Below are 226,259 nucleotides of genomic sequence, written 5' to 3'. Positions count from 1 at the left end.
GTTTGTGCATGGGCGGCCAGTGGCGCGATGCTGCCCAGCCCGAGCATCAGGCTCAGGCAGACGGTGGAGTAGGAAATCGAAGACACCAGACGAGGCCGATGACGTGTCAGGGATGGCATGGCAGACGCTCTCTTTTTAATTCACTACTTCCCATGACAGGCGAGCAGAAAAAAAGGGACAGCCTTCAGGCAATTTTTTCGCGGGGCACCAAAGTGACCCAGTAACGCGTACGTTTCTGCACGCTCAGCGGCAGGCTGGCAGCCAGCAGATCGAGAACCTGATCGGTGTCGGCCAGGCGGAAACTGCCGGTCACCCGCAAACGCTCCAGGGACGGCGACCAACGCAGTACGCCGGGGCGATAGCGTTCGAGCTCGCGCAGGAAGTCACCCAGCGACTGATCGTTGGCCATCAGTACACCGTCACGCCAGCCCAGCTGCCGCATATCGAAGGCCTGGGTGGAGTCCACGCGACCGCCGCGCAGCGTCAGACGCTGCCCCGCCTGCAGCGCCAGGGTGTCGTAGGCATTTGGCTGCAACTGCCCGACGCCCGTGAACATCGAAAACTGGCAACTGTCACCCTGTTGTCGCACGCAGATTTCGCCCGTGCTTAGCGTCGCTTTGCCCTGATCGGTTTCAATGACGAAGGGCGAGCCCGCCGCGAGCCTTAACGCGACTTCGCCACGCAGCAGGATCAGCCGACGCTGAGCGACGTCGAGGTTCAATGCGCTATCGGTATTGATATCCAGCACGCTGCCGTCGACCAAGGTTAGCCGGCGCTGTTCGCCAACCCGGGTCGCCAGGTCGGCGCGCCAGATAGGCAATTCATGACTGACCAGCCAGGCGGCCGGCGCCAGGGTGGCGACGCCCAATAGCCCCTTGAGCAGGCGCCGGCGCTTTTGATCGGGCCGATCCAGACTGGCCATCGCCAGCTCGGGCGGCACACCGCCAAAGCGCGAGCGCAGGGCCTGGATCTTCTGCCAGGCGTGTTCATGGCTGGTATGGGCATCACGCCAGCACTGCAGGGCCGCGTGGTCGCTTTCGCGGGCCTCGCCGGATTCGATCAGCGTCAGCCAGCGCGCGGCCGAGTGGGCGACACGGCGGGTGTCGTCACTGATCTCGCGCTTCAGCACAGCTCGACCAGCAGGCAGTGCTCGTAGGCCTGCACCATATAGCGTTTGACGCTGCGCTCGGAGACATCCAAGCGTTCGGCGATATCCCGGTAACCCAGGCCTTCGAGCTGACTTAGCAAAAAGGCACGGCGCACCACATGGGGCAGCCCGTCGAGTAGTTCGTCCAGTGCCTGCAGAGTTTCCAGCACCAGCCAACGTTCTTCCGGCGACGGCGCGCAGCTTTCGGGCAGTTGTGCGAGCGCATCGATATAAGCCTGCTCCAGGCTGCGGCGCTTATAGAGGTTGATCAGCAGGCGCTTGCCAATGGTTTTCAGGTAGGCCCGGGGTTCCTGCAGCTCGCTGATCGCCTGGGAGCCGGCCAGCACACGCATGAAGGCGTCCTGGCTGAGGTCGGCGGCGTCCCAACCATTGCCCATGCGGCGGCTGAGCCACTGCTCGAGCCAGCTGCGATGTTCCCGGTACAGATCGTTGAACGCCCGTTCACTGGATACGGCCAGACCACCCATGCAAGCACCCGTTATGAAGATCAATAACGAGATCGATTCTAATTAACAATTAAGCAGAAAGGTAGCCTTGCCTTCTGATTTGCCTGGCAACCCTCAAACCCTTCGGCACTGCCAGGCACCCTTGCACACGGTGCGATGCAAAATATTTGGCAAGCGTGGCCGCGGCGCTCTATTGTGCTGCCAATTTTTCGACCGAGCGGCTTGCCATGAAACGACTCTGCATCCTGTTGTTCAGTGTTGTCTGTTCCACTGCCTGGGCGACGGATGCCCCGGCTCCAACTCGCTGGACGCTGCTGGATCAGTTCGAGAAGGCCTACACCCTGGACGACGCCGCCCGGGTGGTATTGGTGGCGCGTAGCATGTCCACGGCCCGGCTAGTGAACGGCGCATTGGAAGAGAAACCGGAGGGTTATCTGGATGCTCGCCACGTGGTTTACGTGGCGGATATCGAAAAGATGCCGTCGTTCGCCAAGCTGGTCGCAGTGCCAGCCATGCGCTCGGCAAAGTACCGCATCATGCTCGACCAGACTGGCCGGGTGGCCAACCGCTACGACGGGGATCGGGAAACCGTGCAGTGGCTGGAAGTCGAGGATGGCAAGGTGGTGCGTGAACAGCGCTTTAACGACGCCGCGGCCCTGCAGGCCGCGCTGGAAGCCCTGCCCCAGTAATCAGCCAAACAGCATGCGCAGAAAGCGGCCGATGTAGACATCGCCGCGGTAGGCCTCGTCGAGGCAGATCTGCGCACGGGCCAGGTGCCCGTCGAGGCGTTCGCGAACCTTCTGTTCGCCACACAGGGCCAGGAGCGTCGACTTGCCGTCGTCCTTGCCCTGATCCTTGTCGCTGTTGGGGTTGATGTCCTGCAGGTCGTCGAAGAGCTGCACCGCATGCCCCAGCTCCACGGCAAAACGCTGCAGCAAGCCGCGCACCGGTTTGGGTGCATCGCTGAGCAGATACGCCATGTCCATGATCGCGCTGAACAGCACCCCGGTCTTGAGGTTGTTGGTCGCGGCGATTTCCTCTTCGCTACGGGCATACTTGCCGTCGCGCAAGTCTTGCAGCTGCCCCTTCACCAGCCCTTGGGAGCCGATGGTATTGGCGAGTACTTCCACCAGTTGAGTGCGCACCAGCGGGCGCAGCCCGTCGATTGACGCCACCACGCCAAAGGCCCGCGACAGCAGTGCCACGGCGGCAAGGATGGCGATATCCTCACCAAAGGTCAGGTGTACGGTGGGCTTGCCGCGGCGCAGCTGGGCATTATCCATGCAGGGCATGTCGTCGAGAATCAGCGACGCGGCATGCACCATCTCGATGGCGCAGGCCAAATCCAGTGCCTGGCACTGATCGGCACCCAGGCCGTCGGCAGCCAGCAGCAGCAGCAGCGGGCGCATGCGTTTGCCCGGCGCCAAGGCACCATCGCGAATCGCCGCGGCGACCAGGTCGCGCTCGTTGCTGGCCGCTGGCAGCAGCTCGTCAAGCCGGCCATCGATGGCGGCGCGCAACTGCATCAGGTGTTCGGTAAATCCGCTGTCGATCGCTGCGGTCGCATAGGCTGTCATCGTTCACTCTCTTCTTCTATATGCCTGCAGTACGTGAGCACGAGATACGTACTGAGGGTCACGACGCGGTACGATACTGACACCGAAATGAGCGTAACCAAAGCCGATTCGTAATGTTGGAACGTCCAGTGCCTGCGGTTGCCTGATAAGCTGCCCGAAAGGGCCAGGCGGATATATACATGCTATTCGAATATTCCGTTCTGGAAAGACCGCGTGCCCCCCAAAATGATTCCGGCGCAATGGAAATGGAGCCTGCATGAAGAATAGCGACCTTAGTCGGCGTAAGGACGATCATCTGGATATCGTTCTGGATCGGTACAAGGCAACGTCGCGGATCAGTGCCGGCTGGGCACAGTTGCAGTTCGAACATTGCGCACTGCCTGAACTGGACCACGGAGCCATCGACCTGCGCGCCACCCTGCTTGGCGTCGAATTGCAGGCGCCGCTGCTGATCAGCTCCATGACCGGCGGTGCCAACCGCTCCGAGGCCATCAATCGACATCTGGCCGAAGCAGCGCAGGAGCTGGGCATTGCCATGGGTGTCGGTTCCCAGCGTGTCAGCCTGCAGACCGGTAACGACCAGGGCCTGACCCGCGAACTGCGCCGCCTGGCGCCGGATATCGTGCTGCTATCGAATATCGGCGCTGCGCAGTTGCTGGAAAAAGATGGCCTCGACCTGGCCCGCCGCGCCGTCGACGCCCTGCAGGCAAACGGCCTGATCATTCACCTCAATCCCTTGCAGGAAGCGGTACAGGCCGAAGGCGACCGCAACTGGCGCGGAGTGCTGACACAGATCGCCCGGGTGGTCGACAGCCTGGAGGTGCCGGTGATCGTCAAGGAAGTCGGTGCTGGCCTGTCGGCCTCGGTAGCGCGCTCGCTGGCCGAGGCTGGCGTGCAGGTCATCGACGTCGCCGGCGCCGGCGGCACCAGCTGGGCGGCGGTGGAAGGCGAGCGCGCAGCCAACACGGCGGACCGCGCCGTGGCCATGGCTTTCTCCGATTGGGGCATCCCCACCGCCTCCGCCGTGCAGGCGATACGCAATGCGTTACCGGATGTTGCATTGATCGCCTCCGGCGGCGTGCGCGACGGCGTGGATGCCGCCAAGGCCATTCGCCTGGGCGCCGATATCGTCGGCCAGGCGGCCGGCGCACTGCCCGGTGCCACGCTGTCGACCGAGGCGGTGATCGAGCATTTCCAGATCATCATCCGCCAGCTGCGCACGGCCTGCTTCTGCACCGGCTCGGCCAACCTGGCTGCGCTGCGTCACGCGCCCTTGCTGGCGAGCCAGGCATGACCCACTTCGCGGTTATCGCACCGCCCTACTACAGCCACTTCCAGGCCCTGCAGGCCCTCGTCGGCGAACTGATCGAACGTGGCCACCGGGTTACCTTCTTTCACCAGTCCGATGCTGCTCACTGGCTCAGCGATCCGCGGGTGACCTTTCGCGCGGTGGGCGTTGGCAGTCATCCGCCTGGCAGCCTGGAGCGCACCCTGCACCAGGCCGCGCACCCGGATACGCCCTGGGGGCTGCGGCGCATCATCAAGCAGATGGGCGCCACCACCGCGATGCTCTGCAACGAGTTGCCGCAGGCGCTCGCTGACAACGAGGTCGACGCCCTGCTCTGCGACCAAATGGAGCCGGCTGGCGGCCTGGTCGCCGAAAGCCTGAATCTGCCGTTCGTATCAGTGGCCTGCGCACTGCCGGTCAACCGCGAGCCGGGCCTGCCGCTGCCGGTGATGCCCTTCGCCTATGGCACCGACGAGCGCAGCCAGCACATGTACCGCGGCAGCACCCAGGTCTACGACTGGCTGATGAAGCCCCTGGGAAAGGTGATCCAAGTTGCCGCCCTGCGCCTCGGTGTGCCACCGCGAACCGCCCTGCATGAATGCCTGTCGCCGCTGGCACAGATCAGCCAGACCCTGGCTGGCTTCGATTTCCCGCGCAGCCAGTTGCCGACGCATTTTCATGCGGTCGGCCCCCTGCGCAGCCCGTCTACATCGCAGCAGGGCCATTGGCCAATCGACGAGTCGCGGCCGTTCTTCTTCGCCAGCCTGGGCACCTTGCAGGGCGACCGTATCAAGCTGTTCGAGCGCATCGCCAAAGCCTGCAAGCGCCTCGATGGTCAGTTGTTGATCGCCCATTGCGGCAAGCTCGATTCGGCTCAGGAACGCCGTTTGATCGACTGCGGCGCCACCTGGGTGACCGACTTCGCGCCGCAACAATGGGCGCTGGAAAGGGCCGATGCGGTGATCACCCACGGCGGCCTGAACACGGTGATGGATGCCATCGTCGCGCGCACGCCGATGCTGGTGATGCCGATTGCCTTCGACCAGCCGGGCGTCGCCGCCCGGGTCGCCTATCGCAACGTCGGCAGCCAGCTCAGTCGGCGAGCCAGCGTGGCGCGTATCGAGACGGCGCTGCGCGAGCTGCTCGCCAAGCCCTTGCCCGGTTTCGATCCGCTGATCGATGAGCTGCAACAGGCCGGCGGCGTAAAACGCGCAGCCGATATCGTCGAGGCTGCCGTGGTCAGCCACGCGACCGCACAGGCGCAATCCTTATGAGCTACGACCTGATTCTTGCCGGCGGCGGCCTCGCCAATGGCCTGATCGCCTGGCGCCTGCAGCAGCAACGCCCGGATCTCAAGGTGCTGTGCATCGAGCAGCAGGCGAGCCTGGGCGGCAACCACACCTGGTCGTTCCATGACGGTGACCTGAGCGAAGCGCAGCACCGCTGGCTGAAACCGCTGGTGGTCAAGCGCTGGGCGAGTTATCAGGTGCAGTTCCCCTATTTGTCGCGGTCATTGAACAGCGGTTACGCAAGCATCACCGGCGAGCACTTCGCCAAGGTGCTGACGCCGGCGCTGGGCTCGATGCTGCGTTTGAACAGCAGCATCAGCGAGATCAGCCCGACCCACGTGCAGCTGGCAAGCGGCGAGCGCCTCGAGGCTCGCGCGGTAATCGATGGCCGTGGCGCTCGGCAAAGCGATCATCTGGTACTCGGTCAGCAGGCCTTCGTCGGCCAGCTGCTGCGATTGGGCGCTCCCCATGGACTGACGGCGCCGATCATCATGGATGCCCGAGTGCCCCAGGGCGACGGCTACCGCTTCGTCTACGTGCTGCCCTTTTCCGCCGACACGCTGCTGATCGAAGACACCCACTATGTCGACCAGCACCGCGCCACCACCGAGCAGCTTCGCGAGCACATCGCGGCCTATGCGCAGCAGCATGGCTGGCAGGTGGCCGAGTGCCTGCGTGAGGAACAGGGCGTGCTGCCGATCACCCTGGCCGGTGATTTCGACGCTTTCTGGGACGAGGCTGCCGGCCAGCCGTTGTCCGGCCTGCGCGCCGGGCTGTTCCACTGCACCACCGGCTATTCACTGCCCCACGCCGTGCGCCTGGCCGACTGGCTGGTGAACTATCAGCTACGTGATGTCGCGACCCTGGCCCGCGATCTGCGCGAACACGCCCGTGGCGAATGGCGCAACCAGGGCTTCTATCGCCTGCTCAACCGCATGCTGTTCCTGGCCGGACGACCACAGGATCGCTGGCAGGTGATGCAACGTTTCTACGGCCTGCCAGCCGGGTTGATCGAGCGTTTCTATGCCGCCAGCAACCCCTGGTACGACCGCGCACGAATTCTCATCGGCAAACCGCCGGTCCCCGTTGATCAAGCCATGCGGGCGGCCTTGCGCCACTCGCCTCGGCATTTCGAGACGCGTTCATGAACCAAGCGAAAACAGCCATCGTCATCGGCGCGGGTTTCGGCGGGCTGGCTCTGGCCATCCGCCTGCAGAGCGCAGGTATCCAGACCACGCTGCTGGAAAAGCGTGACCTGCCCGGCGGCCGCGCCTACGTCTATCGCGACCAGGGCTTCACCTTTGATGCCGGCCCCACGGTGATCACCGACCCGAGCGCCATCGAGGAGCTGTACGCCCTGAGCGGCCGCAAACTCGCCGATTACGTCGAGATGCTGCCGGTCACACCGTTTTACCGGCTGTGCTGGGAAGACGGCACGCAGTTCGACTATGCCAACGATCAGGCCGAGCTAGACCGCCAGATCGCCGCCTTGAACCCGGCGGACGTGGCCGGCTACCAGCGTTTCCTCGCCTACTCCAAGGCCGTGTTCAAGGAAGGCTATCTGAAGCTTGGCGCGGTGCCGTTCCTGTCGGTTGGCGACATGCTCAAGGTCGGCCCGCAGCTGGCTCGCCTGCAGGCGTGGCGCAGCGTTTATTCGATGGTGTCGAGCTTCGTCGAGCACGACAAACTGCGCCAGGCGTTCTCCTTTCACTCGCTGCTGGTGGGCGGCAATCCGTTCGCCACTTCGTCGATCTATACACTGATTCACGCCCTGGAGCGCGAATGGGGCGTGTGGTTTCCCAAAGGCGGCACCGGCGCGCTGGTGCAAGGCATGGTCAGGCTGTTCGAGGACCTTGGCGGCAAGCTGGAACTCAATGCCGACGTGGTGGCCATCGACACCCAAGGCAACCGCGCCACCGGCGTGCGCCTGCAGGATGGCCGGCACTTCAAAGCCGACAGCGTGGCCTCCAATGGCGACGTGGTGCACACCTACGACAAGCTGCTGGCCGGCCATTCTCGCGGTCGCCAGGAAGGCAAGCGCCTGAAGGGCAAGCGCTTCAGTAACTCACTGTTCGTGATTCATTTCGGGCTCAAGCGTCCGCAGCCGCAGTTGCAGCACCACACGGTGTGTTTCGGACCGCGCTACCGCGAACTGATCGAGGAGATCTTCAAGGGCCAGACCCTGGCCGAGGATTTCTCGCTCTATCTGCATGCGCCTTGCGTGACCGACCCGAGCCTCGCGCCTGAAGGCTACTCCAGCCATTACGTGCTGTCCCCGGTGCCGCATCTGGGCAATGCACCCATCGACTGGAGCGTGGAAGGCCCGCGCTACCGCGACCGTATTCTTGCTTATCTCGAAGAACACTACATGCCGGGGCTGCGTGAGGATCTGGTGACCTGCCGGATCTTCACCCCGGATGATTTCCGTGACGAGCTTTACGCGTATCAGGGCTCGGCGTTCTCGCTTGAGCCGGTGCTGCAGCAGAGTGCCTGGTTCCGCCCGCACAACCGCGATGCTCAGTTGAGTAATGTCTATCTCGTCGGCGCCGGCACGCACCCAGGCGCGGGGGTGCCCGGCGTGATCGGCTCGGCCAAGGCCACCGCCAGTCTGATGATCGAGGATCTGCAGGCATGACTGGTGCGGTGCAGGACGATGCGCTGATCGAGCACGCCAACCAGAGCATCGCCGTGGGCTCGAAGAGCTTCTCGGCGGCTTCTAAACTGTTCGACGAACGAACCCGCCGCGGCGCTGTGATGCTCTATGCCTGGTGCCGCCACTGTGACGACGTGATCGACGGCCAGGAAGCTGGCCACGACGCCGTATCCATCAGCCGCGAGGAAGCCGAACGTCGCCTGTCGCACCTCAAGGCGCAGACCCACGCGGCCTACAGCGGCGTCGAATTGGACGACCCGGCATTCGCCGCCTTTCGCCAGGTGGTGCTGGCCCATGACATCCCGCGGCAGCATGCCCTCGAGCACCTGGCTGGTTTCGAGATGGATGTGCTGGAGCGCCGCTACCTGAGCATCGATGACACCCTCGAATATTGCTACCACGTTGCCGGCGTGGTGGGCCTGATGATGGCCAGGGTGATGGGTGCCCGCGACGAGGCCACTCTGGATCGCGCCTGCGACCTGGGCCTGGCGTTCCAGCTGACCAATATCGCCCGCGACATCATCGATGACGCCGCTGTAGGACGCTGCTACCTGCCCGAGCAGTGGCTGGAAGAGCACGCCATCCCTCGAGATCGGGTCGCCGATATCCTGCATCGCCCGGCGGTCGCCGTGCTCGGCCAACGCCTGGTCGAGCTGGCCGAGCCCTACTATGCCAGCGCCCAGGCAGGCCTGAGTGCCCTGCCCTGGCGTTCGGCCTGGGCGGTGGCGACGGCGGCGGTGGTGTATCGGCAGATCGGCATGAAAGTGCTGGACGCTGGCGATCACGCCTGGGACGAGCGTATTTCCACCTCCAAGGCGGAGAAGATCGGTGCGGTGCTGATCGGCCTGTGGCAGGCAATCACGAGTCGTTTCGCACGCTGGCCGGCTCGCTCCGCTGAGCTGTGGCAGCGTCCCCATCCGTCTTGCGCAGCGGACCATCATGCATCGCCCGCAGCTGGGCCTTCAGACGCGCCGTAGTCGGCGCGTAGAGAAAGCCGAACGACACGCAGCGCTCCTTGCCTTCCACAGCGTGGTGCATCAGATGCGCCTGGTATAGACGCTTGAGGTAGCCGCTGCGCGGCACGAATCGAAACGGCCAGCGGTGATGCACCAGGCCATCGTGAACGACGAAATACAGAAAACCGTAAGCGGTCATGCCGGCGCCGATCCACTCCAGCGGGTGCCAACCCTGGGTGCCCAGGGCGATCAGCACGATGGCCAGCCCGGCGAAGACCACGGCGTACAGGTCGTTCTTCTCGAACCAGCCTTCGCGCGGCTCGTGGTGCGAGCGATGCCAGCCCCAGCCCCAGCCGTGCATCACGTATTTGTGAGCGTAATAAGCAACACCCTCCATGGTGGTCAGGGTGGCGAGAAAAACCAGAGCGTTGATGATCATCGGGTAACCGGCGCAAGAGCGCTGAAAAGGTAAAGAAGCAGTTTGCCAACTTGCAGGGCAATGACCAAGCAAGATCGCCGCGCATACGGCTCTGCTATCGGACCCCAGGCCAAGCCATCCAATCCATCTGTTTGGAACTGCCAGTACTGCGGCAATTGTAGCCGCAGAGGATGATCGCCGTATGGCCCAGGTCAACAAAGCGCAGGCAATAAAAAACCGGGCGCCTGGCCCGGTTTTCTCGATCAGTGTCGCGTATCAGCCGCGGCCTTCGCGGTACAGGTGCTCGAAGCAGAAGTTGGTTGCCTGGATATAACCCTCGGCGCCACCGCAGTCGAAACGCTGCCCCTTGAACTTGTAAGCCAGCACACAACCGTCCTGCGCCTGCTTCATCAGCGCGTCGGTGATCTGGATTTCACCGCCTTTGCCCGGCTCGGTGTTCGCGATCAGGTCGAAGATGTCCGGGGTCAGGATGTAGCGACCGATGATGGCCAGGTTCGACGGCGCGTCTTCGGCCTTGGGTTTCTCGACCATGTGGCTAACGCGGAAGATGTCGTCGCGGATGGTTTCGCCTGCAATCACACCGTACTTGTGGATCTCGTCCATCGGCACTTCCTGCACCGCCACGATCGAGCAACGGAACTGGTTGTACAACTTGACCATCTGGGTCAGTACGCCGTCACCGCCGACGTTCAGGCACAGGTCATCGGCCAATACCACGGCGAACGGCTCGTCGCCGATCAGCGGACGGCCGCTGAGAATGGCGTGGCCCAGGCCCTTCATTTCCACCTGGCGGGTGTAGGAGAACGTGCAGTTATCGATCAGGCGACGGATACCGACCAGGTACTTTTCCTTGTCGGTGTTGCGAATCTGGTGCTCGAGCTCGTAGCTGATGTCGAAGTGGTCTTCCAGCGAGCGCTTGCCGCGGCCGGTGACCATGGCGATCTCGTTCAGGCCCGCATCGAGCGCCTCTTCAACGCCGTACTGGATCAGCGGCGTGTTGACCACAGGCAGCATTTCCTTGGGCATGGCCTTGGTCGCCGGGAGGAAGCGAGTGCCGTAACCGGCGGCAGGGAACAGGCATTTCTTGATCATGTGGTTTCCTTGAATGGTCAATGTTGCTCAAGTCGCTGATACACCCGCGTCAGGAAGTCTGGCGCAGGCGCTCGTAGTAGTAAGGCAGGCGTAGCAAAGCATGGCGTGCGGCGGCCGCACGCCGTTCGTTGTTGTCTCCGGGAAAGGTCACCGTCTCGCTGGTCACGCCCTGGTGCTCGGCCAGGCGCGTAGCGCAGGCAAAGCACATGGCGCCGTCGTAGACTTCCTGACCACGCTTGTCGTCGGCGGTCGGAGCGCCAGTAATGGCCAGAATGATGTCGGCGCTGCTGGTCATCAGCACACCCAGGGCCATTTCGCGGGCGACTTCTTCACTGTTCATGCCGTAGGTTTCGATGGTCTCCGGTTTCACGCCCAGAGAAGCCTGCATGGCGCGCTTGGAATAGACCACGAAACCGCCTTCGAGCACGCCATCGCAACCCGGCACGGCAGCCACCGTAGCGGCCAGCAGACCGGCCGTGGCCGACTCCGCGGTGCTCAGCACCAGGTTGTACTTTTCCAGGAAATGAACCGCCTGCTCGATGTTTTGCATGCCCGCGAATGTCTCCTACTCGATCGTTACCGTGTGCCTATGGCAGTGGCCGAGGCCTACAAGTTCCGAAGCATTTACCGCAGACCGCTGATCCTGACGGCTGAACTCAACGGCCAAGCCGGTTTTCCCATTTGCGAGAGCCGAAAATCGAGGGGAACGACAGATGAATACTCTGCGCAAACTGCAAGATAGCCATGAGCTTAATGACGTCGGCAATGACTCGCGCCGCCAGGCGTTCGTCCAGGCGCTCAGCGAAAAGGCCCGCCCCTTGTTCGAGGAAGCAGCCAGTTACGCGCGCAATCATGATCTGGACGTGGTGGTCGACCTGGTACTGGAGCACGACAGTCCGCGGCTGATCCTGGCCGTCAGCCGGCCTGACGAAGACGCCGTGAGCAGCTACAGCCTGGTCGCCAACCTGGCGGCGCAGCGCATGTTGCATGAAGAGTTCTACGCCGACAGCGGCGATATCCATCGCCAGGAGTCGCCGCTGGCCTCGGTCAATGAAAAGGTCATCGATACGCGCCTGGCCAACTTCTTTCGCAAGGGCTTCGCCCTGCCCCTGGATTACATCAACGAGCGGCACCCCATCGGTTTCTGGTAACCCTCCGGATTGACTGATCCTGAGCAAGGCTTGCCGGCACGTATCTAACTAGACTGCCGGCTGGTCTTTGACAGGAGAAACGGCCATGAAAGCCGATGTCGTCATCGTGGGCGCCGGGCCTGCCGGGTTGTGTCTGGCGCGGTCGTTATCGGGCCATGGCCTATCGATCCGCCTTATCGAGCGTCAGCCCGAGGCGGAACTGGCTGCACCGCCATTCGATGGCCGTGAGATCGCGCTGACCCATGCCTCCCAGCAGATTCTCGAAAAACTGGGTATCTGGCAGCAGTTCACCCCTGACGAAATCTCGCCACTGCGTGACGCCCATGTCCTTAACGGTCCGTCTCCTTATGCTTTGCGCATTGCCGCTGCTGCGGCCGGCAAGGAACGTCTCGGCTGCCTGGTGCCCAACCAGGCTATTCGCCGGGCCGCCTATGGCGCTGCCAGCGAGTGTGCGGATATCAAAGTGCTTTACGAGCGGACGATTACGGAGCTGAGCTGCTCGGCTGGCGGTGTATCGATGCGCCTGAGCAACGGCCAAACACTCGAGTCCGGGTTGATCGTCGCGGCCGACAGCCGCTTTTCCGAAACCCGCAGGCGCCTCGGAATCGGCTCACGCATGGAAGACTTCGGCAAGACCATGCTGGTATGCCGCATGGCCCACGAGCGCAGCCATGAGCAAGTGGCCTGGGAGTGGTTCGGCTACGGGCAGACCCTCGCCCTGCTGCCCTTGAACGGCAACTGCGCCTCGGCGGTGCTGACTCTAACGCCCACAGAAATGAATCGGGTGATGAGCCTCGATGACCAAGCCTTCGCCCGCGAGATGGAGCGGCGCTTCGACCGCCGCCTGGGGCGTATGGAGCTACTGGGCGAGCGCATCACCTATCCGCTGGTGGGCGTGTATGCGGAACGCTTCGCCGGGTTGCGCAGTGCCTTGGTGGGCGACGCTGCGGTGGGCATGCACCCGGTCACGGCCCACGGTTTCAACTTCGGCCTGCAAAGCCAGAAGCGCCTGGCCGACACCCTGCTCGGCGCATTGCGCCAGGGCCGGGACATCGGTGAGCCAGGCGTTCTGCAGCGCTACGCCGGTGCCCAGCAGCGAACCAGCTGGCCGCTCTACCAGGCCACCAGCCTGCTGGTGCGGCTGTACACCGATGATCGCGGCCCTACCCGCCTGCTGCGCAATGCCGGCCTGCGCGTGGCGCAGAACCTGCCGCCCTTCAAAGCCGCATTGGCCCGGCACCTGACCCAGATTGCGCGCTAGTCAGCTGTCGGCGGCGCGCTGCATATTTACCCGCTGCCGCCATTCCATGTAGGTCTTCAGCAACAGGGTGATCAGCGCCATGCAGGCCAGCAGCGCTGCCGCGGTGAAGGCGGCGACTGGCTTGTAGTCGTTGTTGAGCTGGTCGACCAGCAACGGCAGCGTCAGGGTCTGGTTGAGAATGGTGCCGGAGACCACCGACACCGCACCGAACTCGCCGACCGCTCGTGCATTGGTGACCACCACGCCGTACAGCAGCGCCCACTTGATGTTCGGCAGCGTGATGTGACGGAAGATCTGCCAGCCATTGGCGCCCAGGCACAGCGCCGAGGTCTCCTCGTCATTGCCCTGGGACTGCATCACCGGAATCAGGATACGCGCCACGTACGGAGCGGTGATGAACACCGTGACCATGACGATGCCCGGCCAGGCGAACATCAGTTGCATGTCGTTATCGTAGAACCACTGGCCCAGGGCGCTTTCCAGCCCGTAGACGACCAGATAGCAGAGGCCGGCGACCACCGGCGACACCGCATAGGGAATGTCCACCAGGGTGGTGAGCAGCTTGCGGCCGCGGAAATCGTAGTGGGTCACGCACCAGGCCAGCAGGATGCCGAAGCACAGGTTCAGCGGCACGGTGAGTGCGGCGACCAGCAGGGTCAGGCCGATGGCGTGCTGCATGTAATCTTGGGACAGGTTGTCGACCAGCATCGCCCAGCCACCGCTGAGCGCCCGGGTGAAAATCAGCGCCAGGGGCACCAGCAGCATCAGCGCGACCGCGCCGAGGCCCAGGCCGATGAGCAGCCATTGGTGCCAGTATTGAGGCTTTTTCATCGACCTTGCCTCTGCCATTTGAACAGTCGGCCTTGCACCACCTGCAAGGTGAACAACAGGAACAGCGACGCCAGCAGAATCACCGAGGCGATCGCCGCGGCGGCCGGGTAGTTGAATTCCTGCAAGCGCACGAAAATCATCAGCGACGACACTTCGGTCTTATAGGGAATGTTGCCGGCGATCATGATCACCGCGCCGAACTCACCCAGGCTGCGCACGAAGGCTTGCGACGCACCGGTGATCAGCGCAGGCAGCAAGCTCGGCAGCACCACGTAGGCAAAGCTCTGCCATTTCCTGGCGCCCAGGGTGCGCGCGGCTTCCTCGTACTCGCTGCCCAGGCTCTGCAGCACCGGCTGCACGGTACGCACCACGAATGGCAGGCTGGTGAACACCATGGCGATCAGCAGACCCGGGTAGGCATAGGCGATCTTGATGCCTGCGGCCTCGAAGTACTGGCCGAGCCAACCGCCGGGCACCAGCAAGGTCGCCAGGGTCAAGCCGGCTACCGAGGTCGGCAGCGCGAACGGCAGGTCCACCAGGGCATCGACCAGGCGGCGGCCCGGAAAGTCGTAACGGGTGATGATCCAGGCGATCAGCAAACCGATCAGAAGCACGATCACGGTCGAGTAGAAGGCGCCGCTGATGGTCACCTTGTAACTCTGCACCACGCGCGGATCGCTGATCGCCTGCCAGTACTGCGCCCAGCTCATGTCGCTGACGTACAGCAACAGGGCGGACAGCGGAAACAGAATGACCAGCGACAGGTAGAAGACACTGAAACCGAAGCTCAGGCCAAAACCCGGCAGCAACGGATTCTGCAGAAAGAAAACGGGGGACTTGCTCACTCGGAAATCCTTGAATGCACAAACCGCCGAAGGTCGGCGGTTTGTGGAGTACATCGATTCTGCTCCGACGCTTAATTGCGATCGAGATCTAGCGAGCTAGAGCCATGCAAGGCAAAAAGAGGCGAGGAAGCGGAGTGTACTTTTGTACATGAGCATTCCGAGCCTGTTTTTAACGCAGCAGGGCCGACGCGCAGCAGATCGACTCTAAGCCATCAACGGCCTTCGGCTAGAAGCTGGTCAAGAATACCATTGCCGTCGAAATGCTTGGCAGTGATCTCGTCCCAGGTGCCCAGCACATCGGTCGGGTTGAGCAGGCGCAGTTCCTGGAACTGGCCGGCGGTTTCGGCGGCCACTTCCTTGTCCTGCACGCGATAGTGGTAGGTGGTCAGCAGCTTCTGGATGTCCTTGCTGTACTGGAAGTCCAAATAGGCCCTGGCCACGTCGCGGGTGCCCTTCTCGTCCACCACCTTGTCGACGATGGCGACCGGGAATTCGGCCAGCACGCTCACCGGCGGCACGATCACCTCGAACTCGCCGGACTTGAACTCCTCGCCCTTGGCGATATTCACCACTTCCGATTCGAAGCTCAGCAGCACGTCGCCCTGCCCGTTCTGGGCGAAGGCTACGGTGGCGCCGCGGCCGCCGGTGGGGAAGTTCTCGACATTTCGCAGCACCTTGCCGACGAATTCCTTGATCTTCGCTTCATCACCCTTGAACGCTTCGTTGGCGTACAGCCACGCGCCCAGGTAGCTGTAGCGGGCGTTGCCGGAGGTTTTCGGGTTGGGGAACACCAGCTTCACGTCGGAACGGGCCAGGTCGTCCCAGTTCTTGATCCCCTTGGGATTGCCCTTGCGCACCAGGAATGCGGTGGTGCTGTAGTACGGCGAGCTGTGGTTGGGGAACTGCTCGGCCCAGTCCTTACGCACCAGGCCGCGCTTGGCGAGGATGTCCACGTCGGTGACCTGGTTGAAGGTCACGGTGTCGACCTTCTTGCCCTGGATGATGTCCTGAGCCTGGCGCGACGTGCCGGCGAACGACTGGTCGATCTTCAGATCCTTGCCGGTCTCGGCCTTCCAATGTGCCTGGAACTTGGGATTGATCTCGGCGAACAGCTCGCGGGCAACGTCATAGGAGGCGTTGAGAATCGGCTTGTCCGCAGCCAGCGCTGCAGCGCTACCGAGCAGCGATGTGGTGACGGCAGTCGCCAGCAGGAGTTTTTTCAGCATGATCCAGGGTTTCCTTACGAGGGTGCAGATAAGGCCGGTAGCCTGCCTGATGGCCTTATGCCTTAAAAGAACCTTTTTATCATAACTATATTCCACTACGCACTAGGGGCTGTTGACGTTTCACGCATGGCTGCGCCATAGCCCATTTTGCAGGTAGGTAAGGAACGCCTTCATCACGGCAGAACAACGCCGGGCGCTGCAGGTCTGAATCCTCAGACAGACGGGCCTCCGCTGTTCCCCCCATGAAGGTAACCGGTATGCAAGAGCAAGCAGACGGCAAGACTCCCGGCCTGTCAGCCGAAGAAGAGCGCGAGATCGACGAGAAGCTGCCGCCGCGGGCGGCGGTGTTGCATGAAACCATCAGGATCCAGGGCGACCATGAGCTGGAACGCAGCATCGCAGCATTATGGTGGTCGGCGCTGGCCGCCGGGCTGACAATGGGCCTGTCACTGATGGCCATGGGTTTGTTCCGCTCTCGGTTGGGCCCCAGCGATGAAAGTCATGTGATCGCCAGCCTCGGTTATTCGGCAGGCTTTCTGGCGGTAATCCTCGCCCGTCAGCAACTGTTTACGGAAAACACCCTGACCGCCGTGCTGCCGGTGATGACCAAGCTGACCCTGAACAATGTCGGGCGACTATTGCGTCTCTGGGGCGTGGTGCTATGCGGAAACCTGGCCGGCACCCTTCTGGTGGCTTGGGTAATGCTGCGCCTGCCGATTTTCGATACCCAGACCGACCTGGCGTTTCTGGAAATCGGCCGCAAGGTGATGGAAAACGACGTGTCCAAGATGCTTGCCAAAGGCATCATCTCGGGCTGGATGATCGCCACCATGGTGTGGATGATCGCCTCGATGGAAAGCGCCAAGATCGCCATTATCGTGCTGATCACTTACCTGATGGCGCTGGGTGACTTCACCCATATCGTGGTCGGCTCGGTAGAGGTGTCTTATCTGGTGTATGCCGGTGAAGTGAGCTGGGGTGATTTCTGGCTGGTGTTTGCGGGGCCGACCCTGGCCGGCAATATCATCGGCGGCAGCTTTATCTTTGCCCTGCTCAGCCATGCCCAGATCCGCAGCGAGCGTGACGTGATTGCCAAGCGCGAGCGCGACAAGCACAAGTTGCTGGAGGAGTTGCGCCGCAGTCGCAAGGACTGACTGTACAAGATCGCCAAAGGCCTCAAGGCCTCGGTGGCCGCCTTTCTCGAAGGCGTCGCACCGATGCCGGCGCACACCAGCAACGCCTGGTCAACGTCAGTGGCGCGTTCTTCAGCAGAGCGCTGTTCCCATTCGATATCACGCGTCAATCGAGTCGCTACGCTGCCAGGAGTCAAGCGCCCAGTAGCGGGCGCTATCCAGTTCATCGCCGATCAGCTACCCGGGTTGGCGTAGGCTTCCTCGAAGAAGTAATCCTTCCAGGAGCTGGCCTTGTTCTTCAGCACACCCAGCTCATGCAGTTTTTCGGCATAGATGAAGGTGCGCTGTGGCGACACGGTGAAGTCGTTTTCCGGGTCCTCGATGATTTTCTTCACGAACTCCAGCGGCAACTTGGAGTTCTCTACGCGAATGTAGGTCTCGGCCGCAGCGGCCTTGTCGGCCTTGATGATCTGCGAGGCCTCGACCAGCGCATCGTAGAAGGCCTTGTAGGTCTTCGGATTGGCGTCGTGGAATTTCTCGGTGGCGTAGAGCACGTTGAAGGTGGCCTGGCCGCCGAGGATGTCGTAGCTGCTGATCAGCTTGTGCACCTTGGGATTTTCCAGCGCCTGGTACTGGAACGGCGGGCTGGAGAAATGCGCGGTGATTTCCGAGCCGCCCTTGGTCAGTGCCGCGGTGGCATCCGGGTGCGGCAGGCTGACGGAAATCTTGTCGAAACGCTGGAAGTCGGCATTGCCGTAACGCTTGGCGGTTTCGATCTGCAGGGTGCGCGACTGGAAGCCGACGCCGGCGGCCGGTACCGCGATCCGGTCTTTCTCACCGAGATCGTCGAGGGTCTTCACTTCATCGCGATTACTCAGCAGGTAATTGGGCAGCGAGCCCAGCGAGGCCACGGCCTTGACATTCTGCCGGCCGTGGGTGCGGTCCCACACGGTGAGCATCGGCGGCACGCCAGCCGAAACCACGTCGATGGCACCGGCCAGCAGCGCCTCGTTCATCGCGGTGGCGCCGGAAATGGTGCGCCACTCGACGTCGATCTTGTCCAGGCCCTGGGCCTTGGCGTGCTTCTCGATCAGTTGCTGGTCCTTGACCACGTGCAGCACCAGATAACCGATGCCGAACTGCTGGGCGATGCTGATCTTGCCTTCGGCCTGGGCGGCCAGTGGAATCGCCAGGGCGCCGAGCAAACCCAGTGCGGTGGCCAGGCGGCCAAGTTTGAACGTGTTGGTCATGGTCGTTTCTCGTTATGTGATCAGTAAGTTGGTTACGTAGGGTGGATGACGCTCTTTTCATCCACCCTTGCGATTGCGAAACGGTGGATCGGTGAAGCGTGATCCACCCTACTGGGCCCTAGCGCTGCATCCCCCAGCGCTTGACGGTCACCCGCTCGATGCTGGCGAAGATCAGGTTCTCCACCAGCAGGCCGATCAGGATCACCGCCACCAGCCCGGCGAACACCTTGTCGGTGTACAGCTCGTTACGGTTCTGGAAGATGTACCAGCCCAAGCCGCCCTTGCCGCTGGAGGCGCCGAACACCAGCTCGGCGGCGATCAGCGTGCGCCAGGCAAAGGCCCAGCCGATCTTCAGCCCCGAGAGGATCGATGGCAGCGCCGCCGGGATCAGGATGAACAGCACGAAGCGCAGGCCCTTGAGGCCGTAGTTGCGCCCAGCCATGCGCTGGGTCTCGGAAACGCCGAGAAAGCCGGCATAGGTATTCAGCGCCAGTGCCCAGAGCACCGAGTGCACCAGCACGAAGATCAGGCTGTTCTCGCCCAGCCCGAACCACAGCAGCGACAGTGGCAGCAGCGCGATGGCCGGCAGCGGGTTGAACATCGAGGTCAGCGTCGACAGCAGGTCGCGGCCGAGCTGGGTCGAGACCGCAAGGCTGGTCAGCAGAAAGGCCAGAACGATGCCGATCAGGTACCCCTTGACCAACACAGACAGCGAGATCGCCACCTTTTCCAACAACTCACCGCTGCTGATGCCCTCTACGAATGCCTTGGCCGTCTGCAGGAAACTGGGCAGCAGCAGGTCGTTGGCCTGGTAGCGGGCCGCCGCCTCCCAGATCAGCGCCAGCGCCAGCAAGATCAGCGATTTGCGCAGCCAGCCCTGTTGCCACAGGCGCTGGCCGAGCGACAGATCGCGCTCCAGTTTGATGCCAGGCAACGGCTGCAGGGGTATTTCGTATTCCTCACGCCGTGCGGGGGAAAGACTCATGATCGATGCTCCTCAGTAGGCGATGCGGATGTCCTGAAAACCCAGTTCGGCGGCCGAACCGCCGTCGACGTCTTCGTCGAACAGCAGGCGGTGAATCCGCTGCGCGGTGTGCTGGAAACCCACACCACCGAGGCTGTGCAGGTCGAACTGGTGGCTGTTGATTTCCGCCCGCACGCGGCCGGGGTGTGGCGACAGCAGCAGGATGCGATTGCCGACGATCAGCGCCTCTTCGATGGAGTGAGTGACGAACAGCAGGGTGAAGCGCACCTCCTCCCAAAGCTCCAGCAGCTCTTCCTGCATCTTGCGGCGGGTCAGCGCGTCGAGGGCGGCGAACGGCTCGTCCATCAGCAGGATCTTCGGCTGCATGGCCAGCGCACGGGCAATCGCCACCCTCGCCTTCATGCCGCCGGACAGGGTGTGCGGGTAGGCATCGGCGAAGGCAGCCAGGCCGACCTTCTCCAGGTAATGCAGGGCGCGCTCCTCGGCCTCTTTACGGCCCAGCGTGCGCGAGGCCAGCAGCGGGAACATGACGTTCTGCTTGACCGTCTTCCACGGCGGCAACTGGTCGAACTCCTGGAACACCACGATGCGATCCGGCCCCGGCTCATGCACCTCGGCGCCGTCGAGGCGGATGCTGCCGGCGACCGGTTCGATGAAACCGGCCACCGCCTTGAGCAAGGTGGATTTACCGCAACCCGAAGGGCCGAGCAGCACGAAGCGATCGGCACGGTCCACGGCAAAGCTGACTTCGTGGGTGGCGCGCACCACGCGCTGCGGGGTGCGGTATTCGAGGCTGACCTTGTCCACCTGGAGAACGGTGTCGAAGGCGCCAGGATTCAGCGTGCTGGCCGTGTGGCCTTGCAGAGGGGCATTCATGGGTTATCAGCTTCCCTGACCGATGGCGGCGTCTTCGAAGAAGTAGTCCTGCCAGCTGGCCGGTTTGTGTTTGATGGCGCCGACGCGGTGCAGGAAATCGGCCAGCGGGTAGGTGTTGGTGGGGGTGACGGTGAACTGGAACTGCTCGTTGTCGATGATCTTCAGCAGTTCTTCGCGACTGATCTTGGCGCCGGTGACGCGAATGTAGGTATCCGCCGCGGCGCCTTTGTCCTTCTGGGCGAAATCCGCCGCTTCGGCCAGGGCGCCGACGAAGGCCTTGTAGGTCTTGGGATTGTCGCGACGGAATTTCTCGGTGGCGTACAGCACCGTCGGCGAGTTCGGGCCGAGCAGCTCGTAGGTGTCGAGCACCACGTGCACGTCAGGGTTTTCCAGGGCCTGATTCTGGAACGGCGGGTTCGAGAAATGACCGGTCAGCTCGGTGCCGCCGGCTTTCAGGGACGCCGTGGCATCCGGGTGCGGCAACGCCACCGTGTACTTGTCGAGGCGGTCGAATGCCTTGTCGCCCCACTGTTTGGCCGCGGCGTATTGCAGGAAGCGCGACTGCACCGACACGCCCACGGCAGGCACGGCGATACGATCCTTCTCGGTGAAATCGGCGATGGTCTTGACCTTGGGATTGTTGCTCAGCAGGTAGTACGGGAAGTTGCCCAGCGAAGCGACACCCTTGACGTTCTGCCTGCCCTGGGTGCGATCCCACACGGTCAGCAGTGGGCCAATGCCGGCACCGGCAATGTCGATGGCGCCGGACAGCAGCGCATCGTTGACCGCCGAACCACCGGAAAGCTGCTGCCAGTCGACCTTGATATCCAGGCCCTCGGCCTTGCCGTGCTTCTCGATCAGCTGTTGGTCGCGCACCACATTGAGCAGCAAATAGACGATGCCGAACTGCTCGGCGATGCGAATCTGCCCCTCGGCGTGAGCGGACTGAGGCGCCGCCAGGCTGCCAATGAGAATGCTCGCGCTCAGGGCGATGCCAGCGGCGAGGCGGCCAAAACGGGGAACGAAGGGAAAGCGCGTACCTGCCGACATGTCGAGGCTCCAGTCAAAGTTGCAGAAATGGGGTTGCTGCGGGATAGGCCGTTAGAACGGTACGTCGCCCTGGATGGTGGTTCTGTGCATACGCCGCCGCAGATGACTCGGGCAGCCCGTGGCCAGGTGGATCAGTGCGCGGTTGTCCCAGAACACCATGTCGCCGTCCTGCCACTGGTGGCGGTAGATGAATTCCGGTTTGGCGCTGTGGGCATATAGCTCGGCGAGGATCTGCCGGCTTTCGTCCTCGGGCACATCGAGAATGTGGGTGGTGAAGTTCTCGTTGACGAACAGGCCCCGGCGGCCGGTTTCCGGGTGGGTGCGCACCACCGGATGAACCACGGCCTTGACCTCGGCCAGCTGCGCTTCGGTAAGCGTCGGACGGCGAATGCCGGCGAACACCTCATCGGCGTAACGAGCGGTATAGGAATGGGCAGCGCGCTTGCCATCGATGGCCTGGCGCAGTTCGGCCGGTAGCGTATCGAAGGCCAGCTGCTGGCTGGCGAACAGGGTATCGCCGCCCTCTTCCGGCAGTTCCTGGGCGTAAAGCATGGAGCCCAGGCTGGGAAACTCCTTGTAGGAGAGATCCGAGTGCCAGAACTTGCCGGCATCGCCCAGGCCGATCGGCTGCCCGTTCTCCTTGATGTTGGAGATGATGAAGATTTCCGGGTGGTTGGCCAGCAAGAACTGCTTGAGCACGTGGATCTGCAATACGCCGAAGCGGCGGCTGAAATCGATCTGTTGCTGCGGCGTGATGCGTTGATCGCGGAACACCACGACGTTGTAGTCGAGGTGCGCTTGGTGAATGCGGGCGAAATCGGCGTCGTTCAGCGGGCGGCCGAGGTCGAGACCGACGATTTCGGCACCGACTGCAGCGGAAAACGGGCGTATTTCAAAATTCTGCGTTGGCTGGTGATTGGCAGAACTCAACGATACGGCGGGCATTTGCGCAACTCCACACGGTAAGGGCGCCAACGAGGCGCGTCTCAGAAGCAGGTGTCTGGCACCTGTATTCAGTCGTGCGGCGCGCCGGTTAGCCAGCGGGTACGCATGGGTGAACTATATCGATATAAAAAGATTAATTTAAATACCTTTTTAGCATTTGCTTATGGCAATCCGCATTCGCCTGAACAAAAGAAAACGCCGACAGGGTTCCGCCCTGTCGGCGTTTGGTACAGCAGCTGTGAGCTTAATAGCTCGCTCACGATCTTACGGCTCCACTTCAGCGCTTCGACTGCAACGCCGCGAGAGTGGCCGTGAGGCGCTCCCACGATGGGTCGGCGACCGGCCGCTCTTGCCTTGTCGCCGCCTTTTCATGTCGCCGAAAAAGATCGTGGACAGGTCCTTAGAACGCAGGCAACACGGCGCCCGAGTACTTCTTCTCGATGAAGGCTTTCACGTCCGGGCTGGTCAGCGCATCGGCGAGCTTCTTGATGGTTTCGCTGTTCTGGTTATCCGGGCGGGCAACCAGGTAGTTGACGTACGGCGAATCCTTGTTCTCCAGTACCAGCGCATCCTTGTTCGGATTGAGCTTGGCTTCCAGCGCGTAGTTGGTGTTGATCAGCGCCAGGTCGACCTGGTCCAGCACACGCGGCAGCATGGCCGCTTCGAGCTGCTTGAACTTGAAGTTGTGCGGGTTGGTGGCCAGATCCTTCGGGCTGGCCTGGATGTTGGCCGGATCCTTCAGGGTCAGCAGGCCGGCATGTTGCAGTAGCTGCAGGGCGCGACCGCTGTTGCTCGCCTCGTTGGGGATGGCGATGGTGGCGCCGTCCGGCAGCTCGTCGAGGCTCTTGTACTTGCGCGAGTAGCCGCCGAACGGCTCGACATGCACGCCCTTGACGATCACCAGGTGAGTGCCACGGCTTTCGTTGAAGCTGTCCAGATAAGGCTTGGTCTGGAAGTAGTTGGCATCGAGTTGCTTCTGCTCGACCTGCAGGTTGGGCTGCACGTAATCGGTGAACACCTTGATCTCGAGGTCGACGCCCTGCTCCGCCAGCTTCGGCTTGATCAGCTCGAGGATTTCAGCGTGAGGAACCGGCGTCGCCGCCACAGTGAGTTTCTCCGCGGCGAATGCCTGGGTAGTCAGGACAGAGGCCAATGCAGCCAACAGAAGCGTTTTTTTCATGTTTATTCTCGGTAGTTGCCGGTGGATCGACAGCGGCATGGGATGATTGGCCGGGCCGGATAGGGTCGGCGCGCTGACAATACGGCCCTCAGTTATACGTGGAAAATACTTTTAATTCATTCTCATATTTCTTATCAGAATAAGCAGGGCCGGCGCACTTGTTGTGTTTCGGGCGGTCACTTCTAAAGTGAAGACACCCCCATTGCGGATTGACGAACATGATCAGCGAAGCCCTGAACCGTTTCGAGCGCCTGGAACTGGTTCCCCATGCCACCCCGCTGCAACACCTGCTGCGCCTGTCGCACCATGTGGGCCGCGATATCTATGTCAAACGCGATGACCTGACCCTGTTCGCCCTGGGCGGCAACAAGGCCCGCAAACTGGAATACCTGGGATCCGACGCGCTGGCCCAACAGGCCGATACGCTGATCACGGCGGGCGCCATCCAATCCAATCACGTGCGCCAGACCGCCGCGCTGGCCGCCAAGCTGGGCCTGGCCTGCGTGGCCCTGCTGGAAAACCCTATCGATACGCAGGAGCAGAACTACCTGCACAATGGCAACCGCCTGCTACTGGACCTGTTCGGCACACGCGTCGAGCACGTCGATAACCTCGAGGAGCCGGATCTGATGCTGATGGCCAAGGCCGACCGCCTGCGTGCCACCGGCAAGAACCCTTACGTGATTCCGATCGGCGGCTCGAATGCACTGGGTACCCTGGGCTACGTCAAGGCAGGGCTGGAGTTCGCCGAGCAGGTCTCCGCCAAGGGCCTCGACAGCGGCACTCTGGTGCTGGCCTCGGGAAGCGGAGCGACCCATGCGGGTTTGGCGCTGGCCCTGGCCCACGTGCTGCCCGAATGGCGCGTGCTTGGCATCACCGTATCGCGCCCTGCCGATCTGCAACGCCCCAAGGTAATGGGCCTGGTGCAACGCACCGCAGAGCTACTGGGCGTCAACGTGCCGCAAGCGCTGACCATCGAGCTGTGGGACGAGTACTACGGGCCGCGTTATGGCGAGCCGAACACCGGCACGCTTGATGCCATCCGTCTGTTGGCGAGCAGCCAGGGCCTGCTGCTCGACCCGGTCTATACCGGCAAGGCGTTCGCAGGCCTGCTCGACGGGGTGCACAAAGGCGCGTTCGAGGAAGGCAAGCCGATCGTGTTCCTGCATACCGGCGGTGCGCCGGCGTTGTTCGCGTATCAGTCCTTGACTCTCTGAACGGCATATACAAATAATTTTTTATTATTTTCTCGACTACTCAGGCAACCGTAGAGTGCCGCGTCCCGAACGCACCTGACAAACCACCCACCGAGGCTCGATCATGATAATCGCCACCCTGCGTCGAAATTTCCTTATTGGCAGCCTCGGTCTGGCGCTGTTCGCCGGCTTCGGTGGCCAGGCTCATGCAGCCGATGACCTGCAGAAGATCAAGGACAGCGGCAGCATCAAAGTAGGCCTGGAAGGCACTTATCCACCCTTCAACTTTCAGGACGAAAGCGGCAAGCTCGCCGGCTTCGAAGTGGACCTGGCCAATGCATTGGCCAAGGAGCTGGGCGTGACCGCGAGCTTCCAGCCGACCAAATGGGACGGCATTCTCGCCTCCCTCGAATCGGGCCGCATCGATGTGGTGATCAACCAGGTCACCATCTCCGACGAGCGCAAGAAGAAGTACGATTTCTCCACGCCCTACACCGTCTCCGGCATCCAGGCGCTGACCCGCAAGAGCGAAGCGGACAGCGTGAAAACCGCCGCGGACCTGGCCGGCAAGAAGGTCGGTGTGGGCCTGGGCACCAACTATGAGCAGTGGCTGAAGGAAAACGTGCCGCAGGCTGACATCCGTACCTACGACGATGATCCGACCAAGTTCCAGGACCTCAACGTGGGCCGCATCGACGTGGTACTGGTCGACCGCCTGGCCGCATTCGAAATGGTCGCCAAGACCGGTGAGCGCATGGCCGTTGCCGGTAACGCCTTCTCCCGTCAGGAATCGGGCATCGCGATGCGCAAAGGCAACCCGGAACTGCTCGCGGCCATCGACAAGGCCCTTGCCAAGCTGCGCAGCGACGGCACCCTGAAACAGCTCTCCGAGAAATGGTTCAAGGCTGACGTCACTCAATGATGCCGGACACCTTCCAGCTGGTGCTGGACTCCCTGCCCTTTCTCCTCAAGGGCGCGATTTGGACCATCGTTCTGAGCCTTGGCGGCATGTTCTTCGGCATGCTGCTGGGCTTCGGCCTTGCCCTCGTCAGGCTCTACGCCATCGCCCCACTGGGCTGGCTGGCCAGGGTCTACATTTCGTTCTTCCGCGGTACGCCACTGCTGGTACAGCTGTTCGTCATCTACTTCGGCCTGCCTGAACTGGGGCTGCAGCTCGAGCCCCTGACCGCGGCGCTGATCGGCTTCTCCCTGAACATGGCGGCCTATGTCGCCGAGATCATGCGGGCGGCCATCGCCTCCATCGACCGTGGTCAGTGGGAAGCAGCTGCCAGCATCGGCATGAGCAAGAGCCAGACGATGCTGCGCGCCATCCTGCCGCAAGCGATGCGTACGGCCCTGCCGCCGCTGGGCAACAGCTTCATCTCGCTGGTCAAGGACACCGCCCTGGCGGCCACCATTCAGGTGCCGGAGTTGTTCCGGCAGGCCCAGTTGATCACCGCGCGCACTTATGAGGTATTCGCCATGTACCTGGCGGCAACGGTGATCTACTGGATGCTCTCCAGCCTGCTCGCCCACCTGCAGAACCGCCTGGAAGCACGTGTCAACCGTCACGAGGCGGACAACTGATGGCTTCGAGCATGATCACCGTTCGCAACCTGAGCAAATCCTTCAAGGGCCAGAGCGTACTCAAGGGTATCGACCTGGATATCGCTCCCGGCGAGGTCGTCGCCATCATCGGCCCCAGCGGCTCGGGCAAGACCACCCTGCTGCGCTGCCTCAACCTGCTGGAAACGCCGGATGGCGGCAGCATCCGCGTCGGCGACATCGAAATCGATGCTGGCAAGCCGATCGGCCAGCAACAGGGGCTGATCCGCAAGCTGCGCCAACACGTGGGTTTCGTGTTCCAGAACTTCAACCTGTTTCCTCACCGCAGCGCCCTGGAGAACGTAATCGAAGGCCCGGTGGTGGTCAGGAAGCAGCCGCGCGACAAGGCCGCCGGCCTTGGTCGGCAACTGCTGGCCAAGGTCGGCCTGGCCGGCAAGGAAGACGCCTACCCCAAGCGCCTGTCCGGCGGCCAGCAACAGCGCGTGGCCATCGCCCGGGCGTTGGCGATGGAGCCGGACGTGATCCTGTTCGACGAACCCACCTCGGCGCTGGACCCGGAGCTGGTCGGCGAAGTACTGGCGACCATCCGCGCACTGGCCGAAGAGAATCGCACCCTGGTGATCGTCACCCACGAGATGAGCTTCGCCCGTGACGTGGCCAACCGAGCCATCTTTATCGACGGCGGCGTGATCGTCGAACAGGGCGACGCCCGCGAACTGTTCAGCGCACCCAAGCAGGCTCGCACCCAGCAGTTTCTCAGCAAGTTTCTCGGTAACGAGCCCGCACGTCGCTGATCAAGGTCGGTAGTAGGCATCCCATAAACGGTTGCGAAACCGGTAGGTAGGATCCAACTCGCGCTTGAGTGCAAAGTACTGGGGCGCTTTGGGATAAGCCTGGAGAAATTGTTCGCGACTAGCATGGATCTGATAAGGCAAGTAATGCCGCCCTCCACAGCGTAAGGCGGCGGCAATCAACTCCTGCGTCCAGGCCGCTGCTCTCTGCCGATCTGTGTCAGATGTGCCTTGCCGGTAATAGAGTACCAACGCGAAAACTTCCTCGGGCGCCCAACTCAGCAAGGTATCCGTATCGGCCTTGGCGTGGCGAATGGAGACGTTGATTAGCGTCGCCTGATGCTTATGAGTCAGACGCGCCAACTCGCCGATAAAGCGTTCCAGCTGTGCTGGCGGCACGAAATACTCCTGCAGCACATAGCTGAAATTCGTCCCGGATATCGGCTCCAGCTCGCTGACGTCAAGACTGGCCTCGTGGTTGCGCCATTGCACCTTAGGGCTGCGAAACAGCAACGGATCGAGCGCCGCCTCGCGCAGTTTGATGCCCGATGGCGAGCTGCTCAGGCGAATCCCCGCGCGCTGCAGATGGCTGCCCTGCTGTCGTGGGCTAAGTCGGTCTGGTTCGGTCAGCGCAGCTTCTGTACGCCGATAGGAAACCGCGCGTACTGTGGAAAAATCATCGGGATAGAGAATGCCGTTGTGCATCACCAGATCGGGCTGGGAAGCTATCTCGCGGTAGAACCACGGCTGATAGTCCTGCAGCGCCATGACCTGACTTTCCCGGGCAATTCGGGTGTTCTCGACCAGACCCAGCGTGGCCTCGACTATGACCCCCAGACCGCCGTAGCCACCGATCACGCCATGAAACAGCGCAGCATTCTTGCTCGGGGTGGCATCCACAACGTGGCCGTCGGCAAGGACCACACGGATGGCCTTTACCGAACCCGCGATGGCCCCCTCACCCACATAGCGGCCGTGCACGTTGACCGATAACGAGCCGCCCACCGTGAAGTTGGCGTAGGACTGCATGACTTGCGGCGACAGGTCGTATTGGTCGATGTATTCGAGTATCGCGCGCCAGGTGATCCCGCTCTGTACTCGAATCTCGCGGCGCTCGGCAGAGAACGCCAGCACCTGGTCGAGACCGCGCATGTCCAGCTGCAGCGCGCCGTCTGCAGCGGTCTGTCCTCCCATGCTGTAACGCCCGCCGCCAATGCTGACGGGGCCCACGTGACTGCGCAGCGCATCAATGACATCCTGCTCGCTACGCGGCACGACCACGCGTGCCACCGCCACAGGGTTGAGACCGCTCACGTCATTGACCACCTCCTGAGCGGTGATGTTGGAGCAGATCAGACAAAGACACAGGAGCAAGCGGCGCATCGAACCATCCTTGGTGAGCAGTGTGGATTGCGAAAACGAGCAACGCTCAGGCGATAGGTTTCAGTCGCGGTCCAGCAAGTGGAATCGCGGCAGCGAAAACCGCCAGCGGATGGCGGCCAGGCGAATGCCCAGCACCACCAGCATGGCCACGCCGGTATCCAGCCAGTGCGGGGTTTCCAGCATGCGCAGCAACACGAAGGTCACTGCGCCGGCCAGGCAGGCAGTGGCGTAGATTTCCTTCTTGAAGATCAGCGGTATCTCGTTGCAGATCACGTCGCGCATCACGCCGCCGGCGACGCCGGTCATGATGCCCATGATCACCGCCGTGCTGGAGGGCATCGCGTACTGCAGTGCGACTTCGGTACCGATCACGGTGAACACGGCCAACCCGAAGGCGTCGGCGATCAGCAAGCCCTTCTCGTGGATCGGCCGGGTCATGCGCACCCAGATCACCGTGCCCAGGGCTGCCAGGGTAGCGACCAGGATGTAGGTGTCGTTGCGAATCCAGCTGACCGGGTGGTTGTCCAGAATCACGTCACGCAGGGTGCCGCCGCCCAGGGCGGTGATGATGGCGATCACCAGCACGCCGAACAGGTCCATGGACTTGCGTCCGGCCATCAGCGCGCCGGTGATGGCGAACACCGCCACCCCGAACAGATCCGCGAAATAGAACAGCTGGTTCATCGACAAGTCAGTTCACCGGCGTACGCAAGGTCACGAACTCTTCGGCAGCGCTGGGATGCACACCGATGGTTTCATCGAATACCTGCTTGGTCGCCCCGGCCTTGAGCGCGACCGCCAGGCCCTGGACGATTTCGCCGGCATCGGGCCCGACCATGTGGCAGCCCAGCACGCGATCGGTCTTGGCATCGACCACCAGCTTCATCAGCGTGCGCTCGTCGCTCTCGGTCAGGGTCAGCTTCATCGGCCGGAAGCAGCTCTCGAAGATCTTCACCTCGTGGCCCGCTTCGCGCGCCTGCTCTTCGCTGAGCCCTACGGTGCCGATGTTCGGCAGGCTGAACACCGCCGTCGGGATCATCCGGTAGTCGACCTTGCGGTATTCGTCCGGCTTGAACAGGCGTCGTGCCACCGCCATGCCTTCGGCAAGCGCCACGGGGGTGAGCTGCACGCGACCGATCACGTCACCGATGGCCAGTATCGACGGTGCGCTGGTCTGGTATTCGTCATCGACCTCGATGTAGCCCTTGTCGTCCAGGCTGACCGAGGTGTTTTCCAGGCCCAGGTTGTCGAGCATCGGGCGGCGGCCGGTGGCGTAGAAGATGCAGTCGGCCTCCAGCGTCCGGCCATCCTTGAGGGTGGCCTTGAGGCTGCTGTCGGGTTGTTTGTCGATGCGCGCGATGTCGGTGTTGAACTGCACGTCCAGGCCGCGCTTGCCGAGCTCTTCATGCAGGTGGGTCCGCAGGGATTTGTCGAAGCCACGCAGAAACAGATCGCCGCGGTACAGCAGCGAAGTTTGCGCGCCGAGGCCGTTGAAGATCGAGGCGAACTCCACCGCGATGTAGCCACCGCCCACCACCAGAATGCGCTTGGGCAGCTCTTCCAGGAAAAACGCCTGGTTGGAGTTGATCGCATGCTCATGGCCCGGGATCTCTGGCACATGGGGCCAGCCGCCGGTGGCGATCAGAATGCGCTCGGCACTATAGGTCTTGCCGTCGACTTCCACCCGATGCTCGTCGAGCAGGCGCGCATGGCCCTCGACCAGGGTGACGCCACTGCCCACCAGCAGTTTGCGGTAGATGCCGTTGAGGCGTTCGATCTCGCGGTTCTTGTTGGCGATCAGCATCGGCCAGCTGAAGCTGGCCTGGCCGGGCGTCCAGCCGAAACCTTCGGCGTGTTCGAACTCCTCGGCGAATTGCGCCCCATAGACCAGCAGCTTTTTCGGCACGCAGCCAACGTTGACGCAGGTACCGCCCAGATAACGGCTTTCCGCCACGGCCACTCGGGCGCCATAGCCCGCCGCGAAGCGTGCCGCGCGTACACCGCCGGAGCCGGCGCCGATTACAAACAGATCGAAATCGTAGGTCATAGAAGCCTCCTGAACAGACGCAGAGCATACCGTAAACGCAGCGCCCTGCCCGCCTGGCACATGGGGCAAACTTGTCATCGCCACATTGGGTCTAGAGCCGAGAGGAGGAACCAAACCATGCGCCCGACTCTCACCCATCTTGCCCTGCACGTACCGGATCTGCAGGCCTGCATCGACTTCTACAGAGACTTCTGCGGCATGCGGGTCATCCACCGGCGTCCTGGCAAGGGCTCGCAGATCGTGTGGATGGCCGAGCCAGGCCGTGAGAGCGACTTCATATTCGTCATCATGCCCGGTGGCGAGCCTCGCCGATTGGCGCCTGGCGATTACAGCCACTTCGGCTTTGCCCTGCAGAGCCGTGACGAGGTCGACGCGGTGGTCGCCAAGGCCGAAGCCGCCGGATGCCTGCTCTGGGCGCAACGCGACGAGCCTTACCCGGTGGGCTACTACTGCGGCGTCCGCGACCCGGCAGGCCATCAGATCGAGTTCAGCTATGGGCAGCCACTGGGCCCTGGTGCGACGCCGATCAACGCCAGCTGAGCTGGCCCTGGTCAAATACGGCAGGCACAAAAAACCGCCCGAAGGCGGTTTTTCCAAGCACGTGGCTGGTGAGGCTCAGCCTTTACCGGTCTTGTAAAGATTCTCGAAGCAGAAGTTGGTCGCCTCGATGTAACCCTCGGCGCCGCCGCAATCGAAACGCTGGCCCTTGAACTTGTAAGCCAGCACACAACCGTCCTGCGCCTGTTTCATCAGCGCATCGGTGATCTGGATCTCGCCGCCTTTGCCCGGCTCGGTCTTCTCGATCAGCTCGAAGATATCCGGGGTCAGGATGTAGCGGCCGATGATCGCCAGGTTGGACGGCGCGTCTTCGGCCTTGGGCTTCTCGACCATGCTGTTCACGCGGAAGATGTCGTCGCGGATCATCTCACCGGCGATCACACCGTACTTGTGGATCTCGTCCATCGGCACTTCCTGCACCGCCACGATAGAGCAACGGAACTGGTTGTACAGCTTGACCATCTGGGTCAGCACGCTGTCGCCATCGAGGTTCAGGCACAGGTCATCGGCCAGGACAACGGCGAACGGCTCGTCACCGATCAGCGGACGGCCGCTGAGGATGGCGTGGCCCAGGCCTTTCATTTCCACTTGGCGGGTGTAGGAAAAGGTACAGTTGTCGATCAGGCGACGGATACCGACCAGATACTTTTCCTTGTCGGTGTTGCGGATCTGCTCTTCCAGCTCGTAACTGATGTCGAAATGATCTTCCAGCGAACGCTTGCCACGACCGGTCACCATGGCGATTTCGGTAAGGCCGGCGGACAGCGCTTCCTCCACACCGTACTGGATCAACGGCTTGTTCACGATTGGCAGCATTTCCTTGGGCATGGCCTTGGTTGCCGGGAGAAAACGAGTGCCGTAGCCAGCGGCGGGAAACAAGCATTTTTTGATCATGGAAGTCCCTGAATGAGAGAGGGTTATCGACGCCGCAGCAGTCTAGCAGGACGCGCAAGGCTTACAACGGGAGCAATGCAAACAGCTCAAACGTTTGCGGCAGCGGGCAGTCACAACAGGTGAAACCCACCGCAACGCGAGGTTCGCATGTCCATCGACAATGACCTGAAGAAAGAAGTTCTCACTCGTCTGCTGCACGCGCATCCGGCAGGCCTTGGCAAAGAGGTGCTGGACAATTTCCGCGGCGAGTACGCGGTCGTGGACGTGCTCAGGCATCTGCACAAAGGCGGCCTGATCCACGATGGCAACCTGTCCGAATCGGACGGCGAGCTGTCCATCCATTACCCCATCAAGCTCAGCTCATCCGGCGTCGAGACGGCCAAGCAACTCGACGCCTGATCCGCCCCGCACTCCGTTCAATTTGCGCCGCTTCCCTTTCAAGGGGCAGCGGCGCAGCTGTTTCTGAGGCTCGCTCAAGAGACGCCGTATCGAATACCGGCAAATCCTGTAAACTCCCGCGCCGCGCGCAGCCGGGATGTCCATTGCAGAGCCCTCGCCTGTCTGCGCCAACGCCTTGGGCAACCAGCGCGGCGCTGCGTAGCGACTATTCAACATTTGCCGGAACACCTCTCGATGAAACACACCGCAACCTCACTGTTGCTGGCGGGCAGCCTGCTGGCGCCTGTCCAGACCATGGCCGATCTGCTGCTGTGGCAGGACAACAGCATGACCTACCTCAACGGCATCGACTTCAAGATCGATCCGCCACGCCAGCAGACGCTGACCTTCGAGCACGCCAGCGGCTGGAGCTTCGGTGACCTGTTCCTGTTCGTCGACGGCATCAAGTACAACACCGACGCCACCAACGGCGCCGGTGACGGCCACACCTTCTACGGCGAGATCAGCCCGCGCTTGTCATTCGGCAAACTCAGCGGTGCAGACCTGTCCTTCGGTCCGATCAAGGATGTGCTACTGTCCGCTACCTACGAGTTCGGCGAGGACGATGTCGACGCCTACCTGCTGGGCCCGGCGGTGGATCTGGCGATTCCCGGCTTCGACTACTTCCAGCTCAATACCTACCTGCGCCGCCCGGACGGCAAGCGCGACGGTCGCAACGTGTGGCAGATCACGCCGGTGTGGAGCTACACCATCCCGGTCGGCCGCTCCGACCTGGTAATCGACGGTTTCATCGACTGGGTGCTGGACAACGACGACAGCTACCACGCCAACCTGCACATCAACCCGCAGATCAAGTATGACCTGGCCAAGGCCATGGGTTGGGGGCAGAAATTCTACGTAGGCGTCGAATACGACTACTGGAAAAATAAGTACGGCATCGACAACGACAGCCCGCTCGGTGATGACGTGCCCGGTGGCACCAACCAGAGCGCCATCAGCCTGCTGGTCAAGGCGCACTTCTGATGCGCCGAGCTGGCCGTCGCCGTTGCGGCGGTCAGCCTTTCAGCAATACCCGAGCGGCCTGATCGGTGGCCAGTAGGCTGTATTGATGAAGGCTCAAATAGCGACCGTCCTTATATTCGACATCGCGCAATGTGCCCTCAAAGCTGAAGCCCAGCTTCTCGGCCAGTCGCCAGCTCGCCACGTTCTCCGGCTCGATATCAAGGTGGATGCGGTGCACATTCATGACCACCAGAGCGTGGCGAAGAATGTGCGGCAAGGCCTGCTGCATAAGACCACGCTGCCAGTGATCCGGCAGCAGCCAATAACCCATCTCAATGCCCTGATGCTCATGACTCCAATCATTGAAGCCACAGGCGCCAATCAGCACATTCCGATCATTCGCCAGCCCCCACCAGATGCCCGCTTCGTCTGCCAACAACTGCTCGTACCACTGCATCTGCTCGCCAGCAGCGGCCAGGCTCGAATAGGAAACACCGTAATGGGCGATGACCTGCGGATGCGATAACCCCGCGTAAACCTGCTCGATATCACCCGGGAGAATGCGCCGCAATCTGTAGCCAGCAAAAGAGAATTCGGGAAATGCGGTAGTCGAGCTATCCATGTTTCACTGCTTGCACCGCATAGTGCGTATGAGGAGATAAAGATGCGTGGGCTTCGCATGAGCCGACGCTTGAAATGGTGCCCCGAGCCGGAATCGAACCGGCAAGGCCTTGCGGCCGGCAGATTTTAAGTCTGCTGTGTTTACCAATTTCACCATCGGGGCGGCGAAATATGCGAGGGCAGGACTATATACGCCCCCACGCAGCGCCGCAACTTTAAAGCATGCAATAAAAAACCTCGTAAATCAGTGATCTACGAGGTTCTTACGGCAAGCTTGCCGATGCTTGATACGGTCTGTGCAAGCAGTTACTTGCTGCTGCGACCCACTAGCAGACCAATCAGCAGACCAAAACCGGAGGCAACGGCGACCGAGGTCCAAGGATTGCTTTCGATACGGTCCTGAGCATTGCCGATGGTTTCACGGCCCAGCTCTACAGCCTCACGCCCCTTGTCGGTGATGGTGCCTTTGGCCTCGTTCAGCAACGCGATCACTTTCTCACGAGCCTCATGAGCCTTGTCGCCGGAGAACGACTCGGCATCGCCCAGTGCTTTGCTGGCTTGGTCGAGAAGCTTCTTCAGTTCCTTGGCGCTTTCCTGTTGAAACTGATCAAGGCCGCTTTCAAGCGAAGTTTTACGTGCCATTGGCAAGTGCTCCATAACAGTGATTGACACTATCTAGGAGGCATAGCCAAACGGCAGAGTTCAGGCTTTTTACCCTTAATCCAGCTCACGCACTCAGGCATCGAGCGGAATAATACCGGTATGGGCCACATAGTCGCCTGCCATGCCGCGTACCCGTGCACGCAGATCAAAGGGCATGTCCGACCGGAAGGTGACTGCATGCCCGATCAACTGACCATTTTCGTCTACCCGCTCGCGTTCTTCCTGCATCCAAGTCTGCAGCTCGTCCTCCGTCAGGCCGAGCTCCTGAGCCAGCAGTGCATTGAAACGCTCGAGATCGTAGCCATCGAATTTTCCGCCGTCCATATCCTCGCCCTCCTCAGTAGTTCGGTGTTGCTAACTGAGGCCGCCCAGATGAGTCGACAGTTCCACCAGTCTTGACCAATTGCTCAAGCCCGCTGCTCGGCGGTGCCGGAATTGAGCGTGCGCAGATCCTGCCGAAGCTGCATGACCAATTGCGAAATCTGCCGTGACGTGGACAGCTCGGCGCGGGAAATGCCGGTGACATTGAGATAGACCTGGGCGGTGACCGGGTCCCTGATCTGAATGGTCACCGACTCATTGCCATCGATGTAGCAACTGCATGCCAACGGCAGAAAGGCACACTCGACTATGTGACGCTGCTCGAGAACGGACATCATCCTGAATACTCCTTCCTCACATTGATGACGAATGGAGTCTAGCTGGCTCACAAAAACCAGCATGAGACATGTTGTCCCGTCCATCGGTTGGCCATAGCTGAGCGTGAATTACCAGTAGCGAGCTGCTGTGAACCCACTGCGCCACCCTCTCACACCGTTCAGCGCCCATTCCGGGCTGCTGATAATCAACGATATGAACCATGGCACAGAAGGTCTCAGGCCCTGAACTCATACCCTAATTGGCGATGGAAACGATGGGAATGCCAAGTGGCGTCAGACAAGGCAGTGTAGTCGCCTACTCAAGGTCGACTCCTCTGCCATGCTGACCAAGCGCGGGCTGACCGGGAACTACCAACTCAATCTCAGCTGGCGCCTGCAAATTAACCACCAGCCGAACATCAGGCGACGCACTCACGCACGGAAATCCAACGCTGGACGAGGAACGCCACGTGGAAAGTGCACTAGGAGAAACTTTTTTACCGCCAGCGGCCCGATCGTACCTTGGGCACAACGCCCTAGTGAGCGAGCACGATCAGCATGTTGGTGGGAGTAATCTGCGGCAGCAGTTGCCGAACATGGCTGGGCGTATCGATCTTGAAGAATACCCGGTAGCCGCTGCCATCCGGATAAGGCCACGAATGGGTCACCCAATTCGAAACCACGCTCTCGCAGAGGCCGATATCGGTGGCAATTTTCAGCAGTGGAATATGAATGGTCATCACGAGTTCCTTCTCGATCATTCAGATAGTGATGCATACATCACGCTGCCGGACTTCCATACCGGGCCTGGGTTGACAGGCAATATCACTATGCCACATTAGAGCGCGTATAATCATTATTTTTTGGAGCTGCAGCAAAGAGCTGCTTTTTGCCGAGGTGGCGCAGACCGTGGCCTATTAATTCGCTACCAATCGTCTGCCCGACTGAACTATCGCCGTAGCTACCATCAAATAGCTAGTATTACTCGATATGGAGGAACCAATCGTGAGCAAACCCATTTTCAACGCCCGCACCGCGGACAAGTTCGTTGTTCGTCTGCCAGATGGAATGCGCAAGCGCATTGAGGATCTGGCCAATGACAACTACACGAGCATGAACACCGAAATCATCCGCGCCATCGAGGCCCACCTGGAAGGACAGGCCAGACAGACCCTGCTGATCGATGCGCTGGAAGCCAAGCTGAAAAGCGAACTGCAAACCGCGGCAAAGCCTGGCAAGAAAGCTCAGGAAGCCAATATCGACTACCTCGACGGTCTCAAGACTGGCACGCGCTGATCTACTCGATGCCGTTCGCACAGCTGTTTTCAAGCCCCGCTCTGTCGGGGCTTTTGTTTATCTGGGATCACGCACTGTTCGGCCACTCAAAAGAGAAGATCACTCGCAGGGTATACCGCCGCGCCGGCAGCTTCGCCAAACCCACAAAGTAGAAAAGTTTTAGGACGCGTCCGAATACTAGCCTCGCCAGCCCCACTTTCTTGTCGGCACAAAAAAAGCCCCGTAGCCAATGGCTACGGGGCTTTGCGTTTGGAGGCTGAGGTCGGAATCGAACCGGCGTTCACGGATTTGCAATCCGGTGCATAACCACTCTGCTACTCAGCCTTAAACTGAACGGGCCGTACGTGACGGCCCGTTGAAACTGGAGCGGGAAACGAGACTCGAACTCGCGACCCCGACCTTGGCAAGGTCGTGCTCTACCAACTGAGCTATTCCCGCTTGTCTTGTCGACGGGCGCCATTCTATAGCTTCACAACGCCCAGTCAAGCCCTTGATTCAAAAAAGTTATTTCTTTTCGGCAGTGACACTCAGATGCGGCCAGGCAGCAAGCAGATACTGAGCCATCGACCACAGCGTAAGTGCTGCTGCAACGAGCAACAACACATAGCCGACCAGCACCCACAAACCGAACACTGGCGGGTTGCCAAGGAGGATGACCAGCGCGAGCATCTGCGCGGCGGTCTTCCATTTACCGAGGTTGGATACTGCTACATGGGCCCTGGCCCCGAGCTCGGCCATCCATTCGCGCAGCGCAGATACGACGATTTCCCGCCCGATGATGATGGTCGCCGGCAATGTCAGCCACAGGTTCGCGTGCTCGGCCACCAGCAGTACCAGCGCGGTGGCGACCATCAGCTTGTCGGCAACAGGGTCTAAGAAGGCGCCAAACGGTGTGCTCTGCTCCCAGCGGCGCGCCAGGTAACCATCCAGCCAGTCGGTCACTGCCGCGAACGCAAAAACCGCACTGGCAGCCCAGTAGCTCCAAGAAAAAGGCATGTAGAACAACAGGATAAAGATCGGGATCAGCAGAACGCGGAGCACCGTGAGGAGGTTGGGGATATTCATCGGCTCAACTGGACGGTTAGGTGAGGCGGCATTCTACTCGCTGTGCAGTGCCGCATAAATCAAACCGGCTAGCTTTTTACTGATGCCGGGTGCTTTGGCGATTTCTTCCGTGCTGGCTCGGGACAACTCTTGCAGACCACCGAAATGATTGAGCAGTTCACGACGTCTTTTTGGCCCTACTCCTGCTACCTCCTCCAGGCTTGAAGTACGGCGCGCCTTGCCTCGACGCGCCCGGTGCCCGGTAATGGCAAAGCGGTGCGATTCGTCGCGAATCTGCTGGATCAGATGCAGGGCTGGTGAATTACCCGGCAGGGTGAACTCATTCTCGGCGTCATTCAGGTAAAGGGTTTCCAGACCGGGTTTGCGGGTGGTGCCCTTGGCCACCCCCAGCAGTATCAGCGGCGGGACCTCAAGCTCGGTAAGCACCTCTCGCGCCATTGCCAGTTGGCCCTTGCCGCCGTCGACCAGCAGGATATCCGGCAGCTTGCCCTCATTTTGCTTGATCTTGCTGAAGCGCCGAGTCAACGCCTGGTGCATGGCCGCGTAGTCATCACCACCGGTCACGCCTTCGATGTTGTAGCGCCTATAATCCGACTTGATCGGCCCCTCGGGCCCGAATACCACACAGGAAGCCACGGTCGCCTCACCGCTGGAATGGCTGATATCGAAGCACTCTAGGCGCTGCGGCACCTCGTCCATATCAAGCGCTTCGGCCAGCGCATCGAAACGCCCGGCCATGTGCTCGCGGTTGGCCAGTCTGGCTCCCAGTGCCTGCTCGGCATTGGTGACCGCCAGTGCCTGCCATCGTGCCCGCGTACCACGAACCCGGTAGCTGATGGCCAGTTCACGACCGCGTAGCTCCTGAATGGCCGCAATCAACACGGGATAGTCTTCATGAGACGCATTGACGATCAGTTCGCTCGGCAAGTCCCGCTCGTGACTGCCAAGGTAATATTGGCCGAGAAAGGCGACGAGTACGTCTTGCGCCTCCTCTTCGATGGCTACCTGGGGGAAGAAATTCTTGCTGCCCAGCACCCGCCCGCCACGTACGCTGATCAGGTGCACGCAGGCGCCGCCTGGGTTGACCATTGCCGCGATGATGTCGACATCGCCGCTACCGCCCTCCATGCTCTGCTGGTCCTGGACGCGGCGCAGCAAGGCCATCTGATCACGCAGCTCGGCGGCCTTCTCGAAATCCAGCGCGGCGGACGCCTGCTGCATGCTGGCGGATAGCTCGGCATTCAGGGCATTGCTGCGCCCTTCCAGAAACATCACCGAGTGACGTACGTCCTCGGCATATTCAGCCGGCTCGACCAGGCCTACGCACGGTGCCTTGCAGCGCTTGATCTGATACTGCAGGCACGGGCGTGTGCGATTGCGGTAATAGCTGTCCTCACACTGACGGACTAGAAAGGTCTTCTGCAACAACGCCAGGCTTTCGCGGATCGCGCCAGCACTGGGATAGGGGCCGAAATAGCGACCTTTGCGGTTCTTCGCGCCACGGTGGATGTCCAGGCGCGGGTAATCGCCGTCAGACAGGAACACGTAGGGGTAGGATTTATCGTCACGCAGCAGGATGTTGTACGGCGGGCGCCATTCCTTGATCAGCGTCTGCTCGAGCAATAGCGCTTCGGTTTCGTTGCCGGTAATGGTGGTTTCCACTTGGGCGATCTTGCCCACCAGCGCCATGGTCTTGGTCGCCAAACCGGTCTTACGAAAGTAGCTGGAGAGTCGTTTCTTGAGGTTTTTCGCCTTACCGACGTACAGCAGATTGCCGCTCGCGTCGAACATGCGGTAGACGCCCGGGCGCCCACTGCAGGTGGCAAGGAAGGCACTGGAATCGAACACTGGGGTCACTTCAGCTGGTGGCATCGACCATGCCATGACGGACGGCGAGCAGCGCCAGCTCTACATCGCTGGTGATCGCAAGCTTCTCGAATATCCGGTAGCGGTAGGTATTCACCGTCTTGGGCGACAGGCATAGCTTATCGGAGATGCTCTGTACCTTCTGGCAGCCGGCAATCATAAGTGCGATCTGGATTTCACGTTCGGACAGCAGGTCGAATGGCGAGTTGCTGCTCTGCGGCTGAAAGGATTTCAGCGCCAGTTGCTGGGCGATCTGCGGACTGATGAAGCGCTGCCCGGCAAATACCATGCGAATCGCCTGGACCATTTCTTCGAGGCCGGCACCCTTGGTCAGGTAGCCGGCGGCCCCGGCCTGTAGCAACCGAGTGGGGAAAGGATCCTCTTCGCACACGGTAACGGCAACAACCTTGAGATCAGGATGGCTGCGCATCAGCTTGCGGGTCGCTTCAAGGCCGCCGATGCCGGGCATCTTCACGTCCATTAACACCACATCGGGCTTGAGTTCGCGGACCTTTTTCAGCGCTTCTTCGCCAGAGTTCGCTTGGCCAATGACCTGCAGGCCCTCAATGTCGGCCAGCATGCGCGAGATACCCGTACGAACGAGGTCGTGATCATCGACAACCAATACCTTAATCAAACGAACACCTCGTACCTGCGCGAGCGCCGCACCGCGACTAACTGAGAGAAATGCACCATAACAAAAAACCTGGCAGGTGAGTTAGCGGCACGCGCCAATTTACAAGCGCCAAACAATCCGCCTCTCATTAAAGTGCTACTCGCCCTCCTATGCTCACCAACCTACATCATGCATCTCGTGCCTATAACCACATCGTCAAATCATGTTCCTCATTGAGCTGCGCAACAGAAGAGAAATATCGCATCACTGCTCGATAATTTATTCGGAACGCCCCAGCACAAGCACCGCTCTGAATTTACAGACAGGCACCACACCGAGGGCTTTACAATGGATATGCTTATCAAGCAGCTGAAGACCGTAACCGCCGGGCGTTATCACATCGTTACCGAAACCTCTGCCGAGGGACTGCAGGTCGACTGCCTAGACCTCCAATGCAACCTGGTGGCAACGCGGCGCCTGACCGCGGCCCAGCTGCAAAACAAGATTCTGATGACCGCGGTGTATGCCGATTTGAAGGGCACGCTGGGCTATTGAGGCAACGATTCAGCGCTTTCAAGCGCGGCCCCATGCATTAGAGCCGCGCTTAAGCCGCTAACTTTCACGCAACCGCCCTCCTCGCCTTATCCCCTCTATTTGCCTGACAAGCGCTTCGTCACTTGTAGCCACACCGATTGTGGAGCCCTTTGGTCGCCGTGCAAACGTGACCGAACGGTCTCACAAATAGCCTAAACGAAGCTGAAAATCGCCGATTCTATTCAGATCATGCACAGCGTTTGTGTAGCTGCAGCAATGCGCTCTGAATAGATACAGGAATGAAATGACGTGACTATGATCTGGATAGCACTCGGCATTGCCCTTTCTATCGCCTCATTACTGTGTTCAGGCATCTATTCGCTTCTGCAAATCCTTGGCGAACTCAGCCAGAACTGAAAATCACAAGGCAGCGGCTTTGGACGTTCGCTGCCAGCCAAACAGCAGGCGAAAAAAAGCCCGGCGAAAACCGGGCTTTTTTTGAAGTGGTGGAGGGCCAGGGATTCGAACCCTGGGAACGCTATTAACGTTCGCCGGTTTTCAAGACCGGTGCATTCAACCGCTCTGCCAACCCTCCAGGTCGACACGAAATGCCTCGGCTCGCCGAAACATTCCTTTGCAACCTTGCAGGCTGCGGGCGGCATCTTACCGGAACGCAACACACTGTCAAACACTCTGACTTGGCAGCCCCTAAGGCTCTGTTAAGATGCTTCTCGACCCTTGGTCACTGACCAATAGCATTCACTAGGAGTGTCGCCATGCGCGAACAAGATTACGCACATAGCCCTACACGGGTTGAACAAACCGCAGTCAGCAGCGTTCTGCGCAATACATACGGTTTGCTGGCTCTCACCCTGGCATTCAGTGGCATCGTGGCGTTCATGGCGCAACGCGCCAACGTTCCTTACCCGAATATCTTCGTGGTACTGATCGGCTTCTACGGCCTGTTCTTCCTGACCGCCAAGCTTCGCGACTCCGGCTGGGGCATTCTGTCCACCTTTGCTCTCACCGGCTTCATGGGTTACACCCTGGGTCCGATTCTCAACCGCTACCTGGGCATGGCCAATGGCGCCGAAGTCGTCAGCTCGGCGTTCATGATGACCGCGCTGGTCTTCTGCGGCCTGTCGGCTTACGTGCTGACCACCCGCAAGGACATGAGCTTCCTGAGCGGCTTCATCACCGCCGGCTTCTTCGTGCTGCTGGGCGCGGTACTGGCCAGCTTCTTCTTCCAGATCAGCGGCCTGCAGCTGGCGATCAGCGCCGGCTTCGTGCTGTTCTCCTCGGCCTGTATCCTGTTCCAGACCAGCGCGATCATCCATGGCGGTGAGCGCAACTACATCATGGCGACCATCAGCCTGTACGTTTCGATCTACAACCTGTTCGTCAGCCTGCTGCAGATCTTCGGCATCATGGGCGGCGACGACTGATCGTCACCCGCAAACAAAAACCCGCCTCGATGGCGGGTTTTTTATGGCCTGGAAAATTACTACTGAGCCTTTTGGCGCATGCCCTTGAGCGTGTTGAAGGGCGCTTCGACCACGAACTTGTTGGACAGCCAGGAAGGCACGCTGCCACCCGGGTCGGTGTGCGCTTCGTACACCACCTCGACCATGCCGTCGGGCTTGGGTGTCATGGTCCAGCGGCCCTCCACACTGGCAACGCGCACGTAGCCTTTTTCCTCAGGCTGATAATTCGGCACGCCGTGCAGGGTGCGGATCACGCTGCCATCAGCACCCTGCTCGGTGGTGACTTCGATGATCGAATCCCGCGGCGTCACCGGCCATGGCGTGTTGAATCGGGTGTAGGTCCAGCTCTTGTCACCTTCGTGCTTGAGCAGTCGCTGCTCCTGGCACTCGTGGATCCACGCGCATGCCCCCACCACATCTTCCTGCAGCGCTCTGAGCTTGGCCACATCGCTCTTGATCAGGGTGACGCCGCGGTACGCCTTGTAGGGAGAGCCGGCCACTTCACTGAGGTAGACCTTGATGCCCTCCTCGTCTTTCGCCAGGCGCCAGTCTTCGGCATGAGCGGCAGACGCAATACACAGCGCCGCACTTGCTAGCAACAAACGGGTCAACGACATTTTTGTTCTCCGGGGTAGGTCTGTATAGCGTCAGACGGTGGTCGCCGTAACATCTTCCAGCCAGGCCAGCAGGCGGATAGCTTCTTCACGGCTATTACCGCAGACAGCGGAATCGGCTGAAAATGCGGCGCATACGGCAGGTCTGTCATGCCGGCCAAAAATCGAGCAAAGGTTATCCGCAGCCAGATTCACGCAGCGCTCGCCGGCAGCCTTGCCATTGGGCATACCGGGAATAAATGAACTGATCGACGGGGAAATACAGCAGGCGCCACAACCAGGACGGCATTGCATGGAAAGGACCTCGAACAGGGGCACGCAGAAACGCGGCGATTCTAGCTTGCCGTTTTGCCGACCGGCAGCCCCTGTAATCAGTTCAGCTCGAAGCGAATGCTAAAACGCGACCCTTTTCCCGGCTGGCTTGCGACTTCCAGTTCGGCGCCCAGCACATCAACCGCCAGTTGATGCGTGATGTGCAGGCCCAAACCAGTGCCACCCTGGCCTCGGCGTGTAGTGAAGAAAGGGTCGAATATCTTGGCCTGCAACTCTTCATCCATACCCCGGCCGTCGTCGATTACCTCGATGGTGCACTGCCCTTGCGCCTCATCGATCTGAGCACGAACGGTGACCACGCCTTTCACGCCAGGGCCGAAAGCGTGAACCAGCGCATTGTCGACGAGATTCTGTACGATCTGCCCGAGGGGCCCCGGGTAGCTGTCCAGTAGCTGATTCGGCGCCACCTGCACCACGATTCGGTGTTCGCCCTGGCGCAGCTTTGGCTGTAACAGCAACACCACCTCATCCACCAGCTCGCGCAGATCGAAACGTCGCCGCTCGGTACTGGCACGGTCGGTGGCCAGTTGCTTGAAGGCGCGGGTCAACTGCGACATGCGCTCAAGGCTGATGAGAATGATGCTCAGGCCGTCGTCAGTGCGCTGAACGAAACGCTCCAGAGTGGTGCGTTTAAGACCCTCGCGCATCGCGATCTGAAATTCCTGACTGGCTCTCTCCAGGGTCGAAGCAGCCACGCTGGCAGCGCCAATCGGCGTATTCAGCTCATGGGCGACGCCGGCTACCATGGTGCCGAGCGACGACAGTTTTTCCGCCTGCAATAGCGCACGGCGGGTACGCTGTAATTGCTCGACGGTGCGTTGCAATTGCTCGTTGCTAGCGCTCAGCGCTCGGCTGCTCACATGCAGATCGTGCTCAGCCCGCAGCCGCTCTGCCTCGTCGATCGCACGGCGCACGCTGATCAACAGCCCCACGCCCTGCAGCACGCAAAAGAACAGCAGGACACGCCATAGTACGCCCCAACGCAACTCGCTGAGATTAAGAGCAGGTAGATGAGACAGCAGTAACCAATGATCCGCGTCGTTGGAGGTCGCCGAACCGGCATCGCCGGGCCGAAAATGGCTGTAAGCCCAGAACCCAGCTGGGTCGATGAACGAGCCGCGCTGCTCCTCCTGCAAGCGTCTCCAGCTCGAAGGCTGCTGACTGGCGAGGGTCAGTTCGGGCTTGCCCAGTAGAAAGCCCCAAGCGTGTTCGGGACGCTCGCCAAGCATCCAGTAACCTTCATGATCGAGCAGTTGCAGGGAGCCGCCATAGGCTACCGAGGTTTCACGCAGACGCTGGAGCAGCCGCTCGGCACGATAGTCTAGGATCAGCACACCGCGCCGCTCGCCACGCTCGCTGAAAACCGGCACTGCTGCACGCAGGATCGGCTCTATGGATTCGACGGAACCGTCAGGTCGATAACGGCGCTCAACATCGAAGCGCGACAGATACGATTCACCTTTGTAGAGGTGCATGGTTTCCACGAAGTAATAGGCGGCAGAGTCATTCTGCAGATCTGCCTCGGCAACCTGCCGCGCCTCACCAGAGACACTGTCGACGCGGACCCGCTCTAGGCCCTTCTCGTCGAGCCAGCGAATATGCTGATAGGTACCGCGGCTATCGGAAAATTCAGCGAACAGCTCGCTCAGCGACGCCAAACTTTCGGCCGATTCTTGCCTTAAGAGCTGATCGAGCAAGGGCTGCTGGCTGAGAAACTGCAGATCACCACGCAAGCTGGACAGATGACGCTCCAGCACCGCCACACCCTCGTTAAGGCTGTCGGTCTGCGCCTCGAGCAGCGGTTCCAGCCGGTCATTGAGCATGCGGTCATAGAGCAGCAGGCTGAGCACGATGATGAGCAGCGACCAAGGCAGAAACAGCACCAGCAGGTTGCGCGGCAGCGGTTTGGCGAGCGCATTTCGCCAGTCGGCGATGCGCCCCATCACCGCGACGAATGCTCGCCCAGCCAGATCAACAGCCGCTCGAGCGACATTGGCCTGGCGAATAGATATCCCTGGGCCTCCAGGCAATCATGACGTTTCAACCACTCGACCTGGTGCTGGTTCTCAACACCCTCGGCGATCACCGTCATACCAACGCGCCGCGCAATCTGGATGATCGCTTCGGCGATCGCCTGGCCCTCATCTTCTGCGCGCAGCTCTTCGACAAAACTGCGATCAATCTTCAGGCGATCAGCCGGCAACTGGCGCAGGTAACTGAGCGAGGAAAAGCCGGTGCCGAAATCGTCGATGGCGACCTTGACGCCCATGGCGCGCAACGCCAGCAGTTGCTCGCAGACCTGTTCGAACGAGCGCATGGCCACCGATTCGGTGATTTCGAGCTCGACCTGGCTTGCACTTACCCCGGCGGCCTCCAGGTGCAGCGTGAAGCGCGCGATGAAATCGCGCTGCAGCAACTGGCTGGCCGACACGTTGATTGCCACTCTGACATGACCGAACCCCGCCTCGTCCAGGCGCCGCGCCGCCTGTAAGGCCAGACGCATGAGCAGGTCGCCCAAGGGCAGGATGTAACCGGTGGCCTCGGCCAGCGGAATGAACTCCAGTGGCGGTATCGCCTTGCCGTCGGGCTGGTACCAGCGTGCAAGAGCCTCGACGCCAGTAACCATCCCGCTGCGCATATCTACCTGGGGTTGCAACTCGATGCTGATAAAGTCGCTGGCCACGGCGTCACGTAGCGCCAGCAAAAGGCGAAACGATTCGGCATGGGCGCTCTGCAACCGACGGTCGTGTACCACATGCTGGTCGTGGCCCAGCTGTTTGGCCTGCTTGAGGGTCAGCCGTGCGTCCTGCAGGGCCACGCTGGCGGTGTCGTCGAAATCACGCAGATAGAGCGTGACAGTGCTCAGGCTGTGCACCTGCCCCAACTCATAAGGCCGGTTGGGCCGCCGGAATAGTGCCACTATGTCCTCGGCACGCACCTGCTCCTCAGGGCCTAGCACTGCGAACAGGTCGTCGCGAATCCGTGCGATCAGCACATTGCCATCGAAGGCATCGCGCAGACGGTTGGCTACCAGGCCGAGAATGAAATCACCGTAGCCGGTGCCGAAAGCGGTATTGGCCCCGGAGAAATTGTCGATATCGAGCAGCACCAGCACACGATCAGCCTTGTTTGGGCTACTCAGCGTCATGTCTAGCATGCGAATCAAGGCGTTGCGGTTGGGGATCTTCAGCAGGTCGTCCTGGTAGGCCATCTCTTCCAAGCGGCTGAACAACGCAACGTTGTAAAGGCCGCGGCTGATACTGGCGCTGAACACTTCGAGCAGTTCCAGTTCGGTGTCGTCCAGCGTCCGTTCGGTGGCCACGTAGCAGGCGTAATCGGCGCCAGCCTGGAAGCGTGGAAAGAACAATACGGTGCAATCGTCAAAGCGCAAGGTACTCTGCTTTTGCAGGCTGCAGCGCAGCGCACTGGCTACCGCTTCATCTCCCAGACTACTGAGGTTACCGTCGATGGAGCCGTAGAAACGCCCACTGGCGCTGATCACGTGCGCATCGGGCAGTTCACCCGGAACGGAATCATGGGCTTTGACGCAGACAATCCCTTCAGCCTGCAGATCGAGCAGCGAGGCGATTTCGGAAAGAATCTTGGCCGACAACTCCCGGGTGTTCTTCGAGCAGAACAGCGCATTGCTGGACTCGACGATCATCTGCAGGCCGCGGCGCGCACGGGCCATGGCCTTGAGCTGCGAATAGCTGCGCAGCCCGGCGGTGAGCACTGTGCGCAGGCGCTCGGAACTCAGCTCGTTCTTGGACCAGTAGTCGTTGATGTCGTAGTCACGCATCACGCTCTGCACGGGCGCCATGCCAGGCTCGCCGGTCAGCAGCACGATTCGGATCTCAGCATTGCCGATGACCTCGCGCAGGGTCTTGACCAGGCGCAGGCCTGCGTCTTCGGTTTCCATCACCACATCGAGCAGGACCAGGGCGAAATCCTGCTGCTCGGCCAGCAGCATGGCCGCCTCGCGGTTGCTGAATGCCTGCTGTATCTCGACACGCCGCCCAAGGATGTCCATTTCGCCGATCGCGAAGGCGGTCGCGCGCTGGAAGTCCGGGTCATCATCAACGGTCAGAATGCGCCACGCCGGGTGAGCGCTGTCAGCCACCGGCTCGTCATCTGAAAACACCACGGAATCATCCATGAACCACACTCACCTTTCATTAGGTATGAAGAAGCACGGCCTGCCGTGCGCAAGTATAGCCAGCGGCAGAAAGACACAATGTCCATGATGGCATTTAGTAATGGCACGAATCGCACCACCTGTCGGTCTGAGCTCTGAGCAAGGTGAAGCGAACGGCAGCAGACAAGGAGAGGCAATGGCGTACTGGCTGGTCATCGACCTGGAGGCTACGACCGAAGAAGGTGGCTGGCCAGTCGAATATATGGAGATCATCGAGATCGGTGCCAGCCTGGTGGACGCCAGCGGACACGAAATCGATCATTTCCAGCGCTTCGTGCGCCCGCTGCGTCGCCCCAAGCTGACTCGGTTCTGCCGACAGCTGACCCATATCAGCCAGGCGGATGTGGACGGCGCCGTCACGCTGCCAGTGCTGTGGCCTCAATTCGAGCGCTGGCTGGATCCCTACCACGCACGTCTGCGCGGCTGGTGCAGCTGGGGCGACTACGATCGCCAGCAGCTGGAGCAGGACTGGCACCAGCACGACCTGGCCAGCCACCTGCAAACCCTGCCACACACGAACCTGAAACAGCGATTCGCCAAGGCCCGCCAATTGGCACGGCCGGTCGGGCTGAATGCGGCGCTGCAACTGGCAGGCATCAGTTTCACTGGCCAGCAGCATCGCGCCCTCAATGACGCGCGCAATACCGCCCGCCTGCTGCCTCTGGTGATCACCGAACGCGGCAGCACGCGCAATACGTGACGCCGCCGAACGCCTTGGGCATACTTGCCAGCCCTTTATTCTGCCGCTCACGAGGATGCACATGTTCAAGGTCAACGAGTATTTCGACGGTACCGTCAAATCCATCGCGTTCGGCATGGCAGAAGGCCCGGCCACGATTGGCGTGATGGCAGCAGGCGAATACGAGTTTGGCACCAGCCAACTGGAGGTCATGCACGTGATCGCAGGCGCCCTGACCGTCAAACTGCCTGGCAGCGACAGCTGGGAGACCTTCACTGCCGGTAGCCGCTTCACCGTGCCGGCAGACAGCAAGTTCCAGCTCAAGGTCGAGCAGGACACCGCCTACCTGTGCGAATACCGCTGACAGGTCTCGTGGCATGAAAAAAGCCCGGCCAAGTGCCGGGCTTTTTTACATCTATCCGTCGGGCTATCCATTCAGACGCGCAACTCCATACCTTCCTTGAGAAAACGCGGCGCTATATAGCGCTCGAAGTGGGCTTCGGAGAGCAGGAAGAATTCGCGGTCGATGGCGTCACGCAGATCTGGTAGCTCCCAGTCGCGAAATTCCGGCAGCAGTACGATGCCGTAGGCCTCCAGCTGGGTGATCACCCGAGCGCCGCGGGCCAGCAACTGATAAGCCCAGCAATAAGGTGATTGCTGGGGCAGGAAGCGAATCTGTCGCTGCTGCAGCTGCTTGAGCAGCAGCGCCTCGTCGAACACTTCCAGCTTGGCGGCCATCACCTGCACCAGCAACATTTCCAGGCGCGTCCACACCGACTGCTTTTCCTCGTCGCTGTAGCCGTTCCAGTTGATCACCTCGTGGTGAAAGCGCTTGCAGCCACGGCATACAGTGTCGCCGAAAACCGTGGAGCAAAGGCCTATGCAAGGCGTCTTGATACGTTGATTGGGCATGCGTTGAATCGACACACAGAACAATAAGGCGTGCATCTTAGCCCTTTGTCTAATAGGGATCACCCCAGAGGCCAATGGGTCTTTCACTTAACTTCGCCAGAAGATTCGGCTAGAATCAGCGCGCCTTGCGAAAGGCGCCAATGTCCGTTGGAAGCTGTTTTCAAAGCGTCACGAGCACAGTCGATCCTGCAGCACGATAGTTGGCGTGGTCACCCTCAGGCCATGCCAGCCATCATCAGACCCCGTTCTGCAGGCGTAAAACTTTGAAAGCAGCTTCCGGATGGAAGCATCGAAACCATCGTGCTCAGCCCATGAGGCTGCGCGACGGATGTGTTTGATGCATTCCTGCATGCGTCCCGGACTTCCCATTTGGGACCACTGATGAGGGTAATAACTGTGCTTGAAGCCTACCGCAAACACGTAGCAGAGCGTGCCGCCCAGGGTATCGTGCCCCAGCCGCTAAACGCCGAACAAACTGCCGGTCTCGTCGACCTGCTGAAGAACCCGCCGGCCGGCGAAGAAGAATTCCTCCTCGATCTGATCACCAATCGCGTGCCGCCAGGCGTCGACGAAGCGGCCTACGTGAAGGCCGGCTTCCTGTCCGCCATCGCCAAGGGCGAAGCCACTTCCCCACTGCTCGACAAGAAGCGCGCCACCGAACTGCTCGGCACCATGCAGGGCGGCTACAACATCGCCACCCTGGTCGAGCTGCTCGATAGCGCCGAACTGGGCGCCATTGCCGCCGAACAGCTCAAGCACACCCTGCTGATGTTCGACGCCTTCCACGACGTGGCCGAGAAAGCCAAGGCCGGCAACGCCAATGCCAAGGCCGTGCTGGAATCCTGGGCTGCCGGTGAGTGGTTCACCAAGCGTCCGGCGATTGCCGAGAAGTACAGCCTGAGCGTCTTCAAGGTGCCGGGCGAAACCAATACCGACGACCTGTCGCCGGCTCCGGACGCCTGGTCGCGCCCTGACATCCCGCTGCACGCCCTGGCCATGCTGAAAATGGCCCGCGACGGCATCGTTCCCGAGCAGCCTGGCGCCATCGGCCCGCTGAAGCAGATCGAAGAAGTACGTGCCAAGGGCTTCCCGGTTGCCTACGTCGGTGACGTGGTCGGTACCGGTTCCTCGCGTAAATCTGCCACCAACTCGGTGCTGTGGTTCTTCGGCGACGACATCCCGTACGTTCCGAACAAGCGCGCTGGTGGCTTCTGCTTCGGCTCCAAGATCGCCCCGATCTTCTACAACACCATGGAAGATGCCGGCGCCCTGCCGATCGAGTTCGACGTGTCGAACATCGAAATGGGCGACGTGATCGACGTCTACCCGCATGCTGGCAAGGTCTGCAAGCACGGCACCGACGAGGTCATCACCACCTTCGAACTGAAGACCCCGGTTCTGCTCGACGAAGTTCGCGCTGGCGGCCGTATTCCACTGATCGTCGGCCGCGGCCTGACCGACAAGGCACGTGCCGAGCTGGGCATGGGCCCGACCGACCTGTTCGCACTGCCGGAAGCGCCGGTCGACACTGGCAAGGGCTACACCCTGGCGCAGAAGATGGTCGGCAAGGCCTGCGGCCTGCCGGAAGGCAAAGGCGTTCGTCCGGGCACCTACTGCGAACCGAAGATGACCACCGTCGGCTCCCAGGACACCACCGGCCCGATGACCCGCGACGAGCTGAAAGATCTGGCGTGCCTGGGCTTCTCCGCTGACCTGGTCATGCAGTCGTTCTGCCACACCGCGGCCTATCCGAAGCCGATCGACGTCACCACCCACCACACCCTGCCGGATTTCATCCGCACCCGTGGCGGCGTGTCCCTGCGTCCTGGCGACGGCATCATCCATAGCTGGCTGAACCGCATGCTGCTGCCCGACACCGTCGGCACCGGTGGCGACTCGCACACCCGTTTCCCGATCGGCATCAGCTTCCCGGCCGGTTCCGGCCTGGTAGCCTTCGCCGCTGCCACCGGCGTCATGCCGCTGGACATGCCCGAGTCGATCCTGGTTCGCTTCAAGGGCAAGCTGCAGCCTGGCATCACCCTGCGTGACCTGGTTCATGCCATCCCTTACTACGCCATCCAGAAGGGCCTGCTGACCGTCGAGAAGAAAGGCAAGAAGAACGCCTTCTCCGGCCGCATCCTGGAAATCGAAGGCCTGGACGAGCTGACCGTCGAGCAGGCGTTCGAACTCTCCGACGCCTCGGCCGAGCGCTCCGCTGCCGGTTGCACCATCAAGCTGCCGGAAAAGGCCATCGCCGAATACCTGAAGTCGAACATCACCCTGCTGCGCTGGATGATCAGCGAAGGCTACGGCGATGCACGCACCATGGAGCGTCGCGCGCAGGCGATGGAAGCCTGGCTGGCCAACCCGGAACTGCTGTCCGCCGACGCCGATGCCGAGTACGCCGAAATCATCGAAATCGACCTGGCCGACGTCAAGGAGCCTGTGCTCTGCGCGCCGAACGACCCGGACGACGCGCGTCTGCTGTCGACCGTTCAGGGCGAGAAGATCGACGAAGTGTTCATCGGTTCCTGCATGACCAACATCGGTCACTTCCGCGCTGCCGGCAAGCTGCTCGACAAGGTCAAGGGTTCCATCCCGACCCGTCTGTGGCTGTCGCCGCCGACCAAGATGGACGCTCACCAGCTGACCGAAGAAGGCTACTACGGCATCTACGGCAAGGCCGGTGCTCGCATGGAAATGCCGGGTTGCTCGCTGTGCATGGGTAACCAGGCACGTGTGGCGGCGAACTCCACCGTGGTATCGACCTCGACGCGTAACTTCCCGAACCGTCTGGGCGATGGCGCCAACGTGTACCTGGCATCGGCTGAACTGGCCGCTGTCGCCTCGATCATCGGCAAGCTGCCGACCGTCGAGGAGTACATGGAGTACGCGAAGAACATCGACAGCATGGCTGCCGACGTTTACCGCTACCTGAGCTTCGACCAGATCGCCGAGTTCCGCGAAGCCGCGGCCAGCGCGAACATCCCGGTCGTTCAAGCCTAAGGCGTCACCCGCGTCCAAAAAAGCCCCGCCCAGTGCGGGGCTTTTTTATGGTTCTTCGCACGCCGAACTACACAGGAGCGGCTTCAGCCGCGAGCCCTTCACAAGCTGTCGCGGATCCCTGGCCCGCTCCCCACGAAGACACCGTTCGCACGAGAATTGCCGCGAACTGTACCGGATACAGCTGTGCTGGCCGCTTCGCTGTAGGGGGCAAGCAGCCGTGGGCTGTATCTGACAGGCCGCCATGGCCCTCGGTTAGGGTTGCACATCGCCGCCAACTGCCGAGACCCACCCCATGCGCACTGCCGAATACGCCCTGCTGACCGACGCCGACCGCCGCGCCATCGCCTATAACAACTCGCTCGAACAGCGCCGGGTCTATCCCGTTGAGAGCGCCATCGCCGCCCTGGATGCCTTCGACCAGCCTTTGCCAGCCACGGGGCAGGATGCCGGGCAGGTGCTGCACGCACTCGATGAACTCGGTTCCCCCGCCACCGTCACCAGCAACGGGCCGCGCTATTTCGGGTTTGTGATCGGCGCCACCCTGCCTGCCGCCGCAGCCGCCGAGCGGATGGTCCTGGCCTGGGATCAATGCGCGTCATCCGCGGACGGCTCGCCCATCGCCGACAAACTGGAAAAGGTCGCCGCCCGCTGGGTCTGCGAGGCACTCGGCCTGCCAGGTCAAAGTGCCGTCGGCTTCGGCACCAGTGCCACCGCCTGCACCCTCGCCTGCCTGGCAGCCGCACGTCGCACTTTGCTGGCGAGGCAGGGTTGGGATTTCGATCAGGACGGCTTGATCGGCGCCCCGGAAATCCGCGTGGTGATTTCCGAAACCGCTCATATCACCGTGAAGAAGGCGCTGCGCGTGCTGGGTTTCGGCATGCGCCGGCTGCTTCTGGCACCGGTGGATCAGCACGGTCGCATCGATCCGGCCCGGCTCCCCGAACTGGATGAGCGTACCGTACTGATTCTGCAGGCTGGCGAGGTCAATACCGGCGAGTTCGACCGCTTCGCCGAACTGATCCCCAGGGCCAAAGCCGCTGGTGCCTGGGTGCATGTCGATGGCGCCTTTGGGCTGTGGGTGCGGGCGTCGTCCTCGGCCGGGCTGGCCGACGGCGTGGAGCTGGCGGACAGCTGGACCACCGATGGCCACAAGTGGCTGAACACTCCCTACGACAGCGCCATGGCCATCTGCCGCGACGGCGATGCCCTGGCGGCCGCGATGAACAGCGACGCCGCCTACGCCATGGCCTCGAAGGACTCGCAAAAGAACCTGACCCTGGAGTTCTCGCGCCGCGCGAGGGGCGTGGCGATCTGGGCAGCGCTGGCCCACCTGGGCCGCGATGGGCTGGCCGAGATGATCGACCGGCACATCCGCCAGGCCGGGCACCTCGCCGAGGCGCTTCGTGCCGGTGGCTACCAGGTGCTCAACCGGGTGCGCCTCAATCAGGTACTGGTACGCGCCGACTCGGACGAACAGACCGCCGCGATTCTCAAGGCCGCCCAGGCCTCTGGCGAAGCCTGGTTCGGGTCAACCGTCTGGCAGGGGCAGCCGGCCTTTCGCCTGAGCGTCAGTTCCTGGCGCACCACGGACGCCGATATCGACGCCTTGATCGCCCTGCTACTGCGCCTGAAAGACGCCTGAGCGTCAACGGTCTGCTTTCAAGACCTGCTGCAACAGCTTGAAGGACGCATCGACTCGAGCCTCGAGCGGCACGTTGCGGTTGGCCAAAAGCACCAGGCCGATGCGCTCGTCCGGCACGAAGGCGGCGTAACCGCCGAACCCGTTGGTCGAACCGGTCTTGCCGAACAGCACGCCCTGCTCGCTCGCTTCAGGCTCAGGCAGACGGCTAGCCGGTTGCGCCTCGAGCGCCATCGACGGCGCGTTGCCGGCCAGCAATTGCTCGCGGGAAACGGGCCAAGGGTAGCGCTCCCACACCATCGCCTGGGTGAAGCACTCGGTGCGGGTCACGCCCTGGTGGGTCGTCTTGACCGCGGCAGCCAGTGGCGCTGGTACCTGGGTTTCGCCCAGGTTGATGTCGACGAAACGCAACATGTCGTCGATGTTGGACTTCAGGCCATAAGCCTCGGCATCCAGCACGCCAGGGCTGACGCGAATGGCCTTGTTGTCCTGCCGCGCATAGCCGTAGGCGTAATTCGGCATCTGCGCCGCTGGCACCTGAACATGGGTATGGTTCAGCGCCAGCGGAACGAGCACCTGATCATGCAGCGCCTTGGCATAGGGCTCGCCGAACGCTTGGGCGGACACCCGCCCGAGCAGGCCGATGCTGACATTGGAATAGGAGCGCTCGTGACCGGCGCCCGTGGTCGGTTTCCATTGCCGCAGCCAGTTCAGCAGGCCATTGTCATCCTTGACGTGATCCGGCACCTGCAAGGGCATGCCGCTGCTCTGGTGGGTGGCCAGATCCATCAGGCTCAGCTCACCTGCGGAGCTTCCCTGCAGCGACGGCATGCGGGCAGCGAGCTGGTCATCGAGCGACAGCAGCGAGCGCTGCTGAGCCAGCGCCGCCAGGGTGACGTTGAAGGTCTTGCTCAGCGAGCCCAGCTCGAACAGCGTCTCGCGGGAAACCGCCCTGGCCGCCTCACGGTTCGCCAGCCCCTTGGTGAACACGTAGTGCTTGCCATGCCAGGTCACGCCCACTGCGAGGCCAGGGATGTCGTACACGGCCATCAATGGCGTGAAGAGCGTGTCGGCCTCGGCTTGAAACTGCTGCTCGGTCATGGCCGCGGCCGGCAGCGTCACGGCGAGGCCGGCGGCCAGCAGGCCCAGGGCGATAGTGCGGTGAGTCATCAGATAGGTTCTCTGTCTTGTTGTAGGGCGGCAGCGGAACAAGCGCTGCCTGGAGGATGGGTCAGGATTCGAGTCGCGGCCAAGCATATCGTTCGAGGCGGCCAGCAGGCACTGCGGGAAAAGCGTTTGCAGACACTCGACAAAGCCTACGCCGGGCCTTATTGTCCGGCCAGGCCACCCCATGTGGCCAACGTCGCTCGGACGGTTCCGGGCGCTTACGTCTCTCGAGGAAAGCATGGCTGACCAGGCTTCGCGCCGCTTTGCGCGCATCGATCGTCTCCCCCCTTACGTATTCAACATCACCGCTGAACTGAAGATGGCCGCCCGCCGCCGTGGCGAGGACATCATTGACCTGAGCATGGGCAACCCCGATGGCGCCACACCGCCGCACATCGTGGAAAAGCTGGTGCAGGTCGCCCAGCGAGAAGACACCCATGGTTACTCCACTTCCCGCGGTATTCCGCGCCTGCGCCGGGCTATTTCGCACTGGTACAAGGATCGCTACGAGGTCGACATCGACCCGGAAAGCGAAGCCATCGTCACCATCGGCTCCAAGGAAGGCCTGGCGCACCTGATGCTGGCCACCCTGGATCACGGCGACACGGTGCTGGTGCCCAACCCCAGCTACCCGATCCACATCTACGGCGCAGTGATCGCCGGCGCCCAGGTACGTTCGGTGCCGCTGGTGCCGGGCGTGGATTTCTTCATCGAGCTGGAACGGGCGATCCGCGAGAGCATCCCCAAGCCGAAGATGATGATCCTCGGCTTTCCGTCCAACCCGACCGCGCAGTGCGTGGAACTGGACTTCTTCGAGCGCGTGGTGGCCCTTGCCAAGCAGTACAACGTGCTGGTGATCCACGACCTGGCCTACGCCGACATCGTCTACGACGGCTGGAAAGCCCCGTCGATCATGCAGGTGCCGGGCGCCAAGGACATCGCCGTGGAGTTCTTCACCCTGTCCAAGAGCTACAACATGGCCGGCTGGCGGATCGGCTTCATGGTCGGCAACCCGGAGCTGGTCGGCGCCCTGGCGCGGATCAAGAGCTACCACGACTACGGCACCTTCACCCCGCTGCAGGTCGCGGCCATCGCCGCCCTGGAAGGCGACCAGCAATGCGTGCGCGACATCGCCGAACAATACCGCCAGCGCCGCAACGTGCTGGTCAAGGGCCTGCACGAGCTGGGCTGGATGGTCGAGAACCCCAAGGCTTCGATGTACGTGTGGGCGAAGATTCCCGACGCCTATGCACATCTCGGCTCCCTGGAATTCGCCAAGAAGCTGCTGGCCGAGGCCAAGGTCTGCGTGTCGCCGGGCATCGGCTTCGGTGACTATGGTGACGATCACGTGCGCTTCGCGCTGATCGAGAATCAGGATCGCATCCGCCAGGCGGTGCGCGGCATCAAGGCCATGTTCCGCGCCGACGGGCTGATCGACGCGCCTGCCGTGAAAACATCGCGCAAGGCCAGCGAAGCAGGCTGACCACCACGGCGCGGCACCGCAAGGGTGCCGCGCCGCGTTATGATCGCCGCTCACCCCGCAGACGAGCGCGCCATGCAGGACCTCGGCAACTACCCCCACATTCGCCAGTCGGCCATCCGTTCGCTGTTCGAGATCTTCGAGCAATCCAGCGAAGGCACCATCATCGTCGACCGCGACGCCCATATCGTCTGGATGAACGAGCGCTACGCACAGCGCTTCGGCCTGCATGGCGCCAGCGAAGCGATCGGCCGGCCCTGCGAAAGCGTGATTCCCGGCAGCCTACTGCGCGATGTGGTGAAGAGCGGCCGGCCGATCCTGCTGGACATGATGGACACGCCACGGGAACCTCTGGTGGTGATGCGCCTGCCCATCCGTGGCGATGCCGGCGAGGTGATCGGCGCCATCGGCTTCGCCCTGTTCGACGAACTGCAATCGCTGTCACCACTGCTGGCCCGCTACCAGGCGATGCAGCAGGAGCTGGCCTCCACGCGCTCGCAACTCAAGTCCCGCCAGGCCAAGTACAGCTTCGCCCATTTCATCGGCACCAGCGCCCGCAGCCTGGAGGTCAAGCGCCTGGCCCGGCGCAGCGCGACCAGCGATTCGGCGGTATTGCTGCTGGGCGAAACCGGCACCGGCAAGGAGCTGCTCGCCCATGCCATCCACAATGCGTCGCCGCGGGCCAGCAAACCCTTCGTCAGCCTGAACACCGCGGCGATTCCGGAAACCCTGCTCGAAGCGGAGTTCTTCGGTACCGCGCCTGGCGCCTTCACCGGCGCCGATCGCAAAGGCCGAGCTGGCAAACTGCAGATCGCTCACGGCGGCACGCTGTTTCTCGACGAGATCGGCGACATGCCGCTGCCCTTGCAGAGCAAACTCTTGCGGGTGCTGCAGGAGAAGGAATTCGAGCCGGTAGGCTCCAACGAGGTGCTGCGCAGCGACGTTCGGCTGATCGCCGCCACCTCCATCGATCTGGAGGCGGCGGTGCGCAAAGGCACCTTTCGCGCCGACCTGTATTACCGGCTCAACGTGCTGACCCTCGCCGTTCCGCCGCTGCGCGAGCGCCTGGAGGATTTGCCGGCGCTGTGCGAGGCGATCTTCGATGCGCTGCAGGGCCGCCACGAGCTTCACCCTGAAGCCATGGCGCTGCTCGGTCGCCACGCCTGGCCGGGCAATGTGCGTGAGCTGCACAACGTGCTGGAGCGGGCCTGCCTGCTCAGCGACGACAGCGTGCTCGACTATAAGGCGGTCGCCACCGCGATCGGCACGCTGCATCCCTTGCCTGAGACCCAGGACGTCGCTGCGCAAACCGGTGAAGTCGAAGACTTCCACCAGGCCCGCGCCAACTTCGAACGCGAGTTGATCCGCAAGGCGCTGGCGACCACCGCAGGCGATGTGCCGCAGGCTGCGCAACGCCTGGGCTTAGGGCGTTCCACCCTGTACCGAAAGATGCTCGAGCTGGGTCTTTCGTCCTGATTTCGGGACTCATCCCATTTTCGGGATTTGCGTAAATGCCAAACTGAACGGGCCAACCTACCGTTTTCGTCCCGAAGTTGGGATAAGAGAAGATATGCATTACTCCCAGATAAATAAAACCCTTTAAATTCATAAGCTTAAAACCTGGCATAGAACTCGCTATAGCTAGGCGGCGGGCTCACCCGCCGCCGACAACAAAAACAAAAGCGCCCACAGCGCCTGAGCGAGTTACTCGAAGGCCAACGGCAGCCTGTCGATTCGCCGCGCTGCAGGGTCCAGGAGATAGTCGATGAGTGTCATCATCGCCCTCGCTGCACTGGCTCTACTGATGCTAGCCGCCTACCGTGGCTACAGCGTCATTCTGTTCGCCCCGATCGCCGCACTCGGTGCGGTGCTGCTCACCGATCCCAGCGCCGTGGCGCCCGCCTTTACCGGGGTGTTCATGGAGAAGATGGTCGGGTTCATCAAGCTCTACTTTCCGGTATTCCTGCTCGGCGCCGTGTTCGGCAAGCTGATCGAGCTGTCCGGCTTCTCGCGCTCGATCGTCGCCGCCGCCATTCGCCTGCTGGGCACCGGCCAGGCGATGCTGGTGATCGTGCTGGTATGCGCCCTGCTCACCTACGGCGGCGTATCGCTGTTCGTGGTGGTGTTCGCGGTCTATCCATTCGCCGCCGAAATGTTCCGCCAGAGCAACATTCCCAAGCGGCTGATTCCGGCGACCATCGCCCTCGGCGCGTTCAGCTTCACCATGGACGCCCTGCCCGGCACCCCGCAGATCCAGAACATCATCCCCACCACCTTCTTCAACACCACTGCCTGGGCCGCCCCCTGGCTGGGCCTGATCGGCAGCCTGTTCGTACTCGGTGTGGGCATGCTGTATCTGCGTCGGCAGCTGGGTAAGGCCTTGCGTGCTGGCGAAGGCTATGGCACCGAGCTACGTAACGAGCCGGAAACCCCGGACGACATCAAGCTGCCCAGCCCCTGGCTGGCCATCGCGCCGCTGATCCTGGTGGGCGTTGCCAACCTGCTGTTCACCCACTGGATTCCCGAGTTCTACGGCAAGACCCACAGCCTGCAGCTGGCCGGCATGGCCGCGCCGCTGCAGACCGACGTCAGCAAACTCACCGCCATCTGGGCCGTACAGGCCGCGCTGCTGCTGGGCATCCTGATGGTGCTGGTCAGCGCCTTCGGGGTGATCCGCGAAAAGCTCGCCGAAGGCACCAAGAGCGCTGTGGGCGGCTCACTGCTGGCGGCGATGAACACAGCGTCGGAATACGGTTTCGGCGCGGTGATCGCCTCGCTGCCGGGCTTTCTGGTGCTCGCCGACGCCCTCAAGGGCATCCCCAATCCGCTGGTCAACGAGGCGGTGACGGTCACCTTGCTGGCCGGCATCACCGGCTCGGCCTCGGGCGGCATGAGCATCGCCCTGGCGGCCATGTCCGACACCTTCATCGCCGCGGCCAATGCCGCCAACATTCCGCTGGAAGTCATGCACCGCGTCGCCTCCATGGCCAGCGGCGGCATGGACACCCTGCCCCACAACGGCGCGGTGATCACCCTGCTGGCGGTCACCGGGCTGACCCACCGCGAAGCCTACAAGGACATCTTCGGCATCACGATCATCAAGACCCTGGCGGTGTTTTTCGTGATCGGCGTCTTCTACACCACCGGCATCGTTTAGTTTTCGTGAGAAGCGCGCCTCGCTGCGCGCTTAAGGAGTTGTTATGAACCTCAAAGGCAAGACCGCACTGGTCACCGGCTCCACCAGCGGCATCGGCCTGGGTATCGCCCAGGTGCTGGCCGAGGCCGGCGCCGATCTGCTGCTCAACGGTTTCGGCGACGCCCAGGCGGCCATCGATAGCGTGGCCGCATCTGGCGGCAAGGTGCTTCACCACCCCGCGGACATGAGTGATCCGCAACAGATCGAGGCGATGATCGCCTACGCCGAACTCGAGTTCGGCGCCATCGACATTCTGGTCAACAACGCCGGCATCCAGCACGTCTCGCCGGTGGAGGATTTCGCCCCGGAACGCTGGGACGCGATCATCGCCATCAACCTGTCCTCGGCCTTCCACACCACCCGCCTGGCGCTGCCCGGCATGCGCCGGCGCAACTGGGGGCGCATCATCAATATCGCCTCGGCCCATGGCCTGGCCGCCTCTGCCGGCAAGAGCGCCTACGTGGCGGCCAAGCATGGGCTGGTCGGTTTGAGCAAATCGGTGGCACTGGAAACCGCCACAACCGGTATCACTTGCAACGCCATCTGCCCCGGCTGGGTGCTGACGCCCCTGGTGCAGGCGCAGATCGATGCGCGCGCCGCCGAAAGCGGTGACAGCGAGGGTGAACGGCGCAATCTGCTGGCCGAGAAACAGCCCTCGCTGGAGTTCGTCACACCCCGGCAGCTCGGTGAGCTGGCGTTGTTCCTGTGCAGCGACGCCGCAGCTCAGGTGCGCGGCGCGGCCTGGAACATGGATGGCGGTTGGCTGGCGCAGTGACGCGCTAGACTGCAGCCCAAAACGACAAGAACCAAGAGGTAACCCCATGCAGCAACCGCTTTGGACGCCCACGGCCGCACGCATCGGCGCCACCCGGATGGACGCCTTCCGGCGCTTCGTCAATCAGCGTCATGGCCTGGAACTGGCCGATTACCCGGCGCTGCACGCCTGGAGCGTGAGCGAGCGAGAGGCGTTCTGGCAGGCCATCGCCGAGGTCTTCAACGTGCGCTTCGACCAGGCGCCGCGGGCGGTGCTCGAAGAAGGCCCGGCGATGCCCAGCGCCCACTGGTTCCCGGGCGCCACGCTGAATTTCGCCGAACATTTGCTGCGCCGTCGCGACGACCATCCGGCCATCGTCGCCATCGGCGAAGACGGCAGCCGCGAGCAACTCAGCTACGCGCAACTGGCCACCCATGTCGCCGGCTTGCAGCGTAGCCTGCGTGCGGCTGGCGTGGGCATTGGCGACCGGGTCGCGGCGTTCATGCCCAATACCTGGCAAACCCTGGTCGGCATGCTGGCCACCGCGAGCCTCGGCGCCACCTGGTCGAGCTGCTCGCCGGACTTCGGTACTCAAGGGGTGATCGACCGATTCGGGCAGATCGAACCCAAGGTGCTGATCGCCTGTGCGGGCTACCGCTACGCCGGCAAGAACCTCGACCTGACCGACAAGCTCAACGAGATTCTCACCCACCTGCCGACCCTGCAGCAGTTGGTCGTCGTGCCCTATGCCAACACCGGCTGCCAGGCCGAAGACTTCAAGACCCAGGCGCAGGTCGCCTGCTGGGAGGATTTCTACCAGGCCCAGGGCGAGCCGACCTTCACCTCGGTGCCGTTCGCGCACCCGCTTTACATTCTCTACTCCAGCGGCACCACCGGCGTGCCCAAGTGCATCGTCCATGGCGTCGGCGGCACGCTGCTGCAACACGTCAAGGAGCTCGGCCTGCACAGCGACGTGACGGCCGAGGACACCCTGTTCTACTACACAACCTGCGGCTGGATGATGTGGAACTGGCTGGTTTCCGGCCTGGCCCTGGGCGCCACCTTGGTGTTGTACGACGGCTCGCCATTCCACCCCGAACCCACGCGATTGATCGACCTGATCGACGCAGAAGACATCAGCGTGTTCGGCACCAGCGCCAAGTTCATCGCCGCCCTGGAAAAGTCCGGTGCCAAGCCGCGCGAAACCCACGAACTGCACCGCCTCAAGGCAATTCTCTCCACCGGTTCGCCCCTGGCCCACGAAAGCTTCGATTACGTGTACCGCGACATCAAGGCCGATGTCTGCCTGTCGTCCATTTCCGGCGGCACCGACATCGTCTCCTGCTTCGCCCTCGGCAACCCGGTTTCGCCGGTGTATCGCGGCGAAATCCAGTGCAAGGGCCTGGGCATGGACGTGCAGGTGTGGGACGACGCCGGCAAGGCGGTGGTCGGCGAAAAAGGCGAGCTGGTCTGCGCCAGGCACTTCACCTCCATGCCGGTGGGCTTCTGGAACGACGCCGACGGCGAGAAATTTCGCAGTGCCTACTTCGAGACCTTTCCCGGCGTCTGGGCCCACGGTGACTACGCCGAACAAACGCCTACCGGCGGGCTGATCATCCATGGCCGCTCCGACGCCGTGCTCAATCCCGGTGGCGTGCGCATCGGCACCGCCGAGATTTACCGCCAGGTGGAAAAGGTCGAGCAAGTGCTCGAATCCATCGCCATCGGCCAGGAGTGGGACGGCGACGTGCGCGTGGTGCTGTTCGTGCGCGTGCGCGACGGCGTAACGCTCGACGAAGCGCTGCAGAAACAGATCTGCCAGGTGATCCGCGCCAACACCACGCCGCGTCACGTGCCAGCGCGCATCGTTGCGGTAGCCGACATTCCACGCACCATCAGCGGCAAGATCGTCGAACTGGCGGTGCGCAACGTGGTGCACGGCAAGCCGGTGAAGAACACCGACGCCCTGGCCAACCCAGAGGCGCTGGAGCTGTTCCGCAACCTGCCGCAACTGCAGCAGTGATCACCCATCGCCCGGGTTCACCACCCGGGCGATGACCTACCACCGACGGCAGCTCGTCGCTTTTGCTCGCCAATAATCAGCGGTTCACAGATATCTCGCCGGGCAGTTCCTATACTCATGGCATAACGCCAAGGAATGCCCACGTTGCGCCTTCTCACCTGCCTGTTGCCATTGCTGCTTTGCTGCTCGGCAGTCGCCGAACCACGCACCATCCAGCTGTTCATGCCGGATGCCCCACCCTTGGCGTTGCAAGGCGAGGATGGCCATGGCATCACCGGTGATGCCGCCATCAAGGCGTTGCAGCGCGCCGGTTATCGCGTGGCGGTGCAGAACATGCCCTGGCCAAGGGCGCAGAAACGCACCCAGGAACTGCGTGATGCGTTGATCGTGCCGCTGTCCAGAACCACCGAACGCGAAGGCCTCTACACCTGGGTGGTCAACATTCAGCCGCTGTACCGCGCCTTCTTCACCCTCGACGATCCGGTTGCCAGCCTCGAAGAGGCACGTCAGCGCTATCGCCTGGTGGCCGTTGGCCTGGGTTCGGCCCAGGAAGAAATCCTCAGGCGCGCCGGCTTCACCCGCGACCAGTTGTATGCCCTGAAGCTCGGCGACCGGCCGATTCAGCTGGTCAGGCGCGGTCGGGTAGACGCCTGGTTCACCACCGACCTGGAGGGCCGCCACCAGTGGGACGACGGCCCAGCCCTGGCCATGAGCGCCCTGCTCGCGCCCCAGGACATGTACATCGCCTGCTCGCTGCGGTGCGACCCGCAGCTGGTCCAATCGGTCCACGACGCCCTCGAAGGCATGCGCGTTGACGGCAGCCTGCAGCGCATCATCGAACGCTATGTGCCCAACCGCTAAAGGCCACCTCTAAAAATCTGTTCATAATTTTGAGCCCAGGCTCGCCGATTTTTGCCGCTAAGGGCCGGGAACGGACGTGTGCGACCTTGTGGGAGCGGCTTTAGCCGCGAGTTTTTATCAAGACAAATAAAGAGCTCGAGGCTAAAGCCTCTCCCACAAATGAACGGCAGCGTCTGCCTTGTAGCTGCCGCTTCAAACGCATAAGGATCGTGAACAGACTATAAGGCAGTTGCCCCACTCAGGCTTTACTGCTGGAATGCTGTACCGCTTTACAGGAACACCCCATGCCCAGCTATCAGGACCTTATCGCCATCGGCGAGTGCTTCGATGCCTTCGCCAGCCGCGGTCTGCCAGCCGAAATCGAGACAGTACGAACTGCACGGGCGCTGCTCGGCCAGGCCGACGCCCTGAGCGGCAAAATCCATCAACGCCTGGCCGCCATTCAGGGCCGCTACCACCTGCTCGCCGCCGGCGAAATGTGGTGCCCGGATTGCCAGTTGAATCTCGCGGCGATGGACCACCTGCAGCGTCTGCAGCCCAAAGTGAGCTTGGCGATCATCTCCAAGGCCCGCGCCGAGCACGCGTTGAAAGCGCAACTGGAACTGGAGCGTATCTCGATTCCGCTGGTGCTGGTTCTCGACGATGGGTTCGAACCCATCGGCCGTTTCGTCGAACAGCCACAGGCGGTAGTCGACGGCGGTGAGGCAGCCAAGATCGACTACCGCGCCGGGCGTTATCTGCAAAGCACGATTACTGAAGTGCTGGCGATCATCGAAGTCCACGAAGCTCACCCACAGTGCTGACTCGTTACGGCAGATAGGGCCGGATCACACCCATGGCACGGTCGACGAACGCCTGCTTCTCACCCACCGGCGCCATGTAATGCAGCACCTCGGCACAGGCCTGCTCGCCCGCCAACCGGGCGATGGCCCAAGCCGCCAGATATGGCGCCGACAGGCAGCCGCCGGCGGTAGCCAGATTGCCGCGAGCGAAGAAAGGTTGGTCAAGCACCTCGAGGCCTGCGTCGATGACCCAAGGCTTGGTGGTGAGGTCCGTGCAGGCCGGCATGCCTTGCAACAACCCCAGGCGGGCCATCAGCAAGGTGCCCGAGCACTGGGCACCGATCAGTTGGCGCTGCGGGTCGAGCTGCAGGCGTTCAAGAGTGCCGGCGTCTGTTGCGATCTCACGGGTCTTGATGCCGCTGCCAAACAGCACCACGTCTGCCTCTCGGGCATACTCCAGCGGCTGCTGAGCGTGGATACGCACGCCGTTCATGGAGGTGACCTCCGCACTCGGGCAGGTGATCGCCGCCTGCCAGCCATGCTCGCGCAGACGATTGAACAGCGCACTGGCAACGAACGAGTCGAGCTCATTGAAACCATCGAATGTCAGAACCGCCACGCGCATAGCCTTCTCCCGGCAAATGGGTTGAGCCGCCAATCTAAGGGGCTCGCCCCATAGACGCCACGCACAGCGCAGCGCCATCTTGCCGGTACAGTCAGTGAGGCGAACTCAGATGCCCTGACGGCCCGGGTCTTCGGGAGGCGTGTCCTGTTCGATCTCTTCCAGCTTGAGTTCCAGCCCCCAATCGGCCGGGGCGGCGACCTTGGGTGCGCTGGCCGCTGGTGCCACCGGCGCCGCAGCGGGTGCCGGCGTCGTGGACGTTTCGCGGTATAGCTTTAGCTTGAGGCGCACGTTGTTGGCCGAGTCGGCGTTCTTTACCGCCTCCTCCTCGTCGATGGCGCCCTCGTTGACCAGGTCGATCAGCGCCTGATCGAAGGTCTGCATGCCGAGGTTCTTGGACTTTTCCATGATCTCCTTGATCTCGGAAAACTCGTTACGTTTGATCAGGTCACGGATGGTCGGCGTGCCCAGCAGCACCTCGACGGCGGCGCGGCGCTTGCCATCGACGGTCTTGACCAGGCGCTGGGACACGAAGGCCTTGAGGTTGTTGCCCAGGTCGTTGAGCAGCTGCGGGCGGCGATCTTCGGGGAAGAAGTTGATGATGCGGTCCAGCGCCTGGTTGGCGTTGTTGGCGTGCAGTGTGGAAATCGCCAAGTGACCGGTGTCGGCGAAGGCCAGGGCATGCTCCATGGTTTCCCGGTCGCGGATCTCGCCGATCAGGATCACGTCCGGCGCCTGGCGCAGGGTATTCTTCAGCGCCGCGTGGAAGCTGCGGGTGTCCACACCGACTTCGCGTTGGTTGATGATCGATTTCTTGTGCCGGTGCACGTATTCCACCGGATCTTCGATAGTGATGATGTGTCCGCCGCTGTTGCGATTGCGGTAGTCGATCAGCGCGGCCAGGGAGGTCGATTTGCCCGACCCCGTACCGCCTACGAACAGCACCAGCCCGCGTTTCTCCATAACCGTCTTGAGCAGCACTTCGGGCAGTTTCAGATCCTCGAAACTCGGAATGTCGAGCTTGATGTTGCGCGCGACGATGGACACCTCGTTGCGCTGCTTGAAGATGTTGATCCGGAAACGACCGACGCCATTGAGCGAGATCGCCAGGTTCATTTCCAGCTCGCGCTCGAACTCTTCGCGCTGGGCGGCGTCCATCACCCCCTCGGCGATTTCCGCCACGGCGCCGGCCTTCAACGGCTCGCTGCTCAGGGCCTTGAGCACGCCGTTGAACTTGGCGCAGGGCGGCGCACCGGTCGACAGGTACAGGTCCGAGCCGTCCTGGCTGGAAAGGATTTTCAGCATTGCGTGGAGATCCATGAGCAGCGTTCCCGTCGACTGAAGCTATTACGTTAGCCAAGATTGAAAAATAGACGACCTTGAAAGGCCGGATAAATGGCGCCATTTAGCTGCCGCCGCGAATACTGGCACAATACGCGCCCGATAACTGAGGAACCTGTCATGGCAAAGGCAATGGCCCGCCACATCCTGGTCAAGACCGAAGCGGAAGCCGCTGCTCTGAAGAAGCGCATCGCCGGCGGCGAAGCCTTCGACGTGCTGGCGCGCAAACATTCGACCTGTCCGTCCGGCAAGAAAGGCGGCGACCTGGGCGAAGTCCGCCCGGGGCAGATGGTGCGGGTGATCGATCAGGTGATTTTCAAGAAGCCGCTGCGCGAAGTGCACGGCCCGATCAAGAGCCAGTTCGGCTATCACCTGGTGCAGGTGTTCTTCCGCGATTGATTGGCACCAGGTGCAAAGCGCCTGTCACCGGCTGCGAAAGATCTTAGAATTGCCCGCTTTCACCCGAATACCACGAGTTACCTTGTCAGCCATGCCCACCATCACCCTCGACATCGAGCGCTGCGCCCGCCAACTGCAGAGCGGCGAACTGGTCGCGATGCCCACCGAAACCGTCTACGGCCTGGCGGCCGATGCCCGCAACGGCGACGCCGTGGCCAAGGTGTTCCAGCTCAAGGGGCGCCCGGGCAGCAACCCGCTGATCGTTCATCTGGCCGATGCCAGCCAGGCGGCCGACTGGGTCCGCGAGATCTCGCCTGAAGCGCAGATGTTGATGGACGCCTTCTGGCCGGGGCCGCTGACCCTGGTGCTGCCGGCCCGTGACGATGTGCTGCGCAGCGTTACCGCCGGGCAAGACAGCGTGGCCCTGCGCGTACCGGCTCATCCGGACGCCCGCGCCTTGCTGCAGACCTTCGGTGGCGGGCTGGTGGCGCCGTCGGCCAACCGCTACATGTCGATCAGCCCGACCAGCGCCGCCCACGTCGCTCAGCAGTTCGCCGATAGCGAGCTGCTGATCCTCGACGGCGGCGCCTGCCAGGTCGGCCTGGAGTCGAGCATCGTCGCCCTGCTGCCCGGCGACAGCCCGCGCCTGCTGCGCCATGGCATGCTCGACCAAGAGCGCCTGCAGCAGGTGCTCGGCCAGGCTCTGGACACCCAGGCCGGCGGCCTGCGCGCGCCCGGGCAGCATCGCCGCCACTACGCGCCAGGCACCCTGGCCAGCACCTTTGTCGAGGTCCCCAACGCTGCGCTGGATACGCCGGACTGCGGCTGGATCTGGTGCGGCCAGGCCCGTCCGACCCTCGGCCCGGCCATCGACCTGAGCGCCGACCCCGAACGCTATGCCGCGGGCCTGTATGCAGCCCTCTACCAGCTCGATGCTTTGCAGCTGCGCCACCTGCATATCGCCCTGCCGCCACAAGGCGCCGCCTGGGCAGCGGTACACGAGCGCCTGCAGCGCGCCACCACCCAGTAACCCACACGGCGGCTCAGTTCAGCGGCCGCCAGCCGCGGCCATCGCGAATCTGCAACGGCGCACCTGGCTGATCATCCAGGCGCAGCAGGTGCAACCAACCGTTCTCCACCAGTTCCCGCACCACCTGATGATTGGCGATGACCTGATCGATCATCGCGCATGGTGCGGCGATCACCACGCTCAGGCGTAGCGGGCGGTGCATCCAGCGCTGACCGTCGTGCAGCGATTGCCGCGCCAGGCCGATGCGCAGGTCGCCGCCATTGCCCTCGAACACGCCGATATGGCCGCCCACCACGTTGTGCAGCACCTTGTTGCCGCTGCCGAAGCGCCCGTTGTCGGTGGTCGAGGTCAGGTACTGCAGGTTGATCCAGTGCGCCACTACCATGGGCGCGGTCATGATCTGCTCCAGCACCTTGCCGCCTTCGTCCAGGCGCCAGTCGTAGTCGTGCAGAAAGGCACGGCCCTGCAGATTCAGCCCACGGCTGCGCGACCGTGGCGCAGCAATAAAGGCGGCATTGCCGGCCAACCCCCACTCCGGACGCGTTTGTGACCAGTCATTAGCGCGCCGGTACAGCGCCTTCAGCAGCCGCTCGGGGTTATCGGCCAGATGCTCCAGGCCCAGAGTCGGCGCGCGCTCCTGACGTACCCGCCGCGCCGCGCCATCCAGTGCCTCGCGCAGGCGCTGCCAGGTTGGCGCGAGTGCCGGCGGCAGCGCCTGAGTATCGAACACCTCTACTTCGTCTGTGGTGGTGTTGTGCAGCCCGGCCAGCACGCGGCACTCGGTAGGCAGCACAATGCCTTGCCCAATCAACCCTTTGCGCACTCGTGGGTTGTTGAGCAGATCGGCCAGCACCCGGGCATTGATTTCGCCGCTCTGCCCGCAACAGGCGCCGCAGTCCAGGCCGGCGGCCTGAGGGTTGTTGGCGCTCTGGCTGCCGTGGCCAAGCAGCAGGATCAGCGGCGGAAAGTCCCGGGTCAGGCTCATCGCCCGCAGAATATGCGCGGCCATCTCGACCCGCTGCGGGGCCGATTCGAGCGCCAGTACCGGGCGCAAGCGCTGCCACTCGGCAGGTTTCCAGGCCACCCGCTCGGCCGAATGGCCGGCGCCCAGCAGGCCGCAGGTGCGCCCCAGCAGGCTGGCGGCATAACCCAAACCAAGGGACTCGACCAGGCTGAAACCGGAAGCCGGCAAGCGCTCGAACAGCCGCCAACGCCCCTGGCGCGTCAGCCGCACCTGGCGGCGTTCGGCCAACTCGGTATCACGGCTAGTATCGCCGCTGCTGTCGCCGACCATCAGTTGCGGGGCCAGCAGACCTGGCAATTGCGGCCGCGTGGCACAGGTGCCCAGCGGTGTATAGGCGATGGGCAGGCCGAAGAAGCCGGCGAAACCACCGGTCTCGACTTCTGGGCAGACCGTCTCCAGGGCGCGGCGCAACGGCTCGGAGCGCACGTCGATACAGAAGTAGACCTTGGCCAGGGGCGCCTGCGTTACCGGTTGCGGCGGCTGAATGCACAACAGCTGCTGCAGCCGCTCCTGCCAGGCCAGCTCCTCGGCACGTTGCCACAGCTGCAGCGCCTGCCAGCTCGATGAGGGCTGCTGAGCGCGGGCGGCCTGCCAGGCACGGCGCCAGTTGTCCCAGCGGCTGCCCGCCTCGCGCCGGCGGTCATCCACCAGCCATTCCCAGCCGGCACGAATGGCCAACAGGTCGAACAGCGTCGCATCGTCGCCACCGCCCTGCCGAGCCTGCCAGCGCTGGTAAGCGCACCAGGATGCCCAACCGAGGTTGCGCAGCAACAGGCAGTCGAACCACTCCTCAAGCTCGTCGGCGCTGAGGCCCAGGCGCTGCACTGCAAGCTCCAGGGCAACTTCGGCCTGCGGCGGCAACTCGGCGATGCGCGCGCTCAGTTCGGGGCAGGCGCTGAGTACGCTCAGCCCGCGATCATCCTGCATGGCCTGGCGCCAGGCCTTGTACAGGCCGCCCTGGCGATTCACATGCCAGTCGGCCTGGCTTTCATCGAACCAGGCGGCGCAACACTGGCCGATCTGCTGGGTGATCAGGGTCGGCCAGCCCGGCAGCGCGATATCGGCGTCGGCCATGTCCTCCAGCAGCGGCAAGCCACGCGCCTCGTCGTCGGCGCCTTGCAAGGCCTGCAGCAGATGCTGAAGCGTCCAGCCACGGGAGTCGCCCTCCAGCGCCTGCTGCAGGTGACGCTCACCAATCGCACCGCTGGTCCAGGCCTGGCGATAGTCCTCGGCGTTCAGGGTCAGCCGGCTGCCGGCGCGGCGCCAGAGTTGCTCGGCCACCTCGGCCCAGCTCTGCTGGCGGCGCTCCCACAACGGGTTGACGGCGATCAGGCGATCCAGCGGCCAGGTCGGTGCGATGCGCTCGCAGGCCCTCGCGGCGGCGGCATGCAGGGTGTCGCGGTCGAGCACGAAGAAGTATTCGATGGCATTCATGGGCGCTCTCCGATAACGGTCAAGGTGGCTTGCTGCGGGCGTTGCGGCAGCGGCCGCACCGGCCACAGGCGAAAGGTCAGACGGGTGAAGTGTTCATCGAGAAAGAAGCCGGCGAAGGCCGCCGGATACAGGCGCCGCGCCAACGCATCTTGCGGCCGCGCGACGATCCACGCCTGCAGCAGGTAGAGCACGAGGAACAGGCCCAGAGCGAGCACGCTCAGGGCCAGCGGAGCGTCAGGCAGCGGCTCGTGGCTGGCGAGAATCCAGCTCGCGGCCAGGTGCCAGAGCAGATACAGACTCAGCAGCGCCGCCAGCGTGGCAGCGGCGTAGAACGGCTGGCCGCGGCGCAGGCACCAGGGCGCCAGCCCCACGGCGAGAATAGCCAGTGCCTCCAGCGGCAGCGGCTGAGCCGGCACGAAATGGCGCCACAGTTGGTCGAGCAGAACCACGGCCAGCGCCGCCAGCAACAGCGCCAGCAGCAAGGCCGCGAGATTCGGTGCCGGGCGAGCCGGCTGCAGGGCGTGGTGACGCACCTGCAGCACCGTTTCGCCGGAGGCAAGGAAGGCATGGGCCTTGTACAACGAGTGCGCCAGCAGGTGCACCAGCGCTAGCTCGTATAGGCCAAGGCCGATTTCGAGCAGCATGAAGCCCATCTGCGCGCAGGTCGACCAGGCCAGGCGTACCTTGATGCTGATGCGGGTCATCATCACCAACGCGGCGAGCACAGCGGTCAGCCCGCCAATCACCACCAGCAGCGTCTGCGCGACCGGCGCGGCAGACAGCAACGGCGCGAAACGCAGCAGCACGAAACCACCGAGATTGACCAGCCCGGCATGCAGCAGCGCGGAGACCGGTGTCGGCGCCTCCATCACCTGAATCAACCAGCCGTGCACCGGCAACTGCGCCGATTTGAGAGTCACCGTAAGCACCAGCAGCACGGCCGCCAATTGCAGGTCCCAACCCAGAGCGCTGCCCTGCTGCAGACGCAGCGTCACCTGCTCGGTAACCGCCGCCAGCTCGCTACTACCGGCCGCGCGTACCAGGAGCACACTGGCTACCAGTAAACAGACATCTGCCAGGCGACTGGCGATGAATTTCTTGTGCGCCACCACCAGGGCCATGGGCCGATCGGGGTAGAAGGTCAGCAGTTGGTGCAGGCACAGGCTGGAAACGATCCAGGCGGCCACCAGGGCGTACAGGTCGCGGCTGGTGACCACCAGCGCCACCGCCGCCAGGGTGCCGAGCAAAGCTAGCAAATATCGGCGCTGGCCCGACTCGCCCTGCAGGTAGCGCGCGGAGAACTCGACGATCACCAGCGCCAGCAGGCTGACCAGGCTGGCCATGGCCAGCCCCAGGCGGTCAGCGGGCTGGTCGTCCAGACCAGCCTGTAGCAGCGCCGCCAGCACCAGCGCCACACCAGCTATAGCCGCCAGGCGACCCGCGCACCACAGGCTTTTGGTCAGGCGCGCAGACCACAGGGCGACAGGCACCAGCGCCAGGGCGTACAGCCACGGCAGCCAGGTGGCTAAATAAGAGAGCGTGGGGTACATGAGCGATCTCCAGAGCTAGATAATGGCGGTAGTCTCCGGGAGCGCTTTACTTAATTAAAATAGATTGATAAGAACCAAACATTCGCTTTTAGAGAACCTCGCATGCGCCGCCTGAATTTTCATCACCTGCACTACTTCTGGGCCGTGGCCAAGGAAGGCAACCTGACCCGCGCCGCCCAGACCCTGCACGTGGCGCAGTCGGCGCTGTCGACGCAGATCCGCGCACTCGAGGAGCAGCTCGGCCACGCCCTGTTCATCCGCTCCGGGCGCAACCTGCTGCTGACCGAGGCCGGCCAACTGGTGCTGGATTACGCCGATAGCATCTTCGCCCTTGGTAGTGAACTGCAGATGACCCTGCAGGGCGCTTTGCAGGCCAATCAACAACTGCGCATCGGCGCGGTGGCCACGCTGTCGCGTAACTTTCAGGAGAACCTGCTGCGTCCCTTCCTGGGGCGTGGCGAGCTGCGCATCGTGCTGGAGTCCGGCGGTCTGAACGACCTGCTGGAGCGCCTGGCGCTGCACAAATTGGACGTGGTGCTGACCAACCAGGCGGTGAGCAGCGACGCTCAGCGTTCCTGGCGCTGTCGCCTGCTGGATCGGCAGAGCGTTTGCCTGGTCGGCCCGCCGCGCGCTGATGGCTTCGACTTGCAGCGCGATCTGCAGCAAGCCCGGCTGATCGTACCGGGGCGCAGCAGCGACATCCGCAGTCAGTTCGATTTGTTCTGCGACAGTCACAGCCTGCGCCCCGACATCTGCGCGGAAGTCGACGACATGGCCATGCTGCGCCTGCTGGCGCGCGACTCCGGCGACATGGCCCTGCTGCCGGCAGTGGTGGTGCAGGACGAGCTGCAGGCCGGTGTGCTGCAGCTGTATGCCGAGATCCCCGAGATCGCCGAGCAGTTCTTCGCCGTCACCCTGCAGCGGCATTTCAACCTCAGCATTCTCGAAGAGCTGCTGGCCTGAACGCGCTGCATTACATGCATAGACAAAATCGGTCTGTTCAGCCGGTCGCCAAAGGCTGCACCGCGCCCGCCAAGCTGGCAGGATGAACGCCAACGCTACGCAAGGAGACGAAGCATGACATTTGGCCCTCTGGTAACAACCGACTGGCTGGCGCGCGAAGGCAACACCGCGGACCTGGTGCTGTTCGATGCCAGCACCTATCTGCCCAACGAAGGAAAAAATGGCCGCGAGGAGTATCTCAAGGCGCATATTCCCGGTGCCCGTTTCTTCGATATCGACGCCTTTTCCGACCCGGATACCCCACTGCCCCACACCCTGCCATCCCAGGGCCGCTTCGCGCGACTGGCCGGCGCCGAGGGCGTGGGCAACGACACCCGCGTGGTGGTCTATGACCAGAAAGGCCTATTCTCCGCCGCCCGCGCCTGGTGGCTGTTTCGCTACTTCGGCCACCAGAACGTGGCGGTACTCGATGGCGGGCTGCCCAAATGGCTGGCCGAACAGCGCGCCACCGAAACCGGCGAGCCGGCTGCTGCCCAAGAGCGCAGCTTCCAGGTCAACGTGCACGCCCGCAAGGTCCGCGGCCTGGGTGACGTGCTGGAGGCCATCGAGCGCGACGACACGCTGATTCTCGACGCCCGCGCTGCCAACCGCTTCGACGGCAGCACCGCCGAGGCGCGCCCTGGTGTCGCCTCCGGACATATTCCGGGCAGCCAGAATCTGCCGTACAGCCGCCTACTGCGCAGCGATCACACCCTGCAGCCCGCGGAGACCCTGCGTACCCTGTTCAGCGCAGCCGGTGTCGATGGCAATAAACCGGTGATCACCAGCTGCGGCAGCGGCGTTACCGCGGCAGTGCTGCTGCTCGGCATGGAGGTGGCCGGCTTGCCGGAAGGCGCGCTGTACGACGGCTCCTGGACCGAATGGGGCAGCCGCGCCGATACGCCGAAGGCTACCGGCGTGGTGTGACGCATAAGCGCCCGCCTCCATGGCGGGCGCCGACGACGCAAGGGCTTAACTACCTGACCCGGTTTTCCATTTGACCGGAATACGCAGATAGCTCACGCCGTTCGCCTCGGCCTCAATGAAATGACCAGCGCGGATATTGACCTGGATCGACGGCAGCAACAGCTTCGGCACTGAAAGACCAGCGTCGCGTTGCTCGCGCATCGCCACGAACTGGTCCTCGCTCACGCCGTCATGAACATGCACGCTTGACCGGCGCTGCTCGCCCACCGTCGTCTCCCAACGATATTCATCGCGGCCTGGGGCCTTGTAGTCGTGGCACAAGAACAGACGTGTCGAATTAGCAAGCGCCAACAGGCGACGAATCGAGCGGTAAAGCTTGCGCGCACTGCCGCCTGGGAAGTCGGCACGGGCGGTGCCGTAGTCGGGCATGAACAGCGTGTCGCCGACGAAGGCTGCATCGCCGATGCGGTAGGCCACATCGGCTGGCGTATGCCCCGGGACGTGGAGAACCTCCACCTCCAGCGTGCCGATGGGGAAACGCTCGCCGTCTTCGAATAGCCTGTCGAAGTCCGAACCATCGATCTTGAGATCGTCCATCGCGAACACGGGACGAAAGATTTTCTGCACCTCACGGATATGCGCGCCGATACCGATCCAGGCGCCCGAATGCGCGGCCAGGAAGGGTGCAGCCGACAGATGGTCGGCGTGCGCGTGCGTTTCCAGCACCATCTCGATCCGCCAATCATGGTCGCTGGCGAAGGCGAGAATCCGCTCGGCCGAACGCGTATCCGCGACACCGCTGGCTATATCGAAGTCCAGTACCGGATCGATCACCGCGGCCACTCGTGTCACGGGGTCGCCAACCAGGTAGCTGATGGTATTGGTCGGCTCGTCGAAAAATGCCTCGATGCTGGGTTGGGTCATGATTGCGTCCGTTAGTGCTTGCCAAGCTATTTTAGAAGTAGCTAAATAAGCAACAACTAATTTAAAGGCGCATCATGTACAAACCACCTATGGATCTGGCGTCCTTCGAGACGAAAGCCGAACAGGTCGCCAGCACGCTCAAGGCAATCGGCAATACCCGCCGACTGATGCTGCTATGCAAGCTGGTCGAGCATGGCCAGATGACGGTCGGCGATCTGGCTCGTGATGTCGGCCTGTCGCAATCGGCCTGTTCGCAGCACCTTGCCAAGATGCGCGACGAAGGTCTCGTCACCTATCGGCGGGAAAGCCAGACCCTCTGGTACACCGTCGCCGATGCCCGGGTGGAAACGCTGCTCGCCACCCTCTATCAGCTCTACTGCAAGGATTGATGTCATGACACTCAAGACCCTGTCCCCTGCTGATGCACGAATCGCCATCGCCGCCGGCGCACGCCTGGTCGACATTCGTAGCGCTGACGAACATGCACGTGAACGCATTCCGGGCGCAATCAACGTCCCGCTTGATCGGATCAGTGATCTCCCACATGGCGATCGCCCGGTCATCTTTCATTGCAAGTCAGGCATGCGCACTACCGCCAACGCAGCGCGGCTCGGCGAAGCCGCAGGCACCGCGCCGGCCTACCTGGTCGACGGCGGCATCGATGCGTGGCGGCAGGCCGGACAACCGACGGTGACCGACCGCTCGCAGCCGCTGGAAATAATGCGCCAGGTTCAGATCATAGCTGGTGCGCTGGTGTTGATCGGCGTTCTGCTGGGTCTGCTGCTCACACCCGGCTTCTTCGGCCTGTCGGCATTTGTCGGTGCAGGGCTGATGTTTGCGGGCGCGACCGGCTGGTGTGGTATGGCCAGGCTTTTGGCTGTCATGCCATGGAACCGGCGCGCGGCGGTAGCGGCCGTTCCCCTATCCCGTGGAACAGGCGGAGACGCCTAATCCAAGCCCGTGATTTTTCGCGGGCATGGCCCGCTCCCACAATGGTGCCAGCTGCTGTTGCCTTGTAATTGCCCATAAAGATCGCCAACAGGCGCACTACAGCGCGTGAGATTGATACAACTCGGTCAGTGCTTCGCTGCGCAACTGCGCCAACTGTGGCGAGCGACGATCACGCGGACGCGCCAGCGGCACCGCCAGCTCACGCTGCAAACGACTGGGCGTACCACCGAGAATCAGCACCCGATCACTCAGATAAAACGCTTCGTCCAGATCATGGGTTACCAGCAGCACGGCGATCCCGTAGCGGGCAGCCAGCTCGGCCACCAGGTCCTGCAGTTTCATCCGCGTGAAGGCATCCACCGCGCTGAACGGCTCATCGAGCAGCAGCACCTGGGATTTGCCGTACAGCGCCCGGGCAATCGCCACACGCTGCGCCTGGCCACCGGAAAGCTGCTTGGGCAAAGCATCGCCGCGCCCCTGCAGGCCAACATCGCGCAGCAGTTGCTGTATCCATTTGTCGTCGGCGATCCAGCCATCGGCGAAGCCGACGTTCTGCGCCACGCTGAGCCAGGGCATCAAGCGCGGCTCCTGAAACACCACACCGATGCCGTTGCCACGCCCCCGTTCCAGCTGCGGGTCGAGCTGCAAAACGCCCTGATAGTCACGATCCAGCCCCGCCGCGATGCGCAGCAGCGTGCTCTTGCCGCAACCGCTCGGGCCGAGCAGGCTGACCAGTTCACCGGCGTCGAGCCTTAAGCTGACATCGTCGAGCACGCGCACCTCGGCGAAGGCTTTATGGATGCTCCGTAATTGCAAAAGCGCGCTCATGCTCCGCCCTCCCCACCCTGATAACTGTCACGCCAGCGCAGGGCCCGGTTTTCCCAGGTCTTGAGCAGGCTGTCGCTGAGTTTACCGAGCAGCGCCAGCAACAGGATGGCGGCGATCACCAGATCCGGTCGCGAGGTTTCCCGGCCATCGCTGAGCAGGTAACCGAGGCCGCGGGTGGCGGCGATCAGTTCGGCGGCGACCAGGAACATCCAGCTCAGGCTCAATGCGCCACGCAGGCCGGTGAACAGGCTTGGCAGCGCAGCCGGCAAGAGAATGCGGCGCACCAGGGTCAGTGGCGGCAGGCCGTAGAGCTGGCCGACTTCCACCAACTTGCGGTCGATGTTGCGGATACCGGCCAGCAGCGCCAGGTACACCGGAAAGAAGGCGCCCAGGGCAATCAGCACGATCTTCGGCGTTTCGTCGATGCCCAGCCAGAGCAGCAGCAAGGGCACCCAGGCCAGACTGGGAATCGCCCGCAGCGCCTGGAAGGTCGGTTCCAGATACGCCTCGGCGCGCCGGCTCAGCCCGACCCAGGTACCGATGACGATGGCAAGCGCGACGCCGATCACGAAGCCGGCGCCAACTCGCAGCAGGCTGGCGCTCAAATGCCGCCACAGCTCGCCGCTTTGCGCCAGCAGGTAGAGCGTTTGCGCCACCTGGCTGGGCGCCGGCATCTGATGGCTCGGCAGTACGCCTGTGCGCACCAGGGTTTCCAGCAGCGCCAGCATCAGCAGCGGCACCACCCAGCCACGCAGGTCGGTGAGCCGGGGCCGCCAGGCTGGCAGGCCCCGTGCGATGGCCAGGCTTAGCGCTTTCATGATCAGTTACCTGCCTTGGCCACGGAACGAGCGATCACCTTGGCTGCCAGCTGCGGCGTGATCAGCTGATCGACAACGCCGGCAACATCGGTGCCCGGGCGCACCAGCCCCTCTTCGAGCAGGATCGGTGCCGCGGCCTTGAGCGCCTTGACGTGTTCGGCGCCCGGCTGCGAGTTGCTGAAGTCGGTACGTGACAGCTGCAGCTTGGCCACTTCCAGCGGCAGCTTGGCTTCATCGGCCAGCAGTTGGGCCAGGGCGTCCGGGTTGGCGATGGCCCATTGGCGGGCCTGTTCGTAGGCGGCGATGACCTGCTCGATCAGCTCTGGCTGCTGCTTGGCGAAGGTTTCGGTCACGCTGAGTACGCTGTAGCTGTTGAAGTCGCGGTTGCGGTACAGCAGGCGCGAACCGGCCTGCAGTTCGCTCGACGCCATCAGCGGATCGAGCCCGGCCCAGGCCTGCACGTCGCCACGCTCTAGGGCCACGCGACCATCGGGGTGCTGCAGGTGGACGATCTCCACGTCGTTCTTGTTCAGCCCGGCTTTCTGCAGGCTCTGCAGCAGGAACAGGAAGGGATCGGTGCCCTTGGTGGCCGCGACCTTTTTGCCCTTGAGGTCAGCCACGGACTGGATCGGCGAATCCTTGGGCACCACCAGCGCCGTCCATTCCGGGCGGCTGGCCACGTAGATGGTCTTGATCGGTGCGCCATTGGCGCGGCTCAGCACCGCGGCCAAGCCGGCGGTGGAAGCGAAATCGGTGCTGCCACCGTTGAGGTATTCCAGCGAGCGGTTGCTGCCCTGGCTGAATACCCATTTGACGCTGATGCCTTGCGGCTCAAGCGCTTTCTCCAGCAAGGCCTGCTGCTTGAGCACCAGGCTAGTGGGCGCGTAGTAGGCGTAATCGAGGCGAACTTCCTTGGGCGGTGCAGCCTGCACGGCAGTCGGCAGCCAGGCGGCAAACAGGGCGGCAAGCCCGACACGCAAAGCGGTTTTTTTCATGATCTTGTCCTTGTGAACGACGCTGGCGGGCCAATACCGCCCGCCAGCTCATGGCGATTACGGGTGGCTTACAGCAGCGTCAGGGTGTAGCTCAGAATCAGGCGGTTCTCGTCGGCATCGGTGGCGACGTTGCCGCGCTGGGTCGCATTGCGCCAGGACACGCCCAGGCCCTTGAGCGGCCCGTCGAGCAGGGTGTAATCCAGGCGCAGGTCACGCTCCCACTCCTTGAGGTCGCCATTGGCGGAGTCGACGTTGTCGCCCTTCAAGTAGGCGATGCTGGCCTTCAGGCCCGGCACGCCGAGCTTGGCGAAGTCGTAGGCGTATTCGGCCACCCAGGTGCGCTCGCCGGCACTGGCAAACTTGCCGATCTGCCGATCGGTGATCAGGTAGGACGACGAGCCGCCGCCCTGGTTGAGAAACGGGAAGGCGCTGTCGCCTTCGACCTGCTGATAGCCCAAGCCGGCGGAATGGCCGCCCAGGGTGTAGGTGAACAAGGCGCTCCAGGTCTGGTTGTCGACCTCGCCAGTGGTCACGCCATTGCCGTAGTAGCCGCTGCTGGTGTAGCCCTCTGCACGGCCTGCGGCGCTGCCGTTCTTGCCGTCGGAATTGCTGTCGAAGTAGCGCAGGTCGCTCTTCAGCGAACCCGGCCCGATGGCCCAGTTGTGCACTAGGCCGAGGAAGTGCTGTTTGTAGAAGTCTTCCAGGTTGCCGTAGTAGTACTGCAGCGTCAGGTCCTTGGTGGCCTTCCAGTCGCCGCCGGCGAAGTAGAACTTGTTGGTGTCGGCCTCACCCGAGGCGCCAGCGATACGCAGGGCGATATCGTCGGTCGAGCTGCGGGTCTTGGTGCTTTCCAATTGGCCGGCGGTCAGGGTCAGGCCGTCGATCTCGCTGGAAGTCACCTGCCCGCCTTCGAAGGTCTGTGGCAGCAGGCGGCCATCGTTGAAGGTCACCACCGGCAGCTTGGGCTGCAGGGTGCCAATGCGCGCCTCGGTCTTGGACAGACGTAGTTTGGCGGTCACGCCGGCCTTGCTGTAGTCGTCCACCGCGCTGCCGTCGCTGTCCAGCGGGAACAGCTGGCCTGGGGTGCGATCACGGCCGGTCTTGCCCGCCTTGCCGCCGGAGTCGAGTTTCACACCGAGCAGGCCGATGGCATCGATGCCAAAGCCGACGGTGCCCTGGGTGAACCCGGAGGCGTAGTTGAAGATGAAACCCTGCCCCCACTCCTGCGCTTCGCCATTGTTGTTGGCGGTGTTCTTGGTGTTCAGGTCGTAATAGAAATTGCGCAGGCCAATGCTGGCCTTGCTGTCTTCGATGAAGCCGGCGGCGCTCGCTTCGGTGGCCAGTGCGGCCAGGGAGACGGCCAGTGCCAGGGTGGACTTGTTCATGCTCGATGCTCCAGTGCAGGGGTGTGCTGTTATGAACGGGCACGGCGCAGGAGCTCGACATTACCGACATGAAGACGTTGGCAGAGAGCCCCTGGTTCGGGCCCGATGCGGTGGTCCGCTGTCGGCTGACGGCTAATTTACGAGAGCCTTGGTAATCCCTAAAAAGAATTATTTTTCACTTTGTAGTAACTATTTTGCATATAAGCCGATCAAGGACTGTAGACCTAAGCTAAGTACAAAAAATTATTTATCAACCATTTTTTATATCGATTAGCTTCTCTTCACCGGATCACCGGACTTCAATCGCTCATTCATGAAGTACGTGTGATCGTCCCCTGCATGGCCGCCACGCGTTTTAGTCGAGGTCCTGCCATGTCACTGCCCCACCGCCCGATCCTCGCTTTGCTGCTGAGCCTCGGCCTGGCCACCGCGCCAATCGCTAACGCTGCCGAACAGCTGCGCATCGGTTACCAAAAGTCGTCAACGCTGATCAGCCTGCTCAAACAGCAAGGCAGCCTGGAAAAGACCCTGGCCGCTCAGGACATCACCGTCAGCTGGCACGAATTTCCCAGTGGCCAGCCGCTGCTCGAAGCCCTCAACGTCGGCAATATCGACCTTTCGGCTGACGTCGCCGATACCGTGCCGGTGTTCGCCCAGGCCGCCGGCGCCGACCTCGCCTACTTCGCCCAGGAAGCGCCCTCGCCCCATGCCCAAGCCATCGTGGTGCGCGAGGACTCGCAGATCAGAACCCTGGCCGACCTCAAAGGCAAGAAAGTCGCCGTCACCAAAGCCGCCGGCGTGCACTACCTGCTTATCGCCGCGCTGGCCAAGGCTGGCCTGAAGTTCAGCGATATCGAGCCGGCCTACCTGACGCCCGCCGACGGCCGAGCGGCCTTCGAGAATCGCAAGGTCGATGCCTGGGTGACCTGGGAGCCCTTTATCAGCGGTGCCCAGCAGCAACTGCCAACGCGCATTCTCGCCGACGGTGAGGGCCTGGCCGACTACCAGCGCTATTACCTGACCAGCGCCGCGTTCGCCAGGGCGCATCCGCAGGTGTTGCAGAGCGTGTTCAGCGAACTGGTGAAAGCCGGTGACTGGCTGCGCGCCAACCCGCGCCAGGGCGCCGAAGTTCTCGGCCCGCTGTGGGGGAACCTCGACCCCGCGGTGGTCGAGAAAGCCAATGCCAAACGCAGCTATCAGGTACGCCTGGTGCAGCCGGGCAGCCTGGCCGAACAACAGAAAATCGCCGATGCCTTCCTTGCCGCCGGGCTGCTACCCAAGGCTGTCGACGCCAGCAAGGTCACCCTCTGGAGCCCCGCGAAATGAGCAGCGAAGCACGCCTGCACCTGGCCCCCCTGGAACAACCGCTGTTCGCTGCACACCTGTTCCCTGCCGACTTCGGCAGCCGCACGGCCACGGTCGAGCGCCTGGCCCGGCAGTTGGCCGCCAGCGCCGTGGAGCGCGACAAAGCCGGCGGCAGCGCGCCGGCAGAACGCGAACTGTTGCGCGGCAGCGGCCTGCTGACCCTCGCCGTACCGCAGCAATACGGCGGTCAGGGCGTGGCCTGGCCGGAAATCTATCGCATCGTGCGCCACCTTGCTGCGGCGGACAGTTCGCTCGCCCACCTCTTCGCCTTTCAGCACTTGCAGGTGGCGACCATCCAGCTGTTCGGCAGCCCCGAGCAGCAGCGCCACTGGCTGACCCGCACCGTGCAGGAAAACTGGTTCTGGGGTAACGCCACCAATGGTCGCGACACTGGCCTGGCGCTCAGCCCCCGCGAGGAGCACTTCGAGCTCAATGGCAGCAAATCCTTCTGCTCCGGCGCCCTGGGTGCCGATGCCCTGGTGATCAGCGCACCGCGGGGCAATCGCAGCGAAGATCGGGTATTCATCGTGCTGCCGGGCGGGCGCGATGGCATGAGTGTGAACAGCGACTGGGACGGCTTCGGCCAGCGCCAGACCGACAGCGGCACCGTGCAGTTCGAGCAGGTGTTCGTCGACAGCAGCGAGCTGCTCGGCCCGGTCGGCCCCAGCCCACGTACCACGCTGCGCGCCTGCCTGTCGCAGCTGATTCTTACCCAGCTCTATCTCGGTAACGCCCAGGCTGCGATGGATGCGGCGCTACGCTATACCCGCGAGCAAAGCCGCGCCTGGCCGGCGTCCGGCGTCGCCAAGGCCAGCGACGATCCATTCATCCAGCAGCGTTATGGCGAACTCTGGCTGCGTTACCGCGCCGCCGTGCCACTAGCTGAACAGGCGGCCGTGCGCCTGCAGGCCGCCTGGGAGAAATCGGCACTGACTGCCGCCGAACGCGCTGAGGTAGCCCTGGCGATCAGCGAAGCGAAAGTCGTGGCGGTACGCGCCGCCCTGGATATCACCAGCCAGATCTTCGAGAACATGGGCGCCCGCGCCACCAGCTCGCGCTACGGCTTCGACCGCTTCTGGCGCAACGTGCGGGTGCACAGCCTGCACGACCCCGTCGACTACAAGGTGCGCGATCTCGGCCACTGGCTGCTCAGCGGCCAGGGCCCGCAAGCCTCGCTGTACAGCTGAGCGCACTCGCTCACAAACGCCGTTTGCCACCGGACCACCGGAGCCTCGATTTCCCGCCGCAGCGCGCCCACCCCGCGCTGCTGCGGCACATCCACACGATGAGGTTCACATGACCAGTCCGATTACCCTTGAGGGCAGCGCATCCGACCAGGATGTCGCGCCACCGTTACACCCCGCCGCCATTCTCACCAGCGACGCCGATGCACTGGAGGCCGCCCATACCCTGGCCCGCGCCGCCGAAGCCGGCGCCATCCAGCGCGACCGCGAGCGGCGCCTGCCATGGGAGCTGGTGGAGCGTTTCACTGCCAGCGGCCTGGGCAGCATCGCCGTGCCACGCGCCTTTGGCGGCCCGCAGCTGTCGTACGTGACCATCGCCGAGGTGTTTCGCATCATCAGCGCCATCGACCCGGCGCTCGGGCAAATTCCGCAGAACCACTTCGGCCTGCTCGGCCTGCTGCACGCCGCCGCCAGCCCGGCGCAGCAGCAGCGCCTGTTCGCCAGCGTGCTGGCCGGCTGGCGCATCGGCAACGGCGGCCCGGAGCGCGGCAGCAAGCACACCCTGGATATTCAGGCACGGCTGATCGAGCGCGACGGCCGCCGGCTGCTCAGTGGCGAGAAGTTCTACTCCACCGGCGCCCTGTTCGCCCATTGGGTCACCGCCAAGGCGCTGGACGAGCAAGGCCGCCCGTGGCTGGCCTTTATCCAGCGCGGCCGCCCGGGCCTGCGCATCGTCAACGACTGGTCCGGCTTCGGTCAGCGCACCACCGCCAGCGGCACCGTGCTGCTCAACGAGGTACACGTCGACGAAGACAACCTGGTACCGCTGTGGCCGCTGACCGAAAAACCAAGCATTCAGGGCGCGTTTTCCCAGCTGATTCAGGCGGCCATCGACCTGGGTATCGCCGACGGCGCGGTCCGCGACGCCATTGCCTTCGTGCGCGAGAAATCCCGGCCATGGATCGATGCCAAGGTCGAGCGAGCCGGTGACGATCCGTACGTGATCGCCGATGTCGGCCGCCTGCAGATCGAACTGCACGCTGCCGAAGCGCTGCTGCACAAGGCAGCCCGCGTGCTCGACGAAACCGCAGCGGCGCCCATCGACGCCGATGCGGCCGCCCGCGCCTCCATCGCCGTGGCTGAAGCCAAGGCGCTGACCACCGAGATTGCCCTGGCAGCCAGCGAAAAGCTGCTGGAGCTGGCCGGCAGCCGCGCCACCCTCGCCGAGTTCGGCCTCGACCGCCATTGGCGCAATGCGCGCACCCACACCCTGCACGATCCGGTGCGCTGGAAGTACCACGCCATCGGCGCCTGGCACCTCAACGGCAACCGTCCCAACCGCCATTCCTGGATCTGAGCCATGAACGCACTGCTTAAAACCGCCGCGGTAACCATCCGCGATGACGCCGAGGCGCTGGCCACTGCCGAGCGCCTGGCCACGCATTTCGCCACGGGCGCCGCCGAGCGTGATGCCAACCGTCAGCTGCCTTACGGCGAGCTGGAGCAATTCAGCCAGTCCGGCCTGGGCGGCATCAGCGTGCCCGTTTCGCATGGCGGCGCCGGCGTATCCAGCGTCACCCTGGCCAAGGTCATTGCACGGATTTCCCAGGCCGACGGCTCGCTGGGGCAAATCCCGCAGAACCATTTCTATGCCCTGGAAGTGCTGCGGGTGAACGGCAGCGAGGCGCAGCAGCGCCGCCTGTATACCGAGGTGCTGGCCGGCCAACGCTTTGGCAACGCCCTGGCCGAGCTGGGCACCAAGACGGCGCTGGATCGCAACACGCGGCTGAGCCGCACGGCCAGCGGCTATCGCATCGACGGGCGCAAGTTCTACTGCACCGGCGCCCTCTTCGCCCAACGCATCCCGACCCTGGCCATCGACGAAAAGGGCGTTGGCTTTCTCGCCTTCGTGCCGCGCCAGGCCAAGGGCGTACAGGTGATCGACGACTGGAGCGGCTTCGGCCAGCGCACCACCGGCAGTGGCAGCGTGGTGTTCGACGGCGTAGCGGTGGCCGCCGACGACGTGGTGCCGTTCCAGAGCGCCTTCGACCGTCCGACCACGGTGGGCCCGTTCGCCCAGTTGCTGCATGCGGCCATCGATACCGGCATCGCCCGGGGCGCCTATCAAGACCTGCTGCAGTTCGTGCGACACAAGTCGCGCCCGTGGATCGATGCAGGCATCGAAAAGGCCAGTGAAGACCCACTGACCCAGCAGGAAATCGGCAAGCTGCGCGTGCGCCTGGCCGCTACCGAAGTGCTGCTGGAGCGGGCTGGCCAATTCGTCGACAGCGCCCAGGCCGAGCCTGACGCCGACAGCGTGGCCGCCGCGTCGATTGCGGTGGCCGAGGCCCGGGCCATCAGTACGGAAACCTCGCTGCTGCTCGGCAGCAAGCTGCTAGAACTGGCTGGTAGCCGCGCCACCCTGGCGGAACACGGCCTCGACCGCCACTGGCGCAACGCCCGCACCCACACCCTGCACGACCCGGTGCGCTGGAAGTACCACGCCATCGGCGACTTCTACCTCAACGATCGCCTGCCGCCGCGCCGGGGGACCATCTGATGAGCAAGCAGATTCTTCTCAACGCCTTCAACATGAACTGCGTCGGGCACATCCATCACGGCCTGTGGACGCACCCCGACGATCAGTCGGTGAACTTCAACCAGCTGAGCTACTGGACCGACCTGGCCCAATTGCTCGAGCGCGGGCTGTTCGACGGGCTGTTCATCGCCGACATCCTCGGCGTTTACGACGTGTACCAGAACAGTATCGACCTGCCGCTGCAGGAAGCAATTCAGCTGCCGGTCAACGACCCGCTGCTGCTGGTCTCCGCCATGGCCGGCGTCACACAGCACCTCGGCTTCGGGGTTACCGCCAACCTCAGCTACGAGGCGCCGTACACCTTCGCCCGCCGGCTCTCCACCCTCGACCACCTGAGCAATGGCCGCATCGGCTGGAACATCGTCACCGGTTACCTGGAAAGCGCGGCCAAGGCCATGGGCCTGAGCCAGCAGGTCGAGCACGACCGCCGCTACGACCAGGCCGACGAATATCTGGAAGTGCTCTACAAGCTGCTCGAAGGCAGCTGGCAGGACGATGCGGTGCTCGCCGACCGCCAGCAGCGCATCTACGCCCAGCCCGGCAAGGTGCACAAGGTGCGCCACCACGGCGAGTTCTATCAGGTCGAGGGTTACCACCTCAGCCAGCCGTCGCCGCAGCGCACACCGCTGCTGTTCCAGGCCGGCTCGTCGGCGCGTGGCTCGCGCTTCGCCGGCCAGCACGCCGAATGCGTATTCATTGGCGGCAATGGCGTCGAGGCGGTACGTACCCAGGTCGAGCAGGTGCGCGCCAGCGCCGTGGCGGCTGGGCGCACGGGCGATGCGATCAAGGTGTTCATGGGCATCGCCGTGATCGTCGCGCCCACCGAAGCCGAGGCCTGTGACAAGCACGCCGAGTACCTGCGCTACGCCAGCCCGGAAGCCGGCATCGCCCACTTTTCCAGCTCCACCGGTATCGACCTGGCGGCCTTTGGCCTCGACGAACCGATCCTGGCGCGCAAGACCAACGCCATCGAATCGGTGGTCAAGACCTTCACCGGCTGGACCAAGCGTCGCCTGCTCGAACAGCACGCCCTGGGCGGTCGCTATCCGGTGCTGATCGGCTCGCCAGGCCAGGTGGCCGAGCAGCTGATCGAGTGGATCGACGCCACCGGACTGGACGGCTTCAACCTCACGCGCATCGTCACTCCGCAAAGCTACGCCGACTTCATCGACCTGGTGATTCCCGAGCTGCAACAGCGCGGCCGCTACAAGACCGGCTACGCAGGGGGTGCCCTGCGCCACAAGCTGTTCGGCCAGGGCCCCAGGCTGCCGGCGGATCACCCGGCCGCCGCCTGGCGCGACCCTGCCCGCCTGCAACACGCCAACACCATCCCCCATGAACTGCGAAACCTCAGCGCCAATGCACTGAACCTGCTCTGACCCAACAAGGACGCCACCATGCTAAAACCACTGAAAAACCTGACCCTCGCCGCCCTGTTCAGCGCCAGCACCCTGGCCCAGGCCGCCCCCGCCCTCAAACTCGGCACCACCGCCGCCTTCGCACCGCCGCTGGAAGTGGCCGTGGCCGAAGCCAAGAAACAAGGATTGGATGTGGAGCTGATCGAGTTCACCGACTGGATCGCCCCCAACGTCAGCCTCGCCAATGGCGACATCGACGTGAACTACTTCCAGCACATTCCCTTCCTCGAAAACGCCAAGGCCGAGGGCGGCTACGACCTGGTGCCGGTGGCGCGCGGGGTGATCAACAACGTCGGGCTCTACTCCAAGACGCACAAGGATTTCGCCAGCCTGCCGGACGGCGCCAAGGTGGCCATCGCCAACGACCCGGTCAACGGCGGACGCGGCCTGCAACTGCTGCAAAAAGCCGGGCTGATAGAACTCAAGCCCGGTGTCGGCTACAAGGCCACCCAGCAGGACATCACCGCCAACCCGAAGAACATCCGCATCATCGAACTGGAAGCCGTGCAGTTGGTGCGCGCCTATGACGAAGTCGACCTGGTGCAGGGTTACCCGGCCTATATCCGCCTCGCCAAGACGTTCGATCCGGCCTCGGCCCTGCTGTTCGACGGTGTCGACCATCCCGAGTACATCATCCAGTTCGTCACCCAGCCGGCGAAGGCCAAGGACGCGCGCCTGCTCAAGTTCATCGACATCTATCAACACTCTCCGGCGGTGCGCGCCGCGCTCGACAAGGCCCATGGCAACCTCTACCAGGCCGGCTGGGAGAGCTGAGATGAGCGGCTTCGATCCCCACCTGCAGCAGGCCGCCGCAGCCAGCCGCAGCGCCCAGGCGCAGCTGCGCTTCGAGCGCCTGGGCAAAACCTATGAGGGCGCCCAGGGCCCGGTACCGGCGCTGCACGATATCGAGCTGTCGATCGAGCGCGGCGAAGTGTTCGGCATCATCGGTCGCAGCGGCGCCGGCAAATCCTCGCTGCTGCGCACCATCAATCGCCTGGAACGGCCCAGCAGCGGCCGCGTGTTGATCGACGGCAGCGACATCGCCGGCTATGACGATGACGCCCTGGTGGCGCTGCGCCGGCGCATCGGCATGATCTTCCAGCACTTCAACCTGATGTCCGCCAAGACCGTGTGGCAGAACGTCGAACTGCCGCTCAAGGTTGCTGGCGTGCCGCGCGAAGCCCGCCAGGGCAAGGTGCGCGAATTGCTCGAACTGGTCGGCCTCGAGGACAAGCACGGCGCCTACCCAGCGCAGCTCTCGGGTGGCCAGAAACAGCGGGTGGGCATTGCCCGCGCCCTGGTGCACGACCCGCAGATTCTGCTCTGCGACGAAGCCACCAGCGCTCTGGATCCGGAGACCACCCAGGCGATCCTCGGCCTGCTGCGCGAGATCAACCGGCGCCTGGGCCTGACCGTGGTGCTGATCACCCACGAGATGGCGGTGATCCGCGAGATCTGCGACCGCGTGGTGGTGCTGGAGCGCGGTGAAGTGGTCGAGCAAGGGCCGGTCTGGCAGGTATTCGGCTCGCCGCGCCACGCCGTCACCCGCACCCTGCTCGCGCCTCTGCAACATGCCCTGCCGGCAAGCCTGCAGCAGCGCCTGCAAATAGAACGCGGCAGCAACTCGGATGACCTGGTGCTGCGCCTGCACTTTTCCGGCAGCGGCCTGGAGCCGGATTTACCAGCGCTTGGCGTCGCACTGGGCGGTCGCGCCACCTTGCTCGACGCCAGCCTGGAGCAGATTCAGGGCCACGTCGTGGGGCATTTGCTCCTGTCAGTCGGCCCATCGGGTATCGCCCACGAAGCACTCATCGAAAACGCCCGCTCGCTGGCCGACCACGTGGAGGTACTGGGTTATGTCGCTGCTGTTTGAACGCCTCTGGCAAGGCCTGCTCGACACCCTGCTGATGGTCGGCGTGTCGTCGCTGCTCGCTCTACTGGCGGGTATTCCGCTGGCGGTATTTCTGGTCACCAGCAGCAAGGGCGGCATCTTCGAGGCGCCGCGGCTGAACCGCGTGCTCGGCGCCATCGTCAATCTGTTTCGCTCCGTCCCCTTTCTGATTCTGATGGTCGCGCTGATCCCCTTCACCCGCCTGGTGGTCGGTACCACCTACGGCGTCTGGGCCGCCGTGGTGCCGCTGACCATCGCTGCCACGCCGTTCTTCGCCCGTATCGCCGAAGTCAGCCTGCGTGAAGTCGACCATGGCCTGATCGAAGCCGCCCAGGCCATGGGCTGCCGCCGCCGTCATATCGTCTGGCACGTGCTACTGCCCGAAGCCCTGCCCGGCATCGTCGGCGGCTTCACCATCACCCTGGTCACCATGATCAACTCCTCCGCCATGGCCGGCGCCATCGGTGCAGGCGGCCTGGGCGATCTGGCCTACCGCTACGGCTATCAGCGCTTCGATACCCAGGTGATGCTGACGGTGATCGTCGTGCTGGTGGTAATGGTCAGCTTTATCCAGTTTGGTGGGGACCGGCTGGCACAGCGTTTGAATAAGCGGTGAAGCGAGAGGTTTTCGCTGCCTATGCAAAGCCCCGGACTTCCGGGGCTTCTTTTTGTGCCCATGTCACAGAAATGCGACATAGGCAATATGCTTCGTTCACGTGCAATAGACAGCTGTCGTACGAATCGAGTAGCGTCTCAGCCGAATCTGCTCTCGCACTTGATCGAGCAATCGAGGCTGCCTATCCAAGGTGGATAGCTCCCTTATACGGTGATCAATACGCTGAAAGCCCCTCCTAGACAGGAATAACAAGAGGAACAAGGAATGTTATACACCACGCCCGTCCGGAAAGTTATGCACCACTTGGTGTCTATTTATAATTAGAGGCTTCCATGGTCATATCCATAAAACAGGCAGAGTTGCTAGCCAGATCAGAGCTAGAACGGATCACCCAAGGAAGCAATGACAAACTTGACATAATGCCAGAGCATACAATTGTTAGGCCTCTCGTATGTGCTTTCTTCTATCAAAGCCAGGAATACATCCTCACTCAAGAATTTTCATCTCAATTAGTCGGTCACGGCCCTCTACTGATAAACAGGAGCACTGGAGAAATTTTATCTGCTGGAAGCTACCCATCTCCAGAAATACAGATTCAAGAGCTAGAGCAGAAAATATCTCGGATGAGGAACCTCTAACTACTGGTTCAAGTCGCTCGCTTCGTTCACTCGGGACCGGCTAAAGCCGGCCCCTTAACCAAACGTTAGGCTTTTACACATCTATTATGAAAATTGTTCTCGAAAACCTTAGCATCCTCCAAAAGAAGCTATCTTTAGAACTAGCTGGAGTACCTCATACCGATCACGAGAATTTCTCCCGCCTGATCGGAGCAATAAATGAAATTGACCTTGCATGCAAGCGCCTAGAACTATGTGAGAAATGGGGGTATCTTTGCGAAATCGATTGTACGAAAACTTTCTTCGCAAAAATGTGAAAACGGCAGTTCGGACTACCGAATCATGGAGGATTGCGAGACTGAAAGTCGTCAGTACTGGGCGGAGGCTGACTTCAATGGAGAAACACATCGATTCAATGCAGATGATCTAATTATCCAGCCATGAACGAATAACATGCCTTCGCTTACCAGCCCAACAAGGCGCTCACCCGTTAGCCGCGACCGCACCTCGCGGATATCTAGTTGAATCATTAGCAAACACGAGAAATGCAAATGGGAATAAATCCGAAGAATGAAAAAATCGGCTCTTATATTGGAATTGCAGTAGCGATTATAATTTTCCAAGTTATCGCCCCTACTATTTTTCGCAGCCCTACATCAGAAGGCATCGACTTTACTCAGGTATTCTTTGCTGCCGTAGCGGGTGCCGTAGGTGCGGCATTAGGAAGGTCTGCTGTCAGAATTCTAGGACGTAAGCCATGAAGCTTGCATGCGACTGATACTGTCGACTGGCTAAACCTCCCGCAGAACCCACTCGACCCGATTACGCCCCGCCTCTTTCCCCCGATACAACGCCGCATCCGCCTGTTGCAGGAAGTCATCGAATGCCTGCGCGCTGGTGAAATGAGCAGACACTCCAATAGTCCCAGTGCAGCGGATCGTTTGGTTGCTACCTGGCACTTCAATGCGCTCTATCGCCCTACGCATGCGTTCTGCCAGCTGCAGAACGCCTGTTTTCTCCGCGTCCAGAGCGATCACCACGAACTCTTCTCCGCCTAATCGGCAGATCAGGTCGCCTTGGCGAGCGGTGGTTTTGAGGGCATCAGCAACGTGGCAGATCACGAGGTCGCCGACTTTGTGGCCGTGGGTGTCGTTGATGCGTTTGAAGTGGTCGATGTCCACGATCAACACATAGGCCGGCGCGGCGGTGCGGGAGCTGAAATGAACCTCCAGCGCCTCGATCAACCCGCGTCGGTTCAGCAGTTGGGTAAGCGGGTCATGGGCCGCCAGGCTGCGCAGTTCATCGGTCAGGCGACGGAGTACCAGCCACACCGCGCAGGGCGGCAGCACGGTCGCCAGGAACGACATGTACAGGTAGAAGATCCTCTGAAAGCCGCTGCTCATGTCCAGCGCCGCCATGCCGCCGCTGAGGATCATCACGAACTTGGCGGCGTTCAACGCGCAGATGCCGCTGATCAATACGGCGAACACGAGCATCTCGACGCACAGATCCTTGGCGAAAGTTCGGCTGCCCACCAGCAACGCGATGATCATGCCTAGGAAAAGCAGTACGCAGGCGCCTGCCAGCAACGCATGGCGCGCTTCATCTCCGAAGAGCCATTGCACCAGCAGTTGCACGGCTGCGTATAGAGCCGCCAGCGTAAGTAGCGAGCGCACAATAGGTGTGGGTCGACCAAAAAAGCGCAGTGCGCCCAGCAAATAGGTAACCGGGGCGCTCAGCGTCAGGATGTGATTGACGACACTCATCAATCCAAAGTCCGGCGGGCCGTCGACCAGCTGCATGATGTAGGCAAGGCCCAGCAGCAGATTGCCGAGCGCAAACACGTCCATGCCCATTTTCTTGTCGGCGAGCCGGGTGCTGATCAGCAGGAACATCACACTGAAACACAACAGATACACGCAGAGCATGCCGAGGATGACGGTGGTAATCATGGGTTTCGCGCAGGTAAAAGGGTGCAATTGGAGCCGAATATGGCGGGCAGCACAGCGCGATCCCTGGAGCCCCTAGGCGCTAGCAGCCTGGCTAGTATAGCCATTTGATATTGCAGGCCGTAGTGAGGAACTGAGGCAAATGCAGTCCCTATGGCAGCACACGGGAGAAAGTCGATCCGATGGGGAGCGTAAAACGGGATAATGGGTCGATACATTACGCCCACAGCCTGCCAGCAAGTGGCAGCAGCAAACCGGGCGCTACTCCGAACCAGCCAAACGAAGAGGATCTATGGGCCAGCGCCAAACCCAGATACTGAAGCAAGACCTGAAAGCCGTTGCCGAAGACCTGCGATGGGTATCCGTCGACCTGCTCAAGGTGGCGGAGAAGCTGCGCGGCACCGAAAACGAGGCCGATGCCTGGGCCATTCTGCGTATGGTCGGCGTGCTGACCAACGATGAGGACCGCCTCAACAAATACGCCAGCGAGATCAAAGCCGGGCGGATCGTGCGCTCAAAAGCCTGAGCAGTTTTACGCCCAGCAACGAGCCAAATAAAAACGGCCCAGCCCGAATAGGCTGAGCCGCTTGCCTAAACGTCGCTAGCTGTCAGTCCAGCGCGCCGTTGAAGACTTCGTAGATGATGCCGGTGGCCACCGCAACCAGGATCAGGTCGACGCCCGCCTGCATCCATTCATAGCCGTCATAGCGAGGCAGTTGCCCGAGCAGCCGGCCGTCGAGCTTCTTGGCGATACCAGGCGGAAGCGGCTTGCCGCGCGCCAGGTTCTTTTGAATGCCCGGTGGCAGCGAGGGGCCAGGCGACCAGTAGGATCGATTGCCCTGCACAATGCTGAGGATGCCGCCGCGATCGATCGAAGGGCCGCCGTATCGGGCATCCTTCGGCCCACTACCCTGATTACCCTGCCCCTGGTGATGCTGGCCTTTGCCATTACCCTGCCCGTGCCCCTTGCCGTTACCCGGATCGGCCGAGGCAAGGCATGGCGCCGCGGCCATGGCAATCGAAACCACTGTGCTGGTAAGCAGACGTGAATTAGCCATTTCGATGTTCCTTTCAATAGCGGGGAATCCCAGCACTGTAGACGCCCGGGGCGCCATAAGTTACGAAGCGCTACATCTACTCGAACCGGCGCCCCGGCACCTGAAGGACGCCGGATGCATCAGGTAGCCTGGGAGGTATTGAGCTGGTTCAAGGTCAGCAGCGATCTGGCCGACTCGCTACTGATCACCGGCGTGTCATCCGGGCTTTCCTCGCGTTGCAGCTGCAGGAAGGCGCGAAACTGCTCGGTCGGTATCGGCGCTGCGCTGCGCTGGAACCAGGCGCCTTCGACTCGATACAGACCACAGGTTCGGCAGTCGCATGCCGCGTAGGTACCGGTTTTGGAAATCAGCCAGGCGTCGTCACCACAGATAAAGCATCTCACTACTGTCACCTCGTCGACATGCGTGGGAAATACCGCGTCTGTAAGTAGGGACAGAGGCTCTGTGACGGGGATTCAGGAAAGTTTTGCGGGTTTCAGCCGAACGGCGCTTCACAGGCGATCCGCCTAGGCCGAAAATTGGCGTCAACTTTGGGCACCTGCAACTGGCGGACTTCAGCGCAGGTAGCTATAAAGTCTGGTGTCCATCTAGATGGACATCAGCCAGGAAGCAATTGAAGTAAGGACACTACCCATGATGCACCACACCCTTAAGCACGGCTCGTGCCGGCAGGAATTCTCCCGCGTTCTCGGTCTGGCCATGAGCAAGCATGACGACATCATGCTGGTGCCTGGCAACATCACCGGCCTGAGGGACCATATCGAAAAGCTCCTAGGCCCTGCATTCGCCCAGCGCTTGCTGAGCGAGCGCCAAGCCACCCTCTCCCTGCCAAACGGCACCAAGAAAACCATTCATTTGGCCTCGCTTTCCGGCTGCTATGGTTTCGAACACGGCGCCATTGTGTTGCCCTGGGTACCGTTGCAGACCGTTTCCCTCGCTGAACAGAAGCACCCGCGCAGCGACAAGTTCTACATTCCCAATGACGGTCCCGGTACACCCCACCGTGCACCGGGTCGGGACGAGCTTTCTCGCTACCTCTCCAGTTATCCCAGATCAAAAGCGGTGTAAGCGGCTTAAAGCACTAACAGAAGTGCTATCTCCTAGATGAGATAGCCGTGCGCAACTTCTCGGCTGGCTTTCCCAACAGCCGCAGGTTCTCCAGCGAGAACCTGGATATGAAGAGGCTCGTTCGCCGCTTTGCCGACCAGTGGGTGGCCTATTCGATCACGCCCGGCCGTGAAAGCGCTGGGTATTCGCCGCAGTCATCCGTACAATGCGCGCCTCACATACGCAACCCTATGCCCGATGGCGAAAATGCTCAGGCCTCTATCGCCAGGCAATCGGGCCACGCGGTGCAGATTCTGCTTTCTCGCTAGGCCAGATGGATCGTTGGCAAAGGCGACTGGGCTGAAATGAGCCAACCCAGGCTCGCTCCAAATCTGCCCCAAGACTCAATCCACATCTCTGAAACATGCGAGTTAGAGCACTTTGATTTCCACCGCTAATATCACCATGCAGTTTGGCGCCAAGCCGCTGTTCGAGAACGTTTCCGTCAAGTTCAACAACGGCAACCGCTACGGCCTGATCGGCGCCAACGGCTGCGGCAAGTCGACCTTCATGAAGATCCTCGGCGGCGATCTGGAGCCGTCGGGCGGCCAGGTCATGCTCGAGCCGAACGTGCGCCTGGGCAAACTGCGCCAGGATCAGTTCGCCTACGAGCAATTCAACGTGATCGACACCGTGATCATGGGCCACCAGGAGCTGTGGAAGGTCAAGGCCGAGCGCGATCGCATCTACTCGCTGCCGGAAATGAGCGAAGAAGACGGCATGAAGGTCGGTGAGCTCGAAGGCGAGTTCGCCGAGATGGACGGCTACACCGCCGAGTCCCGCGCCGGCGAGCTGCTGCTCGGCCTGGGCATTCCGCTGGAGCAGCATTTTGGCCCGATGAGTGAAGTGGCCCCCGGCTGGAAACTGCGCGTGCTGCTGGCCCAGGCACTGTTCGCCGATCCGGACGTGCTGTTGCTCGACGAGCCGACCAACCACCTGGACATCAACACCATCCGCTGGCTGGAAACGATCCTCACGGCGCGTAACAGCACCATGATCATCATTTCCCACGACCGCCACTTCCTGAACTCGGTCTGCACCCACATGGCCGACCTGGATTACGGCGAGCTGCGCCTGTTCCCGGGCAACTACGACGAGTACATGACCGCTGCGACCCAGTCGCGCGAGCAGCTGCTGGCCGACAACGCCAAGAAGAAGGCGCAGATCTCCGAACTGCAGAGCTTCGTCAGCCGCTTCTCGGCCAACGCCTCGAAAGCCAAGCAGGCGACCAGCCGCGCCAAGCAGATCGACAAGATCCAGCTGGCCGAGGTCAAGCCGTCAAGCCGCGTCAGCCCGTTCATTCGCTTCGAGCAAACCAAGAAACTGCACCGCCAGGCCGTCACCATCGAGAACCTCAGCAAGGCGTTCGATGACAAGGTGCTGTTCAAGAACTTCAGCTTCACCGTCGAAGCTGGCGAGCGCGTGGCGATCATTGGCCCCAACGGGATCGGCAAGACCACCCTGCTACGCACCCTGGTCAGCGAGCTGAAGCCGGATGCCGGCGCAGTGAAATGGACAGAGAGCGCCGAGGTCGGCTACTACGCCCAGGATCACGCTCACGATTTCGAAGACGACGTGACCCTGTTCGACTGGATGGGCCAGTGGACCACCGGCGAGCAAGTCATTCGCGGCACCCTGGGCCGCATGCTGTTCTCCAACGACGAGATCCTCAAGTCGGTCAAGGTCATCTCCGGTGGTGAACAGGGTCGCATGCTGTTCGGCAAGCTGATCCTGCAAAAGCCCAACGTACTGGTGATGGACGAACCGACCAACCACCTGGACATGGAATCCATCGAGGCGCTCAACCTGGCGCTGGAGAACTACCCGGGCACACTGATCTTCGTCAGCCATGACCGCGAGTTCGTCGGATCTCTGGCCACCCGCATCATCGAGCTGTCGGACAACGGCGTCACCGACTTCAGCGGCACCTACGACGACTACCTGCGCAGCCAGGGCATCATCGTCTGATCGGCTGAGCCGGCATAAGCAAGCCCCGTCATCCACTGGATGACGGGGCTTTTTTGTGGCCGGACGTGGTTTCACAGGCTGGGCCAATATCGGTCACAAGCTGTGGACCCATTGGCAGCAGCCGATATCAGGTCTCCCCTGTGGGAGCGGGCGGGAACGCCTAGTCCATGCCCGCGATTTTTTCGCGCGCATGGCGCGCTCCCACATTCATAATCTCTCCTCAGCTCTGTAGTAGGCCTCTAGAGCGCTGAACGTGGGTTTCGTGGGAGCGGCTTTAGCCGCGATGCTACAGGCGACCGCAAGACTGATCGCGGCTGAAGCCGCTCCCACATCTCTTTGCATCGTGCCTGACGGCATGGCCGGCACCCACATACGGCATCGCCTGAGGGCGTAGCCTAGGTTGAGCATCGCGATACTCAGGTATTTTCCCGGTTGTCGCTACGCTCGACCCGGGCTACCAAATCGAAAAAGCCAGAATGCAGATACAAAAACGCCGCTCAATCGAGCGGCGTTTTGCGTTGCGACTAACTGATCAGGCAGAAAGCTCGATCAGCAGCTTGTTCAGGCGCTGCACGTAGGCGGCCGGGTCTTTAAGGCTGTCGCCGGCAGCCAGGGCGGCCTGATCGAAGAGGATGTGCGACAGGTCGCCGAAACGATCCTCGTCCGGCTCGGCGTCCAGCTTCTCGATCAGCGGGTGGCTCGGGTTGAATTCGAAGATCGGCTTCGAATCCGGCACCTTCTGCCCGCTGGCTTCGAGGATCTGGCGCATTTGCAGGCCCAGATCCTGTTCGCCGATGGCCAGGATCGCTGGCGAATCGGTTAGGCGATGGGAAACGCGAACTTCGGCGACCTGCTCGCCCAGCGCGGTTTTCAGGCGCTCGACCAGGCCTTCCTTACTCTTGGCGACTTCTTCCTGGGCCTTCTTGTCCTCTTCGGAGTCCAGCAAACCCAAGTCCAGATCACCACGCGCCACGTCGACGAAGCTCTTGCCGTCGAACTCGGTCAGGTAGCTCATCAGCCACTCGTCGATGCGGTCGGTGAGCAGCAGCACTTCGATGCCTTTCTTGCGGAAGACTTCCAGGTGCGGGCTATTCTTGACCTGCGCGTAGGATTCACCGGTGAGGAAGTAGATCTTGTCCTGGCCTTGCTTCAGGCGGCTGACGTAGTCGCCCAGTGATACCACCTGCTCGCCCTCGCCTTCGGCGGTCGAGGCGAAGCGCAGCAGGCCGGCGATCTTCTCCTTGTTGGCGAAGTCTTCCGCCGGGCCTTCCTTGAGCACCTGGCCGAAGTTCTTCCAGAAGGTCTTGTACTGCTCGGGCTCGTTCTTGGCCAGTTTCTCCAGCATGTCGAGCACGCGCTTGGTCAGCGCCGACTTCATGGAGTCGATCACCGGGTCTTTCTGCAGGATCTCGCGCGAAACGTTCAGCGACAGGTCGTTGGAGTCGACCACGCCCTTGATGAAGCGCAAGTACAGCGGCAGGAACTCGTCGGCCTGGTCCATGATGAACACACGCTGCACGTACAGCTTCAGGCCGCGCGGCGCTTCACGCTGGTACAGGTCGAACGGCGCACGACCCGGCACGTACAGCAGCGAGGTGTACTCCAGCTTGCCTTCGACCTTGTTGTGACTCCAGCTCAGCGGGTTGTCATAGTCGTGGGAGACGTGTTTGTAGAACTCCTGGTACTGCTCGTCGGTAACCTCGGTGCGCGGGCGCGTCCACAGCGCGCTGGCGCGGTTGACAACTTCCCACTCGGGCTCGGCCGGCTTGTCCTTCTCTTCGCCGTGGAATTCTTTCGGCAGCTCGATCGGCAGCCCGATATGGTCAGAGTATTTCTTGATGACGTTGCGCAGGCGCCAGCCATCGGCGAACTCTTCTTCGCCGCTTTTCAGGTGCAGCACGATGCGGGTGCCGCGCTCGGCCTTCTCGACGGTGGCGATTTCGAACTCGCCCTCGCCCTTGGATGCCCAGTGCACACCTTCGCCGGCGGCCAGGCCTGCGCGACGGGTGAAAACTTCCACCTTGTCGGCGACGATGAAGGCCGAATAGAAGCCCACGCCGAACTGACCGATCAGGCTGGAATCCTTTTTCTGGTCGCCGGAGAGGTTCTTCAGGAAGTCGGCGGTGCCGGACTTGGCGATGGTGCCCAGGTGCGCGATGGTCTCTTCGCGACTCATGCCGATGCCGTTGTCTTCGAGGGTGACGGTCTTGGCGTCCTTGTCGAAGCTCACACGGATCTTCAGCTCGGCGCCGTCCTCAAGCAGCTCGGGCTTTGCCAGCGCTTCGAAACGCAGCTTGTCGACGGCGTCGGAGGCGTTGGAGATCAGCTCGCGTAGGAAGATTTCCTTGTTGGAATACAGCGAGTGAATCATGAGGTGCAGCAGTTGCTTCACCTCTGTCTGGAAGCCCAGGGTTTCTTTTTGAGTTTCCACACTCATGGTCATCTAACTCCACATTGATGGCTAAGCCGCGGTACGGCGGATGACCATCAGGTGGGGACGCGATGAGCAAACTTCAAGTCAGTCGTCGATGCGTTCGACATGCACCACATCGGCCGGTGCCAGGGTGAAGCGCGCCTCGCCCGAACCATTGAGACGCTGACGCAGCACCAACTGGCCTTGCTCGTCGATGCCGGCGAACTGGCCCTGCACCGCGCTGCCCTTTTCACTGAACAGCCGCAGGTGCTGATTGATGTAGCGCTGCGGCTCGGCGAGCAGGCGCGCCAGGGTCAGCTCTTGACGCGTATCCTGCAGACTTGCTGGCTCTCTTGGTGCCGGCTTGATGGCGACAGTGCTCGGCGCAGGCTCCGCGGTTTTCGCCAATGCGGGAAAATGGTCATCCTCAACCCGCCAGCCAAGCTGCGGATGCTTGCTCAGGCGCACCGGCACGCGCTGCGACTGACCGGCCACCTGCGCCTGCACGTCGAGCGCCAGGCTGCTGGAGCTCATGTCATGCAAGGGCAGCGGTGCGAGCTGCACGTCACGGGTGGCGAAGCGTCGCTGCAAGTAATCGGTGATCAGGTAAGCGAGGGTATCGCGCGAATCAACGGTGCGATCCACATGGCCCTGCTGGTAGCGCAGGCCGTTACGAAACAGCTCGACCTTGCCGGTCAGGGTGGTCTGGAATTGCGCCGGCAGCACCAGATGGAATTCGCCGACCAGGCGGTTCGGCTCTTCAGGCCTCAGATCCAGGTGCAGCGTATAGCCGCCTTTGAGCTGCCGGGCCTCTGGCAGGTCCTGCTCGGGCAGCAACCAGCTCAGCTCGATCTCCGGCAACTGCCCCGGATCATCAGGTAGCACGTCCAGGCGCAAGCCATCGGCGGCCACTGGCAGACCACGAATGCTCAGCTCGCGGCGGGCGAAGAAATCCTGGCCCTCGCGCAGACTAAGCACGCCGTCGATCAGCTCGCCTTCCTGGGGCGCGAAAGGCTCACCGTTGAGCTGCCCATGCAGCTGGATGTTCAAGCCGCCGGCAGTCGGTGGCTCGGGGTGCAGCCACTGCAAACTGATGATGCCGTCCAGACGTTGCGGATCCTGCCCGGCCATCACCGCCAGCCCGACAACCATCGGAATCATGCCCAGGGCGCAGCACGCCAGCGCCTGCTTGGCACGGTGCCAGTGCGCCAAGATAAACAGCAGCGTCAAAGGCGGCAGCAAGCACGCCCAGCCCCACAGCAGGCTGGTGGCGAAGCCGCGCATCACCAGCATTACCAAACCGACGAGGATCAGGAGCAGGCCGCTCAGGATCAACAGCGCATCCATTCGATTTCCTTAGATCAGTAACTGGCGCCGATCAATCGCGCGAAGAGCGCAACGATAATGATCGTCGCACTTGGGTTCCATCGACGCGTCGAGACTTTTGGCTTTTCGTGATAGGCCCTGGATTGGTGCTTTCGCCTGCTTGGGTGAAGCAAAAAAGCGCATCGACGCAAAGTCAGTGAACTTATCGCGTCCTCGACGCCTCGAAAAACGGTAATGGCATTCACCCAAAGGAGAAACACCACCATGCAAAAATCAGTCGCTTACGCCTTCATGCTGGCTGCCACGCTGGGCCTTGCGGCCTGTGACAAGCCTTCCGAAAACAAAGCTCAAGAAGCTCAGGAAGCCCGTACCGAAGCTCAAGAATCCATGAACGACGCGGCTAAAGAGAGCAACGAAGCTGCTCAGAAAGAAGCCGAAGCCGCTCAAGAAGCCGCCAAAGAGCAACAGGAAGAAGCCCAGACTCCGGCTACCAACCCTGCTCCCGCCGAGCCGGCAGCTCCTGCAGATCCGGCAGCGCCGAAACAGCAATAAGCTGATCTCTTCGCGTTACCCGCAGCTTACTGCGGGTAACGTTCGCTAAATCCTCTCCCGCTTCAACGCATCGCTGGTGTCAGCATAATCAGCAGCGTACATACCATCCCCACCGCCCATACCAGACTGCGCTGCCAGTGCAGATCAGCCCAGTAGAACACCAGATACAGCACCCTCGCGATCACGAAGATCACCGCCAGCCAATCGACTAGCCAGCCGCTGCTTTGAGTAACGTGCGCCATCAACACGGCCACGGCAAACAGCGGAAAAGCCTCGAAGCTGTTGTGGTGGGCAGCCAGTGCTCGCGCGCCGAATCCCGTCAGGCGTGCCTGCTGGGCACGCGGGTGATGGTTGTCATAGGTGCCACCCTCCTCCTTCATCGCCTTGGCCAGTGGCGCCTTGGCTATGAAGATCAGCAAGGCGCTGATGAAGATGCACCAGAATGGAATGCTCATTCGCCTTTCTCCTTGGCCGGCTCGAACGTCGGCGTTTGTGTGTACACCATGACCTCGAGAACATCCGAATGAAATTCGCGGCGATACAGCACCACGACGACACCTGCGGTCACCAGCATGAAGAACCAGGGGTTGATGAACCACGATAGGGTCGCCATGCCGAAATAGTAGGCACGCAAACCGTAGTTGAACTGGTTGGCCGCCATCGAGATGACCCGCGCGGTACGTTCGGCAAAGGCCTTGCGCTCCTGTTCAGTGACGTGACGCTCACCGATCATCGGTGCCGAGCCCACCAGTACGGCAGCAAAGTTGTATTGGCGCATGCACCAGCTGAACGTGAAGAAGGCGTAGACGAACACCACGCCCAGGCACAGCAGCTTGACCTCGGAGATGCCACGGCTGGCCGACTGTACGAATGGCAGGTCGGCGAGCAGCGACACCGCGCGATCCGAGGCGCCAAGCACGGTAAGGATACCGGCCAGAATGATCAGCGTGCTGGAAGCGAAGAACGAGGCGTTGCGCTCCAGGTTACCGATCACGTTGGCGTCGGCAATGCGGTTCTCGCGCAGCAGCATGCGGCGCATCCAGTCTTCACGATACAGGTGCAGCACGCTGGCCAGGCACGGCGTGGTGCGACCTTTGGCGTGTGCATAACGGGTGTAGCCTGCCCAGCACAGAACGAACCAGCAGGCAGCAATCAGATGGTGCAGATAGTCTTCGCTGAGGGACATGCAAATTCCTTGTAATGCGGGGACCTGCCGATGATCGTGCCCTGCTCCTCGACCTGCGAGAAGCCGGCGACAGACTCGCGGATTATAGCCACGCCAGGCACAAAAAAACCGCTCCGAAGAGCGGCTTTCGTTTACCCGTTCTGAATTACGCCAGCGCTTGCTGCGCCTTGCCACGCCACCAGTCGTAACCGCTGGCCAGGGCCAGCATCACTGCAGACGGCAGCAGCCACGCCAAGCCCTGCTCGGCAAGTGGCAGGCTGGTCAGCCAACTCGGCAGCCAGCCGTCCAGATCCGCGGCTTTCAGCCCGTCGACGATGCCGAACAGGGTGGCCACCACCATCACCGGCCCGACCACACGCGCCGCGGCGTGCCACAGCCCCCAGCAGAAGCTCAGCGCAATCAGCACGATGCACGGCGGGTAGATGGCCGTGAGCACCGGCACGGAGATCTGGATCAGCTTGGTCAGCCCCAGGTTCGACACCAGCAGCGAGAACGCCGCCAGGATGATCACCAGGCTGCGGTAGGAAAGCGGCACCAGACGGCTGAAGTACTCCGCGCAGGCGCAGGTCAGGCCGACCGCAGTGACCAGGCATGCCAGGGAAATCAGCACCGCCAGAAAAACGCTGCCCAGGCCTCCGAAGGTGTGCTGCACATAGGCGTGCAGTACGGCTGCACCATTGGTGGCGCCTTCGGCGATGCTATGGCTGCCGGCACCGAGGCGGAACAGGCTGATGTAAACCAGCGCCAGGCCGACGCCAGCAATCAGCCCGGCGATGATCGCGTAACGGGTGATCATTTGTGGCGAGGTGACGCCGCGCGAGCGGATGGCGTTGACGATGACGATGCCGAACACCAGCGCGCCCAGCGTATCCATGGTCAGGTAACCATTGATGAAACCCTGGGAGAAAGGCGCAGCCTGGTAGGCCGCCGTCGCCGAGCCCACGCCATCGGGCGTCAGCACAAACGCCGTGCCGCCGAGGATCAGCAGCGCGAGAATCTTCATAGGTCCGAGTACGCGACCCACGGTATCGAGCAGTCGGCCCGGATAAAGCGACACACCCAGCACGATGGCGAAGTACACCAGGCTGTAGGCGAACAGAGCCAGCGGGCTTTCACCGGTCAGCGGCGCCAGCCCCACCTCGAACGACACCGTGGCGGTGCGCGGCGTGGCGAACAGCGGGCCGACCGCCAGGTAGCAGACCACGCCGAGCAGCACACCTGCGGCACGTCCGATGGGGGTGCTCAGCGCATCCATGGCGCCGCCAACCTTGGCCAGGGCGACCAGGGTGATGACCGGCAGGCCCACGGCGGTGATCAGGAAGCCCAGCGCAGCCAGCCAGACATGCGGCCCGGCCTGCAGGCCGACGATAGGCGGAAAAATGATGTTGCCGGCCCCGACGAACAGGGCAAACGTCATGAACCCCAGGGCGAGCACGTCCTGGCTTTTCAAGGAAGTCATCTAAGGAAATACCACATCACTAAACGAGTTGAGAGAGGGAATCCCGATGGATAGGGGGACACGTCGTTCGCCCTTGTGGCGCGAACCCTTGTTGCGGGCCTGTTTCGGATAGAAGCGAAACCCATTAGTTGCAAGGCTAACGATTTTGCCGCAAACACCCTGCCCGTTCCAGCCCGGCTGACGGCTGGCTGTAATGGCCTGTCGCCTGAGCAACATTTTTTGGACACAAAAAAGGCCACCCGAGGGTGGCCTTCTTTCGTCAGTGCAGAATGGCTTACGCCTTCTTCACTTCCCAACCGGTCAGCTCGGCCAGGGCCTTGCCGATGTCAGCCAGGGAACGCACGGTCTTCACACCAGCGTCCTGCAGTGCAGCGAATTTCTCGTCTGCAGTACCTTTGCCGCCGGAGATGATGGCGCCAGCGTGGCCCATGCGCTTGCCGGGCGGAGCGGTCACACCAGCGATGTAGGAAACTACAGGCTTGGTGACGTTGGCCTTGATATAGGCAGCCGCTTCTTCTTCAGCCGAACCGCCGATCTCACCGATCATGACGATCGCTTCGGTCTTCGGGTCTTCCTGGAACAGCTTCAGGATGTCGATGAAGTTGGAGCCCGGGATGGGGTCACCACCGATGCCCACGCAGGTGGACTGGCCGAAACCGGCGTCAGTGGTCTGCTTGACGGCTTCATAGGTCAGGGTGCCGGAACGCGACACGATGCCTACTTTGCCTGGCAGGTGGATGTGACCTGGCATGATGCCGATCTTGCACTCGCCGGGAGTGATCACGCCCGGGCAGTTCGGGCCGATCAGGCGAACGCCCAGCTCGTCACACTTGACCTTGGCGTCGAGCATGTCGAGGGTCGGGATGCCTTCGGTGATGCAGACGATCAGCTTGATGCCGCCGAAAGCCGCTTCCAGAATCGAGTCCTTGCAGAACGGAGCTGGAACGTAGATGACCGAAGCGTCGGCGCCAGTGGCTTCAACGGCTTCTTTCACGGTGTTGAACACCGGCAGGCCCAGGTGAGTGGTACCGCCCTTGCCCGGGGTCACGCCGCCAACCATCTTGGTGCCGTAGGCGATGGCTTGTTCGGAGTGGAAGGTACCTTGCGAGCCAGTGAAACCCTGGCAGATAACCTTGGTGTCTTTATTGATCAGGACGCTCATTACTTGCCCTCCGCAGCTTTGACGACTTGCTGAGCAGCGTCGGTCAGGCTGGTTGCCGCGATGATGTTCAGGCCGCTGTCGGCCAGTACCTTGGCACCCAGTTCAGCGTTGTTGCCTTCCAGACGGACGACAACCGGAACCTTCACGCCAACTTCTTTCACTGCACCGATGATGCCTTCGGCAATCATGTCGCAACGAACGATACCGCCGAAGATGTTCACCAGAACGGCAGCGACGTTGCTGTCGGACAGGATGATCTTGAATGCTTCGGTCACGCGCTCTTTGGTCGCGCCGCCGCCAACGTCCAGGAAGTTGGCCGGCTTGCCGCCGTGCAGGTTGACGATGTCCATGGTGCCCATGGCCAGACCAGCACCGTTGACCATGCAGCCGATGTTGCCTTCCAGCGCGACGTAGTTCAGTTCGAACTTGGCAGCGTGGGCTTCACGGGCGTCGTCTTGCGACGGGTCGTGGAAAGTCTTCAGCTTCGGCTGACGGTACATGGCGTTGGCGTCGATGTTGATCTTCGCGTCCAGGCAGTGCAGGTCACCGTCGGCCTTGATGACCAGCGGGTTGACTTCCAGCAGGGCCAGATCGTGGTCCTGGAACAGCTTGGCCAAACCTACGAAGATCTTGGCGAACTGAGCGACTTGCTTGCCTTCCAGACCCAGCTGGAATGCCAGCTCGCGGCCCTGGAACGGCTGAGCGCCGACCAGCGGATCAATGGTCGCCTTGAGGATCTTCTCAGGGGTGTCGTGAGCGATCTTCTCGATGTCCACGCCACCTTCGGTGGAAGCCATGAACACGATGCGACGGCTGGAACGGTCAACGACCGCACCCAGGTACAGTTCCTTGGCGATGTCGGTGCAGGACTCGACCAGGATCTTGGTGACAGGCTGGCCATTGGCGTCAGTCTGATAGGTCACCAGGCGCTTGCCCAGCCAGTTGGCAGCGAAAGCCTTGGCGTCTTCCTTGCTCTTGACCAGTTTCACACCGCCCGCTTTACCGCGGCCACCAGCGTGTACCTGAGCCTTGACGACCCACTCGGTCCCGCCGATTTTTTCACAGGCCGCTGCGGCCTCTTCCGGGGTGTCTACGGCAAAGCCCTTGGATACGGGCAGGCCGTACTCAGCGAACAGCTGCTTACCCTGATACTCGTGAAGATTCATGCTTGTCTACCGTCTTCGTTTAGGTATTGCGCATCGGTGCTGCACTCACGTGCCGCACCACCTGTGGCTGCCTCTTGGCAGCCCGGCGCACATTCCGCGATAGGCCCTGGGGCCTCGCACGGGCCATGCGCCGTGGTTCTGCTTCGCGAAAAATCGTCTGAACGACGCCGGCCCGTAGGCCGGCATCAGACAGATGACTTTTTAGCGTTTCTTGCGGTTGGCGATGTGAATCGCGCCACCGTTGACTGCCAGGGCGGCTTCGTGGAGCGCCTCGGACAGGGTTGGGTGCGAGAACACCATCATGCCCAGGTCTTCGGCACTGGTGCCGAATTCCATGCCGATGGCGCCCTGCTGTACCAGCTCGGCCGCGCTTGGGCCGATGACGTGAACGCCCAGCACACGGTCGGTGTTGGCGTCAGCGATGACCTTGACGAAACCACCAGTGTCGTTGGCCGCCATGGCACGGCCGCTGGCCGCGAACGGGAAGGTACCGACATTGATGGCCACGCCTTCGCCCTTGAGCTGCTGCTCGGTCTTGCCGACCCATGCGATTTCCGGGTGGGTGTAGATGACCGACGGGATCAGGTCGTAGTTCATCTGCGCCTTGTGACCGGCGATGCGCTCGGCAACCATCACGCCCTCTTCCGAGGCCTTGTGGGCCAGCATCATGCCGCGTACCACGTCACCGATGGCGTAAACGCCCGGAACGCTGGTGGCGCAATGGTCGTCGACGAAGATGTAGCCACGCTCGTCCAGGTCCACGCCGCTGTCCGAAGCCAGCAGGTCGGTGGTTACCGGGCGACGGCCGACCGCAACGATCAGCTTGTCGAAAACGATCTTCTGTTCGCCAGCGGCATCGGTGTAGTTGACGGTAACTTGCTTCTTCTTGACTTCGGAGCCGGTGACGCGAGCGCCCAGCTTGATGTCCAGACCCTGCTTGGTGAGGGTCTTGAAGGCTTCCTTGGCAACGGCTTCGTCAGCGGCCGGCAGGAACTTGTCCAGCGCTTCGAGAACGGTCACTTCCGCGCCCAAGCGAGCCCAGACCGAACCCAGTTCCAGACCGATGACGCCAGCGCCGATAACGCCCAGCTTCTTCGGTACGGCCTGGAATTCCAGGGCGCCGGTGGAATCGACGATCACGTCCTGGTCGACCGGAGCCGGCGGAATGTCGATCGGACGCGAGCCGGAGGCCAGGATCACGTTCTCGGCTTCGACGACGGAGGTCTTGCCGTCTTTATCGGTAACTTCGACTTTCTTGCCAGCCAGCAACTTGCCGTGGCCTTCGAGCAGGGTCACACCGTTAGCCTTGAACAGGCCGGCAACGCCGCCGGTCAGGTTCTTGATGATGGTGTTCTTGCGACCGACCATGGCCGGTACGTCGATGCTCACGCCCTTGGCGCTGATGCCGTGAACGGCAAAACCGTCCTGGGCTTCGTGAAATTTCCAGGAGCTGTCCAGCAGCGCCTTGGAGGGAATGCAACCGACGTTCAGGCAGGTGCCGCCCAGTGCGGTCTTACCGTCCTTGTCCTGGTACTTCTCGATGCACGCGGTCTTGAGACCGAGTTGAGCGGCCTTGATGGCGGCTACATAGCCGCCAGGGCCGGCACCGATGACTACCACGTCGAATTTCTGGCTCATAAAAGATTCCTTTTAGCGTATAGCTTCGAGCTCGAGCCGCGGACGAAGGCCCTGTAGGGCGCAGCGTCCACGACCCGCAGCTGCGTTTAGATGTCCAGCAGCAGACGCGCTGGGTCTTCCAGCAGGTTCTTGATGGTCACCAGGAAGGTCACGGCTTCTTTACCATCGATCAAACGGTGATCGTAGGACAGCGCCAGGTACATCATCGGGCGAATGACCACTTGGCCGTTCACGGCAACCGGGCGCTGGATGATGTTGTGCATGCCCAGGATCGCGGCCTGCGGCGGATTGACGATCGGCGTCGACATCATCGAACCGAAGGTACCACCGTTGGTGATGGTGAAGGTGCCGCCAGTCATCTCTTCGATGGACAGCTTGCCGTCACGTGCTTTCTTGCCATAGGCAGCGATGCCGGCTTCGATATCGGCCAGGCCCATCAGCTCGGCGTTGCGCAGCACCGGAACCACCAGACCACGGTCGCTGGAAACGGCTACGCCGATGTCCTGGTAGCCGTGGTAGACGATGTCGTTGCCATCGATCGAGGCATTGACCGCCGGCAGGCGCTTCAGCGCTTCGGTAGCCGCTTTCACGAAGAAGGACATGAAGCCCAGGCGGGTACCGTTGTGGGCTTTCTCGAACTGGTCTTTGTACTTCGAACGCAGCGCCATGATCTCGGACATGTCGACTTCGTTAAAGGTAGTCAGCATCGCCATGTTCGACTGAGCTTCGACCAGTCGACGGGCAACGGTGGCACGAACGCGGGTCATCGGCACGCGCTTCTCGGTGCGATCGCCAGCAGCGGCAACCACAGGAGCGGCGGCAGCGGCAGCAGCCGGCTTGGCAGCCGGAGCGTTCTTCTTGGCTTCGACGGCAGCGACCACGTCTTCCTTGGTCACGCGGCCACCTTTACCCGAGCCACTGATGCTGTTCGGGTCGATGCCATTCTCTTCAGCCAGCTTGCGAGCGGCCGGCGACAGGATCTGATCGTCGCCAGCAGCGGCAGGTGCAGCGGCGGCTTGCGCCGGAGCAGCAGCCTGAGCAGGAGCAGCGGCCGGAGCGGCAGCAGCAACGCCACCTTCGGTCAGCTTGCCCAACACTTCGTTGGAGAGGACGGTATCGCCTTCGTTCTTGATGATCTCGGCAACCACGCCATCGGCCTCGGCCAGAACTTCGATCACCACCTTGTCGGTTTCGATGTCGACGATCAGCTCATCGCGCTTGACCGCTTCACCCGGCTTCTTGTGCCAGGTGGCCACGGTGCCGTCGGCGACCGATTCGGGGAATGTAGGGGCTTTGATCTCGATAGCCATTGTGCTCTTTTCCTTAAATTCGGTTATTCGAGGAGGCGGCCTCTAGGCCGCCTCCTTCGCGATGGCGTTAAACGGTGAAGGCATCCTGCAGCAGTTTTTCCTGCTGCTCGGCGTGCATGGACGCGTAACCACAAGCCGGGGCTGCCGAAGCGTCACGGCCGGCATACTCGAGCACCAGCGACTTCTTGTGCGCCGCAGCGGCACGACGCATGTGGTGCTGGCTGCAGTACCAGGCGCCCTGGTTCATCGGCTCTTCCTGACACCAGACGATGTGCTTGAGATTCTTGTACGGGGCAAGAACCTCGGCCAGGTCATCTTCCGGGAACGGATACAGCTGCTCGAGGCGCACGATGGCGATGTCCTCGCGGCCTTCGGCGCGACGCTTTTCCAGCAGGTCGTAGTAAACCTTGCCGCTACACAGCACCAGACGCTCGACCTTCTTCGGATCGATCGAGTCGATTTCCGGAATGACGGTCTGGAACGAGCCTTCGGCCAGATCTTCCAGGGTCGACACGGCCAGCTTGTGGCGCAGCAGCGACTTGGGCGTCAGCACCACCAGCGGCTTGCGCAGCGGGCGAATGACCTGACGACGCAGCAGGTGGTAGATCTGCGCAGGCGTGGTCGGTACCGCCACCTGGATGTTGTGCTCGGCGCACAACTGCAGGTAACGCTCCAGACGTGCCGACGAGTGCTCCGGGCCCTGCCCTTCATAACCGTGCGGCAGCAGCATGGTCAGGCCGCACAGACGGCCCCACTTGGTTTCGCCACTGGAGATGAACTGGTCGAAAACCACCTGGGCGCCGTTGGCGAAGTCGCCGAACTGGGCTTCCCAGATCACCAGCGCATTCGGCGTGGTGGTGGCGTAGCCGTATTCGAAGGCCAGCACGGCTTCTTCCGAGAGGAAGGAGTCGTACAGGTCGAAACGCGGCTGACCTTCGTACAGGTGCTGCAGCGGCAGGTAGGACGAGCCGTCCTTCTGGTTGTGCAGTTGTGCGTGGCGGTGCGAGAAGGTCCCGCGGCCAACGTCCTGACCGGTGATACGGATCGGATGACCTTCGACCAGCAGGGTCGCATAGGCCATGGTCTCAGCGTAGCCCCAGTTCAGCGGCAGGCCGCCGGCGCCCATCTTGGCGCGGTCTTCGTAGATCTTGGTGACCTGACGCTGAACGACGAAACCGTCCGGCGTTTCCAGCAGCTTGTTGGACAGCTCCTGCAGGGTCTTGAGATCGAAACGCGTGTCGTGACGTGCGGTCCAGGCGTGGCCCAGGTACGGACGCCAGTCGACGAACAGTTCCTTGTTGGGTTCCTTGACCAGGCTCTTGACCACGTGTTGACCGTTGTCCAGCGCGGTGCGGTAGTCATCGACCTGAGCCTGAATGGCATCGACGTTGAGGCTACCGGCGTTGCTCAGGGCTTCGGCATACAGCTCACGGGTGGTGCGCTGCTTGGCGATCTGCTGGTACATCAGCGGCTGGGTGCCGCTCGGCTCGTCGGCCTCGTTGTGGCCGCGACGGCGGTAGCAAACCAGGTCGATGACCACGTCACGCTTGTACTGCATGCGGTAATCGACGGCAAGCTGAGTGACGAACAGCACGGCTTCCGGATCATCGCCATTCACATGGAAGATCGGCGCCTGGATCATCTTGGCGACATCGGTGGCGTACTCGGTGGAACGCGCGTCGTCGGCACGGTTGGTGGTGAAGCCAACCTGGTTGTTGATCACGATGTGGATGGTGCCGCCCGTCTTGTAAGCGCGGGTCTGCGACATCTGGAAGGTTTCCATGACCACGCCCTGACCGGCGAATGCCGCGTCACCGTGGATGGAAATCGGCACGACCTTGTCACCGGAGAAGTCGCTGCGACGATCCTGGCGAGCACGTACAGAACCCTCGACCACCGGAGAGACGATCTCCAGGTGCGACGGGTTGAACGCCAGTGCCAGGTGCACTTCGCCGCCACGGGTCATCACGTTCGAGGAGAAGCCCTGGTGGTATTTCACGTCACCGGAGCTAAGGCCTTCGACCTTCTTGCCTTCGAACTCGTCGAACAGGTCGCGCGGGTTCTTGCCGAAGGTGTTGACCAGCACGTTCAGACGGCCACGGTGGGCCATGCCGATGACGATTTCCTTGGTGCCGTAGGAGCCGCTGCGCTGGATGATTTCATCGAGCATCGGGATCAGGCTTTCACCGCCTTCCAGACCAAAGCGCTTGGTGCCCGGATACTTGGTGCCCAGGTACTTCTCCAGGCCCTCGGCAGCAGTCAGGCGCTCAAGCAGGTGGCCCTGCACGTCGGCAGAAACCTGCGGGCGGCCGCGAACGCTTTCCAGACGCTGCTGGAACCAGCTGCGCTGCTCGGAATCGGTGATGTGGGTGAACTCGGAGCCAATGGTGCGACAATATGTCTGATGCAACGCATCGCGGATTTCCCGCAAAGTTGCTTCTTCTTTGCCGATTGCCAGGCCACCCGTGCGGAAGGTGGTATCCAGATCCGCGTCGGTAAGGCTGTAATGACTGATCGACAGATCAGCAGGAACAGGACGCTGCCACAGCCCGAGCGGATCGAGCTGTGCTGCCTGGTGGCCACGCATGCGAAATGCCTGAATCATCCGCAACACTTCGACCTGCTTCTTCTCGTGTTCGCTGCTCACGGTGCCGGCAGAAGCCGGTTGAGCGCGACGCTGGTTCTTGGCCAGCAACACGAAATGATCACGAATCGTCGAGTGCGATACGTCATTGGCGGTGCTGCCTTCGGACGGCAACTTATCGAAATAAGTGCGCCACTCTTCCGGCACGGCGTTGGGATCGTGCAGGTAGAGCTCATAGAGCTCCTCCACGTAGGCAGCGTTACCACCGGATAGGTGGGCACTGTCCCACATGCGCTGCATCACGCTTTCTTGCATGCTTGGTCACCCTCGGTAAGGGGACACCACCGGCGAGGACACCGTAGGCTTTCGAAGTCAGGTTGCAGCGACTTCAGCAAAGCCACCAATAATCCCGCAGATAGTCCGGGCACCAGCCCGAATGCCCCTGCTGGTCGTCATATTTTTCGTATAAGGGCGTCGGCGGCTAGGCCAACGCCCTGGCGATACTGCAACACCGACATGACGTCGGTGCGGCAGGTGTTACGGGTCGAGCTAAAGAGCGATGAATCAGGTACCGCTTTGCAGCAGCATGTTGCGTACGTGACCGATGGCCTTGGTCGGGTTCAGACCCTTGGGGCACACGTTCACGCAGTTCATGATGCCGCGGCAGCGGAACACACTGAATGGATCGTCGAGCGATGCCAATCGTTCCGCCGTCTTGGTATCACGGCTGTCAGCCAAGAAACGGTAGGCCTGCAGCAGTGCAGCCGGGCCCAGAAACTTGTCCGGGTTCCACCAGAAGGACGGACAGCTTGTCGAACAGCACGCGCACAGGATGCACTCGTACAGACCGTCGAGCTTCTCGCGCTCCTCCGGCGACTGCAAGCGCTCGATGGCCGGAGCCGGGGTGTCGTTCTGCAGGAACGGCTGCACCTTCTCGTACTGCTTGTAGAAGATGCTCATATCGACGACCAGGTCACGAATGACCGGCAGGCCAGGCAGCGGGCGAATCACCAGCTTGTTGCCCTTGACCACGCTGGAGATGGGCGTGATGCAGGCCAGGCCGTTCTTGCCGCTGATGTTCATGCCGTCGGAACCGCACACGCCCTCACGGCAGGAGCGACGATACGAGAAGCCTTCGTCCTGCTCTTTGATCAGGGCCAGGATGTCGAGCACCATCAGGTCTTTGCCGTCGATGGTGATGTCGAAGTCCTGCATGAACGGCGCTTTGTCCGCTTCCGGGTTGTAGCGATAAACGCTGACTTTCAAGCTTTTGCCAAGAGACATGGTAGCCACCCTTAATAAGTACGAACTTTGGGTTCAAATGCCGGTACGGTCTTCGGAGAGAAGTTGACATCGCGCTTGGCGACGCGCTTCTCACCCGGGAAGTACAGGCTGTGGCACAACCAGTTGGTGTCGTCACGGTCTTCGAAGTCTTCACGGGCGTGGGCGCCGCGAGACTCGGTACGGGTGTCGGCTGCGATAGCAGTGGCTTCGGCGACTTCCAGCAGGTTCTGCAGCTCCAGCGCTTCGATACGCGCGGTGTTGAAGGCCTGGCTCTTGTCGTTGATCTTGACCTTGGCGATACGCTCGCGCAGGTCGGCCAACTGGGCGATGCCCTTCTTCATGTATTCGCCGGTGCGGAATACGCCGAAGTAGTTCTGCATGCACGACTGCAGCTCGCGCTTGAGGGTGGCAACGTCTTCGCCGCTGCTACGCTCGTTGACGCCGGCCAGACGGCCCAGCGACAGCTCGATGTCGGTTTCGCTGGCACCACGGACTTCCACGCCTTCTTTCAGCGCTTTTTCCAGGTGCAGGCCAGCGGCGCGACCGAATACCACCAGGTCGAGCAGCGAGTTGCCGCCCAGGCGGTTGGCACCGTGAACCGAAACGCAAGCCACTTCGCCCACGGCGAACAGACCTTCGATGATCTTGTCGTTGCCGTTGGCATCCTGGGTGATGGCCTGACCATGAATGTTGGTGGCAACGCCGCCCATCATATAGTGGCAGGTCGGGATGACCGGAACCGGCGCGACAACCGGATCGACGTGCGCGAAGGTTTTGGACAGCTCGCAGATGCCTGGCAGGCGGCTGTGCAGTACTTCTTCGCCCAGGTGATCGAGCTTCAGCAGTACGTGGTCCTTGTTCGGGCCACAGCCGTTGCCGGCGATGACTTCCTTGACCATGGAACGGGCCACGACGTCACGACCGGCGAGGTCCTTGGCGTTGGGCGCATAGCGCTCCATGAAGCGCTCGCCATGGGCGTTGATCAGGTAACCACCCTCACCACGGCAGCCTTCGGTAACCAGCACACCAGCACCGGCGATACCGGTCGGGTGGAACTGCCACATTTCGATGTCCTGCACCGGTACGCCAGCACGCAGGGCCATGCCCACGCCGTCACCGGTGTTGATCAGGGCATTGGTGGTGGAGGCGTAGATACGGCCGGCACCGCCAGTGGCCAGAACTACAGCTTTGGAACGGATATAAACGGTTTCGCCGGTCTCGATGCAGATGGCGATGACGCCAACGATGGCGCCGTCCTGATTCTTGACCAGATCGACCGCGTACCACTCGTTGAGGAACGAGGTACCCGCTTTCAGGTTGGCCTGATACAGGGTGTGCAGCAGCGCGTGACCGGTACGGTCGGCCGCGGCGCAAGTACGGGCAGCCTGAGTCGGGTTATCCGGCCCCTTGGACTGGCCACCGAACGGACGCTGATAGATGCGGCCCTGCTCGGTGCGGGAGAACGGCAGGCCCATGTGCTCGAGCTCGAACACCGCTTCGGGGCCTACGGAACACATGTATTCGATCGCGTCCTGGTCACCGATGTAATCGGAACCCTTGACGGTGTCGTACATGTGCCAGCGCCAGTCGTCGTTCGGATCGTTCGAAGCGATGGCACAGGTGATACCGCCCTGGGCGGATACGGTGTGCGAACGAGTCGGGAATACCTTGGTGACCACTGCTGTCTTGTGACCGCCTTGCGCCAGCTGCAGAGCAGCGCGCATACCGGCACCGCCACCACCGACGATGATGGCGTCATAGGAAAGAGTACGAATGCTAGTCATGAATCAGAAACCCCAAAGAATCTGCACGCCCCAGACGAAGAACACGAACATGGCGATGCCACACGCGGCCTGGAACAGAAAACGCACGGCTGTTGCCCACTTGCCCAGCGCGGTTTGCGTCAGGTAGTCGGTGGAAATGGTCCACATACCTACCCAGGCGTGAACGCCCAGCGCGACGAGGGTCAACAGACTGAAGATGCGCATTGCATTATTGGAGAACAGGCCGTGCCACTGGGCGTAGCCCATGCCTGGGTTCAGAACGACGTAGCCCAGCAGGAACAGGACATAAGCCGCGAGCACGACTGCAGAAACACGCTGGGCCATCCAGTCATAGAGGCCCGAGCGCGAGAAATTCGTGACATTAGTTACCATATCCACACCCCCAGCAGCACGATCAGGATTACCGCTACGACGAGAACGATTTTGGAACCCAGCTTGCCGCCTTCCAGCGTCTCACCGACTCCAGCATCCATGATCAAGTGGCGCACACCGGCCACCAGGTGGTACAGCAGAGCGGACAGCAGTCCCCAGATCACGAACTTGGCCAGCGGGCTGGTCAAGCATTCTTTCACCTGAGCGAAGCCCTCTTCCGAAGACAGCGACTTGTCGAGCCCGTAAAGCAGCACGGCAATGCCGAGGAAAAGGATCACACCAGAAATACGGTGAAGAATGGACGTGTAAGCGGTGACTGGGAGCTTTATCGTCCGAAGGTCTAAGTTTACAGGTCGTTGGCTATTCACGGCTTTATTATCACACTGAGAGCCCCAGCTATCAGGGCTGAGTTGTCGGGAAGCGCACTGGTCAGGTACCCATCACCCAAGGAGTGACAACCACCAGAAACCGGGCTCGAAGCCCTTGGCGGTCGGGCGCAGAGTATAGACAGTTAGGTCGCTAATGACAACGCGAATACCCCTACCTAATAGCGATTGCGTCAAGCCTGGAAATGCCGTAAAAGGGCGCGCCTTTTTGTCGCAGACAGGCCACTCAAACCCTTCTATTGCCTGGGTTTTCGCAAATTGACTTTCAGATTCATAACACTATAGTGATGCGGGCCCTGCGTGGGGGGCCGACTGATGATTCCAAGCATAACTAGGAGGCCACACATGGCTGACAAAAAAGCGCAGTTGATCATCGAGGGCGCAGCCCCCGTAGAGCTGCCCGTTTTATCCGGCACCGTTGGCCCAGATGTGATCGACGTGCGGAGCCTGACTGCCACGGGCAACTTCACCTTCGACCCCGGTTTCATGTCGACCGCTTCGTGCGAGTCGAAGATCACCTATATTGACGGTGACAAGGGCGTACTGCTGCATCGCGGCTACCCCATCGAACAGCTGGCTGAAAAAGCCGACTACCTGGATACCTGCTACCTGCTGCTCAACGGCGAACTGCCGAACGAAGACCAGAAGGCCCAGTTCGTCAGCACCATCAAGAACCACACCATGGTTCACGAGCAACTGAAGACCTTCTTCAACGGTTTCCGTCGTGACGCCCACCCGATGGCCGTCATGTGTGGCGTGGTTGGCGCCCTCTCCGCCTTCTATCACGACTCCCTGGACATCAAGAATCCGCAGCACCGCGACATTTCCGCGATGCGCCTGGTCGCCAAGATGCCGACCATCGCTGCCATGGTGTACAAGTACTCCAAGGGCGAGCCGATGATGTACCCGCGTAACGACCTGAACTACGCGGAAAACTTCCTGCACATGATGTTCAACACCCCGTGCGAGACCAAGCCGATCAGCCCTGTGCTGGCCAAGGCCATGGACCGCATTTTCATCCTGCACGCCGACCACGAGCAGAATGCTTCCACTTCCACCGTGCGCCTGGCGGGCTCCTCGGGTGCCAACCCGTTCGCCTGTATTGCTGCCGGTATCGCCGCGCTCTGGGGCCCGGCCCACGGTGGTGCGAACGAAGCCGTACTTGCCATGCTGGACGAAATCGGCGACGTGTCGAACATCGACAAGTTCATCGCCAAGGCCAAGGACAAGGACGATCCGTTCAAGCTCATGGGCTTCGGTCACCGCGTCTACAAGAACTTCGACCCGCGCGCCCAGGTCATGAAGCAGACCTGCGACGAGGTTCTGGCCGAGCTGGGCATCAACGACCCGCAGCTGGAACTGGCCATGAAGCTCGACGAGATCGCCCGTAACGATCCGTACTTCAAGGAGCGCAACCTGTACCCGAACGTCGACTTCTACTCGGGGATCATCCTCAAGGCGATCGGCATTCCAACCAGCATGTTCACCGTGATCTTCGCCCTGGCGCGTACCGTCGGCTGGATCTCGCACTGGAAGGAAATGCTCTCCGGTCCGTACAAGATCGGCCGCCCGCGCCAGCTGTACACCGGCCCGACCCAGCGCGACATCAAGCGCTAATCCGCTCGCGCTGCGTTACCGAAAGCCCATATCCACGGATATGGGCTTTTTCATTTCTGTCCCCCTCGCTCAGGCTTTATCATGGCGCCCTGTTTCCAGCACCGGGCCGTTCATGAAATTCGCCATTGCCCTGTTTTCGCCGCCGTCGGCGCCCTCCTCCCGCCGCGCCCTGCGCTTCGCAGAAGCCGCGTTGCAGAGCGGACATGAGATCTCGCGCCTGTTCTTCTACGCCGACGGCGTGTACAGCGCTTCCGGCAACATCGTCAACCCTCAGGATGAGACCGACATTGCGCGCCAGTGGCGCGAACTCGTCGTCAGCAATGGGCTCGACGGCGTGGTATGCATAGCTGCTGCACTGCGCCGTGGCGTGCTGGATGAGCAGGAGGCGCGTCGCTACGAACGCGAAGCCGCCAACCTGCCCGCGCCCTGGGTACTTTCCGGTTTGGGCCAGCTGCACGAAGCGGCGCAAGAGGCTGACCGGCTGATCTGTTTCGGAGGTGACTGAGATGAGTCAATCCCTGCTGATCATCAGCCGCCAGGCGCCCTGGAACGGCACCGGCGCCCGCGAAGCCCTGGATATCGCCCTGGCCGGTGGCGCCTTCGACCTGCCCATCGGCCTGCTGTTTCTCGATGACGGCGTGCTGCAACTGGCTGTCGGGCAAGCGCCCCAAACCGTGCAGCAGAAAGATCTGACCGCCAATCTGCAGGCCCTGCCGATGTTCGGCGTCGAAGCGCTGTATGCCTGTGCCCATAGCCTGGCGCAGCGCGGCCTGAGCGACACCTCGCTGGCCGTCGAGCGTCTGGACACCGACGGCCTGCGCGCCCTTATCGACCGCTACGACCAGGTGATCACCCTGTGATGAAGACGCTGCACGTACTTTCCAGTTCTCCGTTTAGCGATGACCGCCTGAGCAGTTGCCTGCGCCTGCTGGGCAATGGCGATGGCCTGCTGCTGTGCGGCGACGCTACCTACGCCGTACGACCGGGCACCTATCACGCCGAAGCGCTGGCAGCGCTGCAGGGCGCCGCGCTGTACGCCCTGGCCGAAGACATCCAGGCCCGCGGGCTCAAGCCTGCGGTAGACATCCAGCAGGTCGACTATCCGGGCTTTGTCGCCCTCGCCTGCCAGTTCAGCAAGGTGAACACCTGGTTATGAGCGCCCTGATCGTCAACGACCGCAGCATCGAACTGGACAAGGACGGCTACCTGCTCGAACTGCAGGACTGGTCCGCCGAGGTGGCCGCCGCGCTGGCGGCCCGTGAACAGCTGGACTTGAGCGCTGAACACTGGGAAATCCTCGAGTTGTTGCGCGCTTTCTACGCCGAGTTTCAGCTATCGCCGGCCAATCGCCCGCTGATCAAGTACGTCGCCCTCAAGCTGGGCCCGGAAAAAGGCAACAGCCTGCATCTCAACCGCCTATTCAACGGCGCACCCGCCAAGCTCGCCGCCAAGCTGGCGGGCCTGCCCAAGCCGACCAATTGCCTATGAACCTCGTCACACCCGAAGAACACCCGTTCGCCGCCTTCGTGCGCGTCCTCGGCAAGGGCAAGCGCGGCGCGCGCAACCTGACCCGCGAAGAAGCCCGGGAGGCCATGGGCATGATCCTCGACGGCAAGGTCGAGGACGCCCAGCTCGGCGCTTTTCTGATGCTCCTGCGCCACAAAGAGGAAAGCGCCGAGGAAATGGCCGGCTTTACCGAGGCGGTACGTGCCCGCCTGGCTGCGCCCGCCATCCAAGTCGATTTCGACTGGCCGACCTACGCCGGCAAGAAGCGCCATCTGCCTTGGTTCCTGCTCGCCGGCAAAGCACTAGCGAACAGCGGCCTGCGCATCTTCATGCATGGCGGCGGCGCGCACACCGCCGGGCGGCTGTACTGCGAGCAGCTGCTAGGCGAACTGGAAATCCCGCTGTGCAGCAATTGGGACGAGGTTTCGCGAAGCCTGGATACCAGCAACTTGGCTTTCATGTCGCTGGGCGACTGGATGCCGGCCCTGCAGCGCATGATCGACCTGCGCAACGTACTGGGCCTGCGCTCACCAATCCATTCCCTGGCACGCATTCTCAATCCGCTGGCGGCGCGTTGCGGCCTGCAGAGCATCTTCCATCCGGGCTATCAGGCCGTACACCGCGAAGCCAGCCAGTTGCTCGGCGATCACGCCATCGTGGTCAAGGGTGACGGCGGTGAGATCGAGCTGAACCCGGATGCCGTCTGCCATCTGTATGGCACCGAGAACGGCAAGAACTGGGACGAAGACTGGCCGATGCTCTCCGAGCGCCGCCACGTCAAACCCGAGCGTCTCGATCCGGCTCATCTGCAAGCCGTGTGGCGCGGCGAAGTCGAAGATGCCTATGGCCAGTTGGCGATCATCGCCACCATGGCGCTGGCCCTGCGCGGGCTTGGCTTGCAGCGCGAAGCCGCGTTTGCGGAGGCGGAAAAACGCTGGCAAGCACGCCACCTATCGAGTCAGCCGATTCGTTGAACCCGGTTTTTAAGGCTTGTGTCGATAGCTGACTGAGTAGACTCCAGGCATCGACTGAAACGGGGGAAAACGAAATGGGCTTGCTGATCGAAGGCCAATGGCACGACCAGTGGTATGACACGGGCGCGGGCGGGCGCTTCAAGCGCGAAAACGCCCAACGCCGCAACTGGATCACCGCCGACGGTTCGGCCGGGCCGTCCGGAGAGAGTGGCTTCGCCGCCGAAGCCGGTCGCTATCATCTCTATGTTTCGCTAGCCTGCCCTTGGGCGCACCGTACGCTGATTCTGCGCAGCCTCAAGGGCCTCGAGCCACTAATCGACGTGTCGGTGGTCAGCTGGCTGATGCGCGAGAACGGTTGGACCTTCGACCGCGAACACGGCTCCAGTGGCGACGCCCTGGACGACTTTGCCTTCCTGCACCAGCGCTACACCCAAGATGACCCGGACTACACCGGACGCGTCACCGTGCCGTTGCTGTGGGACAAACAACAGCAACGTATTGTCAGCAACGAATCGGCGGAAATTATCCGCATGTTCAACTCGGCGTTCGACGGCGTTACCGGCAACCGCCTGGACTTCTACCCCGAGCATCTGCGCAATGAAATCGACGCGCTCAATGAGCGCATCTACCCGGCAGTCAACAACGGCGTATACCGAGCCGGCTTTGCCACCACCCAGGAGGCCTACGAGGAAGCCTTCGATGAAGTGTTCGATGAACTGACGGTGTTGGAAACCCGCCTGGGGCAATCGCGCTACCTGGCTGGCGAGTACCTGACCGAAGCCGACTGGCGGCTGTTCACCACCCTGGTGCGTTTCGACGCCGTGTACCACGGCCACTTCAAGTGCAACCTACGGCGCATCGCCGATTACCCGAACCTCAGCAATTGGCTGCGCGAGCTCTACCAGTGGCCCGGGGTGGCGGCGACCGTGGACATGTGGCACATCCAGCACCACTACTACGCCAGCCACCAGACCATCAACCCGACCGGCATCGTGCCCAAGGGCCCGGCACTGGACTTCGACGCGCCCCACGACCGCGAGCGCCTGCCGGGCAAAGGCGTCTATCGCCACACTTGATCAAAGACGTAGCTCGGGTCGAGCGCAGCGACACCCGGGCTCTTCCCCACGATTGAGCAATGACCCCGGGTTACGCCTGCGGCTAACCCAGACTACGTTTCACTCTGACTTCTCAACTTCCTCGAGCTGCTGCACATCCCAGCCGCCGCCAAGCGCGGAGATCAGTTGCACGCTGGCAGTCAGGCGGCTGCCGAGCAGGGTCAGTGCGTTACGCTCGTTGCTCAACGCAGTGGCCTGCACGTTGACCACGCTGTTGTAGTCCACGGTGCCGGCACGGTATTGGTTTTCGATCAGGCGCAGCGATTCGCGCGCCGACTCCAGCGCCTGGCCCTGCACCTCGGCTTCGCGGCCCAGAACCCGCTGCTGCACCAGGTAGTCCTCGACCTCGCGGAAGCTGTCGAGCACCGCCTGGCGGTACTGGGCGACGGTCTGGTCGTAAGCCGCTTCGACCCGTTCGCTCTCGGCGCTGCGCCGGCCGCCGTCGAACAGGGTCAGGGCCAGTTGCGGGCCCACCGACCAGAAACGGTTAGGCAGGTTGATCCAGTCGGCGAAGCTGCTGCCGCGGTAGCCGCCCGTGGCAGAAATGGTCAGGTCGGGAAACCAGGCAGCCTTTGCCACGCCGATTTCGGCGTTGGCGGCGATCACCCGGCGCTCGGCAGCGGCTACGTCCGGGCGACGCTCCAGCAGCTCGGATGGCACGCTGGCCGGCACCTCTGGCAGTGTCGGCAGACTATCGCGGCGGGCGATGCTGACCTCGCTCGGCGGCACGCCGATCAGCACGGCAATGGCATGTTCGAGTTGCGCGCGCTGCCACTGCAGGTCGATGGCCTGGGCTTCGGTGCTGCGCAGCTGGGTCATGGCCTGGGCGACATCCGAGCGCGGCACGATGCCGGCCCGATACTGGTTTTCGGTCAGCCGTAGCGAGCGCTGGTAAGCCGCGACCGTAGCGTCGAGCAGGCGCTGCTGCTCGTCAAGTACACGCAATTGCAGATAGCTCTGCACCAGTTCGGACTGCAGGCTCAAACGTACGGCGGCGAGGTCGGCCGCACTGGCTTCGAAGGCAGCGCGGTTGGATTCCAGGCCGCGGCGCAGCTTGCCCCACACATCCAGCTCCCAGCTGGCGTTGAGGCTCAGATCGTAGTTCTTGCTGATGCTCGACGAGCTGCCGCCGCCAATGGCGATGCCGTCCGAAGTCCGCAGCGTGCTGTCACCGCCGCCCTGCCCGGCCCGGGTCACCCCAGCGCTGGTCGACAGAGTCGGGAAGAACGCTGCACGGCCGCTGCGCAGCAAGGCGCGGGCCTGACGGTACTGGGCTTCGGAGGCGGCCAGATTCTGATTGGAAACGTTGAGGCGACCGACCAGCGCATTCAGCTCGCCATCGCCATACAGCTCCCACCAGGCGCCCCGTGCCAGGGCGTCGGCCGGCACGGCGGTCTTCCAGCCTTCGGCCTGCTTGAAGGCGACAGGCGTGTCGATATCCGGGCGCTGGTAGTCCGGGCCGACGGCGCAACCGGCCAGGGCGATGCTGAGCGCCAGCAGACAGAGGGTTCGACGAGGGGCAAAGGTCATAGAGGCGTTTCCAGAGCGGCATCGGTACGCACGCCGCGCCAGCGGTTGACCCGGTGGCGCAGGCGGTCGAGATAGAGGTAAACCACAGGCGTGGTGTAAAGCGTGAGAATCTGGCTGAGAATCAGCCCGCCGACAATGGTGATGCCCAGCGGTTGGCGCATCTCGGAGCCTTCGGCGCTGCCGAGCATCAGCGGCAAGGCGCCGAGCAGCGCTGCCAGGGTGGTCATCATGATCGGCCGGAAGCGCAGCAGACAGGCGCGACGGATCGATTCGGCCGGGCTCAGATGCTCGTGACGCTCGAGCTGCAGCGCCAGGTCGATCATCAGAATAGCGTTCTTCTTCACCACGCCGATCAGCAGGAACAACCCCAGCAGCGAGATCAGGCTGAACTCGGTATTCAGCAGCTTCAGCGCGAGCAGCGCACCGACACCCGCCGAGGGTAGCGTGGAGAGAATGGTCAGCGGGTGCACGTAGCTCTCGTAAAGCACGCCGAGCACAATGTACACCACCACCAGCGACATCAGGATCATCCACGGCTGATTCTTCTGGGTCTGCTGGAATGCGCCGCCGGTGCCGCCCAGGGTGCCCTGCACATCAGTCGGCAACGCGATACGCGCCACGGCGAGGTTGATGGCGCGGGTCGCCTGGTCGAGGCTGACGCCTTCAGCCAGGGAGAAGCCGATATTCTCTACGGCGAACTGACCCTGGTGGCTGATGCGGTCATCTTCCAGACTGTTTTCCCAGTGGGCAATGGCAGACAGCGGCACCCGCGCACCGTCCGCGGTGATCAGCTGAATCTGTGCCAGGGACTCGGGGCTCTGGGCATAGCGCGGGTTGATCTCCATCACCACGCTGTACTGATTGAGGGCGTCATAGATGGTGGAGATCTGCCGCTGGCTGAAGGCGTTGTTGAGCACGCCGGTGACCAGACTCATGTCCACGCCCAGACGCTTGGCCTCGTCGCGGTCGACCACCAGGCGAATCTGTGGTGCGCCGCCGTCCTCGGTGGCGTCGATATCGGTCAGCTCGGGCAACGCGCGCAACGCCTCGCGCACCTTAGGCAGCCACTCGCGCAGCGCGTCCAGGTCGTCGGACATCAGCATGTATTCGTTTTCCGAACTGCGCCCCTGGCGGCCGCCGACCTGAAGGTCCTGGTCAGGCATCAGGAACATCCGGCCACCGGGAATCTTCGGCACTTCCTTGCGCAGGCGGTCGATCACCTGCTGCGCCGAGATGTCGCGCTCCTTGATGGGCTTCAGGCGCACGATGATGATCGCGTTGTTGATGCCGCTATTACCGCCGATAAAGCCCGCCACGCTTTCTACCGCCGGGTCGGCAAGGATCGCCCGGCGGTAGGCTTCCATCTTCGGCTGCATGACCTGGAACGACAGGCCGTTGTCGCCGCGGATAAAGCCCATCAGCTGACCGGTGTCCTGCTGGGGCATGAAGGTCTTGGGCACGATGACGAACAGGAACACGTTCAGAGCGATGGTCGCGAACAGGCTGATCAGCATCAGCAGCGAATGGCGCAGCGCCCAGTCCAGGCTACGTTCGTAGCCGCGCACGATGCGCGCGCCGATACGCTCCAACCGCCCGGGTTCACGGGCTTCATGTTTAGGCTCCGGCTTGAGCCAGCGAGCGCAAAGCATTGGCGTGAGGGTCAGCGACACCAGCAGGGAAATGACGATGGCCACCGCCAGGGTGATGGAGAACTCGCGGAACAAGCGCTCCACCAGCCCGCCCATAAACAATATGGAAAGGAACACCGCCACCAGCGAGACGTTCATCGACAAGAGCGTGAAACCCACCTCGCGGGCGCCCTTGAAGGCCGCCGCCATTGGCGTTTCCCCCGCCTCGATATGCCGGCTGATGTTCTCCAGCACCACGATGGCGTCGTCCACCACCAGGCCGGTGGCGATGATAAGCGCCATCAGCGACAGGTTGTTCAGCGAGAAGCCCAAGAGATACATGGCGGCGAACGAGCCAACTAACGACACCGGCACCGCCAGGGCGGGAATCAGCGCCGCGCGCCAGCGGCGCAGAAAGGCAAAGACCACCAGAATCACCAGCACCACGGCGATCAGCAGGGTGTGCTCGGCCTCCTTGAGCGTGGCGCGGATCACCGGCGAGCGGTCCATGGCCACTTCCAGATCGGCACTGGCCGGGATCACGCTGCGCAGCTCGGGCAGCAAGGCGCGGATGCCGGCGACGGTCTCGATGATGTTCGCCCCGCTCTGCCGGTTCACCACCACCAGCACGGCCTGCTTGTCGTTGTAGAAACCGCTGTTGTAGCGATCCTGCACGCCGTCGGTGACCTGGGCGACATCGCCCAGGCGAATCGCCGCACCATCCTGGTAGCGGATGATCATCGGCACGTAGTCGGCGGCGCGCTCCAGCTGGTCGCTGGCCTGCACCTGCCAGTGGCGTCCGGCATCCTCAACCGCGCCCTTGGGGCGCTTGGCGTTGGCGGCAGCGATGGTCGAACGCACGTCGTCCAGCGCCAGGCCGTACTGATCGAGCAGACGCGGCTCCAGCGCCACGCGCACGGCCGGCAGCGAACTGCCGCCGATCTGCACTTCACCGACACCGGTGACCTGGGACAGCTTCTGGCCGACGATGGTCGAAGCCACGTCGTACAGCTGGCCCTTGTCGAGCACGCTGGAGGTCAGCGACAGCACCATGATCGGCGCCTGGGACGGGTTGATCTTGCGGTACGTGGGCATGCTGCGCATGCCGCTGGGCAGCAGCTCGCGCGAGGCGTTGATGGCTGCTTGCACCTCGCGGGCCGCAGCGTTGATGTCACGGTCAAGATCGAACTCGATCATGATCCGCGTGTTGCCCTGGCTACTGTTACTGTTCATCTGGCTGACGCCGGCGATGGCGCCCAGCGAACGCTCCAGCGGCGTGGCCACGGTGGCGGCCATCACCTGGGGGCTGGCACCGGGCAGGCTGGCCTGCACGGTGATTACCGGAAAGTCCATGTTCGGCAGCGGCGCCACCGGCAACAGGCCGAAGCTGACGCCGCCGAGCAGCATGATCGCCAAGCTCAGCAGCAACGTGGCCACCGGGCGGCGGATGAAGGGTGCCGAAAGATTCATGCGCTTGGCACACCCGCCGCACTGCGGCCGCTGAAACGCCGGGCCAGGCGGTCGAAGTACAGGTAGATCACCGGCGTGGTGAACAGGGTGAGGATCTGGCTGAGCAGCAGGCCGCCGACCATCACCAGGCCCAAGGGCTGACGCAGCTCGGCGCCGGAGCCGGAAGCGAGCATCAGCGGGATGGCGCCGAACAACGCTGCCAGGGTGGTCATCAGGATCGGCCGGAAGCGCAGCAGCGCCGCCTGGTAGATCGCGTCATGGGGCGTCATACCCTGGTGGCGCTCGGCGTCCAGGGCGAAGTCGATCATCATGATGGCGTTCTTCTTGACGATGCCAATCAACAGGATGATGCCGATGATCGCGATCAGCCCCAGATCGTTACCGGTCAGCAGCAGCGCCAGCAAGGCGCCGACGCCGGCCGACGGCAGGGTCGAGAGGATGGTGATCGGGTGGATGTAGCTCTCGTAGAGCACACCGAGCACGATGTACATGGTCACCACCGCTGCCAGGATCAGCAGCAGCGTCGACGACAGCGAGGCGCGGAACGCCTCGGCGGCGCCCTGGAAATTGACCTGTACGCTGACCGGCATGTCGATTTCCTGCTGCACCCGCTCGATCACCGCCACTGCGTCGCCCAGAGCAACGCCGGGGCTGAGGTTGAACGACAGCGTCGCCGCCGGGAACTGGCCGATATGGTTGATCAACAGGCTCGCAGCGCGCTCCTCGACATGGGCCAGGGACGACAGCGGCACCTGCTCGCCATCAGCGGTGGCCACATGGATCTGGCGCAGCGCGGCCGGGCCGATGCTGCCGGCGTTGGCGCTCTCCAGCACCACGCGGTACTGGCTGGCCTGGGTGTAGATGGTGGAGATTTGCCGCTGACCGAAGGCGTCGTATAGCGCGTCGTCGATGTTCGCCACGCTCACGCCCAAGCGTCCGGCCATGTCGCGGTCGATGTTAAGGTACACCTGCAGGCCGCGGCTCTGCAGATCGCTGGTCACGTCGCTGAGCGACGGCTGCTGACGCAGTGCCTCGACCATCTTGGTCGACCAGGTTTCCAACAGCGCCGGATCCGGCGACTCCAGACTGAACTGGAACTGGGTACGGCTGACCCGATCCTCGATGGACAGATCCTGAACCGGCTGCAGGAACAGCTCGATACCCGGCAGCTTGGCGAGTTCCGGGCGCAGCCGCTCGATCACCTGACTGGCATTGACGTCACGCTCGGCGTGGGGCTTGAGGTTGATCAGCATGCGCCCGCTATTGAGCGTCGGGTTGTCGCCATCCACACCGATATAGGACGACAGACTGGCCACCGCTGGATCCTTGAGGATCACGTCGGCCAGGCGCTGCTGACGCTCGCTCATGGCGCTGAAGGAAATCGACTGCGGCGCCTCGGAAATACCCTGGATCACGCCGGTGTCCTGCACCGGAAAGAAGCCCTTGGGCACCGCCAGGTACAGCACCACGGTCAGTGCCATGGTGCCGATGGCCACCAGCAGGGTCAGCGGCTGGTGCCGCAGCACCCAGCGCAGGCCCACTGAATAGCGCTCGATCATGCGGTCGATAACGGCCCCAGCACCGCGGTAGAAGCGCCCCTGCTCCGCTTCCGGCTCGTGCCTGAGCAGGCGTGCGCACATCATCGGCGTCAGCGTCAGGGAAATTACCAGGGAAATCAGGATGGCCACCGCCAGGGTGATGGCGAACTCGCGGAACAGCCGCCCCACTACATCGGCCATGAACAGCAGCGGGATCAGCACGGCGATCAGCGACAGGGTCAGCGACACTAGGGTGAAGCCGATCTGTTTGGCGCCCTTGAGCGCGGCGTTGAGCGGCGTCTCGCCATCTTCCAGATGGCGGGCAATGTTCTCCAGCATGACGATGGCGTCGTCGACCACAAAACCGGTGGCGATGGTCAGCGCCATCAGCGTCAGGTTGTTGACCGTGAAACCAGCCAGGTACATGACGCCAAAGGTGCCGATCAGCGACAGCGGCACCACCACCGAAGGAATCAGCGTGGCCGATACCTTGCGCAGGAACAGGAAAGTGACCATCACCACCAGGGCGATGGCCAGCATCAGTTCGTGCTGCACGTCACGCACGGCGGCGCGGATGGTCTGGGTGCGGTCGGTGAGCACCGTCACCTCGACACTGGCCGGCAAACCCTGGGTCAGGTTGGGCAGCAGGGCCTGGATGCGATCGACCACATCGATGACGTTGGCACCCGGCTGGCGCTGCACGTTGACCAGCACCGCGCTGTTCTGGTTGGCCCAGGCGGCGAGGCGCTGATTCTCTGCGCCGTCGACGATATCCGCCACGTCGCGCAGGCGCAGCGCTGCACCGTTGGCGTAGGAGAGGATCAGGTCGCGGTATTCGTCGGCCGAACGCAGCTGGTCGTTGGCGTCGAGCTGGGACACCCGCGTCGGACCGTCGAAGTTGCCCTTGGGCTGATTGACGTTGCTTGCGTTGATCAGCGTGCGCACATCGGAAAGATTCAGACCATAGGCCGCCAGGGCCTCGGGATTGACACGGATGCGCACGGCCGGGCGCTGACCACCGGCCAGCGATACCAGGCCGACGCCGGTGGTTTGCGCCAGTTTCTGTGCAAGGCGCGTATCAACCAGGTCATTGACCTTGGGCAGCGGCATTTCCTTGGACGTCACCGCCAGGGTCAGCACTGGCGTGTCCGCCGGGTTGACCTTGCTGTACACCGGCGGCGCCGGCAGGTCGCCCGGCAGCAGGTTGGTGGCACCATTGATGGCCGCCTGCACCTCTTGCTCGGCGACATCCAGCTGCACTTCCAGGTTGAAGCGCAGGGTAATCACCGAGGCGCCACCGGAGCTGGTCGAAGACATCTGCTGCAAGCCGGCCATCTGCCCGAACTGGCGCTCCAGCGGCGCGGTTACGGCGCTGGTCATCACGTCGGGGCTAGCGCCGGGATACAGAGTCATCACCCGGATGGTCGGGTAGTCCACCTCGGGTAGCGCCGAAACGGGCAACAAACGGTAGGCGATCACACCGCTCAAGAAGATCGCCAGCATGATCAGCGTGGTAGCGACCGGTCGCAGGATGAACAGGCGTGAGACGTTCATGAAGCGCTGCGCACCCGCGGAGCGGCTTCCCCGGTGGCGGGTGGCTCGCTGGCGCCCTCGCCGATCACTTCGACCTTGTTGCCTTCACGCAGGCGGTCGGTACCTTCGACCACCACGCGCTCGCCCGCCGAGACGCCGTCCTCGATCACCGTGAACTCGCCATCGCTGGGGCCGACCTTGATCTTGCGCACCTGTACCTTATCCTCGCCATCGATCACGTAGGCGAAGGTGCCGCTGGCGCCGAACTGCACGGCGGCTATCGGCACCACCAGGGCGTCGTTGCGCACCGAGACCTGCAGGCGGGTGTTGATGAACTGGTTGGGGAACAGCATCTCGTCGGCGTTCTCGAAGCGTGCCTTGAGCTTGACCGTACCAGTGGCAGTGTCGATCTGGTTGTCCAGGCTCTCCAGCTCGCCTTCGGCCAACTGCTGCTTCTCGCTGCGATCCCAGGCCTGCACCACCAGTTTCTGCTCCGCGCGCACCTGCTTGAGCACGCTCGGCAGCTCGCCTTCGGGCAGGGTGAACATCACCGAAATCGGCCGCGTCTGGGTGATCGCCACGATGGGGTCGGTATCGCCGGACGCCACCAGGTTGCCCAGGTCGACCTGGCGGATGCCCAGGCGGCCGTCGATGGGCGCGCGCACCTTGGTGAAATCAAGGTTCAGCTTGGCGTTGGCCACGGCCGCCTGGTTGTTCTGCAGGGTGCCGCGGTACTGGTTGACCAGCGCTTCCTGGGTGTCCAGGGTCTGGCGGGCGATGGAGTCTTCCTTGAACAGCCCGCGGTACAGCGCCAGGTCCTTTTCGGCGGCGCGCAGCTGGGCCTGGTTCTCGGCCAGGGTGCCCTGGGCCTGCTGCAGGGCGATCTCGTAGGGGCGCGGATCGATCTGCACCAGAACGTCGCCGGCCTTGACCGGCTGGCCGTCCTTGAACAGCACCTTGGTCAACTGACCGTCGACGCGGGCACGTACATTGGCGGTGTTGTAGGCGGTCACCGTACCCAGGGCCTTGAGCACGATGGGAAAATCGCGGGACTCGACCTGGGCGATGCGCACCGGTACGTTGTCGAAGCCCCAGCCAGGCATACCCTTGGGTTCCTGTTTGCTCGGCCAGAACCACCAGATCAGCACGATGACCAACGCCAGCAACAACAGGCCGATAAGCCACTGACGTTTGGAGGATGGGGTTCTCGACGCTGCATTTACTTCAGACATGGGCCAATCGCTTCGGGTGAGGAGCGTGAACGATAAGCACTCCTCGACATGAAGCAAAGCCTCTTTACCGGCTATTTACCTTCACACCTGAATTTAAGTGATAAATGCATTACTCAGCGGCCCATAACCCCTCTGTTTCGGGCTCGTCAGGCATTACGGATATGTTGCCTGGTGTTGCCTGAAAAGGCGGCCTGCGCTTACAGCACGACCTGATGTTCGGCCTGCCCCTGAACCGGCACATCGACGGCGAACAACTTGCCAGCGTGGGGTTCGGCGGCGAGTTGGTCGTCTTCCATGCCTTCGCGCGCGGACGTGGCGAACAGGGTCGACAGATCCGGCCCCGCGAATGCCGGGCAGGAGATCTGCGAGGCGGGAAAGGCCACAGCCTGCAGGAACTGACCGTTGCTGTCGTAACAGGCGACCCGCGAGGCGCCCCACTGGGCGTTCCACAGCCGGCCCAAGGCATCTACCACCGCGCCATCAGGGTTTAGGCCTGCCACGCGGCCATCGATGAACAGCTGTGGCTCACCGCTCGGCCAGCCATGCTGTTCGTCCAGCGCCTGGCGCCAGATGCGCTGGCGTTCAGTATCGGCGAAATAGCCGAAACGCCGGTCCGGCGAGAAACAGATGGCGTTGCTGATGGTGATATCGGCGAACAGCTGGCGCAGCTCGCCGCGGTAATAACGATAGATGGCGCCAGCCTGGGGCTGGGCTTCGAGGCCCATGGTGCCTATCCAGAAACCACCCCAGGGGTCGGCGCGGCCATCATTGGAGCGGGTCAGCGGGTTGTCCGCTTCCAAGGCGCAGATCCGCTCGCGGGCACCGCTGCGCAGATCGAAGATCGACAGCGCCGTTTCGCTGGCCATCAGCAGGCGATCGCTGTCGATCCAGCCGGCGGCCGACGCCCTCTCGCCGAGCGCCCATTCCAGCGGCTGCCCATCCTGCTGGCTAAGCAGACGCTTGCCGAGGATATCGAACCAGAACAGCTGCTCGCGCCGCGGATGCCAGAGCACGCCCTCGCCCAGGGTGCAGACCCGGGAATCGGCGATACGGGTGGTGTTGCTGCCGGGGGGGGGCGCAGCCATGTCTAGATGCCTCCTCGAATGTGCTGGTGGGCGGCCGCCAAGCCAGCCAGGGTGACCTGTTCGGCGCCCAGGGTGCGGGCGCTGATGCCTTGGGCCGCCAGGGCGTGACGATAGCGCTCGGCTGCCTCGCCATCACCGATTACACAGACCGGCAGGCCCTGCCAGTGTTCAGGCAATCCCGACAGTTCCTGACCGATCAGCAAACCGGACAGGCGCGAGCGCGCCGCGGCCGGGGCCAGCCCTTCGAGCAGGCTTTCGGCACGCAGGCCGAATAGCGCGCCGAGCAGCGGGCGTTCGGTCGCGGCATGCAGCCCCGCATCGAAAGCCGAACGATCCAAAGGATGATTGCCCTGCATGCCGTGGCGCAGCACCGATTGGCCGCTGAGCAGCGCGAACAGCTCGCCGGTCATGAAGGTCTGGAAGCTCAGCACCTTGCCACCCCGCACCTCGGCCCATTTGCTGTGGGTGCCGGGAAGGCAGACCAGCCCGTGATAATCCGGCCACTCGACCAGCAGACCAGCGATCTGGGTTTCCTCGCCGCGCAGCACATCGGCCGGCGCACGCTGGCACAGCCCGGGGATGATCGACACGCGAATGCGCCCATCGTGCACCTCAGGGCTGATCATTCGCGCCATGGACTGGGGCGCACAGGGCACCTCGGCATAGGGCGCCTCACGCCAGCCCTGGCGGGCGCCGACCATGCCGCAGGCGACCACCTCGGTGACGCGGTCGACCGGCAGCCAGCCGTCGATCAGCTCGAGCAGCGCACCTTCGAACTGATCCACTGCCAGACTGCCCATGCCCCGCGCCGACGCAGCGTGCTGCAGCACCTCACCGTCAGCCGACAGCGCCCAGGCGCGCAATTGCGTGGTGCCCCAGTCGACGGCGATCCAGCTGACCTCGCTCATGTGCGCCGCCCTCTCCTGCTCAATGGCTGTCTTTGGGAATGCCGGCGCCACGGCAGCCCTTGAGGAAGTCGAAGTCCGCGCCGCTGTCGGCGCCCTCCACGTGATCGTGGAACAGCTTGATGTAGCCACTGGTTGGTGCCTCGACGGTGGGCTTCCACTCGGCCAGGCGCTGGCGCAGTTCTTCATCGGTGATATCCAGATGGATGCGTCGGGCGTCTACGTCGAGTTCGATCATGTCGCCATCGCGCACCACCGCCAACGGGCCGCCGGCCGCCGCTTCCGGCGTGGTGTGCAGCACCACGGTGCCGTAGGCCGTGCCGGACATGCGTGCATCGGAAATGCGCACCATGTCGGTGATGCCCTTGCGCAGCACCTTGGGCGGCAGGCCCATGTTGCCCACTTCAGCCATGCCCGGATAACCGCGCGGGCCACAGTTCTTCAGCACCATCACGCAGTTTTCGTCGATATCCAGGCTCTCGTCGTTGATCTTCGCCTTGTAGTCGTCGATGTCTTCGAACACTACGGCGCGGCCACGGTGCTGCATCAGGTGCGGCGAAGCCGCCGAGGGCTTGAGAACCGCGCCACGGGGCGCCAGGTTGCCGCGCAGCACGGCGATGCCGCCCTTGGCGGTAAGCGCCTTGTCCACCGGGCGGATGACATCCTCGTTCCAGTTGCGAACGCCCTTGACCTCTTCCCAGATGGTTTCGCCGGACACGGTCAGTGCGCTCTTGTGCAGCTTGCCGCCCTCGCCGAGCATGCGGATCACCACCGGCAGGCCGCCGGCGTAGAAGAACTCTTCCATCAGGTATTTGCCCGAGGGCATCAGGTTGACGATGGTTGGAATGTCCTGACCGAGACGGTCCCAGTCATCCAGAGTCAGATCGACGCCGACGCGACCGGCGATGGCCAAGAGGTGGATCACCGCGTTGGTCGAGCCGCCGATGCTGCCGTTGACGCGGATGGCGTTCTCGAAGGCCTGGCGGGTCATGATGTCGGACGGTTTCAGGTCGTCCTTGACCATCTGCACGATGCGCCGCCCGGTCAGGTGCGCGACCACCCGGCGGCGGCTGTCCACCGCCGGAATCGCTGCGTTGCCGGACAGCGCCATGCCCAGCGCTTCGGCCATGCTGGCCATGGTGCTGGCGGTGCCCATGGTGTTGCACGAGCCCGGCGAGCGGGACATCGACTGCTCGGCCTCGAGGAAGTCCTCGCGGCTCATCTTGCCGGCCTTGATGTCTTCGGACATCTGCCACAGCGCGGTACCCGAGCCAACCCGCTCGCCACGGAACCAGCCGTTGAGCATCGGCCCCCCGGACACCACGATGGCCGGAATATCGACGCTGGCGGCGCCCATCAGCAGTGCCGGCGTGGTCTTGTCGCAACCGGCCAGCAGCACCACGCCGTCCAGCGGGTTGGCGCGTAGTGCCTCCTCGACGTCCATCGCCGCCATGTTGCGGTACATCATCGCGGTCGGTCGCAGCGAGCTCTCGCCAGCCGAGAACACCGGGAACTCCAGCGGCAGGCCGCCGGCTTCATAAATACCGTGTTTGACCCGCTCGGCCAGATCACGCAGGTGCGCGTTGCACGGCGTGAGCTGCGACCAGGTGTTGCAGATGCCGATCACCGGGCGGCCGTCGAACAGGTCGGCCGGCAGGCCCTGGTTCTTCATCCAGCTGCGGTGATAGATGTGGTCACGCGAGTCGCCGCCGAACCATTCGGTAGAACGCAGTTTGCGCGGCCAGACTGCCGGTTTGAAGGTACTCATACCCAACCCCCATCAACGATGAAGTTCTGTGCGGTGCACATCGCTGCCGCATCGGATGCCAGGAACAGCGCCATGTCGGCGATATGCTCGGGGAGCAACTGGCCGGGCATGCACTGGTTCTGGCGAATCTGCTCCTTGGCCGTTTCGTCGACCCACATGGCCAACTGCTTGTCGGTCATCACCCAGCCAGGAACCAGGGTGTTAACGCGAATCCGCTCCTTGCCCAGCTCCCGCGCCAGGCCACGGGTCAGGCCGTGGGTGGCGGCCTTGCTCGCTGCGTATACCGGGTAGCCGGCCGAGGCCATCATCCAGCCCACCGAGCCGAAGTTGATGATCGCGCCGCCGCCAGCCTGGCGCATCATCGGCACCACAGCCTGAGTGGCGAAGGTGGCGTGACGCAGGTTCACGGCGATCAGCTCGTCGAAGCGCTCGACGCTGATCGAATCCAGGGCGTGGCGCACGTCATTGGCTGCGTTGTTGAGCAGCGCGGTGATCGGCCCGAACTGCTCAGCCACCTTGTGGATGGCCGCCTGATAGGCCTTCACATCGGTGATGTCGCAGCGCAGGAACAGCACCTGGTGGCCTGCTTCTGTCAGCTCACTGGCCAGGGCCTTGCCATGCTTGTCGTCGATATCGACGAAGGCGGTACGCGCACCCTGCCTGGCGAACGCGGTGACCAGTGCGCGGCCGATGCCGGTGGCGCCACCGGAAATCAGCACGGTGCGCCCAGCCAGGTCGGCGTACACCGCTTTGCCTGATGGTTGATTGTGGCTATTCATGGCCTGTTACCTCGTGTTCATCCCGCGGCGCCCGGCTTTGCCGGGCGCCCGCGGTACTGCGGAAATAGGTGGGTGGCGCCTCAGCGCGATTTGCTCTTGTTGACCACGTCGAAGATCACCGCGGCCAGCAGCACCAGGCCCTTGATCACCTGTTGCCATTCGATGCCGATGCCGAGGATCGACATGCCGTTGTTCATCACGCCCATGATCAGGGCGCCGATCACTGCGCCGATGATCTTGCCGACACCACCGGACATCGAAGCTCCGCCGATGAACACCGCGGCGATCACGTCCAGCTCGAACGACACGCCAGCCTTGGGCGTGGCGGTGTTGAGGCGCGCGGCGAAGATCAGCCCGGCCAGGGCGGCGAGCATGCCCATGTTGACGAAGGCCAGGAAGGTCAGGCGCTCGGTGTTGATGCCCGACAGCTTGGCCGCCTTGACGTTGCCGCCGATGGCGTAGATGCGTCGGCCCAGCGTGGTGCGGTTGGTCAGGAAGGTGTAGGCGCTGATCAGCATGGCCATGATGATCAGCACGTTCGGCAGGCCGCGATAGGTGGCCAAGAGATACGCGATATAGACGATGGCGCCGGCGATCAGCAGGTTCTTGGCGATGAAGAACACGCCGGGCTCGTCGACGATGCCGTAGCGCTTGGCACGTCGACGGCCACGTACCGCCAGGTAGATGATCAGCGCGGCAGCGAACACACCGAGCACCAGAGCTGTGACGTTCGGGCGCTTGACGCCGAAGATGTCCGGAATGAAGCCGTTGCTCATCAGCTGGAAGCTGCTGGAGAACGGGCCGATCGATTGGCCGTCGAGTACAGCCAGGGTCAGGCCGCGAAACACCAGCATGCCGGCGAGCGTCACAATGAACGAGGGGATTTGCCAATAGGCGATCCAGTACCCCTGAGCTGCGCCGATCAGACAGCCCATCAACAGGCACACCGGCACCACCAGCGAGGTGGACCAGCCCCACTGCACCATCATCACCGCCGCGGCGGCGCCGACGAAGCCGACCACCGAGCCGACCGACAGGTCGATATGCCCCGAGACGATCACCAGCAGCATGCCCAGGGCCATGATGATGATGTAGCTGTTCTGCAGCAGCAGGTTGGTGAGGTTGACCGGGCGCATCAGCGTGCCGTCGGTGAGCACCTCGAACAGCGCCATGATGACCACCAGGGTCAGCAGCATGCCGTAGTCGCGGATGTGGCTCTTCATGTGGCCCAGCAGCGAGGGGCGCGCCGGCTGGGCCTGCTGGGTTTGTGCGGTTTGGTTGTTGTTATCCATTGGGTTGTCCTCGCTCACGCCTTGACGATCATCGACATGATCTTTTCCTGGCTCGCCTCTTCACGTGCCAGTTCGCCCAGGAAGGCGCCTTCGTTCATTACGTAGATGCGGTCGCACATGCCCAGCAGTTCAGGCATCTCCGACGAGATGATGATCACGCCCTTGCCATCGGCGGCGAGCTGGTTGATCAAGCTGTAGATCTCGAACTTGGCACCCACGTCGATGCCGCGGGTGGGCTCGTCGAGAATCAGCACCTCGGGCTTGGCGAACAGCCATTTGCTGAGCACCACCTTCTGCTGGTTGCCGCCCGACAGGTTGAGCACCTTCTGGAATACCCCCGGCGTGCGGATGTGCATGGCCTCGCGGTACTGCTCGGCGACCCGGCGCTCCTCGTGCTCGTCGATCACCCCGTGCTTCGACACGCCTGGCAGGTTGGCCAGGGTGGTGTTGCACTGGATGCTCTCGTCGAGCACCAGGCCCAGGGCCTTGCGGTCTTCGGTGACGTAGGCGATGCCGTTGTCCACCGCGCGGCGCACGGTCGACACGTCGATCGGCTGGCCGCGCAGGTGTACGGAGCCGGAGATGTTGCGCCCGTAGCTCTTGCCGAACACGCTCATCGCCAGCTCGGTGCGCCCTGCCCCCATCAACCCGGCGATGCCGACCACTTCGCCAGCGGCCACGCGCAGGTTGACGTTGCGGATCATCTGCCGGGACGCCGACTCGGGGTGCCAGACGTTCCAGTCGCGAATCTCCAACAGGGTTTCGCCGATCCGCGGCGTGCGCTCCGGGTAGCGGTTCTCCATGTCGCGGCCGACCATGCCGCGAATGATGGTTTCTTCACTGACCGCTTCGGTATGGCAATCCATGCTGCTCACCGAGGCGCCGTCGCGCAGCACCGTGATGCTGTCGGCGACGCGGCTGACTTCGTTGAGCTTGTGGGAAATCAGAATCGAGGAAATCCCCTGGGCGCGAAACTCCAGCAGCAGGTCGAGCAGCTTCTGGCTGTCGTTTTCCTGCAGCGCCGCGGTGGGCTCATCGAGAATCAGGAGTTTGACGTCCTTGGCCAGCGCCTTGGCGATTTCCACCAGTTGCTGCTTGCCGACACCAAGCTTCTCCACCGGCGTGGTGGCGACCTCGTCGAGGCCGACTTTCTTGAGCAGCGTTTCGGTGCGCCGGTACACCTCGGGCCAGTCGATCACGCCATTACTGGCGATCTCGTTACCGAGAAACAGGTTCTCGGCGATCGACAGCAGCGGCACCAGCGCCAGCTCCTGGTGGATGATGATGATGCCTTCACGCTCGCTGTCGCGAATGCCGGTGAAGGCCAGCGGCTTGCCTTCGTAGACGATCTCGCCTTCGTAGCTGCCGTGGGGATACACGCCGCTGAGCACCTTCATCAGGGTCGACTTGCCGGCGCCGTTCTCGCCGCACAGGGCGTGAATTTCGCCGCGTCGCACCTTCAGATTGACGTTGTTGAGCGCTTTCACGCCGGGGAACGTCTTGGTGATGCCGCGCATTTCCAGAATGATGTCTTGCTGCATGGCTTTATCCATCCGCAAGGCACGCGCCAGCCGCAGCGAGCGCGCCATGCTCAGGTAAACAAGGAGGTGAAAGGCCGGCAGCGACGAGGCTGCCGGCAGAGCGGCTTACTGGATCTGGTTCTTGGTGTAGTAACCGCTGTCGATCAACACCTTTTCCCAGTTGCTCTTGTCGACCGTGACCGGCTGCAGCAGGTAGGCCGGAACGACCTTCTTGCCGTTGTCGTAGGTCTTGGTGTCGTTGATCTGCGGCTCGCTGCCTTCGAGCAGCGCCTTGACCATGCCGACGGTCACTTCGGCCAGCTGGCGAGTGTCCTTGAAGATCGACGAATACTGCTCGCCGGCGAGGATCGATTTCACCGACGGCACCTCCGAATCCTGACCGGTGACGATCGGCATCGGCATGTCGCCCGAGCCATAACCAACGCCTTTCAGGGACGACAGCACGCCAATGGAGATGCCGTCATAGGGCGACAGCACGCCATCGAGGCGCTCCTTGGTGTAGTTGGCGGACAGCAGGTTATCCATGCGTGCCTGGGCGGTAGCGCCGTCCCAACGCAGGGTGCCGACCTTGCCCATGCCGGTCTGGCCGGAAAGGATCTTGATCTCGCCCTTGTCGATCAGCGGCTGCAGCACCGACATGGCGCCGTTGTAGAAGAAGTAGGCGTTGTTGTCGTCCGGCGAGCCACCGAACAGCTCGACGTTGTACGGACCCTTGCCGCGCGCCTGCATGCCCTTGACCAGGGATTCGGCCTGCAGCACGCCAACCTTGGTGTTGTCGAAGGTCGCATAGTAGTCGACGTATTCGCTGTCACGGATCAGGCGGTCATAGGCGATCACCTTGATGCCGGCAGCGTCGGCGTTTTCCAAGGCGTTGGTCAGGGTGGTGCCATCGATGGCAGCGATGACCAGGACGTTGACGCCCTTGACCATCATGTTCTCGATCTGCGAGACCTGGGTGGGAATGTCGTCTTCGGCGTACTGCAGGTCGGCCTTGTAGCCGGCTTTCTCCAGCTGCTTGACCATGTTGTTGCCGTCGTCGATCCAGCGCGCGGACGACTTGGTCGGCATCGCGATACCCACGAAGCCCTTTTCGGCAGCGCCAACCGATGCAGCGCTGACCAGAGTGGCGCCCATGGCCATGGCGGCCACGAGTTTACGGATGGTGTTCATTCAGCTTCTCCTGGCGACGCCTGGCGCGCTCAGGGACGCGCGACATCGCGATTTATTGTTGTTGGGGCAACGAAGAGCTCAAAGCAGAGCTGACGATAGAAGCACACCGCATATCAGGCAAATTCATATTTCGCTCAACTGCATACCAAAATTGTTATGCAGCTGATCGACAGTATCTGCGCTCGGGCGCACACTCGCTCCCACAACGACAACAACGAGCACCACCATGGATATCGGAATTGCCCGCCATCTGAAGATCCCGCAACTGCGGCTGATCGCCGCGATCGCCGAGCACGGCCAGCTCGGCCTGGCCGCCGACGAGCTGACCGTCACCCAGCCAGCGGCGTCGCGCATGCTCGCCGACATCGAACACACCCTTGGCGCGCGGCTGTTCGAGCGCCACGCCAAGGGCATGGTGCCAACGCTGATCGGCCGAGCCCTGGCACGTCGTGCACACAACATGCTGGTGGAGCTGCGCGACCTGGCCCAGGATGTTGAAGAGCTCAAACGCGGTGAAGGCGGCATGACCACGGTCGGCGCGGTGACCGGTGCAGCGGTGGGTTTCGTGATCCCGGCGATTCGCCAGCTCAAGGCCATCTCGCCGCGCGCCGACGTGCACGTCAACGTCGCCGCCAGTGACGAGCTGGTGCATGACCTGGCCAGCGGCAAGAACGATTTCGTGCTGGCCCGCCTGCCCCGCGGCGTCAACCCGACGGATTTCGAGATCTACCCGGCGCGCACCGAAACCCTCAAGCTGATCGTGCGCCAGGATCACCCGCTGGCCAACGTCGACCAGGTGACGCTGCGCGACCTGTCGCCCTACGAATGGGTCATGCAGAGCCACCGCGCGCCGATCCGCGAGGCGATGGAAACCGCCTTTCTCAGCGCCGGCGCCCCGCTGCCGACCAACATCACCAACACCACTTCGCTCCTGGCGATGATTGCCATCCTGGTGTCGTCATCGGCCATCGCGCCGCTGGCCAGCGAAGTGCCGGACCTGCTGCTCGGCGATCAGGTCGGCGCCAAACTCAAGGTGCTGCCGCTGAACATGACTATCGAGATGTCGCCCTACTACCTGCTGCTGGTCAAAGGTCGCGAGCTGTCGCCGGTGGCCAACCGTCTGCGCCGGCTGGTCACTGCCGCGCTGAACAAGGCGCATTGAGCTAGGGTCTGTTGCCGTTTCAACGCGAGCCGCGTTGTCGCGAGAAATCTCGCCAGGCCGGGCGGCGATCCGCTAGGCGGAGGACGCAGGGAATGGACTAGCCGTCCGCGTTTTCCCTTGCCAAGTCCTCCAACGACGCATGGCGAGATTTCCCGCACAACCCTTAGGGCCGGGCCCGTTTTGTCGCGATGCGGCGTTTCTCGCCGGCTCATTTAGCTAGCTAAACTTCGCGGCTCGTGCCTTGCCTCGCGACAAAACGGGCTCCGGCGCAGCCGTGCGTGAAACGGCAACAGACCCTAGGCAGCTTGCCCTATTGGCGATGCAGATCGGCCTGCCCGAACAGCTCGACCAGCCAATCGACGAACACCCGCACCCGCCGCGACAGCTGGCGATGCGGTGGGTACAGAGCCGCCAACTCAATCGGCGCGGGCATGTACTCGGGCAGCACCTCGAGCAGCGTGCCGGCGCGCAATTGCTCGCGCACGTGGTACAGCGGCGCTTGGATGATGCCCATACCAGCCTCACAGGCGGCCACGTAGCCTTCCGAGCTGCTGATCGCCATATAGCCGGGCATCTGCAGTTCCCGACGCTCGCCGGCCACCATGAAATCGAAGGGAAAATGCCGGCCAGTCAGCGGCGACACATAGTTGACCGCCTGATGCTTACTTAACAGTTCGTCCAAGTCCCGCGGCAAGCCATGCCGCTCGATATAGGCGCTGCTTGCACAGGTAACCTGCGGCAACCGCGCCAGCGGCCGAGCGACCAGGCTGACATCATGCACAGCACCGGCGCGCACCACGCAGTCGATGCCCTCACGGACCAGATCGACCGGCCTGTCACTTGCGCCAATCTGCAGCTCGATACGCGGGTAGCGCGCAAAGAACGCGGGTAACGAAGGTATCACCACGCGGTGGCTGATCGAGGCCGGCAGATCAACGCACAAACGACCTTGCGGGTTGGCGCGGGCATCGGAGAACAGCGACTCGGCGTCGTCAATATCCGCCAGCACGGCCAGGCAGCGCTCGTAGTAGGCGCTGCCATCGAGCGTAGGGCTGACATGTCGGGTGGTACGCTGCAGCAGTTGCGCGCCCAGGTGCTTCTCAAGCTGTTTGATCAGTTGCGTCACCGAAGCCCGGGGTAGCCCCAGGCTGTCGGCCGCCTTGCCAAAACCGCCGAGTTCGACGATGCGCGTGAAAACCTGCATGGCAAGCAAGCGATCCATAACTGATTATTTTCCAAAACCGAATAGTGCATGCATTTTTAGCCAGTTTATCTGCAAACCTGCAACAACCAAACTCTTGGCTCCACTCATTTACAGGAGCTGAAGATGAAAACCCGCCAACTGGGCCACAACGGCCCTCAGGTTTCAGCCATTGGTCTGGGCTGCATGGGCATGAGCGACTTCTACACGGCCGACCGTGACGACCGTGAGTCCATCGCCACCATTCACCATGCCCTCGAGCGCGGCCTGAACTTCCTCGACACCGCCGATATGTACGGCCCGCACACCAACGAACAGCTACTGGGCCGCGCCCTGGCCGGCCGTCGCCAGCAGGCCTTCGTGGCCAGCAAGTTCGGCATCCTTCGCGACGCCAAAGACCCGCACAAGCGTGGCGTCAGCGGTCATCCCGATTATGTGCGCCAATCCATCGAGGGCAGCCTGAAACGCCTGGGCACGGATTATCTGGATCTGTACTACCAGCATCGCATCGATCCCGCTGTCCCCATCGAAGAGACTGTCGGTGCGCTTGCCGAGCTGGTCGCTCAAGGCAAAATCCGCCATATCGGCCTCAGCGAAGTGGCACCGGCCACCCTGCGTCGCGCCCACGCGGTACACCCCATCACAGCAGTACAAACCGAGTATTCGCTGTGGACCCGCGACCCCGAAGAAAACGGCGTGCTGGCAACCTGCCGGGAACTGGGCATCGCCTTCGTGCCTTACAGTCCACTTGGCCGAGGCTTCTTGACCGGTGCGCTGCAGAGCCCTGACGATTTTGAGGCCGATGATTTCCGTCGCCACAATCCGCGCTTTCAGGGCGAGAACTTCGCCAGAAACCTGCAACTGGTTGCCAAGGTGCAGAGCATGGCTGCCGACAAGGGCATCAGCGCTGCACAACTGGCGCTCGCCTGGGTATTGGCTAAGGACGAGGACATTGTGCCGATCCCCGGCACCAAGCGCCGCCGCTATCTGGATGAAAATCTGGCGGCGCTGGAGATCGAGTTGAGCATGAATGAGGTGGCGGCGCTGGACGATATCTTTCCTGCTAAGGCCGTCGCCGGTGAACGCTACACGCCAGGGTCAATGCAGACGCTGAACCTCTGAAACGAAAACGGCCTGCGCAAGGCAGGCCGTTTCGGGTAACGCGGTTGGCTTACTTCAGCGCAGCCAGGGCCGCGTCATAGTTTGGCTCGTCAGCGATTTCGCCGACCAGCTCACTGTGCAGCACCTTGTCGTTCTCATCGAGCACCACCACGGCGCGGGCTGCCACGCCAGCCAGCGGGCCGGAGCTCAGGGCTACGCCGTAGTCCTTGAGGAACTCGGCGCCGCGCATGGTCGACAGATTCTGGACGTTTTCCAGGCCTTCGGCACCGCAGAAGCGCGCCTGGGCGAACGGCAGGTCGGCCGAGATGCACAGCACCGCGGTGTTCTCCAGCTTGCCGGCCTCGGCGTTGAACTTGCGTACCGAGGTGGCGCAGGTCGGAGTGTCGACGCTTGGAAAAATGTTCAGCACTTTGCGCTTGCCCGCCAGGCTGCTCAGGCTGACGTCAGCCAGGCCAGCGCCAACCAGGGTGAATGCCGGCGCTTGCTGACCGACTTGCGGCAACTGGCCAGCGACTTCAACCGGGTTACCGCGCAGGGTTACTTGTGCCATGAAACGATCCTTCTCTTGATGGTTGGAAACACGCAGGAGCGGTCATCCTACGCCAGTAACAGCGGCCCGCAAACGCTTATCTTGGCGCCGTGAGCCGCCGGCTACCGGCCTAGAAATCGCGCTTGTAGAACAGGTCAAGAGAGCTGGCCAGGCCGCTGGCAGCCTCCAGATACAGGCGTCGCGTCAGCGCGTAACGCAGCGCCACGGTGTTGACCGGCTCGAATACGCCGACGCCGTAACGCAGGCTCAAGCGCTCGGACAAGTTGCCACTGGCCACCACGCTGGTGCTGCGGCCGCTGCCGTCGGTGTCCAGTTGGAAGTCCTGAATGCCCAGGCTCTCGGCGACCGAGCCGGTGACCCCGGAACTGCCGGCCACGCCGAGAGCCAATGCCGCCTGGGCAAGCATGTTGTTGTCCTCGCTGCCGCTCGACAGCGGGCGCCCTAGTACCAGATAGGACAGCGCCTGTTCCTGGCTCATGGCCGGCTCGGAGAACACCTCGGTGCGTGGCTGATCGGCGCTGCCGGTCAGGCGCAGCCCGGCCACTACGTCGTCGACCTTGCGAATCGCTTCAATATCCAGGAACGGCTGGTCGATCGGCCCAGCGAACAGCAGACGCGCACGTCGGATGGTCAGGCGCTGACCGTAGCCGCGGAAGTTGCCCTTGTTGAGGTTCAGCTCGCCGCGGGTATCGAGGTCATCGCCGATGTGCACCTGTCCAGCCAGCTCAGCGTTGAGTCCGAAACCGCTGAAGGTCAGCTTGTCACTGCCGACGTCCACGTCGATGTCCATACTGATCGCCACCGGCTGCTTTTCCCGAGGGTCTTCGCCGACGATCACCGCATCGTCGGAGACCTTTACGGTGGACGGTGGCAACTCGCGCACCACGATCTTGCCGCGGGGAATCGATACTTTACCGCTGACCGACAGCTGATCATCGGCCAGACGCACCTGCATGTCCGGTGCCATCTCCAGATTCGCGTACGGCTCGACGTTGACCGGCAGGCTGCTGCCCTTGACGTTCAGGTTGCCATTCAGCGGGCCACTCCAGGCCAGCGCGCCGTCCAGCGTGCCCTGCCCCTTGTTGCCACTGCGCCAGCCGCCGTTGAGCTGCAGGCTTTCGCCAGCGATCAGCACGCGCACCTGCAGGTCCTCGAAGCTGGTCGGCAACTCTCCGCCGGACACTTCACCGTCGCTGAGCGCCAGCTGGCCGTTGACCAGGGGTTTGAGCAGATCGCCGGACAGCGTGCCGCTGCCGTTCAGTTGACCGGTCAGGCGCTCGACCATGGGCACGAACGGCCGCGCGATCGCCAGATCGAGGCCGCTCAAGCGGAACTGGCCGGACAGCGGTTTGTTGTCCGGCCGCGGGTCGAGCTGCGCCTGCACCGACAGCTCGCCGATGCGCGGACCACGCAGGCTCAGCTCGCTGTCGATACGCTGGGGCCGCAGTTCGCTGCTCAGGCGCAGGCTGTCGTAGCTGAAATCCACCCACTGATCCTGATCGCGCACGCGCCAGATGCCACTGCCGGCATCCACCACCACGCGGCCATTGGGGCCGGCAGACGGCAGGTCGAGGTGCACGTCGGCATCCAGCGTGCCCTGCCAGGCGAAGTCCTTCGGGAACCAGGGCGACAGGCTGTCGAGCGGGAAGTCGGCCAGACGATAGCGGATCTTGGGTTCCGGCTGCAGGCGCTGATTCTCCCCGCACAGGCTGGCCGCGCCGGAGCGCAGACAGTGGGCGCCCAGGTCGATTTCGCCGCTGGCCAGGCGCACCAGTGAGGCAGGTGCCTGCAGACGCCAGTCCTGGCCACCGGCCTGGATCTCGACGCGGCTCAGACGACCGCGCCAGTCGCCTTTATCCAGGGTGCCATCCAGCGCCAGACTGGTTTGCAGTTGTGGCCCCTGCAGGCTCAGGTCCATCTGCTGCTGACGCTGATTGCCGGCGCCGTTGACCGTCAGGTTGCCAAACTGGCTGTCGCCGCTGGCGATGCCCTGCCCGCGCAATTGCAGTTTGGCCTGGCCGTTGCCATCCAGGGTGGCGTCCACACCCAGCTGCCTCAGGCGGGTTTGCTCGAAGGCCAGTGATTGGCCGTTCAAGGTGAAGGTGCCTTGTGGCGCTTGCAGGCTGCCGGCCAGATCCAGGCGACCATTAGCCTGGCCTTGCAGCCCGGGCCACAACTGGCCGAGGCGGTTGAGGGCGATGCGCAGCTGGCCCTGCAGGCGCTGATCCAGCTGGCCGCTGCCGTCGATGCGGTTATCGCCCAGGCGCAGGCTGAGCGTGCTCACATCCCAGCGCTCGCCAGCACCGGCCACCTGGGTTTGCAGTTGCGCCGGCCGGCCCCGCAGGCGGCCTTGCAGGTCCAGATCGCCGGTCAGCTCCAGGCGCCCGTCGAGCAACTGGCCCTTGCTGCGAATCGGCCCGGCGATACGCCCTGGCAGCTCGGCGACCCAGTAGGCCGGGTCGAAGTCGCTGACCTGCAATTGCGCATCCCAACGCACCGCCTCGGCGAAACCGACGGTGAGCTGGCCATCGATCTTGCCCTGACCGGCGCGCACCTGCAGTTGCGGCAGATGGATCTGCTGCAGGTCGCCGCTCAATGGCGTCTGCACTTCAAAGGCGCCGGCCGGGCCATCCAGCGCCGCGGACAGGTTGCCCAGGTAATTGCCATTGTCGTAGGCCAGATCACCGGTCAACTTTTTCAGCGTCACGGGCGGCGCTTCGCCCATGGGATAGAGGCGCTGCCAGGGGAAGTTCTCCCAGTCGATATGGGTATCGGCGCTGAAGCCGTCCTGTCAGTCGAGGCGTCCGTTGACGGCCAAGCGCTCGCCGGGGCCGGCTGACAGGCTGAGATTCTCGATATCCGCACCCTTGGCATCGACGCGGCCGTCCAGCGACAGCGCCACCACGGCACCATCGGCGGGCAGCAAGCCGATACCGTGAACCTGGTAGCCGTCCTGCAGGTTGCCACCAGCCCGCAGCGCCACACCATTGAGGCGCAGAGTCTCGGGCAACGATTCGACGGCCTTAAAACCATCGACCCTCAACGAGAGCCGCGCCGGAATATGCTCGGCCAGCGGTTGCACCTCGCCGCTCAGGCGGCCCGCCAGATAACCGGAGCTATCCACGAACAGCGCCAGGCCCTGAATTAGCTCACCCTCGATCTCTAGCGCCAGGTTCCAGGGCTCGTCACCGGGTGCCGGCAGCACAGCGCTGCCCTTGAGCTTCAGCGGCCATTCACCGCTGGGTTGCACATAGCCGTGCAGGTCGACGACCAGCTCGTCGCGCTGCACATGCAAGCGACTGATGTTCAGCCCTTCGCTGGCCCAGTCCGCGGCGAGTTCGAGGCCTTGCAGCTGATCGGCGCCATTGAGCTGCAGGCTGCCGAGCCACACCTCGCCGAGCTCGAGCGCCAGTGGCAGGTTCAGCTGCGGCAGGCTGAAAGGCTCGTCGCTTGGCGGCGCCTCGCTGGGCGCGAAACTCAGCTCGATGCGTTCGCTGCGCAGCGTGTCGATGCACAGCGTCAGGCGCAGCAGGCATGACGGCGACCAGTCGAATTGCGCCTGGTGGACCAGTACCTGATCGTCGCCCTGCTGCCAGTGCACTTGCTCGGCCGTCCAGTGACCGCCCAGGCGCCCCTCGAATCCGTCGACCACAAGCCCCGGCACCAGGCCCAGCGTAAAGCGGCTGCCGGCGGCTGTGCCCAGCACCCAAATCAGCAGCAACACGAGCAGCGCCAGCAGTCCGGCCAGACTCAAGCCGGTGTATTTCAGCGCACCCCTCACAGTTCCGGCCCCATGGAAAAGTGCAGGCGCACGCCGCCTTCGTCATCCAGCGGATGGGCCAGATCCAGGCGCAGCGGCCCGACCGGCGACACCCAGCGCACGCCGATACCCACGGCGCTCTTCAACGATGGCATCTGCAGGGAATTGAAGGCGTTACCAGTGTCGTAGAAGGTCGCCACGCGCCACTTGTCGAGGATGCTGTACTGATACTCGGCGCTGGCCGCGACCATATAGCGCCCGCCGATGCGATCGCCATCATTGTTCTCCGGCGACAGGCTCTGATAGTCATAGCCGCGCACGCTCTGATCGCCACCAGCGAAGAAACGCAGCGACGGCGGCACCGAGGAGTTGAAGCCCTTGGATTCGGTGCCGCCGAATTGTGCGCGAGCGAGAAAGCGGTGGTTCTGCCAGAGCGTGGTCAGGCCCTTGACCAGCACGTTGCCGTGCACCACATCGGAATCGGAGAGCAGCCCTTCCTTGGCAACCGAGGCATCAAACTGCAGGCGATAGCCGTTGTTGGGGTCGATGCGGCTGTCGCTGTGCAGGTACGAATAACTGATACCCGGCATCAACAACGTACTTAGGCCCGAGTCGTCGCCGAGGCGGTATTCTTCGCGCTGCCATTTCAGGGAAATCACCCGCTGCCAGCCACTGTCGAGCTTGCTGTGCCACTCCGGGCCGACGGTCAGCAGACGGCTGAGGCTGTCGGTGTTGGCCAGTTCTTCATACTGATAACCGCCGGCCAGACGCAGCTTGTCGGTCATCGGCGGATTACCGGGAATGTCGTACCACAGGCCGACATTCTGCCGCGGCGCCGACAGCTCCATTTCCGCGCCATAACTGTGGCCCTGCGGGTTGGCCCAGTGGCGCTCCCACTGGATGCGACCGCGCGGGCCAACGTCGGTGGAAAAACCCAGGCCCAGCCCCATGGTGCGCGGCAGGCGGGTCTGCAGATGGACCTTGACCGGTATCACCTGCTGCTCGGCCACCGTGGGGCTGGCATCGACACGCACCGACTCGAAGTAACCGCTGGAGCGCAGCGCCTCATACAGCTCGGCGATCCGCTCGGAGTCATAGGGCGTGTCCGCCGGGAACGGCACCATGCGCTGCAGCAGCTCGTCATCGAAGGGCATGTCGCCGTCGAAGCTGACCTGGCCCAGGGTGTAGCGCGGGCCGCTGTCGTAGACCAGCTCGATATCGGCCACACCGGCCTGGGGGTTGATGCGCAGGCTTTGCTGCGTGAAGCGCCCGCGGAAGAAACCGTAGCGCGACGCCATGTTCTGAATATGCCGTTTGGCGGCCTCGTAGCGGCCGTGATTGAGCCGCGCACCCGATGTGAGCTGAGCGTCCTTGGGTAACTGGAAGGCGCGCATTTGCGAAGCGGGGCCGTCGATACGCACGGTGACGTTGCCCAGGCGTACCGGCTCGCCGGGCACGATACGTACGTTGAGGCGCGGCGGCGTTTGCTCGATGACTTCGGTGCTGATCTGCGCCTGGTAATAGCCGAGCGCCTGGGCGGCTTTTTCGGCCTGGCCTTCGACCACACGGCGCAGGCGTTGCAGGGCTTCGGCGTCACGCTCGCCAAGGTTGCCGATATAACCTTCGACGTTGCTCTTCAGGGCATTGTTGGCCGGCTGCACGCTGACCACCAGGCGAGCATCCTCGGCGAGCAACGTGGCACTGAACAGCATGAGCGCGCATCCCGCGCCGAGGGTCGAAAGTACTCTCATGACGGCGATGCTATCACGGCAAACGCTCTATTCCAGTGCATGTACGTATCGAAACGATTTCCCGCTGCGCTGGCCGTGCGGCGATGCGATCAGCTAGCATCGCTGTTTTACTGCCAGCTACGCTCAGGATCGCCGACATGAAACTCGTTTCCTTCAACATCAATGGCTTGCGCGCCCGCCCGCATCAACTCGCGGCACTGATCGAGAAGCACCAGCCGGATGTGATCGGCCTGCAGGAAACCAAGGTCAGCGACGACCAGTTCCCCGAGGCGGAGATTCGCGCCCTGGGATACCACGTGCACTACCACGGCCAGAAAGGCCATTACGGCGTCGCGCTGCTGTCGCGCCAGGCGCCGCTCGACATCACCAAGGGCTTTCCGGACGACGGTGAGGACTCCCAGCGCCGCTTCATCTATGGCACCTATGCCGACGCCAACGGCAACCCTGTGACCGTCATGAACGGCTACTTTCCCCAGGGCGAAAGCCGCGACCACCCAACCAAGTTTCCCGCTAAGCAGCGTTTCTACGCTGACCTGCAGGCACTCCTGAGCAACCGCTTCGCCCACGACCAGCCGCTGATCGTCATGGGCGACATCAATATCTCCCCCGAGGATTGCGACATCGGTATCGGCGAGGTGAACCGCAAGCGCTGGCTGAAGACCGGTAAATGCAGCTTCCTGCCCGAAGAGCGCGAGTGGCTGGCGACCCTGAAGAACTGGGGCCTGGTCGACAGCTTCCGTCAGCTGCACCCCGAGGTGGATGACCGTTTCAGCTGGTTCGACTACCGCAGCCGAGGCTTCGAAGACGAGCCCAAGCGCGGTCTGCGCATCGACGTGATCCTCGCCTCGCGCGCCCTGCAGGATCGCCTCAAGGACGCGGGTATCGACTACGAACTGCGCGGCATGGAAAAGCCCTCGGACCACGCGCCAATCTGGCTGCAGCTGGGCTGACCCACCGTCATCTTGTAGTCATTTTTCTGTCTTATCGTCGCAGCACTTCCGCCATCCCTTGCAAGGTGATTGCCGCATGCTGCGCGCCTCAACCCGTTGTGACCGTGAAACCTGGAGCCGCACGGCGACCTTTCTGCTGCTCGGTTTCGTCTTCTACCTGAGCCCCTGGACGGCATTCGCCGCCCTGCCCGTTCCGGCTGGCGATCAGCCCGTGCTACGCATCCAGGGCTCCAACACCATTGGCGCCAAGCTCGGCCCGGCGCTGGTCAGGGGCCTGTTGCAGGAGCAAGGTTTCAATGACATACGCACCAGCGCTACCCAGGAAAACGAGCAGACGGTCAGCGCGCTGAACGCGGCCGGTCGCAAGGTCAGCGTGACCATCGCCGCCCACGGCTCGGGCACCGGCTTCACTGCGCTCAGCCAGGGCAGCGCCGAGCTGGCGGCCTCCTCACGGCCGATCAAGGACAGCGAAAGTGCCAGCCTGGCTTCGCTGGGCAACATGCAGAGCCGTGAGGCCGAGCAGGTGATCGCAATCGACGGCCTGGCCATCGTGCTACACCCAAGCAACCCCATAAGCGCCTTGAGTACCCTGCAACTGGCGCAAATCTTTTCCGGCGAGATCAGCGACTGGGCACAACTGGGCGGCCGCTCCGGCGCCATCGACCTGTATGCCCGTGACGACAATTCCGGCACTTTCGACACCTTCAAGGAACTGGTGCTGAGCGCCAACGGCAAGCAGCTTTCGGCCGAGGCCAAGCGCTTCGAGTCCAGCGAACAGCTGTCCGACTCGGTGGCGAGCGATGTCAACGGCATCGGCTTTATCGGCCTGCCCTATGTGCGCAGGGCCAAGGCGGTGGCTATCGCTGCCGGCGACTCGCAGCCGATGGCGCCCAGCGTGACGTTGATCGCCACCGAGGATTACCCGCTGTCGCGCCGCCTGTTCCTGTACGCGGCGCCCAAGCGCAGCAATCCCTGGGCCGAGGCCCTGCTCAAGTTCGCGCAAAGCCCACGCGGGCAAGCCATCGTCGCCCAGAACGGCTTCATCGCCCAGAGCGTTGAAGCCGTGAAAATTGCCGCCACCGCGGACATGCCGCCGGCCTACCAGGAACTGACCCGCAACGCCCAGCGTCTGTCGGTCAACTTCCGCTTCCAGGAAGGCAGCGCCAGCCTGGACAACAAGGCGCAGCAGGACCTGCACCGCGTGCTCGACTATCTGCGCGAGCACGACAAGCTTCAGAGCAAGGTGGTGCTGGTCGGCTTTGGCGACCCCAAGGCCCTGCCCGCGCGGGCCGAGCTGCTCTCCAAATTGCGCGCCATGGCGGTACGCCGCGAGCTGGTTCGCGAAGGCGTGGTGATGCGCGAGGTCACCGGCCTGGGTGACGAGCTGCCGGTTGCCGACAACGAGGGCGACAGCGGCAGGCTGAAGAATCGCCGCGTGGAAGTCTGGGTCTACTGACCCGTTTTGAGGCGCGGCCGAAAACTTGCTCGGACGCGTGATCCGGCCTAGCCTTTCAAGCAAGTGACGCCGGGCCCCTCTGGCGATGAGTCGCCCTCATCGTGATGTCGGAGTCACCAAGTTGAATCTCAACTTAGGCATCGACAGGGAGGGCCCATGACAGCTCTACATGCCTTTATGCTCACGCCGTTTCTCGACACCCCGTATTACTTCTGGCTGGCCTTCGTGGTCATCGTCATCGCCCTGCTGGTCTTCGACCTGGGCGTGCTGCACCGTGAACAACACGAAATCGAAATGCGCGAGAGCCTGCTGCTCTACTCGGGCTATTTCAGCGTGGGCGTGGCCTTTGGCGGCTGGGTCTGGTGGCAGCTTGGCGCCACCAAGGCGCTGGAGTTCTACACGGGCTTTCTGGTCGAACAGTCGCTGTCGATGGACAACGTGTTCGTCATGGCGATGATCCTCGGCTTCTTCGGCATCCCCCGCAAATACCAGCACCGCGTGCTGTTCTGGGGCATCCTCGGCGTGGTGGTGCTGCGGGCGATCATGATCGGCCTGGGAACCGCTCTGGTGCAGCAGTTCGACTGGATCCTCTATGTGTTCGGCGCCTTTCTGCTGTTTACCGGCATCAAGATGCTGTTCAGCAAGGACCACGACGAGCATCCGGATCTGTCGCAAAACAAGCTGCTGATCTTCCTGCGCAAGCACATCCGTGTCACCGACGACCTGCATGGCGGCAAATTTCTGGTGCGACAGAAGGATCCCGTCAGCGGCAAGATGCTGATGTTCGCCACGCCGCTACTGCTCGCTCTGGTGCTCATCGAGCTGGCGGATTTGGTGTTCGCGGTGGACAGCGTGCCGGCGGTGTTCGCCATCACCCAGGATCCGTTCATCGTCTACACCTCGAACATCTTCGCCATCCTCGGCCTGCGCGCACTGTATTTCGCCCTGGCCGCACTGATGCACCGTTTCGTTTATCTGAAGTACGCGCTGGCAATCGTGCTGATGTTCATCGGCTGCAAGATTTTCCTGCACGGTTTCATCAAGGTTCCCGCTTTGCTCTCGCTCGGCGTTACCATGGGCGTGCTGTTCGGTGGCGTCATCCTGTCGCTGCTGAAAACCCGCGACAAGAAGCCTGCCGAGACGACGTGAACGAAAGAGACGTGCAGCTTGAGCGACTGGAAAAGCCGGACGGCGTGCGCTGGTGCGTGCGCCTGGGCAAGCGCACGCTGATGTTCGACGATGAAGGCGCCGCCCGCGCCGTCGCGGCGCAGCTGCACATGCGCCTGAACGGCGAGCGACTGAGCCTGGTGCCCGACGCCGGCAAGGAGCCGGGCAGCTAGCCCCTCAGGCTTTGTGCAGATACTTGCCCAGCTCGTACTTGCCAATGGCCGCACGGTGCACCTCATCCGGGCCGTCGGCTAGGCGCAGGGTACGCTGCATGGCGTACCAGTAGGCCAGCGGAAAATCACCACTGACCCCTGCCCCGCCATGGATCTGAATGGCGCGGTCGATCACCTTCAACGCCACATTCGGCGCCACCACCTTGATCTGCGCAATCTCGCTGGCCGCCACCTTGTTGCCGACGGTATCCATCATGTACGCCGCGTTGAGCGTGAGCAGGCGCGCCATATTGATCTCCATGCGCGACTCGGCGATCAGGTCGATATTGCCGCCCAGGCGCGCTAGCGGCTTGCCGAACGCCGTGCGTTCGAGGGCGCGCTCGCACATCAGTTTCAGCGCCCGTTCCGCCATGCCGATGGAACGCATGCAATGGTGAATGCGGCCTGGGCCAAGGCGGCCCTGGGCGATTTCGAAGCCGCGGCCCTCACCGAGCAGCACGTTGCTGTACGGCACGCGCACGTCCTCGAACAGCACTTCGGCGTGACCGTGGGGAGCATCGTCATAACCGAACACCGGCAGCGGGCGCAGCACCTTCACGCCGGGCGTGTCCATGGGCACCAGAATCATCGAATGCTGCTGGTGGCGTGGGCCATCCGGATTGCTGAGGCCCATGAAGATCATGATCTTGCAACGTGGGTCGCAAGCGCCCGAGGTCCACCACTTGCGGCCATTGATCACCCATTGATCGCCATCACGAACGGCCGTGGCCTGCATGTTGGTGGCGTCCGACGAAGCAACGCCCGGCTCGGTCATGGCGAAGGCCGAACGAATCTCGCCGCTGAGCAGCGGCTCGAGCCATTGGCGCTTGTGCGCTTCGCTGCCGTAGCGCACCAGCACTTCCATGTTGCCGGTATCGGGCGCTGCGCAGTTGAACGGCTCGGCTCCGATCAGCGAGCTGCCCATGATCTCTGCCAGCGGCGCGTATTCGGTATTGGTCAGCCCCGCGCCCAGCTCGGAATCAGGCAGGAACAGGTTCCACAGCCCCTCGCCCCTGGCGCGATCCTTGAGCTGCTCCATGATCGCAGTCGGCTGCCAGCGATCACCTTCGGCAACCTGACGCTCGAACTCGGCCTCGGCCGGATAGACATGATTCTGCATAAACGCGGTAACGCGCTCGCGCAGTTGCTGAACCTTGGGGGAATAGGCGAAATCCACGGCACACCTCGACTGCATTTCTGTGTGCCACGGATCCTAGTGGACGGCGGGTCATAAATCGACGCTATTTTCGGCGTGTATTAACATTCATCACCGATATAAGATCGGCCCACAAGAACAACTGCGGAGTCGCTCAGGCATGAACCTGAATAATGTCGATCTCAATCTTTTCGTGGTCTTCGACGCCATCTACACCGAAGCCAATCTCACCCGCGCCGGGCAGATCGTCGGCATCACTCAGCCGGCGGTATCCAACGCACTGGCCCGTCTGCGCGAGACCTTCAACGACCCATTGTTCGTGCGCACCGCCCAGGGCATGGTGCCCACGCCAATGGCGCAGAACATCATCACGCCGGTGCGCAACGCCTTGCAGCAGCTGCGCATCTCGGTGCAGGAAAGCCGCACCTTCAACCCGGCCCAGGCGACCAAGAGCTTTCGCATCAGCATGACCGACCTCACCGAGGCGGTGGTGCTGCCGCCGCTGTTCCAGCGTCTGCGCCGCCAGGCGCCGAGCGTGACCATCGAAAGCATGCTGGTAAAGCGCCGTGAAACCACCAAGGAACTGGCTGCCGGCCGACTGGACTTCGCCGTGGATGCGCCGCTGAACATCGACCCGCAGGTGCGTCACGTCAAATTGATGGAGGACCGCTATGTCTGCGCCATGCGTCACGGGCACCCGCTGGCCAAGGAAAAGCTCAGCCTGGAAGCCTACCTGTCACTGACCCACATTCAGATCTCCAGCCGCCGCAGCGGCCTGGGCTATGTCGACCTGGCGCTGGGCAAGATGGGCATTCAGCGGCGTATCGCCTTGCGCTCGCAGCACTACCTGATGGCCTGCCGGGTGATGCGCGATACCGACATGGCGATCACCGTGCCGGAACGTTTCGCCCGCGACAACGACCTGTACTTCAGTGAACTGCCGGTGGCCGGCATCCCCTCGCTGGAGACCCACTTGTACTGGCATGAAAGTACCGATCAGGATCCCGCCAACCGCTGGATGCGTGAACAAATCATCGAGATCTGCCAGCGCATCACCTCCGAGGAACGCAAAGCGGCGGCCAGCGCCTGAGGTCAACCGAAGAAAGATCAGCTGGAATAGTCCAGCACCGTCCAGACCCGCGTAAGGCCCTCGCCGATCAGGCAGTTCGAGGCGCTCAGCTGCTTGTTGTCGTGCAGGGTCATGCGGGTGGTGACGCCATCGGCGGCGTCCTGGCGCTCGACCAGCCACTGCAGCTTGCCGCAATTGGGCGTGTCGATCACATAGCTCGCGGCAACGGGTGCCTGCTTGCTGTTCAGCTTGATGGCGTCGACCACAACGCCGTGTTCCTCGACCCGCTTGCCATCGGAAACCAGTACCGCCCAGGCCTGATCGTCTTCGATGACCAGGTAATTGGCATTGACCTTGGGTTGCTCGACCTGGGGCTGTACGCAGCCGGTCAGTGTTACCAACAGCACAATTGTCATGAGTATCTGGTGCATTACAGGGAGTCCTCGGCATTGATCAGCAGCGCCTTACAGCGCCACCAGACAGGGGAGTCGGCAAGCGTCGGGGCTCACTATTACCGAATACTGTTTATTTGTACAGTATTTTTGAATTACCCTAGCAGCCGTCATTACACGATCGCCGGCCCGGACATTTCCCGGCGAGCTCAGGCCTATAGCGGGAGCCTAACGATGCTGGACGTATTGCAACTCAAACACACGATCAATCGGATGCCGCTGGACAAGGTGCGCCTCATCGTCGAGGAGCTGCATCTGGAGGGGATCGTTACCGAAGGTAAAACGCCGTTCAACCGCCTGCACTTCAACACCTGCTTCGCCGAGATCGAAGCACTGCTGCAACGCGCCGGCTATCACCGCCAGCTCGACGTGGTGGGTTATCAGGGATTGGCCTATGCGATGTTCGACCCCAATCGCTGGGAGGCCGTCGAGGTGCTGCGCTGGCTGAGGGATTACGTCGAAGAAGCCAGGGCCTGCCCTGCCTCCTGATGAGGCATTAACCGCAACCGTGCTCGCTGATGGTTCGCTTCACCGCCATTGCCTGGCCCAACTTCCTGGCATCGACTGCACTCCTGCACCTTGGCTCGATGCTTGCTTTAACCACAGCAACATCGCCTGGCAGCTCTCAGATGGGAAGCCGGGTAACGTACACGGCATCTGCCAGACCACCTTCCCCCATCGGGTGTTCTGGTAGATGCCGTTTTTATTTGTACCGCACTTTTTTACGGGCAAAGAAAAACCCGGCCTGAGCCGGGTTTTTCATGATGCCTGAGCCTATTACTGGGCTTGGGCTTCTACTTCAGCTTCAACGCGACGGTTGATGGCGCGGCCTTCTTCGGTAGCGTTGTCAGCAACCGGACGGGACTCACCGTAACCAACCGAGTTGACGCGGTCAGCGCCTACGCCGTACTGGTTGACCAGCACGTCACGAACAGCGTTTGCGCGACGCTCGGATAGCTTCTGGTTGTAAGCGTCAGTACCGACGGAGTCAGTGTGACCTTCAACGGTGGTGGTGGTCTGCGGGTACTGGTTCATGAAGTCAGCCAGGTTCTTGATGTCACCGTAGCTTTCTTGCTTGACAGCAGCTTTGTCGAAGTCGAATTTCACGTCCAGTTCAACGCGAACGACTTGCGGAGCTTCTTCAACGACCGGAGCCGGAGCCGGGGTCGGCTCTGGAGCTGGCTCAGTTACCTGAGCGACCTGACGGGTGCTGCCACCGAAGTTCAGACCAACACCAACGCCGGCTTGCCACTCGGTGTCACCTTTGTCGATGTTGTACAGAGCTTCAACGCCTGCGCGAGCATAGAACATTTCGGTGAAGTAGTACTTGGCACCGCCACCAACGATGGCCAGAGTCGAAGTGTCACGGCCGCCTTTGTTGGCGTCGCCGATGCTCTGGTGGCCAACGCCGCCGGAAACGTACGGACGCAGGCCTACACCCGGCTGGCCGAAGTGGTAGAGGGCTTTCAGATCGGTCAGGTTGCCCTTGATGTTCTTGCTGCCAGCAGCGCCTTCGCCACGCAGGTCGTGGTATTCGCCGTAGGACAGTGCCAGCTCGACATCGTCGGTCAGGTAGTAGCCAACGCTAGCGCCGAACTGGTTGCCTTCGTCGTGAGCGAAATCACGCTGGCTGTCGGTGAAGTAGCGGTTGGCAAAGCCTTCCACCTCGACAGCGCCTTGGCCTTGGGCCAGCACGCCCATGGAGGTAGCGGCTACCAAGGAGCCAATGACTACGCCTAAGGTGTTTTTCAGTTTCATCCGTTAAATCCCCATCTATGAGTGATTGATCCGCATGCAGGTAGACATGCGAGTCTGCGGTAAGTTTACTAAAACTCACCTTTGCCAGTTAAAGCTTGCCCCGAACTAACTTTCGGTAATACCTGCAAACTTTTCCCGCAATCGGTCCAACGCTCGCTTGTAACGCATCTTGGTAGCACTGAGTCCCATATGCATGATGTCGGCGATCTCCTGAAACTCGAGTTCTGCGACAAAACGCAGCACCAGAATTTCCCGGTCAATCGGGTTCACATGCACGAGCCAGCGATCCAGTCCGCCTTTGTCCTCTATCTTCGGCGCCTTCTCTTCCGACGCCTCTTCCAGAGGATCCAAACTCAGTGCATCCATCAAACGACGTTTGCGACGCTCCTTGCGGTACTGAGTGATGCATTCGTTGTAAGTAATGCTGTACAGCCAGGTCTTGAACTTCGATTTGCCCTCAAAGTTCTTGAGCCCATATAGAACCTTGAGCATCACCTCCTGACAGACATCGTCGGCATCTCGATCGTTCCCTAAATATCGCGCGCATACATTGAACAGCGTGCGCTGGTAACGTCGCATCAGTTCTTCGTACGCACGGGTGATATGGAACAGCTCGTCATGGGCACGTGCCACAAGCTCCTCGTCGGAGAGCTCGCGTGGGTCATAGCGCAGTGACGGTGTTTGGGATGCGTTCAAAGCAGATTGGGCCAACGGTCAGGACGAAAGCAGCCAGCGCCTGTCGAGCAGGCCACTGGCTGGGCGCATAGCGTAGCAGAAATGCCTTTCAGCGGCTGCTCACCCGTTGCTCGAGCAATACCCGATTGGCGAGCGAAACCAGCTCGCCGGAGTCCGTCATCACGGTGGTCTTGACCGTGCCGATCTCCTCGATCTGCCCCTGCACGCCGTCCACTTCGATTTCCTGCCCAACCTGGTACAACTCACGTACATAAATGCCGGCCAGAATCTGGCTGGCCAGCCCGCGGCTGCCCAGGCCAAGGGCCAGCGCCACGGCCAGGCCGACGGAAATCAGCACGATGGCGATGACGTTGTTGAGTAGGTCGGTCTTGACCTCCAGCTGGCCGATGGCCACGGAGATGCTGATGATGATCACCAGCCCCTGGGCAAGACGTGCCAGACCATGGGCGTAATCCAGGCCAACGCCTTCGGCGGCGCCGCGTACCAGGCCGCTGAGCAGATGACCCAGCAGCACACCGGCGAGCAGGATCAGAGCTGCGCCAAACACCTTGGGCAGGTACAGCGCCAGCACATCCAGGGTGGCAGAGACCCGTTCCAGGCCCAGCGACTCGGCGGCGGAAACCAGAAACACCAGCAGTACGAACCAGTAGACGATCTTGCCGATCAAGGTGGAGACCGGCACCTGGAAGCCGGCGCGGCCGAGGATCTTGGTCAGCCCGGTACCGGCCATCAGGCGGTCGAGGCCGACTTTGCCTAGCAATTTGGAAAGCAGCGTATCGAGCAGCTTGGCGACGATGAAGCCCAGCAGCACCAGCACCAGCGCCACGAACAGATTGGGAATGAAGCTGGCGACTTTAGTCCACAGCGCCGTCATCGCGGCGACCAGGCTATGAGTCCAGGGATCGAGTTCCATTTTCATTGAGCCTTATCGGAAGAACGAGCAGAAGCACGACGGCGTGATACCGGTGCGACATGGGAAGAGCCATTGTTGAGGGCGATCATCAGGGCGCCGGCCCAGTGCCCCATCAGGCCGAACAGGTCACCCGCGCCCACCTGGCGGTTGGCGGTTTTCAGTACCCGGTTCAGGCAGGCATCGTCGTCTCGCGCAGGCGAGGACGAGGCTTTCAACAAATCACGCAGAGATTCTTCAAATGGATCGTGCATGGCAGACCTCACAGAACGTCTCCGCTAGACGAAGCGCTTGCCGAGTGAGTCACATCACACCCAGCGTAGACGTCGAAACAGCAGCCACTGCCCCACGCCAATCAGCACCATCAGCAAACAGGCGACCAGAAACCCGTAAGGACTCTCGGCGCCAGGAATGCCGCCCACGTTGATACCCAAGAGACCGGTGACGAAGCTCATGGGCAGGAAGATGCAGGTGATGATGCCGAAGCGGAACATGATGTGGTTCATGCGCACGTCCAGCCGGCGGTTCTCGGTTTCCAGCAACAGGCCGATACGCTCGCGGGTCAGCTCCAGTTCCTCGAGATAACGCAGCAGTCGGTTGTTCAGCTCGTTCCAGTACAAGCTGTCTTCGTGGCTCAACCAGGGCAGCTGGCTGCGCGTGAGCTGTGCGTAGATATCACGCTGCGGCGACAGGAAGCGGCGCAGGCCCGCGGCGCGGCGGCGGATATGCAGCAGCAGACCGTGATCGGGCAAGGTGCGTTCGTTGCCATCGACCTGCTCTTCCTGCTCATCGACCAGGTCGGATAGCCCGGTCACCAGGTCCTCGATCTTGTCGGTCAGATAATCGCTGAGTTGCAGAATCAGCTCCGAAGGATTTTTCGGTCCCTTGCCCGCCTGCAGGCGCTCGATCAGGTCTTCGGTGGCGCGCAGCGGGCGCAAGCGCAGTGAGATCACCCGCCGCGCACCCGCAGAAATGCGCACTGAAACCATGTCCTCAGGCTCGGCGCCTGGGTTGAGGTTGACGCCGCGCAGGAACAGCAGCAGCTCGTCGTCAGGTAGCGGCAAGGCACGCGGCCGCGTGTTTTCCTCGAGCAGCAGGTCGCAGGCGAACTCGCTCAACCCGCTGTCACGGCGCAGCCAGCTCTGGGTCTGCGGGTGGCTGCGATCCCAGTGCAGCCAGAGGCTCTGCCCATCCTCCAACCGCAAGTCATCGAGTTGCTCGCGGGCCACCGCCTGAGCGCCGCCCTTGCCGTCCAGCACGAAGCCGTGCACCAGGCCCCACTGAGCATTGTCTTCCTCGTACATCCATACCCCTTGCTTGCTGCCAGGCGGCGTATGCCTCTGGTTATTCGCTTTGCAGCGCCTGCGGTGAAACGATGATGCCGTTGTTGTCGGCATACAGGTATTCGCCCGGGCGGAAGGTGACGCCACCGAAGTTGAGCACCACGTTGAGGTCGCCCAGGCCGCGCTTCTCGGTCTTCATCGGGTGGCTTCCGAGTGCCTGCACGCCAAGATTGGTCTGCGCCAGCACGTCGACGTCACGCACGCAGCCGTAGATCACCATGCCTTCCCAACCGTTACTCGCGGCCTTCTCGGCGATCATGTCGCCCAGCAGCGCGCAGCGCAGCGACGCCCCGCCGTCGACCACCAGCACCTTGCCAGCGCCTGGCTGCTCGGCCTGGGACTTGACCAGGGAGTTGTCCTCGAAACATTTGACGGTGACGATCTCACCACCGAACGAGTCGCGGCCGCCGAAGTTGCTGAACATCGGTTCCACGACGCTGACCAGCTCAGGGTTGGCATCACACAGATCGGGCGTGCTGTAGTGCATGGCGAAGCTCCTGGTGAGTGTTCGAAGCCTGCAGCATAGCCTTATCCGGTACGCCTCGAACACTCTTGCCGGCGCGCAGGTCTGGCTGCATCAGAGCGTGGCAGAAATCGCCGCCTCGCCCTGTTCATCCACCTCATGAGCCGGCGCCTGGCGTTCGCCGGCAAGCCAGCGGCGCACCAGCGGCCAGACTTCGTCCTGAGCAGGTTTGCTGACCAGCATCTGCACATGATCGTACTCATGGGCAAAGCCCTGCCCGCGCCCCAGCACGACGAACTCGCGCTCGGCCGAGGCGAACTGCGCGAACAGCTCCCGGCAGGCTTCGGGCGGGCATTGCACATCCGCGTCGCTCGCCACCGCCAGCAGCGGCACCCTCACCTCCTGCAGCCCGGCCCACCAGTCGCGTTCGGCATCGCCGAAACGGCCGAACAGGCGGTGCCAGCGCAAGGTTTCCAGGGCAATACCGATCGGCTCGTCCTCCGGCCCGCGCTTGAACCGTGCGCCCGAAAGCACCGGAAAACGCTTGAGCAGCAGACGGGCGATCCATTCAACAGGCGGCACCTTGAGCATCCAGTAGCGGCGGCTGACCTCGGCGCCGAACAGCCCGACACTGGCGACACCAGCCTGCGGCAGATAACCGCCGCCCAGCGCCGCCGCCAGGGTCAGGCCGCCCAGGGAATGCCCTAGCCAGTGAATAGGTGCCGGGTTCTGCTCGGCGACGAAGGCGGCGATCGCAGGCAGATCGTAACGGGCATAGTCCGCCACGCAGTTGTACCGGTACGCCAGGTTGCGCGGCGACAGGCCATGGCCGCGCATCTCGGCGATCCATACATCGAAACCGGCGCGCACCAAGTAAGGCCCAAGGCCGACACCACCAGCCGAGTACCAGAAGCGCCGGTTGGAAAAACTGCCATGCAGCAGAATCACCGGCTCGCCACGGGCCTCTTCCTGCCCGGCCAGCCCAAGACGGGTCAGGGCCAGTTCGACGCTGAAATCCGGACTGTTGCCAGGCTTGAGGCGGTAGACATCTTCACTCAAATCGCCACGCAGCTCGGCACTCATCAGCGCTACGGGAAACAACTCACTGCTGCTTTGCATCTTCTTCGCTCTGACACAACAAATTGCCTGCCGCAGACGCTCTGCGGCAGGCATCAATATTCAAAACCGGGTGAAACGGCTTACGGGCCTGCTGGCACAAAAAAGGGCAGGTAGAACCTGCCCTCGGGTCACCTCAACGCGAATCGATCAGCTAGGCTGACCTTCGGCCAGGAAAAACCAGGTTTCCAATACCGAGTCGGGATTAAGGGACACGCTCTCGATACCCTGCTCCATCAACCAGCGCGCCAGATCCGGGTGGTCCGACGGCCCCTGGCCGCAGATGCCGATGTACTTGCCGGCCTTGTTGCAGGCCTGGATGGCGTTCGACAGCAGTTTTTTGACCGCCGGGTTACGCTCATCGAACAGGTGCGCGACGATCCCGGAATCGCGATCCAGCCCCAGGGTCAGCTGGGTCAGGTCGTTGGAGCCGATGGAGAAGCCGTCGAAATACTCGAGGAATTCTTCGGCGAGGATGGCGTTGGACGGCAGCTCGCACATCATGATGACCTTCAGGCCATCCTGACCGCGCGCCAGGCCGTTTTCAGCGAGCAGATCGACCACCTGCTTGGCTTCGCCCAGGGTACGCACGAACGGCACCATGATCTCGACGTTGGTCAGGCCCATCTCGTTGCGGACCTTCTTCAGCGCCCGGCACTCGAGTTCGAAGCAGTCACGGAACGACTCGCTGATGTAGCGCGAGGCGCCGCGGAAGCCCAGCATCGGGTTTTCTTCTTCCGGCTCGTACAGCTTGCCGCCGATCAGGTTGGCGTATTCGTTGGACTTGAAGTCGGACAGGCGCACGATGACCTTTTTAGGCCAGAACGCCGCCGCCAGAGTGCTGATGCCTTCAACCAGCTTCTCGACGTAGAAGTTCACCGGGTCGTCATAACCGGCGATACGCTTCTCGACGCTTTCCTGGATTTCTGGCGGCAGGCCGTCCATGTTCAGCAGCGCCTTGGGGTGCACGCCGATCATGCGGTTGATGATGAACTCCAGACGCGCCAGGCCGATACCGGCGTTGGGCAGCTGGGCGAAATCGAAGGCGCGGTCGGGGTTGCCGACGTTCATCATGATCTTGAACGGCAGTTCGGGCATTGCATCGATGGAGTTCTGGCGTACGTCGAAGCCCAGCTCGCCCTCGAAGATGAAACCGGTGTCACCTTCGGCGCACGAAACCGTCACACCCTGGCCGTCACGCAGCGCGTGGGTGGCGTTGCCGCAACCGACCACGGCCGGAATGCCCAGTTCGCGAGCGATGATCGCCGCGTGGCAGGTACGCCCGCCGCGGTTGGTGACGATGGCGCTGGCGCGCTTCATCACCGGTTCCCAGTCCGGGTCGGTCATGTCGGAAACTAGCACGTCGCCGGGCTGGACCTTGTCCATCTCGGACACATCGTTGATCACGCGGACCTTGCCAGCGCCGATCTTCTGGCCAATCGCGCGCCCTTCGACCAGCACGGTGCCTTTTTCCTTGAGCAGGTAGCGCTCCATCACGGTAGCGCTGGCGCGGCTCTTCACGGTTTCCGGGCGGGCCTGAACGATGTACAGCTTGCCGTCGTCGCCGTCCTTGGCCCACTCGATGTCCATCGGGCGGCCATAGTGTTTCTCGATGATCATGGCCTGCTTGGCCAGCTCGCTGACCTCGGCGTCGGTCAGGCAGAAACGCGCGCGGTCGGCGCGGTCGACGTCGACCACCTTGACCGACTTGCCGGCCTTGGCTTCGTCGCCGTAGATCATCTTGATCGCCTTGCTGCCCAGGTTGCGACGCAGGATCGCCGGGCGGCCGGCTTCCAGGGTCTGCTTGTGGACATAGAATTCGTCGGGGTTGACCGCGCCCTGCACCACGGTTTCGCCCAGGCCGTAGGCGCCGGTGATGAACACCACGTCGCGGAAGCCCGATTCGGTATCCAGGGTGAACATCACGCCGGCGGTGCCGGTTTCCGAGCGCACCATGCGCTGTACGCCCGCGGACAGGGCGACCAGCTTGTGGTCGAAGCCCTGGTGCACGCGGTAGGCGATGGCGCGGTCGTTGAACAGCGAAGCGAAGACTTCCTTGGCCGCGCGAATGACGTTCTCCACACCGCGGATGTTGAGGAAGGTTTCCTGCTGGCCGGCAAAAGAGGCGTCGGGCAGGTCTTCGGCGGTGGCTGAAGAGCGCACGGCGACGGCCATGTTGTCATTGCCGTTCGCCATGGCGGCGAAGGCGCTGCGAATCTGCTCGTTGAGTGCAGCCGGGAATTCGGCGTCCATCACCCACTGGCGAATCTGCGCGCCGGTCTTGGCCAGGGCGTTGACATCGTCGACATCCAGGGCGTCCAGCGCTTCGTGGATCTGCGCGTTCAGGCCGCTCTGCTCGAGAAAGTCGCGATAGGCCTGGGCCGTCGTGGCGAAACCACCGGGTACCGAAACGCCAGCGCCCGCCAGGTTGCTGATCATCTCGCCGAGGGAGGCGTTCTTGCCCCCTACATGCTCGACGTCATGATTGCCGAGCTTATCGAGGGAAACTACGTACTCTGCCAAGGTGATCTCTCCACTTCAGTGTTGGAAAAGCTCATGGGCTGGAAACGCCGTCGGCATGCGCCGGGTGGACAATGGCCTGGCCCTGGAAAATAAGTAACAATGCAAACCCATCAGGGCCGGCAAAAAACCGACCTATCATAGCCAAGATTCGTTCCCAGCTTATAGGCCATTTGCGCAATGACTCGAACCGCGTACTTCATCTCCGACGGCACCGGTATCACCGCAGAAGCATTGGGGCAAAGCCTGCTGGCCCAGTTCGACACCATCGGTTTCACCAAGCTCACGCGGCCTTATGTCGACAGCGTCGAAAAAGCGCGCGCCATGGTACAACAAATCAATAATGCCGCCGACAGAGACGGCGCCAACCCGATCGTCTTCGCCACCATCGTCAACCAGGAAATCCACGACATTCTGGTCGAGTCCCGCGGTTTCATGATCGACATCTTCTCGACCTTTCTCGCGCCCTTGGAGCAGGAACTCGATTCCCACTCCTCTTACTCGGTAGGCAAGTCGCACTCGATAAGCGGCAACACCAACTACATGGAGCGTATCGAGGCGGTCAACTTCGCCCTCGACAACGACGACGGCGCGCGCACCCATTACTACGACAAAGCCGACCTGATCCTCGTGGGTGTGTCGCGTTGCGGCAAGACCCCGACCTGCCTGTATATGGCCATGCAATACGGCATCCGCGCCGCCAACTACCCGCTCACCGAAGACGACATGGAACGCCTGCAACTGCCTGCCTCGCTAAAGAAACACCGCGACAAGCTGTTCGGTCTGACCATCGACCCAGACCGCCTGGCGGCGATTCGCAACGAGCGCAAGCCAAACAGCCGTTACGCCAGCTATGCTCAGTGTGAATTCGAGGTGCGCGAGGTGGAAAGCCTGTTCCGCCGCGAATCGATCAACTTCATCGACTCCACCCATTTCTCGGTCGAAGAGATCTCCGCCAAGATCCTGGTGGAAAAAGGCGTCGAACGACGCTTCAAATAACGCCCCAGTGAGGGTCTTGTCATGACGCTGTCCGATGCCGTGCTATTCGCTCCGCTCGCCTTTCTGATCGCGTTGACGCCAGGCCCCAACAACTTCTGCGCGATGAACAACGGCATCCGCCATGGCATCGGCGCGGCCCTGGTGGCCACTACCGGGCGCGTGGCGGCGTTCATCATCTTCCTGAGCATTTCCGCGGTGGGCCTGGGCGCCATGCTGCTGGCCTCGGAAACCGCGTTCACGGTGATCAAGTGGGTCGGCGCACTGTACCTGCTGTATCTGGGCATCAGCGCCTGGCGCAGCCGGGAGTTCAACGGCCTGGATCTGGAAGGCGCGGTGCCGGCCGTACAGCCGCAGCGGCGAGTGTCGCGACTGATGCTGCAGGAGTTTCTGATCGGCATCAGCAACCCCAAGGCCATTCTGCTGTTCGCGGCAGTGTTCCCGCAATTCATCAAGCCGGGCGAGCCGGCGACCGAGCAGTTTATCTACCTGGGCGCCACCTACCTGCTGGCCGAATACGCGGCCTCGCTGGTCTACGCCTTGTTCGGCCGGCAGATCCGCCGCTTCATTCGCACCCGGCAAGGCGCGCAGCGTCTGAACCGCACCACGGGTGCCTTCTTCATGGGCGCGGGTGGCCTGCTGATCAGCACCACCCAGCACTGAACGGCCGCGGGTGCTAGGCCGGCACCCGCACCCAGCCCCCCATGAGAATCCGCGCGCTGCGGCTCATGATCGCCTTGGTGACCACCCAGCTGCCGTCGACCTGCCCCGCTTCGGCACCAACGCGCAAGGTGCCGGACGGATGCCCGAAGCGCACCGCCTGACGCTCGCCACCGCCCGCCGCCAGGTTGACCAGCGTGCCGGGCACCGCCGCCGCCGCGCCGATGGCCACCGCGCAGGTACCCATCATGGCGTGATGCAGCTTGCCCATGGACAGCGCCCGCACCAGCAGGTCGACCTCACCTGCTTCGACCGTCTTGCCACTCGATGCCCGGTAGCTTTTCGGCGGGCTGACGAAGGCAACCTTGGGCGTATGCTGGCGGGTCAGCGCTTCTTCAGGGGTCTTGATCAGCCCCATGCGCAGGGCGCCGGCCACGCGAATCTGCTCGAAACGCGCCAGCTGCGCCGGGTCCGAATTGATGTCCTCGCGCAACTCGGTGCCCTGGTAGCCGATATCCTCGGCATTGACGAAGATGGTCGGGATGCCTGCACTGATCAGGGTCGCCTTGAACGTACCGACGCCAGGCACGTCGAGTTCGTCCACCAGATTGCCGGTGGGAAACATCGAGCCACCCTCTTCGCCATCGTCCGACGGATCGAGAAACTCCAGCACGATCTCCGCCGCCGGAAAGGTCACGCCGTCCAGTTCGAAGTCGCCGGTTTCCCGCACCTGGCCATTGCTGACCGGCACGTGGGCGATGATGGTCTTGTGGATGTTGGCCTGCCAGATGCGCACCACGCAGGTGCCGTTCTCGGGAATCCGCGAGGGATCGATCAGGCCGGCATGAATGGCGAAAGCCCCGGCCGCTGTAGACAGGTTGCCGCAGTTGCCGCTCCAGTCGACGAACGCCTTGTCGATGGACACCTGGCCGTAGAGGTAGTCGACATCGTGATCCGGCCGCGTGCTTTTCGACAGGATCACGCACTTGGAGGTGCTTGACGTCGCCCCGCCCATGCCGTCGATCTGCGCCCCGTAAGGATCCGGGCTGCCGATCACCCGCATGAACAGCTTGTCACGGGCCTCACCCGGCACCTGGCAAGGTTCGGGCAGGTCCTGCAGGCGAAAGAACACGCCCTTGCTGGTGCCGCCACGCATGTAGGTGGCGGGGATTTTCACTTGAGGCAGATGAGCCATGGGTGCAGTCCTGAAAAATGGCCCGGATGCGATCCGGGCAAGTTGATACTGGTTTTCCCGGATTGGCTACAGGGTGGGTCGGCACGCGTAGCTGGCGCTTTCCATCCACCGGGGAGAGCCCCCTGGTGGGTCGGTAAAGCGCCATCCACCCTACTCGATCAAGCCACCGCGCCTTCGAGGAAGTCCTTGGCGAAGCGCTGCAGCACGCCGCCGGCCTTGTATACGCTGACATCCGCCGCCGTATCCAGGCGGCAGGTCACTGGTACCCATACCACCTCGCCATCGCGGCGATGGATCACCAGCGTCAACTCACAACGGGGCGCAATATCGCCTTCGATGTCATAGCGCTCGGTGCCATCCAGCCCGAGGGTCAGGCGCGTGGTGCCCGGTTTGAACTCCACCGGCAGCACGCCCATGCCCACCAGATTGGTGCGGTGAATGCGCTCGAAGCCTTCGGCGACGATCACCTCCACACCCGCCAGGCGCACGCCCTTGGCCGCCCAGTCGCGGGACGAACCCTGGCCGTAGTCGGCACCGGCCACGATGATCAGGTTCTGCTTGCGGTTCATGTAGGTCTCGATGGCCTCCCACATGCGCATCACCTTGCCCTCGGGCTCGACGCGGGCCAGAGAGCCCTTTCTCACCTGCCCATCGATCACGACCATTTCGTTGACCAGCTGCGGGTTGGCGAAGGTGGCGCGCTGGGCGGTCAGGTGGTCGCCCCGGTGGGTCGCGTAGGAGTTGAAGTCTTCCTCCGGCAAGCCCATTTTCGCCAGATACTCCCCGGCGGCCGAGTCCGCCAGGATGGCGTTGGACGGCGATAGGTGATCGGTGGTGATGTTGTCCGGCAGGATCGCCAGGGGCAGCATGCCCTTGAGCGTACGCTCACCGGCCAATGCACCCTCCCAGTACGGCGGGCGGCGGATATAGGTGGACATCGGCCGCCAGTCGTACAACGGGCTTTCGGCCTCCTGCACGCTGCCCAGGTCGAACATCGGGATGTAGATCTGCTTGAACTGCTCGGGCTTTACCGACGCGGCGACGATGGCATCGATTTCCTCGTCGCTCGGCCACAGATCCTTGAGGGTGATCGGATTGCCCTGCGCATCGCGGCCCAGCGCATCCTGCTCGATGTCGAAACGCACAGTGCCGGCGATGGCGTAAGCCACCACCAGCGGCGGCGACGCCAGGAACGCCTGTTTGGCGTAGGGATGGATGCGGCCGTCGAAGTTGCGATTCCCAGAGAGCACGGCGGTGGCGTACAGATCGCGGTCGATGATTTCCTTCTGGATCACCGGATCCAGCGCGCCGGACATGCCGTTACAGGTCGTGCAGGCGTAGGCGACGATGCCGAAACCGAGCTTTTCCAGCTCCGGCAGCAGGGCGGCCTCTTCCAGATACAGCTTGGCGACCTTGGAGCCCGGCGCGAAGGAGGTTTTCACCCAGGGTTTGCGCACCAGGCCCAGGGCGTTGGCCTTCTTGGCCACCAGGCCGGCTGCGACCACGTTGCGCGGGTTGGACGTGTTGGTACAGCTGGTGATGGCGGCGATGATCACCGCACCATCGGGCATCAGCCCCTGGGCCTCTTCGCCCTTGCCAACCTGCAGCTTGGCTTCATCGGCGATGCCGCGCTCGGCGAGCGCCGAGGTCGGCAGGCGTCGATGCGGGTTGCTCGGCCCGGCCATGTTGCGGCCCACGCAGCCCAGGTCGAAGCGCAGCACACGCTCGTATTCGGCGCTTGTCAGCGCATCACTCCACAGGCCGAGGGTCTTGGCGTAGTTCTCCACCAGCGCCACCTGCTCCGGTTCGCGGCCAGTGAGCTTGAGGTAATCGATGGTCTGCTCGTCGATGTAGAACATCGAGGCAGTGGCGCCGTATTCCGGGCACATGTTGGAGATGGTCGCGCGGTCGCCAATGGACAGGCTGTCCGCCCCTTCACCGAAGAACTCGACCCAGGCGCCCACCACCCGCTCCTTGCGTAGGAACTCGGTCAGCGCCAGGACGATATCGGTGGCGGTGATGCCTGGCTGGCGCTTGCCAGTCAGTTCGACGCCGACGATATCCGGCAGGCGCATCATCGATGGGTGGCCAAGCATCACCGTCTCGGCCTCCAGGCCGCCGACGCCAATGGCGATCACGCCCAGCGCATCGACGTGCGGGGTGTGCGAGTCGGTGCCCACGCAGGTATCGGGAAAGGCGATGCCGCCGCGCGCCTGGATCACCGGGCTCATCTTCTCCAGGTTGATCTGGTGCATGATACCGTTGCCGGCCGGGATCACGTCGACATTCTTGAACGCGGTCTTGGTCCAGTCGATGAAGTGGAAGCGATCCTCGTTGCGGCGATCCTCGATGGCGCGGTTCTTCTCGAAGGCGTCCGGATCAAAACCCGGCGCTTCCACGGCCAACGAATGGTCGACGATCAACTGGGTCGGTACCACCGGATTGACCTTGGCTGGGTCACCGCCCTTTTCGGCGATGGCGTCGCGCAGGCCGGCCAGGTCGACCAGCGCGGTCTGGCCGAGGATGTCATGGCAGACCACCCGCGCCGGATACCAGGGAAAGTCCAGGTCGCGCTTGCGGTAGACCAGCTGTTCCAGCGACGCGGTCAGGCCTTGCGGATCGCAGCGGCGTACCAGCTGCTCGGCGAGTACGCGCGAGGTGTAGGGCAGCCTCGCCCAGGAACCGGCCTGGATCGCCTCGACCGCCTCACGGGCGTCGAAGTAATCCAGCACGGTGCCCGGCAGGCGCTTGCGGTATTGGCTGTTCACGGCGTCATTCATCTTATTTACGGTCCTTGAGCGCCACGAACTTCAGGTCTTCAGGGCCTGTGTAGTTGGCGCTCGGGCGGATGATCTTGCCGTCGATGCGCTGCTCGATGACGTGGGCGGACCAGCCAGCAGTACGGGCGATGACGAACAGCGGCGTGAACATGGCGGTGGGCACGCCCATCATGTGGTAGCTCACGGCGCTGAACCAGTCGAGGTTGGGGAACATCTTCTTGATGTCCCACATGATGGTTTCCAGGCGCTCGGCGATATCGAACATCTTGGTACTGCCCTGCTCCACGGACAGCTCGCGGGCCACTTCCTTGATCACCTTGTTGCGCGGGTCGGCGACGGTGTAGACCGGGTGACCGAAGCCGATCACCACTTCCTTGCGCCCTACTCGCTCGCGGATATCCGCCTCGGCTTCGTCCGGGTTGTCGTAGCGCTTCTGCACCTCGAAAGCCACCTCGTTGGCGCCACCATGTTTCGGGCCGCGTAGCGCGCCGATGGCGCCGGCGATGCAGGAGAACAGGTCGGAACCGGTGCCGGCGATCACCCGCGAGGTGAAGGTCGAGGCATTGAATTCGTGCTCGGCATACAGATTGAGCGAGGTGTGCATGGCGCGCACCCAGGACTCGCGCGGTTTCTCGCCATGCAGCAGATGCAGGAAGTGGCCGCCGATGGAGTCGTCGTCGGTTTCCACGTCGATGCGCTTGCCGTTGTGGCTGTAGTGGTACCAGTACAGCAGCGCCGACCCGAGGGAAGCCATCAGCTTGTCGGCGATATCACGGGCACCCGGATGGTTGTGGTCGTCCTTCTCTGGCGCCAGGCAGCCGAGCACGGACACCGCGGTACGCATCACATCCATCGGGTGCGCCGAAGGTGGCAGTTGCTCCAGTGCGGCCTTGACCCCAGCCGGCAGGCCGCGCAGGGCCTTGAGCTTGGCCTTGTAACCGGCCAGCTCGGCGACGTTGGGCAGCTTGCCGTGCACCAACAGGTGGGCGATCTCCTCGAACTCGCAGCGGTTGGCGAAATCGAGCACGTCATAGCCGCGGTAATGCAGGTCGTTGCCGGTACGGCCCACGGTGCAAAGCGCGGTGTTGCCGGCGGCGGTGCCGGAAAGGGCGACGGACTTCTTCGGTTTGAAGCCTGGCGTGGTTTCAGTGGCGCTCATGGTGATCTCCTCAAGATTTTGTTCTTGTTTTACTTCTTGCCGGCGGCGAACAACGCGTCGAGCTTCTGCTCGAAAGCGTGATAGCCGATGCGGTCATAGAGCTCGGCGCGGCTCTGCATCTGCTCGACCACGTCTTTCTGGTGGCCGTTCTGGCGGATCGAGGTGTAAACACTTTCCGCTGCCTTGTTAGCAGCGCGGAACGCGGACAGGGGATACAGCTGGATGGCCACGCCGACCGAGGCCAACTCGTCGCGGGTGAACAGCGGCGTGGCACCGAATTCGGTGATGTTGGCCAGCACCGGCACCTTTAGCGCCTCGACGAAACGCTGATAGGTCGGCAGGTCATAGGCCGCCTCGGCGAAGATGCCGTCGGCGCCCGCCTCCACATAACGCTGGCAACGCGCGATGGCGGCGTCAACGCCCTCGGCCTGGATGGCGTCGGTGCGGGCGATCAGGAAGAAATTCGGGTCGGTCTTGGCATCGGCGGCAGCCTTGACGCGATCGACCATTTCCTCGCAGGAGACGATCTCCTTGCCCGGCCGATGACCACAGCGCTTGGCGCCGACCTGATCCTCGATATGAGCCGCTGCAGCACCCGCCTTGATCAGGCTCTTGATGGTGCGCTCGATATTGAAGGCACTCGGCCCGAAGCCGGTGTCGATGTCGACCATCAGCGGCAGGTCGCACACATCGGTGATGCGCCGCACGTCGATCAGCACGTCTTCCAGGGTGTTGATGCCCAGGTCCGGCAGCCCCAGGGAGCCAGCCGCCACACCACCGCCAGACAAGTAGATCGCCTTGAAGCCGGCACGCTGGGCCAGCAGCGCATGGTTGGCGTTGATCGCACCGACCACCTGCAGCGGTTGCTCTTCGGCGAGGGCCTGGCGGAAACGCTGGCCGGCGGAAAGCTGGGTCATGAATCACCTCGGGTCTTGGATGAAGTGGCAAGCGCCTCTTTGTAGTGGCGCTCGATATTGCGTTTGGAGGCGCAGATATGGCGTCGCATCAGCAGCTCGGCCAGCTCGCCGTCACGGTCGGCAATGGCGTCGAGAATGCGGTGGTGTTCGGCGAAAGCCTGGTGCGGCCGATTGGGCGTGGCGGAAAACTGCAGGCGATACATGCGCACCAGCTGATACAGCTCGTCGCAGAGCAGCTTGGCCAGAGTGCGGTTGCCGCTACCCTGGATGATTCGGTAATGAAAGTCGAAGTCGCCTTCCTGCTGGTAATAGCCGACACCGGCCTGGAACGCCGCGTCCTGCTCGTGCAGCTCCAGTACCCGGCGCAGGTCGTCGATCTCGGCCTGGCTCATGCGCTCGGACGCTTGCCGACAGGCCATACCCTCCAGGGATTCGCGGATCTCGTACAGCTCGATCAGCTCGGCATGGCTGAGCGATACCACCCGTGCGCCGATATGGGGCACGCGTACCAGCAGCTTCTGCCCTTCCAGCCGGTGAATAGCCTCACGCAACGGCCCACGGCTGATGCCGTAGGTACGCGCCAGCTCCGGCTCGGAAATTTTCGAGCCCGGCGCAATCTCGCCACGCACGATGGCCAACTGAATTTGGCGAAAGACGTTTTCCGCGAGCGTGCCGGAATCCTCCTGAGCACTTTGTACTTCGATGGCATCCAGCATATTGTCGACACTCAAGGATCAATACACCTAGATAACTCGATAAATTGAGTTTATTCAAGCACAAGGTGTCGACAATCGGCGGATATAAACAAAAAACCAGTACGGCTGGCGCCCAGGCTTCTTATCAGCCTAGACAGCCAGCTGCCAACGTGCGGCGCATGGCGCCGCGCGCGCCCTAGGATTGCGCAGGTGTTTAGGCAGCGCAGTCCTGCTAATCCTCAAGCGCCACCTCACTGCCGAAAGACTTAGCAAACAACCACATGCAGCAACGTATCAGCGGGGGCAGGCCGCCTTGGCCGCGCTGCACAAGCGATTGTCAGCACGCTCGCCGCCCATGCTAGACTTCGCCTCATTTCGCCCACGGGCCGCTGCTGCACTGGCACCAGGGGCCGTCTTCAATGGCGCATGGATTGTCCCATCGCTTCATCGACTCAAGGACCCATGAGACTTCATTTCCTGACTACCCTGCCCTGCCTGCTGGCGCTGTCCTGCCAGGCCATCGCCGCGGACAAGACCATCTACGGTCTGAACGAATACGTCAGCCTCGACCTCGACGTGCAAGTGGCCGCCAAACTCGACACCGGCGCCCAGACCGCCTCCCTAAGCGCCCGTGATATCGAACGTTTCAAGCGTGATGGTGAGCGCTGGGTGCGTTTTTACCTGGCGATCGACGATGCCCACGCGCACCCCATCGAGCGGCCTCTGGCGCGCATCAGCAAGATCAAGCGCCGCGCCGGTGATATCGAAGAAGACGACGAGAAGACCTACACCGCACGTCCGGTCATCGAGCTGGACGTATGCATGGGTAACGTCAAACGCCAGATCGAAGTGAACCTTACCGATCGAAGCGCCTTCCAATACCCGCTTTTGATCGGCTCCGACGCGCTCAAGCGCTTCGATGCCCTGGTCGACCCAAGCCTAAAATACGCAGCAGGCAAGCCTGACTGCTCCAACGCAAAATCCGGCGAGTAATCCCCATGCGCTCTCTTACCCTGCATCTGAAAATCCTGATCACCGTGCTGGTGACCCTGGGCGTTCTGATTACGGCCTATCAGATTTTCATTCTCGGCATTCCGGTCAGCAGTGACGAAACCGACGACCTCTGGAACATCGACACCCGGGTCGAATTCCAGGCCAACGGCCGCGACCCGATCAAACTGCAGATGTTCGTACCGCCGCTGAACCAGGACTATGTCAGCCTTAATGAGAGCTTCATCTCCAACAACTATGGCGTGAGCGTCAACCGTGCTGATGGCAACCGCAAGGTGACCTGGTCGGCACGCCGAGCCAACGGCAAGCAGACCTTGTACTACCGCCTGGTTCTGACCAAGCGCTACAGCGGCGAGCAGGCCAAGCCCAAGGGCCCAATCTTCCGTGACAGCATCCCGGTCGAAGGCCCCGAGAAGATTGCCGCCGAGGCGCTGCTGGCGCCGATCCGCCAGCACTCGGCGGATGTCGAGACCTTCATCAGCGAGACCATCAAGCGCGTCAACAACACCAACGACGACAACGCCAAGTTGCTGCTCGGCGGCGATGCCTCGACCACCAAAAAAGCCCAGGCCGTGGAGCTGCTGCTGTCCATCGCACACGTGCCGATGGAGCGCGTACACACCATTCGCCTGGCGGCGGACATCCAGCAGAGCCCGGAACTGTGGCTGCGCAGCTTCAACGGCGACCGCTGGCTGTACTTCAACCCGGAAACCGGCGAGCAGGGCCTGCCGGCCGATCGCTTGGTCTGGTGGACCGGTGACGAGCCGCTGATCACCCTCGATGGCGGCCGTCAGGCCACCACCACCTTCACGCTCAACAACAGCGAGATGAACGCTATTCGCCTCGCTCAGCTGACCGACGAAAATACCGACGCCGACTTCCTCGAGTACTCGCTGTACGGCCTGCCGCTGCAGACCCAGCAGACCTTCATGATCATGGTGATGATCCCCATCGGCGTGCTGGTGATCCTGATCCTGCGCAACCTCGGCGGCCTGCAGACCCTGGGTACCTTCACCCCGGTGCTGATCGCCCTGGCTTTCCGCGAGACCCAGCTGGGCTTCGGGATCTTCCTGTTCACGGTGATCACCGCGCTGGGCCTGTCACTGCGCTCCTACCTGGAACACCTGAAGCTGCAGATGCTGCCGCGCCTGTCGGTGGTTCTGACCTTCGTGGTGGTGCTGATCGCCACCATCAGCCTGTTCAGCCACAAGCTGGGCCTGGAACGCGGCCTGTCGGTCGCCCTGTTCCCGATGGTGATTCTGACCATGACCATCGAGCGCCTGTCGATCACCTGGGAAGAGCGCGGCGGCAGCCATGCCTTCAAGGTTGCTCTCGGCACGCTGTTCGCCGCTACCGTCGCGCATCTGCTGATGACCGTACCGGAGCTGGTGTACTTCGTGTTCACCTTCCCGGCGATCCTGCTGATCCTGGTGGGCTTCATGCTGGCGATGGGGCGCTACCGCGGCTATCGCCTGACCGAACTGTTCCGCTTCAAAGCCTTCCTGAAGGACTAAGACCATGTTCGGCCTGATCAAGACGTGGAAAGCCCTTGAGGCCAAGGGCATCATGGGCATCAACCGCCGCAACGCGGACTACGTGCTCAAGTACAACAAACGCCACCTGTATCCGATCGTCGATGACAAGATCATCACCAAGGAACGGGCCATCGAAGCCGGCATCCATGTGCCGGAAATGTACGGGGTGATCTCCACGGAAAAGGAGATCGACAACCTCGACAAGATCATCGGTGAGCGCAGCGACTTCGTCGTCAAGCCGGCTCAGGGCGCCGGCGGCGACGGCATCCTGGTGATCGCCGACCGCTTCGAGGATCGCTTCAAGACGGTATCGGGCAAGATCGTCAGCCACTCGGAAATCGAGCAGCAGATCTCCAGCATTCTCTCGGGCCTCTACTCGCTTGGCGGCCACCGCGACCGCGCGCTGATCGAATACCGGGTAACGCCGGACAGCATCTTCAAGAGCATCAGCTACGAAGGCGTGCCGGACATCCGCATCATCGTGCTGATGGGCTACCCGGTGATGGCCATGCTGCGCCTGCCGACCCGCCAGTCCGGCGGCAAGGCCAACCTGCACCAGGGCGCCATCGGCGTCGGCGTGGACCTGGCCACCGGCGTGACCCTGCGCGGTACCTGGCTGAACAACAAGATTAGCAAGCATCCGGACACCACCAACGCGGTGGACGGCGTGCAGTTGCCCAACTGGGATGGCTTCATGAAGCTTGCAGCCGGCTGCTATGAGCTGTGCGGCCTGGGCTACATCGGCGTCGACATGGTGCTGGACCAGGACAAGGGCCCGCTGATTCTCGAACTCAACGCCCGCCCCGGCCTGAACATCCAGATCGCCAATGACTGTGGTCTGACCCACCGTGCCCACGCCGTGGAAGCGCGTCTTGAAGAATTGGCCGCCAAGGGCATCCAAGAGAACGCCGAGGAGCGCACCCGCTTCTCCCAGGAACTGTTCGGCCACATCCCACCTGCCGAAATCTGATCGCGTTACCCGCTGCCGGTCTCGGCAGCGGATTTGCCCGGCCCGCCCGGCGGCCGCACGGATTTGTTACCATCGCCCTTCTCACCCACATGCCTCGGAGCCCGCAATGGATCTCGATCTGGACAGACTCAACGCCGAATTCGCCAATCAGCCGCAAAAGCTGATCGAGTGGGCAATCGGCCTGGGCAAACCGGCGATCTGCACCACCAACTTCCGTCCGTTCGAAGCGGTGATCCTGCACATGGTCAGCCAGGCTAGAGCCGATATCCCGATCGTGTGGATGGACAGCGGCTACAACACAGAGGCGACCTACCAGTTCGCCGATGAGGTCACCAAGCAACTGAACCTCAACCTGATCACCTACCTGCCCAAACGCAGCCGCGCGCACCGCGAAGCCATCGACGGCCCTACGCCGGCGCTGGACGACCCACGTCACGCCGCATTCACCGAGGAAGTGAAGCTCGAGCCCTTCGCCCGCGCCCTGCGCGAGACGGCGCCGAGCGTCTGGTTCACCGCACTGCGCGCCACCGACACGGCGGTACGCGCGCAGATGCAGCCGGTGAGCATCAACCTGGACGGCCTGATCAAGGTCGCCCCGCTGCTGCACTGGTCCTCCAAGGATCTGTACCATTACCTGACCGCCAACGGTCTGCCGAACAACTTCGATTACTTCGACCCGACCAAGGGCGAAGACAACCGCGAGTGCGGCCTGCACCTGAGCCACTGATCTCGGGACGAAAAAATGGCGCCTCTTGGCGCCATTTTTCGTTTCTGCCGCAGCGATCAGTGCAGCGGTAGCTTGACGTCCTTGAACAGCTCTTCGAGCTCGACCTTGTTGTGGCACTGCACGGCCTTGGCCAGCATGTCGCGGGTCAGGTGAGGAGCGAAGGTCTCGATGAAATCACACATGAAACCGCGCAGGAAGGTGCCACGGCGGAAACCGATGCGCGTGACGCTGGATTCGAACAGCTCGCTGGCATCAAGCACCACCAGGTCCGGATCTAGCTTCGGGTCAACCGCCATACCGGCCACGATACCGACACCCAGGCCTAGGCGCACATAGGTCTTGATCACGTCGGCATCGACGGCGGTGAACACCACCTTTGGCGTCAGCCCGCGATGACTGAAGGCTTCATCGAGTTTGGAGCGACCGGTGAAGCCGAAGGTGTAGGTGACGATCTCGTGCTCAGCCAAGGCCTCGAGGGTCAACTTCGGCAGTTTGCTCAGCGGATGGCCCTGGGGAACGATCACGCAGCGGTTCCAGCGGTAGCACGGCATCATCACCAGGTCGTTGTAGAGTTCCAGACCTTCGGTGGCGATGGCGAAATCGACGGTGCCGTCAGCGGCCATTTCAGCGATCTGCGTCGGCGTGCCCTGGTGCATGTGCAGAGCAACTTCCGGGTACTGCTTGATGAAGCTACTTATCACCGGCGGCAATGCGTAGCGCGCCTGGGTGTGCGTGGTGGCGATGGACAGCGTGCCCTTCTTCTCGTTGGAGAACTCCTGGGCGATCTGCTTGATGCTCTCGACCTTGCGCAGGATTTCCCCTGCGGTAGTGATGATGCGCTCGCCGGCCGGCGTGACGCGGGTCAGGTGCTTGCCGCTGCGGGCGAAGACTTCGACGCCGAGCTCGTCTTCGAGCAGGCGGATCTGCTTGCTGATCCCCGGCTGCGAGGTATACAGGCTCTGCGCCGTGGCGGAAACGTTGAGGTCATGGTGCGCGACTTCCCAGATGTAGCGCAGTTGCTGAAGCTTCATATAAATCCCTCAAAGCGGATAGGCCGCCGCCTGATCGTCGATCAGCTATATAACCATATTAATGGTAAAGGCGGTATATATAGATTTTTTATCTGGGTCGAGCCGCTTACTCGTGGCGAGATCGATGCTGCAGCATGGGCACCAGGTAAACCGGCACATCGCATAACTGCAGCAGCCTGGCAGCCGTGCGGCCCATCGGCACCTCAAGCGCAGCGCCATGGCTATGACTGCCTACGACCAGCAAATCCACGGCGAGTTTCTGGGCGTGCTCGAGAATGGAAATCGGCGGATCGCCACGCAGGACGCTGACCGAGCCGATCAATTCGAGATCGTCCTGGCTGTCACCCAGCTCGTCACGAAAGCCCTCGAGCACGCGCAATTCGATATTGCTCATCACGGTCTCCAAGCCCGTGCTGCGCAGTTCCTTGAGACGGGCTTCATCGACGTAGGTCTGCAGCACGGACTCGGCGAACAAACCCATGGGCTCCACGACGTGTACGACATGCAGGCGCGCCTTGAAACTGCGCGCCAATGCCAGCGCGTGTTGCAGCACATAGGGCGCATACAGACCAAGATCGGTGGCGTAGAGAATCGAACGGATCATGCGGCCTCCTCGACTGCCGGTACGGCGGGGCCTGTGGCTAGAGCTTAGCAGCGCCTTGGCAAAGCCACCGGAAAACGCGGGAGCTGGCGTAAAGCGACCAGCGCAACGGCACTCAAGGTAGTTCTTCGGGTGCTCTGGCAAGCGCCTCGGTCAATGCCTGGCGTAGATCGGCAGGCGTAAGGCTGGTGTGCAGCGCCCCGAAAAACTCGCCGTTCTGTACCAGGAACAGCGCCGGTAACTGGAAAACCTCGTAGCGCTGCACCAGGCCGAAATTCTCCTGAGCATCGATCCATACGAGCCGCTCGACCGGCAACCTCAGGCGTGGCAGTTGCTGGCGCGCGTAGCGGCAGGCAGCGCAGCCCCGGCTGGTAAATATCACCAATGAGGTGCCTGAGAGATCGAGTAATTGCCGATCGGCATCGAAATCGGTCAATTCCAGTTGTGTAGCTATACTCGGCAGGGCAATATCATATTGCCGGCAATCGGAGTGCCCGTTCATGCGTCGCTTTCTTCGTCATAGCAGCAATTTGCCGGTGGAGTTGAGGCTACGTCGCCACTCGCCCAGCGCTAGCCAACGTTTGGATAATATCAGCCTGGGCGGTGCGGCCTGCCATTCAAGCCACCCGCTTGCCCTGGGCACGCCGATCACGCTGCACATTCCCTTGCTGGGCGACCAGGCAGCCTACCCCGGTGAGGTGGCCTGGTGCACAAAGCAAACAAACAATTATCTGCTCGGCGTGGCTTTCAGCGAACACGCACCGGAGCTGCGCGCGCATATGGTCGAGGAAGTCTGCCACCTCGAACAGTATCGTCGCCATCGCGAACAACAGGCTGGTCAGGCACTGCCCCTGGAGCTGATCGCCGAGGAATGGCGCGAGCAGCGCCTGACTGTCTTTAAGCCCGCCAATCCCTAAATTCCATTGTCTCGACCGGCGCTAACGCGCTAAGGTTCGGCTTCCCCACTGTGCCCATACTGCTGTGCCCGCTGCACGGGGATCGCTGGCGGCCGGCTCCCGTGACCCGATGACACACCCGATGAAAAGCACGATAGCTGATTTACCGATTAACGACCTGAACGTCGCCTCCAACGAAACCCTGATTACCCCCGAGCAGATCAAGCTCGAGATTCCGCTGACCGAGCTTGCCCAGCACACCGTTTCAGCCGGCCGGCAAGTGGTACGCGACATTCTCGATGGCAAGGATCACCGCCTCTTCGTCGTGGTCGGCCCCTGCTCCATTCACGACATCAAGGCTGCCCACGAATATGCTGAACGCCTGAAAGTGCTCGCCGAGGAAGTGTCCGACACGTTGTATCTGGTCATGCGCGTGTACTTCGAAAAGCCGCGCACTACCGTCGGCTGGAAAGGCCTGATCAACGACCCGTACCTGGACGACTCCTTCAAAATCCAGGATGGCCTGCATATCGGCCGCAAGTTGCTGCTGGACCTCGCCGAAATGGGCCTGCCCACCGCCACCGAAGCCCTGGATCCGATTTCCCCGCAGTACCTGCAGGATCTGATCAGCTGGTCAGCCATCGGCGCGCGCACCACCGAATCCCAGACACACCGGGAAATGGCCTCGGGTCTGTCTTCGGCAGTCGGCTTCAAGAACGGTACCGATGGCGGCCTTACCGTCGCGATCAACGCGCTGCAGTCGGTTTCCAGCCCGCACCGCTTCCTGGGTATCAACCAGCAAGGCGGCGTCTCCATCGTCACCACCAAGGGCAATGCCTACGGGCACGTAGTACTACGCGGCGGCAACGGCAAGCCGAACTACGACTCGGTGAGCGTGGCCATCTGCGAGCAGGAACTGAAAAAGGCGTCGATCAAGCCGAACATCATGGTCGACTGCAGCCACGCCAACTCCAATAAGGATCCGGCGTTGCAACCCTTGGTCATGGACAACGTCGCCAACCAAATCCTGGAAGGCAACCAGTCGATCGTAGGCCTGATGGTCGAAAGCCACCTGGGCTGGGGCAGCCAGTCGATTCCCAAGGATCTCTCGCAGCTCAAGTACGGCGTCTCGATCACCGACGCCTGCATCGATTGGGAAAGCACCGAGAAAACCCTGCGCGGCATGCATGCCAAGCTCAAGGACGTACTGCCCAAGCGCCAGCGCGGCTAAGACCGCCACCATGAAAAACGCCGAGCAGATGCTCGGCGTTTTCGTATCTAGTGCTTGGCTCAGTCCTGATCGGGCGAGCCTTCGCTGCGCTCCATGTAGCGCTCAACATAGGAGCACGAAGCAATCACCGTGTAGCCCATGCTGTCGGCATACTCCAGCGCCGTTTTGGTCAGGGCGGCGGCGATGCCGCGACCACGCAGCGAATTGGGCACGAAGGTACGGTAGATATCCAGGGTCTGCTTGCCCAGATCCATATAAGAAAGGTAAGCGCGGTCCCCATCCACTGTGGTCTCGAACTGGTGACTGGCTAGGTCATGATGAATGGACAGTGGTTCGCTCATTACTGCTCCTCTCGGCTGGGCCAGACACGACATCCCCGGCAGGGCCTGCGTACATCCGGTAACAATAGGATATAAAGCCACTGTAAGCGGCAAAGGGCAAGGCAAAATCCTGAGCTTTCGACATTGCAATCAATCCTGCCGGTCGCTAGGTGAAAATCCTGTCAAATGGCCGCATACATGATCGAATTTTGTACAGCTTTTGCCGCTAGCGTACTAATTTCAGTGAAAAAAATGCGGAACCCTTGCCTGTCGTCCGTTTACTTACTAAAAGTTACAGGTAGTATGTACGCCGGCCATTTTCCAGGTTCGGGAAAGGGCTTCAATAAGCAAAAAACTGACCCTAAGGGGAACACGATGAACAACGTTCTGAAATTCTCTGCTCTGGCTCTGGCCGCAGTTCTGGCTACCGGTTGCAGCAGCGTCACCAAAGAAACCGAAGCTCGCCTGACTGCTACCGAAGACGCAGCAGCTCGCGCTCAAGCTCGCGCTGACGAAGCCTACCGCAAGGCTGACGAAGCTCTGGCAGCTGCTCAGAAGGCTCAGCAAACTGCTGACGAAGCCAACGAGCGTGCTCTGCGTATGCTGGAAAAAGCCAGCCGCAAGTAATAGCCCCCGGGCAATAAAAAAGCCGGCTCTTAAGCCGGCTTTTTTATGTCTGCCTGAAAGGTTGTACAGGCGCTCTCGCAAGCGCCCGTGCAACTGATCATCAGAGACTTGGCGATTGCGCCTGAATGACCGTCTCGCGCGGCGAAGCGATTTCCACCGGCAGGCCATCGTGGGCCGCCACCACTTCGCGCACCACATCCCAGTCCAGGGTATCGGCGCTCAGGTCGCTACGGCGGATCAGCGCATTGACTACCTCGGTGTGATGATCCACGGCCGGCTCATTCTCCTCGCCCAGCGGCGTATGCGCTTCCAGATAAACCTTGCCGCCGCTCACACCGAACTTGTACGGCTCATTGACGATACGTACCGACGTGCCCACCGGCACCATGTCGGCCAGCTCAAGCACATTGTTGTTGAGCATGCGGAAACAACCATGGCTCACGCGCATACCGATGCCGAACTTCTTGTTCGAGCCATGGATCAGGTAACCCGGTACCGACAGCGACATCTTGAAGGGCCCCAGCGGATTGTCCGGGCCTGGCGGAACGACGCTCGGCAGCGGATCGCCATCGGCGGCATGCTCCTCGCGAATCGACTGCGGAGGGTACCAGGCCGGGTTCGGCGTCTTGGCGGTGATGCGCGCCTGGGTTACCGGCGAGCTCCAGCCTTCACGACCGATCCCCAGCGGATAGGTGTAAACGACGTTCTGCCCCTTCGGGAAGTAGTACAGCCGGTACTCGGCCAGGTTGATCACGATGCCTTCGCGAGGGCCCGAAGGCAGGATATAGCGCGTCGGCAGCACGATATCGGTGCCCTCACCCGGCAGCCAGGCATCGACGCCCGGGTTGGCGGCGACCATCTCCAGATAGCCCAGATCGTTGGCTGTGCCTATGTCGGCGAAGGTGTCCTCGTAGCGCGCCTTGATCACCTTGATCTCGCCGACGATATCCTCACCAGGAGGCGGCAGGGGCAATTCAAGTGCGGCAGCGGAGCCGGCCACAAAGACGGCACACAACGACACACAGCGGGCAACAGCTGAAACGCGCGGCGACATGCAGAAAACCTTCGAGGTGGTAAGGGGATATGGGAGGTGATTGTATACCTTGGCGCCGATCAGCGCCCCGGCCACGCGGGCCGATCACCACGGCGCTGAGCCTCGAGCGTGGCCAGGCAGGCGCGGCACAGACGACGGTCCTGCAACATCGGCCTTTCCAGGTCGCGCCATAGCGGCTGCGCGGGCAGCAGGCCGCCGCACAGAGTGCGATCAGCGTACCCGCCAAGTTCCAGCTGACGAGCGACCAGGTGCACCTTCACTTCACGGCAGGCGAACAGGTCCAGCTGTTCGTCCGGCTCGATCAGTTGGTAGGCATACAGGGACCAGACGGGTCGCAACATTGGGGGCTCCAGAGCGGGGGCGCCACATTAGCGGAAACACCGTCAGTGGAAAAGCCCGTTACAGCAATGGCTTGAGGGTCGGCCAGACATTCTCCAGCAGCTGCGGCTGGGCCGCCACAGCGGGATGTACGCCGTCGTCCTGCATCAGGTTGGCAACGCCGCCGACCCCCTCGAGAAGAAAGGGCACCAGCGGCACCTTTTTCTCGGCAGCAAGATCGTCGTAAACCTTGGCGAAGCCGGTGGTGTAGCGCTCGCCATAATTGGGCGGAATGCGCATGCCCAGCAGCAGCACCTTGGCACCAGCATTGCGGGAGGCATCGATCATCGAGGCAAGATTCTGTTGCAATTGGCTCGGTGGCAAACCGCGCAGCCCATCGTTGCCACCCAGCTCGACAACCACCAGTTGCGGCTTGTGCTCGGCGAGCAGCGCCGGCAGCCGTGCCGCGCCGCCAGCGCTGGTGTCGCCGCTGATCGACGCATTCACCACCTGATGCTCGAAGCCCTCCTGGCGCATGCGCTCGTCGAGCAGATGAACCCAGCCCTGCTGGGTATCCATGCCAAAAGCGGCGCTGATACTATCGCCGACGACCAATATGGTCCCCGCCTGCGCCATCTGCCCTATCAGCAGCAGGCCGAGCATGGCCCCCTTCACTATCGCACGCATCGGATTCCTCATGAGCTCAAGCATTCTGTCTGCGCAGAACCTTAACAAAGTGGTTTCCAGCGCGGAAGGCGAGTTGACCATCCTGCACGACCTGTCACTGGAACTGGAAAAAGGCGGCAGCCTGGCCATCGTCGGCAGCTCGGGATCCGGCAAGTCCACCCTACTCGGCTTGCTGGCCGGCCTCGACCTGCCCAGCACCGGACGCATCCTGCTGGCCGGCAATGACCTGGGCAGCCTGGATGAAGACGCCCGCGCCCGGGTCCGCGCCGAGCACGTCGGGTTCGTGTTTCAGTCCTTCCAGCTGCTCGACAGCCTCAATGCGCTGGAGAACGTCATGCTGCCACTGGAGCTTGAAGGTCGCAGCGATGCCCGCCAGCGTGCTACCGAACTGCTCGAACGCGTCGGCCTGGGCGGGCGCCTGAGCCATACGCCGCGCCAGCTCTCCGGTGGCGAGCAGCAACGCGTCGCCATCGCCCGGGCCTTTGCCGCCGATCCCGACGTGCTGTTCGCCGACGAGCCGACCGGCAACCTGGACACCCACACTGGCGAGCGCATCAGTGATCTGCTCTTCGAGCTCAACCATGAGCGCGGCGCCACTCTGGTACTGGTCACCCACGACGAACGCCTGGCCGCGCGCTGCCAGCGCGTCATCCGCCTGGAGGCCGGCCACCTGGTGGCAGCGGTGAACGCCTGATGCGCAACCTGTCCTTTGCAAGCCTGCTGTCACTGGCGGGCCGCCAGTTGCTGCGCGATGCGCGCTCGGGCGAGTTGCGCGTGCTGTTCTTCGCACTATTGATCGCCGTGGCCTCCAGCACCGCCATCGGCTATTTCGGCGCGCGACTGAATGAAGGCATGAGCCTGCGCGCCACCGAGTTTCTGGGCGCCGACCTGATTCTCAGAGGTAGCGCCCCGGCCGAACCCGAGCAGATCAAGGCCGGCACCGGGCGTGGTCTGCAGCACGCCCAGGTGGTCGAGTTCTCCAGCGTGATCGCCAGCGACGCCGGCATCCAGCTGGCCAGCGTCAAGGCCGCCGGCAACGGCTACCCGCTGCGCGGTGAGTTGAAGAGCGCTGCCGCCCCCTATGGCGAGGAGACCGTCAGCGCTGGCCCCGGGCCTGGCGAAGTATGGGCCGAATCGCGCCTTTTGGTGGCACTGAATCTGAAGGTGGGCGACGAAATCGAAGTCGGCGCCAAGAAGCTGCGCCTCACCCGGGTGCTGACCTACCTACCTGATGAAGCCGGCGACTTCTACAGCCTGACGCCCCACGTGCTGATGCACCTCGACGACCTGCCGGCCACCCGTGTAGTGCAGCCGGGCAGTCGAGTGCGCTATATCGAGCAATGGAACGGGCCGAGCGATGCTCTGACCAGCTATCGGCAGGCTACTGAACCCGGACTGGCCGCCAACCAGCGCTTCGATGACGCCCGCGATGGCAGCCGCCGCGTTGGCGGCGCGCTGGATCGCGCCGAGCGTTATCTGAACCTGGCCAGCCTGGCGGCCGTGCTGCTGGCCGGCGTGGCAGTCGCCCTGTCGGCCGCGCGCTTTGCCAGCCGCCGCTTCGACGCCAGCGCCCTACTGCGCTGCCTGGGTCTATCGCATCGTCAAGCATTGAGCCTGTTCGGCCTGCAACTGGCGATCCTGGGTTTAGTCGCCAGCCTCGCCGGCGCCCTGCTTGGCTGGCTCGCCCAGCAGACCCTGTTCCACCTGCTACAAGGCCTACTGCCGGCACAAATTCCCGCCGGCGGCATAATCCCGGCACTGGCTGGTATCGCCACCGGCTTGGTAGCCCTGGCCGGCTTCGCTCTGCCGCCGCTGGCTGCGCTGGGCCGCGTGCCTCCACTGCGCGTGCTGCGCCGCGACATGCTGCCGGTGCCGGCCAGCTCCTGGCTGGTCTACGGCACCGCGTTGCTCGCCCTGGGGCTGATCATGTGGCGCCTGAGCCTGGATCTGACGTTGACGCTCGCCCTGCTCGGCGGCGGGTTGGTCACTGCCCTGCTGCTGGGCGGTCTGATGCTGCTGGGCCTGCAGAGCCTGCGGCGCCTGCTGGCACGTGCCGCGCTGCCGTGGCGCCTGGGCCTTGGTCAGTTGCTGCGTCGCCCCCTTGCCGCCGCCGGGCAAGCCCTGGCGTTCGGCCTGATCCTCCTGGCGATGGCACTGATTGCTCTGCTGCGCGGCGAACTGCTGGACAACTGGCAGGAGCAGCTGCCGGCCGACGCACCCAATCATTTCGCTCTCAACATCCTGCCAGCCGACCGCGATGCCTTCGCCGAGCGCTTGGCGCAGCTTTCTCCCCATCCCGCGCCGCTTTATCCCGTGGTGCCGGGCCGCCTGACTCAGGTCAATGGCGAGCCGGTTCGCCAGTACGTCACCGAGGACTCGCGTGGCGAGCGTGCAGTGCGCCGCGACCTGAGCCTGACCTGGAGCGCCGATCTCCCGGACGGCAACACCCTGACGGCCGGCCAGTGGTGGACGGACGACCAGCCACGCGAGCTGCCCGGCGTGTCTGTAGAAGACGAACTGGCGCAGAGCCTGCACATCAAGCTCGGCGACCGCCTGACCTTCAACGTCGGCGGCGTCGATCGTGAAGCACTGGTGACCAACCTGCGCACGGTGGACTGGAACAACTTCCAGCCCAACTTCTTCATGATCTTCGAGCCCGGCACCCTCAAAGACCTGCCGGTGACCTACCTGACCAGCTTCTACCTGCCACCGCAGCACGAGCAGCAACTGGTGGACCTGTCGCGGGCCTTCCCGTCGGTATCGCTGCTGCAGGTCGAGGCGATCCTCAACCAGCTGCGCAGCATCCTCGCCCAGGTCACCATCGCCATCGAGTTCGTGTTGCTATTCGTGCTGGCGGCAGGCCTTGCGGTGCTTTTCGCCGGCCTGCAATCGACGCTGGACGAGCGCATCCGCCAGGGCGCACTGCTGCGCGCCCTGGGCGCCGAACGCCGGTTGCTGGTGCAGGCCAGGCGTGCCGAATTCGGCCTGCTCGGCGCAGCCAGTGGCCTGCTGGCCGCCCTGGGCTGCGAGCTGGTGAGCTTTATGATCTATCGCTACGCGTTCCAGATAGCCTGGCAACCGCACCCCTGGCTGCTGCTGCTGCCACTGATCGGTGCACTGCTGGTCGGCCTCGCCGGTGTACTCGGCACGCGCCGCGCGCTCAACGCCAGCCCGCTCACCGTTCTGCGCGAGGGTTGATAAACTGCGCATCCGCCACAGTCAGAGCCGAGCATGAGCCGATACCGCCCTCCCCGCGCCGCAGGAACACCCCTGATCACCCCGCAAGGCGAGGCGCGCCTGCGCGCCGAACTGCACGAGCTCTGGCACGTGCGCCGACCCGAGGTGACCCGCTCGGTCAGTGAGGCGGCGGCCCAGGGTGATCGCTCGGAGAACGCGGAGTACACCTACGGCAAGAAAATGCTGCGCGAGATCGACAGCCGCGTGCGCTTTCTGACCAAACGGCTGGAAAAGCTCAAGGTGGTGGACAGCCGCCCCAGTGACCCGGACAAGGTGTACTTCGGCGCCTGGGTCACGGTGGAAGACGAAGATGGCGTTGAAGCGCGCTACCGTATCGTCGGCCCCGACGAGCTCGACCTCAAACAGAACCTGATCAGCATCGACTCGCCCCTGGCCCGCGCCCTGGTCGGCAAGGGTCTGGACGCCGAAGTGCGGGTGCAGACGCCGACCGGCGACAAGTACTGGTACATCGTCGCCATCGACTATCCGTAAGCCAGGTTCAGCGCAGCGTAATCAGCCCCTGCCGAGCGATGCGCGTCAACTGGCCCAGCGCCTCGGCACTCGGTCGTTGCAGCACGGCGAAGTCGAAGCTGTTATCGGCGAAGCGCTGCAGCGACTCGCCCTCTTCAGCGAACTGCACGAGAAAGGCACGCTGGCCTTCGCGGCGTGCGGGCCAGCCATCCAGATAGCGCAGCAGCGTCGGCTGATGAACGCCACCCAAGAGAATGCGCGGGTTGCGGCGAACCAGTCGGGTAGTGATGGGAAGGATACGAATGTGTGCAGCCTGGGAGCAGCTCATGGTGTTTGTCTCCGCCTCGCAAATCCCGCTGGGCAGCGGTGGAGGCAACACCGAACCAGCGCTTTAGCGGAATTTCAGGACTCGATGAAGAATCCCTGAGGCGCCCCGCAAGTAGCTGTCTAAATCGGCGCAAGTGGTAATCCTAGAGACTTGCCGCTGAGCCTGTCAACAAGCAGAAAAGCCCGCATCAGCGGGCTTTCTTGAATGGCGCGGTGATCAACCGGCGATGCGCTTGTCCAGCGACAGACGCCCGGCGCCCTCGATCAGCAGGGCCAGCGTGGCAGCCAGCAGCGCCAGAGCGAACTCGTAGCCATTATTGGCCATGAAGAAGCCATTGCCGATATGCACCGAGAAGATCGCCACCAGCATGGTGAACGCCAGCACCGCCGACGCCGGGCGCACCAGCAGGCCGATGACCAGCGCCAGGCCACCGAAGAACTCGGCGCTCCCGGCCATCAGGGCCATCAGGTAACCCGGCGCCAGGCCGATGCTCTCCATCCACTGGGCGACGCCCGCCAGGCCGTAGCCACCGAACCAGCCGAACAACTTCTGCGAGCCATGGGCCATAAAGGTGATGCCGACCAGCACGCGCAGGACAGTGAGACCGAAGCCGGCGCGGGTGGTTGCCAGGGATTTGATAAAGGCGTTCATGGTGGGGCGATCCTGTGCTAGGTGAGTGAGATGGCGGCATATTAATTCAACAATCAAATATGGATAGCGGATAAAACCGCTATAACAGATCTATTTATTGGATTAGTTTCGAACACTCACCTTTTGCGCAGGCTCCAGCGAATAACGCTCACGCGCGTAAGCCAGGTAATACTTGTTCACCGCGTTGACGTAGCTGACCACGCCCATGCCCAGCTCCTCCATGGCCACACGCTCGACCTGAAAGAACCATTGATCCGGGTTTAGACCGCGCCGCCGCGCCTCGGCGCGCAGGCTCTGCACGCGCTGCGGCCCGAGGTTGTAGCCGGCCAGCACAAAGGCCATGCGCTCGCGCTCGTTGAGCCGCGGACTGTTGAAGAAGCCACGGCGAATCTTGGCCAGGTACTTGGCACTGGCCTGAACGTTGTTCTCGATGAGTGAGATGTCGCTGATACCCACGCTGCGCGCCGCGGCGGGGGTGATCTGCATCAGGCCGGTGGCGCCGCTGCTACCGCGGGCCGTGGGGTTGAGAGTCGATTCCTTGAAGGCCAGCGCCGCCAGCGCGAGCCAGTCGAAATCATGCTGCTCGGCGTAACGCTGCAAAACAGGTCGCACCCGTTCCAGGCGCTGACGCTCGGCGCGGCCCATGGGCGAATGCACTTTGTAAAGACGCCGGTAGACGCGCTGGAAGGCGGTGTCCTGATCATCGGGCGCCCGGTAACCTTCCAGAAAGCGATCGACGCTGGCACTGAGCATTGACGCGTCGCGGCGCATGTACCAGCGCATGTCGCCCTGATCATCGAGCACCAGATGGCGATCAACACGCAGCTTGGGCATCACCTTGGCCCAGCGCTCGGCAATCGGCAGCTCCGCGGCGGTGAAATCGAAAATGCCGGCCTGGACCATTTCCAGCACGTCCTCCACCGCGAGAGTCGGGTCCACCCACTCGACCAGGATGGGCGGCAGCTTGCGCTCGGCGAGCTTGAGGTTGATGTCGTGCAGGGCGTCCTTGGCGACGCTGCCAACCGGCAGCGACAGGCTGCGGCCGGATAGCTGCTCGAGCCGCTGATAGCGGCGGTTGCCCTGGCGCGCCACGATCACCACCGGCACATCGCGACGTATCGCTTCGCTGGCCAGTACGTTGCTTCCCTTGCCGCTGAGTAGCTCGCCGGGTGCAACCAGATCGCCCTCGCCGCGCTGCAGGGCGGCGAGCAGCTGATCCTTGGCTTTGGGAATCAGCTTCAGGCGCAGGGTGCGCCCGTCACGGGCATTGCGATTGAGGTACTGCTCCAGCGCGCGCAGGCGCTGATACTCGACACCGATGCTCTGCCCTTTCACCTCGCCGGAGCTATTGCGGCTCTGGTTGACCAGCACGCGCAGCTCGCCGCTCTTGCGGATGCCTGGCAGATCCCGCTGCGCAGCCGGGCTGGTGACCTCCAGCGGGCCGGCGATGCGCGCCACTGCCGGCAGCGGCAGCGAGAGCAACAGGCAAAGAACAAGAAGGACGCGCAATATCGATGCTCCGATAGCGAAAAACTGGCTGGCCGCCAGGGGCGATGATTCGGGAAACCGGTGCTAACGCGGGAGAAGCTGCAAAGTCAGCACCAAAGGCTATTTTCAACTTCACGAATCGACCACAAGTTTTTGTAATTGTTAGCTTTTTATTGAAGATAAAAAGCTCTGCTATGCTGCGCCCTCTCGTTTCACAGGGTCACACCATGCAACTCATCGACATCGGCGTCAATCTGACTCACGCAAGCTTCGACGATCAGCACGTCGCCGTGCTCGAACGCGCCTTCGGTGCCGGCGTCTGCCAACTGGTGTTGACGGGCACCAGCCTGGCCGAAAGCGACCATGCGCTGAGCCTGTGCCTGAAGTTGGACGAGCACGGTGATCGGCTCTTCAGCACCGCCGGCGTGCATCCCCATGATGCCAGGCACTGGAACAGCGACGACAGCAAACGCCTGCGCGCCCTGCTCGCCGAGCCTCAGGTCCGGGCCGTGGGCGAATGCGGTCTGGATTTCAATCGCGACTTCTCACCCCGCCCGCTGCAGGAAAAGGCTCTGGAAGAGCAACTGAGCCTGGCTGCCGACCTGCAGATGCCAGTATTTCTCCATGAGCGCGACGCCCACCCGCGCTTCGTACAGATTCTACGCGACTACCGCGACCGCCTGCCGGCCGCCGTGGTGCACTGCTTTACGGGCGAGCAGCGTGCGCTATTTGACTATCTGGATCTGGATCTGCATATCGGCATCACCGGCTGGATCTGTGACGAGCGCCGTGGAGCACACCTGCACCCGCTAGTGAAGGAAATTCCCGCCGGCCGCCTGATGCTGGAAAGCGACGCGCCCTACCTGCTACCCCGCAGCCTGCGCCCGAAACCCAAGGGTGGTCGCAATGAGCCGGCGTTTCTGCCCGAGGTGCTACGCGAGGTGGCGCTACATCGCAATGAATCCCAGGACGAAGTGGCCAGGCACACCACGGCCTGCGCCCGCGCGTTCTTCGGCCTGCCGGCAATCGCCGAGCCGAGCAACGAGCAATCAAGCGACTGGGATTACCGCTGATCGGCTTGCGCCGTCATTACGGCGGTTGGAACAGCCCATAGACCGGCTGCTCTTGACCCATATCAAGGGATGGTTGATTTGCCCATGAAAGAATAATGGCGCCTTGCCAGCAATTCATTCATGTCGAGAGCAAAAAAACATGCCCGTCTGGATCCGCGATATCTCCCTGAAACACAAGTTCTGGGCGGTCAATGCCGTCGCCTTCATCACCACCCTGCTGCTGGTGCTGTTCGCCATGCTTCAGGAGCAGGACACCTTTACCCAGGCCGCCCGTGCCAATGCTCAGCAGCAGGCGCAACTGTTGGCTGCCTGGCCGGTTGACCAACCAATCCCCGCGACCGCAGGTTTGCTTACCTTCAAAACTGGTGAAGCACCGAAACTGCCCGACGGCGTTGATGCGACGCCGTTAAAAGCCGCTCGCGGCTGGGTGGCCTTGGAACATGACACCCTGTTTGGCAGCGACCCGCTACTTGGCGCGCAAGTCATCGAGCGCGGCGCCGAGCAGCGCATCGCCGTGCTGGCCAGCGGGCGCAGCCTGGCCCAGGTGTTCGCCGAGCGCGCCGGCCATTACGCCCTGGCGGTGGCCGTGCTGATGCTTGCCCTGCTGGCCGCCTCACAGTTGCTGATCCGTTTTCTGCTTACCCACCTCAATACCCTCAAGGACGTGATGCTGCACGTCGAGAAGAGCGGCGACCTGTCTGCTCGTGTACCGCTGCAAAGCCGCGACGAGGTCGGACAGATGGCTGGCGCCTTCAACGCCATGCAGGACGGCTACCAGCGGGTGGTCGGCGCGGTGATCCAGGCCGCCTCACAGCTCGACGAAGGCACCGCTCGGCTGGCGCAAGGTATGCAGGCAGTGCGTCAGGGCATGCTCGGCCAGCAGAGTGAAACCGATCAGGCGGCCACGGCGATCAACGAGATGTCGACCACCGTGCACCATATCGCCGAACACGCCGCCACCACCCGCGACCAGTCGCAGACCGCCGACCAGCTCGCCGGAGTTGGCCAGAGCGTGGTCACCGGCGTGGTGGACGCCATTACCGGGCTATCCAGCGGTGTGCGGCAGACTGCGAACCTGATCGAACAGGTGGCCGCCGACAGCCAGAAGATCGGCAGCATGGTCGGCGTCATCCACGGCATTGCCGAACAGACCAACCTGCTGGCGCTCAATGCGGCCATCGAAGCGGCGCGGGCCGGTGAAATGGGCCGCGGCTTCGCCGTCGTGGCAGATGAGGTGCGCAACCTGGCCAAGCGGGTGCAGGACTCCACCAACGAAATCACCGGCATGATCGGCACACTGCAGATCGGCACCCGCGATGCGGTGGCGTTCATGCAGGAGAGTTCGCTCAAGGCCGACGACTGCGTACGCGCCGCCCATGAAGCCGGCGACGCGCTGGAAGCGATCACCGGCGCGGTGGCGCAAATGCGCGAAAGCAACACGCAAATCGCCGTTGCAGCCGAGCAACAGAGCCAGGTTGCCGAGGAAATGACACGTTCGGTGATCGGTATCCGCGACGTTACCGAGCAGACCGTCGAGCAGACCCTGCAGTCGGCCACCACCAGCAGCCAGTTGGCGGAGCTGGCTGGCGAACTGTCGCGGGCCATACGCCAGCTCAAAACCTGAATACGGAGGATCGCTCGGCAGATAGTAGAAAGCCTATCTGCCGTATAGCGCGGATCAATTCGCGACCTCACGGGCCGCGCCATAGACTGACTCCATCTGATGCAGGAGACAGACCATGAATACCCAAGCCGCTACACTCGCCCGCCAAACCGAATCGCTGGACATGCCGATGCTTGCCATTGCCCTGCCGCTGCTGCTGGTCTCACTGGTGCTGGCGGGCAGTGGCGCTGGCGCCCTGTCCCTGGCGCTATCCGGCCTCGGCGCCATCGCTGCCTACACTCTGGCGCGCCAGGCGCTGCTGGCCAGCGATCAGGCGAAAACCGTTACCGTCTGACGGCTGATGGCCAGCAAGTGGCCGTCCGCGCTCCACAGCTCCGCCGCTATGTGCCCGTAGCCATCGCTGGCCTGTTCGATCTCGGCGCGATAGAGGCACCACTGATCAACGGTGACCGAACTCAGCGGCTGGATGAACTCGATGGTCCAGGTGAGCGAACTGCCAGGCGCCGGCTTGCTGAGTAGCGACAGCACGGCCGGCGGCCAGGCATCGACCAGTGCCAGCAGGTGCGCCTCGTCGAGCATCTGGCTCGGCGCCTGATCGCGAAAACGTACCCAGCCGCCCATCTCTCGAGAAGGATTGCCACTGAACGGCATACCACCCAGGCCCCAGCGCATCTCCAGGTGCCGGGTGAATTCCGGCGTGACCTTCGCGATGTATGGAAACCCCTGACTCTGTTCGGGCGCCTTGATCACCGGCGCAGGCAACGCCTGCACGCTGACCGAAGACTGGCGCGGTGTTCCGAAGCTGCCCTGAATCAGGGTGACCACCTCGCCATTCTGCACGGCGCGCCCCAGCACCTGGCTCACCGCCGAACCGGAGCGCAGCACCTCAGCCTCGAAGCTCACTGCCACGCCCGGCGTGGCCGGCGCCACGAAGGTGATCGCCAGCGAGCGTGGCAGCCTGTCGGCAGGCACCTTGCTGCGCATAACCGCATACACCAGCGCCGCCATCAGGCCACCGAAAGTCGTACGCCCCTGGGCCCAATCAGGGCCAATCGTCAGCGCCTCTGGCGAGCGCTGAACCTGCTCCATTAAATCGACGAAATCCATGCTCACCTCGTTTGCCGTTCAGCCGATGGTAAGAGACTGGCGGCACTACCGCGAGCCTCTCGCAGGCGGCAGTTCGGCCATTGTCCCGGCTGGATTTATTGCAGCGCTGCCAGCAGGCGTGCCTGGATCGCCTGTGCGGTGCTCTCGGCCGTCTTCATCGACTCGCGCCAGGCGGGGATGAAAGCCCGCAGATCCGGCTCGCGCTCGGCGCTCGCCAGCCACTGAAAATGGTCGTGCCAGTCGCCGAGGGCTGCCTGGCCTTTCTTGAGCAGCTTCAATTGCGCGGCAGAGAGCGACGAAAGTTGCGGATAAGCCTCGGCGGTATAACGCACGCGCTTGATCAGCAGCCGCACCTGATGGGGATCATGCTCGGCATCGCCCAGGGCCTCAACCAACTTGGCGCGCTGCTTGCGCAGGTAACGGCATACCTGCTTGTGCAAATTCTCGAGTTCTCCACTGGCTTGTTGAGCAGTCAACTCCTGCGGCCACTCATCCAGGGCGCGAAACAGCGCTGGCAAGGCTCGGCTACCCAGCACAAGCGCATCGCCCTTGCGGCGCTGCGCCAGGCGTCGATCCGCGGCGGCGTGCTCATCACTGGCACGCAGGGTGGCGATCAGCACTTCCAGGTCACGTAACGGGCCAGTCAGTTGCCCGAGCTCGGCGGCTCGGCGCTGCAACGCCTCACTACCCGCGGCGCCCTTGAGCGGCTTGAGCAGACTGCGCAAGCGGCGCAGGCAGACTCGCAGATCGTGCAGCGCTTCCTCATCGGTCTGCGCCTGTAAACGCTCGCGACAGGCATAGAGCGCGATCTGCAGGCGCAGCACTTCGCTGCGCAACGTACCGACAAAACCACTCATCACAGAACTCCTGAAAAACCGCTCAAGGGGATCGACTCCAGCGCCAGGGCAATTGGCGGCGCAATGTCTTCAGCTGCCGTAACAGCGCCTGGGAGGATACAGGTTGGCTCGCGTAACGTTGCGCTTCGAAAGCCTCGCTAAAGGCGTGAACGGCATCCGCCTGTTGGGGCAGCGCTTCGGCCGCACGCCGGGCGAACGCCCGCGGGCCCTCGCCGGCCTGGCGTCGTATGCCGTGCTGGGCCAACAGTTGCTCGAAGCGCTGAAAGATGCGTAGCGTAGCGTCGCGCTCGACGCGCCAGGGTTTGAACAACCACAGCGACAACAGTCCCAGCAGAAAACCGCCACCGCCGACCAGGGCAAGAATCAGCCGACCGGCGTCGACCTGGCCGAACCAGCGCTGCAAGAGTTCGAACTGCTGCGCACCTTGGTAGCCGAGTACCCAGCGCTGCCAGCCGTAGTTGAGGTCGTCCCAGGCCATGCGCAACTCGTTCAGCCAGGTCAGGTTGCGGTAACGCAGGGGCGAAAACGGCGAGTCGGCGAGGAAGCTCTGCTCACCGGCCAGAGCCTGCTCCAAGCCCTGTTCGATGCGCTCAGGGGCGACCTGAAAGGTCGGATCCACGCTGGTCCAGCCCGTTTCCGGCAACCAGTATTCGACCCAGGCGTGGGCGTCGAACTGGCGAACCTGCACGTAGTTGCCGTTGCTACTAAGTTCGCCGCCCTGGTAACCGGCCACTACGCGGCTGGGGATGCCCGCCGCACGCAGCACGAAGGTCATGGCGCCCGCGTAGTGCGCGCAAAAGCCGCTGCGGGTATCGAACAGGAATTCGTCGATGGAATCGGCGCCAAGCGGGGTGGGCGTCAGGGTATAGAAGTAGGGTTGGCGATTGAAATGAGCGAGCAGCGCCTCGACCAGTTGCTGATCCTGCGGATACTGACGGCGCAGCTCCTGGGCCCAGGCGCGACTGCGCGCATCGCCGTCACGGGGCAGGCGCAACAAGGCCTGCCGCCGGCTCGACGGCAGTTGCGGCTCACGCAGCGCATCGGGCCAGGAGCTGACGTCATAGAGCAGCGCTCGGTCCACCGGGCGGATGCGCTGCAGGCGGAAATCGCCCATCTGCCGGGTGCCTTGCAGCTCGGTCTGCGCCACGTCGAGGGCGAACAGCCAGGGCCGTGTGGTGGGCTGCATCACCACGCTGTAGCGCAGCGCCTCGCCACGGGGCTGCCACTGCGGCGCCGGCGAGAACTGTTCAAGCGACGACTGCGACCAGCGCCGGCCATCGAAATAATCGAGCGTCAGGGCGCGCCAGTACAGTTCGCTGCGTGCCGGCACGCGGCCCTCGAAGCTGGCGCGAAAAGCCAGTTCGCCAGAGCGGGTCAGCTCGGCGATATCGCCAGGCGCCATGCTGTCGGCCAGCCCGGTGACGGCGCCGCGCTCGTTGGGCACCGGTAGCGACCACAGCGGCCCCAGCCGCGGAAAGAACAGAAACAGCAGCAGCATCAGCGGCAGCGCCTGCAGCAGCAAGCTGGCCGACAGACGCAGCGTACGCCACGGCCGCGTCGCCGTGCCGCTCTGCTGCAAACCGATCAACGCCGCCAGCAGAGCGCACACCGGCAGCAGGCTAAATAGCGCAACGAGCATGCCGTCATCGAACAGATAGGCGGTCACTACCACGAAGAAGCCGAGAAAGATCACCACCAGCGCATCGCGGCGAGTGCGCATTTCCAGCAACTTGAGGCAGAACGCCGCGACCAGCAGCACGACGCCGCCATCCAGCCCGACCAGGGTGCCGCGCGACAGGAATACCCCGGCCGCCGCCAAGACGATCAGGCCGATACGCACGATCAGGCTGGGGTAGCCGGCACGCATGCGATAGATCTGAATGCGCCAAAGCGCGCAGCCCAGCCACAGGCCGATCACCCAGACCGGCAGGTGGAAGGTGTGCGGCAGAATCACCAGTGCCTGGGCGACCAGCAGCCAGGTCAGGCTGATGCGCGGAATGCCGGCGATGCTGCTCATCCTCGCGCTCCATGCAGGGCCAGCGCACGCAGGCATTGTTCGCGGTGGCGTTCGCCGATGGCCACCGGCAGCGATTCGTTCGGCAGCTGCAGGGCGAAAGGCTGCTGACGCTCGGAGAGCACCAGCACCCAGTGACAGAGCAGCGACAAACGGCTTTCCAGGTCGCCGGTGAGCGCGTCGAAATCCAACAGCAGGTCACGGCCGCACTGGGCGGCAAAATCCTTGACCAACAGCCCCTGACCTCGCGAATAGGCCTTCCAGTGCATCCGCCGGCGTGAGTCGCCGGGTTGATAGGTGCGCAACCCCTGAAAATCATCGCTGCCCTGCCCCTGGCTGACCAGTCCTGCCTGCTCGTCATCCTCATCGCCGCCAGCCGCCAGTGGCAACTCGCCCTCCAGTGGCCGCGGATAGACCAGCACCGCCTGATCGAGATCAACGTGGCTCCAGGCAACCAGCAACCCCAGCGGGAAACGGCTTTCCACCCGCAGGCGGCCAGGCTGCAGCCAGCCACGGCGCTGAGTCTGCAGAGTCAGCTCGCACTCGACCGAGCCCTGCGCCGGTACGTCCTGCTGCTGCAGCTCGGCCGGCGGCCAGCCCAGGGCGATGGCCTCATGGGCGCGGCCGCGGCTCTCCAGGCGTACCCGCAGCCGCGCCGCCTCGCCAGCGAATACCGCGCCGGCGCCACCGGCGTGCAGGACCAGCCCGGCCAGGTTTCGATAGGTATGCAGGATGGTCACCACGAACACCGAACCGAGCAGAAAGGTCAGTCCGTAGGCCAGGCTGCTTTGGTAATTGATGGCAGCCAGCAGCATGACCAGCAATGCTAATAGGAACGCCACACCCACGCGGCTCGGCAGGATGAAGATGCGCCGCTGATTAAGCTGCACACTGCCTGCCGCCGGTATGCGCCTGGCCAGCCAGCGATCCCAGCGCTGCCTGAGGGCGCCGGTCAAAGCGCCGGCACCTCGCGCAGCAGCCACTGCACCAGCGCGCCACCGCCATGCCCGGCGGGGTCGGCCTGGTCACGCAGGCGGTGCCCGGCCACCGACGGCAGTACGGCCTGCACATCCTCGGGAATCACATAATCGCGCTCGGCCAACAGCGCCCAGGCACGTGCCGCGGCCAGCAGCGCCAGGCTGCCGCGTGGCGACAGGCCCCAGGCGAACTGCGGCTGGGTGCGGGTGGCCTCGACCAGACGCAGCACGTAATCGACCAAGGCATCACTGACGCGCACCTTGGGCACTTCGGCTTGCAGCTTTGCCAGCTCCGCGTGATCGAGTACCGCGTCCAGCGTCGGCAGTACCGAGCGACGTGGCTCACCCAACAGCAGGGCTTTTTCCGCGGCGCGGGCTGGATAGCCCAGCGACAGGCGCATCAGAAAGCGGTCCAGCTGCGACTCCGGCAACGCGAAGGTGCCACTCTGGCTGATCGGGTTCTGGGTGGCGATGACGAAAAAGGGATCGGGCAGCGGGCGCGTAGCACCCTCGATGGTCACCTGGCCCTCCTCCATGGCCTCCAGTAGCGCACTCTGGCTCTTCGGCGTAGCGCGGTTGATCTCGTCCGCCAGGACCAGCTCGGCGAACACCGGGCCGGGGTGGAACAGGAACTGTCCGCTGTCCTTGTCGAACACCGAGGTGCCAAGTATGTCGCCAGGCAACAGATCGGAAGTGAACTGGATACGCTGAAAGCTCAGCCCAAGCACCTTGGCCAGGGCATGGCTCAAGGTGGTCTTGCCCATGCCGGGCAAATCCTCGATCAGCAGGTGACCGCGGGCCAGCAGGCAGGTCAGTGCCAGGCGCACCTGCGCCTCCTTGCCGAGCAACACCTGGTTGATGGTATCCAGGCAGGCATCCAGTTTCGTGTGCATCGTCCACTCCTCAGGCAAGTGGCTCGATGCTACTGACCGGAAGGCGGCGGGCAAAGCGTTACGTAATGTTTGCTGACGAAACTGTGTGCCAGGCCCACACCTGGTAGCGATCGTGTGAAAGCCGCAGTGCAGAGCGGCTAGAGACGAAAGTGCGCGGCCATGCCCTGCAATTCACGGCTCAGCGCCGCCAATTGCTGGCTGGAGCCGGCGTTCTCGTCCATGGCCGCAGCGGATTGCTCGCCCAGGTCGCGAATCGAGGTGACGCTGCGGTTGATGTCCTCGGCCACCGCAGTCTGCTCCTCAGCGGCGGCGGCGATCTGCTGGTTCATGCCGTGGATCACTGCGACGGAATCGGCAATCCCGGCCAGGGCCTGCTGGGTATGCCGAGCGTCATGCACCACCTGCTCGACCAGTTCATCGCTCTGGCGCATATCGGCAACCGAACGGATGGCGCCGGCGCGCAGCGTGCCCAGCAGACCTTCGATCTCCTCGGTGGATTGCTGGGTACGCCGCGCCAGCGCACGTACCTCGTCGGCCACCACCGCGAACCCACGCCCCTGCTCACCCGCCCGCGCCGCCTCGATGGCCGCGTTGAGCGCCAGCAGGTTGGTCTGCTGCGCCACGCTCTTGATGACTTCCAGCACCGCATCGATATTGCGGGTGTCCTGGCTGAGCTGTTCGATGCCTTGCCGGGTGACGGCCATGGCCGCGACTAGTTGCTCGATACGCTGCAGGGTCGCCCGTACCACTTCGCTGCCGGCATCGACCCGCGAATCGGCCTGAGCGGTGGAGACAGCGGCCTGTTCGGCATTCTGCGCCACCTCGTGAACCGTCGCCGCCATCTGCGTGATCGCGGTGGCCACCAAATCGGTCTCCTCCTTCTGGCCACTGACACCCTGACGCGCCTGCTCTGTGACCGACGACAAGGTCTGCGCCGAGGTGGAAAGCTGCGCCACGCCATCCTGCAAGCGCCCGACCATGGTACGCAGATCCCGCGACATACCCTGCATGGCCAACAGCAACTGGCCGATCTCGTCGCTGCGCTGCACCTCGATCTCGGTGCTCAGGTCTCCGGCGGCAATGCGCTGCGCCACGGCTGTGACCTGCTTGAGCGGTCGCACGATCACCTGGGTGATGATCAGCGTCGCCAGCAGGCCGACCACCAGGGCCGCCGCCGCGGCGACCAGAATCAGCAGCGCACTGGTGCGCACCAGGGTATGCACGGCGGCCTTCTGCTGGGCATAGGCCTGGCTGACCAGTTCGACCACCTTGTCGGCCCGCTCGACCAGCTTGGCGTGCTCTTGCTGTTGCTGCTGCAACAGCCCGGTGTACTCCTGCAGCCGCTGGTTGAAAGAGTCGATATTACCGACCACCTCGGCCAGCACCGAGCGATACCCCGGATCACGCAACGCATCACGCAACTCGGCGGCCTGTTTTTGCGCATCGACAGCTTCCTGGATGGCGGTAGTCGGCACCTCGCCGCTGCTGCGGCTGTTTTCCAGCAGCACGCGGGCCTGCTCCAGGGCTTGTAGAAGCAACACATGTACCTTGCCAATGCTGCCGGCCTGGGTGATGGAGTCGGCGCCTTCGGTTCCCTGGCTGTCCTTGAGGGAATAAACGCCGTCTTCGGCCAAACCGTCCTTGAGCAGATCCAGGCTGTTGGCCGCACCGACCACCAGCCATTTGGCGGCATCCAGGGACAGGCGCATGTTGTCGCTCTGCTCCACATAGCGGTCGAAGACCTGCACGTACTCGGCGATATCACCATCGACCTGCTGCAAGGCCTGACGCTCCTCGCCAGCCACCTGCTCGCTGAACTGCGCCACCTGCTCACGAATCGCCTGCGCCTGCTCGTGCAGGTGCTGGGTCTGGGCGGCATCGCCGGTGATGATGAAGGCCTGCTCGGTACGGCGCATCTGCGCGACCTTGTCGTTGATGTCGCTGAAATGCTCGAGCAGGGTAAAACGCGCCCCGACATCACGCAGCGCAAAGAACCCGGTAGCCGCCACTACCAGGGTGAGCACCAGCACCACCCCGAAGCCCATGGACAATTTGGCCGCCGTCGCCAGACTGGCCAAGCCGCGAAGAGAAACCATTGTCGACCCTCTCGTGCTGGGCGGATGCCCTCATGATCGCAACAGTGAGGCACGCAACTAATGGCGACAAGCCAGCAGCGAGGCGTCAGGTGGTTTTGACTAAAAAGATGTCGTTTTCAGAATGTTGCTGGTTATCGAAGAACTGGTCGGGCGAAAGCAGCACATCGCAATCACCAAGGCGGCGGCTCTGGAATCGGGCTGCACCTTGGCTAGCCGGCATCGGTGGGACAATCATACGATGCACATCGCCTGCTAGGTCGACAGCAGCTCCGAGCGCGACACGCTGTTGCTGACCAGCCGCGATTGATTCGACGGCTACCGCATCTGTTACCGGCACGCTCACCTGCAGGCGGGTCGCGAGGCGCCGGCGCAAATCAGCACCCACGCCAATGAGCGCACGCCGCGCTCACGGATCAAACTCCACTAATAAATCAGAGCGGGCGTTGCAGATCGAAGGTATCGCGGGTGCGGCTGTAGGCAGCGCCACCCAAGCGACCGACCAGATCGAGACGCTGCGGGTCGACGCGCCCTCTCTCGTTGAGCACCTCGTCACTAATATGCGCCAGCAGCACTTCGGCGAAGATCAGATGATGATTGGGCTGCGCCTGCGGATAGCCCATGATCTGCGCGACGCGGCACTCGAATGCCACCGCAGCGCCTTTCACCCGCGGCGGTGCAACGCGCGTGCTCGCCAGCGAGTCGATGCCGCAATGCACGAACTCACTGGTGCTGCGCGGCAGGATCGCTGCGCTGGCGTTCATGGCTTCTGCTTGGGCGAAAGAGACCAGGTGGATGACCAGCTCGCCGGTTTCCTGAGCATTGCGCAGGGTGTCTTTCAATGCGCCGTCGTCACGGTTGCCGACGTTGACCATCAACGTCGCCGGCTCGTCACTGATCACCTGAAAGAAGCTGAAGGGGGCGAGATTGGTTACCCCCTCGCTGGAAATGCTGGACACCCAGGCAATGGGCCTGGGTGTCACGGTGGACGCGAGCCAGCGGTAGCGATCCAGCGGGGTCAGGTCAGCGAAATCGAGCAGCATGAGGGTCTCCGGCAGTCAGGTTGACGCCAGCTTACTCCAGTACACGACTCAACGGCCTGCTCGGGACTCGCGAATATAGAAACGCGCCTTCTCGGACTTGTCGGTACAGCCACGATAGGCTTCGAACTGCTGCTGGGTCTTCGCCGCGGTCATCAACGAGGCCGCTTTGGAGTAGCTGACCGTACCGGCAAAACCTTCGGCCTTGGCCAGATCCAGTTCACGCCAGGCAGCATCGAGTTGGGTTGCACAACTATCGCGGTAGGTCGTGGTCGCTGAGCAGCCCGCCAACAGCGCAATCGGTAAAAGAATCCAGGCTTTCATGTCGCATACTCCAGAGGTTGGCCGGCAATCAGGTCACCGGTGTTGTTTATGACGATAGGCTAGAGAAAAAGTGCCACTATCAGCGTGCTGCACAGCGCAAATTGCGTTGCCGTTGCAGTACGAATCAGGGAGAGCTGAATGAGCAAGAAAGTGGCTTTGGTACTGGGTTCGGGCGGCGCGCGTGGTTACGCGCATATTGGCGTCATCGAAGAGCTGGAAGCACGTGGCTACGAGATCGGCTGCATTGCCGGTTGCTCGATGGGGGCGGTGGTCGGCGGTATCTACGCCGCCGGCAAGCTCAAGGATTACAGCGACTGGACGCAGAGCCTGGACTATCTAGATGTGTTGCGCCTGCTGGATGTCAGCTTTCGCCTGGGTGCCATCCGCGGCGAGAAGGTGTTCGGGCGCATTCGCGATATCGTCGGCGAGATCAACATCGAGTCATTGAACATCCCGTTCACGGCAGTGGCCACCGACCTCACCAACCAGCAGGAAATCTGGTTTCAGGAAGGCTGCCTGCATCAGGCGATGCGCGCCTCGGCGGCGATTCCCAGCCTGTTTACCCCGGTCATTCAGGGAAAGCGCATGCTGGTCGATGGCGGCCTGCTCAATCCCTTGCCCATTGTGCCGGTGGTCTCGAGCCACTGCGACCTGATCATCGCCGTGAACCTCAACTCGGCCCATCAGCAGCACTATCAGTTGCCCGTCATCGAACGCCCCGCTGCCCTGAAGGGCCGCTTCGACCAAATGATGACATCGCTGGGCTCACGGCTACCGTCGCTGCGCCGCAAGGGCGGTGAGGACGATCCATTGCTTCTCCAAGGCGCTGCGCTGCCCGAAGCGCCGGAGCAGCCCGACCTCTGGCTGCAGGAACCGGCGGACCCTCACGGCCAACAACCGGTCGCTGCTCCGCAAGACGACAGCGCCCCCAAATCGGCAAGTGGTTCGCGGGTCGCACAGATGGCAGGCCCGGCATCGCTGCTGGAGTTGATCAACCAGAGTTTCGAGGTGATGCAGACGTCGCTGTCGCAATACAAGATCGCCGGTTATCCGCCGGATATCCTGATCAACGTGCCCAAACGCGTGTGCCGCTTCTTCGAGTTCTACAAGGCGCCGGAACTGATCATGCTGGGCCGGCAGATCGCTCGCGATACCCTCGATAAATACGAGCGCGGCGACCGTTGAGCCGACTCGCCCTCACAACGGCGGCCGGCGCTCCTCACGGGGCGGCAGGCCAGCCGGTGCTTTGTGAGCGACCCAGTCGCTGAGCAGGCTGTAGGCGACGGCCAGCAGAGTCGGGCCGAGGAATAGCCCCATGAAGCCGAAGGCCAGGATGCCGCCGAACACGCCGAGCAGCACCACCACCAGCGGCAGGTTGCCGCCGCGGCTGATCAAGTAGGGTTTGAGGATGTTGTCCACGCCGCTGATGATGAAGAAGCCCCAGATGCCCAGGAAGATCGCCATGCCGATCTCGCCCTGCCAGATCAGCCAGCCTACCGCCGGCCCCCAGACCAGAGGCGGCACCATGATCAGGCTGCAGGCGAAGGTCAGCACACCGAGCACCAGCGCACCAGGAATGCCGGCGATCATGAACCCGATATAGGCCAGCAGCGCTTGCGCCACCGCAGTGCCGATCACCCCGTTGACCACCCGCTGTACCGTACCGGCGACCAGCTCGAGGTAATGCTGGGCGCGCTCACCGATCAGCCGCTCAAGCAGGCTTTCGACGAAGGCAGCCAGACGCGGGCCGTCACGATAAAAGAAGAACACCAGAATCAGGCTCAAGGCCAGTTCCAGGAAGCCGCCGCCGATCTTGGCGCTGCGTACCAGCAGGAAGTTGCCGACCTGCCCAAGATAGGGCTGCACCGTGGCGAACAGTGCCGAGCCCTGCTGATCCAGGGTTTCCCAGATACTCACCAGGCGGTCGCCGACCAGGGGCACAGAGGCCAGCCAGCCTGGCGGTGGCGGCAGGCCATCGACCTGAAAGTCCTTGAGCATTGCGGTGGCGTCACGGATATGGTCGGCGAGATTGAAGCCCAGCATCACCAGCGGCACCGCCACCAGCACGATCCACACTCCGGTCAGCAAGGCGGCGGCAACCGACTGCCGGCCTTTCAATACACGGGTCAGCCAGCGCATGACCGGCCAGCTGGCGAACGACAGCACGGCCGCCCAGAACAGTGCGGACCAGAACGGCGCCAGCACCCAAAGGCTGGCACCCAGTAGCCCCAGGAGCAGGATCTGCACCAGCAAGCGGTCGTTATTCGGCATTTTTCAGGACTTCCAGCAAACCAGACTCAGGCCCAACGCAGGCGCGCTCAACGTAGCACGTCGATACGCAAACCGTCGCCGGTGCTTTCGCCGATCTCTAAGCGTGCGGCCCTGACCTGATCGTCGATCAACGCCTCACGCCAGGCCTCGGCATTCACCCCGGACAGGCTGACCCGCAAGGTGCTGTCGAGGTTGAGGCTGCGCGCCAGCACCTCCGCCCACTCGGGGCTGGGTTGGTCCCGTTCGGGCATGCGCAGCGTGCCAGTGCTCTTGAGTTGCCGAGAAAGAGTCGCCGGGGTCGGCAGCACCTTGGCCAACGGCTGCCCGGCCTTGAGCAGCTCGGCATGCAGGTAAGCACGGCGATTGCCGCGGGTGATGCTGTAAAGCGCCACAAGGCTGTCATGGCGCGGCTCGGCCAGGCGCAGCAAGGCGTAGGCCTGCTGGTCATCCGAGCCATAGAGTGTGGAATTGCCGAATACCGAGTTAGCCCACAGGCTGCTGGAGCCGCATTCGCGACCCTGACACCAGTACAGCAACTGAGCATCCTGATCCTGTAATGCCTCGCGAGCCTGAGTGAACACCTCATTGGCGCTGTGGGTTCCCGGCAACTCATAGGTAACGGCGGTAAGCGCGCCTTGCACCAGCACTTCACGCTCGTACCGCAGGCGCCCGCTGATGCGGCGTACGGTTCCCTGGGGATACACGCGCTCCTGCTCAGCCTCTTCCTTGAAGGTGACAATTTCACTGCCGGCGAAACGCGGCAACACATCGAGATCGCGGCTACCAGCCACATCGGCGCCGGCCAGAGGGCTGACGAGCATCAGCGCGAACAGGTAGCTCAGACGCATGCCGATCCCCCGATAGCAGCAGGCATTTGCAAGTAAGCAGGCAAGGTGGGCAGCGCATCCGGCGCGACGGTGAACAGGTCGGTCATGCAGATCTCCATGGCAGTGCCCGACACCTTTCCCCAGTTGCCACGGGCCGTCAAGGCGCGCTCAGGAATGCTTTGAAACAGTCTGCTACGAGTTGTGCACCCTGCTCGTCATCCAGATGCAGATGGTGACCGCCGGGCCGGCGTTCGACGCTGATTTCCGTCTGCGCCAGCAAGTCAGCCAGACCATCCCGTGTCGCCAGCAGCCCTTGTTCGGCCAGCACCAGGCAGGTCGGGCAGCGCAGCGCGGTGACGAACGCCTGCGCGTGGGCATGGGTCAGCCGCAGGGGCGTGGCTAGGGTCAGGCGGCTGTCGGTGCGCCAGGTCAGCCCGCCCTGCACCGACATCAGGCCGCGCTGCGCCAACAACATCGCCGCCTCGAAACTGACGTGTCCGACACCGCGCTGGCGCACCTGGGCAGCTCGCTCGATGTCGGGATAGACCGGCTTGCGCTTGGCGGACAAGGTCAGGCGCCCACGCAGCGATTCCGCCAGGGTAGCGACTGCGCCATCGGCCTCGACGGTGGGCGGCACCAGCCCGTCGATCAGCGCCAGGCGCTGCACGCGCTCGGGAAAGGTGGCCGCCAGCAGCACCGAAACGATGGCACCCATGGAATGCCCAAGCAGGCTGAAGCGGGGCCAACCAAGCTGCTCGGCGACCAGCAGTACGTCGTGCACGTAGTCCCACAGGGCATAACCGGCACCCGATGGGCGATGCGCCGAATGACCGTGCCCGGCAAAATCCACGGCGACGATACGCATGCCCGCCAATTTTGGAGCCAGCCGCGCGAAAGTCGCCGCATTGTCGAGCCAGCCATGCAGGGCGATGACCGGATGTCCATCGGGCGGCCCATAGACTTGAGCGGTCAGCTCGATATGCGGTAGGTGCAAGCGTATTTCTTCGGGGATACAGGTCACTGCATCGTCTCGCGAGGTTGCTGCCAGCGGGCGAACAGGCGCCGAAGCAACTGCGCCGTGGCATCCGGGTGTTCGAGGGGAAACATATGCCCGCCGGGCATGATCAAAAATTCGCCGCGTGGCGCCCTTCGTGCCATGCGCCCGTGGTGGGCGAGCACAACACGGCTCTCGGCGCCTTTTACAAGCGCCAGCGGCACCTTGAGTTGTTGCGGCCGCCCCGGGCTGATATGCGGCACGCTCCGGTAGATGCTCATTTCGGTAGCGGCCTCGAAACGCAGGCGCAGGCCCTCTTCACCCGGGTGAAGACCGTGCTCGACATAGGCGTCCAGGCATTCAGGGTCGAAGCGGCTGAACAGCGTACGCTCAGCGAAGTAACGACGCGCCTCATGACCGTCGACAAAGGCCTCGCGCCGCCCCTGGGTACGCCCGGCTGGGGTGAGCCGGTCGATAAAGCCGAACCGCTTGGCCGCGTGAATCACCAACTGGTCGACGCGGCTGAGCACCGGCGAGTCGAGCATGACCACGCCCTGATACAAATCCGGGCGAAGCAACGCCGCATGATAATGCAGCACACCACCCAGCGAGTGGCCTACGCCCCACACCGGCCCAGCGCACTGTTCGAGATGGTGAATCAGCTCGTCGACCAGGTTGCTCCAGTTGTCATTCACTGGGAAGCGCGGGTCATGGGCATGCTGCGCCAGGTGCTGCACCTGGTACTCCGGTGCCAACGCCGCGAACAGCTTGCGGTAGGTGGCCGAAGGAAAACCGTTGGCGTGGGCGAAGAAGATGAGCTGATCCATGGCAATCGCACAGGTGGCAGGCAGTGCTGGGATTGTCAGCCAGCCTTGCCAGGCCGACAACGCCTGTAACGGTCAGGAAGCACGACGCTCCGGCCAACCCTGCTCCGGCGCTTAGAGCCTGTTCAAAGTCTCGCGAGCTAGAGCAATGCAAGGCGAAAACAGGCGAGGACGCGGAGTTTACGAGCTGTAAATGAGCAGTCCGAGCCTGTTTTAACGCAGCAGTGCCGACGCGCAGCAGACTTTGAACAGGTTCTTAGCCACGCTCAGGCGGCTGACTACCGTGGGGCACGACGGCCACGGTCAGGCGCGAGATGCAGCTGGGCTTGCCGTCATCGCCGCTCAGGCGAATATCCCAGACATGGGTGGTACGGCCCAGGTGCACGACCTTGGCCACCGCAGTGACGCGCCCACTGCGCAGCCCACGCAGGTGGTTGGCATTGACCTCCAGGCCCACGCAGAAGAACTTCTCGGTATCGATGCACTGGTAACTGGCCGTGGAACCCAGGCTCTCGGCCAGCACCACCGAGGCGCCGCCATGCAGCAGGCCGTGGGGCTGATGGGTCCGTGAATCGACGGCCATACTGGCGGTGATCGACTCATCATCGAAGGATTCGAAGCGGATGTCCAAGAGCTCACCAATGGTATTGCGCTGGGCGGCATTAAGTTCGTCGAGGTTGGGTGTCTGACGCCAGATGCTCATGGTCGATCCTTCTTGTTGTTGTGGGTGGGCTGATCAATGCAGCTCAGGGTGCGCCAGCAACTGGAGTGTCATCAGCCCGGCAATCAGGTCCTCGCCTTCGAGCAGTGCCAGGCTGGCCGTATGCATCGCCAGTGGCTGCTGACGATGGCCATGCACCAGCAGGCCACCCAGGGCGCCAATGAAGGGCTGGTGAGAAACCAGCAGCAGTTCAGTTCCGGACAATTGCTGCAGCCTGGCCAGGCTGTCACGCGGATCGCTGTCCGGTGTCAGCCAGGGCACGGTTTGCATAGGCGCCTGCAAGGCCAATGCGTCGTGCACCAGCGCAGCCGTCTGCTGGGCCCGCACATAGGGGCTAACCAGAATGGCAGGCGAACGACCACGCAAATGTTCGAGGGCTTGGCACACTTCGTCACGGCCATGGGCCGTCAGCTCACGGGCAGCATCGCTACGCGCCTGGGCCTGGGCCTGGCCGTGGCGCAACAACCAGAGCTTCATGCCGGCTGGCTCATAGTTTCGGCTCCTCGTCGCGGACCGGATGTGGCGCCGGCGGCACGCGATGCGCAGCCTCGCCTTGCGCAGGGCGCGCAGCCGGCCAGTCGGCGAACGGCCAGGGCTTGGTTTCGGTGTTGAACGTGCCGAAGCGGCCGATCTGCGCCAGGTACTGGCTGAGGCTGTCACCGAAGCTCAGCAAGCCGGCATTCGGCGCGCCATAGATCAAGCGATAGCTGAGCTGCAGCAACACAACGCCGGCCAGCAGCAGCTCGGCCAGTTGCCAGACGAACAGAAACAGCAGCATCCAGACGAGACGCAGGCCGATGGGCTCGCCTTTGGAGTGATCACTCATAAAGATTGTCCTCAGAAATCCGTGGCTGAAATGAAGTCGACATCGGTCTTGGGCTCGGCGCGCATCAGTGCCTGGATCACCTGGTCGAGGGTGCGCCCTTCGAACAGAATGGCGTGCAACCCGGCCACCAACGGCATGTACACCTGCAGCTCTTCAGCCTTGGCCTTGAGCACCTTGATGGTGTTGACGCCTTCGGCCACCTCGCCAAGACGATCGACAGCCTCCTGCAGGCTCAGCCCCTCACCCAAGGCGAACCCGACCTGATAGTTGCGGCTTTTCGGTGAAGAGCAGGTGACGATCAGATCGCCCACCCCGGCCAGGCCCAGGAAGGTCATGGGATTGGCGCCCAAGTGCACGGCGAACCGAGTCATCTCCGCCAGCGCCCGGGTGATCAACATGCTTTTGGTGTTCTCGCCCATGCCCAACGCTGCCGCCATACCGGCCATAATGGCGTAGACGTTCTTCAGCGCACCACCCAACTCGACGCCGAAGCGATCGGCACTGGCATAGACCCTAAAAGTACGTCCGTGCAGCACCTCCTGCACCCTGCGGCAGAGCTCTTCGTCTTCACTGGCAACCACGGTGGCGGTCAGGGTGTGTGCGGCGATTTCCTTGGCCAGATTCGGCCCCGACAGCACGCCGATGCGCGCCTTTGGCGCGACCTCTTCGATGATTTGGCTCATCAGTTTGAAGGTCTGCGCCTCTATGCCCTTGGTGGTGCTGACCAATAGCTTGCCGGCCAGCAATCCCGACACAGGCTGCAACACTTGGCGCAAGGCAGAAGACGGCAGCGCCACGAAAGCCAACTCACAGGCTGTGAGTACCGCCGGCAGGTCGGTGGTCGGTTCTACACCGTCGAGCACTTTGACGCCCTTGAGGTAACGCGGATTTTCGCGCTGTGTACGAATGGCCTCAGCCTGTACGGGGTCGCGCATCCAGTGCAGAACGCGGTAGCCGTTCTGCGCCAGCAGGTTCGCAATGGCGGTTCCGAAGCTGCCGCCCCCCAATACCGCGATAGGTTGCTGTTGAGTCATGACCAGTCCGTTGTGCTATGCAAGTGGCGGGCATTATACGGCTCGCGATTGTTACGGCCAGTCTGCAGAGCCGCTCTATTGCCCACGAACAAGCGCGAGACAGCCGCTATTTCGGCAATTGCTGGCTGGCAAGGTGCCGCAGCTCGGTTAACATGCCTGCTCTACGCGAACAGGGCCGTTGCGTGACTTCCTTCACCACTATTGATAACCCTATGTTGCTGGTGGCCTCCTGTATTTGTGCTGGCCAAGCCTCGTGTCGCCTGTCGGTTTCACTGCCCGGATGAGTTTTCAAAGAACGCGTGTTCATCCCCGCTACCGGATCTGGCTATGCCGAGCGCTGGTCACGCTGTGCGTGCTGCACACACCAGTGCGAGCGGCTGAGCTGCTGCTCAGCACAGCAGGCGACACCTCTACCCTGCAGCATTTCGCAAGCGCGTTGGCCAAAAGCCGCCCGGCCGACCGCCTTCGCGTCGTGCCCCTGAACGACATGCCGCCGCTCGACCAGCTCGGCGACGATACGCGTCTAATCCTGTTCGGCAAACCCGCTCTGAACTGGCGCCTCACAACCCCCAAAGGCCCGCCGACACTCGTGCTGCAGGTCAGCAAGACCGACGCACGCGAAATCCTTGGCAAGCGTCATCCAGCGGAGTTCAGCGTGCTCTGGCAAGATCCGGCGCCGCGCCGCCAGTTGCGTCTGCTCAAGCTTCTATTGCCAAACGCCCCACGCGTGGGCGTGCTGCACGACCCGCACAGCGCATTTCTGATCGAAGAACTACACCAGGCGGCCAGTGAACTGGGGCTCAAGATCGTCGCAAGCAGTTGGCAGGATACGCGGGACAACAAAGCGGTGATCAATCTGCTGAGAGCAAGCGATGTACTGCTCGCTATCGCCGATGACGACCTCTACAACTCGATGACCGCCAAGACCCTGCTGTTGACCAGCTACAGCCAGCAGCACGCGTTGATCGGACCGAGTGCAGGCTTCGTTCGCGCGGGCAGCCTGGCCACGACCTACAGCGATCAAAGCGACCAGCTGGCCACACTCAACCAATTGTTGGATCAGTCGCCAGCACGTTGGCCGGCGGGGGCTTATTCGCAAACATTCAAGGTACTCGGCAACCCTCAGGTGGCCCGCGCGCTGGGAATCACCTTGCCTAGCGATGCGGAACTCGCCCGGCACCTATCTCAAGGAGAAACGCCATGAAGTTGTGGCGAGGCTGGAACATCCACGTCCACACCCAACTCATCAGCGTCGGGCCTGCGCTGCTGCTGACCCTGTTGCTGACTGGATTTCTGACCTTCAATCGCCTGCAGGATCTGCGCGCTGAGATCAACCATACTGGCCAGTTGATCGCCAGCCAGTTGGCGCCTGCCACCGAGTACGGGGTCATTTCCGGCAATCGCCGTATGCTGGAATCCTTGCTGCAGGCAACCCTCAAGACGCCCCACGTACGCTTCATCGAGGTACGCGATCGTGACGAGAACATCCTCGCGTACCTCGAACAACCCGATCATGCGCAAACCGGTAATGGCCAACTGGACATCTTCCAGGCGCCCATCCAGCAACAGCAGGTAGACCTGGGCGGTGATTTCGTCGAGGAGCAGGCACGTGCTGTTGACGCACCTGGCATCGGTTACCTGGGCCGCGTGGTGGTGGGCATGTCCAGCGATGCCTTCAATTCCCGGCAGCAGGAAATCCTTCTCAAGGTCGCTGCGCTGGTGCTGTTCGCCCTGTTGCTAACCTTTGTCCTGGCAAGGCGCCTGGCTGGGCGGCTGTCCAGACCCCTGAGCGAAATGAGCGAAGCCGTTACCGCGATCCAGGCTGGCAACTACCAGGCAGGTCTTCCCGAAGTCGGCGGCGGCGAGTTGGCGACCCTGGCCCGCCACATCAATGACCTGGCCAACGGGCTGCAGAACGCCGCTCAGGAGCAGCAACAGGCCATGACCCTACTGATCAAGGCGCGAGAGGAATCGGACCTGGCCAACCGCGCCAAATCCGACTTCCTGGCCATGATGAGCCACGAGCTGCGCACGCCCATGAACGGCGTGCTCGGCATGCTGCAATTGCTCGACACCACCGAGATGAACGACGAGCAACGCGAGTACGCGGCCCTGGCCATGGAGTCCACCGAGCACCTGCTCAAGGTGATCAACGATATTCTCGACTTCTCGCGCATCGAGCGTGGTGCTCTGGAGCTGGAGCTGATCAGCTTCAACCTGCCGACGCTGCTCAAGTCCGCCCTGCAGGCTTTCCAGCACAGCGCCCAGCAGCGTGGCCTGCAGTTGCGCCTGGAACTTGACGATGCGCTGCCGGCGCCGCAGGTACAGGGCGACCCAACCCGCTTGCGGCAGATTCTGGTCAACCTGATCGGCAACGCCCTGAAATTCACCGAGCGCGGCGAAGTACGCGTCGAAGCCTATTGGCAGGCGCTGGACAACCAGGTGCTGTGGTTTACCTGCCAGGTGCACGACACCGGCATCGGCATCAGCGCCGAGCGCCTGGACACCATGTTCGATGCCTTCCAGCAGGCCGACAACTCCATATCCCGCCGCTACGGCGGCACCGGCCTGGGTCTGCCCATCGCTCGCACCCTTGCCGAATGCATGGGCGGCACGCTGACCGCACGAAGCGAGCTCGGCCACGGCTCCTGCTTCACTCTGGAAATTCCGCTGCCCTTCTCTGCCCAGCAGCCCCAGTTGCCCGTCCACCCTACCGTCAGCACGCCTTCTTCGCCGGTCGAGCGCTCAGTACTTTTGGTAGAAGACAATGCGGTGAACCAGACCGTGATCGAGGCCATGCTGCTTAGCCTGGGCTATCAGGTCGAGCTGGTGGTCGACGGCGCCCAAGCCGTCAATGCGGTCGAGCGCAAAACGTTCGCCGCTGTGCTGATGGATTGTCGCCTGCCTATCATGGACGGCTACGAGGCTACTCGGCGTATCCGTGACCTGGGTGCCAAGGGCCGTTTACCCATCATCGCCCTCACCGCGAACGCCCTGCAGGGTGACCGCGAGGCCTGCCTGCAAGCCGGAATGAACGATTACCTCGCCAAGCCGTTCAAACGCATGGAGCTGCAGGAAGTGCTCGAACGCTGGCTATCGGTGACCTGACGCTGTTGTACCGCCGTCATGCGAAATCCCACCTCACCTGGGATCGCAATACTCGCAACCTCTAGTCAGATAGGCGAAAATACTGCACGCTTGTTGGTTGAAGTGGGCATCAAAGGGGCATCTGTGACACCATTGCCGCCTGCAGAGTACAACTGTACTCACCACACTGTGACTTTCACCACAACGCAACAGTCTATGACTAGGCTGCTGGCAGTCGCATCACTCATGCGCAGCCGGCCAGGACGATTTACCCAGCCGAGGCGCGTGGGGATTATTGAGGAGCTCGCATGACCAAACAAAACGCCTTCACCCAGGAAGATCTGTTGCGCTGCAGCCGCGGCGAACTGTTCGGCCCGGGTAATGCGCAACTGCCCGCCCCCAACATGTTGATGATCGACCGGATCGTCCACATCAGCGAAACGGGCGGCAAGTACGGCAAAGGCGAAATTGTCGCAGAGCTCGATATCAATCCTGATCTGTGGTTCTTCGGCTGCCATTTCGAAGGTGACCCGGTCATGCCAGGCTGCCTGGGCCTCGATGCCATGTGGCAGCTGGTCGGCTTCTTCCTCGGCTGGCAGGGTAACCCCGGCCGTGGTCGCGCCCTGGGTTCGGGCGAAGTGAAATTCTTCGGTCAGGTTCTGCCGACCGCCAAGAAGGTCACCTACAACATCCATATCAAACGCACCATCACCCGCTCGCTGATCCTGGCGATCGCCGATGGCACCGTGAGTGTCGATGGTCGCGAGATCTACAGTGCCGAAAGCCTGCGCGTCGGCCTGTTCACTTCCACCGACAGTTTCTAAAGGATCCTTTCCATGCGTCGCGTCGTTATTACCGGTCTAGGCATCGTTTCCTGCCTGGGCAATGACAAAGAAACCGTCTCCGCCAACCTTCGCGCTGGCCGCCCCGGTATCCGCTTCAATCCGGAATACGCCGAGAAGGGTCTGCGCAGCCACGTATCGGGCTCCGTCGACCTGAACCTGGAAGAGTTGATCGACCGCAAGCTGTTCCGCTTCATGGGTGATGCCGCTGCCTACGCCTACCTGGCGATGGAGCAGGCGATCAAGGATTCCGGCCTCAGCGAAGAGCAGGTATCGAACCCGCGTACCGGCCTGATCGCCGGCTCCGGCGGCGCCTCCACGCTGAACCAGATGGAAGCCATCGACACCCTGCGCGAGAAAGGCGTCAAGCGTGTTGGTCCCTACCGCGTTACCCGCACCATGGGCAGCACCGTATCGGCCTGCCTGGCGACTCCGTTCAAGATCAAGGGCGTCAACTTCTCGATCTCCTCGGCGTGCGCGACCAGCGCCCACTGCATCGGCCAGGCCATGGAGCAGATCCAGCTCGGCAAGCAGGACGTGGTCTTTGCCGGTGGTGGCGAGGAAGAGCACTGGAGCCAGAGCTGCCTGTTCGACGCCATGGGCGCCCTCTCCACTCAGTACAACGACACCCCGGAAAAAGCCTCGCGCGCCTACGATGCCAACCGTGACGGTTTCGTCATCGCTGGCGGCGGCGGCATGGTCGTGGTCGAGGAACTGGAGCACGCTCTGGCTCGCGGCGCGAAGATCTACGCGGAAATCGTCGGCTATGGCGCGACTTCCGATGGCTACGACATGGTTGCCCCGAGCGGCGAAGGCGCGGTGCGCTGTATGCAGCAGGCGCTGGCCACCGTCGACAGCCCGATCGACTACCTCAACACCCACGGCACCTCGACTCCGGTCGGCGACGTCGCGGAAATCAAGGGTATTCGTGAAGTGTTCGCAGGCAACGCCCCGGCCATCAGCTCCACCAAGAGCCTGTCGGGTCACAGCCTGGGCGCCGCTGGCGTGCACGAGGCGATCTACTGCCTGCTGATGATGGAAGGCAACTTCATCACCGCCTCGGCCAACATCGAAGAGCTGGACCCGGCGGTCGCTGACCTGCCGATCCTGCGCGAGACTCGCGAGAACGCCAAGCTGGACACCATCATGTCCAACAGCTTCGGCTTCGGTGGCACTAACGCCACCCTGGTCCTCAAGCGCTGGGCCAACTGATCGGTTGCCTGCAATAAAAAACGGCGCCCTAGGGCGCCGTTTTTTATTGCCCGACGGTTTCTCAGCGCACGTCGAAGCGTTGCTCGGCCAGCTTACGGTCGCCCTGGAACAGCAGAAAATGCCACTCCCCTGGCACCACTTCGTTGTTCTCGGAAAACTCGAAGGCCATGACATCGTGAGGTGCATCGGGCACCAGCTTCTGGGTCACCACGAACTTGTCGTGGCGCTGGCCATCGGCGCCGATCACGCCCGGAGTGAGATACAGCAGCGTCAACGGCTCACCGTCAGCCGTCTTGCCGCTCAGGGTGTAACGCATGCCGAACTTGGTGCCGAGCTTGGCGGGCACCACGCTAGTGTGCTCGATCTGCTGGTCGGACTGGCTCAATACCCGCTCCCCCGGCTGGAAATCCTTGTGCTGGCTGATGAAGACGCCGTACTCGACAGGACCCTGCACCTTCACCTCAGCCTGAACTAGCCCGGCTGCCAGCAGCAACGCCGTCATCGTCGCGAATCGAAACTGTTGCATCTCACGCTCCTGTTTTGGAATGGCGCGAGGCTATGACGCGGCGATGACAGCCTGATGACAATCAGCGTGAAGCGGGCAGCGACTCCTGTACCTTGCGCGGCAGGATGGACAGGAAGTTGTCGCGGGCGACCTTGTGGGCTACCTCCTCGGGCAACGCATCGAGGAAGCGGTCGAAGCCGTGCATGTATTCGCCCATGCTGTCGAAGCGGCCGACCACGTCGGAGCCGACCATGAAACGATCGGGGTAGCGCTCGACCAGCTTTACCCATTTGGGGTCCGGCTTGCCGCTCTCATCGGTCAGGTAGGGCCTGAGCATGGTCCACGACAGGTCGATGTACAGATTGGGGTAACTATCCAGCATGCGCGCCAGGGTGTCGTAGAGAAAATCCAGTTTCTCCTGATGGCGATGAATTTCCATGCTGGTGCCGGCGTGGGCCCAAATGAAGCGCACGTGGGGATGATTGCGCAGCGGCTCCTCGATCTCCTGCAGGTACAGCGGATTGCGCTCGCGCTTGGAGGTGATGTTGGAGTGCATCATCACCGGCAGGTCGTACTCGGCAGACAGGTGATAGACACGTGTCATGGCCTCGTTATTGGCTCGCGGCGTGCTGCCCTCGATCAGCGAGGTGAGGTCGTCATGGCGGGTAAATACTTCGCCGATGCCCTGCCACAGCCCAGGGTCTAGCTCCAGCATGCGGCGAATGTGGGAGTCGGAGTTCTTGTCGTTGGGGTTGAAGCCGGACAGAAACGGATGGAAGCGATGGCGCTGCGCCTCGGGAACCTTTTTGTAGGCATGGGCGATCAGCACATCGGTGGCGCTGTACCAATAGGCTGCAGCGTCGTCGCCAGCGTAATAACGCGGACGCTTGGGTTCGTCCTCATGCCATTTCTTGGCCACCGGAATGCCCGAGAACATCACATGGTCGACCTTGGACTCATCCATGCGTTCGAGCAGCATGTCCATGCCGGCGCTTTCCTGGAAGAAATCCACGTAATGCAGGTGGGCGTCGCTGTAGCGATAGTCTCGCGCCTCGGCGAGGCCGACCAAAAGCCCCGCAGACAATAGAAAACCCAGGCGAATCAGACGCATGTAGACGCTCCTCTATCACTGAGCAGCATAGACTGTGGCCGCTTCGCTCGAGTTCAGGCTATTGGCAGCCGCTGCCCCAGCGTTGCCGAGACTAATTGTTTCATTGCCGGCACATCCAAACGGCCTGCTCTCGGGTATAACCCTTGCCATCCTCAGGACGCAGCCCAGCACAGGACGACGGCATGTCTGACCCGATGTTCGATTACGACCATACCCTGGAAGCCTGCGCGCGCAATGACGAGCGCGCCTTTCAGGCGCTGTATCGCCAAGAGTCGGCGCAGATGCTCGGGCTGGCCATCAGCCTGCTGGGCCAGCGCGATGCTGCCGAGGACTGCCTGCATGATGCCTTCGTGCAGATATGGCGCAATGCGGGGCGCTTTCAGCGTGCGCTGGGTGGCGGCCGGGCCTGGATCTACAGCATCCTGCGCTATCGCGCACTGAATCAATTGCGCCAGCGCGGCCGCACGGTGGCACTGGTCGACGACATCGCCGAGCAGCTGATTGACGACACCCCATCGGCCGCTCAGCAGCACGAACAGCAGTCGGACAGGCGCCATTTGCGCGGATGCCTACAAAAGCTTGAGCGGCCGCGGCGTCATCCGGTTCTGCTGGCGTTCTATCGCGGCCTGACCCACGAGCAGATCGCCGAGCGCCTGAGCACACCGCTGGGCACCATCAAAGGGCGCATTCGCAGTGGCTTGCGCGCATTGCAGGAGTGTTTGCAACGATGATCAGCACTGACCCCTCAGAACGCCGTGCACTTATCGGTGAATACGTTCTTGGCCTGCTTGAACAGGAACAGGCTGCCGAAATTGCCGAGCTGATCGAGCGCGCCCCCCAGGCTGCCGAGATGGCTCTGCAATGGGAGCAGCATTTTCTCGAACTCAGTGACAGGCTCGAACCCAGCTCGCCCTCACCCGGACTCTGGCCACGCATCCAACAGACGCTCAATCTGAATCGACAAACGAGCGCCTGGCAGCAGTGGTGGTCGAACCTCAATACCTGGCGCCTGACCAGTGCTGCCTTGGCACTCGCGCTGATCGCCGCCTTGCTGCCTATGCCGTGGCAGGCCGACACGCCTGGGCCTTCGGCGATCTATACCGCTGTACTGCAGCCGCCAGGCGAAGCCGCAGCACCGGGCTGGGTGGTGCATATCGATGCGACCGGCACCTTGCTGCTGGAGCCACTGCGTGACGACCAGGTTGCGGCAGACCGCTCGGTACAGTTCTGGACGCTCGTCGATCCGAAGGATGGCCCCCGCTCTCTCGGCCTGGTCGAGCCGGGCGAACGCCTGACGCTCACGGCTGAACAGATTGGCGCGGTACGCGCCGGCCAGCTGTTCGAGCTGACCCTGGAGCCAGCTGGTGGCTCACCACTGAGCAGACCTACTGGCGAGGTGCTGTATATCGGTCGCGCGGTGACGGCAGCGCTGAACTGATGTAAGCAGATGTGTCTGGCGACATCTGCCTGGCGATCTCGGGGGTATGGATAACAGGTGCTTAACCACGGTACCTAGATGCCAGCGCGAAGAATCCTTCGCGCCCTACCCATAGAGAGGACGCTCATGAATATTTCCAAGAAAGTGCTCGGTATCGCCATCACCGCCGCTGCTCTGGGCTGTGCCACTGCCAATGCCGATGATCTGCTGGCCCTGAGTGCAGCTGGCAAACTGCTCCACATCGACACCAAGACCCTTACCGTCGCTTCCGATATGAAACTAAGCGGTGTTTCCAGTCTGCGCGGAATCGATATTCGCCCAGCCAATGGCTCGCTGTACGGCGTGGATGAAGCCGGCCAGCTCTACACCATCGATACCAAGAGCGGCGCAGCCACCAAGGCCGTCAAGCTCAGCCAAGCGCTACCGGGCATAGGCCAGGCCGTGGTCGACTTCAACCCGGTCGCCGACCGCCTGCGCTTGCTGGCGGCCGATGGCACCAGCCTGCGCGTCAATGTCGAGAGCGGTGAGGTGGTAGTGGACGGCAAGGTCGCCTATGCGAAGGATGGTCCGTACGCTGGCAAGACGCCCAAGGTATTAGCCGGTGCCTACACCAACGCCTACAAGGGCACCGAGAAAACTGCGCTGTACACCGTCGACCTGGCGACCGGCAACCTGATGCTGCAGAACCCGCCAAATGATGGCATCCAGCAGGTGGTTGGCAAGATCGCCGATAACCTGCACAGCGCCGCGCTGGACATCAAGAGCGATGGCAAGGGCGGCAATACCGCCTATTTGCTGACGGGTACCACGCTGCACCAACTCGACCTGGAAACGGGCAAGGCCACAGCTCTGGGCGAGATCAAGAACCTGCCCGACGGCATCATCGACATTGCAGTTCTGCCAGCCAAATAATCCGAAAAAGGGGAAGACCGCACGGCCTTCCCCTCTCTGTTTCGCGTTACTCGAACACCTCATCGAGCAGATTGTTCATCGCCTTGAATGCACGCGCTGCGACCAATGGATGGTACTGATTGCTGCCTGGCGCATTGGCCAGCGGATCGGTGAACGAATGCACCGCACCACCGTAGCTGACCAGTTGCCAGTCCACCTTGGCAGCCTTCATTTCCGCCTCGAACCCATCGACCTGAGCCGGCAGCACGGCCGGATCATCCGCACCATGCAGCACCAGCACCGGCGCCTTGATGTTATTGGCGTCAGCGGGGTTGGGTGTGTCCAGGTTGCCATGGAAGGACACGAAGGCTTTCAGCGGAGCACCCGAGCGGGCCAGTTCGAGAACCGTGCCACCGCCAAAGCAGAAGCCGATCGCGCCCAGCTTGGCGCTGTTCAGGGCGACCTGGCTGGTTTGTGCCTTGAGCACCTCGACAGCCGCCTGAGCACGCTTGCGCATCAGCGCGCGGTCGCTGCGCACGGTGGTGGCAGCCTGCTTGGCTTCGTCGGCATTGCTGGGGCGGATACTCTTGCCGTACATATCGGCCACGAATACCACGTACTTGTCGCCAGCAGCACGGGCGGCCTTCTCGGCAGAGGCGTCGGTGACACCCAGCCAGTTGGGCACCATCAGCAAACCGGGACGCGGTTCGCTGATCGCGTCGTCGTACACCAGTTTGCCTTCGAACGGCTGGCCGTCGATCTCGTAGGGGACGCTCTTGACTACCACACCCGCTTCCGCCAGCCCGGCAAGGCCCAGCAACGCTGCCGACAACAGTGATTTCCTCATGGCATGACTCCCTTGTGTCTGTACCCAGTGACTGCAGCCGATGCTGCGCCTGGCAAACAAGGAAGCACATTTGCGGCGCCGGGGAAACCCGACGTCGCCAGCAGATGCTCGATCAGGCAGCTTCGAACAGACCGTCGATCTGTGCCTGAGCGCCACGCAGAGCATTGGCTTTAGGCTCGTCGCCGTACGCCAGGCCTTCGGCACGCACCACTTCGATGTCGGTGATGCCCAGGAAATTCAGAACCAGGATCAGGTAGTCCTCGTGAGCCTTGCCGCTGGCTTGCCCAGCGTGGATGCCGCCGGCGGTGGAAACGATCACCACTTTCTTGCCGCCAGCCAGGCCTTGCTGGCCATTCTCAGTGTAGGAGAAGGTCTTGCCGGCGACCGCAATACGGTCGATCCAGGCCTTGAGCTGGGTCGGCACAGTGAAGTTGTACATCGGCGCGCCGATCACGATGGCATCGGCCGCCAGGAATTCTTCCAGGGTCGCTTCGGCCAGGGCCACTTCGTGAGCCTGGGCGGCGTCGCGCAGCTCGGCCGGAGTACCGCCGGCAACAAAGCTGGCAGCAGACAGATGACTTAGCGCATCGCTGGCCAGGTCGCGGTAAGTGACCTCGACATTGACCTCGCTATTTTTCCAGGCGTGGGTTACGGCAGCGCTGAGCTGGCGAGAAGCGGAAGCGTCGCCAAGAATGCTGGAATCGATGTGCAGAAGTTTCATGAAGGTCTCCTTGAAAGAAGTCAGTGACTGTTCGATGGGTTAATCCTATCAATGGAGCCAATCGCTGATTAGGCGGTAAAAATGCGATGATGCGTTCCACCAATGGGACAAACGTATTTTGCGTAATTCGGAGCCTTCATGCAGGACCTCAACGACCTGATGTATTTCGCCAAGGTGGTCGAGCACGGCGGCTTCAGCGCGGCCGGGCAGCAGTTGGGCATTCCCAAATCGCGGCTGTCACGGCGGGTGGCCGAGCTGGAGGCTCGCCTGGGCGTGCGCCTGCTGCAACGCACCACCCGCAAGCTGGCGCTGACCGAAACCGGAGAGCGCTACCTGCGCCACTGCCAGGCGATGCTGCTCGAAGCCGAGCAGGCGCAAGAGGCCGTGGCTTCGCTGAGCAGCGAACCACGCGGGCGGGTGCGCATGTCCTGCCCAGTGGAAATGGCACGCGCCGGTCTGCATCCGGTAATCACCAGCTTTCTGGTCAAGTACCCGCTGGTGCAGCTCGATGTGGTGCTGACCAACCGCCGCGTCGATCTGTTGCAGGAAGGCATCGACGTCGCACTGCGCGTGCGTGACCAGAGCGATGAGGATCCCTCGCTGATTGCTCGTCAGTTGGCGCCCGCCTCTGCCTATCTGGTGGCTGCGCCAGCGCTGCTGCATGGACTGGACATCCGTACGCCCGACGATTTGCAACAGCTTCCGGCGCTGGGCGCGGCGGCCAGCGACAGGCGTATCCATCATCTGCTCAGAAACTCAGCCGGTGTACGACGTGAAGTGGCGCTGGAAGCACGCTTGAGCATCGAAGACTTCGATATCCGCCGGGAGGCCGCGCTGAAGGGGCTGGGTTTCAGCATGCTGCCGCACACCAAATGCGTGACCGATCTGCAGGCAGGCCGCCTGGTGCGCCTGCTCCCGGACTGGAACCTGCCCGGCGGCCACCTGCAGGTCGTCTACCCTCACCGGCGCGGCATGCTGCCAGCAGTGCGCGCCTGGCTCGAGCATATGATCCAGGCCAGCAGCGAGGGCTGGCTGATGCCTGGAACGGACCTGGCTCGCACAGAGTCAGACCAACCTGATAACGTTATCTCCCACTCCACCGCACAGGACACTCGATGACCACCCGCAAGCCCCAGGCACCCGGCCAGACCGCGCAAATTCTAGCCGCGGTGTTCTTCACCTTCATCGGCTTTCTCTGCGTTGGCCTGCCCCTGGCGGTACTACCCGGTTTCGTGCTCAACGACCTGGGTTACGGCTCGGTGATGGCGGGCCTGGTAATCAGCCTGCAGTACCTCGTCACCCTGGTTTCACGGCCAATCACGGGAATGCTGATCGACCGGATCGGCCCCAAGCGCGCGGTGGTCTACGGTCTGGGCGGTACCCTGGGTAGCGGCGTGCTGACCCTGGCGGCGACCAGCCTGCATGAGGTATCCGGCGCGATAGGCCTGGGCCTGTTGCTGGCCGGGCGTGTGGCCCTGGGCATTTCCCAGGCGCTGATCGGTACCGGTTCGATCACCTGGGGCATCGGCCGGGTCGGCGCAGAGAACACCGCACGGGTGATTTCCTGGAACGGCATCGCCTCCTACGGCGCCATCGCCATCGGCGCACCACTGGGCGTTCTGATGGCCTCGCAGCTCGGCTTGTGGAGCATCGGCGCGGCCATCACCCTGCTCAGCCTCGGCGCGTTGTGGGTGGCACGCGACAAACCAGCCATCCCGGTCATCCAGGGCAAGCGCCTGCCGTTTCACAACGTCTTTCTGGCCATCGCCCCCAATGGCTTGGCGCTGGCCTTGGGCTCCATCGGCTTCGGCACCCTGGCAACCTTCGTCACCCTGTATTACGCGAGCCTCGGTTGGGAACACGCCGCCTATTGCCTGAGCGCATTCGGCCTGGCCTTCATCGCCGCGCGGCTGTTGTTCGCCGGCGCCATCGAGCGGCGCGGAGGCTATCGGGTCGCGACCGTCTGCCTGGCAATCGAAACCCTTGGCCTGTTGCTGCTGTGGATCGCACCGATCCCGGCTCTGGCCCTGTGTGGCGCAGCGCTGACCGGCTTCGGCCTGTCGCTGGTGTATCCGGCGCTTGGCGTCGAGGCGATCGGCAACATTCCCGCGGCCAGCCGCAGTTCGGCACTGGGCGCCTACGCGCTGTTCTTCGATCTGGCGTTGGGCGTGGCCGGCCCCCTGATGGGCCTTGTCGCCACCGCCTATGACTATGGCGCGGTGTTTCTCGCCTCGGGCTTGCTGTCGCTGCTTGGCCTGGGGCTGAGCGTGTTACTGCTACGCCGTGCCGAGCGGCCGAAGGCGGTGCAGCCGTGACTCGTGACGAACTGATCGCCTTCTGCCTGCAACTGCCGGGAGCTCGGGTGGATTACAAGTGGGGCAGCAACCAGGTGTTTTCCGTGGCGCACAACAAGATGTTCGCCATTCTCGATTTTCTCGGTGACAACCTGGCCTTCAAGGTAGATGCCGCGCTGTTTCTGGGTTTCACCGATCGCCCCGGTATTCGCCCGGCGCCCTACCTCGCCCGCGCCCACTGGATCAGCATGAACGGCAGCCAACCGCCGCTGGGTGACGAGGAGCTGCGCGATCTGCTGACCCGCTCCCACCAACTGGTAGTGCGGCGCCTGCCACGCAAGCAGCAGGTCGGCCTGCTGCTCGATCTATAGCAGGCTGCGCAACCAACCGCTGGTGTAGGCACCACCGAGCAAGAGCTGATCGATCCAGACCAGTTGGTGAAGCGCCACGATGGACCAGAAAACCAGCTGGTAGGACGCCTTGCGCGTCTTGTGCCGAAAGGCTTGCTGAGCCACCAGGGCTCCCGGCCAGCCCCCAGCCAGTTCGACCAGATGCAAGGTGTTTTCCGGCGTACGCTGGCGGCCCTGCTGGGCGCTGTTCTTGTCGTGCCAGTAGAGGAAGAAGCACAGCACGCTGACCACGGGATAGAGCAACGCCGGCCATACCATTCCGCTAGCCAGCCAACGCAGTGCGCCGAACACAGGAAGCAAACAAAGCGCGGCGAAAACCAGCCATTTGGCGAGCGGATTGCGCACGGCAGCCGCTGGCCGACGATCGCCGCGCGTAGTTGGCCTGGCAGCCTTGGTGTTTGGCCTGCCTGCGTTGGGCTTGGCGGTAGTCGGCTTGACGCGAATCTGCGGCTGATCGATCGCCAGTTCACCGGCCAGGCGCACATGCTCGGCGCGCAAGCGGCCCTTGTCGTCGCGCCCGGCCACGAACAGCACCTGGTCCCCGGCAGTGGGCCGACGATCGCCACGCATCGCCGAAATGTGCGCGAACACGTCGGTTCCACCGGCAAGGGGCTGAATGAACCCGAAGCCCTTGTCATCGTCCCAGCGTTTGATGCGGCCCGCCTGCTCCCTGCTCTGCATATGCGTCCTTAACGGCTGGGCGATCAGCCCTCCGCCGTGCTCCAGTCGATCCAGCCGAACTGCCAGGTGGCCAGAATCAATAGGCCGAAGGCAATTCGGTACCAGGCAAATACCGCGTAACTGTGGTTGGCGATGAATACCAGCAGCGCACGCACCGTCAGCATGGCGACGACGAAGGTGGTGACGAAACCGATGGCGAATACCGGCAGATCGCTCAGTTGCAGGATATCCCGGTACTTGTAGAGCGAGTACACCGTGGCGGCGACCATGGTCGGCATCGCAAGGAAGAACGAGAACTCGGTGGCTGCCTTGCGCGACAGGCCGAACAGCAGGCCGCCGATGATGGTCGAGCCGGAGCGCGAGGTACCCGGAATCAATGCCAGGCACTGGGCGAAACCGACCTTGAGAGCCAGCTTCCAGTCCATGTCGTCGACCGTTTCGGCGACGATGCGGTGCTGACGCTTCTCGGCCCAGAGCATGACCGCGCCACCGATGACCAGCGCGGCGCTGACCGTGATCGGGTTGAACAACCAATGCTCGATGAGATCGGCGAACAGCAGGCCGAGCACCACCGCCGGAAAGAACGCGATCATCAGGTTGACGGTGAAACGCCGGGCCATGGGATCGCTGCCCAGGCCGGTGACCACCGACAGGATGCGCTGACGAAACTCCCACATCACCGCCAGGATGGCGCCAAGCTGGATGATGATTTTGAAGGCCGTGGCGCGTTCGCCGTTGAAATCCAGCAAGTCACCGACCACGATCAGGTGCCCGGTGCTGGAAATGGGCAGAAATTCGGTGAGACCTTCAACGATACCCAGAATCAGCGCCTGAAAAGCGAGCCAACTGTCCATCGAAACTCCTCGGAAAGGTGCCAGATGAACTGGCTGTAAAGGGATTGTTTCTCGGACTGGAGGCGCTGGAGGAGGTTCCAGCGGGGCCGAAAAAAGCGGCAGTTATAAATCACTCGCATGCAATTTCAAAACGCTATCAAACCGAAATTGTCACTTTCCTGTCAGCTGATCGATCTCCCAGGCGCCACAAGCGCTAGAATGCGCGCCCGCCCCACCGTCATACGCCGAGGTTCCATGTCACCGCTCGAAGTCTGCGCCTCGTTGCTCGGCCTGATCGCCGTCTGGCTGACCGTGCGGCAGAACCCCTGGTGCTGGCCGATCGGGCTGGTCATGGTGGTGCTCTACGCCTGGGTGTTCTTCGAGGCCAAGCTCTACTCCAACACGCTGCTGCAATGCGTCTACGCCGCCCTGCAGCTTTACGGCTGGTGGCACTGGACGCGTGGCGACCGCCCCGACGAGCGCCTGCAGGTATCGAGCTTAAACCTGCGCCAGACCCTTTCAGGCCTCGCCCTGGGCGTGCTCGGTTCGGCCGTGCTGGGCCTGCTGATGATGACCTACACCGATGCCAGCGCGCCCTGGCAGGATGCGACCCTGTGCGCTTTCAGCCTCGTCGCGCAGGTGTGGATGGCCAAGAAGCGCGTGCAATGCTGGGCACTGTGGATCCTCTTGGACGTGCTGTTCGTCGTGCTGTTCATCAATCAGGCGCTGTACCTTACCGCTGCGCTGTACGCTCTGTTCACCCTGCTGGCCTGTCATGGCTGGCTGACCTGGCGGCGCGAGCTGCTCGCGGCGCGCCCATGAACGTCCTGGTGCTGACCGGCCCGGAATCGACCGGCAAGAGCTGGCTGGCGAACGAGCTGCAGCAGCGCTTCGGCGGTATCGTGGTCGGTGAATACGTGCGCCACTTCATCGACACGCAGCAACGCGATACCTGCTACGCCGATATTTCTACCATCGCCCACGGTCAGCTCGCCTGGGAAGATGCAGCCCGCGAGCAACGCCCTCACCTGCTGATCCTCGACACCCACCTGCTCAGCAACATTCTTTGGAGCCGCACGCTTTTCTGTGATTGCCCGGATTGGATGGAACCTGCCCTGCTGGCCCGCGAGTATCACCTGCACCTGCTGCTCGACCCGCGTGGCGTCGAATGGGTAGGCGACGGGCAGCGCTGCCAGCCGGATCTGGCGGAGCGCCTGGCCTTTCACCAGGGCTGCGCGCAATGGCTCGAGGCCAACGGCCAGAGCGTGGTGGAAATCGCCGGGACCTGGCATGAACGCCAGCGCGCAGCGGTGAGCTGTGTGGCCAGTTGGCTGGGCGTCGACACCTAGCCCAAACTGAATTTGTTCGCCAGTTGCGCGTGGCATCTTGCCATTAAGTGACGGTATGGGCATAAAGGGGGACGACTGGAAGAACGCCACAAGGACGTCCCGATGCGCCTGATTCGCCGCGCGCTGAAACTCATCGCTCTGCTCGTGCTGACCGCCCTGCTGGTCATCCTCTATTACATCGTCAATCCCAACCTACCGGCTTACACGCCGGCGAAAAAGGTCCATTACCTGGGACAATGGAGCGAACAGCAGCGCCAGTTCTATTACTACACGCCCCAGGGCACTACGGTAAAAGACCTGCATTACGACTGGTTCACCGCCTTGGAAATGCCATTCGGCAAGGCCAAGTTCGCCCACCCCGATTACCTCGCGCGCTTCGGCTTTCTCACCCAACCCGGCCAACAGGCCACGGCCCTGAACCCCGGCAACCTGCCGGTGGGTTTTGCCCGCCACCAGGACGATGAAAGCGGCGTCCAGTATCTGGACATCACCTGCGCCGCCTGCCACACCGGCGAGCTGCGTTACCAGGGCCAGGCGGTGCGCATCGATGGTGGTGCCGCGCTGCACTCGCTGGCGTCCACCGTGCCGACGCTCAAGGGCGGCAGCTTCGGTCAGGCCCTGGGTATGAGCATGGCGTTCACCTACTACAACCCGCTGAAATTCCGTCGCTTCGCCCATGAAGTACTGGGCGAGCATTACGAGCGCGACTACGACAGGCTGCGTGTGGAGTTCAAGCAGGTGCTCGATCGCCTGTTGAGCACCGCCTACAACGACTGGCACCGTGGCCTCTACCCGACCGAGGAAGGCTTCGGCCGTACCGATGCCTTCGGCCGCATCGCCAATACGGTGTTTGGTGACAGCATCGATGCCGCCAACTACCGCGTGGCCGATGCGCCGGTCAGCTATCCGCATCTGTGGGATATCTGGAAATTCGACTGGGTGCAGTGGAACGGTTCGGCCATGCAGCCCATGGCCCGTAACGTCGGCGAGGCACTGGGGGTTGGCGCTACCCTGCAGCTGCTCGACGAAAACGGGCGCCCGGTGCCACACGATCAGCGCTACGCGTCCGGCGTGCGCATCAACGACCTTTATCAGCTGGAAGAAACGCTCAAGCACCTGCAGCCGCCTGCCTGGCCGGAAAAGGTCCTTGGCAAGATCGACCTACCGCTCGCCAGCCGGGGACGCGCCCTGTTCCAGGAAAACTGCGCCCTCTGCCACGCACCGAAGGTGGTTCCGCCAGATCATCGCATGGCACCTGATCGCGACCCCGAGTGGTACATGCAAGTCGTCGACACGTCCATCGTGGGTACCGACTCCACCACCGCCGACAATATCGCCGACCACCGTTTCGACATCCGCAAGCTGGGCTGGAAGAAAGCCGAGCTGGCGAGGCTGGACGTGAAGCTGTTCAGCAACAGCCTCGATAATATCGATTTCAGCGCCATCTCCACTGCCGAGGCGCTGGCCTATGTCACCGCCTACGTCGAAGACCGCGCCTATCGCGACAACGGCATCGCGCCCGAGCAGCGTAAGCGCATGGACGGCTACGGCCTGCCCATTGGCGTCCAGGAGATCCGTGGCTACAAGGCGCGGCCGCTGGATGGCATCTGGGCCACCCCCCCATTCCTGCACAACGGCTCGGTACCGACGCTGTTTCATCTGCTGTCGCCGGTATCGGAGCGGCCCAGCAGCTTCTGGGTGGGCAATTTCGAATTCGATCCAAAGCATGTGGGCTTCGTCAGCGACAAGTTCCAGGGCGGTTTCCTGCTCGATACACGCATCAAGGGCAATGGCAACGGCGGCCATGAATTCCGCGATGGCTGCCGTAACGATGGCGTCATCGGCCGTGGCCTGCAGCCGGAGGAGCGCTGGGCGCTGGTCGAATACCTGAAGGTGCTGGGTAATCCGGCGCTGGAAAACCAGTTGAACGACGTGCCGGCCAAACCCTGGAATCCCGGGCAGAACTGCCAAGGCAGCGTGAATGCAAATCGCAAGGAGTCCAACGATGCTTAAACGATTCTGGCTGTGGCTCGGACGCCTACTGAGCAGAACGCTGGTCACCCTGCTGGTCGTCGGCCTGGGTGGCTGGGCCGTGGGCAGCGCCTATTACAGCTGGAAGTTTTCCGGCCCGGTTTCCAGTGAAGAGCAGATTCCAGCCAATGAGGCCGCCTACACGGCTGGCATCATCGAAGACGCCATTCGCGTCGTCGAGCAACACCGTGACAATACTCGCGTGCTGCGTGACGCCCACGCCAAGGCCCACGGCTGCGTGAAAGCAGAAGTGACGGTCAAGGCAGATCTTGATGAAAGCCTGCGCTACGGCGTGCTCGCCGAACCAGGCAAAACCTGGCAGGCATGGATGCGCCTGTCCAACGGCAACGCCTATCCGCAATTCGACCGCGCTCGCGATGCCCGGGGTATGGCCATCAAGCTACTCGACGTGCCGGGCGCCAAGCTGATGAACAATCAACGCAGTGCTGGCGATCAGGACTTCGTGATGTTCAATCACCCCGCGTTCTTCGTACGTGATGTGGCGGAGTACCGCAGTAACTTCGCCGCACAAGCGGACGGCAAGAAAGCCCTGGCCTTCTTTCCGAGCTGGGATCCGCGAACCTGGGAGATTCGTCACCTGATCATCGCCCTGAAAACCCTGTCCCCCGCCCCCGCCAGCCCGGTGGAAACCACCTACAATTCCATCGCTCCGTTCAAGCTGGGGCCGCACAACATCAAGTATCGGGTCATTCCGACTCCGGAAAACTGCCCGGCTTATGCCATTCCCAAGCCCAATACCGATCTGCCCAACTTCCTGCGCAGCGCCCTCTATCAGCAGCTTTCCCTGGACCGCATGCCGGCTTGCTTCGCCTTGCAGGTGCAGCAGCAAAACCCGGATTACTACATGCCGATCGAAGACCCGAGCGTAGAGTGGGACGAGAAGATCGCGCCGTTCGAGACCGTCGCCGACATACGTCTGCCAGCTCAGGACTTCGATAGCTCGGAGCAGAATCTGTTCTGCGACAACCTGTCGTTCAACCCGTGGCACGCCCTGCCCGAACACCGCCCGATCGGTGGCATCAACCGTTTGCGCAAGGCAGTGTACGAGGCAGTGAGTGTCTATCGTCACGATCGCAACGCTGCGCTGGGCCAGTAAGCCCCTACAGGTTGCAGCAGGCTGCTAGAATCGCAGGCTGTTTGCCCTGTAGAAAAGAGATTGGCCTTGGAACTGTTTAAAGAATTCATCTTCGAAGCCGCCCACCGGCTGCCCCACGTCCCCGAAGGCCACAAGTGCGGTCGCCTGCATGGCCATTCGTTCCGCATCGCGGTCTACATCGAGGGCGAAGTCGATCCGTATACCGGCTGGATTCGCGATTTCTCGGAGATCAAGGCCATCTTCAAGCCGATCTACGAGCAGCTCGACCACAACTACCTCAACGACATCCCCGGCCTGGAAAACCCGACCAGCGAAATCCTCGCCAAGTGGGTATGGCAACAGCTCAAGCCATTGCTGCCGGAATTGTCACGCATCCGTATCCATGAGACCTGCACCAGCGGTTGCGAGTATCGCGGCGACTAAAACGATCTTGCTTCCGCGGTTTCATTGCGGAAGGAACAAGGTAGAAACAACAAAGCCCGCGCTATGCGGGCTTTGTTGTTTCTGAGCCAAGATCATCCTGGGCATTGATATGCTCGGCAGGCGTGGTCCATGCCAGGTAGGTCATTTGGGCATCGCGACAAACTCGCACCAGCTCCCCGGGTTACGCCTTCGGCTAACCCAGGCTACTTACCTCTAGCAACTTATCGCTACGGTACGGCTTTTACGGCTGCCTCTTACGTAGTCTGCGGTAGAGCGAAGCGATACCCAGGTCAGCGTGCGCTCTGGCCGCCTGGCTGGCGCACTGTGCATTAGCCTTCGAATTTCCCGGCCCGAAAAGACG

General features: G+C 62.6%; 218 protein-coding genes, 4 tRNA genes and 2 pseudogenes (1 of these 224 running past the window's edge). 97 read left to right on the top strand and 127 right to left on the bottom strand.

Going from position 1 to position 226,259, the window contains the following annotated elements:
* The 3 genes from BM279_RS14160 to BM279_RS14150 all read right to left on the bottom strand — a co-directional run.
* Nucleotides 1-119: the beginning of a TonB-dependent receptor gene (locus BM279_RS14160; protein WP_093504651.1), read on the bottom strand. 2,323 nt of this gene lie to the left of the window's left edge; 119 of the gene's 2,442 nt are visible here — the first part of the coding sequence; its start codon is at nt 117-119; its stop codon lies off the left edge, out of view.
* A gap of 65 nt (nt 120-184) precedes the next feature.
* On the bottom strand, nt 185-1,129 hold the full coding sequence (locus BM279_RS14155) for a FecR domain-containing protein (protein ID WP_093504649.1): 945 nt from the start codon (nt 1,127-1,129) through the stop codon (nt 185-187).
* Nucleotides 1,123-1,635, bottom strand: a complete 513-nt coding sequence (locus tag BM279_RS14150) for a sigma-70 family RNA polymerase sigma factor (protein WP_093504647.1) — start codon at nt 1,633-1,635, stop codon at nt 1,123-1,125. Before BM279_RS14150 ends, BM279_RS14155 begins: the two co-directional genes overlap by 7 nt.
* Nucleotides 1,636-1,841: 206 nt before the next feature.
* On the opposite strand from BM279_RS14150, the gene BM279_RS14145 reads away from it, so the two are divergent.
* Nucleotides 1,842-2,303, top strand: coding sequence for a hypothetical protein (locus BM279_RS14145; RefSeq protein WP_093504645.1), 462 nt, complete (start codon nt 1,842-1,844; stop codon nt 2,301-2,303).
* Here BM279_RS14145 and BM279_RS14140 read toward each other — a convergent pair whose 3' ends face one another.
* Nucleotides 2,304-3,191, bottom strand: coding sequence for a polyprenyl synthetase family protein (locus BM279_RS14140; RefSeq protein ID WP_093504643.1), 888 nt, complete (start codon nt 3,189-3,191; stop codon nt 2,304-2,306).
* Between the two features lie 256 nt (nt 3,192-3,447).
* Between BM279_RS14140 and fni the strand changes: the two genes are divergently transcribed.
* From fni to crtB, 5 genes are read left to right on the top strand one after another with little or no spacing between them, the layout of a single operon-like run.
* Nucleotides 3,448-4,485: a type 2 isopentenyl-diphosphate Delta-isomerase gene (fni, locus tag BM279_RS14135; protein ID WP_093504641.1), complete on the top strand. Its 1,038-nt coding sequence runs from the start codon at nt 3,448-3,450 to the stop codon at nt 4,483-4,485.
* Nucleotides 4,482-5,753, top strand: a complete 1,272-nt coding sequence (locus BM279_RS14130) for a glycosyltransferase (RefSeq protein WP_093504639.1) — start codon at nt 4,482-4,484, stop codon at nt 5,751-5,753. Before fni ends, BM279_RS14130 begins: the two co-directional genes overlap by 4 nt.
* Nucleotides 5,750-6,916, top strand: coding sequence for a lycopene beta-cyclase CrtY (crtY, locus tag BM279_RS14125; RefSeq protein ID WP_093504637.1), 1,167 nt, complete (start codon nt 5,750-5,752; stop codon nt 6,914-6,916). The genes BM279_RS14130 and crtY overlap by 4 nt, the downstream gene beginning before the upstream one ends.
* Nucleotides 6,913-8,403 (top strand): phytoene desaturase, encoded by a 1,491-nt coding sequence (locus tag BM279_RS14120; RefSeq protein ID WP_093504635.1) that lies wholly within the window; start codon nt 6,913-6,915, stop codon nt 8,401-8,403. The genes crtY and BM279_RS14120 overlap by 4 nt, the downstream gene beginning before the upstream one ends.
* A complete protein-coding gene (crtB, locus tag BM279_RS14115; RefSeq protein ID WP_143103597.1) occupies nt 8,400-9,398 on the top strand; it encodes a 15-cis-phytoene synthase CrtB in 999 nt (332 codons plus the stop codon). The genes BM279_RS14120 and crtB overlap by 4 nt, the downstream gene beginning before the upstream one ends.
* Here crtB and BM279_RS14110 read toward each other — a convergent pair.
* The 3 genes from BM279_RS14110 to BM279_RS14100 form a co-directional block, all read right to left on the bottom strand.
* Nucleotides 9,280-9,816 (bottom strand): sterol desaturase family protein, encoded by a 537-nt coding sequence (locus BM279_RS14110; protein ID WP_093504633.1) that lies wholly within the window; start codon nt 9,814-9,816, stop codon nt 9,280-9,282. The genes crtB and BM279_RS14110 overlap by 119 nt on opposite strands.
* A gap of 255 nt (nt 9,817-10,071) precedes the next feature.
* Complete coding sequence (gene galU, locus BM279_RS14105) at nt 10,072-10,908, bottom strand: UTP--glucose-1-phosphate uridylyltransferase GalU (protein ID WP_093504631.1); 837 nt, start codon at nt 10,906-10,908, stop codon at nt 10,072-10,074.
* A 49-nt stretch (nt 10,909-10,957) separates the two neighbouring features.
* Nucleotides 10,958-11,458: a CinA family protein gene (locus BM279_RS14100; RefSeq protein ID WP_013791494.1), complete on the bottom strand. Its 501-nt coding sequence runs from the start codon at nt 11,456-11,458 to the stop codon at nt 10,958-10,960.
* Between the two features lie 163 nt (nt 11,459-11,621).
* Between BM279_RS14100 and BM279_RS14095 the strand changes: the two genes are divergently transcribed.
* Both BM279_RS14095 and ubiM read left to right on the top strand, forming a co-directional pair.
* Nucleotides 11,622-12,059: a hypothetical protein gene (locus BM279_RS14095; RefSeq protein WP_093504629.1), complete on the top strand. Its 438-nt coding sequence runs from the start codon at nt 11,622-11,624 to the stop codon at nt 12,057-12,059.
* Between the two features lie 85 nt (nt 12,060-12,144).
* On the top strand, nt 12,145-13,320 hold the full coding sequence (gene ubiM, locus BM279_RS14090) for a 5-demethoxyubiquinol-8 5-hydroxylase UbiM (protein ID WP_093504627.1): 1,176 nt from the start codon (nt 12,145-12,147) through the stop codon (nt 13,318-13,320).
* Here the strand turns inward: ubiM and cysW are convergent, their stop codons facing one another.
* The 3 genes from cysW to cysP all read right to left on the bottom strand — a co-directional run bounded on the left by cysW (nt 13,321) and on the right by cysP (nt 16,222).
* The gene (gene cysW, locus BM279_RS14085; RefSeq protein ID WP_093504625.1) at nt 13,321-14,151 is read right to left on the bottom strand and encodes a sulfate ABC transporter permease subunit CysW; all 831 of its coding nucleotides are present in this window, start codon (nt 14,149-14,151) and stop codon (nt 13,321-13,323) included.
* Nucleotides 14,148-14,996, bottom strand: coding sequence for a sulfate ABC transporter permease subunit CysT (gene cysT / locus BM279_RS14080; RefSeq protein ID WP_093504623.1), 849 nt, complete (start codon nt 14,994-14,996; stop codon nt 14,148-14,150). The genes cysW and cysT overlap by 4 nt, the downstream gene beginning before the upstream one ends.
* 212 nt (nt 14,997-15,208) lie before the next feature.
* On the bottom strand, nt 15,209-16,222 hold the full coding sequence (cysP, locus tag BM279_RS14075; RefSeq protein WP_093504621.1) for a thiosulfate ABC transporter substrate-binding protein CysP: 1,014 nt from the start codon (nt 16,220-16,222) through the stop codon (nt 15,209-15,211).
* A gap of 257 nt (nt 16,223-16,479) precedes the next feature.
* Between cysP and BM279_RS14070 the strand changes: the two genes are divergently transcribed.
* Nucleotides 16,480-17,376, top strand: a complete 897-nt coding sequence (locus BM279_RS14070) for a formate/nitrite transporter family protein (RefSeq protein ID WP_093504619.1) — start codon at nt 16,480-16,482, stop codon at nt 17,374-17,376.
* Nucleotides 17,377-17,546, top strand: a pseudogene (locus BM279_RS23200) (helix-turn-helix domain-containing protein); the annotation flags it as partial. It abuts the gene before it with no gap.
* 42 nt (nt 17,547-17,588) lie between these two features.
* Here the strand turns inward: BM279_RS23200 and BM279_RS14065 are convergent.
* The 6 genes from BM279_RS14065 to BM279_RS14040 form a co-directional block, all read right to left on the bottom strand.
* Nucleotides 17,589-18,605 carry an ABC transporter substrate-binding protein gene (locus tag BM279_RS14065; protein WP_093504617.1) on the bottom strand — a complete coding sequence of 339 codons (1,017 nt, stop codon included), beginning with the start codon at nt 18,603-18,605 and terminating at the stop codon, nt 17,589-17,591.
* Between the two features lie 118 nt (nt 18,606-18,723).
* On the bottom strand, nt 18,724-19,590 hold the full coding sequence (locus tag BM279_RS14060) for an ABC transporter permease (RefSeq protein WP_093504615.1): 867 nt from the start codon (nt 19,588-19,590) through the stop codon (nt 18,724-18,726).
* Between the two features lie 12 nt (nt 19,591-19,602).
* On the bottom strand, nt 19,603-20,466 hold the full coding sequence (locus BM279_RS14055; protein ID WP_093504613.1) for an ABC transporter ATP-binding protein: 864 nt from the start codon (nt 20,464-20,466) through the stop codon (nt 19,603-19,605).
* A 6-nt stretch (nt 20,467-20,472) separates the two neighbouring features.
* The gene (locus BM279_RS14050; RefSeq protein ID WP_093504611.1) at nt 20,473-21,516 is read right to left on the bottom strand and encodes an ABC transporter substrate-binding protein; all 1,044 of its coding nucleotides are present in this window, start codon (nt 21,514-21,516) and stop codon (nt 20,473-20,475) included.
* Nucleotides 21,517-21,567: 51 nt separating this feature from the next.
* A complete protein-coding gene (locus BM279_RS14045; RefSeq protein ID WP_093504609.1) occupies nt 21,568-22,461 on the bottom strand; it encodes a TauD/TfdA dioxygenase family protein in 894 nt (297 codons plus the stop codon).
* Between the two features lie 400 nt (nt 22,462-22,861).
* Entirely contained in the window at nt 22,862-23,641 is a 780-nt protein-coding gene (locus BM279_RS14040; RefSeq protein WP_093504607.1) for a MetQ/NlpA family ABC transporter substrate-binding protein, read from the bottom strand.
* A 218-nt stretch (nt 23,642-23,859) separates the two neighbouring features.
* On the opposite strand from BM279_RS14040, the gene BM279_RS14035 reads away from it, so the two are divergent.
* From BM279_RS14035 to tcyN, 4 genes are all read left to right on the top strand, one after another.
* On the top strand, nt 23,860-24,858 hold the full coding sequence (locus BM279_RS14035) for a D-cysteine desulfhydrase (protein WP_093504605.1): 999 nt from the start codon (nt 23,860-23,862) through the stop codon (nt 24,856-24,858).
* A 103-nt stretch (nt 24,859-24,961) separates the two neighbouring features.
* The gene (gene tcyJ / locus BM279_RS14030) at nt 24,962-25,759 is read left to right on the top strand and encodes a cystine ABC transporter substrate-binding protein (protein ID WP_093504603.1); all 798 of its coding nucleotides are present in this window, start codon (nt 24,962-24,964) and stop codon (nt 25,757-25,759) included.
* Nucleotides 25,756-26,424, top strand: a complete 669-nt coding sequence (gene tcyL / locus BM279_RS14025; protein WP_093504601.1) for a cystine ABC transporter permease — start codon at nt 25,756-25,758, stop codon at nt 26,422-26,424. Before tcyJ ends, tcyL begins: the two co-directional genes overlap by 4 nt.
* Before the next feature lie 11 nt (nt 26,425-26,435).
* Entirely contained in the window at nt 26,436-27,197 is a 762-nt protein-coding gene (gene tcyN / locus BM279_RS14020; RefSeq protein WP_093505102.1) for an L-cystine ABC transporter ATP-binding protein TcyN, read from the top strand.
* Here the strand turns inward: tcyN and BM279_RS14015 are convergent, their stop codons facing one another.
* From BM279_RS14015 to gorA, 3 genes are read right to left on the bottom strand one after another with little or no spacing between them, the layout of a single operon-like run.
* Nucleotides 27,198-28,577, bottom strand: a complete 1,380-nt coding sequence (locus BM279_RS14015; RefSeq protein WP_093504599.1) for an FAD-binding oxidoreductase — start codon at nt 28,575-28,577, stop codon at nt 27,198-27,200.
* A gap of 60 nt (nt 28,578-28,637) precedes the next feature.
* Nucleotides 28,638-29,261 carry a trimeric intracellular cation channel family protein gene (locus BM279_RS14010; RefSeq protein WP_093504597.1) on the bottom strand — a complete coding sequence of 208 codons (624 nt, stop codon included), beginning with the start codon at nt 29,259-29,261 and terminating at the stop codon, nt 28,638-28,640.
* A gap of 7 nt (nt 29,262-29,268) precedes the next feature.
* On the bottom strand, nt 29,269-30,624 hold the full coding sequence (gene gorA / locus BM279_RS14005; protein WP_093504595.1) for a glutathione-disulfide reductase: 1,356 nt from the start codon (nt 30,622-30,624) through the stop codon (nt 29,269-29,271).
* A 117-nt stretch (nt 30,625-30,741) separates the two neighbouring features.
* Between gorA and BM279_RS14000 the strand changes: the two genes are divergently transcribed.
* Nucleotides 30,742-31,164, top strand: a complete 423-nt coding sequence (locus tag BM279_RS14000) for a VOC family protein (protein ID WP_093504593.1) — start codon at nt 30,742-30,744, stop codon at nt 31,162-31,164.
* Between the two features lie 75 nt (nt 31,165-31,239).
* On the opposite strand, the gene galU (BM279_RS13995) is transcribed toward BM279_RS14000, so the two are convergent.
* Complete coding sequence (gene galU, locus BM279_RS13995) at nt 31,240-32,076, bottom strand: UTP--glucose-1-phosphate uridylyltransferase GalU (RefSeq protein ID WP_093504591.1); 837 nt, start codon at nt 32,074-32,076, stop codon at nt 31,240-31,242.
* A 147-nt stretch (nt 32,077-32,223) separates the two neighbouring features.
* On the opposite strand from galU (BM279_RS13995), the gene BM279_RS13990 reads away from it, so the two are divergent.
* A complete protein-coding gene (locus tag BM279_RS13990) occupies nt 32,224-32,475 on the top strand; it encodes a hypothetical protein (RefSeq protein ID WP_093504589.1) in 252 nt (83 codons plus the stop codon).
* A 234-nt stretch (nt 32,476-32,709) separates the two neighbouring features.
* Nucleotides 32,710-33,498, top strand: coding sequence for an outer membrane protein OmpK (locus BM279_RS13985; protein WP_093504587.1), 789 nt, complete (start codon nt 32,710-32,712; stop codon nt 33,496-33,498).
* 31 nt (nt 33,499-33,529) lie between these two features.
* On the opposite strand, the gene BM279_RS13980 is transcribed toward BM279_RS13985, so the two are convergent.
* The 6 genes from BM279_RS13980 to BM279_RS13955 all read right to left on the bottom strand — a co-directional run bounded on the left by BM279_RS13980 (nt 33,530) and on the right by BM279_RS13955 (nt 36,139).
* Nucleotides 33,530-34,099 carry a GNAT family N-acetyltransferase gene (locus BM279_RS13980; protein ID WP_093504585.1) on the bottom strand — a complete coding sequence of 190 codons (570 nt, stop codon included), beginning with the start codon at nt 34,097-34,099 and terminating at the stop codon, nt 33,530-33,532.
* 75 nt (nt 34,100-34,174) lie between these two features.
* A tRNA-Leu gene (locus BM279_RS13975) sits at nt 34,175-34,261 on the bottom strand.
* A 143-nt stretch (nt 34,262-34,404) separates the two neighbouring features.
* Nucleotides 34,405-34,740: an ElaB/YgaM/YqjD family protein gene (locus BM279_RS13970; RefSeq protein ID WP_013791518.1), complete on the bottom strand. Its 336-nt coding sequence runs from the start codon at nt 34,738-34,740 to the stop codon at nt 34,405-34,407.
* A 93-nt stretch (nt 34,741-34,833) separates the two neighbouring features.
* A complete protein-coding gene (locus BM279_RS13965) occupies nt 34,834-35,085 on the bottom strand; it encodes a hypothetical protein (protein ID WP_093504583.1) in 252 nt (83 codons plus the stop codon).
* An 83-nt stretch (nt 35,086-35,168) separates the two neighbouring features.
* Nucleotides 35,169-35,420, bottom strand: coding sequence for a DUF1652 domain-containing protein (locus BM279_RS13960; RefSeq protein WP_093504581.1), 252 nt, complete (start codon nt 35,418-35,420; stop codon nt 35,169-35,171).
* Nucleotides 35,421-35,935: 515 nt separating this feature from the next.
* Complete coding sequence (locus BM279_RS13955) at nt 35,936-36,139, bottom strand: hypothetical protein (protein ID WP_093505100.1); 204 nt, start codon at nt 36,137-36,139, stop codon at nt 35,936-35,938.
* 265 nt (nt 36,140-36,404) lie between these two features.
* Between BM279_RS13955 and BM279_RS13950 the strand changes: the two genes are divergently transcribed.
* Nucleotides 36,405-36,695 carry an Arc family DNA-binding protein gene (locus tag BM279_RS13950; RefSeq protein WP_013791523.1) on the top strand — a complete coding sequence of 97 codons (291 nt, stop codon included), beginning with the start codon at nt 36,405-36,407 and terminating at the stop codon, nt 36,693-36,695.
* A gap of 250 nt (nt 36,696-36,945) precedes the next feature.
* Here BM279_RS13950 and BM279_RS13945 read toward each other — a convergent pair.
* From BM279_RS13945 to gacA, 5 genes are all read right to left on the bottom strand, one after another.
* A tRNA-Cys gene (locus tag BM279_RS13945) sits at nt 36,946-37,019 on the bottom strand.
* Nucleotides 37,020-37,057: 38 nt separating this feature from the next.
* Nucleotides 37,058-37,133 (bottom strand) — tRNA-Gly (locus BM279_RS13940).
* Between the two features lie 66 nt (nt 37,134-37,199).
* On the bottom strand, nt 37,200-37,760 hold the full coding sequence (pgsA, locus tag BM279_RS13935; protein ID WP_093504579.1) for a CDP-diacylglycerol--glycerol-3-phosphate 3-phosphatidyltransferase: 561 nt from the start codon (nt 37,758-37,760) through the stop codon (nt 37,200-37,202).
* A gap of 33 nt (nt 37,761-37,793) precedes the next feature.
* Nucleotides 37,794-39,617, bottom strand: a complete 1,824-nt coding sequence (gene uvrC / locus BM279_RS13930; RefSeq protein ID WP_093505098.1) for an excinuclease ABC subunit UvrC — start codon at nt 39,615-39,617, stop codon at nt 37,794-37,796.
* A gap of 1 nt (nt 39,618) precedes the next feature.
* A complete protein-coding gene (gene gacA / locus BM279_RS13925) occupies nt 39,619-40,263 on the bottom strand; it encodes a response regulator transcription factor GacA (RefSeq protein ID WP_093504577.1) in 645 nt (214 codons plus the stop codon).
* 327 nt (nt 40,264-40,590) lie between these two features.
* Between gacA and BM279_RS13920 the strand changes: the two genes are divergently transcribed.
* Entirely contained in the window at nt 40,591-40,797 is a 207-nt protein-coding gene (locus tag BM279_RS13920) for a hypothetical protein (protein ID WP_074888029.1), read from the top strand.
* 483 nt (nt 40,798-41,280) lie between these two features.
* Here BM279_RS13920 and BM279_RS13915 read toward each other — a convergent pair.
* Nucleotides 41,281-41,371: transfer RNA gene (locus BM279_RS13915), tRNA-Ser, on the bottom strand.
* A 181-nt stretch (nt 41,372-41,552) separates the two neighbouring features.
* On the opposite strand from BM279_RS13915, the gene BM279_RS13910 reads away from it, so the two are divergent.
* Complete coding sequence (locus tag BM279_RS13910) at nt 41,553-42,221, top strand: Bax inhibitor-1/YccA family protein (RefSeq protein WP_013791529.1); 669 nt, start codon at nt 41,553-41,555, stop codon at nt 42,219-42,221.
* Between the two features lie 59 nt (nt 42,222-42,280).
* On the opposite strand, the gene BM279_RS13905 is transcribed toward BM279_RS13910, so the two are convergent.
* The 4 genes from BM279_RS13905 to BM279_RS13890 all read right to left on the bottom strand — a co-directional run bounded on the left by BM279_RS13905 (nt 42,281) and on the right by BM279_RS13890 (nt 47,363).
* The gene (locus BM279_RS13905) at nt 42,281-42,877 is read right to left on the bottom strand and encodes an START domain-containing protein (RefSeq protein WP_093504575.1); all 597 of its coding nucleotides are present in this window, start codon (nt 42,875-42,877) and stop codon (nt 42,281-42,283) included.
* Nucleotides 42,878-42,907: 30 nt separating this feature from the next.
* On the bottom strand, nt 42,908-43,168 hold the full coding sequence (locus BM279_RS13900; RefSeq protein WP_093504573.1) for a YkgJ family cysteine cluster protein: 261 nt from the start codon (nt 43,166-43,168) through the stop codon (nt 42,908-42,910).
* Between the two features lie 77 nt (nt 43,169-43,245).
* Nucleotides 43,246-45,030, bottom strand: a complete 1,785-nt coding sequence (locus BM279_RS13895; RefSeq protein WP_279626503.1) for a sensor histidine kinase — start codon at nt 45,028-45,030, stop codon at nt 43,246-43,248.
* A gap of 119 nt (nt 45,031-45,149) precedes the next feature.
* Nucleotides 45,150-47,363 carry an EAL domain-containing response regulator gene (locus BM279_RS13890; protein WP_143103596.1) on the bottom strand — a complete coding sequence of 738 codons (2,214 nt, stop codon included), beginning with the start codon at nt 47,361-47,363 and terminating at the stop codon, nt 45,150-45,152.
* A 175-nt stretch (nt 47,364-47,538) separates the two neighbouring features.
* Here BM279_RS13890 and BM279_RS13885 point away from each other — a divergent pair, with 175 nt between their 5' ends.
* Nucleotides 47,539-48,102 carry a 3'-5' exonuclease gene (locus BM279_RS13885; protein ID WP_093504566.1) on the top strand — a complete coding sequence of 188 codons (564 nt, stop codon included), beginning with the start codon at nt 47,539-47,541 and terminating at the stop codon, nt 48,100-48,102.
* A 61-nt stretch (nt 48,103-48,163) separates the two neighbouring features.
* Nucleotides 48,164-48,445 (top strand): pyrimidine/purine nucleoside phosphorylase, encoded by a 282-nt coding sequence (gene ppnP / locus BM279_RS13880; protein WP_013791535.1) that lies wholly within the window; start codon nt 48,164-48,166, stop codon nt 48,443-48,445.
* Between the two features lie 71 nt (nt 48,446-48,516).
* On the opposite strand, the gene BM279_RS13875 is transcribed toward ppnP, so the two are convergent.
* A complete protein-coding gene (locus BM279_RS13875) occupies nt 48,517-48,993 on the bottom strand; it encodes a DUF1289 domain-containing protein (RefSeq protein WP_027905476.1) in 477 nt (158 codons plus the stop codon).
* Between the two features lie 381 nt (nt 48,994-49,374).
* Here BM279_RS13875 and acnB point away from each other — a divergent pair, with 381 nt between their 5' ends.
* Together acnB and BM279_RS13865 are read left to right on the top strand one after the other, a co-directional pair.
* On the top strand, nt 49,375-51,999 hold the full coding sequence (gene acnB / locus BM279_RS13870) for a bifunctional aconitate hydratase 2/2-methylisocitrate dehydratase (RefSeq protein ID WP_425272686.1): 2,625 nt from the start codon (nt 49,375-49,377) through the stop codon (nt 51,997-51,999).
* A gap of 292 nt (nt 52,000-52,291) precedes the next feature.
* Complete coding sequence (locus tag BM279_RS13865) at nt 52,292-53,641, top strand: pyridoxal phosphate-dependent decarboxylase family protein (RefSeq protein ID WP_093504562.1); 1,350 nt, start codon at nt 52,292-52,294, stop codon at nt 53,639-53,641.
* A 3-nt stretch (nt 53,642-53,644) separates the two neighbouring features.
* Here the strand turns inward: BM279_RS13865 and ampC are convergent, their stop codons facing one another.
* Nucleotides 53,645-54,808, bottom strand: coding sequence for a class C beta-lactamase (gene ampC / locus BM279_RS13860; RefSeq protein WP_093504559.1), 1,164 nt, complete (start codon nt 54,806-54,808; stop codon nt 53,645-53,647).
* A 235-nt stretch (nt 54,809-55,043) separates the two neighbouring features.
* Between ampC and alaC the strand changes: the two genes are divergently transcribed.
* The 7 genes from alaC (at nt 55,044) to BM279_RS13825 (ending at nt 63,922) form a co-directional block, all read left to right on the top strand.
* Nucleotides 55,044-56,288 (top strand): alanine transaminase, encoded by a 1,245-nt coding sequence (alaC, locus tag BM279_RS13855; RefSeq protein ID WP_093504557.1) that lies wholly within the window; start codon nt 55,044-55,046, stop codon nt 56,286-56,288.
* 72 nt (nt 56,289-56,360) lie between these two features.
* Complete coding sequence (locus BM279_RS13850) at nt 56,361-57,761, top strand: sigma-54 interaction domain-containing protein (protein WP_093504555.1); 1,401 nt, start codon at nt 56,361-56,363, stop codon at nt 57,759-57,761.
* A gap of 289 nt (nt 57,762-58,050) precedes the next feature.
* A complete protein-coding gene (locus BM279_RS13845) occupies nt 58,051-59,442 on the top strand; it encodes a GntP family permease (RefSeq protein ID WP_093504553.1) in 1,392 nt (463 codons plus the stop codon).
* A 43-nt stretch (nt 59,443-59,485) separates the two neighbouring features.
* On the top strand, nt 59,486-60,256 hold the full coding sequence (locus BM279_RS13840) for a 3-hydroxybutyrate dehydrogenase (RefSeq protein ID WP_093504552.1): 771 nt from the start codon (nt 59,486-59,488) through the stop codon (nt 60,254-60,256).
* Between the two features lie 46 nt (nt 60,257-60,302).
* A complete protein-coding gene (locus BM279_RS13835; RefSeq protein ID WP_093504550.1) occupies nt 60,303-62,258 on the top strand; it encodes an acetoacetate--CoA ligase in 1,956 nt (651 codons plus the stop codon).
* 135 nt (nt 62,259-62,393) lie between these two features.
* Entirely contained in the window at nt 62,394-63,119 is a 726-nt protein-coding gene (locus BM279_RS13830; protein WP_093504548.1) for a substrate-binding periplasmic protein, read from the top strand.
* A 284-nt stretch (nt 63,120-63,403) separates the two neighbouring features.
* Nucleotides 63,404-63,922, top strand: a complete 519-nt coding sequence (locus BM279_RS13825) for a thioredoxin family protein (RefSeq protein WP_093504546.1) — start codon at nt 63,404-63,406, stop codon at nt 63,920-63,922.
* Between the two features lie 4 nt (nt 63,923-63,926).
* On the opposite strand, the gene BM279_RS13820 is transcribed toward BM279_RS13825, so the two are convergent.
* Both BM279_RS13820 and BM279_RS13815 read right to left on the bottom strand, forming a co-directional pair.
* Complete coding sequence (locus BM279_RS13820; RefSeq protein WP_093504544.1) at nt 63,927-64,526, bottom strand: DJ-1/PfpI family protein; 600 nt, start codon at nt 64,524-64,526, stop codon at nt 63,927-63,929.
* A 105-nt stretch (nt 64,527-64,631) separates the two neighbouring features.
* Entirely contained in the window at nt 64,632-65,843 is a 1,212-nt protein-coding gene (locus BM279_RS13815) for a PilT/PilU family type 4a pilus ATPase (RefSeq protein WP_208604538.1), read from the bottom strand.
* Between the two features lie 141 nt (nt 65,844-65,984).
* On the opposite strand from BM279_RS13815, the gene BM279_RS13810 reads away from it, so the two are divergent.
* Nucleotides 65,985-66,263: a peptidylprolyl isomerase gene (locus BM279_RS13810; protein WP_013791549.1), complete on the top strand. Its 279-nt coding sequence runs from the start codon at nt 65,985-65,987 to the stop codon at nt 66,261-66,263.
* A gap of 91 nt (nt 66,264-66,354) precedes the next feature.
* A complete protein-coding gene (locus tag BM279_RS13805; RefSeq protein WP_093504540.1) occupies nt 66,355-67,293 on the top strand; it encodes an L-threonylcarbamoyladenylate synthase in 939 nt (312 codons plus the stop codon).
* Between the two features lie 13 nt (nt 67,294-67,306).
* Here BM279_RS13805 and BM279_RS13800 read toward each other — a convergent pair whose 3' ends face one another.
* Entirely contained in the window at nt 67,307-69,751 is a 2,445-nt protein-coding gene (locus tag BM279_RS13800) for a YbcC family protein (protein WP_093504538.1), read from the bottom strand.
* Complete coding sequence (locus BM279_RS13795; RefSeq protein ID WP_093504536.1) at nt 69,748-71,301, bottom strand: NADH-quinone oxidoreductase subunit L; 1,554 nt, start codon at nt 71,299-71,301, stop codon at nt 69,748-69,750. The genes BM279_RS13800 and BM279_RS13795 overlap by 4 nt, the downstream gene beginning before the upstream one ends.
* A 102-nt stretch (nt 71,302-71,403) precedes the next feature.
* On the opposite strand from BM279_RS13795, the gene BM279_RS13790 reads away from it, so the two are divergent.
* Nucleotides 71,404-72,264: a LysR family transcriptional regulator gene (locus BM279_RS13790; RefSeq protein ID WP_093504534.1), complete on the top strand. Its 861-nt coding sequence runs from the start codon at nt 71,404-71,406 to the stop codon at nt 72,262-72,264.
* 114 nt (nt 72,265-72,378) lie between these two features.
* Complete coding sequence (gene sseA / locus BM279_RS13785; RefSeq protein ID WP_093504532.1) at nt 72,379-73,230, top strand: 3-mercaptopyruvate sulfurtransferase; 852 nt, start codon at nt 72,379-72,381, stop codon at nt 73,228-73,230.
* 45 nt (nt 73,231-73,275) lie between these two features.
* On the opposite strand, the gene BM279_RS13780 is transcribed toward sseA, so the two are convergent.
* Nucleotides 73,276-74,154, bottom strand: a complete 879-nt coding sequence (locus tag BM279_RS13780) for an MBL fold metallo-hydrolase (RefSeq protein ID WP_093504530.1) — start codon at nt 74,152-74,154, stop codon at nt 73,276-73,278.
* A 74-nt stretch (nt 74,155-74,228) separates the two neighbouring features.
* Here BM279_RS13780 and BM279_RS13775 point away from each other — a divergent pair, with 74 nt between their 5' ends.
* Both BM279_RS13775 and BM279_RS13770 read left to right on the top strand, forming a co-directional pair.
* A complete protein-coding gene (locus BM279_RS13775; RefSeq protein ID WP_093504528.1) occupies nt 74,229-74,543 on the top strand; it encodes an ArsR/SmtB family transcription factor in 315 nt (104 codons plus the stop codon).
* A 4-nt stretch (nt 74,544-74,547) separates the two neighbouring features.
* Entirely contained in the window at nt 74,548-75,105 is a 558-nt protein-coding gene (locus BM279_RS13770) for a rhodanese family protein (RefSeq protein ID WP_093504526.1), read from the top strand.
* Between the two features lie 96 nt (nt 75,106-75,201).
* On the opposite strand, the gene BM279_RS13765 is transcribed toward BM279_RS13770, so the two are convergent.
* From BM279_RS13765 to BM279_RS13750, 4 genes are all read right to left on the bottom strand, one after another.
* Entirely contained in the window at nt 75,202-75,933 is a 732-nt protein-coding gene (locus BM279_RS13765) for an ABC transporter ATP-binding protein (RefSeq protein ID WP_093504524.1), read from the bottom strand.
* Complete coding sequence (locus BM279_RS13760) at nt 75,930-76,751, bottom strand: ABC transporter permease (RefSeq protein ID WP_093504522.1); 822 nt, start codon at nt 76,749-76,751, stop codon at nt 75,930-75,932. Before BM279_RS13760 ends, BM279_RS13765 begins: the two co-directional genes overlap by 4 nt.
* A gap of 2 nt (nt 76,752-76,753) precedes the next feature.
* Nucleotides 76,754-77,746, bottom strand: a complete 993-nt coding sequence (locus BM279_RS13755) for an aliphatic sulfonate ABC transporter substrate-binding protein (protein WP_093504520.1) — start codon at nt 77,744-77,746, stop codon at nt 76,754-76,756.
* A gap of 68 nt (nt 77,747-77,814) precedes the next feature.
* On the bottom strand, nt 77,815-79,131 hold the full coding sequence (locus BM279_RS13750) for an OprD family porin (protein WP_093504518.1): 1,317 nt from the start codon (nt 79,129-79,131) through the stop codon (nt 77,815-77,817).
* Nucleotides 79,132-79,503: 372 nt separating this feature from the next.
* Between BM279_RS13750 and BM279_RS13745 the strand changes: the two genes are divergently transcribed.
* From BM279_RS13745 to BM279_RS23185, 10 genes are all read left to right on the top strand, one after another.
* Nucleotides 79,504-80,457 (top strand): aliphatic sulfonate ABC transporter substrate-binding protein, encoded by a 954-nt coding sequence (locus BM279_RS13745; RefSeq protein ID WP_208604537.1) that lies wholly within the window; start codon nt 79,504-79,506, stop codon nt 80,455-80,457.
* A complete protein-coding gene (locus BM279_RS13740) occupies nt 80,454-81,683 on the top strand; it encodes an acyl-CoA dehydrogenase family protein (RefSeq protein ID WP_093504514.1) in 1,230 nt (409 codons plus the stop codon). Before BM279_RS13745 ends, BM279_RS13740 begins: the two co-directional genes overlap by 4 nt.
* Before the next feature lie 109 nt (nt 81,684-81,792).
* Nucleotides 81,793-83,037 carry an SfnB family sulfur acquisition oxidoreductase gene (locus BM279_RS13735; RefSeq protein WP_093504512.1) on the top strand — a complete coding sequence of 415 codons (1,245 nt, stop codon included), beginning with the start codon at nt 81,793-81,795 and terminating at the stop codon, nt 83,035-83,037.
* A 3-nt stretch (nt 83,038-83,040) separates the two neighbouring features.
* A complete protein-coding gene (locus tag BM279_RS13730; protein ID WP_093504510.1) occupies nt 83,041-84,240 on the top strand; it encodes an SfnB family sulfur acquisition oxidoreductase in 1,200 nt (399 codons plus the stop codon).
* A complete protein-coding gene (locus BM279_RS13725) occupies nt 84,240-85,658 on the top strand; it encodes an LLM class flavin-dependent oxidoreductase (protein ID WP_093504508.1) in 1,419 nt (472 codons plus the stop codon). Before BM279_RS13730 ends, BM279_RS13725 begins: the two co-directional genes overlap by 1 nt.
* 18 nt (nt 85,659-85,676) lie before the next feature.
* Nucleotides 85,677-86,471, top strand: coding sequence for a MetQ/NlpA family ABC transporter substrate-binding protein (locus BM279_RS13720; RefSeq protein WP_093504506.1), 795 nt, complete (start codon nt 85,677-85,679; stop codon nt 86,469-86,471).
* Between the two features lies 1 nt (nt 86,472).
* Complete coding sequence (locus BM279_RS13715) at nt 86,473-87,570, top strand: methionine ABC transporter ATP-binding protein (RefSeq protein WP_093504504.1); 1,098 nt, start codon at nt 86,473-86,475, stop codon at nt 87,568-87,570.
* Nucleotides 87,560-88,204, top strand: coding sequence for a methionine ABC transporter permease (locus tag BM279_RS13710; protein WP_027910891.1), 645 nt, complete (start codon nt 87,560-87,562; stop codon nt 88,202-88,204). Before BM279_RS13715 ends, BM279_RS13710 begins: the two co-directional genes overlap by 11 nt.
* A 332-nt stretch (nt 88,205-88,536) precedes the next feature.
* Nucleotides 88,537-88,842, top strand: a complete 306-nt coding sequence (locus BM279_RS23760; RefSeq protein ID WP_143103595.1) for a YrhB domain-containing protein — start codon at nt 88,537-88,539, stop codon at nt 88,840-88,842.
* A 530-nt stretch (nt 88,843-89,372) separates the two neighbouring features.
* Entirely contained in the window at nt 89,373-89,582 is a 210-nt protein-coding gene (locus BM279_RS23185) for a hypothetical protein (protein WP_143103594.1), read from the top strand.
* A 30-nt stretch (nt 89,583-89,612) separates the two neighbouring features.
* On the opposite strand, the gene BM279_RS13705 is transcribed toward BM279_RS23185, so the two are convergent.
* Nucleotides 89,613-90,773: a GGDEF domain-containing protein gene (locus BM279_RS13705; RefSeq protein WP_093504502.1), complete on the bottom strand. Its 1,161-nt coding sequence runs from the start codon at nt 90,771-90,773 to the stop codon at nt 89,613-89,615.
* A gap of 289 nt (nt 90,774-91,062) precedes the next feature.
* Here BM279_RS13705 and BM279_RS13700 point away from each other — a divergent pair, with 289 nt between their 5' ends.
* A complete protein-coding gene (locus tag BM279_RS13700; protein WP_027905504.1) occupies nt 91,063-91,296 on the top strand; it encodes a hypothetical protein in 234 nt (77 codons plus the stop codon).
* A gap of 82 nt (nt 91,297-91,378) precedes the next feature.
* Here the strand turns inward: BM279_RS13700 and BM279_RS13695 are convergent, their stop codons facing one another.
* Together BM279_RS13695 and BM279_RS13690 are read right to left on the bottom strand one after the other, a co-directional pair.
* Nucleotides 91,379-91,828 carry an anti-virulence regulator CigR family protein gene (locus BM279_RS13695; RefSeq protein WP_093504500.1) on the bottom strand — a complete coding sequence of 150 codons (450 nt, stop codon included), beginning with the start codon at nt 91,826-91,828 and terminating at the stop codon, nt 91,379-91,381.
* Nucleotides 91,829-91,947: 119 nt separating this feature from the next.
* Nucleotides 91,948-92,211 carry a hypothetical protein gene (locus BM279_RS13690; RefSeq protein WP_093504498.1) on the bottom strand — a complete coding sequence of 88 codons (264 nt, stop codon included), beginning with the start codon at nt 92,209-92,211 and terminating at the stop codon, nt 91,948-91,950.
* A gap of 208 nt (nt 92,212-92,419) precedes the next feature.
* On the opposite strand from BM279_RS13690, the gene BM279_RS13685 reads away from it, so the two are divergent.
* Complete coding sequence (locus tag BM279_RS13685; RefSeq protein ID WP_143103593.1) at nt 92,420-92,896, top strand: hypothetical protein; 477 nt, start codon at nt 92,420-92,422, stop codon at nt 92,894-92,896.
* A gap of 420 nt (nt 92,897-93,316) precedes the next feature.
* Nucleotides 93,317-94,903 (top strand): ABC-F family ATPase, encoded by a 1,587-nt coding sequence (locus tag BM279_RS13680; RefSeq protein ID WP_093504494.1) that lies wholly within the window; start codon nt 93,317-93,319, stop codon nt 94,901-94,903.
* A 532-nt stretch (nt 94,904-95,435) separates the two neighbouring features.
* On the opposite strand, the gene htpG is transcribed toward BM279_RS13680, so the two are convergent.
* Together htpG and BM279_RS13670 are read right to left on the bottom strand one after the other, a co-directional pair.
* A complete protein-coding gene (gene htpG / locus BM279_RS13675; RefSeq protein ID WP_093505096.1) occupies nt 95,436-97,340 on the bottom strand; it encodes a molecular chaperone HtpG in 1,905 nt (634 codons plus the stop codon).
* 81 nt (nt 97,341-97,421) lie between these two features.
* Nucleotides 97,422-98,663, bottom strand: a complete 1,242-nt coding sequence (locus BM279_RS13670; RefSeq protein ID WP_093504492.1) for an MFS transporter — start codon at nt 98,661-98,663, stop codon at nt 97,422-97,424.
* 243 nt (nt 98,664-98,906) lie between these two features.
* Here BM279_RS13670 and BM279_RS13665 point away from each other — a divergent pair, with 243 nt between their 5' ends.
* On the top strand, nt 98,907-99,194 hold the full coding sequence (locus BM279_RS13665) for a hypothetical protein (RefSeq protein ID WP_093504490.1): 288 nt from the start codon (nt 98,907-98,909) through the stop codon (nt 99,192-99,194).
* A 62-nt stretch (nt 99,195-99,256) separates the two neighbouring features.
* Here the strand turns inward: BM279_RS13665 and BM279_RS13660 are convergent, their stop codons facing one another.
* The 12 genes from BM279_RS13660 to sdhC all read right to left on the bottom strand — a co-directional run bounded on the left by BM279_RS13660 (nt 99,257) and on the right by sdhC (nt 113,507).
* Nucleotides 99,257-99,649, bottom strand: coding sequence for an MAPEG family protein (locus BM279_RS13660; RefSeq protein ID WP_093504488.1), 393 nt, complete (start codon nt 99,647-99,649; stop codon nt 99,257-99,259).
* Nucleotides 99,646-100,380 (bottom strand): DUF599 domain-containing protein, encoded by a 735-nt coding sequence (locus BM279_RS13655; protein WP_093504486.1) that lies wholly within the window; start codon nt 100,378-100,380, stop codon nt 99,646-99,648. The genes BM279_RS13660 and BM279_RS13655 overlap by 4 nt, the downstream gene beginning before the upstream one ends.
* A gap of 145 nt (nt 100,381-100,525) precedes the next feature.
* Nucleotides 100,526-101,839 (bottom strand): branched-chain amino acid transport system II carrier protein, encoded by a 1,314-nt coding sequence (brnQ, locus tag BM279_RS13650; protein WP_093504484.1) that lies wholly within the window; start codon nt 101,837-101,839, stop codon nt 100,526-100,528.
* Nucleotides 101,840-102,113: 274 nt separating this feature from the next.
* Entirely contained in the window at nt 102,114-103,001 is an 888-nt protein-coding gene (gene sucD / locus BM279_RS13645) for a succinate--CoA ligase subunit alpha (protein ID WP_013791582.1), read from the bottom strand.
* Entirely contained in the window at nt 103,001-104,167 is a 1,167-nt protein-coding gene (gene sucC / locus BM279_RS13640) for an ADP-forming succinate--CoA ligase subunit beta (protein ID WP_013791583.1), read from the bottom strand. The genes sucD and sucC overlap by 1 nt, the downstream gene beginning before the upstream one ends.
* A 201-nt stretch (nt 104,168-104,368) precedes the next feature.
* Nucleotides 104,369-105,805: a dihydrolipoyl dehydrogenase gene (lpdA, locus tag BM279_RS13635; protein ID WP_093504482.1), complete on the bottom strand. Its 1,437-nt coding sequence runs from the start codon at nt 105,803-105,805 to the stop codon at nt 104,369-104,371.
* A gap of 86 nt (nt 105,806-105,891) precedes the next feature.
* Nucleotides 105,892-107,115: a 2-oxoglutarate dehydrogenase complex dihydrolipoyllysine-residue succinyltransferase gene (odhB, locus tag BM279_RS13630; RefSeq protein ID WP_093504480.1), complete on the bottom strand. Its 1,224-nt coding sequence runs from the start codon at nt 107,113-107,115 to the stop codon at nt 105,892-105,894.
* Nucleotides 107,116-107,182: 67 nt separating this feature from the next.
* On the bottom strand, nt 107,183-110,014 hold the full coding sequence (locus BM279_RS13625; RefSeq protein ID WP_093504478.1) for a 2-oxoglutarate dehydrogenase E1 component: 2,832 nt from the start codon (nt 110,012-110,014) through the stop codon (nt 107,183-107,185).
* Between the two features lie 249 nt (nt 110,015-110,263).
* Nucleotides 110,264-110,983 (bottom strand): succinate dehydrogenase iron-sulfur subunit, encoded by a 720-nt coding sequence (locus BM279_RS13620; RefSeq protein WP_013791587.1) that lies wholly within the window; start codon nt 110,981-110,983, stop codon nt 110,264-110,266.
* Between the two features lie 11 nt (nt 110,984-110,994).
* Complete coding sequence (gene sdhA / locus BM279_RS13615; protein ID WP_093504476.1) at nt 110,995-112,767, bottom strand: succinate dehydrogenase flavoprotein subunit; 1,773 nt, start codon at nt 112,765-112,767, stop codon at nt 110,995-110,997.
* 3 nt (nt 112,768-112,770) lie between these two features.
* On the bottom strand, nt 112,771-113,139 hold the full coding sequence (sdhD, locus tag BM279_RS13610) for a succinate dehydrogenase, hydrophobic membrane anchor protein (RefSeq protein ID WP_093504474.1): 369 nt from the start codon (nt 113,137-113,139) through the stop codon (nt 112,771-112,773).
* Nucleotides 113,133-113,507 carry a succinate dehydrogenase, cytochrome b556 subunit gene (gene sdhC, locus BM279_RS13605; RefSeq protein WP_093504472.1) on the bottom strand — a complete coding sequence of 125 codons (375 nt, stop codon included), beginning with the start codon at nt 113,505-113,507 and terminating at the stop codon, nt 113,133-113,135. The genes sdhD and sdhC overlap by 7 nt, the downstream gene beginning before the upstream one ends.
* Before the next feature lie 363 nt (nt 113,508-113,870).
* Between sdhC and gltA the strand changes: the two genes are divergently transcribed.
* From gltA to BM279_RS13570, 7 genes are all read left to right on the top strand, one after another.
* Entirely contained in the window at nt 113,871-115,142 is a 1,272-nt protein-coding gene (gene gltA, locus BM279_RS13600) for a citrate synthase (RefSeq protein WP_093504470.1), read from the top strand.
* A 112-nt stretch (nt 115,143-115,254) separates the two neighbouring features.
* Nucleotides 115,255-115,647 carry a sulfurtransferase complex subunit TusD gene (gene tusD, locus BM279_RS13595; protein WP_093504468.1) on the top strand — a complete coding sequence of 131 codons (393 nt, stop codon included), beginning with the start codon at nt 115,255-115,257 and terminating at the stop codon, nt 115,645-115,647.
* A 1-nt stretch (nt 115,648) separates the two neighbouring features.
* Nucleotides 115,649-116,002, top strand: coding sequence for a sulfurtransferase complex subunit TusC (gene tusC / locus BM279_RS13590; protein ID WP_093504466.1), 354 nt, complete (start codon nt 115,649-115,651; stop codon nt 116,000-116,002).
* Nucleotides 116,002-116,298, top strand: a complete 297-nt coding sequence (tusB, locus tag BM279_RS13585; RefSeq protein ID WP_093504464.1) for a sulfurtransferase complex subunit TusB — start codon at nt 116,002-116,004, stop codon at nt 116,296-116,298. Before tusC ends, tusB begins: the two co-directional genes overlap by 1 nt.
* Nucleotides 116,295-116,630, top strand: a complete 336-nt coding sequence (locus tag BM279_RS13580) for a TusE/DsrC/DsvC family sulfur relay protein (RefSeq protein ID WP_093504462.1) — start codon at nt 116,295-116,297, stop codon at nt 116,628-116,630. Before tusB ends, BM279_RS13580 begins: the two co-directional genes overlap by 4 nt.
* A complete protein-coding gene (locus BM279_RS13575; RefSeq protein ID WP_093504460.1) occupies nt 116,627-117,622 on the top strand; it encodes a glycosyl transferase family protein in 996 nt (331 codons plus the stop codon). Before BM279_RS13580 ends, BM279_RS13575 begins: the two co-directional genes overlap by 4 nt.
* A 74-nt stretch (nt 117,623-117,696) precedes the next feature.
* On the top strand, nt 117,697-118,698 hold the full coding sequence (locus BM279_RS13570) for a glutathione S-transferase family protein (RefSeq protein WP_093504458.1): 1,002 nt from the start codon (nt 117,697-117,699) through the stop codon (nt 118,696-118,698).
* Nucleotides 118,699-118,797: 99 nt separating this feature from the next.
* Here the strand turns inward: BM279_RS13570 and BM279_RS13565 are convergent, their stop codons facing one another.
* From BM279_RS13565 to chvE, 11 genes are all read right to left on the bottom strand, one after another.
* Nucleotides 118,798-120,267 (bottom strand): efflux transporter outer membrane subunit, encoded by a 1,470-nt coding sequence (locus BM279_RS13565; protein WP_093504456.1) that lies wholly within the window; start codon nt 120,265-120,267, stop codon nt 118,798-118,800.
* Nucleotides 120,264-123,365, bottom strand: a complete 3,102-nt coding sequence (locus tag BM279_RS13560; RefSeq protein ID WP_093504454.1) for an efflux RND transporter permease subunit — start codon at nt 123,363-123,365, stop codon at nt 120,264-120,266. The genes BM279_RS13565 and BM279_RS13560 overlap by 4 nt, the downstream gene beginning before the upstream one ends.
* Nucleotides 123,362-126,457: an MdtB/MuxB family multidrug efflux RND transporter permease subunit gene (locus BM279_RS13555; protein WP_093504452.1), complete on the bottom strand. Its 3,096-nt coding sequence runs from the start codon at nt 126,455-126,457 to the stop codon at nt 123,362-123,364. Before BM279_RS13555 ends, BM279_RS13560 begins: the two co-directional genes overlap by 4 nt.
* On the bottom strand, nt 126,454-127,668 hold the full coding sequence (locus BM279_RS13550) for an MdtA/MuxA family multidrug efflux RND transporter periplasmic adaptor subunit (RefSeq protein WP_093504450.1): 1,215 nt from the start codon (nt 127,666-127,668) through the stop codon (nt 126,454-126,456). The genes BM279_RS13555 and BM279_RS13550 overlap by 4 nt, the downstream gene beginning before the upstream one ends.
* A gap of 197 nt (nt 127,669-127,865) precedes the next feature.
* Nucleotides 127,866-128,753: an SMP-30/gluconolactonase/LRE family protein gene (locus BM279_RS13545; RefSeq protein ID WP_093504448.1), complete on the bottom strand. Its 888-nt coding sequence runs from the start codon at nt 128,751-128,753 to the stop codon at nt 127,866-127,868.
* Between the two features lie 2 nt (nt 128,754-128,755).
* Complete coding sequence (locus BM279_RS13540) at nt 128,756-129,661, bottom strand: 2-dehydro-3-deoxygalactonokinase (protein WP_093504446.1); 906 nt, start codon at nt 129,659-129,661, stop codon at nt 128,756-128,758.
* 19 nt (nt 129,662-129,680) lie between these two features.
* Complete coding sequence (gene araD, locus BM279_RS13535) at nt 129,681-131,426, bottom strand: L-arabinonate dehydratase (RefSeq protein ID WP_093504444.1); 1,746 nt, start codon at nt 131,424-131,426, stop codon at nt 129,681-129,683.
* Nucleotides 131,423-132,205: an SDR family NAD(P)-dependent oxidoreductase gene (locus BM279_RS13530; RefSeq protein WP_093504442.1), complete on the bottom strand. Its 783-nt coding sequence runs from the start codon at nt 132,203-132,205 to the stop codon at nt 131,423-131,425. The genes araD and BM279_RS13530 overlap by 4 nt, the downstream gene beginning before the upstream one ends.
* Before the next feature lie 80 nt (nt 132,206-132,285).
* The gene (gene mmsB / locus BM279_RS13525) at nt 132,286-133,497 is read right to left on the bottom strand and encodes a multiple monosaccharide ABC transporter permease (RefSeq protein ID WP_093504439.1); all 1,212 of its coding nucleotides are present in this window, start codon (nt 133,495-133,497) and stop codon (nt 132,286-132,288) included.
* A 14-nt stretch (nt 133,498-133,511) separates the two neighbouring features.
* Entirely contained in the window at nt 133,512-135,038 is a 1,527-nt protein-coding gene (mmsA, locus tag BM279_RS13520; protein ID WP_093504437.1) for a multiple monosaccharide ABC transporter ATP-binding protein, read from the bottom strand.
* Nucleotides 135,039-135,143: 105 nt separating this feature from the next.
* The gene (gene chvE / locus BM279_RS13515; protein WP_027905527.1) at nt 135,144-136,208 is read right to left on the bottom strand and encodes a multiple monosaccharide ABC transporter substrate-binding protein; all 1,065 of its coding nucleotides are present in this window, start codon (nt 136,206-136,208) and stop codon (nt 135,144-135,146) included.
* A 226-nt stretch (nt 136,209-136,434) separates the two neighbouring features.
* Here chvE and BM279_RS13510 point away from each other — a divergent pair, with 226 nt between their 5' ends.
* Nucleotides 136,435-137,370 (top strand): LysR family transcriptional regulator, encoded by a 936-nt coding sequence (locus BM279_RS13510; RefSeq protein WP_093504435.1) that lies wholly within the window; start codon nt 136,435-136,437, stop codon nt 137,368-137,370.
* Between the two features lie 310 nt (nt 137,371-137,680).
* Here BM279_RS13510 and BM279_RS13505 read toward each other — a convergent pair whose 3' ends face one another.
* Nucleotides 137,681-138,592 (bottom strand): LysR family transcriptional regulator, encoded by a 912-nt coding sequence (locus BM279_RS13505; protein WP_093504433.1) that lies wholly within the window; start codon nt 138,590-138,592, stop codon nt 137,681-137,683.
* Between the two features lie 105 nt (nt 138,593-138,697).
* On the opposite strand from BM279_RS13505, the gene BM279_RS13500 reads away from it, so the two are divergent.
* Entirely contained in the window at nt 138,698-139,693 is a 996-nt protein-coding gene (locus BM279_RS13500) for an aldo/keto reductase (RefSeq protein ID WP_093504431.1), read from the top strand.
* A gap of 49 nt (nt 139,694-139,742) precedes the next feature.
* Here BM279_RS13500 and tpx read toward each other — a convergent pair whose 3' ends face one another.
* The 3 genes and pseudogenes from tpx to BM279_RS13485 form a co-directional block, all read right to left on the bottom strand.
* On the bottom strand, nt 139,743-140,243 hold the full coding sequence (tpx, locus tag BM279_RS13495; RefSeq protein ID WP_093504429.1) for a thiol peroxidase: 501 nt from the start codon (nt 140,241-140,243) through the stop codon (nt 139,743-139,745).
* A 109-nt stretch (nt 140,244-140,352) separates the two neighbouring features.
* A pseudogene (locus BM279_RS13490) lies at nt 140,353-144,024 on the bottom strand (translocation/assembly module TamB domain-containing protein).
* Nucleotides 144,021-145,715 (bottom strand): autotransporter assembly complex protein TamA, encoded by a 1,695-nt coding sequence (locus BM279_RS13485; protein ID WP_093504427.1) that lies wholly within the window; start codon nt 145,713-145,715, stop codon nt 144,021-144,023. Before BM279_RS13485 ends, BM279_RS13490 begins: the two are co-directional and overlap by 4 nt.
* A 176-nt stretch (nt 145,716-145,891) precedes the next feature.
* Between BM279_RS13485 and xthA the strand changes: the two genes are divergently transcribed.
* From xthA to BM279_RS13465, 4 genes are all read left to right on the top strand, one after another.
* Entirely contained in the window at nt 145,892-146,704 is an 813-nt protein-coding gene (xthA, locus tag BM279_RS13480; RefSeq protein ID WP_093504425.1) for an exodeoxyribonuclease III, read from the top strand.
* Between the two features lie 76 nt (nt 146,705-146,780).
* Nucleotides 146,781-148,160, top strand: coding sequence for a phosphate ABC transporter substrate-binding/OmpA family protein (locus BM279_RS13475; RefSeq protein ID WP_093504423.1), 1,380 nt, complete (start codon nt 146,781-146,783; stop codon nt 148,158-148,160).
* Between the two features lie 156 nt (nt 148,161-148,316).
* Nucleotides 148,317-149,309 carry a TerC family protein gene (locus BM279_RS13470; protein WP_093504421.1) on the top strand — a complete coding sequence of 331 codons (993 nt, stop codon included), beginning with the start codon at nt 148,317-148,319 and terminating at the stop codon, nt 149,307-149,309.
* Complete coding sequence (locus BM279_RS13465) at nt 149,306-149,500, top strand: hypothetical protein (RefSeq protein WP_143103592.1); 195 nt, start codon at nt 149,306-149,308, stop codon at nt 149,498-149,500. Before BM279_RS13470 ends, BM279_RS13465 begins: the two co-directional genes overlap by 4 nt.
* 4 nt (nt 149,501-149,504) lie before the next feature.
* On the opposite strand, the gene BM279_RS13460 is transcribed toward BM279_RS13465, so the two are convergent.
* Nucleotides 149,505-150,716 carry an acyl-CoA dehydrogenase gene (locus tag BM279_RS13460; protein WP_093504419.1) on the bottom strand — a complete coding sequence of 404 codons (1,212 nt, stop codon included), beginning with the start codon at nt 150,714-150,716 and terminating at the stop codon, nt 149,505-149,507.
* A 139-nt stretch (nt 150,717-150,855) separates the two neighbouring features.
* On the opposite strand from BM279_RS13460, the gene BM279_RS13455 reads away from it, so the two are divergent.
* On the top strand, nt 150,856-151,785 hold the full coding sequence (locus BM279_RS13455) for a LysR family transcriptional regulator (RefSeq protein ID WP_093504417.1): 930 nt from the start codon (nt 150,856-150,858) through the stop codon (nt 151,783-151,785).
* A gap of 17 nt (nt 151,786-151,802) precedes the next feature.
* Here the strand turns inward: BM279_RS13455 and BM279_RS13450 are convergent, their stop codons facing one another.
* The gene (locus BM279_RS13450; RefSeq protein ID WP_027905536.1) at nt 151,803-152,195 is read right to left on the bottom strand and encodes a hypothetical protein; all 393 of its coding nucleotides are present in this window, start codon (nt 152,193-152,195) and stop codon (nt 151,803-151,805) included.
* Nucleotides 152,196-152,390: 195 nt separating this feature from the next.
* Here BM279_RS13450 and BM279_RS13445 point away from each other — a divergent pair, with 195 nt between their 5' ends.
* Nucleotides 152,391-152,705, top strand: a complete 315-nt coding sequence (locus BM279_RS13445; RefSeq protein ID WP_013791620.1) for a hypothetical protein — start codon at nt 152,391-152,393, stop codon at nt 152,703-152,705.
* 288 nt (nt 152,706-152,993) lie between these two features.
* On the opposite strand, the gene BM279_RS13440 is transcribed toward BM279_RS13445, so the two are convergent.
* The 8 genes from BM279_RS13440 to ppsA form a co-directional block, all read right to left on the bottom strand.
* Nucleotides 152,994-153,974 (bottom strand): OmpA family protein, encoded by a 981-nt coding sequence (locus tag BM279_RS13440; RefSeq protein WP_013791621.1) that lies wholly within the window; start codon nt 153,972-153,974, stop codon nt 152,994-152,996.
* Nucleotides 153,975-154,079: 105 nt separating this feature from the next.
* A complete protein-coding gene (sigX, locus tag BM279_RS13435) occupies nt 154,080-154,670 on the bottom strand; it encodes an RNA polymerase sigma factor SigX (protein WP_093505094.1) in 591 nt (196 codons plus the stop codon).
* Between the two features lie 88 nt (nt 154,671-154,758).
* The gene (locus BM279_RS13430) at nt 154,759-155,583 is read right to left on the bottom strand and encodes a mechanosensitive ion channel family protein (RefSeq protein WP_093504415.1); all 825 of its coding nucleotides are present in this window, start codon (nt 155,581-155,583) and stop codon (nt 154,759-154,761) included.
* A gap of 2 nt (nt 155,584-155,585) precedes the next feature.
* Nucleotides 155,586-155,834, bottom strand: coding sequence for a CrfX protein (locus BM279_RS13425; protein ID WP_093504413.1), 249 nt, complete (start codon nt 155,832-155,834; stop codon nt 155,586-155,588).
* 54 nt (nt 155,835-155,888) lie between these two features.
* Nucleotides 155,889-156,884, bottom strand: a complete 996-nt coding sequence (locus tag BM279_RS13420; RefSeq protein ID WP_093504411.1) for a zinc transporter ZntB — start codon at nt 156,882-156,884, stop codon at nt 155,889-155,891.
* A 40-nt stretch (nt 156,885-156,924) separates the two neighbouring features.
* Complete coding sequence (gene rraA / locus BM279_RS13415; protein WP_093504409.1) at nt 156,925-157,410, bottom strand: ribonuclease E activity regulator RraA; 486 nt, start codon at nt 157,408-157,410, stop codon at nt 156,925-156,927.
* Between the two features lie 90 nt (nt 157,411-157,500).
* A complete protein-coding gene (locus tag BM279_RS13410) occupies nt 157,501-158,505 on the bottom strand; it encodes an alpha/beta fold hydrolase (protein WP_093504407.1) in 1,005 nt (334 codons plus the stop codon).
* A 147-nt stretch (nt 158,506-158,652) separates the two neighbouring features.
* Nucleotides 158,653-161,025: a phosphoenolpyruvate synthase gene (ppsA, locus tag BM279_RS13405; protein ID WP_093504405.1), complete on the bottom strand. Its 2,373-nt coding sequence runs from the start codon at nt 161,023-161,025 to the stop codon at nt 158,653-158,655.
* A 177-nt stretch (nt 161,026-161,202) separates the two neighbouring features.
* Between ppsA and ppsR the strand changes: the two genes are divergently transcribed.
* Nucleotides 161,203-162,021 (top strand): posphoenolpyruvate synthetase regulatory kinase/phosphorylase PpsR, encoded by an 819-nt coding sequence (gene ppsR, locus BM279_RS13400; RefSeq protein ID WP_013791629.1) that lies wholly within the window; start codon nt 161,203-161,205, stop codon nt 162,019-162,021.
* Between the two features lie 21 nt (nt 162,022-162,042).
* Entirely contained in the window at nt 162,043-162,681 is a 639-nt protein-coding gene (locus BM279_RS13395) for a LysE family translocator (RefSeq protein WP_093504403.1), read from the top strand.
* Nucleotides 162,682-162,694: 13 nt separating this feature from the next.
* Here BM279_RS13395 and prpF read toward each other — a convergent pair whose 3' ends face one another.
* From prpF to BM279_RS13370, 5 genes are all read right to left on the bottom strand, one after another.
* Nucleotides 162,695-163,873 (bottom strand): 2-methylaconitate cis-trans isomerase PrpF, encoded by a 1,179-nt coding sequence (gene prpF, locus BM279_RS13390; RefSeq protein ID WP_093504401.1) that lies wholly within the window; start codon nt 163,871-163,873, stop codon nt 162,695-162,697.
* 158 nt (nt 163,874-164,031) lie between these two features.
* Nucleotides 164,032-166,653 (bottom strand): Fe/S-dependent 2-methylisocitrate dehydratase AcnD, encoded by a 2,622-nt coding sequence (gene acnD, locus BM279_RS13385; RefSeq protein WP_093504399.1) that lies wholly within the window; start codon nt 166,651-166,653, stop codon nt 164,032-164,034.
* 1 nt (nt 166,654) lies between these two features.
* The gene (gene prpC / locus BM279_RS13380; RefSeq protein ID WP_027905547.1) at nt 166,655-167,812 is read right to left on the bottom strand and encodes a bifunctional 2-methylcitrate synthase/citrate synthase; all 1,158 of its coding nucleotides are present in this window, start codon (nt 167,810-167,812) and stop codon (nt 166,655-166,657) included.
* Between the two features lie 29 nt (nt 167,813-167,841).
* The gene (gene prpB / locus BM279_RS13375) at nt 167,842-168,729 is read right to left on the bottom strand and encodes a methylisocitrate lyase (RefSeq protein ID WP_093504397.1); all 888 of its coding nucleotides are present in this window, start codon (nt 168,727-168,729) and stop codon (nt 167,842-167,844) included.
* A complete protein-coding gene (locus BM279_RS13370) occupies nt 168,726-169,445 on the bottom strand; it encodes a GntR family transcriptional regulator (RefSeq protein ID WP_093504395.1) in 720 nt (239 codons plus the stop codon). The genes prpB and BM279_RS13370 overlap by 4 nt, the downstream gene beginning before the upstream one ends.
* A 441-nt stretch (nt 169,446-169,886) precedes the next feature.
* Between BM279_RS13370 and rloA the strand changes: the two genes are divergently transcribed.
* The 4 genes from rloA (at nt 169,887) to BM279_RS13350 (ending at nt 173,667) form a co-directional block, all read left to right on the top strand.
* Nucleotides 169,887-170,417: a retropepsin-like aspartic peptidase RloA gene (gene rloA / locus BM279_RS13365; RefSeq protein WP_093504393.1), complete on the top strand. Its 531-nt coding sequence runs from the start codon at nt 169,887-169,889 to the stop codon at nt 170,415-170,417.
* Between the two features lie 5 nt (nt 170,418-170,422).
* Complete coding sequence (rloB, locus tag BM279_RS13360; RefSeq protein ID WP_093504391.1) at nt 170,423-171,949, top strand: osmotic stress tolerance membrane protein RloB; 1,527 nt, start codon at nt 170,423-170,425, stop codon at nt 171,947-171,949.
* A 4-nt stretch (nt 171,950-171,953) separates the two neighbouring features.
* The gene (locus tag BM279_RS13355; RefSeq protein WP_093504389.1) at nt 171,954-172,940 is read left to right on the top strand and encodes an alpha-L-glutamate ligase-like protein; all 987 of its coding nucleotides are present in this window, start codon (nt 171,954-171,956) and stop codon (nt 172,938-172,940) included.
* Nucleotides 172,941-173,046: 106 nt separating this feature from the next.
* Complete coding sequence (locus BM279_RS13350; protein WP_093504387.1) at nt 173,047-173,667, top strand: phosphoadenosine phosphosulfate reductase domain-containing protein; 621 nt, start codon at nt 173,047-173,049, stop codon at nt 173,665-173,667.
* Between the two features lie 56 nt (nt 173,668-173,723).
* On the opposite strand, the gene cysB is transcribed toward BM279_RS13350, so the two are convergent.
* The 3 genes from cysB to BM279_RS13335 form a co-directional block, all read right to left on the bottom strand.
* Nucleotides 173,724-174,698 carry an HTH-type transcriptional regulator CysB gene (gene cysB, locus BM279_RS13345; protein WP_013791640.1) on the bottom strand — a complete coding sequence of 325 codons (975 nt, stop codon included), beginning with the start codon at nt 174,696-174,698 and terminating at the stop codon, nt 173,724-173,726.
* Between the two features lie 106 nt (nt 174,699-174,804).
* Nucleotides 174,805-175,302: a universal stress protein gene (locus tag BM279_RS13340; protein ID WP_093504385.1), complete on the bottom strand. Its 498-nt coding sequence runs from the start codon at nt 175,300-175,302 to the stop codon at nt 174,805-174,807.
* Nucleotides 175,303-175,414: 112 nt separating this feature from the next.
* A complete protein-coding gene (locus BM279_RS13335) occupies nt 175,415-175,801 on the bottom strand; it encodes a thioredoxin family protein (protein ID WP_093504383.1) in 387 nt (128 codons plus the stop codon).
* On the opposite strand from BM279_RS13335, the gene BM279_RS13330 reads away from it, so the two are divergent.
* Nucleotides 175,800-176,216, top strand: coding sequence for a PilZ domain-containing protein (locus tag BM279_RS13330; protein WP_093504381.1), 417 nt, complete (start codon nt 175,800-175,802; stop codon nt 176,214-176,216). The two genes, BM279_RS13335 and BM279_RS13330, sit on opposite strands and share 2 nt — an antisense overlap.
* Nucleotides 176,217-176,349: 133 nt before the next feature.
* Entirely contained in the window at nt 176,350-177,426 is a 1,077-nt protein-coding gene (locus BM279_RS13325; protein ID WP_093505092.1) for a 3-deoxy-7-phosphoheptulonate synthase, read from the top strand.
* Between the two features lie 59 nt (nt 177,427-177,485).
* Here the strand turns inward: BM279_RS13325 and BM279_RS13320 are convergent, their stop codons facing one another.
* Nucleotides 177,486-177,767 carry a GNAT family N-acetyltransferase gene (locus tag BM279_RS13320; protein ID WP_093504379.1) on the bottom strand — a complete coding sequence of 94 codons (282 nt, stop codon included), beginning with the start codon at nt 177,765-177,767 and terminating at the stop codon, nt 177,486-177,488.
* Nucleotides 177,768-178,121: 354 nt separating this feature from the next.
* Between BM279_RS13320 and oprI the strand changes: the two genes are divergently transcribed.
* Nucleotides 178,122-178,373: an outer membrane lipoprotei OprI gene (gene oprI / locus BM279_RS13315; protein WP_013791646.1), complete on the top strand. Its 252-nt coding sequence runs from the start codon at nt 178,122-178,124 to the stop codon at nt 178,371-178,373.
* A 100-nt stretch (nt 178,374-178,473) separates the two neighbouring features.
* On the opposite strand, the gene BM279_RS13310 is transcribed toward oprI, so the two are convergent.
* From BM279_RS13310 to BM279_RS13300, 3 genes are read right to left on the bottom strand one after another with little or no spacing between them, the layout of a single operon-like run.
* Nucleotides 178,474-179,427: a L,D-transpeptidase family protein gene (locus tag BM279_RS13310; protein ID WP_093505090.1), complete on the bottom strand. Its 954-nt coding sequence runs from the start codon at nt 179,425-179,427 to the stop codon at nt 178,474-178,476.
* Between the two features lie 59 nt (nt 179,428-179,486).
* The gene (locus BM279_RS13305; protein ID WP_013791648.1) at nt 179,487-179,768 is read right to left on the bottom strand and encodes a hypothetical protein; all 282 of its coding nucleotides are present in this window, start codon (nt 179,766-179,768) and stop codon (nt 179,487-179,489) included.
* 58 nt (nt 179,769-179,826) lie between these two features.
* Nucleotides 179,827-180,432, bottom strand: a complete 606-nt coding sequence (locus BM279_RS13300; protein ID WP_093504377.1) for an arylesterase — start codon at nt 180,430-180,432, stop codon at nt 179,827-179,829.
* A gap of 10 nt (nt 180,433-180,442) precedes the next feature.
* Between BM279_RS13300 and BM279_RS13295 the strand changes: the two genes are divergently transcribed.
* From BM279_RS13295 to greB, 3 genes are read left to right on the top strand one after another with little or no spacing between them, the layout of a single operon-like run.
* Complete coding sequence (locus BM279_RS13295) at nt 180,443-181,126, top strand: ABC transporter ATP-binding protein (RefSeq protein ID WP_093505088.1); 684 nt, start codon at nt 180,443-180,445, stop codon at nt 181,124-181,126.
* Nucleotides 181,126-183,630 carry an ABC transporter permease gene (locus BM279_RS13290; protein ID WP_093504375.1) on the top strand — a complete coding sequence of 835 codons (2,505 nt, stop codon included), beginning with the start codon at nt 181,126-181,128 and terminating at the stop codon, nt 183,628-183,630. Before BM279_RS13295 ends, BM279_RS13290 begins: the two co-directional genes overlap by 1 nt.
* A 33-nt stretch (nt 183,631-183,663) precedes the next feature.
* Nucleotides 183,664-184,161, top strand: a complete 498-nt coding sequence (gene greB / locus BM279_RS13285; RefSeq protein ID WP_093504373.1) for a transcription elongation factor GreB — start codon at nt 183,664-183,666, stop codon at nt 184,159-184,161.
* Nucleotides 184,162-184,168: 7 nt separating this feature from the next.
* On the opposite strand, the gene BM279_RS13280 is transcribed toward greB, so the two are convergent.
* The 3 genes from BM279_RS13280 to BM279_RS13270 all read right to left on the bottom strand — a co-directional run bounded on the left by BM279_RS13280 (nt 184,169) and on the right by BM279_RS13270 (nt 186,631).
* Nucleotides 184,169-184,468 (bottom strand): hypothetical protein, encoded by a 300-nt coding sequence (locus tag BM279_RS13280; RefSeq protein ID WP_013791653.1) that lies wholly within the window; start codon nt 184,466-184,468, stop codon nt 184,169-184,171.
* 216 nt (nt 184,469-184,684) lie between these two features.
* The gene (locus tag BM279_RS13275) at nt 184,685-185,119 is read right to left on the bottom strand and encodes a DoxX family protein (RefSeq protein WP_093504371.1); all 435 of its coding nucleotides are present in this window, start codon (nt 185,117-185,119) and stop codon (nt 184,685-184,687) included.
* 102 nt (nt 185,120-185,221) lie between these two features.
* Nucleotides 185,222-186,631 carry an MltF family protein gene (locus BM279_RS13270; RefSeq protein WP_093504369.1) on the bottom strand — a complete coding sequence of 470 codons (1,410 nt, stop codon included), beginning with the start codon at nt 186,629-186,631 and terminating at the stop codon, nt 185,222-185,224.
* Between the two features lie 203 nt (nt 186,632-186,834).
* Between BM279_RS13270 and BM279_RS13265 the strand changes: the two genes are divergently transcribed.
* The 3 genes from BM279_RS13265 to BM279_RS13255 all read left to right on the top strand — a co-directional run bounded on the left by BM279_RS13265 (nt 186,835) and on the right by BM279_RS13255 (nt 189,638).
* A complete protein-coding gene (locus tag BM279_RS13265; protein ID WP_093505086.1) occupies nt 186,835-187,680 on the top strand; it encodes a TatD family hydrolase in 846 nt (281 codons plus the stop codon).
* A gap of 139 nt (nt 187,681-187,819) precedes the next feature.
* Complete coding sequence (locus BM279_RS13260; protein ID WP_093504367.1) at nt 187,820-189,304, top strand: methyl-accepting chemotaxis protein; 1,485 nt, start codon at nt 187,820-187,822, stop codon at nt 189,302-189,304.
* A 115-nt stretch (nt 189,305-189,419) separates the two neighbouring features.
* Nucleotides 189,420-189,638: a hypothetical protein gene (locus BM279_RS13255; RefSeq protein ID WP_093504365.1), complete on the top strand. Its 219-nt coding sequence runs from the start codon at nt 189,420-189,422 to the stop codon at nt 189,636-189,638.
* Here BM279_RS13255 and BM279_RS13250 read toward each other — a convergent pair.
* The 9 genes from BM279_RS13250 to BM279_RS13215 all read right to left on the bottom strand — a co-directional run bounded on the left by BM279_RS13250 (nt 189,614) and on the right by BM279_RS13215 (nt 198,609).
* Nucleotides 189,614-190,411 carry an acyl-CoA thioesterase gene (locus BM279_RS13250; RefSeq protein WP_093504363.1) on the bottom strand — a complete coding sequence of 266 codons (798 nt, stop codon included), beginning with the start codon at nt 190,409-190,411 and terminating at the stop codon, nt 189,614-189,616. The genes BM279_RS13255 and BM279_RS13250 overlap by 25 nt on opposite strands.
* A gap of 95 nt (nt 190,412-190,506) precedes the next feature.
* Nucleotides 190,507-191,268, bottom strand: coding sequence for a CHAD domain-containing protein (locus tag BM279_RS13245; protein WP_093504361.1), 762 nt, complete (start codon nt 191,266-191,268; stop codon nt 190,507-190,509).
* A 22-nt stretch (nt 191,269-191,290) separates the two neighbouring features.
* The gene (locus tag BM279_RS13240) at nt 191,291-193,285 is read right to left on the bottom strand and encodes a transglutaminase TgpA family protein (RefSeq protein ID WP_093504359.1); all 1,995 of its coding nucleotides are present in this window, start codon (nt 193,283-193,285) and stop codon (nt 191,291-191,293) included.
* Nucleotides 193,282-194,238: a DUF58 domain-containing protein gene (locus tag BM279_RS13235; RefSeq protein ID WP_093504357.1), complete on the bottom strand. Its 957-nt coding sequence runs from the start codon at nt 194,236-194,238 to the stop codon at nt 193,282-193,284. Before BM279_RS13235 ends, BM279_RS13240 begins: the two co-directional genes overlap by 4 nt.
* The gene (locus BM279_RS13230; protein WP_013791663.1) at nt 194,235-195,152 is read right to left on the bottom strand and encodes an AAA family ATPase; all 918 of its coding nucleotides are present in this window, start codon (nt 195,150-195,152) and stop codon (nt 194,235-194,237) included. The genes BM279_RS13235 and BM279_RS13230 overlap by 4 nt, the downstream gene beginning before the upstream one ends.
* 137 nt (nt 195,153-195,289) lie before the next feature.
* Nucleotides 195,290-197,248 (bottom strand): methyl-accepting chemotaxis protein, encoded by a 1,959-nt coding sequence (locus tag BM279_RS13225; protein WP_093504355.1) that lies wholly within the window; start codon nt 197,246-197,248, stop codon nt 195,290-195,292.
* 85 nt (nt 197,249-197,333) lie between these two features.
* The gene (locus BM279_RS23175) at nt 197,334-197,585 is read right to left on the bottom strand and encodes a hypothetical protein (RefSeq protein WP_167363141.1); all 252 of its coding nucleotides are present in this window, start codon (nt 197,583-197,585) and stop codon (nt 197,334-197,336) included.
* 94 nt (nt 197,586-197,679) lie between these two features.
* Complete coding sequence (locus tag BM279_RS13220; protein WP_093504353.1) at nt 197,680-198,288, bottom strand: flavin reductase family protein; 609 nt, start codon at nt 198,286-198,288, stop codon at nt 197,680-197,682.
* A 48-nt stretch (nt 198,289-198,336) separates the two neighbouring features.
* Nucleotides 198,337-198,609: a hypothetical protein gene (locus tag BM279_RS13215; RefSeq protein ID WP_093504351.1), complete on the bottom strand. Its 273-nt coding sequence runs from the start codon at nt 198,607-198,609 to the stop codon at nt 198,337-198,339.
* A gap of 138 nt (nt 198,610-198,747) precedes the next feature.
* On the opposite strand from BM279_RS13215, the gene BM279_RS13210 reads away from it, so the two are divergent.
* Nucleotides 198,748-199,794, top strand: coding sequence for a patatin-like phospholipase family protein (locus BM279_RS13210; protein ID WP_093504349.1), 1,047 nt, complete (start codon nt 198,748-198,750; stop codon nt 199,792-199,794).
* 12 nt (nt 199,795-199,806) lie between these two features.
* On the opposite strand, the gene BM279_RS13205 is transcribed toward BM279_RS13210, so the two are convergent.
* The 8 genes from BM279_RS13205 to BM279_RS13170 all read right to left on the bottom strand — a co-directional run bounded on the left by BM279_RS13205 (nt 199,807) and on the right by BM279_RS13170 (nt 206,106).
* On the bottom strand, nt 199,807-200,880 hold the full coding sequence (locus BM279_RS13205; RefSeq protein WP_093504347.1) for an AI-2E family transporter: 1,074 nt from the start codon (nt 200,878-200,880) through the stop codon (nt 199,807-199,809).
* 47 nt (nt 200,881-200,927) lie between these two features.
* Nucleotides 200,928-201,728, bottom strand: coding sequence for a DUF4892 domain-containing protein (locus tag BM279_RS13200; protein ID WP_093504345.1), 801 nt, complete (start codon nt 201,726-201,728; stop codon nt 200,928-200,930).
* Between the two features lie 136 nt (nt 201,729-201,864).
* A complete protein-coding gene (locus BM279_RS13195; protein ID WP_093504343.1) occupies nt 201,865-202,728 on the bottom strand; it encodes an alpha/beta hydrolase in 864 nt (287 codons plus the stop codon).
* Nucleotides 202,725-203,528, bottom strand: a complete 804-nt coding sequence (locus BM279_RS13190; protein ID WP_093505084.1) for an alpha/beta fold hydrolase — start codon at nt 203,526-203,528, stop codon at nt 202,725-202,727. The genes BM279_RS13195 and BM279_RS13190 overlap by 4 nt, the downstream gene beginning before the upstream one ends.
* Nucleotides 203,529-203,781: 253 nt before the next feature.
* Nucleotides 203,782-204,228 (bottom strand): hotdog fold thioesterase, encoded by a 447-nt coding sequence (locus BM279_RS13185; RefSeq protein WP_093504341.1) that lies wholly within the window; start codon nt 204,226-204,228, stop codon nt 203,782-203,784.
* 33 nt (nt 204,229-204,261) lie between these two features.
* Entirely contained in the window at nt 204,262-204,723 is a 462-nt protein-coding gene (gene sixA, locus BM279_RS13180) for a phosphohistidine phosphatase SixA (protein WP_093504339.1), read from the bottom strand.
* Nucleotides 204,724-204,733: 10 nt separating this feature from the next.
* A complete protein-coding gene (locus BM279_RS13175) occupies nt 204,734-205,072 on the bottom strand; it encodes a DUF4389 domain-containing protein (protein ID WP_093504337.1) in 339 nt (112 codons plus the stop codon).
* Nucleotides 205,073-205,083: 11 nt separating this feature from the next.
* Nucleotides 205,084-206,106 (bottom strand): NAD(P)H-dependent glycerol-3-phosphate dehydrogenase, encoded by a 1,023-nt coding sequence (locus BM279_RS13170; RefSeq protein WP_093504335.1) that lies wholly within the window; start codon nt 206,104-206,106, stop codon nt 205,084-205,086.
* A gap of 280 nt (nt 206,107-206,386) precedes the next feature.
* On the opposite strand from BM279_RS13170, the gene BM279_RS13165 reads away from it, so the two are divergent.
* The 4 genes from BM279_RS13165 (at nt 206,387) to fabB (ending at nt 211,247) form a co-directional block, all read left to right on the top strand.
* Nucleotides 206,387-207,310: an ABC transporter substrate binding protein gene (locus BM279_RS13165; RefSeq protein WP_093504333.1), complete on the top strand. Its 924-nt coding sequence runs from the start codon at nt 206,387-206,389 to the stop codon at nt 207,308-207,310.
* A complete protein-coding gene (locus BM279_RS13160; protein ID WP_093504331.1) occupies nt 207,307-209,214 on the top strand; it encodes an ATP-binding protein in 1,908 nt (635 codons plus the stop codon). The genes BM279_RS13165 and BM279_RS13160 overlap by 4 nt, the downstream gene beginning before the upstream one ends.
* A gap of 287 nt (nt 209,215-209,501) precedes the next feature.
* On the top strand, nt 209,502-210,017 hold the full coding sequence (gene fabA / locus BM279_RS13155; RefSeq protein WP_013791679.1) for a 3-hydroxyacyl-[acyl-carrier-protein] dehydratase FabA: 516 nt from the start codon (nt 209,502-209,504) through the stop codon (nt 210,015-210,017).
* A gap of 12 nt (nt 210,018-210,029) precedes the next feature.
* Nucleotides 210,030-211,247 (top strand): beta-ketoacyl-ACP synthase I, encoded by a 1,218-nt coding sequence (gene fabB, locus BM279_RS13150; protein ID WP_093504329.1) that lies wholly within the window; start codon nt 210,030-210,032, stop codon nt 211,245-211,247.
* A 61-nt stretch (nt 211,248-211,308) separates the two neighbouring features.
* Here the strand turns inward: fabB and BM279_RS13145 are convergent, their stop codons facing one another.
* Entirely contained in the window at nt 211,309-211,773 is a 465-nt protein-coding gene (locus tag BM279_RS13145) for a DUF3859 domain-containing protein (protein ID WP_093504327.1), read from the bottom strand.
* Between the two features lie 61 nt (nt 211,774-211,834).
* Complete coding sequence (locus tag BM279_RS13140) at nt 211,835-212,863, bottom strand: amidohydrolase family protein (protein ID WP_208604536.1); 1,029 nt, start codon at nt 212,861-212,863, stop codon at nt 211,835-211,837.
* A 182-nt stretch (nt 212,864-213,045) separates the two neighbouring features.
* Between BM279_RS13140 and BM279_RS13135 the strand changes: the two genes are divergently transcribed.
* The 3 genes from BM279_RS13135 (at nt 213,046) to BM279_RS13125 (ending at nt 215,213) form a co-directional block, all read left to right on the top strand.
* Entirely contained in the window at nt 213,046-213,594 is a 549-nt protein-coding gene (locus tag BM279_RS13135) for a sigma-70 family RNA polymerase sigma factor (protein ID WP_093504325.1), read from the top strand.
* On the top strand, nt 213,591-214,301 hold the full coding sequence (locus BM279_RS13130; RefSeq protein ID WP_093504323.1) for an anti-sigma factor: 711 nt from the start codon (nt 213,591-213,593) through the stop codon (nt 214,299-214,301). The genes BM279_RS13135 and BM279_RS13130 overlap by 4 nt, the downstream gene beginning before the upstream one ends.
* 126 nt (nt 214,302-214,427) lie before the next feature.
* Nucleotides 214,428-215,213: a DUF4394 domain-containing protein gene (locus BM279_RS13125; RefSeq protein ID WP_244154164.1), complete on the top strand. Its 786-nt coding sequence runs from the start codon at nt 214,428-214,430 to the stop codon at nt 215,211-215,213.
* A 46-nt stretch (nt 215,214-215,259) separates the two neighbouring features.
* On the opposite strand, the gene BM279_RS13120 is transcribed toward BM279_RS13125, so the two are convergent.
* Together BM279_RS13120 and BM279_RS13115 are read right to left on the bottom strand one after the other, a co-directional pair.
* Nucleotides 215,260-216,039 (bottom strand): dienelactone hydrolase family protein, encoded by a 780-nt coding sequence (locus tag BM279_RS13120; RefSeq protein WP_093504321.1) that lies wholly within the window; start codon nt 216,037-216,039, stop codon nt 215,260-215,262.
* Nucleotides 216,040-216,151: 112 nt separating this feature from the next.
* The gene (locus tag BM279_RS13115) at nt 216,152-216,760 is read right to left on the bottom strand and encodes an FMN-dependent NADH-azoreductase (RefSeq protein WP_093504319.1); all 609 of its coding nucleotides are present in this window, start codon (nt 216,758-216,760) and stop codon (nt 216,152-216,154) included.
* Nucleotides 216,761-216,898: 138 nt separating this feature from the next.
* Here BM279_RS13115 and BM279_RS13110 point away from each other — a divergent pair, with 138 nt between their 5' ends.
* Genes BM279_RS13110 through BM279_RS13100 form a run of 3 tightly spaced genes read left to right on the top strand, consistent with a single transcriptional unit; the run spans nt 216,899 to nt 219,425 of the window.
* Entirely contained in the window at nt 216,899-217,879 is a 981-nt protein-coding gene (locus tag BM279_RS13110; protein WP_093504317.1) for a LysR substrate-binding domain-containing protein, read from the top strand.
* Nucleotides 217,876-219,075, top strand: coding sequence for an MFS transporter (locus BM279_RS13105; protein WP_093504315.1), 1,200 nt, complete (start codon nt 217,876-217,878; stop codon nt 219,073-219,075). Before BM279_RS13110 ends, BM279_RS13105 begins: the two co-directional genes overlap by 4 nt.
* On the top strand, nt 219,072-219,425 hold the full coding sequence (locus BM279_RS13100; RefSeq protein ID WP_093504313.1) for an MmcQ/YjbR family DNA-binding protein: 354 nt from the start codon (nt 219,072-219,074) through the stop codon (nt 219,423-219,425). Before BM279_RS13105 ends, BM279_RS13100 begins: the two co-directional genes overlap by 4 nt.
* On the opposite strand, the gene BM279_RS13095 is transcribed toward BM279_RS13100, so the two are convergent.
* On the bottom strand, nt 219,420-220,145 hold the full coding sequence (locus tag BM279_RS13095; RefSeq protein ID WP_093504311.1) for a DUF1294 domain-containing protein: 726 nt from the start codon (nt 220,143-220,145) through the stop codon (nt 219,420-219,422). The genes BM279_RS13100 and BM279_RS13095 overlap by 6 nt on opposite strands.
* A gap of 23 nt (nt 220,146-220,168) precedes the next feature.
* Nucleotides 220,169-220,999 (bottom strand): undecaprenyl-diphosphate phosphatase, encoded by an 831-nt coding sequence (locus BM279_RS13090; RefSeq protein ID WP_093504309.1) that lies wholly within the window; start codon nt 220,997-220,999, stop codon nt 220,169-220,171.
* Between the two features lie 234 nt (nt 221,000-221,233).
* Here BM279_RS13090 and pnuC point away from each other — a divergent pair, with 234 nt between their 5' ends.
* From pnuC to queD, 5 genes are all read left to right on the top strand, one after another.
* A complete protein-coding gene (pnuC, locus tag BM279_RS13085; RefSeq protein WP_093504307.1) occupies nt 221,234-221,800 on the top strand; it encodes a nicotinamide riboside transporter PnuC in 567 nt (188 codons plus the stop codon).
* Complete coding sequence (locus tag BM279_RS13080; RefSeq protein ID WP_093504305.1) at nt 221,797-222,327, top strand: AAA family ATPase; 531 nt, start codon at nt 221,797-221,799, stop codon at nt 222,325-222,327. The genes pnuC and BM279_RS13080 overlap by 4 nt, the downstream gene beginning before the upstream one ends.
* A gap of 102 nt (nt 222,328-222,429) precedes the next feature.
* Entirely contained in the window at nt 222,430-224,340 is a 1,911-nt protein-coding gene (locus tag BM279_RS13075; protein ID WP_093504303.1) for a di-heme-cytochrome C peroxidase, read from the top strand.
* Nucleotides 224,333-225,475, top strand: coding sequence for a catalase family protein (locus BM279_RS13070; protein ID WP_093504301.1), 1,143 nt, complete (start codon nt 224,333-224,335; stop codon nt 225,473-225,475). Before BM279_RS13075 ends, BM279_RS13070 begins: the two co-directional genes overlap by 8 nt.
* 66 nt (nt 225,476-225,541) lie before the next feature.
* Nucleotides 225,542-225,898 (top strand): 6-carboxytetrahydropterin synthase QueD, encoded by a 357-nt coding sequence (queD, locus tag BM279_RS13065; RefSeq protein ID WP_075961648.1) that lies wholly within the window; start codon nt 225,542-225,544, stop codon nt 225,896-225,898.
* Nucleotides 225,899-226,259: the final 361 nt, after the last annotated feature.

Source organism: Phytopseudomonas straminea, from assembly GCF_900112645.1.
GTDB classification, from domain to species: domain Bacteria; phylum Pseudomonadota; class Gammaproteobacteria; order Pseudomonadales; family Pseudomonadaceae; genus Aquipseudomonas; species Aquipseudomonas straminea.
This window is presented reverse-complemented; position numbering and strand designations above follow the sequence as displayed.

Excerpts from the sequence above, each read along its gene's own strand:
- BM279_RS14150 (WP_093504647.1), bottom strand. The coding sequence starts at position 1,635 with ATGGGTGGTCTGGCCGTATCCAGTGAACGGGCGTTCAACGATCTGTAC.
- BM279_RS14145 (WP_093504645.1), top strand. The coding sequence starts at position 1,842 with ATGAAACGACTCTGCATCCTGTTGTTCAGTGTTGTCTGTTCCACTGCC.
- BM279_RS14140 (WP_093504643.1), bottom strand. The coding sequence starts at position 3,191 with ATGACAGCCTATGCGACCGCAGCGATCGACAGCGGATTTACCGAACAC.
- fni (WP_093504641.1), top strand. The coding sequence starts at position 3,448 with ATGAAGAATAGCGACCTTAGTCGGCGTAAGGACGATCATCTGGATATC.
- BM279_RS14130 (WP_093504639.1), top strand. The coding sequence starts at position 4,482 with ATGACCCACTTCGCGGTTATCGCACCGCCCTACTACAGCCACTTCCAG.
- crtY (WP_093504637.1), top strand. The coding sequence starts at position 5,750 with ATGAGCTACGACCTGATTCTTGCCGGCGGCGGCCTCGCCAATGGCCTG.
- BM279_RS14120 (WP_093504635.1), top strand. The coding sequence starts at position 6,913 with ATGAACCAAGCGAAAACAGCCATCGTCATCGGCGCGGGTTTCGGCGGG.
- crtB (WP_143103597.1), top strand. The coding sequence starts at position 8,400 with ATGACTGGTGCGGTGCAGGACGATGCGCTGATCGAGCACGCCAACCAG.
- BM279_RS14110 (WP_093504633.1), bottom strand. The coding sequence starts at position 9,816 with ATGATCATCAACGCTCTGGTTTTTCTCGCCACCCTGACCACCATGGAG.
- galU (WP_093504631.1), bottom strand. The coding sequence starts at position 10,908 with ATGATCAAGAAATGCCTGTTCCCTGCCGCCGGTTACGGCACTCGCTTC.
- BM279_RS14100 (WP_013791494.1), bottom strand. The coding sequence starts at position 11,458 with ATGCAAAACATCGAGCAGGCGGTTCATTTCCTGGAAAAGTACAACCTG.
- BM279_RS14095 (WP_093504629.1), top strand. The coding sequence starts at position 11,622 with ATGAATACTCTGCGCAAACTGCAAGATAGCCATGAGCTTAATGACGTC.
- ubiM (WP_093504627.1), top strand. The coding sequence starts at position 12,145 with ATGAAAGCCGATGTCGTCATCGTGGGCGCCGGGCCTGCCGGGTTGTGT.
- cysW (WP_093504625.1), bottom strand. The coding sequence starts at position 14,151 with ATGAAAAAGCCTCAATACTGGCACCAATGGCTGCTCATCGGCCTGGGC.
- cysP (WP_093504621.1), bottom strand. The coding sequence starts at position 16,222 with ATGCTGAAAAAACTCCTGCTGGCGACTGCCGTCACCACATCGCTGCTC.
- BM279_RS14070 (WP_093504619.1), top strand. The coding sequence starts at position 16,480 with ATGCAAGAGCAAGCAGACGGCAAGACTCCCGGCCTGTCAGCCGAAGAA.
- BM279_RS14065 (WP_093504617.1), bottom strand. The coding sequence starts at position 18,605 with ATGACCAACACGTTCAAACTTGGCCGCCTGGCCACCGCACTGGGTTTG.
- BM279_RS14060 (WP_093504615.1), bottom strand. The coding sequence starts at position 19,590 with ATGAGTCTTTCCCCCGCACGGCGTGAGGAATACGAAATACCCCTGCAG.
- BM279_RS14055 (WP_093504613.1), bottom strand. The coding sequence starts at position 20,466 with ATGAATGCCCCTCTGCAAGGCCACACGGCCAGCACGCTGAATCCTGGC.
- BM279_RS14050 (WP_093504611.1), bottom strand. The coding sequence starts at position 21,516 with ATGTCGGCAGGTACGCGCTTTCCCTTCGTTCCCCGTTTTGGCCGCCTC.
- BM279_RS14045 (WP_093504609.1), bottom strand. The coding sequence starts at position 22,461 with ATGCCCGCCGTATCGTTGAGTTCTGCCAATCACCAGCCAACGCAGAAT.
- BM279_RS14040 (WP_093504607.1), bottom strand. The coding sequence starts at position 23,641 with ATGAAAAAAACGCTTCTGTTGGCTGCATTGGCCTCTGTCCTGACTACC.
- BM279_RS14035 (WP_093504605.1), top strand. The coding sequence starts at position 23,860 with ATGATCAGCGAAGCCCTGAACCGTTTCGAGCGCCTGGAACTGGTTCCC.
- tcyJ (WP_093504603.1), top strand. The coding sequence starts at position 24,962 with ATGATAATCGCCACCCTGCGTCGAAATTTCCTTATTGGCAGCCTCGGT.
- tcyL (WP_093504601.1), top strand. The coding sequence starts at position 25,756 with ATGATGCCGGACACCTTCCAGCTGGTGCTGGACTCCCTGCCCTTTCTC.
- tcyN (WP_093505102.1), top strand. The coding sequence starts at position 26,436 with ATGATCACCGTTCGCAACCTGAGCAAATCCTTCAAGGGCCAGAGCGTA.
- BM279_RS14015 (WP_093504599.1), bottom strand. The coding sequence starts at position 28,577 with ATGCGCCGCTTGCTCCTGTGTCTTTGTCTGATCTGCTCCAACATCACC.
- BM279_RS14010 (WP_093504597.1), bottom strand. The coding sequence starts at position 29,261 with ATGAACCAGCTGTTCTATTTCGCGGATCTGTTCGGGGTGGCGGTGTTC.
- gorA (WP_093504595.1), bottom strand. The coding sequence starts at position 30,624 with ATGACCTACGATTTCGATCTGTTTGTAATCGGCGCCGGCTCCGGCGGT.
- BM279_RS14000 (WP_093504593.1), top strand. The coding sequence starts at position 30,742 with ATGCGCCCGACTCTCACCCATCTTGCCCTGCACGTACCGGATCTGCAG.
- galU (WP_093504591.1), bottom strand. The coding sequence starts at position 32,076 with ATGATCAAAAAATGCTTGTTTCCCGCCGCTGGCTACGGCACTCGTTTT.
- BM279_RS13990 (WP_093504589.1), top strand. The coding sequence starts at position 32,224 with ATGTCCATCGACAATGACCTGAAGAAAGAAGTTCTCACTCGTCTGCTG.
- BM279_RS13985 (WP_093504587.1), top strand. The coding sequence starts at position 32,710 with ATGAAACACACCGCAACCTCACTGTTGCTGGCGGGCAGCCTGCTGGCG.
- BM279_RS13980 (WP_093504585.1), bottom strand. The coding sequence starts at position 34,099 with ATGGATAGCTCGACTACCGCATTTCCCGAATTCTCTTTTGCTGGCTAC.
- BM279_RS13970 (WP_013791518.1), bottom strand. The coding sequence starts at position 34,740 with ATGGCACGTAAAACTTCGCTTGAAAGCGGCCTTGATCAGTTTCAACAG.
- BM279_RS13965 (WP_093504583.1), bottom strand. The coding sequence starts at position 35,085 with ATGGACGGCGGAAAATTCGATGGCTACGATCTCGAGCGTTTCAATGCA.
- BM279_RS13960 (WP_093504581.1), bottom strand. The coding sequence starts at position 35,420 with ATGATGTCCGTTCTCGAGCAGCGTCACATAGTCGAGTGTGCCTTTCTG.
- BM279_RS13955 (WP_093505100.1), bottom strand. The coding sequence starts at position 36,139 with ATGACCATTCATATTCCACTGCTGAAAATTGCCACCGATATCGGCCTC.
- pgsA (WP_093504579.1), bottom strand. The coding sequence starts at position 37,760 with ATGAATATCCCCAACCTCCTCACGGTGCTCCGCGTTCTGCTGATCCCG.
- BM279_RS13920 (WP_074888029.1), top strand. The coding sequence starts at position 40,591 with ATGGATATGCTTATCAAGCAGCTGAAGACCGTAACCGCCGGGCGTTAT.
- BM279_RS13910 (WP_013791529.1), top strand. The coding sequence starts at position 41,553 with ATGCGCGAACAAGATTACGCACATAGCCCTACACGGGTTGAACAAACC.
- BM279_RS13905 (WP_093504575.1), bottom strand. The coding sequence starts at position 42,877 with ATGTCGTTGACCCGTTTGTTGCTAGCAAGTGCGGCGCTGTGTATTGCG.
- BM279_RS13900 (WP_093504573.1), bottom strand. The coding sequence starts at position 43,168 with ATGCAATGCCGTCCTGGTTGTGGCGCCTGCTGTATTTCCCCGTCGATC.
- BM279_RS13895 (WP_279626503.1), bottom strand. The coding sequence starts at position 45,030 with ATGCTCAATGACCGGCTGGAACCGCTGCTCGAGGCGCAGACCGACAGC.
- BM279_RS13890 (WP_143103596.1), bottom strand. The coding sequence starts at position 47,363 with ATGGATGATTCCGTGGTGTTTTCAGATGACGAGCCGGTGGCTGACAGC.
- BM279_RS13885 (WP_093504566.1), top strand. The coding sequence starts at position 47,539 with ATGGCGTACTGGCTGGTCATCGACCTGGAGGCTACGACCGAAGAAGGT.
- ppnP (WP_013791535.1), top strand. The coding sequence starts at position 48,164 with ATGTTCAAGGTCAACGAGTATTTCGACGGTACCGTCAAATCCATCGCG.
- BM279_RS13875 (WP_027905476.1), bottom strand. The coding sequence starts at position 48,993 with ATGCCCAATCAACGTATCAAGACGCCTTGCATAGGCCTTTGCTCCACG.
- acnB (WP_425272686.1), top strand. The coding sequence starts at position 49,375 with ATGAGGGTAATAACTGTGCTTGAAGCCTACCGCAAACACGTAGCAGAG.
- BM279_RS13865 (WP_093504562.1), top strand. The coding sequence starts at position 52,292 with ATGCGCACTGCCGAATACGCCCTGCTGACCGACGCCGACCGCCGCGCC.
- ampC (WP_093504559.1), bottom strand. The coding sequence starts at position 54,808 with ATGACTCACCGCACTATCGCCCTGGGCCTGCTGGCCGCCGGCCTCGCC.
- alaC (WP_093504557.1), top strand. The coding sequence starts at position 55,044 with ATGGCTGACCAGGCTTCGCGCCGCTTTGCGCGCATCGATCGTCTCCCC.
- BM279_RS13850 (WP_093504555.1), top strand. The coding sequence starts at position 56,361 with ATGCAGGACCTCGGCAACTACCCCCACATTCGCCAGTCGGCCATCCGT.
- BM279_RS13845 (WP_093504553.1), top strand. The coding sequence starts at position 58,051 with ATGAGTGTCATCATCGCCCTCGCTGCACTGGCTCTACTGATGCTAGCC.
- BM279_RS13840 (WP_093504552.1), top strand. The coding sequence starts at position 59,486 with ATGAACCTCAAAGGCAAGACCGCACTGGTCACCGGCTCCACCAGCGGC.
- BM279_RS13835 (WP_093504550.1), top strand. The coding sequence starts at position 60,303 with ATGCAGCAACCGCTTTGGACGCCCACGGCCGCACGCATCGGCGCCACC.
- BM279_RS13830 (WP_093504548.1), top strand. The coding sequence starts at position 62,394 with ATGCCCACGTTGCGCCTTCTCACCTGCCTGTTGCCATTGCTGCTTTGC.
- BM279_RS13825 (WP_093504546.1), top strand. The coding sequence starts at position 63,404 with ATGCCCAGCTATCAGGACCTTATCGCCATCGGCGAGTGCTTCGATGCC.
- BM279_RS13820 (WP_093504544.1), bottom strand. The coding sequence starts at position 64,526 with ATGCGCGTGGCGGTTCTGACATTCGATGGTTTCAATGAGCTCGACTCG.
- BM279_RS13815 (WP_208604538.1), bottom strand. The coding sequence starts at position 65,843 with ATGGATCTCCACGCAATGCTGAAAATCCTTTCCAGCCAGGACGGCTCG.
- BM279_RS13810 (WP_013791549.1), top strand. The coding sequence starts at position 65,985 with ATGGCAAAGGCAATGGCCCGCCACATCCTGGTCAAGACCGAAGCGGAA.
- BM279_RS13805 (WP_093504540.1), top strand. The coding sequence starts at position 66,355 with ATGCCCACCATCACCCTCGACATCGAGCGCTGCGCCCGCCAACTGCAG.
- BM279_RS13800 (WP_093504538.1), bottom strand. The coding sequence starts at position 69,751 with ATGAATGCCATCGAATACTTCTTCGTGCTCGACCGCGACACCCTGCAT.
- BM279_RS13795 (WP_093504536.1), bottom strand. The coding sequence starts at position 71,301 with ATGTACCCCACGCTCTCTTATTTAGCCACCTGGCTGCCGTGGCTGTAC.
- BM279_RS13790 (WP_093504534.1), top strand. The coding sequence starts at position 71,404 with ATGCGCCGCCTGAATTTTCATCACCTGCACTACTTCTGGGCCGTGGCC.
- sseA (WP_093504532.1), top strand. The coding sequence starts at position 72,379 with ATGACATTTGGCCCTCTGGTAACAACCGACTGGCTGGCGCGCGAAGGC.
- BM279_RS13780 (WP_093504530.1), bottom strand. The coding sequence starts at position 74,154 with ATGACCCAACCCAGCATCGAGGCATTTTTCGACGAGCCGACCAATACC.
- BM279_RS13775 (WP_093504528.1), top strand. The coding sequence starts at position 74,229 with ATGTACAAACCACCTATGGATCTGGCGTCCTTCGAGACGAAAGCCGAA.
- BM279_RS13770 (WP_093504526.1), top strand. The coding sequence starts at position 74,548 with ATGACACTCAAGACCCTGTCCCCTGCTGATGCACGAATCGCCATCGCC.
- BM279_RS13765 (WP_093504524.1), bottom strand. The coding sequence starts at position 75,933 with ATGAGCGCGCTTTTGCAATTACGGAGCATCCATAAAGCCTTCGCCGAG.
- BM279_RS13760 (WP_093504522.1), bottom strand. The coding sequence starts at position 76,751 with ATGAAAGCGCTAAGCCTGGCCATCGCACGGGGCCTGCCAGCCTGGCGG.
- BM279_RS13755 (WP_093504520.1), bottom strand. The coding sequence starts at position 77,746 with ATGAAAAAAACCGCTTTGCGTGTCGGGCTTGCCGCCCTGTTTGCCGCC.
- BM279_RS13750 (WP_093504518.1), bottom strand. The coding sequence starts at position 79,131 with ATGAACAAGTCCACCCTGGCACTGGCCGTCTCCCTGGCCGCACTGGCC.
- BM279_RS13745 (WP_208604537.1), top strand. The coding sequence starts at position 79,504 with ATGTCACTGCCCCACCGCCCGATCCTCGCTTTGCTGCTGAGCCTCGGC.
- BM279_RS13740 (WP_093504514.1), top strand. The coding sequence starts at position 80,454 with ATGAGCAGCGAAGCACGCCTGCACCTGGCCCCCCTGGAACAACCGCTG.
- BM279_RS13735 (WP_093504512.1), top strand. The coding sequence starts at position 81,793 with ATGACCAGTCCGATTACCCTTGAGGGCAGCGCATCCGACCAGGATGTC.
- BM279_RS13730 (WP_093504510.1), top strand. The coding sequence starts at position 83,041 with ATGAACGCACTGCTTAAAACCGCCGCGGTAACCATCCGCGATGACGCC.
- BM279_RS13725 (WP_093504508.1), top strand. The coding sequence starts at position 84,240 with ATGAGCAAGCAGATTCTTCTCAACGCCTTCAACATGAACTGCGTCGGG.
- BM279_RS13720 (WP_093504506.1), top strand. The coding sequence starts at position 85,677 with ATGCTAAAACCACTGAAAAACCTGACCCTCGCCGCCCTGTTCAGCGCC.
- BM279_RS13715 (WP_093504504.1), top strand. The coding sequence starts at position 86,473 with ATGAGCGGCTTCGATCCCCACCTGCAGCAGGCCGCCGCAGCCAGCCGC.
- BM279_RS23760 (WP_143103595.1), top strand. The coding sequence starts at position 88,537 with ATGGTCATATCCATAAAACAGGCAGAGTTGCTAGCCAGATCAGAGCTA.
- BM279_RS23185 (WP_143103594.1), top strand. The coding sequence starts at position 89,373 with ATGGGAATAAATCCGAAGAATGAAAAAATCGGCTCTTATATTGGAATT.
- BM279_RS13705 (WP_093504502.1), bottom strand. The coding sequence starts at position 90,773 with ATGATTACCACCGTCATCCTCGGCATGCTCTGCGTGTATCTGTTGTGT.
- BM279_RS13700 (WP_027905504.1), top strand. The coding sequence starts at position 91,063 with ATGGGCCAGCGCCAAACCCAGATACTGAAGCAAGACCTGAAAGCCGTT.
- BM279_RS13695 (WP_093504500.1), bottom strand. The coding sequence starts at position 91,828 with ATGGCTAATTCACGTCTGCTTACCAGCACAGTGGTTTCGATTGCCATG.
- BM279_RS13685 (WP_143103593.1), top strand. The coding sequence starts at position 92,420 with ATGGACATCAGCCAGGAAGCAATTGAAGTAAGGACACTACCCATGATG.
- htpG (WP_093505096.1), bottom strand. The coding sequence starts at position 97,340 with ATGAGTGTGGAAACTCAAAAAGAAACCCTGGGCTTCCAGACAGAGGTG.
- BM279_RS13670 (WP_093504492.1), bottom strand. The coding sequence starts at position 98,663 with ATGGATGCGCTGTTGATCCTGAGCGGCCTGCTCCTGATCCTCGTCGGT.
- BM279_RS13665 (WP_093504490.1), top strand. The coding sequence starts at position 98,907 with ATGCAAAAATCAGTCGCTTACGCCTTCATGCTGGCTGCCACGCTGGGC.
- BM279_RS13660 (WP_093504488.1), bottom strand. The coding sequence starts at position 99,649 with ATGAGCATTCCATTCTGGTGCATCTTCATCAGCGCCTTGCTGATCTTC.
- BM279_RS13655 (WP_093504486.1), bottom strand. The coding sequence starts at position 100,380 with ATGTCCCTCAGCGAAGACTATCTGCACCATCTGATTGCTGCCTGCTGG.
- brnQ (WP_093504484.1), bottom strand. The coding sequence starts at position 101,839 with ATGACTTCCTTGAAAAGCCAGGACGTGCTCGCCCTGGGGTTCATGACG.
- sucD (WP_013791582.1), bottom strand. The coding sequence starts at position 103,001 with ATGAGCGTCCTGATCAATAAAGACACCAAGGTTATCTGCCAGGGTTTC.
- sucC (WP_013791583.1), bottom strand. The coding sequence starts at position 104,167 with ATGAATCTTCACGAGTATCAGGGTAAGCAGCTGTTCGCTGAGTACGGC.
- lpdA (WP_093504482.1), bottom strand. The coding sequence starts at position 105,805 with ATGAGCCAGAAATTCGACGTGGTAGTCATCGGTGCCGGCCCTGGCGGC.
- odhB (WP_093504480.1), bottom strand. The coding sequence starts at position 107,115 with ATGGCTATCGAGATCAAAGCCCCTACATTCCCCGAATCGGTCGCCGAC.
- BM279_RS13625 (WP_093504478.1), bottom strand. The coding sequence starts at position 110,014 with ATGCAAGAAAGCGTGATGCAGCGCATGTGGGACAGTGCCCACCTATCC.
- BM279_RS13620 (WP_013791587.1), bottom strand. The coding sequence starts at position 110,983 with ATGTCTCTTGGCAAAAGCTTGAAAGTCAGCGTTTATCGCTACAACCCG.
- sdhA (WP_093504476.1), bottom strand. The coding sequence starts at position 112,767 with ATGACTAGCATTCGTACTCTTTCCTATGACGCCATCATCGTCGGTGGT.
- sdhD (WP_093504474.1), bottom strand. The coding sequence starts at position 113,139 with ATGGTAACTAATGTCACGAATTTCTCGCGCTCGGGCCTCTATGACTGG.
- gltA (WP_093504470.1), top strand. The coding sequence starts at position 113,871 with ATGGCTGACAAAAAAGCGCAGTTGATCATCGAGGGCGCAGCCCCCGTA.
- tusD (WP_093504468.1), top strand. The coding sequence starts at position 115,255 with ATGAAATTCGCCATTGCCCTGTTTTCGCCGCCGTCGGCGCCCTCCTCC.
- tusC (WP_093504466.1), top strand. The coding sequence starts at position 115,649 with ATGAGTCAATCCCTGCTGATCATCAGCCGCCAGGCGCCCTGGAACGGC.
- tusB (WP_093504464.1), top strand. The coding sequence starts at position 116,002 with ATGAAGACGCTGCACGTACTTTCCAGTTCTCCGTTTAGCGATGACCGC.
- BM279_RS13580 (WP_093504462.1), top strand. The coding sequence starts at position 116,295 with ATGAGCGCCCTGATCGTCAACGACCGCAGCATCGAACTGGACAAGGAC.
- BM279_RS13575 (WP_093504460.1), top strand. The coding sequence starts at position 116,627 with ATGAACCTCGTCACACCCGAAGAACACCCGTTCGCCGCCTTCGTGCGC.
- BM279_RS13570 (WP_093504458.1), top strand. The coding sequence starts at position 117,697 with ATGGGCTTGCTGATCGAAGGCCAATGGCACGACCAGTGGTATGACACG.
- BM279_RS13565 (WP_093504456.1), bottom strand. The coding sequence starts at position 120,267 with ATGACCTTTGCCCCTCGTCGAACCCTCTGTCTGCTGGCGCTCAGCATC.
- BM279_RS13560 (WP_093504454.1), bottom strand. The coding sequence starts at position 123,365 with ATGAATCTTTCGGCACCCTTCATCCGCCGCCCGGTGGCCACGTTGCTG.
- BM279_RS13555 (WP_093504452.1), bottom strand. The coding sequence starts at position 126,457 with ATGAACGTCTCACGCCTGTTCATCCTGCGACCGGTCGCTACCACGCTG.
- BM279_RS13550 (WP_093504450.1), bottom strand. The coding sequence starts at position 127,668 with ATGTCTGAAGTAAATGCAGCGTCGAGAACCCCATCCTCCAAACGTCAG.
- BM279_RS13545 (WP_093504448.1), bottom strand. The coding sequence starts at position 128,753 with ATGGCTGCGCCCCCCCCCGGCAGCAACACCACCCGTATCGCCGATTCC.
- BM279_RS13540 (WP_093504446.1), bottom strand. The coding sequence starts at position 129,661 with ATGAGCGAGGTCAGCTGGATCGCCGTCGACTGGGGCACCACGCAATTG.
- araD (WP_093504444.1), bottom strand. The coding sequence starts at position 131,426 with ATGAGTACCTTCAAACCGGCAGTCTGGCCGCGCAAACTGCGTTCTACC.
- BM279_RS13530 (WP_093504442.1), bottom strand. The coding sequence starts at position 132,205 with ATGAATAGCCACAATCAACCATCAGGCAAAGCGGTGTACGCCGACCTG.
- mmsB (WP_093504439.1), bottom strand. The coding sequence starts at position 133,497 with ATGGATAACAACAACCAAACCGCACAAACCCAGCAGGCCCAGCCGGCG.
- mmsA (WP_093504437.1), bottom strand. The coding sequence starts at position 135,038 with ATGCAGCAAGACATCATTCTGGAAATGCGCGGCATCACCAAGACGTTC.
- chvE (WP_027905527.1), bottom strand. The coding sequence starts at position 136,208 with ATGAACACCATCCGTAAACTCGTGGCCGCCATGGCCATGGGCGCCACT.
- BM279_RS13510 (WP_093504435.1), top strand. The coding sequence starts at position 136,435 with ATGGATATCGGAATTGCCCGCCATCTGAAGATCCCGCAACTGCGGCTG.
- BM279_RS13505 (WP_093504433.1), bottom strand. The coding sequence starts at position 138,592 with ATGGATCGCTTGCTTGCCATGCAGGTTTTCACGCGCATCGTCGAACTC.
- BM279_RS13500 (WP_093504431.1), top strand. The coding sequence starts at position 138,698 with ATGAAAACCCGCCAACTGGGCCACAACGGCCCTCAGGTTTCAGCCATT.
- tpx (WP_093504429.1), bottom strand. The coding sequence starts at position 140,243 with ATGGCACAAGTAACCCTGCGCGGTAACCCGGTTGAAGTCGCTGGCCAG.
- BM279_RS13485 (WP_093504427.1), bottom strand. The coding sequence starts at position 145,715 with ATGCTGTTCAGTGCCACGTTGCTCGCCGAGGATGCTCGCCTGGTGGTC.
- xthA (WP_093504425.1), top strand. The coding sequence starts at position 145,892 with ATGAAACTCGTTTCCTTCAACATCAATGGCTTGCGCGCCCGCCCGCAT.
- BM279_RS13475 (WP_093504423.1), top strand. The coding sequence starts at position 146,781 with ATGCTGCGCGCCTCAACCCGTTGTGACCGTGAAACCTGGAGCCGCACG.
- BM279_RS13470 (WP_093504421.1), top strand. The coding sequence starts at position 148,317 with ATGACAGCTCTACATGCCTTTATGCTCACGCCGTTTCTCGACACCCCG.
- BM279_RS13455 (WP_093504417.1), top strand. The coding sequence starts at position 150,856 with ATGAACCTGAATAATGTCGATCTCAATCTTTTCGTGGTCTTCGACGCC.
- BM279_RS13450 (WP_027905536.1), bottom strand. The coding sequence starts at position 152,195 with ATGCACCAGATACTCATGACAATTGTGCTGTTGGTAACACTGACCGGC.
- BM279_RS13445 (WP_013791620.1), top strand. The coding sequence starts at position 152,391 with ATGCTGGACGTATTGCAACTCAAACACACGATCAATCGGATGCCGCTG.
- BM279_RS13440 (WP_013791621.1), bottom strand. The coding sequence starts at position 153,974 with ATGAAACTGAAAAACACCTTAGGCGTAGTCATTGGCTCCTTGGTAGCC.
- BM279_RS13430 (WP_093504415.1), bottom strand. The coding sequence starts at position 155,583 with ATGGAACTCGATCCCTGGACTCATAGCCTGGTCGCCGCGATGACGGCG.
- BM279_RS13425 (WP_093504413.1), bottom strand. The coding sequence starts at position 155,834 with ATGCACGATCCATTTGAAGAATCTCTGCGTGATTTGTTGAAAGCCTCG.
- BM279_RS13420 (WP_093504411.1), bottom strand. The coding sequence starts at position 156,884 with ATGTACGAGGAAGACAATGCTCAGTGGGGCCTGGTGCACGGCTTCGTG.
- rraA (WP_093504409.1), bottom strand. The coding sequence starts at position 157,410 with ATGCACTACAGCACGCCCGATCTGTGTGATGCCAACCCTGAGCTGGTC.
- BM279_RS13410 (WP_093504407.1), bottom strand. The coding sequence starts at position 158,505 with ATGCAAAGCAGCAGTGAGTTGTTTCCCGTAGCGCTGATGAGTGCCGAG.
- ppsR (WP_013791629.1), top strand. The coding sequence starts at position 161,203 with ATGACTCGAACCGCGTACTTCATCTCCGACGGCACCGGTATCACCGCA.
- BM279_RS13395 (WP_093504403.1), top strand. The coding sequence starts at position 162,043 with ATGACGCTGTCCGATGCCGTGCTATTCGCTCCGCTCGCCTTTCTGATC.
- prpF (WP_093504401.1), bottom strand. The coding sequence starts at position 163,873 with ATGGCTCATCTGCCTCAAGTGAAAATCCCCGCCACCTACATGCGTGGC.
- acnD (WP_093504399.1), bottom strand. The coding sequence starts at position 166,653 with ATGAATGACGCCGTGAACAGCCAATACCGCAAGCGCCTGCCGGGCACC.
- prpC (WP_027905547.1), bottom strand. The coding sequence starts at position 167,812 with ATGAGCGCCACTGAAACCACGCCAGGCTTCAAACCGAAGAAGTCCGTC.
- prpB (WP_093504397.1), bottom strand. The coding sequence starts at position 168,729 with ATGACCCAGCTTTCCGCCGGCCAGCGTTTCCGCCAGGCCCTCGCCGAA.
- BM279_RS13370 (WP_093504395.1), bottom strand. The coding sequence starts at position 169,445 with ATGCTGGATGCCATCGAAGTACAAAGTGCTCAGGAGGATTCCGGCACG.
- rloA (WP_093504393.1), top strand. The coding sequence starts at position 169,887 with ATGAGACTTCATTTCCTGACTACCCTGCCCTGCCTGCTGGCGCTGTCC.
- rloB (WP_093504391.1), top strand. The coding sequence starts at position 170,423 with ATGCGCTCTCTTACCCTGCATCTGAAAATCCTGATCACCGTGCTGGTG.
- BM279_RS13355 (WP_093504389.1), top strand. The coding sequence starts at position 171,954 with ATGTTCGGCCTGATCAAGACGTGGAAAGCCCTTGAGGCCAAGGGCATC.
- BM279_RS13350 (WP_093504387.1), top strand. The coding sequence starts at position 173,047 with ATGGATCTCGATCTGGACAGACTCAACGCCGAATTCGCCAATCAGCCG.
- cysB (WP_013791640.1), bottom strand. The coding sequence starts at position 174,698 with ATGAAGCTTCAGCAACTGCGCTACATCTGGGAAGTCGCGCACCATGAC.
- BM279_RS13340 (WP_093504385.1), bottom strand. The coding sequence starts at position 175,302 with ATGATCCGTTCGATTCTCTACGCCACCGATCTTGGTCTGTATGCGCCC.
- BM279_RS13330 (WP_093504381.1), top strand. The coding sequence starts at position 175,800 with ATGCGTCGCTTTCTTCGTCATAGCAGCAATTTGCCGGTGGAGTTGAGG.
- BM279_RS13335 (WP_093504383.1), bottom strand. The coding sequence starts at position 175,801 with ATGAACGGGCACTCCGATTGCCGGCAATATGATATTGCCCTGCCGAGT.
- BM279_RS13320 (WP_093504379.1), bottom strand. The coding sequence starts at position 177,767 with ATGAGCGAACCACTGTCCATTCATCATGACCTAGCCAGTCACCAGTTC.
- oprI (WP_013791646.1), top strand. The coding sequence starts at position 178,122 with ATGAACAACGTTCTGAAATTCTCTGCTCTGGCTCTGGCCGCAGTTCTG.
- BM279_RS13310 (WP_093505090.1), bottom strand. The coding sequence starts at position 179,427 with ATGTCGCCGCGCGTTTCAGCTGTTGCCCGCTGTGTGTCGTTGTGTGCC.
- BM279_RS13305 (WP_013791648.1), bottom strand. The coding sequence starts at position 179,768 with ATGTTGCGACCCGTCTGGTCCCTGTATGCCTACCAACTGATCGAGCCG.
- BM279_RS13300 (WP_093504377.1), bottom strand. The coding sequence starts at position 180,432 with ATGCGTGCGATAGTGAAGGGGGCCATGCTCGGCCTGCTGCTGATAGGG.
- BM279_RS13295 (WP_093505088.1), top strand. The coding sequence starts at position 180,443 with ATGAGCTCAAGCATTCTGTCTGCGCAGAACCTTAACAAAGTGGTTTCC.
- BM279_RS13290 (WP_093504375.1), top strand. The coding sequence starts at position 181,126 with ATGCGCAACCTGTCCTTTGCAAGCCTGCTGTCACTGGCGGGCCGCCAG.
- greB (WP_093504373.1), top strand. The coding sequence starts at position 183,664 with ATGAGCCGATACCGCCCTCCCCGCGCCGCAGGAACACCCCTGATCACC.
- BM279_RS13280 (WP_013791653.1), bottom strand. The coding sequence starts at position 184,468 with ATGAGCTGCTCCCAGGCTGCACACATTCGTATCCTTCCCATCACTACC.
- BM279_RS13275 (WP_093504371.1), bottom strand. The coding sequence starts at position 185,119 with ATGAACGCCTTTATCAAATCCCTGGCAACCACCCGCGCCGGCTTCGGT.
- BM279_RS13265 (WP_093505086.1), top strand. The coding sequence starts at position 186,835 with ATGCAACTCATCGACATCGGCGTCAATCTGACTCACGCAAGCTTCGAC.
- BM279_RS13260 (WP_093504367.1), top strand. The coding sequence starts at position 187,820 with ATGCCCGTCTGGATCCGCGATATCTCCCTGAAACACAAGTTCTGGGCG.
- BM279_RS13255 (WP_093504365.1), top strand. The coding sequence starts at position 189,420 with ATGAATACCCAAGCCGCTACACTCGCCCGCCAAACCGAATCGCTGGAC.
- BM279_RS13250 (WP_093504363.1), bottom strand. The coding sequence starts at position 190,411 with ATGGATTTCGTCGATTTAATGGAGCAGGTTCAGCGCTCGCCAGAGGCG.
- BM279_RS13245 (WP_093504361.1), bottom strand. The coding sequence starts at position 191,268 with ATGAGTGGTTTTGTCGGTACGTTGCGCAGCGAAGTGCTGCGCCTGCAG.
- BM279_RS13240 (WP_093504359.1), bottom strand. The coding sequence starts at position 193,285 with ATGAGCAGCATCGCCGGCATTCCGCGCATCAGCCTGACCTGGCTGCTG.
- BM279_RS13230 (WP_013791663.1), bottom strand. The coding sequence starts at position 195,152 with ATGCACACGAAACTGGATGCCTGCCTGGATACCATCAACCAGGTGTTG.
- BM279_RS13225 (WP_093504355.1), bottom strand. The coding sequence starts at position 197,248 with ATGGTTTCTCTTCGCGGCTTGGCCAGTCTGGCGACGGCGGCCAAATTG.
- BM279_RS13220 (WP_093504353.1), bottom strand. The coding sequence starts at position 198,288 with ATGCTGCTCGATTTCGCTGACCTGACCCCGCTGGATCGCTACCGCTGG.
- BM279_RS13215 (WP_093504351.1), bottom strand. The coding sequence starts at position 198,609 with ATGAAAGCCTGGATTCTTTTACCGATTGCGCTGTTGGCGGGCTGCTCA.
- BM279_RS13210 (WP_093504349.1), top strand. The coding sequence starts at position 198,748 with ATGAGCAAGAAAGTGGCTTTGGTACTGGGTTCGGGCGGCGCGCGTGGT.
- BM279_RS13205 (WP_093504347.1), bottom strand. The coding sequence starts at position 200,880 with ATGCCGAATAACGACCGCTTGCTGGTGCAGATCCTGCTCCTGGGGCTA.
- BM279_RS13200 (WP_093504345.1), bottom strand. The coding sequence starts at position 201,728 with ATGCGTCTGAGCTACCTGTTCGCGCTGATGCTCGTCAGCCCTCTGGCC.
- BM279_RS13190 (WP_093505084.1), bottom strand. The coding sequence starts at position 203,528 with ATGGATCAGCTCATCTTCTTCGCCCACGCCAACGGTTTTCCTTCGGCC.
- BM279_RS13185 (WP_093504341.1), bottom strand. The coding sequence starts at position 204,228 with ATGAGCATCTGGCGTCAGACACCCAACCTCGACGAACTTAATGCCGCC.
- sixA (WP_093504339.1), bottom strand. The coding sequence starts at position 204,723 with ATGAAGCTCTGGTTGTTGCGCCACGGCCAGGCCCAGGCCCAGGCGCGT.
- BM279_RS13175 (WP_093504337.1), bottom strand. The coding sequence starts at position 205,072 with ATGAGTGATCACTCCAAAGGCGAGCCCATCGGCCTGCGTCTCGTCTGG.
- BM279_RS13170 (WP_093504335.1), bottom strand. The coding sequence starts at position 206,106 with ATGACTCAACAGCAACCTATCGCGGTATTGGGGGGCGGCAGCTTCGGA.
- BM279_RS13165 (WP_093504333.1), top strand. The coding sequence starts at position 206,387 with ATGAGTTTTCAAAGAACGCGTGTTCATCCCCGCTACCGGATCTGGCTA.
- BM279_RS13160 (WP_093504331.1), top strand. The coding sequence starts at position 207,307 with ATGAAGTTGTGGCGAGGCTGGAACATCCACGTCCACACCCAACTCATC.
- fabA (WP_013791679.1), top strand. The coding sequence starts at position 209,502 with ATGACCAAACAAAACGCCTTCACCCAGGAAGATCTGTTGCGCTGCAGC.
- fabB (WP_093504329.1), top strand. The coding sequence starts at position 210,030 with ATGCGTCGCGTCGTTATTACCGGTCTAGGCATCGTTTCCTGCCTGGGC.
- BM279_RS13145 (WP_093504327.1), bottom strand. The coding sequence starts at position 211,773 with ATGCAACAGTTTCGATTCGCGACGATGACGGCGTTGCTGCTGGCAGCC.
- BM279_RS13140 (WP_208604536.1), bottom strand. The coding sequence starts at position 212,863 with ATGCGTCTGATTCGCCTGGGTTTTCTATTGTCTGCGGGGCTTTTGGTC.
- BM279_RS13135 (WP_093504325.1), top strand. The coding sequence starts at position 213,046 with ATGTCTGACCCGATGTTCGATTACGACCATACCCTGGAAGCCTGCGCG.
- BM279_RS13130 (WP_093504323.1), top strand. The coding sequence starts at position 213,591 with ATGATCAGCACTGACCCCTCAGAACGCCGTGCACTTATCGGTGAATAC.
- BM279_RS13125 (WP_244154164.1), top strand. The coding sequence starts at position 214,428 with ATGAATATTTCCAAGAAAGTGCTCGGTATCGCCATCACCGCCGCTGCT.
- BM279_RS13120 (WP_093504321.1), bottom strand. The coding sequence starts at position 216,039 with ATGAGGAAATCACTGTTGTCGGCAGCGTTGCTGGGCCTTGCCGGGCTG.
- BM279_RS13115 (WP_093504319.1), bottom strand. The coding sequence starts at position 216,760 with ATGAAACTTCTGCACATCGATTCCAGCATTCTTGGCGACGCTTCCGCT.
- BM279_RS13110 (WP_093504317.1), top strand. The coding sequence starts at position 216,899 with ATGCAGGACCTCAACGACCTGATGTATTTCGCCAAGGTGGTCGAGCAC.
- BM279_RS13105 (WP_093504315.1), top strand. The coding sequence starts at position 217,876 with ATGACCACCCGCAAGCCCCAGGCACCCGGCCAGACCGCGCAAATTCTA.
- BM279_RS13095 (WP_093504311.1), bottom strand. The coding sequence starts at position 220,145 with ATGCAGAGCAGGGAGCAGGCGGGCCGCATCAAACGCTGGGACGATGAC.
- BM279_RS13090 (WP_093504309.1), bottom strand. The coding sequence starts at position 220,999 with ATGGACAGTTGGCTCGCTTTTCAGGCGCTGATTCTGGGTATCGTTGAA.
- pnuC (WP_093504307.1), top strand. The coding sequence starts at position 221,234 with ATGTCACCGCTCGAAGTCTGCGCCTCGTTGCTCGGCCTGATCGCCGTC.
- BM279_RS13080 (WP_093504305.1), top strand. The coding sequence starts at position 221,797 with ATGAACGTCCTGGTGCTGACCGGCCCGGAATCGACCGGCAAGAGCTGG.
- BM279_RS13075 (WP_093504303.1), top strand. The coding sequence starts at position 222,430 with ATGCGCCTGATTCGCCGCGCGCTGAAACTCATCGCTCTGCTCGTGCTG.
- BM279_RS13070 (WP_093504301.1), top strand. The coding sequence starts at position 224,333 with ATGCTTAAACGATTCTGGCTGTGGCTCGGACGCCTACTGAGCAGAACG.